Origin of the sequence: Paraoerskovia marina (genome assembly GCF_900105445.1) — a bacterium.
GTDB classification, from domain to species: domain Bacteria; phylum Actinomycetota; class Actinomycetes; order Actinomycetales; family Cellulomonadaceae; genus Paraoerskovia; species Paraoerskovia marina.
Window position 1 is genome coordinate 392,827 of the sequence record NZ_LT629776.1, and the last position, 230,686, is coordinate 623,512.

Consider the following 230,686-nt stretch of genomic DNA (forward strand, 5'->3'; position numbering starts at 1 on the left):
TGGCCTCGCAGAGAATCCGTACGGTTCGCTCCCGGAGCTTTGCGTTGGTCGCCACGACGGAGACCATGAGGTTCCCCCACGTCCGCCCGATCGCGATCATCAGTGCCGTCGAAAAGCCGTTGAGCACGAGCTTCTGGGCCGTCCCCGCCTTGAGGCGTGTCGAACCCGTCACCGCCTCGGCACCCGTGTTCAGGACGATCGACGTGTCTGCCAGCGGCGCCAGCGGCGCATCTGGGTTGCTGGAGATGAGGACCGTGTAAGCCCCCGCCGCGCCCGCAGCCTCCAGGGCACCACCGACGTAGGGAGTCGAACCGCTGGCGGCCAGCCCGATCGCGACGTCGTGCGGGCCCAGGCCCGCCGCGTCGAGGCGACCGTTCGCGGACGAGTCCTCGGCATTCTCGACGGCCTCGACCAGTGCCGCGCTCCCCCCGGCAATGTGCCCGACCACCCGGCCAGGCTTGAGGTTGAACGTCGGCATGAGCTCGCTCGCGTCGAGCACCCCGAGGCGGCCCGAGGTGCCGGCACCGAAATAGTGCACGGCACCTCCGTCGCGGAGCCGGCGCGCAGCGAGCTCGACGACGGGTGCCAGCTCCTCGACCACCGCGCCCGCTGCGTCGACCGCGACCCGGTCCTCGGCGTGGAGCAGGCGCAGCACGTCGACCGTCTCGAGTCCGTCAAGTTCTGTCGTCCGGGGGTTGCGCCCCTCCGTCGGCGACAGCGTCTGGAACTTCTCGGTCATGTCATCCACCTGTTCTCCGTGCGAGGTCCTTGGCAAGGTCTACGCCGTCGTCAGCGAGTCCGCTCGAGCTCCGGCTGCTCCACGGCCGGAGCACCGTGTCGCAAGGACAAGAGGCCACCGACGGCGAACGTCACGAGGACTCCGAGCAGCGGGTACCACTGCCACGCGACCCAGACCTCCCCGGTGATGTACTTCTCCTGGACGAAGAAGAAGGCATTGACCGCGACGGCCGCGGTAAAGGCGATGTTCGCGTCCACCGCGTTCGCTCGCTTGTTCACCATGCCGAACAGGAACGCTCCGAGCAGGCCACCGTAGGTGATGCCCGCGACGCCGAGCGCGAGGATGACGATGTTTCCCTCGTCGGACTGGAAGACGGTGGCGGGGGCGATGAAGGCCAGGCCCCAGCCGATGGTGGCCCAACGACCGACGCGCAAGCCCTCGGCGTCCGTCATGGGCGTCTTGCGGAATCGCGCATAGACGTCGGTCACCGTGGACGACGAGAGTGCGGAGAGCGACGACGAGAGCGTCGACATCGCCGCCGCAAGAATCCCTGCGAGCAGCAGTCCGGAGATTCCCTGGGGCAGGCCCTCGATGATGAACAGCGGGAAGATTTCGTCATTGCGGGTGAGCCCGAGCTCGTCGGGCGTCGCGCGGTCGTAGTAGCCCCAGAGCGCGAGGCCGACCGTCAGGAAGACGGCGAACTGGAAGAACACGATGACGCCCGACCAGATGAGGGCCTTCTGCGCCTCGACCTTGGAACGGCAGGTCAGCAACCGCTGGACGACGAGCTGGTCGGAACCGTGCGAGGCCATGGCGAACACGGCACCACCGATGAAGGAGGGGATGAACGCCGACGAGTCGGAGATCGGGTTGCCGGAGAAGACGAACATGTTGAGCTTCCCCGCGTCCGCGGCGTCTGCCAGCCAGCCGCCGCCGGTCTGCAAGGAGATGACGACGATCGCGAGGATTCCACCGAAGACGTAGAGGCACATCTGGGCGACGTCCACCCACACGACTGCCTTGATCCCACCGATGAACGTGTAGAGGATCGTCACCACGGCGAGCACCACGATGATCGTGAAGTAGTTGGTGCTGATCCCCATGCCGTCGAGAATCAGCTTGAGCGGGATGGCTGCCGCAAGAACCCGGATTCCGTCCGCCAGAAGACGCGTGAACATGAACGTGATCCCGGCCGTGGTCTGCGTGCTCTGCCCGAACCGCTTGCCGAGGTAGGCGTAGGCCGTGACCATCTCGCCCTCGTAGTAGCGCGGCAGCATGAAGAACGCGACGATCAGACGCCCGACGATGTAACCGAGGGCGAGCTGAAGGTACGAGATGTCGCCGAGGAAGCTGATGACGGGGATGCCGATGACCGTGAGCGCACTCGTCTCGGTCGCGACGACCGAGAGGCAGACCGCCCACCACGGCAGGTCGCGCCCACCGAGGAAGTAGTCCTTGACTCCTGTCTGCTTCCCGCTGAGTTTCAGCCCGAGCCAGGCGGTCGCGGCGAGATAGGCAATGATGACCACGAGGTCAACTGTGTGAAGCATTCCGTGTCTCCTTTGTCAGGATGCTTGGGTCGTGGAAAACGGTGCAGCGTGTTCAGGCGTCGATGCGCAACGTCGTCGGCATCGCGCGGTGCGGTTCCGGAAGCACCAAGGGGGTCCTCCCGGGGGTGATCCGTCCAGCGATGGTGGCGCGCGATGCACCCGTGACGCTGGGCAGGGTGGCCGGCAGTCCGTGCCATGACAGCCAGCCAACGAGTGCCATCAGGCAGGCCTCCTTGGCTCCTCCGGGGAGGTTGAAGGCCTCGTCCGTCGTCCGGAGCTCTACCGCATCCCCGAGCTCGCGACGGAGCTCGGCCATGAGGGTGGGGTTGAGGGTCCCTCCGCCAGAGGCCACGACGGCGTGCACTCCGTGTGCCCGGCACGCCTCGGCCACTGTTCGCGCAGTCAACGTTGTCATCGTGGCGATGACAACGTAGGGATCGAGGTTCGGGAAGGCTGCCAGGTACCCGTCGAGGTACTCGCCGTGGAAGAGTTCCTTGCCCGTGGACTTCGGCGACGGCGCACGGTAGTACGGTTCGCCCAGCATGGCAGTGAGCAGGTCAGCATCGGTCTCGCCCTGCGCGGCCAGTGCACCGTCGCGGTCGAAGGCACGAGGGTCGCCGGTGATTCGGCGTGCCATCACGTCGATCAGCGCGTTCGCGGGCCCGGTGTCGAAGGCAAGAGTCTCCCGTCCGGGTGAGACGACGGTGATGTTTGCGATGCCACCGAGATTCAGAGCAGCCGTCGGGCTTCCGGATCGGGCCAGGAGAAGGTGGTCGAGGATGCTCACGAGCGGCGCCCCCTGACCGCCCGCCGCGACGTCGTTCGAGCGAACGTCCGACAGCACGGGGACACCGATCGACTCGGCGATCCACGCCGGCTGACCGATCTGGAGCGTGCCCGCCACGATCCCGTCCTCGACGTCGTGCCGAATCGTCTGACCGTGCGTCACGACAAGCTCGCACTCGACGCCTGCCTCGCTGCACAGCGTGGCAACCGCCTCCGCACACGTGCGCCCGAAGCGAGTATCGACACTGCTCACCAGCGAGAGCGGCACATCCACCGGGTCGAGAAGTCTGAGGATGTCGAGCGCGAGGCGCTTGTCGAACTCGAACTCGCGGAACGCGACGACTCGCATGCTCAGCGCGTCGTTCTCGTCCCGGCGGATATCCACAAGTGCCACATCCAGGGCGTCGGCAGACGTTCCTGCCATCAGGCCGGCGATGATCATGCCTGCTCCTCCTTCGCGGCACCAGGAATCGAAAGCTCGGTGCGAATCTTGTAGCGGTCGCCGCGGTAGACGGACCGGACGAACTCGACGACCTCTCCGCCCGGCCCCCACGAGATGCGCTCGAACTGCAGCGCCGGGGAGTGCACGGGTACGTCGAGGTCCTTCGCCTCCTGGGCGTCGACGACGGTCGGCTCGATGGTCTGGACTGCCCTGGCGGGTGCGATGCCGTACCTCTCGCCGAGGAGCTGGTAGAACGACTTGTCCTCGAGGTCCTCCGCCGTGAGTCCCGGCACGAGGGCGCTGGGTACGTGGAGCTCCTCTACCGCCATCGGTTCACCGTCAGCGGTACGGAGTCGTGCGATCTGGACGATGTCGCCTGTGGGGTCGACCTCGAGACGTCGCCCGACCCGAGCGCTCACGGGACCGATCTCGAACGTCAGCGTGCGAGCACCCGGTCGGAGCCCTCGCTCCCGCATGTCCGCGGAGAAGGACGTCGCGACGAGACCCTGGGCGAACTTCGAGCCCAGAGCGAATACTCCCGCACCGTGCCGACGCCGCACGGCCCCGCGTGCCACGAGCTCGTCGATCGCACGCCGCAGGGTCATGCGCGAGACGCCGAGGCTCTGCGCCAGCTCTCGCTCAGGGGGGAGCTGCTCGCCCGCCGCCATCGTGTCGAGGCGATCGAGGAGCTGCTCGCGTACGGAGTGGTACTTCGTCACGCCGCTATTCAGACACACACCGTGCATCAAATCAAGACCAGTGGACTACTTTTTCGCGTCGCATTGCGCCGCATCTGCCCACAATCGGACATATCACACAAGATCGGCCTCTCGCGCGCGCCGCCGGACGCGATCTGAGGACGCGCCCCGTCTCAAAAATCATTGCTCGGCACGAAATGTCGTCTCGGTTGGGTATTTTGGGTGACCCACACCACCCGAGGAGCATCGTGAGCTATCAACAGAGCGGCCCGACCGGCGGCAGCCCGTCCACACCGGGCGGGAAGTCCCGCCCCTGGCTCTGGCTGGTCGTACCGATCGCCGTCGCCGCGCTCCTCCTCGTGACCAGCTTCGTCCCGTTGATCGGGCTCGCGACGTTCGGCGTCGTCCTGTTCGTCGGCCCGGTGTTCACGGTGCTGTGGCTCGTCGCCAAGAAGCGCGGAATCACGGGGTGGTCGCGGAACCTCGGCCTCGGGACGGCCGGCCTCGCAATTGCCGGCGTCGTTCTCATCAGCGGACTCGGCGCGCAGGTTCCGGCGTACGACGCGGCGGAGCAGGAGGCGCAGGCCGCCGCCGAGGCCGCCGAGCAGAAGGCGGCCGACGAGGCTGCCGCCCTGGCGGAGGAGGAGGCTGCGGCCGAGAAGGCCGCGGAGGAGGCTCGGGCCGCCGAGGAGAAGGCAGCCCAGGAGGCCGCCGAGGCCGAGGCCGTCTCCCAGGCCATCGCCGACGCCAAGACCGACACCGCCCTCGCGGCGGTGGCCGACCTCACCGTCAAGGGTCGCGCCCCGCAGACCGGATACGACCGGGACCTCTTCAACCATTGGACCGACCCGGACGACAACGAGTGCGACACCCGCAACGACATCCTGCGCCGCGACCTCACGGGCATCACGGTCGACTCAGACGACTGCACCGTCCTCACGGGCACCCTCCTGGACCCCTACACGGACACCACCATCGACTTCACGCGCGGTGTCGGCACGTCCAACGACGTCCAGATCGACCACGTCGTCGCGCTGTCGGACGCCTGGCAGAAGGGCGCCCAGCAGATGACCGACGCGCAGCGCGAGGCGTTTGCCAACGATCCGCTGAACCTCCTCGCGGTCGACGGCCCCACCAATGCGTCGAAGGGGGCCGGAGACGCCGCCACCTGGCTGCCGCCGAACAAGGCGTTCCGGTGCGAGTACGTCGCTCTGCAGGTCGCAGTGAAGCTTGAGTACGAGCTCTGGGTGACGGAGGCGGAGAAGGACGCGATCGCGCGCGTGCTCTCGGCGTGCGCGGACGAGCCGCTGCCCGAGGCCGAGGTCGCCGTCGCGGCCTCCGAGGACGACGAGAAGACCGTCATCGAGGCGCCGAAGCCGACGACGAAGCCCGCCCCCGCCCCCGAGCCGGCACCAGCGCCGGAGCCCGAGCCGGAGCCGGAACCCAAGCCGGCTCCCGAGCCCGAACCCGCCCCGGTCGCCGTCTACTACGAGAACTGCTCGGCCGTCCGCGCTGCGGGTGCGGACCCCATCCGCGTCGGCGAGCCGGGCTACTCCCGCAAGCTCGACCGTGACGGAGACGGCGTCGGCTGCGAGTAGCACCACCGGGAACGACATCGCCGCCGCACGGATCTGTGCGGCGGCGGTGTTGTTCTGTACGGCGGTGTCGTTCTGTACGGGGGTGACCTACGGGCGCGGGACGAGGACCGGCGTCGTGCGCTTGTACTCCTCGTACTCTGGCTCGCCGCCCCAGCGCTTGTCGGCCTTCTTCTCCAGCATCGGGATGCCACTGACCCGGACGAGGAGCAGCGTGACGAACACCGGGGAGATGATGGCGACCCACTGCCAGCCGACGAACGCGGGCGCCGCGACGACGGCGACGCCGACCCAGAGGACGATCTCACCGAAGTAGTTGGGGTGCCTCGAGCGTGACCAGAGGCCGGTGCGGATGAACCGGCCCTCGTTCGCGGGGTCGGCCTTGAAGCGGCTCTTCTGGTTGTCGGCCACGACCTCGATCGTCAGACCGACCACCCACAGGGCGACGCCGACCCAGGCGAGCCAGTCGAGGGCGGGCCGCGACTCGGCGGCGATCGCCACCCATGCCGCCGCGGCGGTCAGCATCACCCAGAGCCCCTGCAGGGTCCACGTCACGAGGAACCGCGGCCACGACGCCTTCAGGTCGTCAAAACGATCGTCGCTGCCCGCCCGAGAGACCCGGCGGAAGAGGAACGACCCGAGCCGGACCGCCCAGACGACGACCATCGCGGCGAGGATCCACGCGCGGGCGTCCGTCGCCCCGCTGAGGACCAGCACGCCGATCGTGACGACGATGTACGTCAGGCTCCCCGTGAGGTCGAAGAACCGCTCCGTACGGTTGAGGTACGACGGGATGTACACGATCCACTGGATGACAAACGCGGCCGCAGCCGCCAGTGCGAACACCGGGATCCCACCGACCTCCGCCCCGTTCTGGCTGCCCGCGAGCGCCACCAGGGCTCCGACTGCCACGACCAGCGCGACCACGACCAACGACTTGCGCTCTCGGCTCGTCACCTCGATGCCTTCCTTCAGGGGATGCGTCCGGTCGCGGCAACCGTGACAATCGGTGTCTGATTCCCGCTTCGTCCGGACTGGCCCCTTATCGTGGGTTCTCCGCACGCGGCACGCCACCCGAGGAGCCGACATGCGCGAAGAGTCCCGCCCCGCCCGGGCCTCGTACGACGACCACCGCAACGCGACCGATCTCCTGATGCAGCGGGTCCGGGTCGCACCGGAGCAGGTCGCGTTCGAGGTTCGCCGAACCGCCGACGACGGCGCGTGGCACGAGGTGACGGCCCACGAGTTCCACGACGAGGTCGTCGCTCTCGCCAAGGGTCTGGTCGCCGCGGGCGTCGAGCCCGGTGACTCCGTGACGATCATGGCGCCGACCCGGTACGAGTGGGCACTGGCGGACATGGCGGCGTGGTTCGCGGGTGCGGTGGTCGTCCCCGTCTACGAGACGTCGGCGCCCGCCCAGGTGGCCGCGATCGTCAGCGACGCCCGGGTGCGGCTCGGCATCGGGGGCAGCGCCGAGCACGTCGACCTGTTGACCGAGGCCCTCGACGCGAGCGATCACCCGACCCTCGGGGTGTGGTCGATGGACGTACCGACCGGCCGGAGCGGGCCGCCGGACCTCACGGCGCTGGTCCGCGACGGCACGCGCATCTCCGACGACGTGCTCGAGGAGCGCCGTCTGCACGCCGACCTGGACGCGGTCGCGACCATCGTCTACACGTCCGGCACCACCGGTGCTCCGCGTGGGGCCGAGCTCACGCACCGCAACCTCGTGGGTAAGGTGCTCAACGTCGCGGCCGGGTACCAGGAGGTCGTCTACGAGGGTGGGAGCACCATCATCTTCCTGCCGCTCGCCCACGTCCTCGCTCGCGGGCTCCAGCTCGTCTGCCTGGCCAACGGCATGCGGATCGCGCACCTGTCCGACCCGCGCGACGTCGTCCCGACCCTGGCCGTGCTGCGCCCCACCTTCCTGGTGGTGGTCCCGCGCGTGCTGCAGAAGATCCGCGGCGCGGCCGCTGGCGCGGCCGAGGCCAAGCACCTGGGCGCGGTGTGGTCCGCGGCGCAGCGCACCGCCGTCGAGCGCGGCCGGGCCGAGGAGCGCGGAGAGAAGCCGTCAGCGTGGCTCGCCGCACGGCACCGAGTCTTCGACGCCGTCTTCTTCCGCCGCCTCCGCGCACTGATGGGTGGGCGGATCGACTACCTGCTCTCCGGCGCGGCGCCGCTCGACGCCGACCTCGCGCTGTTCTTCCGTGGCATCGGCGTCCCGGTGCTCGAGGGGTACGGGCTCACGGAGACGACGGCGCCGCTGACCGGCAACCTGCCGTCGGACTCGCGCGCCGGGTCGGTCGGCGTCCCGCTGCCCGGGTCCACCGTCCGGATCTCCGACGAGGGCGAGGTCCTCGCGCGCGGCACCGGTGTCTTCGCGGGGTACCGCAACCCCGCGGACAACGCCGACGCGTTCGTCGACGGGTTCTTCCGCACGGGGGACCTCGGGTCTCTCGACGACGACGGCCGCCTCACGCTGCACGGCCGCCTCAAGGACGTCATCGTCACCTCCGGCGGAAAGTCGGTCGTTCCCGCCGCCTGGGAGGCCAGCATCGAGAACCATCCCCTCGTGGCGCACGCCGTCGCCGTCGGTGAGGGAAAGCCGTTCCTCGCGGGCGTCGTCGTGCTCGACCCCGAGGCGCTCGAGGCCTGGGGCGACCGGGACGGCGTCGGCCCCGCGCCGGAGGTTCCCGCACCGGGCGAGGTGGTCGAGGTGCACGACGACGGTCTCCGCGCCACGGTCCAGAGGGCGGTGGACGCGGCGAACGCGCAGGTCTCGCGCTCGGGGCAGATCCGCAGGTTCGCCGTCGTGGTCACGGACCTCTCGATTCCCGGCGGCATGGTCACGCCGACGATGAAGCTCAAGCGGTCCGCGTTCGCCACGGCCGCCGCAACGGTGGTCGACGGGCTCTTCGCCGGATCGGCGGCGACGTCCTGATGCACCCCGTGGCACGCTGGTTCACCGCCTACCTCATCGCGGCCGTGGTCTTCGGGGTGCTCGACGCCCTGTGGATCACGCTCGTGGCGCTGCCCACCTATGAGGCCGAGATCCCGACGCTCCTCGGCGAGACGATCAACGCGCCTGCCGGTGCGGCGTTCTACCTGTTGTTCCTGGTCGGCCTCGTGCACTTCGGCGTCAGGCCGCAGGACCGGACCGCGGGCCTCGGATCGCGGGTGCGCGACGGCGCACTGCTCGGCGCGGTCGCCTACGGCACGTGGGGACTGACCGCCCTCGCCGTCATCGGCGGGTTCTCCACCCTCGTGGCGGTGACGGACCTGCTCTGGGGCGCTGCGGCGTCGGCCGTCGTGACGCTGGTGACGGCCCTCGTGCTCCGGCCGCGCTGACCCGCACGGGCACAGCACGAGGGCGGGGCGCCGACGCGCCCCGCCCTCGGCTCGTCACCGGGTGACGAGGCTGGTTGTCACGGTGTGACGATGTTGAACCAGAACTCGAACTCGTCGAGCATGCCCGCGAGCCGCTCCACCGCGCCGCTGTCCCCGTCGACAGTGACGCGTCCGTCGTCGACCATCTGGGCGATGGTCGACGTCCCGGTCATCAGGTCGCTCAGCGCGGGACGGTCGAGCGTGACGGTCGCGTCGGCGTCGGGCAGGTTGCCGGGCTCGTAGTCCAGCGTCGCGTGCTCGACGACGACGGCGTACTCCACCTCGGGGTCGGTGACCTTGAGGTTCACCGTCAGGTCGTTGCCGTCGGCCTTCTCGGCATTGAGCCGGATCGCGAGGTAGTCGAGGAACATGTCGACCGGCATCGCGTTGATCGTGTCCGCGCTCTGCAGGTCCACGGTGGGCAGGTCCTGGACGCCCTCGCGCAGCTCCTTGGCCCCGGAGACGAACCAGCCGCGCCACGTGCCGGCCTCCGCCTGGTAACCGAGCTGCTCGTACGTGTCCGCGAGCAGGGCCTTGGCGCGCTCGTTGGTCGGGTCGTCGAAGACGACGTGGTTGACCACTTGCGCCGTCCAGCGGTAGTCGCCCTCGTCGAACGTCCGCTGCGCCTTCTCCAGGACGGCGTCCGCGCCGCCCATGAACTCGACGTAGCGGGAGGCCGCGGGCTCTGGCGGCAGCTCCCAGAGCTGCGCCGGGTTGCCGCTGTACCAGCCGAGGTAGAAGGCCCATATGGACTTCACGTTGTGGCTCGTCGTGCCGTAGTAGCCGCGGGTGATCCACTCGTGCGCGAGGGACGTGGGCAGCTGGATCCGCTCCGCGGCCTCGAGCATCGTGTACCCGGCGTTGGCCGCGTGCATCGTCTGGTCGTGCAGGTGCTTGTACATCGCCTGGGTCAGCTTGAGCTGCTTGACCACGGCGTCCTTGCCCCAGGAGGGCCAGTGGTGGGGCGCGAACATCACGTCGGTCTTGTCCGCGTAGCGCAGGCGCGCGTCCTTGATGTGCTTCGACCACGCGAGCGCGTCGCGGATCTTCGCGCCGCGGAGCGTATACAGGTTGTGCTGGGTGTGCGTCGCGTCCTCGGCCGGGCAGAAGGCGCGGTACTGCTCGATGTAGAAGAACATCTCGCTCGGGGCCTCGGAGTCCGGCGCCAGCTGGAACTCGAACTCCAGCCCGCCGATGTTCAGCTTCTGCCCCGTCTCGGTGATGTCGACCGTCGGCTGGATCAGGGTGGTCCACCCGGTCGAGGTCCCGAGGCCGAGCCCCGCCGTCATCGTCCCGGTCGGGCCGCCCTTGACGAGCGAGCCGTACTGGAGGCTCGTGCGCCGGCTGCAGGCGTTGCCGCCGATCACGAACTCGTCGAGCGTCGCCTTGACGAAGCCCTCGGGAGCGACGATCTGGACCTTGCCCGCGACGACGTCGACCTCGTCCACGATCCCGCGCACGCCACCGTAGTGGTCGGTGTGGCTGTGGGTGTAGATCACGCCGACCACGGGCCGGTCGCCGCGGTGCTCGCGGTAGAGGTCGAGCCCGAACCGGGCCGGTTCGGCCGAGAGGCACGGGTCCATGACGACGACGCCGTCCGGCACCTCGATGAACGTGATGTTCGACAGGTCGGCACCGCGCACCTGGTAGATACCCTCGGTGACCTCGAAGAGGCCGCCGATGCCGAGCAGCTGGACCATCCGCCAGAGGCTCGGGTTCACCGTGTCCGGGGCGTCGGTGCCCTCCTGCGCCTGGGCCTTGTCGTTGAAGTCCCAGACGACGTTGCCGTCGTCGTCCTTGATGACGCCGCCGTTCGGCAGCGGGGCGATGAAGCCGCGGTGCGAGTCCTCGAAGTCCTGGGTGTCGTCGAACGGGAGCTCACGGCCCAGTGCGGCGTTGACCTCGGCAGTGTGGCGTGACGCCGGCTTGTGATCTGACATGTGGGGATCTCCTTCGTCGGAATGCACCGTCGGAGCCTCCAGACAATCAGCGGTGAGAGCACCCTGCAACGGGAACGCTTTATGGCGGGCGAAGGATGTGGAAATGTCGGGGAACGCCCCGCCTACCGCCCGCCATGATCGCCGAGCCACGCCAGCATGCCCCGGGCCGCCACCACGCCGGTGCTGTAGGACGCCTGCAAGAGGTAGCCGCCCGTCGGGGCCTCCCAGTCGAGCATCTCCCCCGCGACGAACGTGCCGGGGATCCGCCGCAGCATCAGTGCCTCGTCGACCTCCGGCCACGCGACGCCACCGGCGGTGGAGATCGCACGCTCGATCGGCATGGTCGCGGCCACCGGGACCGGCACGGTCTTGACCAGTACGGCCATCGCCGCGGGATCTCCGGGCAGCGGCCCCGCCTCGCGGAGCAGAGCTGCCGCCACGGGGTCGAGGCCGAGCGTCCGCCGCAGCCAGTTGGACGTCGAGTCCTTGGGGCGCCGACGGCGGAGCCGAGTCTCGAGCTGCTCTGCGCTCAGGTCCGGCCGGAGGTCGACCTCGAGCACGCACTCGCCGTCGTCCAGCGCGCGGTGGATCGCGGCGCCGATCGCATAGAGCGGGCCGCCCTCGATCCCGGTCCGTGTCACCATCGCGTCGCCCCGCACCGTCGTCGACGTCCCGCGGATGGTCAGGGCCACGTTCTTCAGCGGCACTCCGGCAAACCGCTCGGAGAAGATCTCGCTCCAGTCGACCCGAAGGCCCACGTTCGCCGGGCGCATCGGCGTGACACGCACACCGCGGTCGACGAACGCACCGACCCACGCGCCGTCGGAACCGAGCTGTGGCCACGACGCTCCCCCGAGGGCGAACAGGACGACGTCGGACGTCACAGTGCTCACCGAACCGTCGGCGTCCTCGAGGACCAGTTCTCCGTCGTCGTCCCAACCGGCCCAGCGGGTTCGCCGCTCGAGCCGCACACCCGTGTCCCGGAGCCGGGTCAGCCACGCGCGGACCAGCGGGTTCGCGGAGAACGACTGCGGAAAGACGCGCCCGCTGCTCCCGACGAACGTCGTCTCCCCGAGGTCGGCGCACCACGCGCGCAGGTCGTCGGGACCGAAGACGTCGAGCATCGGAGCGAGGGCGTCGGCCGCGGTTCCGTACCGGTCCAGGAACGCGGAGAGGTCCTCGCTGTGCGTGATGTTCAGCCCGCCGTGGCCGGCCATGAGGAACTTGCGCGGGACCGACGGCATCCGGTCGTAGACCGTCACCGTCACCCCTGCGCGCGCCAGCTCCTCGGCGGCGATCAGGCCCGCGGGGCCGCCGCCGATCACGGTGGCGGTGGTCATCGGGCGCGATCCCGGCACGCGGTGGCCCTCAGCATCAGGCGAACATAGCAGTCGGCCGGCTCAGACCGTCTCGGCCCTCTTCTGCCGTGCGAACTTCGCCGGAAGGTCGGGGCCGTCCCACACCTGGATGGCCCGCCAGATCGACGCGGCGATCGGGACGGCGAGCACCGCACCGGTGATGCCGACCAGCACGGTGCCGGCCGTCAGCGCGATCAGGATCACCAGGGGGTGCAGGCTCAGGGTCCGCCCCATGACGACCGGCTGCAAGAAGTTGCCCTCGAGCTGGTTCACCCCGACGACGATCGCGACGACGATGAGCGCCTCGACCGGGCCCAGCGCCACCAGTGCGACCAGGGCCGCCAGGATGCCGGCCAACGTGGCTCCGACGAGCGGGATGAAGGCCAGGAGGAAGACCAGGACCGAGAGCGGGATGGCGAGCGGGACGCCGACGATCGCGAGGCCGATCCCGATCCCGACCGCGTCGGCGACGGCGATGATCGCCGTCCCGCGGACGTAGTTCCCGAGGGTCTGGATGGTCGCCGAACCGACGCGCCGGCCGCGGTCGTACGCCTCGCCGCTGAAGGGGCGCAGCAGGAACTCCCAGATGGCCGGGCCGTCCTTGAGGAAGAAGAACAGGACCACGACCATGATGAAGAAGCCCGTGACGAAGTTTGCCGTCTGCGAGACCCCCGCGATCGCGCCCGATCCCACGGCGCTGGACTGCAGCAGTCCGGTCGCGGACTCCCGGACCGAGGAAATCTGCTCGCTGGAGATCTGGAACGGCAGGTCCTGCACGTAGGACTGCAACGAGTCGATGCCGTCGAGCGCCTGGCTCTGCAGCTCGTCCCACTGATTGACGACGGCGAGCACCACGAGCCACATGACGCCGACGAGAATCGCGACGAGAGCGAGGAGAGCGATCCACGTCGCCAGGATCGAGGCCACACCCCGACGTCGTAGCCACGACACGAGCGGGGAGATCGCCGCCGCGAAGACCAGTGCGATAAGAACGGGAATGACGACGAGCGTGAGTCGCGCACCGATGAAGATCAGGACCGCGGCGACGGCGATGACGGCGAGAACCTGGAGGGAGCGGGTGGCGACCTGGCCGAACCCGGTGGACCACAGCTTCGACGCACCGCGCGGCTCCGGGTCCGCCGGAGCCTTCGTCTCGACGGCGCGCTCCTCGTCCGGACGTCGCTCCGGCCGTCGCTCCGAGCGCCGCGCACGACGCCGACCGACCCCACCCATGACCGTCCTCCCTCGCTGGTCCGCGACCTGCGGCCCGATCAGACCGTAGTGCGGCGGGCCCGGGATCTGACGGCGACGCGCGGGCTGCCACGCCCTGCGCCAGCGGCGGCACTCTTGATCATCGGCTACGAGTGGTTATTATCGATCTATGTCGATCATCTCGCACGAGTGCGCCTCCACCGACGGCATCGAACCGGGTGTGGCGCTGTTCCGGTCCTTGGGCGACCCGGCCCGCCTGGCGATCGTGCGCCGGCTCGCGGCCGGTGAGGCACGGGTCGCAGACCTGACGGCCGACCTCGGACTCGCGCAGTCGACGATCTCCTCGCACGTCGCCTGCCTGAAGGACTGCGGCCTCGTGGACGGACGGATGGACGGGCGGCGCGTCTACTACTCGCTCGCCCGCCCGGAGCTGATGGAGATGCTCGCCGCCGCCGAGGTGCTGCTCGCGGCGACCGGGAACGCCGTCGTGCTCTGCCCCAACTACGGCGCGGACGCTGCGGTCGCGGAGGCCGCACGATGACCGACGCCTGCTGCTCCTCGGACGAGGTGGCCGCCCCCGAGGCCGACGACGAGTCCGGACGCCTGTGGCAGGTGGGCGAGATCCGCGCGGCGGTGGCGGCCGCCGTCGTCCTGCTGGCCGGGTGGCTGCTGTCGTGGACCACCACCGTGCCCGACTGGATCGTCGTCGGGCTCGAGGCGGTGGCACTCGTGATCGCGGCCAGCACGTTCGTCCCCGGGGCGGTGCGCCGCCTGCTCCGGGGCAAGATCGGCGTCGGCACGCTGATGACGATCGCCGCCGTCGGTGCCGTGATCCTGGGGCAGATCGAGGAAGCCGCGATGCTCGCGATCCTCTACTCGATCTCCGAAGGGCTCGAGGAGTACTCGCTGGCGCGGACCCGTCGCGGACTGCGGGCTCTGCTCGACCTCGTGCCCACCGAGGCCACGGTCGTCCGCGGGCGCGAGCACGTGCAGATCGACCCTGCCGTCCTGAGCATCGGCGACGTCATGCTCGTCCGGCCCGGCGAATGCGTCGCGACCGACGCCCAGATCCTGACCGGCACGACCTCCCTCGACGTCTCGGCGCTGACCGGCGAGTCGGTCCCCGTGGAGGCTGGCCCGGGCGAACGCGTGCTGGCCGGTTCGATCAACGGCACCGGAGCCCTCGAGGTCACGGTCACCGCGACGTCCGAGGACAACTCCCTGGCGCGCATCGTGCACATCGTCGAGACCGAGCAGGCCCGCAAGGGTGGGGGGCAACGCCTCGCCGACTCCATCGCCTCCCGGCTCGTGCCCGCGATCCTGGTCGCAGCGGCACTGATCGCGGTGATCGGGTCCCTGGCCGGCGACCCCGCCCTGTGGATCGAGCGCGCCCTCGTGGTCCTCGTCGCCGCCTCCCCGTGCGCGCTGGCGATCTCGGTCCCCGTGACCGTCGTCGCCGCCGTCGGCGCCGCGTCCAAGCGCGGCGTCCTCATCAAGGGTGGTGCCGCGCTCGAACAGCTCGGCACCGTCCGCTCGCTCGCCCTGGACAAGACCGGCACGCTGACGGCGAACAACCCGGCCGTCGTCGAGGTCGTCCCCGCCGCAGGCCAGACGACTGACCGCGTGCTGGCCGTCGCCGCGGGGCTCGAGGCCCGGAGCGAGCACCCGCTCGCCCGAGCAATCCTCGTCGCGACCACCGAGCGACCCGAGACGTCCGACGTCGCAGCGGTCACCGGCGCCGGCATCACCGGCACCCTGGACGGCCGTCAGGTACGGCTCGGACGGCCCGGGTGGATCGACGCCGGACCACTGGCAGCCGACGTCGAACGGATGCAGGAGCGCGGCGCCACCGCGGTACTCGTCGAGGACGCCGGGGTGCTGCTCGGGGCGGTCGCGGTGCGCGACGAGCTGCGCCCCGAGGCCGCCGAGGTCGTGCGCGACCTCACCCGCGACGGCTACACCGTGGCAATGCTGACCGGCGACAACGAGCGCACCGCCCACGCCCTGGCCGCCGAGGCCGGGATCACCGACGTCCACGCCGACCTGCGCCCCGAGGACAAGGCCGACATCGTCCGCGCCCTGGCCGCACGCCGGCCGGTCGCGATGGTCGGCGACGGCGTCAACGACGCCCCCGCCCTCGCCACCGCGAACGTCGGGATCGCGATGGGCGCCATGGGCACCGACGTCGCGATCGAGACCGCCGACGTCGCGCTCATGGGCAACGACCTCCACCACCTCCCCCAGGTGCTGAGCCACGCCCGGCGCGCCCGCGCCATCATGTGGCAGAACGTCGCGTTCTCGCTGCTCCTGATCGGGGTGCTCATCCCCCTGGCACTTTTCGGGGTGCTCGGCCTCGCGGCCGTCGTCCTCGTCCACGAGGTCGCCGAGGTCTTCGTCATCGCCAACGGGGTCCGGGCGGGACGAGGCGCCAACCGGGGCGTTCAGCAGACGGAAGTTGTGGAGGACCGGAACCGCGCACGGGTATGAACCAGAACGAGTCACCTACCAATCGGGCGGCTTGACGATGAAGGTTACGACGGATGGTCGGGATCCGCTCGGGTGTGAACGCAGCCTCAATCAGCCCAACGGGTCTCGCTCAGTCGTGTGAACGTCACACAGAACCACAAAACGAAAGGCGCCGCTTAGGGCGGGCACGGACGCAGAGGTCGGGGATCGATCACCGAGACAACTCCGCGTGGCCAGCCCCTTCAGAATCTCGGCACCGATCACCATCCATGATGCATAGAACCCCGAGCATGCTTAGTGCTGCCAAATACGTTACTACCACGCCTGGACGAACTTTGGAATACACAAACACGGTCACGAAAAATCAAGCGCACCAGGTGAAAAGAACATCGAGCCCACGACGCGAAACGTTCTCGGGGCGGTGCCAATACTGGTCAGATTTTGAATCACACCCAGGAGTGCTGGGTGCCGAATACACCACTTCTTTCAGCACAATCCACATAACGTTGACCTCTAGTAAGGCCTTCAAATACGGCCGAGAAGCTCAGCCTTCTTCGCCGCGAACTCTTCGTCAGATAAAACACCCGCGCTGTGAAGCTCAGCTAGTTTGCGCAGTTCATCGTGCGGATCTGTAGCAGGTACCGAGGCGCTCTCGCCCGCTCCTCCCATCTGCTCAAGAATCGACTCCCTTAGCTCTTCGACGTCGCGAGCGAACCCCTTAAAGGTTATGTCGTTGCCCGAAGCGTGTACGGTCAGCTTTGCAGTTGTTATTCCTTTTTCAAGCTCCACCGACGACACTTTTGAGATATCTATGGTCTCGGTTGCAGAACCCTTCGCAGTAAAACTACCCGCTTTCCTTCCAACCCTCTTCTCAACACGATCGGAATAAACCAGAAGGTATTTATCCCGTCCATCCTCGATATAATACCCGACTAGAATCGCGTCAGAAACCTGGAGGCCCGCCCTTTCGGCCTTCTTCTTATAACCCGACCATACCTTCGTCCGCCGATCCTTTAGTTTCGCGCGAAATTCTTCGTCCCGAGCATCGCGTTCGGCTTTCGCCATCGCGCGCTGGGCATCCTTGGCTTCCCGCGCAGCGGCCTTATCCTCGTCGGTGCGCGTATCCTTTGAGAACAGTCCCATCTAGACAGGATGTGTCATCAGTTCGCGGACCGCATCTCCAACTCTGCGCTCTCGTGCCAGCATGGGGGTGGCCCGACGTCGATCGGCCGGTCGGGTGCATGTGCTCCCAGAGAGTGGCCCGCGCCCCCGGAATGCGAACTGTGCGCGTGGACCAACTACACGCACAAGCGACGTTCGAGATATCGCACGGCCGAAGGTGCAGCCAAGGCGCTGCAAGTTTGCGATTCCGACGAGTAAGATAGTTCGCCCGCGAACCACCGAGCGAAGTTCGCTGGCGTGGAACCCAGAATGGGCTGGTATGCGCACCAGACTCGGCCAATTTCGGACATGCCGCACAGTCCGCCACGAGCGGGCTAGATTGTCGCTTGGTCTAGTACGTAACCTGGCGAACACGTCGTCGGACTATGGGTGTAGCAGAGCACCGACGCGATAAAGCTATGGCCTTGACTGCGATTCAAGTTTCTGGTTGCCCCTACCTGTCGCCACCATCGCCGCGGACCCCCGCCCGTTGGCTACATGTGTCGACGTGCAGCGCCAACTGTGCGAACACGGCTACCTATCTTGCTCGCTCTCGGGCGTGTTGAGTTAGTCGCGCAAAGTAGGTTGCACTGCCGTTTCGTCCAGCGGTGCCTCGCACTACGTGCCGTCCGCCTATGGGTGTCGCCAGGAGCTGGCACGCTAACCTCGAGTTATGGACTTGGCTTCGGTATTGATCTCCGGTGGTGCGCTCCTTGTGGCCATCCTCGCCGCTACCTTCTCGGGCATCTCGCTCTGCTACGGTCGCGGCCAGCGTGACGCCGCGATCCGTCAGGCGACGGCCGCCGAGGCCCAAACCGTGTACATGGGACGTCAGCTCGAGGTGATGGAGTCCGAGCTCGAATTCACCCACGAAGTTCCCGCGAGTTCGGCGCCCGCATTCATCGAGTTGGCCACTTCAGGGTCGGCACGCACGAGGGTTCCGCCGTGGTCGCTGGCGCACTACCGCGGCGATACCTTCACCCTGACGAACGGCTCGGACGAGACCGTCTACGCCGTCCAGATCGAAATGCCGGAACACACGATCCACCGCGGGCCCTACAGGTGGGAGTCCATCGACCCTCACGCCGGCGAGACATTCCTGCTGGCCTTCTCGATGGCTTCCTCATCACGGAAAGTCACCATCACCTGGCGCTGGGCTCCCGACGGCGACGTCCAGTCGTGGAGCTCGACGGTCCCGCCGAAGCGTTAGGTGACGAACGCGAAGCACTCGGTTTGCACCACACACCGGGCGCAGATCGTCAACTACTGTCGACGTGCAGCGCAGATTGCGCGGACACACCGCTGCACCTTGCTAGCTCCCGGGCGCGTCGCGGTGGCCGCACAAAGGAGGTTGGACCGTCCCTCGATACAGATGCACGCCTGCGAGACAATGAGCCTGTGAGCGGCCTCGACTTCTTCGAAACGGCGATCGCCGCCTCATCGACGGTCCCGACCAAGGTGTCGTCGCGTACGTTGCGGGCTGCGATCGAACAGACACTCATCGACGCCTACACGCGGCGAGACCTCGAGACGGTTCTCGGCGAGGAGCTGCAACTGCCGTGGACAGCTTCGGACTATCAGCCGAGCGACAGGCACTACACCAAGCGCGCCCTCGTCCAGGCCTACACCGAAGGCTGGGAGCTCCCCCGGCTCGTAGCTCTCGCGCGCCGCATCGTCGCGGAACTCGACCTGAGCGACGCCACCGTCGCCGCCCTGACCGCTCTGCTCTCCGTGTACGACCGCGGAGGAGGTGTCGGGGCACCGGCGAAGGACCTGATCTTCGCTGCGAACGGACCCAAGCCCGAGCTCGTGTTGCGCGATGCCGTGAACAACGACATCGAGATCGTCCGCAACGGCGAGTACTGCCTCGTCTACGATCTGCCGATCCCTGCCGATGGCCTGACATTCAGCAACCTGATCGAGTGGTGGCGAGAGCGCCAGGGCGTCGCCAGTAGCGTTTCGGCCCGCGACGTCGGCATAGACCTACATGGTCGCCTACGGGCGTCGCTGGGAGACAACCCGGCCGAGCGACGCGTCTTCGACGCCTACGCGACGCGCTACAAGGACGAGCAGTTCGACGTCCCAGCACTGATCCCCCAGGTCTACCTGCACTTCGACCCCGCGACCCAGCTCGCCCGGCGCACCGCCGGCCAGAGCGGCAGCCCACTGGCACGGCAACGGATGGACTTCCTCATCTTGTTCTCCAGCAGGCACCGCGTCGTCCTCGAAGTCGACGGGAAGCAGCACTACGCACGAGGTGAGATCGCAAGCCCCACGCTGTACAGCGAGATGGTCGCCGAGGACCGACGGCTCAAGCTCGCCGGATACGAGGTCTACCGGTTCGGTGGGGCCGAACTCATGAATGACGGCGCCGAGGCGATGCTTGCCGACTTCTTCGACCGTCTCGCCGAGCGGATGCGCTGAGCCCACGCCAAACAGCGTGCCGGGGCACAGGCAGCTCCGGTGAGAAGATGTATTGACGGGGACGGACCACCAGACATGGAGACGAGGCCTCGATGACGCTGACGCTCGAACCCATCCTGCGAAGCGCCGGCATCGCCCCGGCCGATGCCCAGGTGATACGCCACGCCTACGTCAAGGAGCACGAGGACGATGGGAGCGCCGGCATCCATGCGGACTCGACGGACGACGAGATCCTGGCGTACACGGCCAGCCAGTCCTCGAACCCGCGCCAATTCCCGGACAACCCGCCTCGTTTCTGGGTCGTCTTCGTCCCCGAAGGCGGCGCCCGAGCTCGCCTGTGGTCAGTAGTCGAGCACCGCGGCGAGACCGCGAACGACGGCCTGCGACGGACATTCGACCTGGTCCAGTCCGACCACATGCAGGACCTCAGGGAACGCCTCGTCATCGGCTGGCGATCTCCGCGAACCTGGCGGCTCAACGGGCCGACAGCTGCCGGCTACCCCGTCGTGGAGATCGCCGACTCCCAGCCTGTCCCATTCCCCGGCTTCGACCGGCTGATCCTCGACCACGCACAGCTCCAGGCTGTGATAAGCGAGCACCGCTATGCCGCGTGGCGCACCGCGCTGTCATCCGTAGTGGGGATATACCTGATCACCGACACGCGCGATGGCCGTCAGTACGTTGGCAAGGCTGACGGCGCCGAGAGCATTCGCCAGCGCTGGGGCGCCTATGCCTCGAACGGTCACGGCGGCAACGTTGAGTTGCGCGGCCTCGGCCCAACGACATTCCGGTTCTCGATCCTGCGAGTGTTCGACCCAGCGACACCGACACCCGTGGTCGACCAGACAGAGAGCCACTTCAAGCACGCCCTGGACACACGGAAGCACGGCCTCAACCGGAACTGATCGCCGGAACGACAGCGCAACGGACCGGAAGGCCGCCCGGACCTGGACGGCAGCACAGTCAAGGTGGTGCCTGGATCGGGCCAGCGATCATCCACTTTAAGTAGGCGGAGGATCGATCAATCTAGGTTGCACGCCGACACTACGGCTCGGCTACGCTTGCATATCCACAAATCGCGAGTAGTGCCCTTGGAACGCGACCGTAATCGTGTCCGTCGGTCCGTTTCGGTGCTTCGCCACGATCAGGTCGGCCTCGCCCGCTCGGGGAGACTCCTTCTCGTACGCATCCTCGCGGTGGAGCAGGATCACCATGTCGGCGTCCTGCTCGATGCTGTTGTGAACGGCGATTCCATTGGCGATGAAGTTGTGCGAGTCGAGCACCGTCGCGTCGAACACCGCCTGCTCGCCGAGTGGCTCGACAGCGACGATCTCCTCCCACGCAAGGTCGTTGACAGCCTCGATCTCCAGATCCGCGCGTTCCAGGACGCCCGCGACGGCACCCAACGTCGTTCGGGACTCACCACGAGGAACTACCTGGACCCCTGCACGGGTCGTTGGCTCGTCAGCCTCGAGGATGTGGCGAACCTCGTCCCACACGGTGAGAGGCCCGCTGTTGAGATCGCCGGCTGCTTCTCGAACGCGGAGGAGCAGCTCGTCGGCAGACCGCTCGTCACGCTCGATGCCAATCTCCTGCAAGAAGCGGCGCAGGTCGTCGGTTCCGCGGATCTCCAACGCAGAACCCCGAGCGACGTCGCGCGACTGCGCTGAGATTCCAAACCGGAGAAGAAGTCGTGCGATTCCGTCGAGAGAACGAACCGTGCCGACGATCTGCACGACGCCAGTCCCAGACTCGTGGAGCACGACACGCCCGCAGAGGCTGGCGATCCGGTGAAGGAACAAGGCAATCTGGCGCTTCGGAAGCTGGAACACTGCTGCCGGCACTCCGACCTCACGGTCGAGCCAGACGTCGTCTCCTAGCGTCTCGGGCGTCGTGGATCCCTTCATCGGTCCAGAGACGAGGTTGGCCAGCGCAGCGACCTTTCGGTCGTCCCATTCCGCTTCCTGCTCTGGTGCAGGTACGTGCCGAGGCACGCCAAGCCGTGAACCGACTTCAAGCTCTCCGAGCGGCCTCCATCCGTCATAGGTGAGGAACGGGTGGTTCGCCGTCGCGGAGATCTCCTTCCCGGACGAGAGTCGAAGACGATAGACCTGCTTCACCCCCGTCGGGAAGACGTGCGTCAGATGGCGCCGCACGTACTGGAGCCGTTCGTTCAGGGCCCAGACCGGGACATCCTTCGCCCCCAGCGCGAAGAGTTCGCCCATCGTCGTCTCGGCACCCGTGTCGGCGCGCAGGACCCGCGTGTCCTCGGTCAGGCAGCCCGACTCGCGAAGGTCCGACATCGCCGGCTTCTTGTCGGTGCGCTGCTCGGCGCCACGGTTCAGCTGCGAGATCGCGATCAACGGCACCTCGAGCTCCTTCGCGAGGAGCTTGAGTGCACGCGAGAACTCCGAGACCTCCTGCTGACGCGACTCAACGCGCTTGCCGGACGTCATCAGCTGCAGGTAGTCGATGACCACGAGCCGCAGGTCGTGCTTCTGCTTGAGTCGCCGGCACTTGGCCCGGATCTCCATCAGCGACATGTTCGGGGAGTCATCGATGAACAGCGGCGCCTCGGTGATCTTGCCCATGGTGGACGCGAGCTTCTGCCAGTCGTCCTCCCCCATCGAGCCGTTGCGCATCTTCTGCAGGTGGATGCGCGCCTCGGCGGAGAGCAGACGCATGGTGATCTCGTTGCGGCTCATCTCGAGCGAGAACACGACGGACGTCATGTCGTGCTTGATCGACGCGCTGCGTGCGATGTCGATCCCGAGCGTCGAGTTGTGCGTCGGGATCATCGACCGGCTCGCGAGGTACAGGTGCTCAGGGTGGGCGATCTCGACGCACCGCACGGGGACGGACGGCACTTCGCGCACGTCAACAACGAACCGGGACGTGAGGCGCGGCGTCGACGGACGGCGACGCTCCTTGTGAAGGAGCCTCTTCCTCTCGAGTGCGAACACATCATCGTCCGTCGTAAACGTGATCGTGTAGGCGGTCGATGTACCTACCGTGCGTCCGCGTACGGCGCGCTCAGACCAGCCGCTGCGATAGCCGAGACTATGGACAAGTTCGCGGACGTCGAGCGCAAGTCTGCGACTCGTGACGCAGAACTGCGGGCTCCCCGTGGGATTGACGGTGCCGTCCGTGTCGAGCAGCCCGGCGAGCAACTCGCGGCGCTGGGACTCGCTCGCGCGGAGGTACTGCTCGGGAATGTGCTTGTTCGACATCACGTCGAGCGATCGCAGAATCGCCTGGACGGTTCCGTGCGCGTTGTGGCAGCTCTGACAGCGACGGAGTCCCGTGCTCTCCCGTCCGCAATCGGGGCAAGTCGGTTCGGGGACTGGGCTGGAGACGGCCTTCGCACGCCCACCGCACGAACGGCCGCAGGTCCTCACCTGTGACGTGCGCGGCAGGAACACCGCCCCGCAGACCACACACGGACGCTCCTCGATCGCCGGAGCAGGGGGAAGTCTGAGCGAGTACAGCTGCGCAGCGCCGTCCGAATTCCCCTGCTGCGTTGCAACAAGCCCGAGGCCCTCTATTCGCATCGGGATCTCCGGATCGGCCGACGTGAATCGGGCACCCGCAGCGTGGCCGTCCCCGAGCCATACACCCAACGCGTACGGGTGCAGGGGAAGTTCCGCCTCGGCCAGCTCAAGCGCTGCGGACGTGCGGATCGCGTGGTTTGCACGCCTGTCCGCAGTGTCGCAACGCACCGTGGCTGCGATCTCGTCGGTCGTGCGAATACCGCCACGGCTCCCTCGGTGCCTGCGCTCCGCACGGGTTGTGGTCGCCCACTCGTGGAGCGCGTCCGCGACGATCGTCGTCCCGTCGTCGAACACCACCTCGTAGCAGGGGCGGTCCTCGAGGACCTCCGTCGCGCGGATGACCTGCGTCGGCGTTCCGTCTGCGGCGATCAACTCGTCGCCGACCTGCACCTCACCCATCGTGGTCCAGCCCGACGGTGTGGGCAGCGGGGTGTCGAGCGCGAGCGCCTTGCCGATGGCCGGCCTCGCGGCCAGGACGATCATCTGCCCGGGGTGCAGCCCGTTGGTGAGGCGGTCGAGGTCCGCGAACCCGGTCGGCACGCCGACCATGCCCTCGCCACGGTGGCCCGCTGCCTCGATCTCGTCGACGGTGCCGCCGATGATGTCGCCGAGCGGCACGTAGTCCTCGGCGGCACGGCGCTCGGTGACGGAGTAGACCTCGGCCTGGGCGTTGTTGACGATGGTGTCGACGTCGCCGCCGTCGGCCGCGTAGCCGAGCTGGACGATGCGCGTCCCGGCCTCGACGAGACGGCGCAGCACGGCGCGCTCGCGCACGATCCGGGCGTAGTACCCGGCGTTCGCGGCGGTCGGCACCATCGAGATGAGGTCGTGGATGTAGGGCGCTCCACCGATGCGGCCGAGCTCGCCGCGCTTCTGCAGCTCGGCGACGACGGTGATCGCGTCGGCCGGCTCACCACGCCCGTAGAGGTCGACGACGGCGTCGTAGACGGCCTCGTGCGCCGGGCGGTAGAAGTCCGTGCCGCGGACCTGCTCGATGACGTCGGCGATCGCGTCCTTCGAGATCAGCATGCCGCCGAGTACGCTCTGCTCGGCCGCGACGTCCTGGGGCGGGGTGCGGTCGAAGGCTGCGCCCCCGGAGGGTCCCTCGCCACCGAAGCCCGCCTCGAGCTCTTCGATCGACATGTGCCCTCCATACGCTTCGTCGGTGTCCGCCGCTCCCCCGGACGGTCGGGCCCTCGAGAGCAGTTCTACTCCCAGCGACCGACATTCGGAGCGGCCCACGTTCCGGGCCGCAGAGACACGACCACGCGACGATAGGACTCCCCCCACCCCGGGGCAACACGATCGGGGCACAGCCTGTGGACAGTGCTGTGGACGGCCTGTGGACGACGCCCACATCCCTGTGCACACCCCGTGGACAAGGGTGTGGATAACTCACGTCACACCTGTGCGACGACCCCGAGGAGCCGCATAAACACTAGCCTCTAGCGTGTGGACGAAAACTCATCCGGCGACACGCCGACGACACGCCGAGGCGATCCGTCGTCCACGCCGCCCAGCGGGCGACAGATGGACCGGGAGATCCTCGGGCTCGCCGTCCCCGCCCTGGGTGCCCTCGTCGCCGAGCCGATCTTCGTGCTCGTCGACAGCGCCGTCGTCGGGCATCTCGGCACCGCCCAGCTCGCCGGACTCTCCCTCGCCAGCACGCTGCTCCTGACCGTCGTCGGGCTCTGCGTCTTCCTCGCCTACGCCACCACCGCCGCCGTCGCGCGGCGCATCGGGGCCGGGCACGAGCGCGAGGCCCTGCAGTCGGGCATCGACGGTATGTGGCTCGCCCTCGGGCTCGGCGTCGTCCTCTCGGCGGCGCTGCTCGCGATGGCCCCGTGGGCCATCGACGTGATGGGCGGGTCCGGCGACGTCGCGGGCTACGCCGTCGTCTACCTGCGGATCTCCTCGCTCGGGCTTCCGGGAATGCTGCTCGTGCTCGCCGCGACGGGCGTCCTGCGCGGCATGAAGGACACGCGCACCCCGCTCTACGTCGCGGCGGGCGGGGCCGTGTTCAACACGATCCTCAACATCGTCCTGGTGTACGGGTTCGGGCTCGGGATCGCAGGCTCCGCCATCGGGACCGCCGTCGCCCAGTGGTCGATGGCGGTGATCCTCGTGGCGGTCGTCGTCCGCGGCGCCCGCGCTGCCGGAGCCTCGATGCGACCGGCGGCCGGCGGGATCTGGCAGAACGCCGTCGCCGGGACGCCCCTGCTGATCCGGACGCTGTCCCTGCGCCTCGCGATCCTGCTGACCGTCTTCGTCGCCACCGGCCTCGGTGCCGTCACCCTGGCCGGCTACCAGGTGGTGAACTCCGTCTGGGGCCTCGCGGCCTTCGCCCTCGACGCGCTCGCGATCGCCGCGCAGGCCCTCATCGGGCAGAGCCTCGGTGCCGGCGACGTCGGTGCCACCCGCGCCGTCCTGCGTCGCACCCTGCAGTGGGGAGTCCTCGGGGGCGCGGCGATCGGCCTCGTCATGGCACTCGGCGGCTGGTGGTTCGCGCTGCTGTTCACCAGTGACCCCGAGGTGCGCGTCGCCGTCGCGCTCGGCATGGCTGTGGCAGGCGTGCTGATGCCGATGGCCGGGTGGGTGTTCGTGCTCGACGGCGTGCTGATCGGTGCCGGCGACGGCCGCTACCTCGCCTGGGCGGGGATGGTGACGCTGGTGGTCTACGCACCGTTCGCGCTGGTGGTCGAGCGCTGGGCCCCGGACGGACCCGTGGGCCTGGCGTGGCTGTGGCTCGCCTTCGCGGGGGTGTTCATGGCGGCCCGCGCCGTCACGACCGGCCTTCGCGCCCGGGGCGGCCGCTGGATGGTGACGGGGGCGTCGCAGGCATAGCGCCGCCGCGGGGACGACGGGGCCCGTCGTGACGGGGCCCGCCGCCGCGGAGCCCGCCGCGACGGTCACTGACGTGTCAGGGCACGCAGAAGCCCGGCCCCCGCACGGGGACCGGGCTTCTGAGCGTCAGCTGCAGACGGGTCAGGCCGAGACGACCTTGACGTCCACGTTCGCCGACACCTCGGGGTGCAGGCGGATCGCGACGGTGTACGCGCCGACCGACTTGATCGGCTGACCGATCTCGATCTTGCGCTTGTCGACCTTGGGGCCCTCGCCGGCGGCGATGGCGTCGGCGATGTCGGCCGTGGTCACGGCACCGAAGAGACGACCGGACTCGCCGGCCTTCGCTTCGATCGTGAACGGCTTGGACTGCAGCGAGTCGCGCGCAGCCTTCGCGTCGTCGAGCGACGCGATCTCGCGGGACTTGCGAGCCTTGCGAATCGCAGAGACCTGCGACTCGGCGCCCTTCGACCACGGGGTCGCGAGCTTGCGGGGGACGAGGAAGTTACGGGCGTACCCGTCCTTGACCTCGACCACGTCGCCGGGCTCACCGAGTCCGGTGACCTCGTGCGTGAGGATCAGCTTGGCCATGAGAGTTCCTTCCTGATCCTGATCAGCGAGCGGACGACGAGTACGGCAGCAGGGCCATCTCGCGTGCGTTCTTGACGGCCTTGGCGATCTGACGCTGCTCCTGCACGGATACGCCGGTGACGCGACGTGCACGGATCTTTCCGCGGTCAGAGATGAACTTCCGCAGAAGAGCGGTGTCCTTGTAGTCGACGGTCTCGATCTTGGCCGTCTTGAGCGGGTTAGCCTTCTTCTTCGGCTTACGCACCACAGGCTTTGCCATGGCGTAGCTCCTTCGTCTTCATGTCCGGGGATCCGGTGCGGGCAGTGCCGGCACCGTCACCCGGAAGGGTGTTCTGGGGTGAGGCGTCGATCAGAACGGGGGCTCGTCCGAGAACCCGCCGCCGGAGGCCGACGCGGGTCCCGCGGTTGCCCACGGGTCGTCGTTCTGACCGCCACCGGAGTTGCTGAATCCTCCACCGGAGCTGGCGTTGCCGCCACCACCGAACCCACCGCCGCTGCTGGAGCCGCCGCCACCGAATCCGCCGCCGCCACCACCGCGCGAGGCGCGGGTGACCTTGGCCGTGGCGTAGCGCATGGACGGGCCGACCTCGTCGACCTGCAGCTCCACGACGGTGCGCTTCTCACCCTCACGGGTCTCGTACGAACGCTGGACGAGCCGGCCCTGCGCGATCACGCGCATGCCCTTCGTCAGGGACTCTGCGACGTTCTCCGCAGCCTCACGCCAGAGGGAGCAGCGCATGAACAGCGTGTCGCCGTCCTTCCACTCGTTGCTCTGGCGGTCGAACTGCCGAGGGGTCGACGCGATCGTGAAGTTGGCGACGGCCGCACCCGACGGGGTGAAGCGAAGCTCCGGGTCCGCGGTCAGGTTCCCGACCACCGTGATGACGGTGTCTCCAGCCATGCCAACTCCTCAGTCTCGTGTCCCGGACGAGCGGCGGTGCGCCGTCGTCGGTGCGTTCGTGTCGTTCCGAGTCACTACCCAACCACGGGCGGGTGACACCGTCACGACGAGCGTGGGGGTGTGTGGAAAAAGTTTCAGCGCTTGCCGGTACGCAGGATCTTCGTCCGCACGACGGACTCGTTGAGTCCGAGCTGGCGGTCGAGCTCCTTGGCGGTGTCCGAGGTGGAGGTGAAGTCGACGACGGCGTAGATGCCCTCGGACTTCTTCTCGATCTCGTAGGCGAGGCGACGACGGCCCCAGATGTCGATCTTGTCGATCGAGCCACCCTCGGTCGTGATGACCGAGAGGTACTTGTCGAGCGACGGAGCAACGGTGCGCTCCTCGACACTGGCGTCGAGGATGACCATCATTTCGTACTGGCGCATGCGTGAACCCACCTCCTGTGGACTCTGCGGTCACGGTCTTTCCGTGACAGGAGGGTTGATGCGATGCCGTGCCCGGCTCCCCGAGGTCGGGGGTGAGGACACAGCGACGCACCAGTCTACCGGATCTCCGGGAGGGCTACTGCCCACCACCGTTGCCGTTGTTGTTTCCGGTGCCGCCGCCCTCTGGATCAGGGGTGGTCTCCGTCGGCTGCGGCTCGGTCGGCTCCGTCGGGTCGGGCGGCTCCGTCGGCTCGGCCGGCTCCGTCTCCGTCGGCTCCGGGTCAGGGTCCGGCGCCTGCGGCTCCGGTCCCTTCGACACGGTGATCCCGATGGTGGAGCCGGCGGGGACGTTCCCGGCGCCGGAGACCCGGATGACGACGCCCGGGGGCTGGTCGGAGTACTCCTCCGAGACCTGGGCGTTGAGCCCCAGTGCCCCGAGGGTCGCGACGGCGTTGGCCTGCGACATCCCGACGAGGTTGCCCGGCACCTTGACCGTCTCGGGCTCCTCGGTCTCCGGCTCCTCGGTCTCGGGCTCCTCGGTCTCCGGCTCCTCCGTCGGCGTGTACGTGGGCGTCGGCTCCTCGAACTCGGCGAACTCCTCGACGGGCTCGCCCTCGAGGGCCTGGGTCATGTAGTCGGTCCAGGCGTTGACGGGCCACGAGCCACCGGTCATCTCGGAGTACCCGCCGAACGGCGTGATCGTGTCGTTCCCGCCGTCCTCGCCCGGCTGCCAGATCCCGACGACGGTCGCGAGCTGCGGGGTGAATCCGGCGAACCACGCGGCGACGTTGTCGTTGGCCGTCCCGGTCTTGCCCGCGGCGGGACGATCGAGCGCCTGCGCCGGGTTTCCGGAGCCGCCCGGCTCCTCGATCACCTGGGTCATCGCGTACGTCGCGGCGCCGATGACGTCCGGGTCGACGACCCGCTCGGGCGTGCGCGGCGGGTCGTACTTGCTGTCGCCGTTGGCGAGGGTGACGTTCTTGACGATGTGGGTGTCGTTGTGGAGACCACCTGCCGCGATCGTCGCGTAGGCGGTGCCGAGCTCGTACGGGTGGACCTCGTTCACGCCGAGCACGTTGGACGCGACGGCCTGGATCTCGGAGTCGATCCCGAGCCGATGCGCGACGTCGACGGTCTTGTCCGGCCCGATCTCGACGTTGAGCTGGCCGTACACGGTGTTCACCGACTTGGCGGTCGCCTCGACGAGGTCGATGTTGCCGTACTGCTCGTTGTTGAAGTTGCCCGGGTTCCAGCCCTCGGGGTTGTCGGCGCTCGGCTCGATGATCTGCATCGGGCTGTAGCCGGGGTACCGGTCCGTGAGCTGCTTACCGTTCTCGAGCGCACCGATCAGCGTCAGCGGCTTGAAGGTCGAGCCCGGCTGGGCCGCGCCCTGCGTGACGTTGTTGAACTGGTGCTCGATGAAGTCGGGGCCGCCGTAGAGCGCGACGATGCCACCGTCCTCGGGGTCGATGGAGACGAGGGAGAACTCGACGGCGTCGTCCGCGTCCTCCGGCATGCTCTTCGCGGTCGCGACCGCCGCGTCCTGCGCCGTCTTGTCGATCGTCGTGTGGATCTGGAGCCCGCCGGTCTGGATCTCCTCGTCGGTGAATCGCTCGCTCGCGATCAGCTCCTCCTCGACCATCTTCAGCAGGTAGCCGTCGGTGCCGCCGTACCGGTTCTCGCGCTCCCAGTCGTAGTACTCGGGGAACTCGGCCTCGTCGTACTCCTGCTGGGTGATGTAGCCGTCCTCGAGCATGTTGTCGAGGGTGCGCTGCCAGCGCGCCTGAGACATCTCGAGGTTGGACTCGGGGTCCCAGTTGCGCGGCGAGGGGATCAGGCCCGCGATCATCGCGGACTCGGAGATCGTCAGCTCCGTCGCCGACTTGTGGAAATACGTCTGCGCGGCCGACTCGATGCCGTAGGCGTCACGGCCGAAGTAGATGGTGTTGAGGTAGTTGCCCAGGATGTCGTCCTTCTCCTGGGTGTTCGTGATCTTCAGCGCGAGGATCGCCTCGCGGAACTTCCCGACGTAGTCGGTCGTCGTGCCCATGTAGTAACGCTCGGCGTACTGCTGGGTGAGGGTCGACGCGCCCTGGCGCTCCCCTCCGGTGAGGTTGTTCACCGCCGCGCGCGCGATGCCGCGCAGGTCGATGCCGGAGTTCGTCCAGAAGGTGCGGTCCTCCGAGGCGACGACGGCGTTGCCGACGTAGTCCGGGAGCGAGTCGTACTCGACGATCTCGCGGTTGCCGTCCGAGGCGAAGAGCTTGCCCATCTCGGTCTCGCCGTCGTCGAAGTAGACGGTGCTCGCCTCGAATTTGGTGAGGTCGGAGGCGAGCGGCACCGTGATCGTGTTGTACGCGGCGATCACGACACCGGCGACCAGCGCCATCCCCGCGAGCATGGTGCCGACGAGGACGCGCCAGGACGGCAACCACCGGCGAAAGCTCTTGACGTGCGAGCGCGGGTAGTTGACGAACCTGCGGCGCGGCGCGGCATCGGCGCTGCCGACGGCACCGCCCCGGTCACGGTCTTTCGCCACGGTGATCCTCTTCCTCGCACGTATGGGTCAGGGCGCCGTCGGACGGCAGCCCACCGAAACACTAGACGGTCACACCGTGAGCACGTCCCTCGGTGTCCGGATCTGAGCACATCCCGCAGATGATCCGCAGGCCCCTCGCACCTTCTTCACAACCGCGCACGGCCGCGCTCCCGTTGACCGATCACCGTCGGCAACCTAATCTGACGATGTATCGAGTCGATACATCGATTGTACTGAAGTGCTCTTCGTCAGCTTCCCGGTCGCCCACGCGTCCGCGGACACGGTGCCCCGGGAGGTCAACATCGCGCGCAGCCGCTCGGCCGTGCTCGAGACCGCGATCCTGGGCATGCTGGCTGATTCGCCGCTGCACGGGTACGAGCTGCGCAAGCAGCTCAACCTGCTGCTCGGCTCGTTTCACGCCCTGTCCTACGGGTCGCTGTACCCGGCACTGAAGTCGATGAGCACCCGGGGCCTGATCGTCGGCACCGAGTCGCCCGCGCTCCCCGGCCACGCCCTGGCCGGCCGTCGCGGGCGGATCGTGTACGAACTCACACCCGAGGGCAAGGAACACCTCCAGGCGCTGCTCGCATCGTCGGGCCCGGCCACCTGGGAGGACCAGAACTTCGACGTCCGCTTCGCGTTCTTCGCGCAGACGGACGCCGAGACCCGCCTCCGGATCCTCGAGGGCCGGCGAACCCGGCTCACCGAGCGACTGGAGTCGGTTCGAGAGTCCGCCGCGCGTACGCGTGAACGGCTCGACGAGTACACCGAGGAGCTTCAGCGCCACGGCCTCGAGCAGGTGGAGCAGGAGGTTCGGTGGCTCGACGGTCTGATCACCACCGAGCGTGACCGGCACCAGAACACCCACACCACAGCCGACGACGACTCTCGTCCCGGCACGAACAGCAAGGAGCAAGGATGACCTCCATCCGCGTCGCCATCGTTGGCGTCGGTAACTGCGCTTCGTCCCTCGTCCAGGGCGTGCACTTCTACCGCGACGCTGACCCTGAGGGATCCGTTCCCGGCCTGATGCACGTCCAGTTCGGCGACTATCACGTCTCCGACCTCGACTTCGTGGCCGCCTTCGACGTCGACGCCAAGAAGGTCGGGTTCGACCTCGCCGAGGCGATCGACGCGTCCGAGAACAACACGATCAAGATCGCGGACGTCCCGCCGACCGGTGTGACCGTGCAGCGCGGCCCGACCCTGGACGGCATCGGCAAGTACTACGCCGAGACCATCGAGGAGTCCCCGGCCGAGGCGGTCGACGTCGTCGCGGCGCTCCGCGAGGTCGAGGCCGACGTCCTCGTCTGCTACCTGCCCGTGGGGTCGGAGGAAGCCGCCAAGTTCTATGCGCAGTGCGCCATCGACGCGGGCGTCGCCTTCGTCAACGCCCTGCCGGTCTTCATCGCCTCGGACCCCGAGTGGGCCGAGAAGTTCGAGACCGCGGGTGTCCCGATCGTCGGCGACGACATCAAGTCGCAGGTCGGCGCGACCATCACGCACCGCGTGCTCGCCAAGCTGTTCGAGCAGCGCGGCGTGGTCCTGGACCGCACCTACCAGCTCAACGTCGGCGGCAACATGGACTTCAAGAACATGCTGGAGCGTGAGCGTCTCGAGTCCAAGAAGGTCTCGAAGACGCAGGCCGTCACGTCCAACCTGGATGGCCCGCTGGCCAACAAGAAGTCGGACCGCAACGTCCACATCGGCCCGTCGGACTACGTCGCGTGGCTCGACGACCGCAAGTGGGCCTACGTGCGCCTCGAGGGACGCGCGTTCGGCGAGGTGCCGCTGAACCTCGAGTACAAGCTCGAGGTCTGGGACTCCCCCAACTCGGCCGGCATCATCATCGACGCCGTGCGCGCGGCGAAGATCGCCAAGGACCGCGGCATCGGCGGCCCGATCCTCTCGGCCTCGACGTACTTCATGAAGTCTCCTCCTGTACAGATGGAGGACACGAAGGGCCGGGCGCAGCTCGAGGCCTTCATCGCGGGCGACGCCGAGCGCTGACCCGATCGTGGCGGCCCACCCCGGTGGGCCGCCACGACGGCCGTCATGGGTTCCGTCCTCGCCGACCTGCGCGCGCTCCTCGCGCTCCAGGGATTCCGCCGCCTCTTCACCGTCCGTCTGGTCTCCCAGTCCGGCGACGGCATGTTCCAGGTCGGCCTCGCCACCCTCTTCTTCTTCTCGGCGACCTCGCAGGGCACCGCCGAGGAGGTGGCGATCGCGTTCGCCGTGCTGCTCGCACCGTTCACGATCGTCGGCCCGTTCGCGGGCGTCTTTCTCGACCGCTGGCGACGACGCCAGGTGCTGCTCTGGGGCAACCTCACCCGGGTCGCGCTGACCGCGGTCATCGCCGTCGTCATGCTGACGTCCGGCGTCGGGCCGTGGATCTACGTCCTCGCCCTGCTCACCCTCTCGGTGAACCGGTTCCTCCTCGCGGCCCTGTCGGCCGCCCAGCCGCGGGTGGTGGACGGCCCGCTGCTCCTGACCGCCAACTCGCTCGCCCCGACCCTCGGGGCGGTCGCCGCCGGTGCCGGCGGACTGATCGGGTTCGTGCTCGGCCTCGGGTTCGAGCCCGGCCGGGTCAAGGACTCCGCGGCCCTGGTCTGCGCCGCGGTCGCGTTCGCCGTCGCCGCCGGTCTGGCCACCCGCATGGACAAGGACCTGCTCGGCCCCGACCGGATCGTGCGCGGCGCCGAGCTCCGCGGCGAGTTCGCCCGGACGGCCCAGGGCCTCGCCGACGGCGCGCGCTACCTCTGGGCCCGCCGCACGCCGGGACAGGCGCTCACCGTCATGGCGACGCACCGGTTCGTTTACGGCGTCACCTTCATCGCGAGCATCCTGATCTCGCGCAACGTCCTCGCCGACCCGGCGGACACGCAGGCCGGGCTCGCGGCGTTCGGGTCGGTCCTCGCCGCGTCGGGGCTGGGATTCGCGTTCGCCGTGCTCCTGACGCCGACGCTGAGCCCGCGCACGGGCCCGCACCTGTGGATCGCGATCATGCTGTGCCTGGCGGCAGGCAGCCAGGTGCTGCTGGCCGCCACGCTGACGTGGACGACCATGCTGATCGGCGCCGTCCTGCTCGGGCTGGCGGCCCAGGGAGCCAAGATCGCGGTCGACACGATCGTCCAGCGCGACACGGACGACGCGTTCCGCGGACGGGCCTTCGCGCTCTACGACGTCCTGTACAACGCGGCCTTCGTGGGGGCGGCGGCGCTGGCCGCGCTCGCCCTCCCGGACTCGGGGTACTCCCCCGGCGTGTTCGCGGGGCTCGCCGTCGTCTATGTCGTGGCTGCCGTCGTGTACGGACGGTTCGCCGCGCGGACCCCGGCCGACGTCGGGCCTGTCGACCGAGGCCGACCGGCCCGTCCTCCCGCATAGCCGACTCACAGGATCCACAAAAGTGGTAGCGATCCCACGGTCTGTCGGGTAGACCTCTCCGTCAGGTGTCGCGCACAATCGGAGACTCCAACCGCGATCCTGGGCAGGGAGCGCCAGTGTCGACCGACGAGGCCTGATGACGACGTACCGCCCTCCGGCGCGCGAACTGCCGCACCGCGCGGCGCTCTCGCTGCGCGCGGCGCTCGAGGCACGGGTCGCGCTGTCCCTCACCGAGGTCCGGGACGGGCGGGACACCCTGGTGTGGATCAGCCCCGAGTTCGAGCGGATGAGCGGCTACAACGCCGACGACCTCGTCGGCCAGGACATGAGCGTCCTGCAGTGCGACTCCACCGACCGCGCCGACGTCGACCGGCTGCACGCGGGCCTGCTCAAGGGTGAGACGGTGCGCGCCACGCTGCGCAACCGCCGGTGGGACGGCAGCGAGTTCTGGAACCGCATGGTGATCTCGCCGGTCTACGACGACGAGGGCACCCTCACCCACCACGTCGGGTACCACACCGACGCGACCGCGGACGTCGAGGCGGTCGCCGCGCACGCCGCCCGCATCGGTCGCGCGGACCGCCGCAACGAACGCATGCACCTGCTCGCGGAGATCACGCAAGAGCTCACGACCGTGCTCGACATGGACGAGGGTGCGTCGCGGCTCGCCGACCTGGTCGCCCAGCACTTCGGCGACTGGGTGGTCGTCGTGCTCGCAGACCGGGACAACGGCGTCGGGGCCGCCTACGTCTCCACCCGGCGGCGGTCCGCCGGACAGCTCGCCGCGGCGAGGCCGCTCGCCGAGAGCACCGCCTGGGTGCACGGGTCGCCAGCCCTTCTCAACGCCCTACGCGGCGGCGAGACCCTCGTCGCCCAGCCTTTCGACATCAACTCCGCGCTGATCGACGAGATCCCGGACGCCGGCCACCGCACCGCGATCCGCCGTCTGGGCGCCTCGCGCGCGATCGCGGTCACGCTCCAGGGACGCGAGGGCCCGCTCGGAGCGCTGGGCATCCTCTCCCGCTCGCCGGACGCCATGGACGACGACGACGCGCAGGACCTGGTCCACCTCGGCGCCCGCGCCGGCCTCGCGCTCGAGAACGCACGGCTCTACCAGCGCGAGCACGAGGTCGCCGTGACCCTCCAGCGCAGCCTGCTACCCCGCCTCGTCGACGTCCCCGGACTCGACTGCGCCGCGACGTACGAGCCCGCTTCGGACGGGACGGACGTCGGCGGGGACTGGTACGACGTCGTGCCGCTCCCCCAGGGCGGGGTCTCGGTCTCGGTGGGGGACGTCGTCGGGCACGACATCGCCGCGGCCGCCGCGATGGGACAGCTCCGCTCGTCCCTGCGGGTGGAAGCCTGGGCGGGCCATCATGTCGCCGAGGCCGTGGACTCCGTCGACCACCTGGTCCAGACGCTCGGCATGACGGACCTGGCGACGTGCGTGCTCGCCCAGATCGACGCCCCGGACGAGGCCGGGCTCCGGCGGCTGCACTACGTGCGCGCCGGCCACCTGACACCGTTCCTCATCGACCCCGACGGAACCGTCGTGGCCCTGGACGGCGCGCTGACCACACCGCTCGGCGTCCCGACCCGCGGGGACGTGTCGGAGTCGACGGTCGACTTCGTCCCCGGCGCCGTGCTCGTGCTCTACACCGACGGGCTGGTGGAACGCCGCGACCGACCGTTGCCCGCCGGCATCGCGGAGCTCCGTGCCGCGGCCGAGGCCCTGCCTCCCGGGCTGACCGCCCGCGAGGTCGCCGACCAGCTCGTCCGCGCGACGACGGGTCAGCGCGAGGACGACACGTGCATCCTCGTGGTGCGCAACCTGCCCGCCGGCTAGGACGGACCGGTCGGGCTATGCGAGCGCGAGGAAGAGCTTCTCGAGCTCCTCGCTCGACAGGTCGTCGCTGCTGCGGCCGTCCTCGCTCGTCATGCACTCCTGCAACGACGTCGCGACGATCTTGAATCCCGCACGGTCGAGCGCCTTCGACACCGCCGCCAGCTGCGTGACGACGTCCCGGCAGCCCCGGCCGTCCTCGATCATCCCGATGACACCGGCGAGCTGCCCCTGCGCCCGTCGCAACCGCTTCAGCACGGCGTCGCGTGCCTCCGACTCCTCGTTCATGCCACTCCCTCGTTCGTCAGTCCGGAACTGCGCCGTGCCCGCATGCCGTCCGCCCAGGTGAGATACCCGCCGTCGAGATTCACGACGTCGTACCCCTGCTGGGTCAGGATTCGTGCCGCCGTGTGTCCGCGCAAGCCGACCTGGCAGTGCACGACGACGCGGCGTCCGGCGGGGATCGTGGCGACGCCGTCGCGCAGCTCGTCCACCGGGATGTTGACCGACGGCGCGCCGGTCTCCGGTTCGATCGTTCCACGGGAGAACTCGTCGGCGGACCGGACGTCCACGAGAACCGCACCCGCCTCGATCTCGGCGTCGAGCTCGTGCCACTGGATCGTCCGCGACTCCCCCGCCCGCAGGTTGTCCGCGACGTACCCGACCATGTTGACGGGGTCCTTCGCCGACCCGTAGGCGGGGGCGTAGGCCAGCTCCAGGTCCGCGAGGTCCGAGCCGGTCAGGCCACCCACGATCGCGGTCGCGATCACGTCGATCCGCTTGTCGACGCCCTCCCGCCCGACGGCCTGCGCCCCCAGGATCGCGTCGGTGCCGGGGTCGAGGAGCACCTTGAGCGCGATCGGCTGCGCACCGGGGTAGTACCCGGCGTGGCTGGCGGGGTGGACGTGGATCGCCCGGTACGCGCGCCCCTCGGCCCGCAGGCGCTTCTCGTTGCGGCCCGTCGAGGCGGCGGTGAGCCCGAAGACCCCGACGACGGCCGTCCCGATCGCGCGCCGGGTGCCGGTGCGGCGGCCCGTGATCGCGTCCGCGACGTGGCGGCCGTGCCGGTTCGCGAGGTTGGCGAGCGGGATGAGGGTCGTCGCGTCGCCGTCCTCGGCGAGCGCGTCGCGCTTGACCGCCGCGTCCCCGACGGCCCAGACGTGCGGCACGCTGGTCCGAAGGTCGTCGTCGACGACGATGCCGCCGCGAGGCCCGACCCGGGCCCCGGCCGCCTCGGCCAGGGTCGTGTCCGGCCGCACGCCGATCGCGGCGACCACGAGGTCGGCCCGGACCTCACCCGCGGGAGCACCTGCGGCGTCGTGCAGCGTGACGGTGTCCTCACCGACCGCCCCGACGCTCACGCCGGTCCGGACGTCCACGCCGTGCGCGACGAGCTCGTCCTGGACCCGGACGGCCATCTCGGGGTCGAGCGGGGCGAGGACCTGGTCGGCGAGCTCGACGAGGGTGACGTGCAGCCCGCGGTGGACGAGGTTCTCCGCGACCTCGACCCCGACGAATCCACCACCGACGACGACCGCGTGACCGGCGTCGTCCCCGCGGGCGGCCGCGACGGACCGGGCCGTGTCGATGCGGGCGGCGAGGCGATCGACGTCGGCGACGTCGCGCAGGACGAGCATGCGGTCGGCGCCGGGGACGGGCGGGACGACGGGTCGGGCGCCGGGACTGAGCACCAGCTCGTCGTAGGTCTCGGTGTACGTGCCGTCCGGGCCGTCGACGGTGACCGTGCGGGCGGCGGGGTCGACGTCGGTCACCCGGCTGCCGACGCGGACGTCCAGGCGGAACCGGGCGTGCAGCGAGGCCGGGGTCTGCAGGAGGAGCGCGTCACGGTCCTCGATGACGCCGCCGACGTAGTAGGGCAGGCCGCAGTTGGCGTACGAGACGTGCTCGCCCGCCTCCAGGACGACGATCTGGGCCTTCTCGTCCAGGCGACGCAGACGCGTGGCCGCCGACATGCCGGCGGCGACGCCGCCAATGATCACGATCTTCATGCATTCCTCCTCGGATTCGACCATCACTATACCCCGGGGGGTATAGTGATGGTCCTCGACACCGAACAGAAGGAGATTCACCATGTGCCGACCGGTCACCTGCAGGTCCTGCGGAAAGACGACCTGGGCGGGCTGCGGCCAGCACGTCGACGCCGTCATGGCCGACGTCCCCCGGGCCGACCGCTGCCCCGGCCACGAGGGCGAGCCCGCCGCGCCGAGCATGTTCTCCCGGCTCTTCAAGCGGTAGGACCACCCGGATAAGAGGTGGCCCACCGCCGGGAATGCGGAGACACTTGCTTCGGTTGACGTTGTGCAGCGAACACCGCCGCCGACGCACCCCCCGCCGACGACACCCGGAGCAACCCTCGTGACATCAGTCAGCCCCGCGCCCGCAACCTCGGGCGAACGCATGCCCCGGGAACACGTCATGGTGGTGGCGATCCTGCTGGTCTCCACCTTCGTGGCGATCCTCAACGAGACCACGGTCGGTGTCGCGCTCCCCGCGATCATGGACGAGTTCGGCGTGAGCGCGGCGACCGGCCAGTGGCTGCTCACCGCGTTCCTGCTCACGATGTCGATCATCATCCCCACCACCGGATGGATCCTCGGACGCCTGGGGACGCGCGGCGGCTACCTGCTCGCCATGGGCCTCTTCAGCGTCGGCACCCTCGCCGCAGCGTTCGCACCCAGCTTCGCCATCCTGCTCGCGGCCCGCGTCGTCCAGGCATCCGGGACCGCGATCCTCTTCCCCCTGCTCATGACGACGGTCATGACGCTCGTCCCGCCGATGACCCGAGGGCGCGTGATGGGCAACGTCTCGCTCGTCATCTCTGCCGCCCCGGCTCTCGGCCCCACGATGTCCGGCGCGGTCATCGGCGCGTTCGGCTGGCGCTGGGTCTTCGGGGTCATCCTCCCCATCGCCCTCGTCGCGTTCGCGCTCGGTGCCGTCTACGTGCGCAACACCGCCGAACGGACCCACAGCCCCCTCGACATCCTGTCCGTCCTCCTCGCCGTCGGCGCCTTCGGCGGGCTTGTCTACGGCATGTCCAGCCTGGGCGAGGGCGAGGCCATCGGGATCTTCCCCGCCTGGGTCCCCGTCGTCGTCGGGGCGCTGTTCCTCGCCGCGTTCATCGCACGCCAGATCCAGCTGCAGAAGGACGACCGCGCACTGCTGGACCTGCGGGTGTTCCGCTCCCGCGGCTTCAGCGTCGCGCTGGGCATCCTCGCGACCGGCATGATCGCGCTGTTCGGCGTGATCATCCTGCTCCCGCTGTTCCTGCAGGACGTCCTGGGTCTCGACCCGCTGCACACCGGCCTGACGATGCTGCCCGGCGCGCTCATCATGGGCCTGCTGTCCCCCACCGTCGGGCGGCTTTACGACAAGGTCGGGCCGCGCCCGCTGGTCGTTCCCGGGCTCGTGCTGGTCGCCGCGGGCCTGACGATGCTCGCGTTCGTCGACGCCGGCAGCAGCTCGTGGCGCGTCCTCGCCGCCCACGTCGTGATGAGCCTGGGCCTCGCGTTCGTCTTCACCCCCCTCTTCACGACGGCGCTCTCCTCCGTCCGTCCGTCGCTCGTCGCCCACGGGTCGGCCACGATCGGCACGGTGCAACAGCTGGCCGGGGCCGCCGGGACGGCGGTCTTCGTCGCGATCATGAGCGCCCGCTCCTCGACGCTCGTCGCCGAGGGGGTCGGCGAGACCGCTGCTCTTGCCGGCGGCGTCCGGGCCTCGTTCACCGTCGGGGCGGTCGTCGCCGTGGTCGCTCTCGTGGCGGCGGTCCTGCTCCGCCGGCCGGACGAGGACGCGAGCACCGAGGACCGCGAGGACGCGTCGGGGGCAGACGCCGACGACGCGGGACGGCCCGACGACACCAGTGCCGCGGGGCCCGCTGCGGCACCCAGGGCCTCCGTAGACGGCGACACGGGCGCGGACGAGCGCACGATAGCCTGACCGCCCACGTCGTCGGAAGGTTCACATGGCCCCGCACCTCACCTCGTCCCAGATGTTCTGGACGGGTCTCGCGCTCGTCGTCGGGACGCTCCTCGGGATCGTCTCGCTCAACGGCGCGCAGGACCTGCAGCCGGAGTCACAGTCCGAGCTCTGGATCTGGGCCGTCTCCGGCACGGTGCTGCAGATCCTCCAGATGCTGGGCATCGTGCTCGTCGGCGCGAGCCTCGTCACCCGCGTGATCGAGCACTACAACGGCGACTGAGCCTGCGCCCGGGCCGCGGGCCTACTCCGCGGCTCGCTCGGCCCACCAGGCGGTGAGGGCGGCGCGCGCCGCCTCCTCGCCGAGCGGGCCGTTCTCCATCCGCAGCTCCAGCAGGTACCGGTAGGCCTCGCCGACCTGAGGCCCGGGGCCGATCCCCAGGATCTCCATGATCTGCGACCCGTCGAGGTCCGGACGGACCGCGTCGAGGGCCTCCTTCTCCCGCAGCGCGGCGATCCGTGCCTCGAGGTCGTCGTAGGCCCGGGACAGACGCTCGGCCTTGCGCCGGTTGCGCGTGGTGCAGTCCGCGCGGGTGAGCCGGTGGAGGCGTTCGAGCAGCGGACCGGCGTCGGTGACGTAGCGGCGCACCGCGGAGTCCGTCCACTGCCCCTCCCCGTACCCGTGGAAGCGCAGGTGGAGCTCGACGAGGCGAGCGACGTCCTTGACGACCTGCTTCTCGTACTTCAGCGCCTTGAGACGCTTGGCCACCAGCTTGGCCCCGACCACCTCGTGGTGGTGGAAGCTGACGCCGCCACCGTCCTCGAACCGCCGCGTCCCGGGCTTGCCGATGTCGTGCAGCAGCGACGCGAGGCGGAGCACCAGGTCCGGCGCGGGGACGACGCCGTCCGGGCCGGTCTCCTGCGCGATCGCCTGGTCGAGCACGATCAACGAGTGCGCGTAGACGTCCTTGTGCCGGTGGTGCTCGTCGATCTCGAGCTGCAGCGCTGGCAGCTCCGGGAGGACGTGGTCGGCCAGGCCGGTGTCGACGAGGACCTCGAGCCCGAGGCGCGGGGCGCCGGCACAGAGCAGCTTCGACAGCTCGGTCTGCACACGCTCGGCCGAGACGATCGAGATCCGGCCCGCCATCGCGACGATCGCGGCCAGGGTGCCCTGTTCCACGTGAAACGAGAGCTGGGCGGCGAACCGGGCCGCACGCATCATGCGCAGCGGGTCGTCGTCGAACGACCGCTCCGGCGCGATCGGCGTGCGCAGCACCTTCGCGGCCAGGTCGGCGAGGCCGTCGTGCGGGTCGACGAAGGCCATCTCCGGCACGCGCACCGCCATCGCGTTGACGGTGAAGTCCCGCCGCGAGAGGTCGCCCTCGAGCGTGTCCCCGAACGCCACGACCGGCTTGCGCGACTCCGGGTCGTACTCGTCGCTGCGGTACGTCGTCACCTCGACGACGACCTCGTCGTCTCCCCCGCGGGCGAACCGCTTGGCGCCAATGGTGCCGAACTCCTTGCCGATGTCCCAGTGGGCGTCGCCCCAGGCGGCGAGGATCGGCTCGGTCTCGTCCGGCGAGGCCGAGGTCGCGAAGTCGAGGTCGTTGCTCGCCCGGCCGAGGAACGCGTCGCGGACGGGGCCGCCGACGAGCGAGAGCTCGTGCCCGGCGTCGCGGAACACCTCTCCGAGCTCCACCGCCACGGGCGCCATCTGCGTCAGGACGGCAAGCGCCCTCCGCTGCAGGTCGAGCTGCAGGCGTGGTTCGTCGGGGAGAGGGCGCGTGGTCGGAGTGGGCACAACAGCCAATCCTACCGACGTGGGTAAAGTTGCGGCATGTCTTCGGCTGCCCACTCCCCGGATCCTCGGGGAGCCCCTGCGCCACCTGGCGGCCACCGGATGCACATCGATCCCCACGAACGACGTCGCCGGGTGGCCCCACCGACCCCCCAACCCGTCGTCGACGAGGTCTCCGCCGGCGGCGTCGTCGTCGACCTCCGTCCCGACGGTCCGCACGTGGCCGTGATCGCGCGCCGCAACCGCGGGGGACGGCTCGAGTGGTGCCTGCCCAAGGGGCACCTCGAGGGCGAGGAGACCGCCGAGGAGGCCGCGGTCCGCGAGATCGCCGAGGAGACGGGCATCGACGGCGTCGTCCGACGCCCGCTCGGCACCATCGACTACTGGTTCGCCGGTGACCACCACCGCGTCCACAAGGTCGTCCACCACTTCCTGCTTGACGCCGTCGGCGGCTACCTGACCATCGAGAACGACCCCGACCACGAGGCCGAGGACGTCGCCTGGATCGCGATGCGCGACCTCCCGGACCGCCTCGCCTACCCGAACGAGCGGCGGCTCGTCGCCGCGGCGAGCGACATCCTGGCCGGTCTCGAGGTGCGGTACGTGCGCGGTACCGTGTCCCGAGCAACCCGAGCCCGGCCCCGCGACCCCGACGAGAACGGCACAGACGCCCCATGACTCACCCTCGCTCCGGCGCGTGGGCACGTGCCGTGGCAGTGCTGGCAGCCATCGGGGCGTTCAGCCTCGGAACGGTCCCCGCGGCGTCGGCCGACGACGCGACGTCGAACGCCACCGTCAGCATCGGTGAGGTCACCCCCGCGATCCTCGACTACGACACCGAGGTCACCGTCGTGGCCACCGTCACCAACACCGGGTCCGAGCCGATCACGGGCGCCACGGCGCGGCTCGGGATCGACCGGGAAGACGGCCACACCCGGTCGTGGGTCGAGACGTGGAGCACCGCCGACGACGACGGCCCGGTGGGGCTGGAGATCCTCACCGAGGAGATCGACGAGATCGAACCCGGCGAGGACGCCTCCGTGACGTTCGAGTTCACCCGCGCCCAGGCCGGGATCGGGTCCTGGACCGACTGGGGCGCCCACGGCATCGCGGTCGCGGTGAACACCGGGGACGGGGTCGTCGTGGACCGCACCTTCGTCGTCTGGTCCCCCGAGGGGTCCGACGACGTCGCCCCCGTCCAGGTCGGCCTCCTCGCCCCGGTCGTCGGTCCCCTCGTCAGCACCGACCCGACGACCGCCGAGCTCGCGCTGACCGACGCGGTCCGCCCGGACAGCAGGCTCGCGGACGTCGTCGCCGCGACCGAGGACCAGCCCATCGCGTGGGCCGTCGATCCCTGGCTGGTGCAGGAGGCGAACCTCGTCGAGACCGACGACGCCAAGGCCTGGGTGGCGGACGTCGTCGCGGGGGCGCAGGACCGCGACGTCTTCGCGCTGCCCGCCCTCGACCCGGACCCCGCCGCGCTGGCCCATGCGGGTGAGCGCGTGCCGCGGCTCGACGTCACGGGCCCCGGGTCCGAGTGGCGGACCGACCTGATCTGGCCCGCCCCGGCACCGGACCGGGAGACCGTCGCCGCCTCGGCCGACGCCGCCGACTTCGTCGTCGTCACCGGGGCCCTGGCTCCGTCGGCGTCGAGCGTGGCGACCCCCGACGCGACCACCCGCGTCGACGTCGACGGCAGCTCCGCGACCGCCGTCGTCGCGGACGAGTCCCTCTCCGACCTGATCACCCGGGCCACGAGCGGCGACGCCGAGGTCGGCGACGCCCGCCAGGTCATGGCCGAGACCGCGACCATCGCGGCGGAGCGTCCCTCGCAGACGACGACGGTCCTCGCCGCGTTCCCCCGCGACTGGACGCCCGACGCCGAGCTCACGGCCGACGCCCTCTCCGCCCTCGACGCGCTCCCCTGGGCAGGGGTCGTCGACCTCGACACCGTGCTCGAGACCACCCCGACACCCGGGTCCCGCACCCCGCTGCCGGCCTCCGTCGTCGCGGACGCGGAGCTCGACGTCGCCGACGTCGACCTGCTCGTGCGCGACCGCGCGTCGATCGCAGAGTTCTCCACCATCGTGGAGGACCCCGACGCGCTGCTCGCCGAGGTGGACCCCGCGCTCGTCGCGCCCACGGCGATCGCGGGACGCGACGAGCCCGAGGCCCGGGACTCCGACGTCGTGATCGCCCACGGGAGAGCCGCCGAGCTGCTCGACGCCGTGAGCATCGTCGAGTCCTCCGACTACAACCTCATCGCCGAGTCCGGGGACCTGCGCGTCAACGTCCAGAACGACCTCGGGCAGGACGCCACCGTCCAGGTGGTCCTCGAGCCGGACGACTCGGCGCTCCAGGCCGACACCGTGCCGCCCGCCGTCATCACCGCCGGCACCGTGACGCCGGTCCCGGTCCCGGTCACCGCCGTCGGCTCGGGCGACGTGAACGTCACCATCTCGATCCTCGCCCCCGACGGCTCGCGCGTCGCCGACTCCTCGACGTTCGAGGTCCGCGTCCGCGCCGACTGGGCGGGCGTCGGGCTCTGGGTGATCAGCATCATCCTCGGCGGGTTCCTCGTCGGGGGAATCTGGCGCACCGTCCGCAGGCACCGGCGGAACACCGCCACCGCGCGGTCGGAGCAAGGAGCCACGCCGTGAGACACGGACGCCGTCGCGGGACACCACGCCCGCCCGCACCGAAGACCATCCCGGCGACCGCTCCCCCCGGGACGCAGCCGACGTCGTCGGACCTCACCGAGGCCGACACCGCCGGCGGGGACGTGACGCCCGACGACGTCACTCCCGACGGCGTGGCACCCGACGGCGTGGCACCCCAGGAGGGCGCGACCGGGGGCGGCGAGACCGGAGGCGGCAGTTCGTCCCTCGGCCGCTCCAGCGCGGTCATGGCGGCCGGCACGGCGGTCTCCCGCGGGCTCGGCCTCGTCCGCAACATGCTCCTCGTCGGGGCCGTCGGGGCCACCGGCCTGGCCGCCGACGCGTTCGACGTCGCGAACAAGATCCCCAACATCTTCTTCGCCATCCTCGCCGGCGGCGTGCTGAACGCGGTCCTCGTCCCCCAGATCGTGCGCGCCTACACGCAGCGCAACCCCGAGGAACGGATCGGCAAGCTCCTCACGCTCGCGATGACGTTCATCCTCGCGATCACGGTTCTGCTGACCCTCGGGTCCAGCATCATCATCCCGCTCTACGCGGGCGACTCCTGGTCCGACCCGCAGCTCGCCCTGGCCATCACGTTCGGGTACTGGTGCATCCCGCAGCTGATGTTCTACGGGCTCTACACGCTGCTCGGCCAGGTCCTCAACGCCCGCCGCCAGTTCGGGCCGTTCATGTGGGCCCCCGTCGTCAACAACCTCGTCTCGATCGCCGGGTTCGCCGTCTTCATCGCGATCTACGGCCCAGCCGCCACCGGGCAGGTCGACGACCTCTCCGCGTGGGACGGCCCGAAGATCGCACTCCTCGCCGGCACCGCCACGGCCGGCATCGCGCTGCAGGCGCTCGTCCTCTTCGTCCCCCTCTACCGCGGCGGCTTCCGCTGGCGCGTGGCCTTCGGGTTCCGAGGCATCGGCCTGCGCAGCGCCGGGCAGGTCGCGGGATGGACCTTCGGGGCCGTGCTGCTGGAGCAGCTCGGTGTCCTGATGATCACCCGGATCGCCGCAGCGGCACCCGGCACAGCACTGAGCCAGGGGTTCGGACCGTTCGCGGACGCCGCGGGGAGCTCGGCACTGATCACCGGCGTCGTCGCCGCCTCCCCCGAGGCGTACGTCGTCGCCGGACCCGCCGCCTACTCCCAGGCCCTGATGATCTACCTTCTGCCCCACTCGCTCGTCACGGTGTCGATCGCCACCGCGCTGTTCACGGGGATGAGCGCGGCGGCGAACGCCCGCGACACCGCCGCCGTCCGCGCCGACCTCTCCCGCGGCCTGCGCGTGATCGCGGTCTTCACCATCTTCGCGACGGCGGTGCTGATCGTCCTCGCCCACCCCGTCACCAAGCTCCTGGTCCCCACGGGAAGTCCGGCGTCGATCGTCGCGATCAGCCAGGTGCTGGTCGCGATGTCGATCGGGCTCTTCCCGCTCGGCGGCATGGTGCTGATGAAGTGGGTCTACTACGCGTACGAGGACGGCCGATCCGTCTTCCTGATCCAGTTCCTCGGCACCGTCCTGCTGCTGGCCGCCGCCTACGGTGCGACGGCGGTGCTCGACGCTCGCTGGTGGGTGGTCGGGATCGCCGGTGCCATGTCCCTGTCCAACATCCTGGTGATCATCCTGCGCGCCGCAGGGCTCCGCAAGAGGCTCGACGGCCTCGACGGCGCCCGCGTCCTCCGGCTCCTGGTGCGCGTCCTCGTCGCCAGCCTCGTCGCCTCCGCGGCAGGCTGGCTGACCCTCCAGCCGTTCGGCGATCTGTACGGTCTGAGCTGGACCCGGGCGCTGCTCGTCGCCGGCTGCGCAGGGCTCGTGATGCTCGCCGTCTACCTGCTGCTGCTCCGGATCATGCACGTGCGCGAGCTCGACGACCTCGCCCGGCCTCTGATGGCCAAGATTCGGCCCGGGAGATAACGATCACCGCGTAGCATGGTGCTGGTCCTACCCACGATGTCGCTTCGGAGGTTCGGTGAGTTCCCTCGGTCCCGGTACAACCTTGGTCGGTCGCTACCGGCTCGGCGACCGGCAGGTGACAGATCTCGTCGACGTCGAGGCGTGGTCCGCGCACGACACGGTCCTCGACCGACAGGTCCGGATCTCCGTCGTCCGCGGCGACTCGGCGGGAGCGGCGCTCGACGCCGCCCGACGAGCCGCCCTGATCTCCGACTCCCGCCTCACCCGTGTGCTCGACGTCGGCGCCCAGGAGGGCGTCTCGTACGTCGTCACGGAGTCGTTCCGCGGCACGCCGCTGACCGAGGTCGTCGAGGCCGGGCAGCTCAGCGCCGACCAGGCCCGTGCCGTGGTCGGCGAGGCCGCCGCCGCGCTCGAGGCCGCGCGCCGTCGTGGTGTCCACCACCTCGCGCTGCGACCGTCCTGCGTCCGGATCGACGGCCGGGACGTCATCGTCACCGGTCTGGGGCTCGACGGCGGCGTGGCCGGCCGCCGACTCTCCGACGACGCGGCGTCCCGGGCGGACTCCGTCGGGCTCGTGGCCCTGCTCTACTACATCCTCACCACCCGCTGGGGTGGCGCCCCGCTGGACGACCTTCGACTCACCGCCGGCAACCCGGCCCCACTGTCCGCGACCCGGCGCGACGGGACTCCCGTGCCCCCGCCGGACGTCCCCGCCGACCTCGCGGCGCTCACGACGTCGACACTCGCCCTGGGGTCGCAGAGCGGGCCCCAGGTCCCCGGTGACGTCGTCGCAGACCTCGAGCCGTGGCCCGAGCTCGCTCCCCCGGCACCCCCGACCCCGATCGCATCGGAGCCCCCGCGAGGCGCTCCCGTCCGACAGTCGAGCCGAGGCCCGCGGATCCACCGCACCTCAGCGTTCGGCGCGGCCGGTGCAGGCGCTGCTGCCGGAGCGGCCGGGGCCGCGAACGCCGCCGGCGCCGTGGGCGCGCCCACCGGTCCGGTGCCCACGCAGCACGCACCCGTCCCGACGCGACCCCCGCAGCCCACGGCTCCCCAGACCGGTCCGCCGCCTCAGCAACCGGGCACAGGTCCGGCGCGCACGTCCGCCTTCGGTGCCTCCGCGGCGTCGACGACCCAGTTCGGTGCGCCCCCGGCTGCTCCGACCCAGACCTCCGCGGGCCAGCCCCTGGGTGCTGCCCCGGCCGGCGCGGGGGCCGGGACCGACGGTTCGTCGTCCACCGGCGGCCGGTTCGACCCGACATGGATCGTGATCGCGCTCGCGGCTCTGGCCGTCATCCTCGTGCTGGTCTGGTCGCTGAACAAGGTGTTCTCCCCCTTCGACTCGACCGTCGACGCCGCTCCCGACGTCTCGACGAGCGACGAGTCGGCGGCCCCGGAAGACACCGGCGAGGAGACCGAGGACGAGCCGACCGAGGAGCCGACCTCCGAGGCCCCGGTGGTCGTCCCCGAGATCGACGACGGCGACCAGCTGGACCCCCAGGGCGAGGAAGCCGGTGACACCGCGGGCGAGCACCCGGAGGCCGTCGAGCGTGCCCACGACGGCCAGCCCGAGACGTTCTGGTACACCCGCACGTACGGATCCCCCCAGTTCGGCGGGCTGAAGGACGGCGTCGGATACGCGGTGGAGCTCAAGGAGCCCGCCGAGGTCTCGACGGTCATCCTCGACACCAACAACACCGGTGGAAACGTCGAGATCCGTGCGACCGACAGTTCCGACCCCACGGGTGGCGATGTTCTCGCCTCCGGTTCACTCGACGGACAGACCGAGTTCAACTTCGACGCCACCGAGGTCGATACGTTTGTCCTGTGGTTCACCGAGCTGCCACAGGCGGCGGACGGCGGCAACCGGGTGGAGCTCAAGGAGATCATCGTTTCCTAGCGGACGACCGTGTCGCGCCGCTGCGGACGCCTGGAACATCGCCGCCCCTCGCGGTGTTCCCCTCGCAGGAGACCAGCGAAGAAGGAGAACACGTGAACCAGGAGTCAACCCCCGAGGTCCGAGACCTCGTCATCGTCGGATCGGGGCCCGCGGGGTACACCGCAGCGGTCTACGCCGCGCGCGCGGGCCTGGAGCCTGTCGTGCTCGCCGGCTCGGTCACCGCGGGTGGCGCGCTCATGAACACCACCGAGGTCGAGAACTTCCCCGGGTTCCCCGAGGGCGTACTCGGCCCGGACCTCATGGAGAACATGCGGAGCCAGGCGGACCGCTTCGGCGCGACGATCCTCTACGACGACGCCGAGACGCTCGAGCTCACCGGTGACGTCAAGACCGTCACGACCGCGAACGGCGAGACGTTCCGCAGCCGGGCCGTCATCCTGGCCACCGGGTCGGCGTACCGCGAGCTCGGGATCGACGACGAGAAGCGACTCTCCGGCCGCGGTGTCTCGTGGTGCGCGACCTGCGACGGGTTCTTCTTCCGCAACCAGCACATCGCCGTCGTCGGCGGTGGCGACTCGGCGATGGAGGAGGCGACCTTCCTCACCCGATTCGCCTCGAAGGTCACGATCATCCACCGCCGCGAAGAGCTCCGTGCCTCGAAGATCATGGCCGACCGCGCTCTCGCCGACCCGAAGATCGAGTTCGCGTGGAACAGCGCGGTCAGCGGCATCAACGGGACCGACAAGGTCGAGTCCCTCGAGCTGACGGACACCACCACCGGCGAGACCCGCACACTCGACGCCACCGGGCTGTTCGTCGCCATCGGCCACGACCCGCGCACGGAGCTCCTCACCGAGCAGGTGACGCTCGACGACGAGGGCTACATCGTCGTCGACCACCCCACCACCGCGACCAACCTTCCTGGTGTGTTCGCGTGCGGTGACGCGGTCGACCACATCTACCGCCAGGCCATCACGGCGGCAGGCACCGGTTGCTCTGCCGCCCTCGATGCTCAGACGTTCCTGACCGAGGCCGCAGACAAGGCCGGACTCGAGTCCCTGGCCGGCACCCCCGCCGAGCCGAACCCCGAGGGGCTCCCCGAAGCACTGGAGGAGATCAAGTGAGCGCCACCGTTCCCGTCACCGACGCGACCTTCAAGGAGACCGTCCTCGACTCCGACGTTCCCGTCATCGTGGACTTCTGGGCCGAGTGGTGCGGCCCGTGCCGTCAGGTGGCCCCCGTTCTCGAGGAGTTGGCGTCGGACTACGCGGGCAAGGTGACGATCGCCAAGCTCGACACCGACGCCAACCAGGCCACCGCTGCCGCCTACGGCATCACGTCGATCCCCACGCTCAACATCTACCGCGGCGGCGAGCTCGTGAAGTCGATCGTCGGTGCCCGCCCCAAGCGTGCGATCGCGCAGGAGATCGACGAGGTCCTCGCCTGATCGCCAGCTGAACCATCACCTCACACACGTCGAGGGGCCCCGCGGAGCGGGGCCCCTCGACGTGTATCTGCGGACATGTGTCTGTGCTGGTCAGCGGTCCGTCTGTGCTCGTCAGCCGTTCTCGCGGAAGACTCCCGGGTCCTGCGGAGCCATGACGTCGAGGATTCGGTTGAGGTCCTCGACCGAGGCGAACTCCACCGTGAGGCGGCCCTTGTTCTTTCCGAGGTTGACCTTCACGCGCGTCTCGAACCGGTCCGAGAGCCGCGACGAGAGATCCTCGATCGCCTGGATGCGCTGACCCGCTCTCGGGGCACGTTTCGGCTTGTCGTCGAGCCCACCGAGAGCGACGATCTCCTCCGTCGCACGGACAGAAAGGCCCTCCGCCACGATCCTCTGCGCAAGCTGTTCAGCAGCTGCCGGGTCGTCGAGGCTGAGCAACGCCCGCGCGTGGCCCGCCGAGAGCACTCCGGCAGCGACGCGTCGTTGGACCAGGGGTGGCAGCTTCAGGAGCCTCAGAGTGTTCGAGATCTGCGGTCGCGACCGGGAGATGCGTGAGGCGAGCTCCTCGTGGGTGCAGCCGAAGTCGTCGAGAAGCTGGCGATACGCCGCAGCTTCTTCGAGGGGATTCAGCGCTGCACGGTGGAGGTTCTCCAGGAGCGCGTCGCGCAGCATGTCGGCGTCGTCGGTCGACCGGATGATGGCAGGGATCGTGTCGAGGCCGGCGGCACGCGAAGCGCGCCACCGCCGCTCCCCCATGATGAGCTCGTAGCCATCTCCGTCGGCACGGACGACGATCGGCTGCAGGACACCGATCTGGCGGATCGATCCGATCAGCTCGTCGAGCTCACCCTCGTCGAACACCGTCCGGGGCTGGCGTGCGTTGGGGTGGATCGCATCGATGCCGAGCTCCGCGAACGTCGCACCGGGCACTGGAACAAGTCCGTCGTCCGACGGTGTTTCACGTGGAACATCAGCGGCTCGGGCTTCTCCAGCAGCGGACTCCTGACGGGCCGGCCCGGACTCGGCTCGGGCTTCGTCTGCCTGGTTCCGGCTGCTCATGGGAGCCGAGCTGTTCAGAGGGCTGTCTACACCCGTGACCACCGCTCCACTGGACGTTGAGCCGTCCTCGGCATCCGCGGGCGCCGAAGGGGTCGCGGAACCCCTCTGGTCGACACTCTCGTCGTGCTCCCCCGCGTCCTCACGGGCGTGGAGCGCATCCGCGTCGCCCGCAGCCGTGGCGTCGGTGCCACCGTCCGAGTTCGCGAGGCCCTCAAGCGCCTCCGGCACAGACACCGTGGCGACAGCGACGGTGGACTCTTCCGGTCCGTCCGCCGTCGGCGATGAACTGGGGAAGAAGACGTCGACCGGTCGCGCACCCTCGCTCGACGTCGGAATGAGTGCCCCGAGACCTCGCCCGAGACCTCGTCGTCGGTCGCTCATCGTGTCTCCCCTTGCTGCTCATTCGTTGCTGTCGTGGTCTGAGGCGCTGTGCCCCGAAGTGAAGGGTCACGTTCGGTGACCTCCCGTGCTGCTTCAAGATAGGCCAATGCCCCGGTCGAGCCAGGGTCGTAGGTCATCACGGTCTGCCCGTGGCTCGGAGCCTCGGAGATGCGCACGGAGCGTGGAACTGTCGTTCGCAGCGTCTGGTCAGGGAAGTGAGTCCGTACCTCCTGCGCCACCTGTTGCGCGAGGTTCGTGCGTCCGTCGTACATCGTGAGCAGAATCGTCGAGACGTGAAGCGTGGGGTTCAGATGTGCCTTGATCATGTCGATCGTCTTCAACAGCTGGCTGAGTCCCTCGAGCGCGTAGTACTCGCACTGGATCGGGATCAAGACCTCGCGCCCCGTCACGAAGGCGTTGACCGTAAGGAGGCCGAGGCTCGGAGGGCAGTCGACAAGCACGTAGTCGATACGCCCTTCGGGCGAGGACTCACGTTCCTGCAGGTAAACGTCGAGCGCACGCCGAAGTCGTGTTTCACGTGAAACGAGCGAGACGAGCTCGATCTCCGCTCCTGAGAGATCGATCGTCGCCGGCACACACCACAGCGTCGGAATGTCGGGGCACTGCTGGACCGACTCCGACATCGGAGCGCCTTCGACGAGAACCTCGTAGACCGACGGTGTCCCCGATCGATGTTCGACACCCAAAGCCGTCGACGCGTTCCCTTGCGGGTCGTTGTCGATGACGAGAACGTTGAGGCCGGCCATCGCCAGCCCCGCGGCGACATTGACGGTCGTCGTCGTCTTGCCGACGCCGCCCTTCTGGTTCGCGACTGTCATGATGCGCGTCTGAGGCGGTCGGGCGAACCGTCGCCCATGGAGTTCGATCCGTCGACGAGCATCCATGGCCAGTTGTGCTGCCAGGGGCGTGTCGTCATCCATGTGAGGAAGGCTCGCCATCAGTTCGGCCCGGCGCATCTCCTCGTTCGGCGTTTCACGTGAAACTGCTCCACCCGCACTGTCGGGCCTGTTGCGGTGTTCCGCCTCACTCACATGTGCCTCCGTCTCCACGTTCTAAGGATGCCTCGCCGATCGAGTCGATCTGATCAGGCGCGCCTACCGCAGTACGACCCGCGGGTGCAGCCGTTCGTCGGACACCGACGAACCACTCCCCTATCGTCGGATTCGTACGACCGTCGTCGACTCCACTCCTGCAGCGACCTCTGCCGAAAGCACCTCTGGCTCCGACGCCTTGAACCGGCGAATGACCTTCAGCGCCTTAGGGATCTCCTGCTGGACGTTCTGCCCCTTGAGCACCACCATCTGGCCACCGACTTCCACCAGCGGTAGCGAGAGGCGGCTCAGCTTGTCCAGGGCAGCAACCGCTCTTGACGTGACCGCGGCGACCTCGAACGCGTCGTGGAACTCTTCAGCGCGACCGCGCTTGATCACCACGTTCTCGAGTCCGAGTGCCTCGACCACCTCAGCCAGCCAGGTACAGCGGCGTTCCATCGGCTCGATCAGCGTGACGGTCGCCGACGGGACCATCGCCGCGACGACTATTCCGGGCAGCCCTGCTCCGCTCCCGATGTCCGCGATCGTCGGAGCATCTCGCACGAACTGCACGACAGCCGCAGAGTTCAAGATGTGCCGCTCCCACAAGCGCGGCAGCTCCCGCGGGCCGATCAATCCTCGGAGCTCACCGTCAGTCTCGAGCATCTCGGCGAACTGCACGATCTGCGGGAGCGCCTCTCCGAGGAGTTCGCGGACAGCGGGCGACTCGGACAGCTCTCGGTCTCGCTGTGCGACTACTTCGTCGGGTGCGGCACTCATCAAGGTGGCCCTTCAGGTTAATCCAACCGGTACACACTGAGCCTATCGACCCCGAGAGCTCAAGGAGCGCTGGTCCTCATGATCTGGGGAGTGAGTTGCGACGGGCAACTGTGGACGAACGGAAACCACCGCACAGAGGTGTTTCACGTGAAACACAGATCACCGTGGGGCTGAAGCCGACCCGGCACTCGCGGCCCGCTCGACAACCTGGTGGGTGCGGCCCCGCGAGGAGTGGGACGTCACCCCCACCACGACGAGGACATAGCCACTTCCCCTCTCTCCCTCGGAACTGGCCATCAGTGCGGGCCCGACACGACTGTGCCGGCGAATTGCCGAGGTCCGGCGGATCCACGAGGTCCAGCAGGCCCCTGTCGTGGCCACAGGTCCGCAACCTTCAGCAGATCCCCGTATCGACCGTGGTGGGCAGATGGACAGCGACCACACTGCGGCCGAGGCCCCGACCTTCTGAGCAAGAGAGCATGTCTCCAGATCTTTGGTGGAGACGCTCAGTGGATCGGCGTGGACGAAGTCCTCCGGGTCGGCGTGCGCAATCTCGGGCACGGCACCCACCACCGCGCAACGTCGCAAGGAGCCGAAGATCTTCCGGTTCACTGTGACGCTGCTCAGAGAGCGACGACGGTCAGCCGCCGAGTACGGACGCTGCGGATCACGCTCAGCCCGCGGGGTGACGGTAGAGACCCCAACGTGTGGCCGACACGGAGCAGAAAAGTTAGAGCGTTGACACCGCGCCACATCGCCGCGCCACGTTTCACGTGAAACGGTCGGTGCCGCGCAGGCAGACACCGACGCACCTTCGCCCATGTCCTTCTGGAGGCCGCCACGATGAACCGCCTTCGGGCGTCGTAGTCACTCGGCTTCACCGACTGCCTGGCTCTACTCCCCTCCCCCGCCAGGTCCGATCCACTCGGTATGGGCGGCTGAGCAGATCGAAGCTCCTCGGCACCCACAACGACACACGTCCGCGCAGATGCACTCCGAACGTGGACCACACCCCGGTGTAGGCAGCCTGCCTCAACCCAGGACTCGTCACTGACGCCAGAGCTGGCCGTCCGCAATTCCTCCTGACCGCCGTCCGTACTTCCTCCTGACCCGAGCAGCGGGAACGTCAGCGTGCCACCAGACTCCGTCCGGTCCCGACCGGGCTGCCAACCCCCACCATGCCGCGAGGCGTTCCGTCGGGTCGGCCCTTCGGAAAATAGCTCTACCCACGCCGAACGGCTGACGACCTCCTCCGCCGAATCCCCGGGCCATCGCTAGGCGCACCACGTCGGCAGTTCAGGGATCGGGACAGATCTCGTTCGGGAGAGACGGGTGTCCCAACGAACCCGGACGCGCTGTGAATTCGAACGTTAACCACCGTTCAACCCGGCGTGCAGAGTGCATGCCATGGGCACCATGCCCTGGGACGCGATTGAGTGCGACTCTCGCGTACATCGCGCGTGCAGGCGGCGGTAGAGGCCACCGGATCGAGCACTGTCGGCCAAGAAGACCATCCTCAGGATTCACGGCACGGCACACCTCCCGCGGGCCTGGACTCACCCACACTCCCCCTACGTCCGCCACCGCGTTCGGAGTCTCGGCCCGTCCGACGTCTGCAATGCATGGTCCCAACCCGGGCCACCCACCTACGTCCTCCGACTCCGACAACAGTAGAACTGCCGAACTCCCTCACCCCAGCGCAGCCCCAGACCGACGAGAGAGGGCTTCGACGATGACTGTCCACTGCTCGACTCTGCGCACAGACCTGAACCGGCGACCGTCGCCCGGCATCACATACCGGACCGCTAACACGATCCGGAGCCACATCACCCAGCTCCCGACCTCTGGCACCGATGCTGTCGATCGGCCCATCTGGGCACGGCAGGAGCCACGTACGCGCCTGCGTTTCACGTGAAACCTCACGCCGAACCACAAAAGTCTGCCCCGGACAGATCTTCTGTCCGGGGCAGACCCGCGATGCTGCTCGTGAAGCTGCTACTCCGCCGCAGCCGCCTGAACGACAACGTAGCGCTCGGGGTCGACGCCCCGCGAGTCAGAACGGAGACCGGCGGCCGCGACGGCGTCATGCACGACCTTCCGCTCGAACGCGTTCATCGGCTCGAGGGACGCCTCGGGCGCGGCACCCGACTGCACCCGCTCGATTGCGATGCCGGCAAGATCCACGAGCTCGCTCCGGCGCCGCTTGCGGAAGCCTGCGACATCGAGCATCAGGCGACTCCGCTCCCCCGTCTTTGCCTGGACCGCGAGGCGGGACAGGTCCTGCAGCGCCTCCAGAACCTCTCCATCGGAGCCGACGAGTTCGTCGAGCGAACCGTCCTCGGTCAGGATCTCCACGGCCGCACGACCGTTCTCGACGTCGATGTCGATGTCGCCGTCGAGATCCGCGATGTCGAGGAGCTCCTCGAGATAGTCCGCCGCGATCTCGCCCTCTTCTTCGAGCGTTCGCAACTCCTGCGCTCCGTCGACTGCGGGCGCTGCTTCATCCTTCGACATGGGTTCACCCTTCGCGTCGAGCATCGGCTCGTCCATCACTTCTTACGCTTCTTGGAGGAGTTCCCGGATCCGCCGGACTTCTTCTGTCCAGGCTTCTTCTGTCCGGGCTTGTGCGTACGTGGCTTCTGACCGTTCGGCTTCTGGGGAGCCGACGAGCTCTGCGGAGCCGATGCCGGCTCCGCGGCGGACTCGCCAGCGTCGTCGCTGCCTTCGGCTGTCGCATCCGAGCCGGCCTGCTCCGAAGCGGCGCCCTGCGAGGACGCCGCCGGCTTCGGACCCGCTGCACGGTTCTTGCGCTTGGGCTGCTGACGCTGTCCGCGGGGCTTCTCCTCCACCGCAGGTGTCTCTTCCTCTGGCGGCAGGCCCTTGGCGATCCGCTTCTTGGCCTTCTTCTCCTTCAGTCGACGCTCAGCCTCCGAACCGGGGGCTGGCATCCGGGAGATCGTGTAGTACTGCTGCCCCATCGACCAGACATTCGTGGTCGACCAGTAGACGAGGACACCGACGGGGAAGTTCACACCCGAGACGAGGAAGATCAGCGGGAACAAGTACAGCATCATCTTCTGCGTCTGAGCCGCGGGGCCCTCGAGCGCAGCAGGCGGCATGTTCTTCATCGTGAGCTGGCGCTGCGTGAAGAACGTCGTCCCGACCATGAGCAGGATCAGGCAGCCGATGACGATCTTCGCCTGGATCGAGTCGGTCTGCAGGAAGACGTCGGAGAGCTGCGCACCGAACACGGTCGAGCGCTCGATGTCGGAGGCGACCTCCTGGGTGATCGGACCCAGGGCGTCCTGACTCCCCTCCGCGATCGGCTGCAGGCTGTTCAGCACGCGGAAGAGCGCGAAGAAGATCGGCATCTGCAGAAGGATCGGGAGGCACGACGCGAACGGGTTCGTGCCGTGCTTCTTGTACAGCGCCATCGTCTCGCGGCTCATGGCCTCGCGCGACGCCGGGTCCTTCTTGTTCTTGTACTTCTTCTGGATCGCCTGCATCTCGGGCTGGATCAGCTGCATGCCTCGGGATGCGTTGATCTGCTTGAAGAACAGCGGGATGAGGGCGACACGGATGATGATGACGAGACCGACGATGGACAGCACCCAGGCAGGGCCAGGACCGTCGGAGAACCCGAGTAACAGCAGGCCCTGGTGGCACAGTTGCATGATCCATGCGACTGCCCACTCGATGGGGTAGAGAATCTGAAACATCGCTGGAGTGCTCCTCGTGGTCGGTCACCCGTGGTGCTGCGGTGAGCCGGCTTTCAGTGGTGGTCGTGCGTGGTCTCGTCCCGTCGAGTCGCTGGCACGTCGTCCACGCCGCCATCGCTCCACGGATTGCACCGCAGGACCCGCCAGGCGGCGAGCCCACTCCCCCGCAGCGCACCATGGCGTTGTACCGCGATCAGGGCGTACTGCGAGCAAGAGGGGTAGTACTTGCAGGTGGGACCCGTCATCGGTGAGATCACCGACTGGTAGGCGCGCACGATGCCCACGAGCACGAGTACAGGGATCTTCCGGACGAATCGGAGTGCACGTCGCCACCCGCTGACGCGGGGCGGAGCTACCGCTGATTCGGTCCTCGGAGCCGTCGGCGCCGTCACCTCGAGCCCCCGCGGGTCCGCGTGCGTCGCAGACAGCGGTCGAGGTCGGCCTCCAGCGTGCTGTAGTCCGCGCCGGCCGACGCGGGCAGCGCACGGACGACGGTCGTGGATCCCGCCGGGAGCTCCTCGAGGTGGGACCGGAACGCTCCACGAAGGCGTCGCTTCACGAGATTCCGCTCGACGGCGTTCCCGACCTGCTTCGACACGACGAACCCGACGGTGGGCACAGCAATGCTCCCGGCGTCGTCAGACGCCGGGAGCATGTGCACAACGAGTGTTGAACTACCGGCACGCGCTCCACGTCGCACCGCTGCTCGGAAGTCCGGGGAGCGGCGAAGTCGGTGTGCCGGTGGAAGCACTCTCAGGCAGAGAGCTCGGAACGGCCCTTGCGACGGCGCGCAGCGAGAACCGCGCGGCCACCGCGCGTGCGCATGCGCAGACGGAAGCCGTGGGTCTTCGCACGACGACGGTTGTTCGGCTGGAAGGTCCGCTTGCTCACGAGGTGCTCCAAGGTCGGGGCGCATCACCGCGGGTCGGTCATGCACTGGTGTTGCAGGTTCATGTGGCCGCTGAGCGTTCGACGCACGGTCCTGGTGTTCAGGCTCACGGGCACGCCGAAACTGCTCGGAACGGCTGTATGACGTTACGCCGCCGTGCGGCGTCAAGTCAAACCGGCTCACCCTAGCGCGCCCATGACCGGAGCGCACGCACCACCGCGCCCTGAGCCGTGCGGCACCGACCTCACAGGCTGTGGAAAACTATGTGGAAAACCGGAGTGCGTGGCAGACTCCGGCTCAGCCATCAGCCCGTCAGCAGGGAAGGGAACCCCGTGCCCGCAGCGGAAGTCAGCATCGACGAGGTCTGGGAACAGACGATCGCGACACTCGGGTCCAACCCCCACATGACACGACGCCAGATGGGCTACGTCAAGATGGCGAAGCCCCGAGCAGTCTTCGAGGGAAACGTCTTCCTCGCCGTGCCCGCAGATCACGTGCGGACGTTCATCGAGTCCAGCCTCCGCGACGATCTCGTCGAAGCGCTGACGTCCGTGCTGGGGACGGAGGTCCGGTTCGCCATCTCGGTCGAGCCCGACATGGACGTCCAGCCGCCGACGGGGCCCTCCCCCGACTCGGTCGAGGAGTCTCCCGCGTTCCTGTCCCCACGTCGCTCAGGACCGCCGTCACAGGGCGAGGACGCCGACCCCTTCGCCACGGGGTCCGACGCCTTGGACGCCGACGGCGACGACGGCGACGGCGACGACGAAGCCTTCGAGCGTCCCTCCCCCGCGGACGTGGCGCCCAGCCGCAGGAGCCCCGAGCCACGCCGGCAGGCCGAGCCGTCGCGTCTCAACCCGAAGTACATCTTCGAGACGTTCGTCATCGGAGCCTCCAACCGGTTCGCCCACGCCGCGGCGGTGGCGGTCGCCGAAGCCCCGGCCAAGGCCTACAACCCTCTGTTCATCTACGGGGACTCCGGCCTCGGCAAGACCCACCTCCTGCACGCGATCGGCCACTACGCCTACAACCTGTATCCACACGTGCGCGTGCGGTACGTGAACTCCGAGGAGTTCACCAACGACTTCATCAACAGCATCGGTGAGGGCAAGGCGGGCGCCTTCCAGCGCCGGTACCGCGACGTCGACGTCCTCCTCATCGACGACATCCAGTTCCTCCAGGGCAAGGAACAGACGATGGAGGAGTTCTTCCACACGTTCAACGCGCTCCACAACGCGAACAAGCAGGTGGTGATCACCTCGGACCTGCCGCCCAAGCAGCTCGCGGGCTTCGAGGCTCGACTGCGGTCCCGCTTCGAGTGGGGTCTCATCACCGACGTCCAGCCCCCCGACCTCGAGACGCGCATCGCGATCCTCCGCAAGAAGGCGAGCCGGGAGAACCTCGCGGCGCCCAACGACGTCCTCTCCTACATCGCCTCGAAGATCTCCTCGAACATCCGTGAGCTCGAGGGAGCGCTGATCCGTGTCACGGCGTTCGCGAACCTGAATCGGCAGCAGGTGGACCTCGCTCTCGCAGAGATCGTCCTGAAGGACCTCATCACCGACGACGAGCCGCAGGAGATCACCCCCGCCGTCGTGATCGCCCAGACCGCCGGCTACTTCGGTCTCACCATCGACGATCTGTGTGGGACGTCGCGCTCACGTGTGCTCGTCACGGCACGTCAGATCGCGATGTACCTCTGCCGGGAGCTCACCGACCTGTCGCTGCCCAAGATCGGGCAGCAGTTCGGTGGCCGGGACCACACGACGGTGATGCACGCGAACCGGAAGATCGCCGACCAGATGGCGGAGCGTCGATCGACCTACAACCAGGTCACCGAGCTCACCAGCAGGATCAAGCAGCAGCCGCACCGGTGATTCTGTCCCCCGTGCCGCCGTCCACATCCGTGTGGACGGCGGCATCTGTGCATTCGGGCCCGTCCGTCCACATGAAGGTGCTTGAGATTTCCCTCTATAGAACTAGTTCGTCGTAGTCATCGGGGCTGTGGAACTTGTGGGTAACCGGTGTTTTCGCAGGTCAGAGGCATGTTCTGCCTGTGTGCATCCTGTCCACGAAAATGTGGACAAGTCGCAGCCCCTGTGGATCGACAGAAGTTACCCACACTCTGCCCACAGGTACCCCACGTTGCGTCCACAGCGACACCGGCCCTGTCCACACTTGTCCACAGCACTGCACACAGGTGTGTACAAGTGTTCGAATCCAGAACCTTCCTGTTTCCACATCTTCTGTGGACGAGTGTGGACAACACTGTGGACGCCGATGAACGGTACAAAGTCGACGTCGCGCCAGATGTCCGTCAGGCCCTGGCTCGCGTAGTGTGCAACCACGGTCGATCTCGCGTGAATCACGAGATTCGGCCGTGATCACTGACATTTGGACGAGAGGGTTCGAGGATGAGGTTCCGGGTCGAGCGGGATGTCCTTGCCGACGCAGTGACATGGACTGCCAGAACGCTCCCCACCCGCCCGCCGGCACCCGTGCTGGCCGGCGTGCGTATCGAGGCGTCGTCCGAGGGAACGCTGAGTCTCTCCACGTTCGACTACGAGGTGTCGGCTCGTTCCGAGATCCCGGCGGACGTCTCCGAGTCCGGCACCGTGCTCGTCTCGGGCCGCCTGCTGGCGGAGATCTCTCGTGCTCTGCCGAACAAGCCGGTGGACGTCTCCGTGGACGGGTCCAAGGTCGTCGTCACGTGCGGGGCCAGCCGCTTCACGCTGCTGACGATGCCGGTGGAGGACTACCCCGCCCTCCCGGCGATGCCGGAGCTCAGCGGCACGGTCTCCGGCGACGAGTTCACGCACGCGGTCGCCCAGGTCGGTGTCGCCGCCAGTCGCGACGACACACTCCCCCTGCTGACGGGCGTGCGGATGGAGATCGAGGGCGAGAACATCACGCTCCTCGCCACCGACCGCTATCGCCTCGCGCTGCGCGAGATGACGTGGACGCCGGCCTCGCCGTCGATCTCCCAGGTCGCTCTCGTGCGGGCACGCACGCTGAACGACGTCGCGAAGGCCCTCGGTTCGTCGGGCAAGGTCAACATGGGCCTGAGCACCGGCGCGGGGGTCGACCTCATCGGGTTCGAGGCCGGCGGTCGGCACACGACGTCGCAGCTCGTCGACGGTGACTACCCACCGGTCCGTCGTCTGTTCCCGGACGAGAGCCCGATCCGTGCCGTCGTGGCCACCTCACCGCTGATCGAGGCGGCCAAGCGGGTCGCGCTCGTCGCCGAGCGCAACACACCGATCCGCCTCTCCTTCAGCGAGGGGCAGGTCGTGCTCGACGCCGGGCAGGGAGACGACGCGCAGGCGTCCGAGGCGCTCGAGGCCTCGCTCGACGGCGAGGACATCTCGGTCGCGTTCAACCCGCAGTTCCTGCTGGACGGCCTCGGCGCCATGGGTACCGACTTCGTCCGCCTCGGCTTCACGCACCCGAACAAGCCGGTGGAGTTCGTCGGGCAGGAGTCTCTCGAGGGAGAGCCGTCCACCGGATACCGCTACCTGCTGGTCCCCATCCGGTTCGCCAGCTAGTCCTGGAACACCCTGGAGGTACTCATGCACATCGGCATCGTGGGTCTCGGCAAGATGGGCGCGAACATGCGTACCCGCCTGAGAGCAGCGGGTATCGAGGTGACGGGGTACGACCAGAACCCTGAGGTCAGCGACGTCCCCTCGCTGACCGCCCTGGCGGACGCTCTCGAGGACGAGCGCCGCATCGTCTGGGTCATGGTGCCGGCCGGCGACATCACCCGCGGGGTGGTCGAGGAGCTCGCCGGCATCCTCCGCGCGGGCGACATCGTGATCGACGGCGGGAACTCGCACTATGTCGACGACGCCGAGCACGCGCGTGTCCTGGCCGAGCACGGCATCGACTATCTCGACGTCGGCGTCTCGGGCGGTGTGTGGGGCCTGGAGAACGGATACGGCCTCATGGCAGGCGGTGACGCGGCCGTGGTCGACGTCGCGATGCCCGTCTTCGACGCGCTGCGCCCGGAGGGCCCGCGGGACGAGGGGTTCGTCCACGCGGGCGACGTCGGTGCGGGCCACTACGCGAAGATGGTGCACAACGGCATCGAGTACGGCCTCATGCAGGCGTACGCCGAGGGCTACGAGCTGTTGACGGCCAAGGACGTCGTCCATGACGTCACGGGGACCATGAAGGCGTGGACCCGGGGTACGGTCGTCCGCTCCTGGCTTCTCGAGCTCCTCGTCGCCGCCCTCGAGGAGGATCCCTCACTCGGCAGCATCGACGATTTCGTCGCCGACTCGGGCGAAGGGCGCTGGACCGTGGACGAGGCGATCGACAACGCGGTGCCCCTGCCGGTGATCTCCGCGGCGTTGTTCGCCCGGTTCTCGAGCCGTCAGGTCCAGTCGCCGGCGATGAAGGCGGTCGCGGCTCTGCGTCACCAGTTCGGTGGCCACGCGACGAAGCCGTCCGCCGACGGGTGACCGTGTACACCTGCAGTTCTCTCTGATGTACGTCTCACATCTCTCGCTGGTCGACTACCGGTCCTACGCCCAGGCCGACGTGGAGCTCGACCCGGGGATCAACGCGTTCGTCGGCCCCAACGGCCAGGGCAAGACCAACCTCGTCGAGGCGATCGGGTACCTGGCGACGCTCGGCAGCCACCGGGTCTCTGGCGACGCTGCCCTCGTGCGAGCCGGGGCCGAGCGCGCGATGATCCGCAGCCGCGTCGTCCGGGGAGACCGGGCCCAGACCGTCGAGCTGGAGATCACCCCGGGACGGTCCAACCGGGGGCGGGTCAACAGGGGCGCACCGGGTCGGGCGCGCGACGTCCTCGGAATCGTGCGGACAGTGCTCTTCGCGCCTGAGGACCTTGCTCTGGTCAAGGGTGATCCGGCAGGCCGTCGACGGTTCCTCGACCAGCTCTCCGTGCTCCTGGTCCCCCGCGCCTCGGCGACCCTCTCCGACTACGACCGCGTCCTGCGTCAGCGCAACGCCCTGCTCAAGCAGGCCTCCGTCCGCGCACGTCGGGGCGACGTCGCCGCCGAGCTCACGACTCTGGAGGTGTGGAACGACAGGCTCGCGGACCTCGGAGCCCAGGTCCTCGCGCTGCGGCTCGAGGCGATCGCTGCGCTGCGACCGTACGTGGCGTCCGCGTACGAGGAGGTCAGCGGCGGTCAGGGAAATGCCGAGATCACCTACGTCCCGACGGTCGAGGACCTCTCCCCCGGCGTCGGCGGCACCGTCCCCGACGTCGCGGAGATCCAGCGCGCGTTCTCGGCCCAGCTCGTGGAGTCCCGGGACCGGGAGATCGAGCGTGGCATCAGCCTCGTCGGCCCCCACCGCGACGAGCTCCAGCTGGACCTCGGCGACCTGCCGGCCAAGGGCTATGCGAGCCACGGAGAGTCCTGGTCCTTCGCCCTGGCGCTTCGACTGGCCTCCTTCCACGTGATGACGCAAGGGGTTCCGGACGACCTGCGGCTCCTGGCGGGCGCGGCGGACTGGGGGGCGCACGGTGAGCCAGTCCTGGTGCTCGACGACGTCTTCGCCGAGCTCGACGTGCGCCGTCGGGAACGTCTGGCGGGGATTGTGTCGACGGCCGGGCAGGTCCTGGTCACCGCGGCCGTGCCTGACGACGTGCCCGGGGTCCTCGACGGGGCGCGCTTCCGTGTCCGGACGGGTGAGGTGACCCGTGAGTGATCCGTCCGTCCCGGCCGCGCCTGAGGGGGAGGACGGGGACGACGGCGCACCTGTCGCCGACCATCGTCCCCTCGCCGAGCGCGTCGACCTCACTCCCCCGGCCTCGGTCGCGCGCGCGGCACTGGACCGTGCCCGGCTCCAGGCGAAGGAACGGGGGATCCGGCCGGGGCGACGTCGTCCCAGCCCGCTGGCGGACGCGGCGACCGCCGAGCGCAAGGGGCCCGGCGCGCGCGACCCCCAGCTCTTCGGCGACGCCATCACCAACCTGCTGCGCCAACGGGGGTGGACGGCAGACGTCACGGTGGGCGGGGTCGTGGGCAGGTGGAGGGAGATCGTCGGCGACGACGTCGCGAACCACTGCGTCGCCGAGACGTTCCACGACAAGGTCCTCGTGATCCGTGCGGACTCCACCGCCTGGGCGACGCAGATGCGGATCCTGACCCCGCAGGTGCTGAACACGATCGCGAAGGAGGTGGGGGACGGAGTCGTCACGGAGCTGACGGTGCTCGGGCCCGCCGGCCCGTCCTTCAAGCGGGGCCCCAGATCCGTCCGAGGAAAGGGCCCGCGCGACACGTGGGGATGAACCTCGTGCCCGCGGGTCGGTGTCGACGGATGGTCGTCAGCAGGCGATTCGTGCCCCCGGTGGAAAAGCCTGTGGAAAACTCTGTGGACGGGCCCGTTCATCCACCAGTTTCTGCGGTTTTGCGGGTAGGATAGGGCTGTCAGTCCGGGTCCCCCGTGGGTCGGTCGTGCAGGTGCCCCCACCGGTCCGATCTCCTCTCGTGGGGTTCGGAACGCGTGATCGGTGAGTTTCCCCACCCCGTGGGGTGCTCACGACGACGAGGAGCCTCTCAACCCGTGGAAAACCAGAGCAATCCCACCGTTCCCGGCCCTCACGACGATCCTTCGCCCGTGGTTGGTACGACGCCGGAGGTCAAGGCACAGGAGCCGCACGCCGGATCGTACGACGCAGGCAACATCACCGTCCTCGAGGGCCTTGAGGCTGTTCGCAAGCGTCCTGGCATGTACATCGGGTCGACGGGAGAGCGTGGCCTCCATCACCTCGTGTACGAGGTTGTGGATAACTCTGTGGACGAGGCCCTCGCCGGTCACGCCGACACGATCGACGTCGCACTCCTCGCGAACGGCGGGGTGCGTGTCTCCGACAACGGGCGCGGCATTCCGGTCGCGATGCACCCCACGGAGAACCGGCCGACGGTCGAGGTCGTCATGACGATCCTGCACGCGGGCGGGAAGTTCGGCGGGGGCGGGTACGCGGTCTCCGGAGGTCTCCACGGCGTGGGTATCTCCGTGGTGAACGCGCTCTCCGAGAAGGTGGAGACCGTCGTCCGCCGCGACGGCTACGTCTGGTCGCAGCGCTTTGCCGACGGAGGCGTCCCCCAGACCGGGCTCGACCAGGGCGAGGCGACCGAAGAGACGGGTACGACGCAGACCTTCTGGCCCGACGGGACCATCTTCGAGACGACGCACTTCGACTTCGAGACCCTCCGCGCCCGGTTCCAGCAGATGGCGTTCCTCAACAAGGGACTGCGCATCACGCTGACGGACGAGCGACCCGGATACATCGACACCGACGACGAGGTCACGGGCAGCGACGAGCTCGACGACGAGGCGACCGAGGGAGCCGAGGCACACAAGCCGCGCGTCGTCTCGTACAAGTACGACGGCGGGCTCGTCGACTACGTCAAGCACCTGAACAGCGCCAAGAAGGTCGACCTGGTCCACGAGGAGATCATCGACTTCGAGTCGGAGGACACGGAGAAGCGCATCTCCGCCGAGATCGCGCTGCAGTGGACAAGTGCGTACTCCGAATCTGTACACACCTATGCGAACACGATCTCGACCACCGAGGGCGGGACGCACGAGGAGGGCTTCCGTGCGGCGATGACGTCGCTCGTCAACTCCTACGCGCGCGAGAAGAACATCATCAAGGAGAAGGACGACAACCTCACGGGCGACGACATCCGCGAGGGCCTGACCGCCGTCGTGTCCGTCAAGCTCGGCGAGCCGCAGTTCGAGGGCCAGACCAAGACCAAGCTGGGCAACACCGAGGCCAAGACCTTCGTCCAGCGCATCGTCCGCGAGCGTCTCACCGACTGGTTCGACTCCCACCCCACCGAGGCCCGGGACATCATCCGCAAGGCGATCCAGGCCTCGCAGGCGCGGATGGCCGCGCGCAAGGCCCGCGAGGCCACGCGCCGCAAGGGCCTGCTCGAGTCGGGCGGCATGCCCGGCAAGCTGCGCGACTGCCAGTCGAACGACGCCTCGCTCTGCGAGGTGTACATCGTCGAGGGTGACTCCGCCGGCGGTTCCGCCGTGCGTGGCCGCAACCCGGAGTACCAGGCGATCCTCCCGATCCGCGGAAAGATCCTGAACGTCGAGCGTGCGCGGCTCGACCGTGCACTGGGCAACCAGGAGGTCCAGGCGATCATCACCGCGTTCGGCGCGGGGATCGGCGAGGACTTTGACATCAGCAAGCTGCGGTACCACAAGATCGTCCTGATGGCCGATGCCGACGTCGACGGCCAGCACATCAACACGCTGCTCCTGACACTGCTGTTCCGCTACATGCGGCCGTTGATCGAGGGCGGGCACGTCTACCTCGCACAGCCACCCCTGTACCGCCTGAAGTGGTCGAACGCCCCGCACGACTACGTGTACTCCGACCGGGAGCGCGACGTGTTCCTCGCCGCCGGCCAGGCCGAGGGCAAGCGGATCCCCAAGGACAACGGCATCCAGCGCTACAAGGGTCTCGGCGAGATGGACTACTCCGAGCTCTGGGACACCACGATGGACCCCGAGCACCGGACCCTGCTGCAGGTCACGATGGACGACGCTGCCGCTGCCGACGAGATCTTCTCCGTGCTGATGGGTGAGGACGTGGAGTCACGTCGTGGGTTCATCCAGCGCAACGCCAAGGACGTGAGGTTCCTGGACATCTAGCGCACCGCCGCTCTGAGCCCAGGACGGCCCGGCCTGATGCCGGGTGCCCAACCGAGACGAGGTAACACGTGACCGACGAGCAGACTCCTGACCAGGACCCCACGCCCGAGACCCCTGCAGTACCCACCGGCGAGGACGCGGTGGCCGCGGCCGCCGCCCTGGCCGTGCACCACGGCCGGATCGAGCCCGTGGACCTGCAGCTCGAGATGCAGCGCTCCTACCTCGACTACGCGATGAGCGTGATCGTGGGCCGTGCGCTCCCCGACGTGCGGGACGGCCTCAAGCCCGTGCACCGCCGCGTGCTCTACGCGATGTACGACGGGGGCTACCGTCCGGACCGCTCGTTCTCGAAGTGCTCGCGCGTCGTCGGCGACGTGATGGGGAAGTTCCACCCCCACGGTGACTCGGCGATCTACGACGCACTGGTCCGCCTGGTCCAGGACTGGTCGATGCGCTACCCGCTCGTCGCGGGTCAGGGGAACTTCGGCTCCCCCGGAAACGACCCCGCGGCCGCGCCGCGATACACGGAGTGCAAGATGGCTCCGCTCGCGCTCGAGATGGTCCGCGACATCGACAAGGACACCGTCGACTTCGGCGACAACTACGACGGGCGCACGCAGGAACCGCTGATCCTCCCGTCGCGGATCCCCAACCTGCTGGTGAACGGATCCTCGGGCATCGCCGTCGGCATGGCCACGAACATCCCGCCGCACAACCTGCGCGAGGTCGCGGAGGGCGTGCGCTGGCACCTCGAGAACCCTGACGCGAGCAAGGAGGAGCTGCTGGAGGCTCTCCTGCAGCGGATCAAGGGACCGGACTTCCCGACGGGCGCCTCCGTGCTGGGGCACGCCGGGATCGAGGAGGCCTACCGGACGGGCCGTGGGTCGATCACGATGCGCGCGATCGTGAACGTCGAGGAGATCCAGAACCGCATCTGCCTCGTCGTCACCGAGCTGCCGTACCAGGTGAACCCCGACAACCTGGCTCTAAAGATCGCGGACCTCGTCAAGGACGGTCGTATCCAGGGCATCGCGGACATCCGCGACGAGACCTCGGGTCGTACAGGTCAGCGACTCGTGATTGTACTGAAGCGCGACGCCGTCGCGAAGGTCGTGCTCAACAACCTGTACAAGCACACGCAGCTGCAGGACAACTTCAGCGCCAACATGCTCGCGCTCGTCGACGGCGTCCCCCGGACGCTCAGCCTGGACGCCTTCATCCGGCACTGGACCACCCACCAGATGGACGTCATCGTCCGCCGCACCAACTACCTCCTCAACGAGGCCGAGCAGCGCATCCACATCTACCGCGGATACCTCAAGGCGCTTGACCAGCTCGACGAGGTCATCGCCCTCATCCGCCGCTCCCCCGACGCCGACGCCGCGCGCACCGGCCTGATGGAGCTGCTCGGCGTGGACGAGCGGCAGGCCCGCGCGATCCTCGACATGCAGCTCCGCCGGCTCGCCGCGCTGCAGCGCCAGGAGATCATCGACGAGCACGACAACCTGCAGCGTCTGATCACCGAGTACCGCGCGATCCTGGCGGACGAGAACCGTCAGCGCGAGATCGTGCGCGAGGAGCTCGACGAGATCGTCGACAAGTGGGGCGACGACCGCCGCACGACGATCCTCCCGTACGGCGGCGAGGTCTCGATGGAGGACCTCATCGCCGAGGAGGACGTGGTGGTCACGATCACCCGCGGTGGGTACGTCAAGCGGACCCGCTCCGACAACTACCGCGCACAGCGTCGCGGCGGCAAGGGCGTGCGGGGTGCACAACTGCGCGAGGACGACATCGTCGACCACTTCTTCGTCACGACGACGCACCACTGGCTGTTGTTCTTCACGAACCTCGGTCGTGTGTACCGCGCGAAGGCCTACGAGCTCCCCGAGGGCGGCCGGGACGCCAAGGGTCAGCACGTGGCCAACCTGCTGGCGTTCCAGCCCGGCGAGAAGATCGCCCAGGTGCTGGGCATGCGCGACTACGACGCCGCGGAATACCTGGTCCTCGCGACCCGCCGCGGTCTGGTGAAGAAGACACGCCTGAGCGAGTACAACTCCCCCCGCAGCGGCGGCCTGATCGCCATCAACCTGCGCGAGGACGACGAGGGCGTGGCGGACGAGCTCGTCGCCGCACGCCTGGTCGACGCGACCGACGACATGATCCTCGTCTCGCGCAAGGGCCAGTCCATCCGCTTCCAGGCGAACGACGACGCGATCCGCCCGCTGGGCCGCGCGACGTCGGGCGTCACGGGGATGAAGTTCCGCGAGGACGACGAGCTGCTCTCGGCGGACGTGGTCGTGCCAGGGTGCGACCTCTTCGTCGTCACCGAGGGTGGGTTTGCCAAGCGCACGCCGATCGACCAGTACCGCGTGCAGGGCCGCGGCGGGCTCGGCATCAAGGTCGCGAACCTCGTCGAGGCGCGCGGGGATCTCGTGGGCGCGCTGATCACCGAGGCGGACGACGAGGTGCTCGTCATCATGGAGCGCGGCAAGATCGTGCGGTCCGCGGTCGCAGAGGTCAACCTCACGGGGCGCAACACCCAGGGCGTGACCTTCGCGAAGCCGGGCAAGAACGACCGGATCATCGCCGTCGCGCGGAACGTCGAGAGTCGACTTGCCGAGGATGGCGCTACGGTGGACGACACCGACCCAGCCACTGGCGGCGGATCTGCAGCAGATGCGGATGCGGCCACGAGCGAGGAAGCCTGAGAATGACGACCAACGACCGGCTGAAGACCGACACGCCTCCCCCGCCTCCTGAGCCGAAGGACACCGCCAAGGACGCCGACCTGCCGTTCGACCAGGATGAGTCGGTCGAGCGACCCGGCAGCACGACGACTCCTCCCGGACCCCCGGCGACGACGGAGCAGCCGACGGTCCCGGCGTCGTCGGCCACCGCCGGCGTGAAGTCCTCGGCCGCGAAGGCGGCCGCTGCCGCCATGTCCGTCGCGCGTTCTGCCCGTGACCGGGTGGCCAGCGCGACGGCCGAGGCGCAGGCAGCCCGTCAGGAGCGCTACGGGCAGCGGGAGAACGCCACGGCGTCCTCCGGGGCGCAGGAAGCACCTCAGGGAGCTTCGGCGGGCGCGGAAGGAACGAGCGCGATGCCGGGTGGCGAGCAGCCGGCGTCGTCCCAGCAGTGGAGCGCCGCCGGCACGACCGGCACGGCCACCGCGACGGCTCCGGCCGCCGTCGACGGATCGGTCCGTCGGGTCCGGCTGGTCGTCTCGCGAGTGGACCCCTGGTCCGTCATGAAGCTGGCGTTCCTGATGTCGTTCGCGCTCGGGATCCTCTGGGTTGTCGCCACCGCGATGTTCTGGAGCACCCTCGACGGGCTCGGCGTCTTCACGGAGATCGACGGCCTCGTGCAGAGCATCGTGGGCGAGGAGAACCCGGTCGACGTGCTGCAGTACGTCGCGTTCGACCGTGCACTCTCGCTCGCGGCGCTGATCGCGATCGTGAACCTCGTGCTCCTGACCGCGATCGCCACGATCTTCGCGTTCATCTACAACCTGGTCGCAGCGGCGGTCGGTGGGATACACGTCACACTGACCGACGAGTGATCCGGTTTGGGAACGACGGCTGAGATCAGGTATCGTCAACCGTCGCGCCCTTTGGGGCGCACGGGCCCATAGCTCAGGCGGTTAGAGCGCTTCGCTGATAACGAAGAGGTCGGAGGTTCAAGTCCTCCTGGGCCCACTGCACGGACGATCCGACGGAGGAGAGATCGCATGAAGAAGCTGCTCGTCATCGCACTCGCTGCGGGAGTCGGTTATTTCGTCTGGCGCAAGTACACGGAGAACGCTGAAGAGCGCGACCTCTGGGCCGAGGTCACCGACACGTTCGAGTGACGCGGCAAACCTCGCAGATCGTGCGAGGTGCGGGGCCATGGCGCAATTGGTAGCGCACCTGCTTTGCAAGCAGGGGGTTGCGGGTTCGAGTCCCGCTGGCTCCACCATCGAAGGGCACCGACCGTCGCGGTCGGTGCCCTTCGTCGTGAGGAGGACTGCGGCAGGCCAGGGATCTATGCCGAGAGCTGCATGGTCGTCAGGCACGTCTCCGCGTTCTCGTCGGTCGTGACCGGTGCTGTCGCGCTCCTGCCGTCGTCCATGACGGTCACGCCGACCTCCTTGCCGCCGAGCTCTCCGGTGCACGTCGTGAGCGAGTGCATCGAGCACGGGTGCGTCTCGTCGACGTACGGCGCGACCGAGAGGTAGAACTCGTCGTCGGGCAGGGGAAGGTCGTCTCGTCGTCGTCTGCCAGGAGCACCAGTTCGGTGGGCTGGACCGAGGCCCTGAGACCCGTCGCCCGTGCGTGGAGGGGAGCGGCCTCGAGGGAGGGCGTCAGCCGGCGCGGCGCAGCCGCAGGGAGTTCCCGACGACGATCACCGAGCTCAGTGCCATCGCGGCCCCCGCGATCATGGGGTTGAGCAGACCGGCTGCCGCGAGCGGGATCGCCGCGACGTTGTAGGCGAAAGCCCAGAAGAGGTTCTGCTTGATCACCCGCAGGGTGTCGCGCGAGAGCTGGATCGCGGTCGCGGCGGAGCGGAGGTCGCCCCGCACGAGCGTGATGTCGGACGCCTCGATCGCCACGTCCGTCCCGGTGCCCATCGCGAGGCCGAGGTCGGCCCCGGCGAGGGCTGCGGCGTCGTTCACGCCGTCGCCGACCATCGCGACGGTCTTGCCCTCGGAGCGCAGCCGCGCCACGACGTCGGCCTTGTCCTCGGGCAGGACGCGCGCGATCACGTCGGACTCGTCGATCCCGACGGCGCGGGCCGCGGTCCGGGCGGCGGCCTCGGAGTCCCCGGTGAGGAGGATCGGGTGCAGCCCCAGGTCACGCAGCTGCGCGACGGCCTCGGCGGAGGTCTCCTTCACCGCGTCCCGCAGGACGAGGGCCGCGCGGGCCGCGCCGCCCCACCCGACCACGACGGCGGTGGCACCGGACTGCTCGGCCTCGGCCACGGCGTCGTGAATCTCGGGCGGGACGGTGAGTCCGTCCGCCTCGAGGAGGCTCAGGCGGCCGACGACGACGCGGCGCGCGTTCAGCGAGCCCGTCCCCAGGCCTGTGGACGCGGGGGAGAGGCCCGAGTGCGCCTGGCGGACGACCGCCTCGACGCCCCCGCCAGGGGTGGAGGTGAAGTCGAACGCCTGCAGCGACCCGATGGTGACGCCGTCGCCACCGGTCTGCGCGGTCGGGTCGGCCGTCGTCTCGGCTGCGGCGGCGACGGCCTGCGCGATGGGGTGCTCGCTGAGCGCCTCGACCGCGCCGGCGTGGGCGAGGGCGTCGTCCGCGTCGGTGCCGGGGGCCGGGACGACGGACTCGAGCGCCATCTCGCCGGCGGTGACGGTGCCCGTCTTGTCGAGCACGATCGTGTCGACGCGACGGGTCGACTCGAGTACCTCCGGACCCTTGATCAGGATGCCGAGCTGGGCGCCACGGCCGGTGCCGACGAGCAAGGCGGTCGGGGTGGCGAGGCCCAGGGCGCAGGGGCACGCGATGATCAGGACGGCCACCGCCGCGGTGAAGGCGAACGCCGTGTCGGCGCCGTCGAGCAGCCAGCCGACGAGCGTGAGCACCGCGATCCCGAGGACGATCGGCACGAAGACCGCGGAGATGCGGTCGGCCAGGCGCTGCACCGGGGCCTTGCCGGTCTGCGCCTGCGTGACGAGGCGGCCGATGCGGGCGAGCGTCGTCTCGTCCCCGACCCGGGTCGCACGCACGAGCAGGTGACCGGACGTGTTGACGGTGGCACCGGTGACGTCGGAACCGGGGGAGACGTCGACCGGCACGGGCTCGCCGGTCAGCAGGGAGGTGTCGAGCGCACTGGTGCCCTCGACCACGACGCCGTCCGTCGCCACCGTGGCCCCCGGGCGCACGGTGAAGAGGTCGTCCACGCGGAGGTCGGAGGCGTCGACCGACTCGGTGACGAACCGCCCGTTCTCGCGGCGGGGAGCCCCGTCGTCGTCGGTGAGGACGCGCTCGGCGTCCTTGGCGCCGAGCTCCAGGAGGGAACGCAGCGCGTCCCCGGCGCGACGACGTGAGCGGTGCTCCGCCCATCGTCCGCCGAGCAGGAACGTCGTGACCACGACGGCGACCTCGAAGTAGAGCTCCGGCGGTCCCGTGTGCTCGCGGGAGGGGAGCAGGGAGAACTCCATCTGCATCCCGATCTCTCCGGCGCCGCCGAGCAGAAGTGCCCAGAGCGACCACGCGGTCGCCGCGATCACGCCGATCGAGACCAGGGTGTCCATGGTCGACGCGCCGTGCCGCGCGGCCCGGAACGCCGCGGCGTGGAACGGCCACGCGCCCCACACCACGACGGGGAGCGAGAGCGCGGCGACGACCCACTGCCACCCGGGGAACTGCAGGACGGGCACCATCGAGAGCAGGACGACCGGGACGGCGAGCACCGCGGAGACGAGGAACCGACGTCTGAGGTCGGCTCCGCGGTCCGGGGTCGGCGCGGAGGTGTCCTCGCCCTCGACCATCTGATGCCCCTCGGCCATCGAGTGGCCGGACAGGGCGTGCTCCGTCGGGTCGTGGGTGTCGGCGTGCTCCGGGGCGGAGGTGTGGTCACCGGCGGGCGCGTCGGTCGAGCGGCGTCCGGTGACCCGCGCGGTGTACCCGGCGCGGGAGACGGCCTGGACGAGCGCGTCGTCGGTGACCGGGGCGGTGAGGACCACGTGCGCCGTCTCGAGCGGCAGGTTGACGGTCGCCTCGACACCCTCGACGGCCCCCAGCTTCTTCTCGACGCGGGCGACGCAGGATGCGCAGGTCATCCCGGAGATGGCGAGGTCGACCTCACCGAGGGGGAGGGAGTGCTCGTCCTGCTGCTCGGGTGCGGGTGGGGTGCGGTCTGTCATCGTGACTCCTTGCCATATACCCGTAGGGGGTATCAACACAGTACCCCGTGGGGGTACCTCGATGTCAAGGAAGTGGCGGAGATGCACGAAGGCCGCGCCCCGAGGGGCACGGCCTTCGTCCGAGGGTCGGGCTACACCCGACCCGAGGTCACTTCGTCGACCCGCCCTTGGGGCCGGGCTTCGGGGTCTCGGAGGACTTGGAGCCCGCCGACTTCGCGGCGTCGGAAGCCTTCGCCGCCGTGCCCTGGGCAGCGTCGGCAGACTTCTCCGCAGCATCCTTGACGGCCTCGGTGCCGTCGTCGACGGCGTCCTTGGTCGCGTCGGCGGCGTCGTCCGTCGCGTCCTTCGCGGAGTCCACGGCGCTGTCGGCCGTGCCCCGAGCCTTGTCCGCCACCTTCTTGGTGGCGTCCTTGGCGTCGTCGATCGCGTGGCTCGCCTTGCCGGCGGCGTCCTTGGCGACCGCGGCGGCCTTGTCGGCGGCGTCGCGGCCCTTCGAGACGGCCGTCCCGGCGGCCTCGCCGACCGACTCCGCGGCACGGCCCACCGGTGAGCTCGCGCTCGACGCGGGGACGCTGGCGGGCTCGACCGGGTCGGACCAGGGGTCGTCCGTCGGCTGGGCGCGGCGCCAGAGGACGACGGCGGTCCCGGCGGCACCGACGGCGACGACCGTCCACAGCACCTTGTGGGACTTCTTGTCGGCCTTGGCCGCTTCCTTCTCGGCCTTCTTGGCAGCCTTCTTGGCGGCCTTGCCCGTGGCCTCGACGTTGCTCTGCAGGTCCGCGACGGCGGAGTCGGCAGCGGCGATGGTCGCCTTGCCCGCCTGCTTCGCCGTGTCGCCGGCCTTCTCCGCGGCGGCGTTGACCGACGCGACGAGCTTGGGGATCACCTCGTCACGCAGCTTGGCGTGAGCGCTGTCGATGGCCGGGCCGGCCTTGTCGGCGGCGGCCTCGATGCGCGGCGCCGCGGCGATCACGCTCTCGTTCCATGCCTTCTCGGCACGCGGAGCGGCCCAGTCGCGGGCCGCTCCGGCAGCGTCCTTCGCCTGGTCGGCGAGCTGCCGTGCCGCGGGCCCTGCCTGCTCACGCGCCTCCTGGAACTGGGCTGCGAGCTGTGCGCCCTGTGCCTTCAGCTTTTCCGTGTCGATGGAGGCGGCCGCCGTGCTGGCGGACTTCCGGTTTTTTCCCACCATGGAGCTCCGATCGTTGTGGCGCGGTTATCTTCTACGTCACTCTGCCACTCCGTCCGATACGTCGCACCCGGCATCGGCAACTTGTGACGAATCAGGCCCGGGATCCGCACGCCCGTGCGAGAATGTCGACATGTTTGCGACACTCCACACCTCTGCCGGCGACATCCGCATCGAGCTCTTCGAGAACCACGCACCGAAGACCGTCGAGAACTTCCGTGGTCTCGCCACGGGCGAGAAGGCCTGGACCGACCCGCGCACGGGCGCTGAGAGCAACGCCCCGTTCTACGACGGTCTGATCTTCCACCGCGTCATCGAGGACTTCATGATCCAGGGTGGCTGCCCCCTGGGCACCGGGACGGGTGGCCCCGGCTACACGTTCAACGACGAGATCCACCCGGAGCTGAGCTTCGACCGCAAGTACCTCCTCGCGATGGCGAACGCCGGCTCGCGCCGCAACCCCGTCACCGGAGAGACCGAGGGCACCAACGGGTCGCAGTTCTTCATCTCGACGACGCTGACCCCGTGGCTCAACGGCAAGCACACCATCTTCGGTGAGGTCGCCGACGACTCGAGCCGCGCCGTCGTGGACCAGATCAACGCCGTCCGCACCCGCCCGGGCGACCGCCCGGTCGAGGACGTCACGATCAAGTCCGTCACCATCGAGGACTGATCATCAGCGCGTCCACCCCCGGGGCGCCGCAGGGCACGGGAGAGGTTCCCGTCTGCCCGCGGCACCCCGATCGCCCGTCGTACGTGCGCTGCCAGCGCTGCGGACGGCCGGCGTGCCCCGAGTGCCAACGCCCCGCCGCCGTCGGGGTCCAGTGCGTCGACTGCGTCAAGGAGTCGGCGCGCACCACCCGCTCGGCGCGGACGGTGTTCGGCGGCGAGATCCGCCAGGGCCGGCCGGTGGTGACGCTGACGATCATCGGCATCTGCGTGGTGAGCTGGGTGCTCCAGCTCGCCACGGGCGGGGCGTGGACGGAGCGGTGGTGGTTCGCACCGTCGATCGGTCAGGACGAGCCGTGGACGTTCCTCACGGCCGCGTTCCTGCACTCGACGAGCCCGCTGCACATCCTGTTCAACATGTACGCGCTGTGGATCGTCGGCCAGTACCTCGAGCCGGCGTTCGGCCGGGCCCGGTTCATCACGCTGTACCTGCTCGCCGCGGTCGGCGGGCAGGTGGGTGTCCTGATGCTCGCGAGCCCGTTCGACGACTCGTGGCGCACCGCCGTCGTCGGGGCGTCCGGCGCGATCTTCGGCCTCTTCGGCGCGATCTTCTTCGCCATGAAGAAGTTGGGCCGCAACGCGTCACAGATCCTCGTGCTGATCGCGATCAACCTGGCACTGCCGCTGTTCATCCCCAACATCGCGTGGCAGGCCCACGTCGGCGGGCTGCTGGTGGGCCTCGCGCTCGGCGCGGCCTATGCGTACGCGCCGCGGGACAAGCGGCAGCTCGTGGCCTGGCTGGCACCGGCCGTCGTCGGCGTGGTGCTGCTCGGGCTCACGGTGTGGAAGTACTCGACGGTCCCGTCGATCGGGAGCCTGCTCGGCGCCTGAGAGAACCACAACGGTGTAGTTATCCACAGGTTATCCACCCCTGGGGACGACGGTCCCCGGGGGTGGACTGCCTACTTCCAGCGGGTGGTGAGCGAGAAGCCCGCGATGATGAACGCGAACCCGATCGCGAGGTTCCACTGACCGATCGAGGGGATCGGCAGGTCCATCTTCCCGGAGGTCAGGTAGAAGATGACGATCCACGAGAGGCCGACCAGCATCAGGGTCAGCATGGTCGGGAGCAGCCACGGCGGGTTGACCTCTTCCTTTTTCGACACCGTAGGAACGGTGGAAGGGGCCTTCTTCTTGCGACGCTTGGACTCGGGCACGGGTTCTCCTGCGAGGACTTGACGGATCGGGCGTCGGACGGCGCAACCGCACCGTCGCTCGTCGACTAGCGTAGTGCGCGCGGGCGTAGAGTCCGACCATCCGGCGGAGACCGGGTCGAGGAGGTGGGCAGGGTGAAGAGTCAGCACCTGACACGAGCGCGTGTGCGCAGCGCGCTGAGCGTGTTCGTCGTGCTCGTCATCTGCGGCCTGATGTTCACGGCCAGCGCGAGCCTCGCCAACGGGTCGAGCGACCGCCATGCCGAGAACCTTCCCGAGCTCGTCGCGCAGGAGTCCGAGCGCGTGGCCGACCTCCAGGACGAGGTCGACGACCTCGACGCCGAGATCTCCACGCTCCAGGAGGAGGCGGGCGTCGACGCCACGGACGGGACCTCCGCGGACATGCGCGTCGTCTCCGGCTCGATCGCCGTCGAGGGGGACGGCGTCCGCGTCAGCCTCAACGACGCACCCGACTCCGCGCTGTCGGACGACTACCGTCCTGACGACCTCGTGGTGCACCAGCAGGACCTCCAGGGCTTCGTCAACGCGCTCTGGGCCGGCGGTGCCGAGGCGATGACGCTCCAGGGGCGTCGGGTCGGGCCGACCACGGCGTTCCGCTGCGTCGGCAACGTCCTGATCCTGCACGGTCGCGTCTACTCCCCGCCGTACGTGGTCGAGGCCATCGGCGACCCCGACGCGCTCCGCGCGGGCATGGACGACTCCGACGCGGTCGAGATCTACCGCAGCTGGGTCGACGTCGTCGGCCTCGGGCTGGACATCTCCGACGAGACCGGGCTCGAGATGCCGCGGACCGAGAGCGTCGAGCTCTCCTACGCCCGGCTTCCCGACGACCAGCTCGACGAGGTCGCCTCGTGAGCCACCCACTTCCGTTCCGACCTGAAGGTGCACCACAATGGCGACCGTGAAGGCCCCCAGAATCCTCGTCGTGGACAACTACGACTCGTTCGTCTACACCATCGTCGGCTACCTCGACCAGCTCGGTGCGGAGACCGTCGTCGTGCGCAACGACGCCGTCCCCACCCCGGACGAGGACGGCCGGTTCCGCGACGTCGACGGGACGGTGTTCGACGGCGTCCTCGTCTCTCCGGGCCCGGGCACCCCCCGCGACGCGGGCGCGAGCGAGGACGTGATCCGCGCCTGTGCGCAGTCCCGCACGCCGATGCTGGGCGTCTGCCTGGGACACCAGGCGCTCGCCGAGGTGTTCGGCGGGACGGTGACGCACGCCGAGGAGCTGATGCACGGCAAGACCAGCCGCGTCGAGCACCACGGCGTCGGCGTCCATGCGGGACTCGCCTCACCGTTCACGGCCACCCGCTACCACTCGCTGGCCGTGCTGCGGGAGACCGTCCCGGAGGTGCTCGAGGTGACGTCGGAGACGGCCGACGGCGTCGTCATGGGCCTGCAGCACCGCGACCTCCCGCTGCACGGCGTGCAGTACCACCCCGAGTCGGTGCTGACCGAGGGCGGTCACCGCCTGCTCGCCAACTGGCTCGAGCTCTGCGGCGGCATCGGTGCCGTCGAGCGCTCCGCCGGGATGGCTCCGCTGGTCCGGAGCTAGCCCGGGTCCACCGACGTACGAACGGCCCGCAACCTCCGTGGTTGCGGGCCGTTCGTGCGTGCGGGTCTACCTCGGCGGAGCGTCAGCCGTCCGCGCCGGGCTCCGTCGTGGGATCCGTGTTCGGACCGCCGTCGTCCCCGTTTCCGTTGCCGTTGCCCGGCTCGTCCGACTCGCCGGACGGACCGGTCGAGACGACGATCGTCACGACCGTGCCGACCTCCACCTCGGAACCGGAGCCGGGATCGGTACGGATCACCTGGCCGGCGGCCACCGAGTCGGACGCCTCGGTGGTCACCGTGGAGTTCAGGTTGCCCTCCTGGCGGAGCTTGACCTCGGCGTCGCTCTGGCTCAGCCCCGTGACGTCGGGGACCGTCGTCGTCTCGGCCTCGGGCTCCTCGGCGATCCAGATCGTCACGGTCGTGTCGGCCGTGACGCTGGTGCCCGCGGAGGGGTCCTGCCGGAAGACGTCGCCCGGCTCCTGCTGGGCGCTCTGCTCCGACCGGACCGAGCTGTTCAGGCCGGCGTCGCTCAGCGTGCTCGTGGCCTCGTCCTCGGACATGCCGGTCAGGTCGGGGACGTCGAACTCGCCGGTCGAGAGCGTCAGGTTCACGGTGGCCCCCGCCTCGACCGGGTCGCCCCCGGCGGGGTCGGTGCTGATGACGTGGTCGGCCGCGACGCTACTGCTGTCCTCGGTCGACGTGCTGCCGACCTTCAGACCTGCCGCCTCGATCGCGGCCCGGGCGTCGTCCTGCGACTGGCCGACGACGTCGGGAACCTCGACCGAGTCGGGCCCGGAGGACCAGTACCCGACGATCTCGGCGCCCTTCTCTTGCATCGTCCCGCCCTCGGGAGTCTGCTCGAGGAACGTCCCGGCCTCGGCGTCGTCCGCCCGCTGGCGGTCGTCGAGCGTGAACTCGGCGCCCTCGACACCCTCGACCAGGTCCCGCGCCTCGTCGACCGTCATGCCCTCGCTGATCGCGGGCACCTCGAACTCGGTGGCCTCCTTCTCCCCGCCGAGGAGGAGGAAGGCGACGATCGCGGCGATCGCGACGGCGCCGATGGCGATGAGGGTCCACATCAGACCCTTGCGACTCTTGGGCTCCTCCTCGTCCGGGTCGACGGGCACGGGCTGCGTCCCCGACGTCGGGTTCTGCAGCGCGGTCGCTCCCCAGGGGTTCTCCTGCGTCGCGCCCATGACCTGGGTCGAGTCGGCGGCACCCATCACCTGGGTGGCGGCCCCGGCGGCGCCGGCGGCAGCAGCTCCGGCGGCGACGACGCCGAGCGCACCCGCCGAGATCGCCGTCCCGCGGGAGGCCGCGTCCAGGTCGGCGCGGAACTCGCCCGCGCTCGAGTAGCGGTCGGTGCGGTCCTTCGCGAGGGCCTTGAGCGTGATCCGGTCGAGCACCTCGGGGACGTCGGGGGCGACGTCGGACGGCTTGAGCGGCGTCTCGCGCACGTGCTGGTAGGCGACGGCGACGGGGGAGTCGCCGACGAACGGCGGCCGGCCCGTGAGCATCTCGTAGAAGAGGCAGCCGGTGGAGTAGAGGTCGGAGCGGGCGTCGACGGTCTCGCCGCGCGCCTGTTCGGGGGAGAGGTACTGCGCGGTGCCGATCACGGCCTGCGTCTGCGTCATCGTCGCCGCGGAGTCGGCCATGGCACGCGCGATGCCGAAGTCCATCACCTTGACCGCCCCGGTCGGGGTGATCATGACGTTGGCGGGCTTGATGTCACGGTGGACGATCCCGGCGTGGTGCGAGTACTCGAGCGCGGCCAGGACGCCGGCCGTGATCTCGACGGCCTCCTCGATCGGCACCGACTGACCGTCGCGGACGATGTCCCGGACCGTCTGGCCCTCGACGTACTCCATGACGATGAAGGGCACGTGGACGCTCGCGCCCTGCGTGTCCGTGTGGATGTCCTCGCCCGTGTCGTAGACGGCGACGATGGCGGGGTGGTTCAGCGCGGCGGCAGACTGCGCCTCGCGCCGGAACCGGGTGAGGAAGGACGGGTCGCGGGCGAGGTCGGAGCGCAGGATCTTGATTGCGACCGTACGCCCGAGGCGTGTGTCGTGGCCGATGTGGACCTCGGCCATTCCTCCGCGACCAATGAGTTCGCCGACCTCATAGCGGCCGGCGAGAACTCGGGGAGCGTTCTCCACCTGTCACACGTCCTTCAGTGTTGTCTCGGGGCAGAGCGTCGTCTGACGCTCCGCTACGGTGTGCATCATCCCACTGTCGAGCGGTGAGACGGCATGTCCTGGCAACGATACGGTCACGATTCCGACATCTGAGACTAAATCGTCGGGGGTAGTGAAACGCGCGGCGTCGTCGTCGGCGCCACCCCCGGTCAGAACGGTCGCGAGCACCAGGACGACAAGGATTCCGATCAGGGCCAGCAGCGGCCACGACAGCAATCCTGAGCCCAGACGGAAGCGTTGGCCCGTCGTCGTCGACGTCCGCACAGGCTCCCGCCGCGAGGACCGGCTCGGGGTCGAGGCGGGGCGGCGCGTGGAGTGGTGGACGTCGCGCCGGGTGGGGTACGACGGCGAGTCGGCCTCTCCCTCCGACGCCGAGCTCTTCGGCCGGGGAGGGATCGACGGCGTCTTCTCCGCAGACTTCTCGGGTGCCTTGGCCCGCGCGCGGGTGCGCTGCGCGGCGGGCGCGGGGCGGTCGTCCGGACGACGCCAGGGAGCCGGCGGCCCGCTCTCCTCCGGAGCGACGACGTCGGTCGCCGCGGGAGCCGGAGGGGGCGGCGGCGCGTCGGCCACGACGGCCGCGGCGTCACCGAACCCGGTGCCGTCGGGCTCGACGGCGTGGCGCGGACTCCGCAGGGCCGCGGGGATCGGGATGGACGTGAGCTGCGGGGCGGGGTCGGTCGTCGGGTGCGGGCCGACGTCGGAAGGCCGGCCGGCCATCCCGGCGACGGCGTGCGCGCCCACCGAGCCACGACGGGAACGGCGGCCCCACGGGTCGTCGGCGACGCGCTGCGTCAACTCGTCGAGAGCCTGCCCGACGGCGGCCGCCGTGCGGGGACGCTCGGTGGGGTCCTTCTCGAGCATCTTCATGATCAGCGCGGCGAGGTCGCGGTGCACCGCGGCAGGCAGGGGCGGCACCGCCTCGTTGACGTGCGCCACGGCGATGTCCACCGGGGTCTTGCCGGTGAACGGGCGCCGGCCCGCCACCGACTCGTACGCGACGATCCCGAGCGCGTAGACGTCGGAGGCACCGGTCGCGGCCTGACCGATCGCCTGCTCGGGGGAGAGGTACTGGGCGGTGCCCATCACCATGCCCGTCGCGGTCATCGGCACCTGGTTGGCGGCCAGCGAGACACCGAAGTCGGTGATCTTCACCTCGCCGGACTTGTCCAGCAGGATGTTGCCCGGCTTGATGTCGCGGTGGACGACCCCGGCGACGTGGGCGGCGTGCAGGCCGCGTGCCGTCTGCGCCAGGATCGGCAGCAGGCGGGGGAGGGCGATCACGGGTTCGCGCTCCAGCAGGTCGGCCATGGGTTCGCCGATGACGAGCTCCATCACGAGGTACCCGGACTGCTGCTGCTCGCCGTAGTCGTACATCTGCGCGATGTTCGGGTGCGAGAGCGCGGCGCTGTTGCGTGCCTCGGTGCGCAGGCGTGCGAGGAAGTCCTCGTTGCCCGCGTACTCGGAGCGCAGCACCTTGACGGCGACCTCCCGGTGGAGGGCGCCGTCGTTGGCCACCCAGACCTCACCCATGCCACCGATCGCGATCCGTCGCACGAGGGTGTAGCGCCCCCCGAGGACGAGGCCCTCGGCAGGTGTCATCCGAGAACCGCCTGGATGACGGCGCTGGCGATCGGGGCGGAGACGGAGCCACCGGTGGCCTCGCTGCCCTGGCTGCCGCCGTCCTCGACGATCACCGCGACCGCGACCTGCGGGTTGTCGGCGGGCGCGAACGCGGTGAACCAGGCGTGCGGGTTCTCGGTCCCGTCGCCGTGCTGCGCCGTGCCCGACTTGCCCGCGACCTCGACGCCGGAGATCTGTGCCGCGGTCCCCGTGCCGTCCTCGACGACGCCGAGCATCATCTCGGTGAGCTCCGATGCGGTCTCGGACGAGACGGACTGTCGCAGCGTCTGCGGTGCCGTCTGGCTGACCACGTCGAGGTCCGGCGAGCGCACGGTGTCGACGAGGTAGGGCTGCATCTGCTCGCCGCCGTTCGCGATCGCCGCCGAGGTCATCGCGATCTCGAGCGGAGTGGCGAAGACGTCGCCCTGGCCGATGCCGGCGCGGGCCAGCCCTGCCTCGTCGAGGTCGTCGGTGGCCGGGAACCGGCTGGGCGTGACGGTCATCGGGATGGACAGGTCGGTGTCGTAGCCGAACGCCTCGGCCTGCTCGCGCAGCGCGTCCTCCCCGATCGCCACCGCGAGCTCCGCAAAGGCGGTGTTGCAGGAGATCTCGAGCGCCTCGGCGAGCGTCTGCTCCCCGGAGGGGTCGCACTGCTCTCCGCCGAAGTTCGGCAGGACCGCCGTGGAGTTCGGGTACTGGTAGACGTCCGGGGCCGGGATGACCGTGTCGGGCTCGTAGTCGCCCGACTCGAGCGCGGCCGCGCTCGTCACCAGCTTGAACGTCGAGCCCGGCGGGTAGGTGTCGCCGGCGATGGCGCGGTTGATCAGCGGGTCCGTGTCGTCGTCGACGAGCGCCGAGTACGAGTCGGACGCCGCGCCCAGGTCGTGGTCCGCGAGGACGTTCGGGTCGTAGGAGGGCTTGGAGACCATCGCCAGGATCTTGCCCGTGGCGGGCTCGATCGCGACGACGGCGCCGACCTGGTCGCCGAGTCCGTCCCACGCAGCCTGCTGCGCGGCGGCGTTGAGCGTGAGCTCGACGGACGAGCCCTGCGGGGTGTTGCCCGTCAGCAGGTCCTTGATCCGGGTGAACCAGAGGTCGTCGGCCGTCCCCGAGAGGTAGTCGTCCTCGGCCGCCTCGATGCCGGTGCTGCCGTTGACGAGGGAGTAGAAGCCGGTGACGGGGGCGTAGAGCTCACCGTCGGTGTACTCGCGCTGGTACTGGTACGGGTCGTCCACCGGCTCGGACTTCGCGATCGAGTCGCCCTCGACGACGATCGGGCCGCGGGCGCGCCCGTACTGCTCGTAGATCGTCCGCTTGTTGCGCGGGTCGGCGGAGATGTCCGGGGCGCGGAACACCTGGATGATCGTGGTCGAGACCATGAGTGCGAGCACCATCAGCAGGGCGATGGTCGCCACGCGGCGAATGGGGACGTTCACCGGTCGCTCCCTTCGTCGCGCGTGCTGGGGTCTGTGTCGCGGTCCGACGTCGCCGGGTCAACCTCCGGCGACGGTGCCGTCGTGGTGGGTGGTTCGCCCGACGGCGGGGGCGGAGGGACGGGCGGAGCGGGCGGGACGGTGCCGGGACGGCCGGTTCCCGGAGCGTTGCCGCCGCGGCCTTCCGCGTCGAGGTCGACCGGCCGAATGGCCGCGGTCTCCTCGCTGGCCGACTCGGGCCGCGACGTCGGGCGGACGATCTGTGCCGGACGGCCGGGGCCGCCGGCCGCCGTCGGGACGCCCGCGGTCTGATCGGCCGCCGAGACGCGCACGGGGCCGGGCGGGGCGACGTCGGGCTCGCCGACGGCGTCGACCTCCTCGACGTCCTGCTCGACCGGCGGGTGCCCGGACGCGACCTGCCCGCGGACCGGAAGGGCCGACGGGCGGCGGGCGTTGTCGGAGATCCGCAGCAGCAGGCCGACCACTAGCCAGTTCGCGAGGAGCGACGAACCACCGTGCGCGACGAACGGGAGCGTCAGCCCCGTGATCGGGATGATGCGGGTGATGCCGCCGACGACGACGAAGAGCTGGAGAGCCATGACGAACGCGAGACCGCCGGCCAGGAGCTTGCCGAACCCGTCGCGGACGCCCACCGCCGTGCGCAGACCGCGCTCGATCAGGATCAGGTAGGCGATCAGGATGGCGAGCAGACCGGTGAGGCCCAGCTCCTCACCCAGCGAGGCGTAGATGAAGTCGGAGTACGCGTACGGGACGAGGTTCGGGTACCCGTTGCCCCAGCCGGTGCCGAAGAGGCCGCCGTTGGCCATGCCGAACAGGCCCTGGACCAGCTGGTAGGACGTTCCCTGGTCGTACACGGCGGTGTCGAAGGCGTGCAGCCAGCCGTCGATGCGGGACGAGACGTGGCTGAACGTCGTCGCGGCGAGGATCGCGCCGCCGCCGAACAGCACCATGCCGATCAGCACCCAGCTGATCCGCTCCGTCGCGATGTACAGCATGGCGACGAAGAGGCCGAAGAAGAGGAGCGACGTCCCGAGGTCGCGCTCGAAGACGAGGACGGCCAGTGACGCGAGCCAGATGAGGATGATCGGCCCGAGGTCGCGCACACGGGGCAGGTGCAGCCCCATGAGCTTCGGGCCGGCGAGCGCGAGCGTGTCACGGTTGGTGACGAGGTATCCGGCGAAGAACACCGCGAGGGCGATCTTCGCGAACTCGGCCGGCTGGAGCGAGTTGCCCGCGATCGTGATCCAGATCCGGGCGCCGTTGATCTCCTGGCCGAGCCCCGGGACGAGGGGCAGCGCGATGAGGATCAGACCGACGACCATCGCCGTGTAGGTGTACCGGCGCAGCGTGCGGTGGTCGCGGAGCAGGAAGATGACGGTGGCGGCGACGAGCATCGCGAGAGCCGTCGCGCCCAGCTGCCCGTTGGCGAACGCCTGGTCGGTGCCGCTCTCCTGCTCGCCGAGGTCGGAGCGGTAGATCATCGCCAGGCCGATGCCGTTGAGCCCGACGACGATCGGCAGCATCACCTGGTCGGCGTACGGTGCGCGCCAGCGGAGCAGCATGTGCATGCCGAACGCGAGGACGACGAGGCCCACGGTGTGCACCCAGAACTGGGTGGGCAGGGTCTCGGTGATCCGCAGCGCGACCTGCGCGTAGGCGGTCACCCCGAGCGCGAGCGCGAGGACCAGGAGCCAGAGCTCGGCCCGTCGTCCGGGACGCGCTGCGGTGGGCTCGACGGTGACCATCAGGCATCACCCGTCGTCGGCGTCTCCGTGGGGCTGGGCTCCACCTCGACGGTCGGCGGGATCGCGTTGTCCGCGATACCCGCGGCACGGTCCTCGGCGTCCGCGCGGCTCTTGGCCGGGACCGTCTGCTCGACGCGGGTCTGCAGGTAGTCGGGCAGGTCCGAGACCTCGGTGTCGGTGACGTCGACGGCGGTCGAGAGCTCGAACGAGCCGATGGACGTGGGGATCCCCTGGAACACCGCCACCTTGTCGTCCGAGACACCGACGTAGTACTGCGTCTGCGTCCAGGCGTAGGCCGCCCACGCGGCGGCGGCGAGTCCACCGAGGATCAGCAGCGTGGCGAGGACGGGGACCCATCGGCGACGACGGGGGGTGTCGCGTGCGTCGCTGGCGTCGCCGAGGTCGCCCTCGGGCGACAGCTCCGGCAGCGCGGCAGCGCGCGCGGCGGGACCGTCCTGCGCGACGGTCGCGCGGTTGTGGTCCTTCGCGGCCGAGCCCACCACCTGCGCGGTGGTCCCCGGCCCCGCGCCGTCGGGAAGCCGGTCGAGGTCGACCACGTCGGCGACGACGGCCGTGATGTTGTCCGTGCTGCCCGCGCGGAGCGCGAGCTGGACCAGATGGTCGGCGCACTCGTCGATGTCGGGCACCTCGATCAGGGTCTGCTCGAGCGTCTCGATCGACACGAACCCCGAGAGCCCGTCGGAGCACAGCAGCCAGCGGTCGCCGGCCCGCGCCTCCCGGACGGACATGTCCGGCGTCAGGTCGACGTCGAAGTCGCCGAGCACGCGCATGACGACGTTGCGCTGCGGGTGCGACTCGGCCTCCTCGGCCGTGATACGGCCCGAGTCGACGAGGTGCTGGACGAACGTGTGGTCCGTCGTGACCTGGGCGAGCTCGCCGTCGCGCAGCAGATACGCGCGCGAGTCACCGAGGTGCGCCATCACGAGCTTGTTGCCCGCGCGCAGCATCGCGGTGACGGTGGTGCCCATCCCGTTCAGGTCGGGCTCCTCCTCGCTGCGCTGCACGAGGTCCACGCGCGCCTCGTCGACCGAGCGCTCCAGCTCGGAGAGGGCGTCGTCCGGCCCGTGCGACTCGCCGTCGAGGTGCGCGAGCGCGGCGATGGTCATCGACGACGCCACGTCACCCCCGGCGTGCCCGCCCATGCCGTCGGCGACGACAAGAAGGTGGGGACCCGCGTAGGCGGCGTCCTGGTTGTTGGCACGCACGAGTCCGACGTCGGACCGTGCGGCGTACCGCAGTGCGATGTTCACCGAAAACCGCTATCCCTGGAGTTCCACGACGCTCTGACCGATCTTGACGGGCACACCCAGGGTAATCGGCATCACACCCGAGATTCGCTGGTCCCGGACGAACGTCCCGTTCGTGGAGCCGAGGTCCTCGACGAACCACTTGCCGCCGTCGGAGTAGAAGCGGGCGTGGCGCGACGACGAGTAGTCGTCGTCCAGCACCAGCGTGCAGCCGGGCGCACGGCCGATCAGGATCGGGTGACCGCCCAGCGGGAGTGACGTCCCCCGCAGCGGGCCCGACGTCACGACCAGACGACGCGGCGTGCTCGACAGGGCGCCCGACGGCGTCGGCGGGCCCGACGACGGCGCACCGGAGGCGACCGCGGGCTTGCGCTTGCGCCGCTGGGTGATCCGCGTGCCGTACAGGTCCCGGCGCAGCACACCGACCGCCGAGAGCACGAACACCCACAGCAGCGCCAGGTATCCCAGCTTCAATAGGGTGAACGTCAGCTCGCTCATCGGTGCGTGATCACCACTCCTCGTCGTCGCGGGTGGGCGCGCCGGTCCAGAACATGATCCGCGTGCGCCCGATGGTCAAGGTGTTCCCGTCGAGGAGCGTAGCGGCTGGAACCTGATGACCCTCAACGTACAGGCCGTTCGTCGAGCCGAGATCCGTCGCGACCACACCGTCCCCGGTCACGCGGATCTCCAGGTGCCGGCGGGACACCCCGGCGTCGTCCACCACGATGTCCGCCTCGGAGCCACGGCCGATGACGGTGACCGGGCCCGTCAACAGGTAGCGCTGACCGTCGATGTCCACCAGGGGGTGTCGGGCCCCCGGGGACGACGTCGCGGGCGCCGTCGAGCCGCGGACCGTCGCCGAGGAGAGGGTGAAGCGGCCGGGCTCGAGCTCCGTGTTCTGCTCGAACGTCACGCTCACCGGCCCGACGAACGCATAGTGCTGCGAGGCGGCGTACTCCGTGACGTTGGTGGCAAGCTCGTCGGCGAGCGTCTCCGCGCCCCAGCCGTCGATCTGCGTGTAGTCGTCCTCCGACAGGTTGATCGTGTACTCGTTGGGCACGACCGTCCTGTCGCGGCCCACGACGGCGGCACGATCGTCGACCTCGCGGCGCAGCGCGCTCGCCAGCTCGACCGGCTTGACCTCGGTACGCCCACGCGAGAAAGCGCTGTTGACGGCGCGTTCGACGCCGCGCTCGAAACGATCTAGGACGCCCATGCCACCTCCTCCCGTCGACGCACACGGCGACGACGCCACAGCCGCGCCCACCCGGTGCGGGCGCGGTCCCACTGATCGTAACGACGAGAGCGATCATTGGCCCTCTCGGTGCGACACGAGCGAGACACGGTGTGGTGAAGGTTCTGCGCACGCGCACCGGGCTGTCCTATTTGTCGCACGCACCGGCCGCCCCGCCGGGCTCGATTCAAGGATCAGGCCCGCTGCGTGCTAATCTCCTTCAGCGCGCGCGAGTGGCGGAATGGTAGACGCGCTAGCTTCAGGTGCTAGTGTCCGAAAGGGCGTGGGGGTTCAAGTCCCCCCTCGCGCACAGAGTCGGTCTCCTCCGGGAGATCGCAACGATGAAAGTCCCGACCGGGTCGACCGGATCGGGACTTTCGTCGTTTCTGGGGCGGCCGGTTGGGACCAGCGCCGCAGGTCGAGCTCAACCACCGTCGGTCGAGCCTGTCGAGACCGGGTTTCGACAAGCTCAACCTCCGCAGGTCGAGCTCAACCTCCGTTGGTCGAGCCTGTCGAGACCGGGTTTCGACAAGCTCAACCGCCGTCGGTCGAGCTCAACCGCCGTCGGTCGAGCCTGTCGAGACCTGCCGTCAGCGGAAGCGCAGACGGTGCGCCTGGACCAGGCCGATCAGATCGGCCCCGACGCTCCGAGAGGCGGCGGACAGCCGCTTCAGCGACTCCCGGAACCGGCGTCGGGCGTTCTTCAACTCTTGGTCACTGTCCCAACGACGCAGCATCGCGCCCAGACCCGCGACGGCGGAGAGCGCCTCGGCGTGCACGGCATGGTCTGTCGGCTCGAGTGCCTCGAGCCAGTCGGCGTAGCGCTGTACTCGCTGCTCCATCGCGTCCGAGACGAGACCGCTCCGGCGTAGGTCTCGGACGCCGATCGCCGGCGTCGTCGGCCCGCTACGGGTCGGACGCTCGACGATCGGGACGCCCTGCAGCACCGCCTCGTCGAAGACGCCGTGCACCCGGGCCTTGAGGTGGGCGCGCGCGGCAGCCACGCCAGAATCGTCTCTCACGGACGGGCCGATCAGCCGGTGAAGGATGGTCTGCCGGTCCGCGGGGGACGTCGCGGCCGCGGTGGCCAGATGGTGCGCGAAGTGGTGGCAGACGTTGCATAGCGTTCGGTTCCGGCTGAGCTCGGTCCGGCCCCACGAGCCGACCATGCAGGCCGTGCAGAGCATGCCGTGCTCGATGAGCGTCACGCCCGTTCGTCGTGCCCTCTCGCGACGACGCGCACCCGGCTCGTGTTCAAGGATTCCGTCGATCCGCAGGTAGTACTTCTCCACCATCCGTGGCTCCCTTCGCTCCTTCCCGCCACGGTCGTGGCGGGCCGGTCTTCCTCCTGGGGCACCGTGCGCGGGGTGGCGCGGTTGCCGGACCAGCACGCGGAGGGCGTATCGCTGGTCGCTCTTGACCTGGGGCAGGACGATAGCGGCGGATGGCGGGTGGTGCAAACCGGGACAAGCGGGTCTCGACAGGCTCGACCGACGGGGGTTGAGCTTGTCGAAACCGGGTCTCGGGCTACGGGTCTCGACAGGCTCGACCGGCGGGGGGTCTCGACAGGCTCGACCGACAGGCTCGACCGACGGAGGTTGAGCTTGTCGAAACCGGGTCTCGGTCTACGGGTCTCGACAGGCTCGACCGGCAGGGGTCTCGACAGGCTCGACCAACAGGCTCGACCAACAGGCTCGACCAACAGGCTCGACCAACGTCAGACGACGTAGTCCGCCAAGTGTTCCCCGGTGAGCCCGGCCCGGGCGGCCACGAGGTCGGCCGGCGTGCCCTCGAAGACGACGCGACCGCCGTCGTGCCCGGCGCCGGGGCCGAGGTCGATGATCCAGTCGGCGTGCGCCATGACGGCCTGGTGGTGCTCGATCACGATCACGGACTTGCCGGAGTCGACCAGCCGGTCGAGCAGCCAGAGCAGGTGCTCGACGTCGGCGAGGTGCAGGCCCGTCGTCGGCTCGTCGAGGATGTAGGTGCCGCCCTTCTCGCCCATGTGGGTGGCGAGCTTGAGCCGCTGGCGCTCGCCGCCGGAGAGGGTGGTCAGGGGCTGGCCGAGCTTGACGTACCCGAGCCCGACGTCGGAGAGGTGGCCGAGGATCTTCGCGGCGGCGGGGACGCGCGAGGCCCCGGTGCTGAAGAACTCGGAGGCCTCGGCGACGGAGAGCTCGAGGACCTCGCTGATGTTCTTGGCGCCGCCCGCGGAGTCGTCGTCGCCGAGGGTGTACTCGAGGACGGAGGCCTGGAAGCGTCGGCCCTCGCACTCCTCGCAGACGGTCTCGACGCTGGCCATCACCCCGAGGTCGGTGTAGATCACGCCGGCGCCGTTGCAGGTGGGGCAGGCGCCGTCGGAGTTGGCGCTGAAGAGACCGGGCTTCACGCCGTTGGCCTTGGCGAAGGCCTTGCGGATGGGGTCGAGCAGGTTGGTGTACGTCGCGGGGTTGGAGCGCCGCGACCCGCGGATGGGGTCCTGGCCGACCGACACGACGTCGGCGCCTGACGGGATCGACCCGTGGATCAGCGAGCTCTTGCCGGACCCGGAGACGCCGGTGACGACGACGAGCACGCCGAGCGGCACGTCGACGTCGACGTCCTGGAGGTTGTGCATCGAGGCGCCGCGGATCTCGAGGGTGCCCGACGGCGTGCGGACAGCGTCCTTCACCGAGGCCCGGTCGTCGAGGTGGTGGCCGGTGAGGGTGTCGGAGCCGCGCAGCCCGTCGACGGTGCCCTCGAAGCAGATCTCGCCGCCGGCGGTCCCGGCGCGCGGGCCGAGGTCGACGACGTGGTCCGCGATCGCGATCATCTCGGGCTTGTGCTCGACGACGAGCACGGTATTTCCCTTGTCGCGGAGCTGGAGCAGGAGGGTGTTCATCCGGTCGATGTCGTGCGGGTGCAGGCCGATCGACGGTTCGTCGAAGACGTATGTGACGTCGGTGAGCGACGACTCGAGGTGGCGGATCATCTTCACGCGCTGCGCCTCGCCGCCCGAGAGCGTCCCCGACGGGCGGTCCAGGCTCAGGTACCCGAGGCCGATGGTCACGAACGACGCGAGCGTCGCGCGCAGCGCCTCGATCAGCGGTCCGAGCGACGGCTCCGCGAGGTCGTCCATCCAGGTGGCGAGGTCGCTGATCTGCATCGAGCAGAGGTCGGCGATGTTCTTGCCGCGGATCTTCGACGACCGCGCCCCGGCGTTCAGGCGCGTCCCGTCGCACTCGGGGCAGTCGGTGAACGTGACGGCACGGTCGACGAACGCCCGGATGTGCGGCTGCATGGCCTCGCGGTCCTTGCTGAGCATCGACTTCTGGATGCGCGGGATCAGGCCCTCGTAGGTCATGTTGATGCCGGCGATCTTCATCCGCACGGGCTCGTGGTGCAGGAAGTCCGCGAGCTCCTGGTCCGTGTACTCCCGGATCGGCTTCTCCGGGTCGACGAACCCCGACTCGCGGTACAGGCGCATGTTCCACCCGCCGGCCGTGTATCCCGGGACGGTGATGGCGCCGTCGGCCAGTGACTTCTCGTCGTCGTACAGCTGGGTGAGGTCCAGGTCGGTGACCGTCCCCATGCCCTCGCAGCGGGGGCACTGCCCTCCGGTGATCGAGAAAGACCGCCGCTCCTTCTCGGTCTTGCCGCCCTTCTCGAAGGTCACGGCCCCGGCGCCGCTGATGGAGGCGACGTTGAACGAGAACGCCTGCGGCGAGCCGATCTGGGGGTCGCCGAGGCGGCTGAAGACGATCCGCAGCATCGCGTTCACGTCCGTGACGGTGCCGACCGTGGACCGCGAGTTGGCCCCCAGGCGCTCCTGGTCGACGACGATCGCGGTGGTCAGCCCGTCCAGCACGTCGACGTCGGGGCGCGCCTGGGTGGGCATGAAGCCCTGCAGGAACGCGGAGTAGGTCTCGTTGATCATCCGCTGGGACTCGGCGGCGATGGTGCCGAACACGAGCGAGCTCTTGCCGGAGCCCGACACCCCGGTGAACGCGGTCAGCCGTCGCTTGGGCAGCTCGACGCTGACGTCCCGCAGGTTGTTGACACGTGCGCCGCTGACCCGGATGAGGTCGTGCGCGTCGGCGGGGTGCGGGGTCGGCATGGTTACTCCCTGGTCGGCGAGGTGCGGCGAGTCGCTGCCATTGTCGTCCGACGTCGCGGGGTTGACGAGCGGAAGCGGCCCCGGGGCTATCTCGGCGTGTGGATCGAGTCGAGCGCGGCCCGGAGGCGCTGCTCGGCGTCTTCGGCGACCGTGCGGAGCTCGTCGTCGTCCGCGACGGACATCATCGCGTGCGGGTCCACGGCTTCGACCACCGTCGTCCCGCCGTCGGCCCGGACGACGACGTTGCACGGCAGGAGGGTGCCGACCGACGGGTCGGCCTGCAGCGCGCGGTGGGCGAGCGGCGGGTTGCAGGCGCCGAGCACCAGGTACGGCGGCATCTCGACCCCGAGCTTGGTGCGGAGGGTCGCGGCCATGTCGATCTCGGTCAGGATGCCGAACCCCTGAGCGGCCAGAGCCTCACGGACGGAGGCGACGGTCTCGTCGAACGGGGTGGGCACGGTGGTGGTGAGCGTGTAGGTCATGGTGTTCCTCCGGTGGTCGGTTGCGGGGACGTCGGGCACGACGTCGCTGTGCCGGCCCGTCGTCGGACGAGACCGAACGTCGTGGCCAGGACAGCGACGAGAGCCATCGAGGCGCTGAGCGGCGCCGACCCGAGGAGCAGGGCGGGCAGGAGCACGGTTCCTGCGGCGACGACGTCGCACGGTCCGCACCCCAGGGTGCTCCGCCAGGCCTCGCCGCGCTCGGGGACGTAGGACGCGAGGATCGCGCCGCCGAGGCCGGCGCTGAGCGCGACGAGCGCGAGGTGGACGAGGCCGCCGGTGCCCCCGCTGACGCCGAGGTACCAGGCGAGCAGGACGGCGGCGGCGAGGGTGCCGGCGATCAGCCGTCGGGGGGAGGGTCGGACGGCCATCGTGCTCCTCCGAGTCGGGGTGGGCTGACCCTGTCTACGTTATACCCCAAGGGGTATGGTGTCGACCGTCTGGGGTCCGGCGCGAGGCTCGGGGCGGCGTGCGTGCGGAAAGAGTGTGAACGTCGGGTCAATGTTTGTGAAGAAAGGTGCAATCCCCAGGATTGCAGTCCTCAGCGGACCTACAGTGAGTCCTGACGTCCCGCCACGACGCGGAAATCTGCGAGCACCGCTCCGGCGTCAGGCCGATCCCGTCGACACCGCGGACCGACCGCCACACCTCGACGACCCGGCCGCACCACGGCCGTGGCTGATTGGAGAACCCATGAGCACGCACACTCCCGCCCACGGTGCCGAGTCCAACGACCGCCGTCGTACCGGCGCCAAGATCGCCCTCGCGGCCCTCGCCATCGGCGGGATCGGGGCAGCCGTGACCACCGCGGCCTGGACCGACGACGTCTGGATGACGTCGGGCGCCAACGCCGCGAGCTTCGAGCTCGAGGGCAGCGTCGACGGCGAGACCTGGTCCGAGGCCGACGACGAGTCGACCGCGATCGTCATCGACAAGTCCGAGCTGGGGGAGCTCGTCCCCGGCGAGACCCGCACCGTCGAGCTGCAGCTCCGCAACGCCGGCAGCACCGACGCGAACCTCGCGGACGCGACGGTGTCCACCACCGGCGAGGTCTTCGCCGGTGACACCCCCGCGACCGCCGAGGTCGACTCCGTCGCCGGCACTGTCCTCGCGCCGGGCGAGACGACGACCGCCGACCTGACCGTCTCCACACCGGTCCTGTGGCCCGACGAGTACCAGGGCGACACCGGCAGCATCGTCATCACCTTCACCGCCCAGTCCTGACCCACCCGCCGCTGCACCGACCCCCGGAGGAGGAACCCGTGCGCAAGCTCCTGCGCGTCGTCGGGAACCTCCTGCTGGGGGTCCTTGCCGTCGTGGGCATCCTCAGTGCCCTGACCTGGGGCGCGACCGCCGCCGGGCTGATCCAGCCCGTCGTCGTGGTCTCCGGGTCGATGGAGCCCGAGATCGCCGTCGGCGACCTCCTGATCGACCGCCCGACCGACACCGACGACGTCGAGGTCGGTGACGTCGTCACGATCCCCAGCGACCTGACGGGCTCTCTCGTCACCCACCGGGTGATCGAGATCGAGCACCACGACGACGGCGGAGCCACCATCCGTATGCAGGGGGACGCGAACGAGCGCGAGGACGTCGAACCCTACGAGGTCGGCGACGAGGTTCTCGCACCCGTCGCGCAGGTCCCCGGTGCCGGGCGTTGGCTCGCGCTGCTGAAGCAGCCCGGCGTCGTCATCGGGCTGCTCGTCGCCGTGGCCGCGTGCATCGGGCTCACGATGTTGCCGCCGAAGTCCGTTCCGCCCGTCGAGCCTGGCCCGCCGGTCGAGCCTGGCCCGCCGGTCGAGCCTGGCCCGTCCGTCGAGCTTGTCGAGACGAGGGACGGGGTCTCGACGAGCTCGACCGCCGGCCGCTCGTCCGTCGAGCCTGTCGAGACGACCGTCGGGGTCTCGTCCGTCGAGCCTGTCGAGACGCGGGTCGGGGTCTCGACGAGCTCGACCGTCGGGGTCTCGTCGAGCTCGACCGTCGGGGTCTCGTCGAGCTCGACCGCCGGGGTCTCGACCGACGGCGCGCGGCGATGACCCGCCGCATCCGCGCCGGTGCGTGGTCCGGTGCAGCCCTGCTCGCGATCCTCCTGTCCCTGCTCCTGGCGCGGACGGTCGCTCCCACCGAGGCCGCCTGGGTCGACGCCGCCGTGGTGTCCTCCTCGGCGAGCGCCGGGACGTGGAGCTCGGGTGGTGGCGAGGGCGGTGAGGGCCCGTTCACGCCCGGGAACGCGGACACCGTGATCACCGACGTTGCGTGGACGATCCGGAGCGCGACGCAGTTCTGTGCGGACGTCGAGATCACCACGGACAGCACCGACGAGGTCGCCTGGGCGATGGACGTCGACACCGCGGCCGCGCCCTTCAACTCGTCGTTCCCGGACGAGCTCCAGGGGGCCGTGGGGCCGGGTGGCGCGAGCCCGGGCGACGTCGTGACCGTCTCGGGGACCGACGGCGGGGAGGGCGCGCCGTTTGACGAGATGTGGAACAACGCGCTGATCAGCGCGGGCCAGACCGCCACGGTGCACGTGTGCGACTACGCGGCGGGGCTCCCGTCGGTCGTCGATCCCGGTGACGACACCTATACGTACACGACCGCGTTGACGGGGAGCAGTCAGTACAACGTGTGCGCCGTGACGACGGTGGAGGGGCACTCGGACCCGTTCTACGTGGGGTGGGAGGTCGTCCTCGACTGGTCGGACACCCTCGACGCTCAGGTCGCGGCGGGGGAGATCACCCAGGCGCAGGCCGACGACCTGGCGTCCGTGGACCTGACGCGCTGGGACGCATCCGGGGCGGTGGACGTCACGCAGGAGGGCGACGTGTACACGGTGCACGGCGCGACGGCCGAGAACGCGGCGGTCGTGGACGGCCAGAGCCTCACGGTCAAGGGCTGCGCCTCCTGACGGCGTCCGGCCCGACGGGGCTGCGTCCGTGGCACGATGGCGCGATGAGCGAGTACACCCCCGTCGCCCCCGACCACGTCGTGACCTGTGACGACGCCGGCAACCGCCTGGGCACCGTGCGGCGGTCGGCCGTCCATACCGTCGAGACCCCGCTGCACCTGGCGTTCTCCTGCTATCTGCTGGACGATGCCGACCGGCTGCTGATGACGCGCCGCGCCCTGGTGAAGAAGACCTGGCCGGGTGTGTGGACCAACTCGTTCTGCGGGCACCTGCGCTGGACGGAGGAGGCCGAGGACTCACTCGTGCGGCACGCGGACCACGAGCTCGGCACCCGGGTGCGTGACGTCCAGGTGGTGCTGCCGGAGTTCCGCTACCGCGCGGTCGACGCCTCGGGCGTCGTGGAGAACGAGATCTGCCCGGTGTACGTGGCACGGATCGACGGGGATCTCACGCCGAACCCCGACGAGGTGGCCGAGCACGTGTGGGCGCCGGCCGCCGAGGTGCTCGCCGCCGTGCGGGCCACGCCGTGGGCGTTCAGCCCCTGGATGGTGCGGCAGGTGTCCGACGCCGCGGCTGCGGCCGCCGAGGGCGGCTCACCGGGGGCGCGGACCCTGGCGACGGCGTTCCGCCTCGACGTCTGAACCGCCTCGACGCCTGAACCGTCCCGTCGTCTGAGCTGTCCCGCCAGGCTCCGGGCACGCAAGAACCCGCGGGCCGGTGGGGGTCCACCTGTCGTGCTGGACGAGGGCACGACGCCCGCGGGTTCCGGTGACTGCGTGGGATTCGCCGACGTCACCCCCGCGGGGGTGACACGCGATCGGCAGCTGCCGTCCGGTCGGTGCGCGACGTCAGCGCGCAACCACCTCAAGAGTCCGGGAATCAATCATTTCCTTGGACCACCTCCTTCCCTTGTGACCACGACGCTACGCCTGCCGCGCGCGGAGGGGAAGGTATTTTCCGACGTCGGACTGCCGGGGCAGACTGGGGCGATGACGACGCGAATCATGACGGTGTGCACGGGCAACATCTGCCGCTCCCCGATGGCCGAGGTGGTGCTGCGCTCGCGGCTCGCGGACGCCGGGCTCGACGACGTGGTGGTCGACTCCACGGGGGTCTCGGGCGAGGAGCACGGCAACCCCGTCGACCCGCGCGCACGCCGCGTGCTGCGCGAGCACGGGTACGAGGTGCCCGACCACGCGGCGCGTCAGGTGAGCGCGGAGCAGCTGGGCGACCGTGACCTGGTGCTGCCGATGACGGCTCAGCACGCGCGCGTCCTGCGGCGCCTCGCGGCGTCGGCGGGCGTCGACGACTCCCACGTGGTCATGTACCGGGCCTTCGACCCGTCGGCCCCGGCGTCCGACGGCGACTCCGCCGACCTGGACATCGCCGACCCCTGGTACGGGGACCAGGACGGGTTCGTCGAGTGCCTGGCGCAGATCGAGGCCGCGGCAGACGGCGTCGTCGAGCGGGTGCGCGCGCTGAACGGGGCCTGACGCAGGGAGGACGGCGCGGCCCCGCGCCCGGCCGCACCTACGCGTCGGGCGTGCTGCCCGGCGTCGTGCCGCCTGCCGAGGTCCCCTTCTCCGACTCGTCGAAGGCTGCGACGGCCGCGTGGACGTCGGGCACGACGTGGGGCATAAACTCCCGTGACGGCTCGGCGTTGCGGATGAGGTCGCGGACCTGTCCGACGTCGCGGGTCAAGTAAAGCGTCACACCCTTGCTCTGGAGGCTGTCGCGCAGCTCGACGAGCATCTTGGCGGCCGTGACGTCGACGAACGGGACGGTCTGGGCGTCGAGCACGACGGCGCGGGTGTCCTTGTCGACCCGGGCCTCGACGAAGTCCTCGATCATCGTGGAGTTCGCGAAGAACATCCCGCCCTCGACGCGGAGCACGACCATGCCCTCGTGCGGGGTGGTGCTCCGCCCGTGCGCGGTGGCGCGGTCGGTGTCCACCCAGAGGTCCCCGGTCTGCCCGAGCTCGGCGATGTGCGGCTTCGACGCCCGCGAGAGCAGCAGCAGGATCGAGATGATCACGCCGATGACGAGGCCCGGCAGGGTGTCGATCAGCAGGACGCCCAGCAGGGTGGCGGCCGCGGCCCAGAAGTCGGACCGTGCGGCACCGCCGTACCGGACGCCGTGCAGCGGGGTGGCGAGCTTCCACAGCCGCACGAGCGCCTTGATGTCGACGAGCTCGAGGACGGCCGCGATCACGACCGCGGCGAGCACGGGCTCCGGGAGCGGCTCGAAGAGCGGGGTGAGGAAGAGCAGCGTGGCCAGGGTCAGGATGCCCGCCACGATGCTCGACCACTGGGACGTGCCACCGGCCGCGGAGTTCACCGCGGTCTTGGAGAGCGACCCGTTGACGACCATGCCGCCGGCAAGGCCCGAGCCGATGTTCGACATCCCCATGCCGATCAGCTCGCGGTTCGCGTCGATCTTCTCCGTCGTCGCGGACGAGCGGGCGGCGCCCAGCGACTCCGCGAACGCGACGGCCATGATGCCGAGGGCGGGGACCAGCAGGTCGGAGTAGTCCGAGAGCGCGAGGTCCGGCAGCCCGAGCGTCGGGATGCCGGGCTCGATGTGACCGACGATCTCCACACCCTGGTCGCCCAGGCCGAGGAACACCGACACCAGCACACCCACGGCCACCACGACGAGCGCCCCCGGGACCTTGGGCGCCCACCGCCGCAGCGAGAGCGCGAGGGCCAGGGCCGCGATCCCGAGCAGGGCGGACGCCCCGTGGATGTCGCCGAGCTCGCCGAACACGCCGATCGTCTTCTCGACGGCGTTCCCGTCGACCGAGTCGAGACCGAGCAGCTTGGGCACCTGGCCCACGATGATGACGATCGCCATGCCGATGATGAAGCCCTTGAGCACGGGTTCGGAGACGAACGACGCGAGCACGCCGAGGCGTGCCACGCCCGCGACGATGCAGAGCAGGCCGGTGACCAGGGCCGCCCCCGTGGTCAGGGCGAGGAACGCGGCGTCGTCGCCCGGATGCAGCGCCCCGACGACGGCGGCAGACAGGGCGGCGCTCGCGGCCATCGGGCCGACCACGAGCCGGCGCGAGGTGCCGAACACCGAGTAGAGGATCAGGGACGGGACGGCGGCGTAGAGGCCGACCACGGGGTCGACGCCAGCGATCGTCGCGTACGCCAGCGCCTCGGGGACGAGCACCGCCCAGACGGTCAGTCCGGCGATGAGGTCCTTGCGGGGAGTGCCCCCGCGCAGTGCTTCTCCGAGTCGCATCAGTCTTCCTCCTGCCAGGCGCGTGCGTCGTGAACGGCACGCAGGGTGGATTCGCGCAGAGTGGTGGTGGTGATCCTGATCCGGTCCTGGCCGATCTTGGCCGTCGTCCCGGTGCGTTCGAGCTGTGCGGCGAGGTCGGCGCTCACGCCGACGAGGTAGAGGCGCGAGTCCGCGGTGGCGAGACGCTCGGAGTACCGGTCGACGAGGGCGATGAAGGTCGAGCCGAGCTCCTCCTTCCCGCGGAGGTTGAGCAGGACGGCGCACCGGTCCGTGGTCGCGCCGACGGCGGGGAGCTGGGCTTCCGCGATCGGGGTCGCGGCGAAGAACAGCGACCCGTACGGGCGGATGACGACGATCTGCTCGTGGCCGAGCTCGGAGGGCAGGTCCTCCTCGGTGAAGCTGCCGTCGGGGTTCGGGATCCAGCGGCGGAGCGTGACCTTGTTGGACTGCTTGACGACGAAGAGGATGAGCGAGGTCCCGACGCCGACGAGCACCGCGTACTGGAGCGGGATCAGGATCGTCAGGACGAACGTCACGAGCATCGCCGTCGCCTGGACACCGCCGGTGCGTAGGACGCTCTTGGCGGCGGAGACCTTGAAGCTCCGGATGCCGACGACGATCAGCAGGCCCGCCAGCGCGGGCATCGCGACCTGGCCGACGGCGTCGGACAGTGCGAGGACGACGACCGCCATCGTCAGGCCTGCGACGAAGAGGGCGAGCCGGGTGCGGGCCCCGGCGCGGGTGACGATCGCCGTGGCCGACATCGAGCCACCGACCGGCATCCCGGAGAACATGCCGGAGGCGATGTTGGCAATGCCCTGCCCACGGAAGTCCCCCGAGGGGTCGGGGTAGGTGCCGTCCGGGTTGGGTGTGGACGCGCTGATCGCGGCGCCCTGCACGAGGCCGACGAACGCGAGCGACGCGGCCGGGACGAGCAGCTCGGCGATCAGGGAGAGGTCGGGGAGCGTGATGCCCGGCAGGCCGGCCGGGACCGTGGCGATGTCCGACAGGATGGGGACACCACCGAGCGGGACGGCGATCAGCGAGCCGAGGACGACGGCGGCCACCATGCCCAGCGCACCGAGCCTCGTCCTCTCGAGCACGACGATCAGGCTGATGGTGATGGCGCCGATGATGACGGCGTACCAGTTCCATGACCCGATGTGTACAAGGGTGTCGACGGCCTCGTGCAGGCGTGTGGCGCCGGTGCCGTCGTAGCCGGTGATGTCGTCGAGCTGCCCGAGGACGATCGTCACCGCGACGGCGTTGACGAACCCGACGAGCACCGAGTTGGGCACCCAGCGGACCACGCGGCCGAGCCCCGCGAGCCCGAGCCCGAGCATGATCAGTCCGGTCAGTACCGCGACGGTGAAGAGCGCGGTGTCCCCGTCGTCGCCCTGGACCTGGGGGATGTCGCCGACGACGACCGCCATCGCGCTCGTCGCCTGGACCGCCATGAACGCGGAGCTCGTTCCGAGCGCCCCGAAGAACGTGCCCATCATGTACCCGTAGAGCCCGTAGATCGGGTTCACCCCGGCGAGCAGGCCGCCGGCAAGGCCGTCCGGCACCGACTCGACGCCGAGAGTGATGCCGGCGGGGACGTCCTTGCGCCAGTGCTGGAAGAGCCGTCGACGCGGTCGCTTCGGGCTGTCGGACGGCGAGTCTGGCATTGAACATCCCGTGTCGTCGAGGGCTGACCGGTGGACGATCTGACGCTACTCCTGGGGCAGAATTCCCGACACGTGACACGAAGGCACGCACCGAGGATCTTCGAGTTGTTCAAACTACCGTCACATGCCGCGGCGGGCGACGTGGCGCGTCCCGCCGTCGAGCCGCCGTCGGGACGCGTCGACCGGCCAGCGCGCACAATTGGTCCAGGTCGGCCATGATCGACGCGAACCGTCTTGGTTCGTACGACGGAGGTGACCACGTGGGGCGCGCACGAGCGAGGTTCGGGCGTCCGACGCCCCGGGACGCGGCCAGCGGTTTCGTCACCGGACTCTTCTCGATCCCCGAGGGCATGGCGTACGCCAGCCTCGGCGGGTTCGCCGCACCGATGGGCCTGTGGTCCGGGGCGGTGCCGACGATCGTCGGGTCGCTCTTCTCCCGCACGGTCCTCATGGTCACGACGCTGACGAGCGCGACCGCGCTCGCATCCAAGAGCGTGCTCGCGGACGCAGGACTCGACCCGGGCGACGTCGGCGCCGTCGCGACGCTGACGCTGATGGTCGGTGCCGCGATGCTGCTGATGGGCCTGCTGCGCATGGGGTCCGCGATGGCGTTCGTCTCGGCGGCCGTCATGACCGGCTTCACCACCGGCATCGCCGTACAGATCCTCGCGGGGGTGATGAAGGACGCGACCGGGTACGAGCCGGAGCGGTCGAACACCGTCGCCAAGATCGTCGAGACGTTCGCGCACGTCGGCGACTGGGACCTGATGACCGTCGTCGTGGCGGCCTCGACGGTCGGACTGTGGGCAGCGGTGCGGACGTATCGACCCCTGCGTGCGACGGCGACCCTGATCGCGCTGGTCGTCGTCTCCGTCGTCGCGGTCGTCGCGCGCCTCGACGTCGTCCGCGTCTCCGACATCGCGACGATCCCCCGCTCCCTGCCTCCTCTGACCCTCCCGGAGCTCGCCGCGGCACCGCAGCTCGTCTCGGGGGCGTTCGCCATCGCGCTCGTCGCGCTCGCCCAGGCCGCCGGGATCGGGGCCGCCGTCCCGAACCCCGACGGGTCCCGCGGCGACACGTCGGGCGACTTCCGTGCCCAGGGCGCCGCGAACCTCGCGGGCGGACTCTTCGGCGCGCTGCCCACCGGCGGCTCGCTCTCGCGGACGGGCGTCGCCACCAGCGGTGGTGCGCAGACGCGGTGGGCGGGGATCTTCGCCGGCGTCTCGCTGCTGGTGATGGTGCTGATCCTCGGGCCGGTGGCGGGCTCGATCCCGATGGCGGTGATCGGCGGCCTGCTGATCGTGATCAGCTTCGAGCTGATCCACGGTCGCCTCGCGGACATCAAGCTGGTCGTCCGCACGGCCTGGCCGTCGACGGCCGCGATGATCGTCACGTTCCTCGCGACGACGCAGCTCCCGCTCCAGGTCGCGATCTTCCTCGGCGCGGGACTCTCGATCCTGCTCTACGCGGTGCAGGCGGCGCGCTCCGGCCGCCTGGTCCGCCTCACCCCCACCGAGGACGGCGACTGGGCGATCGGCGAGGTCCCCGACACCGTGCCCAGCGGGACGACGATCGTGCTCCACTACACAGGCCACGGCTTCTTCGCGGAGGCCGTCCGTCTCGACGACCAGTGGCCGTCCATCGACGGGGCCCGCGACGCCGCGATCGTCCTCTCCCTCCGGGACGCCGTCGGCGTCCCCTCCACCACGCTGCTGAAGATGTTGCGCAGCCGCATCGAGGCATGGCGGGCGCACGACGTCCACGTCGTCATCTGCGACGTCAGCGGCGCACTGCACGACCGACTGCGCAAGGCGGGAGTCCTCGACACGCTCGGCGACGCCGTCGTGCGGGACACCGGGACCGTCCTGGGCGCGCTCGAGGCCGCGTGGGCGCTCGCGGAGGAACGACGGGTCGCCGACGAGATCGAGCACCGAGAAGAGGAAGAACGATGAGCGACTTTCTGATCGACCTGGCACGGGTCGCGATCCTGACCTTCGTGATCACGTCGATGGTCGCTCTGGGGCTCTCGCTGACGGTCTCCCAGATCACGGCACCGCTGAGGTCCGCCCGCGTGGTGGTCTTCGCCCTGCTCGCCAACTTCGTGGTCGCCCCGCTCGCGGCGTGGGGGATCGGCGAGGTGTTCGGTCTCGACGACACCGTCCAGCTGGCCCTGATCCTCCTCGGCGTCTCGGCGGGGGCGCCGTTCCTGCCGAAGCTCGCGCAGATGGCGCGGGGGGACGTGGCCTACTCCGTCGGACTGATGGTGCTCCTGATGGTGGCGAGCGTCGTCGTCGTGCCGCTCGTTCTCGCCACCCCGCTCGTGGGGGTGGAGGTCAGCGCCTGGGACATCGCCCGCCCCCTCGTCCTGCTGATGCTGCTGCCGCTCGTGGTCGCGCTCGCGGTCAGGGCCCGGTATCCGCACGCGGCCGACGCCGCGGCTCCCCTGAACAGGATCTCGTCGACCGCGCTCGCGCTCGGCCTGGTCGCGGCGGTCGTCGCCGGGTTCTCGCAGTTCGTCGACCAGTTCGGGACGGGCATCCTCCTCGCGACGCTCGCGCTGCTGGTGGTCTGCCTGCTGGCCGGGTGGGTGCTCGGCGGCAGCGGGCGCGAGCAACGGGTCGTCTCGTCGCTCGGTGCCGGGCAGCGCAACCTGTCGGCCGCGCTCCTCGTCGCCGGCACGAGCTTCACGGACACGCCCGAGGTGCTGGTCGCGGTGCTGCTCGGCGCGCTCCTGCTCACGATCGTCCTTCTGGCGCTCGCAGCGGAGCTGGGGCGTCGCGTTGATCGGGCCGATGTCTGAAAGTCGACGATTGGTTGTCAAAACCGACCAATGGGCAAAGCGTTCGTGAAGAGTCTGTGGAGCCCGTGCCTCCGCGCTGCAGGATTATAACGAAGGAGTAACGTCATTCTCACCAACTCGTCTTGAAGGAGAGCGATATGAGCACACCAAAGCCAGCCACCGAGGCCACCATCCGCGCGAACCGGGCTGTGCGAGACAAGCTCCCCTTCGACGACACGACCGACTTCGAGAACGCGGACCGCGGCCTGGTCGTCCGCGCCACCGGGCAGGTGCTCACCGACGAAGGTGACGTCGCCTGGGACTTCGACCGGTGGAGTTTCCTCGAGGGCGAGTCGCCCGACACGGTGAACCCGTCACTGTGGCGCCAGAGCCAGCTCGTGTCCAAGGCGGGCATCTACAAGGTCGCCGACGGCATCTACCAGGCCCGCGGCTTCGACCTCTCCGTCGCCTCCTACATCCGTGGTGAGAAGGGCTGGATCGTCGTCGACCCGTCGATCAGCGTCGAGCCGACCAAGGCGGCCTACGACCTGATCCGTGAGCACGTCGAGGACCTGCCCGTCACGGCCGTCATCCACACCCACTCGCACATCGACCACTACGGCGGCGTGCGGGCCTTCGTCACGGACGAGGACGTCGAGGCCGGCAACGTGCGGATCATCGCCCCCGTGGACTTCCTCGAGGAGTCGGTGAGCGAGAACGTGATGCTCGGCAACGCGATGGCGCGGCGCAAGTCCTACATGTACGGCGAGATCGTCGGGTACGGCCCGGACCGTTCCGTCGGTGCAGGACTCGGCCAGGTCACGTCGGCCGGGGAGGTCACGCTGATCCCCCCGACGGACATCATCTCCGAGACGGGAACGGAGCTGACTGTCGACGGCGTCCGCATCGTCTTCCAGCACACGCCGGGTGCCGAGGCTCCGGCGGAGATGTGCTTCTACCTCCCCGACCTCAAGGCCCTCTGCGGCGCCGAGATCGTGACGCACACGCAGCACAACCTCTACACGCTGCGTGGTGCCAAGATCCGCGACTCGCTGATCTGGTCCAAGCACCTGCACGAGATGCTGCAGCTGTTCGGCGACGCCGAGGTGCTCTTCTCCTCCCACCACTGGCCCACCTGGGGCAACGGCGAGCTCCGCGACCTCATCGAGTCCCAGCGGGACATGTACCGGTACCTGCACGACGAGACGGTGCGGCTCGCCAACAACGGCTACACCCCCGTCGAGATCGGCGAGCAGATCGAGCTGCCCGACGCGCTCGCCCAGCGGTTCGCCAACCGCGGCTACTACGGGTCGATCAACCACAACGTGAAGTCGACGTACGTCTACTACCTCGGCTGGTTCGACGCGAACCCCGCGACGCTCAACCCGCTCGAGCACGTCGACGCCGGCCCGCGCTACGTCGAGTACATGGGCGGTGCCGACGCGATCATCGAGAAGGCTCGTGCCGACTTCGAGAAGGGCGAGTACCGCTGGGTCGCCGAGGTGCTCAACCACCTCATCTTCGCCCAGCCGGAGAACACCGAGGCCCGTGAGCTGCAGGCCGACACGTTCGAGCAGCTCGGGTACCAGGCGGAGAACGGCACGTGGCGCAACTTCTACCTCACCGGTGCGATGGAGCTGCGTGATGGCATCCGCAAGCAGCACGTGCTTGTCACGGCCAGCGCCGACTCGGTCCGCGCCATGTCGGTCTCGATGTTCCTCGACTACATCGCGATGCGGATTAAGGCGCCGGAGGCCGTGAGCCTCTCGTCCACTTTTGCGGTGGTCCTGCCCGACATCGACGAGAAGTACGTCCTCGAGCTCGGCAACGGGGTGCTCAACCACCGCCCCGGGACGTCCGACGACGTCCAGGCCACCCTGACGTTCGACCGTTCCGTCCTGGACGCGGTCGTGCTGGGGACCACCGACATCCCGGACGCCGTCGAGAACGGCGACGTGCAGGTCGACGGTGACATCACCGCGGTCCGCGAGTTCGTCGCCCTGCTCGACGTGTTCGACTTCTGGTTCGACATCGTCACCCCGTGACGACACGACGAAGGGCCCGTCGCACCGGCGACGGGCCCTTCGTCGTGCCAGGGTCGGGCCATCCGCGCCGGGCGCTACTCGTCGATCTTGTCGCGACGGCGCTCGTCGACCGTCCGCGCGGCCTCGCGGGCGGCCCGCAGGTTGGCGGCACGACGACGGTCGGCACGGCTCGCGAAGAGGCCCGGACTGGACGGGGTCGACTCGTCGTCCGACGTCCCGGACTCCGCGTCGCCCGCGCCGTCGTGCGGGCTGCCCGGCGTCTCGGGGTCACGCAGCAGGTGTGACTCCACCAGCTCGTGCCGCGTGAACCAGGTGTTGGCCGCGGCCTGGAAGGTGGCCACGATCGGGAGCGAGAGGAAGGCGCCTACGGCGCCGAAGACCGAGCCGAACCCGATGACGGCGACGAAGCTGACGGCTGGGTTCATCTCCAGGGCCCTCGCGGTCACCTTCGGCGCCAGGATCAGGTTCTCCACCTGCTGGTAGGCGATCACGAAGACGAGCACGCCGATCGCCTCGGGGACCCCCTGGGAGGTGAGTGCGATCGCGGTCGGCAGCGCACCACCGAGGTAGGTGCCGATGGTCGGCACGAACTGCGAGACCACGCCGGTGAACAGCGCGAGGGGGAGCGCATACGGCGTGTCGATGATGAGCAGGAAGATGCCGGTCGCCACGGTGCAGAACGTCGCGAGGACCACACGCGAGTTGATGAAGTCGGAGACCTTGACCTGGGTGATCTCCCAGAGACGGAGCACCTCCTCCTGCCGGTGCGGCGTCAGCCACGCGCAGATCGACTGCCGGAACCGTGGCCCGGCTGCCAGCAGGTAATAGACGATTAGGGCAATCATGAAGAACGAGAACACGACGCCGAGGATCCCGGCCCCGATGGTCAGCGCGCCCGTCGCGACGTCGTCCCCCCAGGCTCCGAGCGCCTGTCGGAGCAGTTCGTCAGACTCCGGCAGCGTCGTCCCCAGTGTGCCGTCCGCCCAGGTGGCGATCTCCTCGTAGGCGTCCGGGATCGACTGCACCAGCTGTATCAATTGTTGGACAAAGAGATTCCCGAAGACGGCGATCACGACGCCGGCGGTAAGAATTGCCCCGATCAGGACGACGAATGCTGCAATGCCGCGCCTCCACCCCCGGGTGACGAGCCAGACCACCAAGGGTTCAAGCATCAACATCACAAAGAACGAAATTAGGATGTTGGTGAGCAAACCGGTCAGCTGGCCGAACGCGTAGTAGACGAACATTCCGGCGAAGACGGCCGTCCCCGTCCAGAGGAGGGCACGGGGGAGCCAGCGTGGGGGTCGCCGCGTGTCGTGCTGGATCGGCCGGAACTCGCGCCGATCCGCGTCTCGCTCGGCCTCGGCGCCCGACGGGCCGGAGCGTGGCGGGGGGACTGCGTCGTCGCTCATGCCTCGGAGACTACTCGCGTGCGGGCGGCGTGGCGGAGTTGTTTGTGAAGACAGAAATTATCGGTCTTTCCCGACAGAAACCGAGGGTATCTGGGTTTCCTGTTGCGAACCTGAGAATGCAATGTGCCAATGGTGTGCATAGCGCTCGTCAGGGCCGACGAGCATGCCGTCCACCGATGGGGGAAAGACCGTGGCTCGATCGACGAATGCACGCCGTGGCGGGAGTGGCCAGACCGGGATCAGAGCGGTGCGCCGCCAGGGTCTGGCCGGCGCCGTCGGCGGCTCGCTGGTTCTGACGCTCGGCCTCGTCGCCGCGCCCGTGGTCTACGAGCCGCTGGCGAACGACCTCCCGGCGGCCGAGGCCGTCCCGGGCAGCCCGGGTGTCATGGAGGCGCCGACCAACTTCTTCGCCGAGAACTTCGAGAACGTCACGTGGCAGGAGCCGGTGGGCACCGGTGGCGGGTCGGACGAGGCGGCGTGGGACGCCGACGACTTCGTCCAGACCCTGACGGAGTACCCCTTCGGTGACGACGGGACCGCGGCCGACTTCCAGCCTGGGTACGTCAACGAGAACGGCACGACGACGTATTCGGCGGACCCGCAGTGGGCGGCGGGCACCAACTGCAACGGCTTCGTCCTTGCAGCGCACGGGGCCCAGAGCTACTCAAACACCAACGGCAACGTGGCGCTTCCGAACGCCGGACCGGCGCAGGCCTGTGGCGACGCACCGTCGTGGAACGCGGTGCGCCTCCTGGCGAACGTCATGGGGCAGTACCACCTCAACGAGAATCAGAACCCCTACTTCGACCAAGACCTCGGTGACCCCGACGACTTCCTCGAGAACCACGTCGTCAGCTCGTACACGGCGGGGTCGAACATCGCACCGGGGACCATGCTGGAGTTCGACGAGCCGATCGACGTTGATCCGGGGCGCTACTACCAGGCGTCGATCGACATCGCGGCGATGAGCTGTGTCACGACGGGCAACGGTGCGATCCCGCAGATCTTCCTCAAGCAGTCGGACGGGACGGAGAGCCCTGTCTTCTCCAACGCGATCAACACCTGCAACCCCGGGGCCCTGGGGACGGTCTATCAGTACGGTCCCGGCGGGGGCGGGAACACCACCGGTCGGCAGCGGACCACACGGGTCGGCACATTCCTCAGTGACCAGGCCCTGCGGTCGACGGGCGACACCCTCGGCATCCGGATCAACAACGACCAGTCGTCCACGAACGGCAACGACAGCGCGTTCGACAACCTGGTCGTCATCGACACCACGCCAAAGATCGACAAGGAGTTCAGTTCGTACCCCGGCCCGGGAAGTGACGGCGTCTACCCGACGGGCACCGACGGCACGCTGACCTTCACCATCACCAACACGTTCGACCCGCTCGATCCTGACGAGCCCTCGGGCCCGAAGGAAGACTTCGGCTTCACCGACACGATCAACGACTCCAACCTCCAGCTGACCGGCACGTCGGAGACGACCTGTGGCGACGGCACGGTCACGGTCGACTCGGCGGCGGGCACGGTCGCGCTCGACGGCGGCGACCTCGTCGACCCCAACCTCGTCAGCTGCACCGTCACGGTGGGCGTCACCTCCGACGTCGCGGGCACGTACACCAACGGCCCTGACGACATGGAACTCATCGGCCTGAACCCCCCGGGTGACACGTCGATCGCGTTCGAGGACGTCGAGCCGGTCGAGTGCTCGTCGACCGCACAACTGTGGCAGGCCACGGATGACAGCCCGCCGACGACGGTCTTCGACCTCAACCTGATCACGGGTGACTATGTCGACCAGGGTGAGGTCCCCGAGCACAGCATCAACGCCGTGGGGTACAGCGCGTTGGACGGCTGGTTCTGGGGCAGTCGAAACTTGAACGAGTCGACGACATCGCCCGAGATCGTCGCGACCTCGCCGGACTATTCGGAGCAGGTGCTGTATGGCAGTCCGAATTTCGACGACGTCCCGTTCGGAACAGGGTCGTTCTCGTCAGGGGTGAACATCGGCGACGTCTCGCCGGAGGGGATCTGGTACGGCTCGACCTCGGAGAACACGGGAGCAGCGTGGCTGTCCGTGGACGTCGACCCGTCCTCGCCGACCTTCATGCGCGTGCTCGACGGCGACACGTCGTACGGCACGGGAAACAACAACCTTCAGCCCGGCGACGACTGGTCGTACTACGACGGCAAGCTGTGGTCGGTCGGGTACAACTCGAGCAACAACTCAACGGTCCTCTTCTCTCTGGACCCGTCGGTCGACAACGTGAATCTCGTGAACGAGAACAACTACGGCGTGATCAAGGCTCCAGACAACATCAACCCGTCGAACCCTCCGGGTGGGGGCAAGGCATGGGGCGCGACCTACACCGACGACTCCGGCTTCCTCTACGCCTCGAACAACGGGACCGGCCAGATCTGGCGCTTCAACATGAACGATCCCACGGAGCCCGCGGCGTTCTTCTCCTACGGCCCGGCATCCGGAGGCAACGACGGGTCGCGATGCCCGGGACCGCTGCCGATCGACTTCGGTGACGCGCCCGACAGCTACCAGACGCTTCTCGAGTCCACCGGTCCCTTCCACGGCGTCACGAACGACCCGGCGGACCCGCTGCTGACGATCGGTGACACGGTCACTATCGAGACGGACGGTCAGCCTGATGTGTCGGCGGGGCTGGATGAGGATGATGCGTTTACCGAGGACCCGACGGTCAACGTCGACGCGGACGAGTCGACTCTGACGATTCCGATTACGAACAACTCGTCTGATGGTGCGGCGTTGGCGGGGTGGATCGACTTCGACCTCAGCGGCACGTTTGACGAGGATGAGCGGTCGGTGATCGACACGGGTCTGGCGACGGGTGATGCGGTGTTGACGTGGTCGGTGCCGGCGGATGCGGTGCCGGGTGATTCGTATCTGCGTCTTCGTGCGGCGCTGGTGCCGGGTGATGATCTCCCGACGGACACGTCGGACATCGGTCCGGGTGTGGATTCGGGTGAGGTCGAGGACTGGCCGATCACCCTCGAAGAGCTCCCGCGCGACTTCGGTGACGCCCCGGATTCGTTCGGGACGTTGGATGCCTCGGGTGGTGCGAGCCATGGGGTGATCGATTACGACGACACGACGAACACGGCTCCGTTGATGCTGGGTGACTCGACCACGGTGGATGTGGAGGAGGACGGGGTTCCGACGGTCGGTGCTGACGGGGACGACCTCGCGGACGTCGACGACGAGGCCGCGATCGCCGAGCCCGTCGTGGCGGGCCTGGACAGCCCGTTCGTGACGAGTGTGACGGCGACGAACGACAGCCTGACGGACGCGACGTTGGTCGGGTGGCTGGATGTGAACAACAACGGTGTCTTCGACACCGGTGAGATCAGCGATGTCGTGGCGGTGCCGGCCGAGTCGGGGGCGGCGGACTATGCGTTGACGTTGCCCGCTCCGACGTCGACGGATGACACGTATCTGCGTCTGCGCCTGTTCGCGGGCGGTAATGACACGCCGTTGCCGACGGGTGCGTGGACCGGTGGTGAGGTGGAGGACTATCTGGTCACGGTGGTCGAGCCGGAGCTGGCGGTGGAGAAGACCGCCTCGACGGACGAGGCTGCCCCGGGCGAGGACGTGACGTACACGATCACGGTGGAGAACACCGGTGCGGTCGACTTCACGGAGTCCAACCCGGCGACGGTCTCGGATGACCTGTCGGGTGTGATTGATGATGCGACGTATAACGACGACGCGGCCGCGACGTCCGACGTGGACGGCAACACGCCGCCTGCCCCGTCGTACACGGAGCCGGAGCTGTCCTGGTCGGGTCCGCTCGCGGCAGGGGAGACGGTGACGATCACGTACACGGTGACCGTCGCGGACCCCCTGTCCGAGACGGGGGACGGGGTGCTGGACAACGTCGTGAGCGCACCGTTCTCGAACTGTGAGGACACCCCGGACGCGCCGGAGTGCAACCCTCAGGTGCCGATCAAGTCGCTGGAGATCACGAAGTCTGCCGACCCCGGTGATGAGGTGCTGGCCGGTGAGACGGTGACGTACTCGATCACGGTCGAGAACACCGGCGGGTATGCCTACACCGCCCTGGACCCGGTCACGGTGACCGATGACCTGACGGACGTGCTGGACGACGCGACGTACGTGGACGGCAGCGAGGACGCGACGTCGAGCATCGTGGCGAACACTCCGCCGGTGCCGTCGTACAGCGATCCGGTCCTGTCGTGGACGGGTCCGTTGGATGTGGGTGAGACGGTCACGATCACGTATCAGGTCACGGTCGACGACCCGCTGTCCGAGACGGGTGACGGGATCTTGGACAACGCGGTCACGGGCCCTGAGGAGTCGACGTGTCCGCCGGACTCGACCGACCCTGAGTGCAACCCGCAGGTTCCGGTCAAGGCGCTGGACATTACCAAGGCCTCGGACGCTGATGGTTCGGTGGCTGCTGGTGACGTGGTGACGTACACGGTGACGGTGGAGAACACCGGGCAGGTGGACTATGTCGACCCGGATCTGGTGGAGATCTCTGACGACCTGTCGGCGGTGCTGGATGATGCGACGTACAACGACGACGCGGCCGCGGTGTCTTCGGACGGTGTGACGGTCGACGATCCGACGTTCGCGGACCCGACGCTGAGCTGGTCGGGCCCGTTGGCTGCGGGTGAGACGGTCGAGATCACGTATTCGGTGACGGTCGACGACCCGCCGGGCGACGGTGCGGACGGTCTGCTCGACAACGCGGTCGTGGGTCCGCCGGAGTCCAACTGTGACCCCGACCAGGACCCTGCGGACCCGGACTGCACCACGTCGGTGGCCTCGCGCTCGCTCGACATCACCAAGTCGGCCGACCCCGCCGGGGAGGTCCTGGCCGGTGAGAGCGTGGAGTACACGATCACGCTGGAGAACACCGGGGAGGCGGACTACACGGTGGCCGACCCGGCGGACATCTCGGACGACCTGTCCGGGGTGCTGGATGATGCGACGTACAACGACGACGCCGCAGCGGTGTCCTCGGACGGTGCCTCCGTTGACGACCCGACGTTCGCGGACCCGACGCTGAGCTGGTCCGGTCCGATCGCGGCCGGGCAGACGGTGACGATCACGTACTCGGTGACGGTCGACGACCCGCCGAGTGCGGGTGCGGACGGCAACCTGGAGAACGCGGTGGTGGGCCCGCCCGAGTCGAACTGTGACGAGGATCAGGACCCGGCCGACCCGGACTGCACCACGCAGGTGCCGGTCAAGTCCGTCGACATCCTCAAGACTGCTGACGGGCCGGAGACCCTGCAGCCCGGCGACACGGTCGAGTACACGATCGAGGTCACGAACACCGGCGGCGTCGACTACGTCGACCCGGATCTGGTGGAGATCTCCGACGACCTGTCGGACGTGCTCAACGACGCCGACTATGACGGCAACGCCGTGGCGACGTCGAACATCGGCGGCAACACGCCGCCGGCGCCGACGTACACCGCCCCGGAGCTGAGCTGGGCCGGTCCGTTGGAGGTCGGGGAGACGGTCACGATCACCTATTCGGTGACGCTCACGGACCCGCCGGGCCCGGATGCGGACGGTCAGCTCGACAACGCGGTGGTGGGTCCGCCGGAGTCCAACTGTGACGAGAACCAGAGCCCGCCGGACCCGGCGTGTTCGGAGACGGTCCCCGAGCCGCTGCTCGAGCTCACCAAGGAGTCCGACGCGGTGGGTGAGGTGCTGCCCGGTGACACGGTGACGTACACGGTCACGGTCGAGAACATCGGTGACAGTGCGTACACCGACGCGGTGCCGGCGTACGTCTTCGACGACCTGACGGATGTTCTGGACGATGCGACGTACAACGACGACGCGGTCGCGACCCCGGATCAGGGCGAGTTCGACTACACCGAGCCTGTGCTGACGTGGTTCGGCCCGCTCGCCCCTGGCGAGCTGGTCACCATCACCTATTCGGTGACGGTCGACGACCCGCCGGGCGACGACGCCGACGGCGTGCTGTTCAACGCGCTGGTGGCCGAGGGCTCCAACTGTGACGAGGACACCGACGACCCGGACTGCACCGACACGGTGCCGGTGCGCTCGCTCGACATCGACAAGTCCTCGGACGCCGGGGACTCGGTGGCACCGGGCGACGTGGTGACGTACTCGATCGCGGTGACGAACACCGGGTCGGTGGACTACACGCTGCTCGACCCGGCGGTCGTCGTCGACGATCTCACGGACGTCTTGGACGACGGCGTCTACAACGACGACGCGGTCGCGACGTCGGACATCGTCGCCAACGTCCCGCCCGCTCCGCAGTACGAGAACCCGCAGCTGTCGTGGCAGGGCCCGCTGGAGCCCGGTGAGACGGTGACGATCACGTACTCGATCACGGTCGACGACCCGCTGGCCGACGACGCCGACGGCGTGCTGGCCAACACGGTCGTCGGGCCTCCGGAGTCCTCGTGCGACCCTGAGCAGGACCCGGCAGACCCGGACTGCACGGTGACCACCCCGATCCGTGAGCTGGGCGTCGTCAAGACGTCCGACGCGGTCGAGTCGGTGGCCCCGGGTGACGTGGTGACGTACACGGTCGAGGTGACCAACACCGGTCAGGCCCCGTACACGGTCGAGGACCCGGCGACGGTGACCGACGACCTGTCGGGTGTCCTGGACGATGCGACGTACAACGGTGACGCGGCGGCGACGTCGGACGGGGACACCACCCCGCCGGCGCCGGTGGCCAGCGCCGTGTCCGAGACGATCACGTGGTCGGGTCCGCTGGAGGTCGGTGAGACGGTGACGATCACCTACTCGGTGACCGTCGACGACCCGCCGGGCGAGGACGCGGACGGTGTGCTCGAGAACGCGGTCACGGGCCCGGACTCGAACTGCCCGGAGGGCTCGACCGACCCGGACTGCACGGTGACCACCCCGGTTCGCGGGCTGGACGTCGTCAAGACGTCCGATGCGGGCGGCGAGGTCGCTGCGGGTGACACGGTGACCTACACGGTCACGGTGACCAACACCGGCGGGTTCGACTACACGGTTCTGACCCCGGTCGAGGTGAGCGACGACCTGACGGGAGTCCTGGACGACGCGGAGTACAACGACGACGCGGCGGCCAACCCTGACAGCGGGACGTTCGCCTACACCGAGCCGGTGCTGACGTGGACGGGTCCGCTCGCGGCCGGTGAGTCGGTCGAGCTGACCTACTCGGTCACGGTCGAGGACCCGCTGGCCGAGCCCGGGGACGGGGTGCTGGAGAACACGGTCGTGGTGCCGGGCACCAACTGCCCCGAGGGCAGCGAGGACCCGGACTGCACGGTGACCACGCCGGTGCGTTCGCTCGAGATCGTCAAGACCTCGGACAACGACAACGGTGAGGTCGATGCCGGTGAGACGATCCTCTACACCATCGAGGTGACCAACACCGGTGCGGTCGACTATGTCGACCCGGACCTGGTGGTGATCACCGACGACCTGTCCAACGTGCTCGACGACGCGGCGTACAACGACGACGCGGCGGCGACGTCGACGGGCGCTGTCCCGCCGGCGCCGACCTACACCGAGCCGGTGCTGAGCTGGACGGGTCCGCTCGCGGCCGGCGAGACGGTCACGATCACCTACTCGGTGACCGTGGACGACCCGCCGACCGGCGACCAGATCCTGTCCAACACCGTCGTGGGCCCGCCCGAGTCGAACTGTGACCCGGACCAGATTCCCGCGGACCCGGACTGCACCGCCGAGATTCCCGAGCACGCCGCGTCGGTCGTCAAGACCTCCGACGCCGGTGAGTCGGTGGTCCCGGGCGACGTGGTGACCTACGAGGTCGTGGTGACCAACACCGGTGCGATCGACTACACGGACGCGTTCCCGCTGAAGGTGGCCGACGACTTGTCCGAGGTGCTGGACGACGCGACGTACAACGACGACGCTGCGGCGGCGCCTGAGGCCGGTGAGTTCGTCTTCGCCGACCCGTTCCTCCAGTGGACCGGTCCGCTGGCGGTCGGTGAGTCGGTGACCCTGACCTATTCGGTGACGGTCGACGACCCGCCGGGTGCCGGCGCGGACGGTGAGCTCACGAACGTCGTGATCGTGCCGGGCTCGAACTGCCCCGAGGGCACGGAGGACCCGGACTGCTCGACGACCACTCCGGTGCGGTCGCTCGACATCGTCAAGACGTCGGACGCGGTCGGGTCCGTCACGGCCGGAGACACCGTGGAGTACACGGTGACGATCACCAACACCGGGACGGTGGACTACGCCGACGGTGAGCTCACGGTCTCGGACGACCTGACCGGCGTGCTCGACGACGCGACGTACAACGACGACGCGGCGGCGAACCCCGACACGGGTGTCTTCGACTACACCGAGCCCGTGCTGACGTGGACCGGTGGCCTGGCCGCCGGTGAGTCGGTCGAGCTGACGTACTCGGTGACGGTCAACGACCCCGACGAGGGCGACGCGTCGCTGGTCAACGCGGTGGTCGGTCCGCCGGAGTCCAACTGTGAAGAGGATTCGGAGGACCCTGACTGCACCGAGACGGTGCCGGTGCGCCGTGCGGAGGTCGCCAAGACCTCTGACGCGGCCGGGTCGGTCCTGCCGGGCGACGTCGTGACCTACACGGTGACGATCGAGAACACCGGGGACGCGCCGTACACGATGCTGAACCCCGCGACGATGGTCGACGACCTGACCGACGTGCTCGACGACGCGACGTACAACGACGACGCGACCGCGATGTCGTCCGTCGTGACGTCGACGCCGCCTGCTCCGGCCTATGCGCGGCCGGACCTGACGTGGACGGGTCCGCTCGCGGTCGGTGAGACGGTCACGATCACCTACTCGGTGACCGTGGACGACCCGCTGGCCGAGTCGGGCGACGGTGTGCTGGACAACGCGGTCGTCGGGCCCGAGGGGAGCAACTGCCCCGAGGGTTCGGAGGACCCGGACTGCACCGAGACGGTGCCGGTCCAGTCCCTGGAGATTGCCAAGACCTCCGACGTCGAGGGGTCGGTCGCACCGGGTGAGACCGTCACCTACACGGTGGTCGTGACGAACACCGGTGCGGTGGACTACACGGACGCCTCCCCGGTGGTCGTGGTCGACGACCTGTCCGAGGTGCTCGACGACGCGGCGTACAACGACGACGCGGCGGCGAGCCCGGCCAGTGGTTCGTTCGTCTTCGCCGACCCGGAGCTGACCTGGACCGGTCCGCTCGTGGCCGGTGAGAGCGTCGAGCTGACGTACTCGGTCACGATCGACGACCCGGTCGACGGTGATCACGTCGTGACCAACACGATCGTCGGCCCGCCGGAGTCCAACTGCCAGGACGGGTCCGAGGACCCTGACTGCGGGACCTCGGAGCCGATTCGTGAGCTCGATCTCGTCAAGACCTCCGACGGAGGCTCGGACGCGCTCGAGAGCGGTCAGGTCGTGACCTACGAGATCACGGTGACCAACACGGGCCAGGCGCCGTACACCGGTGCCGACCCCGCGGTGATCACCGACGACCTGTCGGACGTGCTCGACGACGCGACGTACAACGACGACGCGGCCGTCGACCCGGACCAGGGCCTGCTCGACTACACCGAGCCGGTGCTGTCCTGGACCGGGCCGCTGGACGTGGGCGCGAGTGTCACGATCACCTACTCGGTGACCGTGAACGACCCCGACGAGGGCGACAAGGTGCTGCGCAACTCCGTGGTCGGCCCGCCCGAGTCGAACTGTGACCCGGACCAGACGCCGGCGGACCCGGACTGCACGGAGATCGTCCCGCAGCCCGACCTGACGCTCGCCAAGACGTCCGACGCCGGTGAGTCCGTCTCACCGGGCGACACGGTGACCTACACCGTGAGTGTGGAGAACTCGGGGGCCGTGGCGTACACGGACGACTTCCCGGCCGTGGTCACGGACGACCTGACGGACGTCCTGGACGACGCGACGTACAACGGTGACGCGTCGGCCGACCCCGACCAGGGCACGTTCACCTTCACCGATCCGTACCTGGTGTGGGAGAGCGCGCTCGAGCCGGGCGACGTGGTGGAGCTGACGTACTCGGTCACGGTCAACGACCCGGCCACCGGTGACGGCCAGATCGCGAACGTCGTGACGTCGCCGGACTCGACCTGTGAGGAAGGGTCGGAGGACCCCGACTGCGGGACGAGCACGTTGGTCAAGGACCTGGACGTGACCAAGACGGTGACGCCGGAGGGTTCGGCCGCGCCGGGTGATGAGCTGACCTACGAGGTGACGCTCACCAACACCGGCGCCTACTCGTTCACCGACGCCGACCCGGCGTCGCTGGTCGACGACCTGACCGACGTCCTGGACGACGCGGTGGTGGTCGACGGCCCGACGGTCGACCCGGAGGTGGGCACGCTGACCGAGCTCGACCCGTACATCGTGTGGGTCGGTCCGCTGGCTGCCGGTGACGCGGTGGTCGTGACCTACACGGTCGAGATCAACGACCCGGTGACGGGTGACGGAGTGGTGGCCAACACGGCGTACGCGCCCCCGACCGAGCCGTGCACCGACCCCGACGGGTGTGAGTCGCTGCCGCCGATCGAGCCCCCCGAGGGCTGTGTCGACGGGTCGACTCCGGACGGGCAGCCGTGTGGTTCGACCACGACGCCGGTGCGCGAGGTCGAGATCGTCAAGACCTCCGACGCCGGTGAGCAGGCCGTGCCGGGGCAGGTCGTGACCTACTCGGTGCAGGTCACCAACACCGGCGGGGCGGACTACACGTCCGAGGAGCCGTTGACGGTGACCGACGACCTGACCGGGGTGCTCGACGACGCGACGTACAACGACGACGCGGCCGCCGACCCGGACCAGGGCTCCTTCACCTACAGCGACCCCGAGCTGGTCTGGTCGGGTCCGCTGGATGCCGGGGCGACGGTGACGCTCACTTACTCGGTGACGGTCAACGACCCGGTCACCGGTGACGGGTCGGTGGACAACGCGGTGGTCGGACCGCCGGAGTCGAACTGCTACGAGCCGATGTCGCCCGCGGGTGCCTCGATCGGCGGGGTGCTGCCGATGGCGGCCTCGATCGAGGACTGCTCGACGACCGTCCCGGTCGTCGAACGCCCGCTGGAGATCGTCAAGACGTCCGACGCCGCCACCGACGTGACCGTGGGTGACGACGTCACCTACACCGTCACGGTCACCAACACCGGCGAGGCCGACTACACGGAGACCGACCCGGCCACCGTGGTCGACGACATGACGCAGGTGCTCGACGACGCGACGTACAACAACGACGCGTCCGCCAGCCCCGCGGTCGGGGAGTTCGCGTTCGAGTCGCCGCAGCTGTTCTGGTCCGGGCCGCTCGCCGCAGGTGAGTCGGTGACCCTGACGTACTCGGTGACGCTGACCGGCGAGGGTGACGGCGACGTGCTCAACGTCGTCTTCCAGCCCTCGGGCCCGGGCTGCACCACGATCCCGGACTGTGGCGACATCACCCCGCCGGACCCGGGTGAGTGCACCGACGGGGTGGACGAGAACGGTCAGCCGTGCGACGAGCACGAGTTCACCGTCACACCCCCGACCACACCCACCCCGGGCCCCTCGCTCCCGGTCACCGGTGCCCAGATCGCCGCCCTGGCCGCCCTGGTGCTCCTGCTCCTGATCGGCGGAGCAGCCCTGCTGGGCAGCGGCCGCCTACGCCGCCGCCACGACGGCCACGACGACGCAGGAGGTGTCGGGTCCCTCTAGCCCTGCCAGACGCATGAAGGACGGGCGTGGGCCCTGCCGCAACCGCGGCAGGGCCCACGCCCGCGTCCCCTGCCCCGCCCTCGGGGAGGTTTCGTGGACGTGCCGGGTCCCGGATGCCCTGGAGCCGCGGTGGTGCAACGATCGGTGCGGAACCACACATCCGAGCATCAGGAGACAGCATGGCTGAGAGAACTTTCGGGCCCGTCGAGTTCGTCGTCGTGGCACTGCCGGGGGCGGGGGTCCCGGACGCGCTCGTCGCCGAGACGCGCCGGCTGGTCGAGTCGGACGTCGTGGACCTGCTCGACGTCGCCTACATCTCCGTCGACACCGAGGGCGAGCTGACGACGCGCGAGCTGGAGGACCTGACGGAGGAGTTCCCGCGTCTCGCCGAGCTCGGCCTCGACGCGCCGGGCCTCGCCGGGGCCGAGGACCTCGAAGAGGTCGCCGAGGCGATCGCCCCAGGAACAGCCGCCATCGTGCTCGTCGTCGAGCACACGTGGTCGCGCCGGTTCGTCACGGCGGTCGAGGAGTCCGGCGCCTACGTGATGTCGAGCGAGCGGATCTCGGCCGAGGTCGTGAACGAGATCGTGGCGCTCGACGCCGCCTCCGACTGACCGGCCGCGGACCGCTCCGCGACACGACCGACGAACACACGACCAGAAGGAGAACGACGATGGTGCGACGCGTGGGACGACCCGGCCTGATCGGGACGATGGCCCGGACCGCTGTGATCTCGGGGACCGCGACCGCGGTGTCCGGGGGAGTGCAGCGCCGGCAGATGAACCGGCAGCAGGCGAACTACGAGGAGCAGCAGCGTGCTGCCGCCGAGGAGCAGGCGCGTATGCAGGCCGCTGCGCAGCAGGCGGCGGCCCAGCAGGCTGCTGCGCAGCAGGTACCGGCGGCGCAGGCTCCCGCACAGGTCACGTCCGCCGGTGGCGGGGACGACCTGATGGCGCAGCTCGAGCGCCTGGCCCAGCTCAAGAGCTCCGGCATCCTCAGCGACGCCGAGTTCGCGGCCGCGAAGGCCAAGCTGCTCGGCTGAGCAGACCCCGGCGACGCGGCGGACCGTCGCGAGGTGGCGGGCCCTGTCGCTCAGGCGGCGGGGCCCGTTCCGCGTGATGTCGTCGACTCGACGAATCATCACGAACACGCTTCGGCGGTGTGAAGATTTGATACTTTAAAACACCTATATGTCGGGACTTAATCTAGCCAACTCGACAATTCTTCCCCTTTACTGCACATTCTGGCACCGCGATCTTTTGCAGAGCGCTCCGTACTATGTGACAACTGGGACACGGTGCGCCGTGTACGGCGGTGTACCACGCGACGTGACGTGGGGTCCCAGATGCGACGAACCAGACGCTCGAGCCGGACGATCGGCCGGGGTGTGGCCGGGGGCGTCGGCGCGTCGCTGGTGCTGACGCTCGGGCTCGTCGCGGCGCCGGTCGTCTACGAGCCGCTCGCGCAGGACCTCCTGGCCGCTGAGGCCGTCCCCGGGCAGCCCGGCGTCATGGAGGCGCCCGAGGACGTCTACCACGAGAACTTCGAGAACGTCACGTGGCAGGAGCCCGACGAGGCGGGATCCGGCTCGAACCAGAACGACTGGGACGCCGGCGACTTCGTCCAGACGCTCACCGACTTCCCGTACGGCGCGGACGGCAGCGAGGCCAACTACCAGGCGGGGTACACGTCGTCGTTGGTCCAGCCCGACGGCACGCCGCTGGACGTCACGTACACCGCCGACGTGGACTGGGCGGCCGGCAACTACTGCAACGGCATCATCGTCGCCGCGCACGGGACCGTCAGCTACCAGGCCACGACCTACGACTCCCCGAGACCCCGGTTCTGGGCCGACCCGCTCCTCAACCCGACGGACGGGTGCGCACCGACCGGGGGACAGACCGACAGCGCCTGGTGGAACCGACTGCGGTCGATGGCGCGGGCGATGGGCGAGTGGCACGAGAACGCCAAGTACCCGTACCTCGGCGTCTTCCCGGCGCAGGACGCCGACGAGAACCACATCGTCTCCTCGTACACCAACGCGGGTGCCGCGACCCTCGCACCGGGCACCATGCTCGAGTTCGAGCAGCCTCTGACCGTCGACCCGGGGCGGTTCTACCAGTTCTCGATCGACACGGCGTCGCAGAGCTGCAACACCGCGGGCGCGGTCGGGGCCCTCCCGCAGTTCAACGTCACGCAGTCCGACGGGAGCGTCACCCAGGCGTTCAGTACCCCCGTGGACACGTGCGACGTCGCGCGCGACGCCGACAACGGGGTCGTCGTGCCGCCGAGCAACGTGTCGAACCAGTCGCGCCAGACCCGGATCGCGACGTGGATCGGGGACACCGCCGTCCGTTCGACGGGCGACACGCTCGGCGTCCAGATCGACAACCTGCAGACCTCAGGGGTCGGCAACGACACGGCGTTCGACAACATCACGATCCTCGACACGACGCCGAAGATCGACAAGGAGTTCTCGGCCGGCCCGTACCCGACGGGGAGCGAGTCGCAGCTGACCTTCACGATCACCAACACCTACGACCCCACGGACCCGACGGAGCCCTCGGGTCCCAAGGAGGACTGGGCGTTCGTCGACGAGTTCAGCAGCACCGACCTGGAGCTGACCGGCAACGTCTTCGAGAACACCTGCGGCGACGCGGCGATCGACGAGAACACCGGGCAGCGGATCGCGGTCAGCGGCGGCGACCTGACCGGCGAGAACCTCGTCTCCTGCCAGATCACGGTCGGCGTCACCTCGGACGTCCCCGGGGTGTACACGAACGGGCCCGACGACTTCCCCGAGGACGGTGGTCTCGTCGGCCTGAACCCTCCGGGCGAGGCCGACGTGACCTTCGTGCAGAACCCGCCGGAGTGCGAGCTCGAGGCGACGCTCTGGCAGTTCACCCCGCCCGCGAGCGAGACCGGCGTGACCTCCATCAACCTGGTCACCGGCGGTCAGACGGACGAGGGCACGGTCCCGCCGGCGTTGAACGGCGTCGGCTTCAACCCGGCCACCGGCTGGTACGTGGGCTATCAGGTCTCGGCGGACGGCGGACCGCAGATCTACACGGTCTCCCCGGACTTCTCGGAGGTCGTGAACCTGGGCTGGCCCTGGGACGACGGCAACGCGAACGGCTTCGCGGAGCCCCAGGGCGTCAACACCGGCGACGTCGACGGCGACGGACTCTGGTACATCCGGGAGTTCGACAACACCGGGTCGCTGTGGGCCGCGATCGACATGGACCCCGCGTCCGCGACCTACCTTCAGGTGGTGAACGGCGGCTCGACCGGGTCGGGCGACAACGCGAACACGCTGGGGGCGGACTGGGCGTGGAGCCCGGTGACCGAGAAGTTCTACTCCGTGGGCAACAACTCGAGCACGCTCAACTCCTTCCTCTGGGAGTTCGACCCGGCGACGGGCAGCGAGACACTGGTCGGCCGGCCGAACCTCGACACCGGCGGCAACCGCCTGCAGGCCCCCGACGGCACCAACTCGGTGCGGCAGAACCTCGACACGGAGTTCGGGGCGATCTACGCCGACGCCGACGGGTTCATCTACGCGGCGAACAACGGCACGGGCCACATCTGGCGGATCGACCCGGCGACGACGGCCACGGACGGGACCGGCGAGCCCTGGGTGTTCTTCGCCTACGGCCCCGCGTCGTCGGGCAACGACGGCGCGCGATGCCCGGGCCCGCTGCCGCTCGACTGGGGCGACGCACCCGAGTCCTACGAGACCCTGGCCCAGGACGGCGGCGCGTTCCACGGGATCGTGCCCGACGCCGACGACCCGGCACTGATGCTGGGCAGCACCATGACCGCGGAGACCGACGGGCAGCCGACGGACCTCGACAGTGACGACGCGCTGCCGGCCGGCCTGGCGCTCTCGATCGACGACGGGTCGATCGAGCTCAACGTCCCGGTGACCAACGAGGGCGGCGAGGTCGGGTTCCTCGCGGGCTGGATCGACTTCGACGGCAGCGGCACGTTCGAGGACGACGAGGGCGTGGAGATCGGGATCGACGCGCAGACCGGTGTCTACGACCTGCCGTGGTCCGTCCCGGCCGACGCGGTGCTCGGCGAGACCTGGTTGCGACTGCGTACCTCGTACACCGCGGGCATGACGAGCGGGCTCGGCTACGACTACGGCGAGGTCGAGGACTGGCAGATCGAGCTGATCGACGCCGACTACGACTTCGGCGACGCGCCTGACACGTACGGCACCACGCTGGCCGCCGACGGCGCGCGGCACGTCGTCCTGGACTTCGACGAGACTACTCAGCAGGCGCCGCTGCGCCTCGGGGACGTGGTCGACGTCGAGGAGGACGGCCAGCCGACCACGGCTGCCGACGGCGACGACACCACGGGGACCGTCGACGACGAGGACTCCGCCTCGGCACAGTTCCAGGCGGTGGAGGGTTCCTCGTCCACCGTCGACGTCGTCGCGGTGAACGACAGCGCCGAGGACGCGACGCTCGCGGCCTGGATCGACCTCGACTTCAGCGGCACGTTCGACGACGGCGAGCTGCAGTCGATCGCTGTTCCGGCCAACACCGGCTCGCAGACGTACCAGCTCACGTTCCCCGGCGCGTCGTCGTTCGGGGACACGTACGGACGGATCCGGCTCTTCGCGGGGACCAACACGGACCCGGAGCCGACCGGAGAGTGGACCGGCGGCGAGATCGAGGACTACGTCGTGCCCGTCCTGCAGCCCGGGGTCACGATCAGCAAGAGCGCGGTCGGGGACCCGCAGGGTGCGGAGCCGGGCGACGTCGTCACCTACGAGATCGAGATCGAGAACACCGGGACGTTCGACTACCCGGCGGCCAACCCGATGGTCGTCACCGACGAGCTGACCGACGTCGTCGACGACGCGACCGTCGACGAGGCCTCTCTCGAGACGGACCCCGACGGTCAGGGGCTGCTCTACTACGACCCGAACACAGTCGTGCTCTCGTGGTCGGGCCCGCTCGCCGCCGGGGAAACCGTGACCGTGCGGTACGACGTGACGGTGAACGACCCTGCGACGGGCGACGGCGTGCTCACCAACACCGTGCTCGGTCCGCCCGAGTCCAACTGTGTGGCCGGCCCGGACGGCCTGCCGACGGGTGATCACCCGGAGTGCACCGTCACGATTCCGCCCCGCGAGGTGGAGATCACCAAGACCTCTGCGCCGTCGACGGTGGTTCCCGGTGACGAGGTCGAGTACGTCGTCACGCTGACCAACACCGGGGACGCCCCGTACGAGGACCCGGACTCGCTGCTCGAGGTCTCCGACGACCTGTCGGCCGTCCTGGACGACGCGTCGTTCGGGACGGTGACCACGGACTCCGACGTCGACGGGAGCACGCCGCCCGCGGCGACCTTCGACGAGGGCACCGCGACCCTCGCGTGGGCGGGCCCGCTCGCGGTCGGCGAGACCGTCACGATCACCTACACCGTGACCGTCCTGGACCCGCCCGAGGACGGCGACGGCCTCCTGGCGAACGTCGTGTCCGGTCCGCCGGAGTCGAACTGTGCCGAGGGCGCAGACCCCGCCGACCCGGCGTGCATGACGAGCACCCCGGTGAAGATGGTCGAGATCTCCAAGGCCGTCACGCCCGACGGCCCGGTGGAGCCGGGCGACGTCGTCGGGTACACCGTCACGATCGTGAACACCGGCCAGGTGCCCTACGACGACACCGACGGTCTGCTGACGGTCACCGACGACTTCACCGACGTCGAGGACGACGCGACGTACCGTGACGACGCCTCGGACGGTGGTGCGGGCGGCACGTTCACGGGGCCGGCCTGGACCGGTCCCGTCGGCGTCGGGGAGACGGTCACCCTGACGTACTCGTTCGTGGTGGACAACCCGCCCGCGGGCGACGCTGTGCTGGACAACGTCGTCACCGGCCCCGCGGAGTCCAACTGTGCCGAGGGTGAGGAGGGTGCGGAGTGCGCCACCACGACGCCGGTGAAGGTTCTCTACATCGAGAAGACCGTCGACCCGTCCGAGGGCGTGACCCCGGGGGACGACGTCGCCTACACGATCACGATCACGAACACCGGCGGGTACGCGTACACGCTGCTCGACCCGGCGATGCTCTTCGACGACCTGACCGAGATCCTCGACGACGCGGAGTACAACGACGACGCGGCGGCGACCTCCGACGTGGTCGTCAGCACCCCGCCCGAGCCGACGTACCAGGACCCCACGATCGACTGGGAGGGTCCGCTCGCGCTCGGCGAGACCGTGGCGATCACCTACTCGGTCACCGTGGACGACCCGCTCGGACCGGGTGCCGACGGGATCCTCGACAACACGGTGATCGGTCAGGACGAGTCGAACTGCGAGGTGGACGACCCTGACGTCGAGTGCAACACCGAGGTCCCGGTCGCGAGCCTCGACGTCGTGAAGACCTCGGACGCCGCCGGACCCGTGGCTCCGGGCGACGAGGTCGAGTACACCGTGGCGGTCACCAACACCGGGGCCGTCGACTACGTCGAGGGCGTCAACCCGGTCGTCGTCTCCGACGACCTGTCGGCGGTGCTCGACGACGCGGAGTACAACGACGACGCGGCGGCGGACCCCGAGAGCGGGGCGTTCGAGCTTGCGGGCTCGACGCTGACGTGGACCGGTCCGCTGGCCGCCGGCGCCTCGGTCGAGCTCACGTACTCCGTGACCGTGGACGACCCGCCGGGTGCCGACTCCGACGCGCTGCTGCAGAACGCCGTCGTCGGCCCGCCGGAGTCGAGCTGCGCGCCTGCCGACGACCCCGTCGACCCGGCGTGCGTGACCGAGGTCCCGGTCCGCTCCCTCGAGATCGTCAAGGACTCCAGCGCCTCTGACGCCGGTTCCGTGCTCGCCGGCGACACGGTGACCTACTCGGTCGAGATCACCAACACGGGTGCGGTCGACTACACCGACGGCGAGCCCGTCGTCGTCTCCGACGACCTGGCCGGGGTGCTTGACGACGCGGAGTACAACGACGACGCGGCGGCGGACCCCGAGAGCGGGGCGTTCGAGCTTGCGGGCTCGACGCTGACGTGGACCGGCCCGCTGGCCGCGGGCGACACCGTGACGCTGACCTACAGCGTCACGCTCGACGACCCGCCGGGCGCCGACGCCGACGGCGAGCTCGTCAACGTGGTCGTCGGCCCGTCGGAGTCGACCTGCGCCGACGACTCCGAGGACCCGGACTGCGGAACCTCCACCCCGGTGCGCTCCTTGGACGTCGTGAAGACGGCGTCTGTCCCGGACGTGCTCCGGCCGGGCGACCAGGTGACGTACACCGTCGAGGTGTCCAACACCGGGGCGGTGGACTACGTCGACCCCGACCTCGTCGTCCTCACCGACGACCTCTCGGACGTCCTCGCCGAGACGGACCTGGTCGGCGCGCCGACGGCGACGTCCGACGTCTCCGGGAGCACGCCGCCGGCGCCCACCGTCGTCGACGACGTTCTGACCTGGGAGGGCCCGCTCGCCGTCGGCGAGACGGTGACCATCACGTACACCGTCCAGGTCATGGACCCGCTGCCGGACGACTCGGACGGCGTGCTGGACAACGCCGTCGTGGGTCCGCCGGAGTCCAACTGCGACCCCGGCCAGAGCCCTGAGGACCCGGCCTGCTCCGAGCGGATCCCGCAGCCCGAGCTCGAGGTCGTCAAGACCTCGGACGCGGTCGGCGAGGTGGTGCCGGGGGACACCGTCGAGTTCACCGTGACGGTCCTCAACGCCGGCGAGGTGGACTACACCGCCGAGATCCCGGCCGTCGTCGAGGACGACCTCTCCGGGGTGCTGGACGACGCGACGTACGACGACGACGCGGCCGCCAACCCTGAGCTCGGGACGTTCACGTTCACCGACCCCTCGCTCGTCTGGACCGGCCCGCTCGCGGCCGGGGAGTCCGTCACCCTGACGTACTCCGTGACGGTCGACGACCCGCCCGGTGACGCCGCGGACGGCGTGCTCGTCAACGCGGTGCTCGTCGAGGGCTCCAACTGTGGCGAGGACTCCGAGGACCCGGACTGCACGGTGACCGTGCCCGTGAGGTCGCTCGACGTCGTCAAGACGTCGGACGCCGGCACCTCCGTGGCGCCCGGTGACGCCGTCACCTACTCGGTCGCGGTGACGAACACCGGGACCGTGCCCTACTCCGCGATCACTCCCGTCACGCTCACCGACGACCTCTCGGACCTGCTCGACGACGGCCGGCTCACCGGCACGCCGGTCGCGACGTCCGACGTCGTGGCCAACGTCCCGCCGCAGCCGATCTACTCCGCACCGGTGCTGACGTGGACGGGCCCGCTCGACCCGGGCGAGACGGTGACGGTCACGTACGTCGTCACGGTCGACGACCCACCGGGCGACGACGCGGACGGGATCCTCGGCAACACCGTGGTCGGCCCGCCCGAGTCGAGCTGTGACGCGGACCAGGACCCGGCCGACCCGGACTGCACCGTCACGACGCCGGTCCGGCTGCTCGAGGTCGTCAAGACCGCGGAGCCGACCGGATCCGTCGCGCTGGGCGAGACCGTCGAGTACACCCTCGTCGTGACCAACTCGGGGCAGGTGGACTACACCGCGGCGGACCCGGCTGTCGTCGTCGACGACCTCTCCGGCGTCCTGGACGACGCGAGCTGGAACGCGGACGCTGCCGCGACGTCGGACGTCTCGACGCCGCCGACGCCCGTCTTCGCCCCCGTGGGCGAGACCCTGACGTGGACCGGCCCTGTCTCCGCCGGCGAGACCGTCACCATCACGTACTCCGTGACGGTCGACGACCCGCCCGGGGAGGACGCCGACGGCGTGCTCGAGAACGCGGTGACGGGTACGGACTCGTCCTGCGTCCCCGGGACGAGCGACCCTGACTGCACCACCACGACCCCGGTGCGCAGCCTCGCCGTCGTCAAGACGTCCGATGCGGGGGACGTCGTCCTCGCGGGTGGCACGGTCACCTACACGGTGACCGTGACCAACACGGGTGGCTTCGACTACACGGACGCCGTCCCGGCCGTGGTCGTCGACGACCTCGCCGACGTGGTCGACGACGCGGTCTACAACGGTGACGCCACGGCGAACCCGGACAACGGGGCCTTCGACTACGCGGCACCCACGCTCACGTGGACGGGCCCGCTGGCAGCGGGCGCGCAGGTCGAGCTCACCTACTCGGTCACCGTCGACGACCCGTCCACCGGGGACGGCGTGCTCGAGAACGTCGTGACCGGCCCCGACTCGAACTGCTCGGAGGGTTCGACAGACCCGGACTGCACCACGAGCGCGCCGGTCCAGCAGGTCGCGATCGTCAAGACGTCGGACGCCGAGGACGTCACGCCCGGCGACGTCGTCGAGTACACCGTGACGATCGAGAACACCGGCCAGGTGGACTACCCGGCTGACGAGCTGGTCGTCTCGGACGACCTCACCGAGGTGCTCGACGACGCGGAGTACAACGACGACGCGAGCGCGAGCCCGGTCTCCGGCTCGTTCGGCTACGAGGAGTCTGTGCTGACCTGGTCGGGTCCGCTGGCCGCGGGAAGCTCCGTGACGCTGACGTACTCGATCACGGTTGACAACCCCGTCACGGGCGACAGCATCCTCGCGAACGCCGTGGTCGGACCCCCGGAGTCGAACTGCGACGTCGACCAGATCCCGGCCGACCCGGACTGTTCGACGAGCGCGTTGACGCCGGCCACCGAGGTCGCGAAGACCTCGGACGCCGGTGACGAGGTGGTGCCCGGGGACGTCGTCGAGTACACGGTGACGGTGACGAACACGGGGCAGGTCGACTACACCGACGGCGTCCCGCTGGTCGTGACCGACGACCTGTCGGGCGTGCTGGACGACGCGACGTACAACGACGACGCGGCGACCGACCCGGAGACCGGCGAGATCGTGGTCGACGAGCCGTTCCTCGAGTGGTCCGGCCCGCTCGCCGTGGGCGAGAGCGTCGTCATCACGTACTCGGTGACGGTGGACGCGCCGCCGCAGGACGGTGCGGACGGGCAGCTGACCAACGTGGTGCTCGTGCCGGACTCCAACTGCACCGCGGAGAGCACGGACCCCGACTGCACGACGTCGGTGCCGGTCCGGTCGCTCGAGATCGCCAAGACCTCCGACGCGGTCGGATCCGTGGTCGCCGGCGACACCGTCGAGTACACCGTCACCCTGACCAACACGGGCCAGGTCGACTACGCGGACGGCGAGCTGTCCGTCTCGGACGACCTGACCGGTGTGCTCGACGACGCGACGTACGACGACGACGCCGCCGCGGACCCGGACACGGGGACCTTCGACTACGTCGAGCCCACGCTCACGTGGACCGGCGGCCTCGCCGCCGGAGAGTCGGTGGACCTGACCTACTCGGTGACGCTCACGGACCCCGTCGAGGGGGACGCATCGCTCTCCAACGCCGTCGTCGGCCCGCCAGAGTCGACCTGCGCCGAAGGGACCGACGACCCAGGCTGCACCGTGACGGATACCGTTCGACGCTCCGAGGTCGTCAAGAGCACCGACGCCGGGCCGCAGGTGTTCCCCGGTGACACGGTCGGCTACACCGTGACGATCGAGAACACGGGGACCGCGCCGTACACGGTGCTCGACCCCGCCACCGCGGTCGACGACCTCTCGCGCGTCCTCGACGACGCGACGTACGACGACAACGCCGCCGCGACGTCGAGCATCGTCACGCGGACCCCGCCCGCCCCGACGTACTCCCGCCCGGACCTGGCGTGGACCGGGGCGCTCGCGGTCGGTGAGACGGTGACGATCACGTACTCCGTGACCGTGGCGGACCCGCCGTCGGCCGACGGGGACGGGCGGCTCGACAACACCGTCGTCGGCCCGGAGGGCAGCGACTGCCCCGCCGGCAGCACGGACCCGGACTGCACCACGAGCGTGCCGGTCGCGGCGCTCGACATCGTGAAGACCTCGGACGTCGCGGGCGCGGTCGTCGCCGGAGACACGGTGACCTACACCGTGACGGTGTCGAACATCGGGCAGGTCGACTACACCGACGACAGCCCGGTCGTGGTCTCGGACGACCTCTCGGGCGTGCTGGACGACGCGACGTACCGCGCCGACGCGGTGGCCGACCCCGGCACCGGGGCGTTCGACTACACCGAGCCGACGCTGACCTGGACCGGTCCGCTCGCCGCGGGGGACTCCGTCGACCTGACGTACTCCGTGACGGTCGACGACCCGCCGGGCGAGGACGCCGACGGGCTGCTGGAGAACGCCGTCGTGGGACCGCCGGAGTCGGGCTGCGAGCAGGGCTCGGCCGACCCGGACTGCTCCGTGACGGTCCCCGTCCGTGAGCTCGACGTCGTCAAGTCCTCCGACGGCGCCGACGAACCGCTGACCCCGGGGGAGACGGTCACGTACTCTGTCGAGATCACGAACACGGGCCACGCCGACTACACGGCCGCCGAGCCCGTCGTCGTGACCGACGACCTGTCGGACGTGCTCGACGACGCGACCTACAACCTCGACGCCGAGGTCGACCCGGACACGGGGCTGCTCGCGTACGCGGACCCCGTCCTGACGTGGACCGGCCCGCTCGCGGTGGGCGAGAGCATCGTCATCACCTACTCGGTGACGGTCGACGACGTCGGCGAGGGCGACCAGGTGCTGCGGAACACGGTGGTCGGCCCGCCGGAGTCGAACTGCGACCCGGGCGTGGTCCCCGAGGACCCGGCGTGCACGGAGATCGTCCGGCAGCCGGCGCTCACGGTGGCCAAGACGTCAGATGCCGGTGGGAGCGTCGCCCCGGGCGACGTCGTCGAGTACGAGGTGACGGTGGAGAACACCGGGGCCGTGGACTACACGGACGAGTTCCCGGCGCAGCTCGTCGACGACCTGACCTTCGTGCTCGACGACGCGACGTACAACCAGGACGCGGCGGTCAGGCCCGACCAGGGTTCGGTCTCGTTCGTGGACCCGGAGCTCGTCTGGGTCGGCCCGCTCGCGGTCGGGGAGGCGATCACGCTGACCTACTCGGTGACCGTGAACGACCCGGTCTCCGGGGACGGGTCGCTGGACAACCGGGTCACGGGCCCGGACTCCAACTGCCTCGAGGGCTCGGACGACCCCGCCTGCACGGTGAGCACGCCGGTGCGGTCCCTCGACCTGACCAAGTCCGTCGAGCCCGACGGCGCGGTCACCGTCGGCGACGACGTCACCTACACCGTCACGCTGACCAACGACGGCGGGTACGACTTCACGGCCGACGACCCGGCCGTGGCCGTCGACTCGCTCGCGGACGTCCTCGACGACGCGACGCTCACGGGCGACCCCGTGGCCACCCCGGACCAGGGCGAGCTCACCCTCGTGGAGCCGTACGTCGTCTGGGTCGGGCCGCTGGACGCCGGGGAGAGCGTCCAGATCGTCTACACGGTGACCGTCGACGACCGCGAGTCCGCCGACGGAACCCTGGAGAACCTGGCCTTCGTGCCGCCCGAGGTCCCGTGCACAGACCCGGACGGGTGCGAGGGGCTTCCGCCGGTCACGCCTCCGCAGGAGTGCGTCGACGGCGTCGACCCCGAGACCGGCGGCGCGTGTGCCACGACGTCGACCCCGGTCGCGTCTCTGGGTCTCGTCAAGACCTCCGACGCCGACGGGTCGGCCGCAGCGGGCGACGTCGTCACGTACACGGTGACGGTGACCAACACGGGCGAGGCGGACTACACCGACGCGAACCCCGTGGTCGTCACCGACGACCTCTCGGGCGTCCTGGACGACGCGACGTACGGCGCCGACGCGACGGTGTCGCCCGACCAGGGGGCCGTCGCCTACGACGCGCCGGTGCTGACGTGGACCGGCCCGCTCGCGGTGGGCGAGAGCGTCGACATCACCTACTCGGTGACGGTCGACGACTCCTCGACCGGTGACGGAGTGCTGGACAACACGGTCGTCGGGCCGCCCGAGTCGAGCTGCCCCGACGGTGCGGAGAGCCCGGACTGCACCGTGACCGTACCGCTGCGGTCCCTCGAGATCGTCAAGACCTCCGACGGCGGCGCCGACCAGATCGAGGGCGGGCAGGTCGTGACCTACACGGTGACGGTGACGAACACCGGTGAGGCCGACTACACGGACGCCAGCCCCGTCGTCGTCACGGACGACATGTCCGACGTGCTGGACGACGCGACGTACGGCGACGACGCGACGGTGTCGCCCGACCAGGGCGCGGTCGCCTACGACGAGCCGGTGCTGACGTGGACCGGCCCGCTCGCGGTGGGCGAGAGCGTCGAGATCACGTACTCGGTGACGGTCGACGAGGCTGCCGACGGCGACCAGGTGCTGCGCAACGTCGTCGTCGGGCCGCCCGAGTCCAACTGCGACCCCGACGCGTTCCCCTCCGACCCGGACTGCCGCGAGATCGTCCCGCAGCCCGGCCTCACGGTGTCCAAGACCTCCGACGCGGACGCGGCGGTCGTCCCGGGCGAGACGGTGACCTACACGGTGACCGTCGAGAACACCGGTGGCTCCGACTACGACGAGGACTTCCCGGCGATCGTGCAGGACGATCTGTCGGGCGTCCTGGACGACGCGACGTACAACGACGACGCCGCGGTCACGCCGGACCAGGGCTCGGTGACCGTCGTCGAGCCGTTCCTCGAGTGGTCCGGCCCGCTCGCGGTGGGCGAGAGCGTCGAGATCACGTACTCGGTGACCGTCGAGGACCCACCGGGAGGCGACGGGGTCCTCGAGAACGCGGTGGTCGCACCGGGCTCCGCCTGCGAGGAGGGCTCCGACGACCCCGACTGCTCGACGAGCACCCCGGTCAAGCAGCTCGAGATCGTCAAGACGGCCGACGCCGCGGCGGAGGTCGGTCCGGGCGACACCGTCACGTACACGGTCGAGATGACCAACACGGGGACGTACGGCTACACCGAGGACGACCCCGCGGTCCTCACGGACACGATGACGGGTGTGCTGGACGACGCGACGTACGACGACGACGCGACGGTCAGCCCGGAGGGCGGAGAGATCACGTTCGCCGACCCCGAGCTCGTCTGGGCCGGCCCGCTCGCACCGGGCGAGACGGTGACGCTGACCTACTCGGTGACCGTCGACGAGCCGCCTGCGGGCGATGCCTCGCTGGTCAACGCCGTGCTCGGGCCGCCCGAGTCCAACTGCCCGGTCGACATGTCCGGGTTCGGCATGAGCGCGAGCGGCCTGATCCGGGCCGTGTCCGTCGAGGACTGCACCACCACGGTCCCGGTCGCCTCGGGTGCCCTGGAGATCGAGAAGGCGGCTGCCGAGTACGAGGACGCCGTGGCGGGTGACGTCGTCACCTACACGGTGGTGGCGACCAACGTCGGCTCCGTCGACTTCACCGCGGGTGCGCCCGCGACCGTCGTCGACGACATGACCGAGGTGCTCGACGACGCGACGTACAACGACGACGCGGCCGTCAGCCCGGAGGGCGGCGACCTCGTGTTCGACTCACCGCAGCTGATCTGGTCGGGCGCGCTCGCGGCGGGCGACTCGGTCGAGATCACCTACTCGGTCACGCTGACCGGGGAGGGCGACCTGGAGGTGCGCAACGTGGCCTTCGCGGTGCCCGGCCCGGACTGCACGGCCGGGTCCGGCTGCGGCGAGATCACGCCGCCCGCCGAGTGCACCGACGGCGTGGACGAGGACGGGCGCGCGTGCGACGACGTCGAGTTCACGATCACGCCACCCGTCCCTCCGGCGCCTCCGACCCCGCCGACGAACCCGGCGCTCCCGGTCACGGGTGCCCAGGTCGCGGCCATGGTCGGCCTGGTGCTCCTGCTGCTGATCGGCGGTGCGGCGCTCCTGGGCAGCGGGCGTCTCCGTCGGCGCCACGACGGGCACGACGACGGCGGAGGCGTCGGGTCGCTCTAGCGTCCCTGGTTCCGCGATCCGTGCGGGCCCTGCCGCTCAGGCGGTGGGGCCCGCGTCGTCGTCCGGCGGGCCGGGGAGCGGGCGGTGGAGACGGCGGATCGTGTGCTCGACCCCGCCCTCGCGGACCACGCGTGCCGTGGCGATCGTCAGGCGTGCGGTCGACTCGCCGGGGACCGACACGGGGACGCCGTCGTCGTCGAGCGGCTCCGGGTCCCCGGAGCGCAGACCGAGAGCCTTCGCGACCGCCGGACCGCTGAGCCCGTAGACCAGGGCCGTGAGGACGATGATGCCGAAGACGACCGGGACGAGCTCGGGGAACGGCCGGCCCGCCTCCTCGAACTCGAGCGCGAAGACCGACGCGGTCGATGCCGCGACGATGCCCCGGGGCGCCATCCAGGCGACGAGCCCGCGCTCACGACGGTCGAGGCTCGTCCCCGCCGTCGCGACGGCGGTCGCCACGGGCCGCACGACGAGCACGAGCAGGACGACGATCAGGACGGTGGCTCCGCCGTACGTGATCAGCTCCCCGACGTCGACCCGTGCCGAGAGCAGGATGAAGAGCGAGCCGACGAGCAGCATGCCCAGGTGCCCGCCGAACTCGTGCAGCGGCTCGATCGGGACCAGACGCTGGTTGGCGAGCACGACGCCCAGCGTGGTCATCGCCCAGAGCCCCGACTCCGACTGGACCTCCTCGGCGCCCGCGAACGTGACGAACGCGAACGCGACGGCCAGGATCACCTCGGTACCCGGCGGGACCCTGCCCCACCGCACCACGACGACGTAGACGGCTGCGGCGAGCAGTCCTGTCCACAGGCCCGTGAACGCTGTGGTGAACAACCGCGGCGCCTCCTCGTACAGGACGACGTTCGCCACGGTCAGCGCGATCGTCGCCCCGATGGGGTCGATAAAGATCCCCTCGAAGGCGAGGACAGACCCGACCGGCTCGCGCGGCCGGATGATGGACAGCAGCGGCCCGACGACGGTCGGCCCGGAGACGATGACGATCGACCCGATCACCGCGGCCTCGCCCGCCGTGACGTCGAGGACCCAGTACGCCGCGAGGCTCGCCCCCACACCGGTGATCAGCGCACCGACGGTCACGAGGCCGACGACCGGCCGCCGGGCACCCCCGCGCAGCCGCCGGGCGTCGAGTTTGAGGGACTCCTCGAAGAGCAGGAGCCCGACGCCGAGCGACACGACGGGGAAGAGCGAGGTGCCGAAGACCTCGTCCGGGTCGAGCACCCCGGACAGCGGGCCGATCACGAGCCCCAGCCCCAGGAGCACGAGGATCGAGGGAACGTTGATGCGGCGGGCGATCACCTGCCCGAAGACCCCGAGTGCGACGACGATCGCGAGTCCGGTGGTGAGGCTCACCGGGTGGCCCGGCGCCGGGGAAGTGCATGCGTCATGGGGCGGAGACTACCGGCACCTCGTCGTCGTCCCCGCGGCGCGCGAGGCGCTCGCGGACGCGCGGGGCGGCCCACGGCCAGAACCCGGCGACGACGGCGACGAGGACCCAGAACGCGGTGGTCCACCACAGCTGAGCCGTCAGGGGTCCGACGAACGCGTCGGCGACGGCGTTGACGGTCTCGAGCGAGACGATGCTGACGCCCAGGTCTCCGAGGTACACCGAGCGGCCGATCGCGATCCCGGCCGCGAGGATCGCGCTGACGGCGGCGAGGCAGCACGCGGCGATCAGGACGGTGCGCGCGCGGCGTCGGGCGACGGCGGCGGCACCGGCGACGAGCCCGATCACGAGGACCGGTAGCAGGAACGCGATGCGGTCGAACCAGGCAAGGGCCGTCTGCGCGGTGCCGAGCTCCGCGGAGTCGATCAGCACGATGCTGCGACCCTGGGGCTCGATCTGCTCGGCGATGTCGAGGCCGGCGTCGACGAGCCGGACCTTGAGGGCCTCGACGACGGGGTCGAGCGGGATGGAGATGACGCCGTTCTCGACGTCCACGTACTCGCGGTCCTCCTCCGAGAGGATGGACGTCGCGGCGCCGTGGCCGACCTGGTTGGCCTTGACCCAGATCTCGGCGAACTGCTGCGACTGCACGAGCTTCTCGCTCGTGCGCTGGATCAGGGCCTCGGTCTGGTTGGCGATGACCGGCGCGAGGCGGGTGACTCCGTCGGGGACGCGTTCCCCCTCGGCGAGGGAGCTCAGCGCCTCCTCGGCGTAGGCCTGGAGGTCGACCTGGTCGACGACGGCCTCGGTGACCGCGTCGGCCACGGTCTGCTGGACGGCCGGGTCGCTCGCGAGCGGGCCCACCATCTCGACGTAGCCCTCGGTGTCGAGCACGTTGGCGTGCACGTACCGCGCGGGGACCGCGATGATCGCGAAGATCACGGCGAGGACGACGAGGACGACGGGAACCACTCGACGTGTCATGGTGCGAACGCTACAGCGGCCGGGCACTGAATTCTTGGTCAGTGCCCGGCCGCAGCAGGGTGAAGCAAAGTCAGCAACGAGAAAGTCAGTTGCTGTTGATCGCCTTCGCCTTGAGAACCTCGAACTCGGCCTCGTTGATCGAGCCGTCGGCGAGCAGTGCCTTGGCCTGGGCGATCTGCTCCGCCGGGGACGCGGTCGCCACCGTGCGGATGTAGTCGTCGGTCTCGGCCTTGCGGCGCTGGACGAGCTGCATCTGGCGGCGCGACATCCCGCGGCCACGCGCGATCAGGTAGATCAGCGCGGTGATGACGGGGATGAAGAGCAGCGCGATGATCCAGAGCGCCTTCCACCAGCCGGAGAGCTCTTCGTCACGGAAGAGGTCGGCGATGATCTGGAAGAGCACGATGAGGTATGCGACAAAGAAGAAGGCCCAGACCATGAGCCAGAAGACCTGCCAGAAGTCCATGATGTTCTCTTTCGGTGGAGATGTGCACGACGGCTGTCGTGCCTTCTTCCATTGAACCGCGTCGGGGGCGCACCACAAAGACGACGGGCGGTTCCGGAGTAATATCAGCCAGGATCGAGACCACGGTCCGACGGGCACGAGCTGAATGTGAGGGCGCATGGGCGCTCCCAATCCTGACGATCTGCACTTTTCGTCACGTGTTGGACGTTTTTCCTGGAATCCCGCGACCTCCGAGACCCGCTGGTCCGACGGGATGTTCCGGCTGTACGGCTTCGAGCCGGGCGAGGTCGTACCCACGCGAGAGCTGGCGATCTCGCACAAGCACCCCGAGGACCGGGAGCGCTACGTCGAGCTCGTGCAGATGATCGCGACCACCCCGGGCGACTTCGCGCTCTGGCACCGGATCGTCGACACCGCCGGTACCACGCGGTACGTCGTCGCGACCGGCACGGCGCACGCCGACGACGCCGGGGTGGTGGTGCGGGTCGACGGGTACACCGTGGACGTGACCGAGCCCCACCGGTTCGTGGCCGACGCCGGGGTGCGGACCTCGGTCGAGCGCTTCCGGGAGAGCGCGGCCGTGATCGAGCAGGCCAAGGGAGTGCTGATGGCTGCCCGGGGCGTGAGTGCCGAGGAGGCCTTCGAGATCCTCCGGTCGACCTCGATCGGCGGCAACGTGAAGCTGCGTGCTGTCGCCGACGCCGTCGTCGAGCACGGCGCCGATGCGATGGCCGAGGACGGAATCTGACGATTTCACCCGCCGTCCTACGCCCGCGCCGAACCTTCTGACGTGCGAGGGTCCGTCAGCCTGCGAGAGTGAACCCACGACGATCTCGACGGGCCAGGCGAACTCGACGGACAGGGGTGGAATCGTGCAGAGAGCAGGCAGGCTGCTGGACAGCCTCGACGCGCGACTCGCGGCGAGCGGTGGCACCCGTGCGACCGCGCCCGAGATCCTGGACGCCTGCATCGTGCTGCTCGGTGCCGACGGCGGCTACCTCACGGTGGCGGCACCGGGGGACGTCCACGCGGTCGTGCACGCGTCGAGCGCGACGGCCGAGGAGCTCGCCGACCTCGAGATCTGCTACGGCGAGGGGCCGGCCCGTGCGTCCTTCGAGGACTCCGCCGCGCGCACCGTGACCCTGGGCGAGGCCTCCGGGCGGTGGCCCGTCTACGTCTCGGCCGCGGAGTCCCTCGGCGCGGCGCGGCTGAGCGCCTTCCCGCTGCGCTCCCCCGACCGGGTGCTCGGTGTGCTCGTCCTGTACGTCGAGTCCGACCACCCGCTGAGCGTCCCCGACGAGGTCGCCCAGGTGCTGGTGGACCACGCCGCGCTGACACTCGTGGACACGTGCGACGTCCCCGAGCTGATCCGGGACGACGAGTGGGCCGACCAGGCGATCGTGCACCGGGCCACCGGGATGGTGGCCGCACAGCTCGGAGTCTCCCCGCAGTCGGCGGTCTCGGTGCTCCGGGCGCGCGGCTTCGTCCGGGGCGAGCGGCTCGTCGAGGTGGCCCGCGACGTCGTCGAGCGGCGGCTGACGCTCAACCCCTGACGCGGCCGGCAGCACTCTGGGGTGCACTCGGGTCACGTTTCGGTTACGTTGGCCCCGGCGTCAAGAAGCGGCTCCGTGAACTCTCCTCCGAGAGGACCTGTCATGTCTGCTGAAGAAGTCGAGCCCGTCACCACCCCCTGGGACGTCACCGTCGAGGACGCACTCGGCGGTGGGCATGCACTCCCCATCGGCCAGTACCGCACCGACCTCGCCAAGGGCACCTGGTGGTGGTCCGACGAGGTCTACGAGATGCTCGGGTACCGACCCGGCGACGTCGAGCCGAGCGCCGAGCTCCTCGCCGCACGCAAGCACCAGGACGACCGCGGGACGATCGCGCGGGAGATCTCCCGCTGCCGTCGCACGGGTCGTCCCTTCAGCTTCCTCCACCGCATCGTCGACGGGCGCGGACGGACACGCACCGTGACCGTGACCGGGCAGGGCCGCCGGGACGCGAACGGCAAGATCGCCGAGATCGCCGGCTACGTGGTGGACCAGTCGGCCGCGCAGAACCAGATGCGCGAGGCCGAGATCACCCGCGCCGTCGAGCAGCGGGGCAGCGAACGCATCCTCGTCGAGCGCGCCAAGGGCGTGCTGATGGCCGTCTACGGGATCGACGACGCCGCGGCCGCCGACCGGCTGGTGTGGCACTCGAGCCGAGCCGGGTTGCGGGTCCACGACGTCGCGGTGCTTCTCGTCGAGGCGCTCGATGACGGCCCCGGGCTGGGGTCCGAGGCCGGTCAGCTCGTCGACGGGGTGCTCGGAGACCTCACGTCGGCCGACAAGCGACGCCCCCGCAACGCCCAGCTCACCCGCAAGTTCAGCTGAGGCGCGCGCAGTCCCGGCGGGATCCCGAGGCCCGTGCTGCCCCGGAATCCGCCACGTATCCTGAGGTCCGGGTCCGTCCGGACCTCAGGAGCGCGGAGGATGGGCCATGACGAAGGAGCTCGAGGAGACCGAGGTCAGCCTCGGCCTGCACGGTGAGATCGCCCGGGCGGTGCGGCTGCTCGCGGACGAGGACAGCCTCGGGTCGACTCTCGACCGGGTGGTCGAGCGCGCCGTGGCGATGATCGACGGTTGTGCCTCGGCGTCGATCTCCCTCGTCGCCCGCCGCGGCCGGATCGAGACCCCTGCGGCGTCCGACGCGATCGGGGGCCGCGGGGACGAGCTGCAGTACGAGCTCGACGAGGGGCCCTGCCTCGACGCGATCCGCGAGACCGAGATCGTCTCCACGCCCGACCTGGCGCACGACCCGCGCTGGCCGACGTGGGGTCCGCGCGTTGCGGAGCTCGGTGTCGGGTCGATGCTGTGCATCCAGCTCTTCACGACCGACACGAACCACGGCGCCCTGAACCTCTACGGCACCGAGCGCGGCGCGTTCGACGGGCCGGACCAGACCCTCGCGACCACGTTCGCGGCCGTCGCCGCCGCGGCCCTCGACGCCGCGCGGACCGAGGACCAGCTGCAGAGCGCCGTCCAGGGCCGCACGATCATCGGCCAGGCCCAGGGGATCTGCATGGAGCGGTACGGGATCTCCGCGGAGCGGGCGTTCGAGGTGCTCAGCCGGATCTCGCAGGAGTCCAACGTGAAGCTCGTCGACGTCGCTCGCCGGGTGGTGAGCGAGCGAACCGTCCCGGGGGTCGGGGCCGAGCAGCCTGTCGGGAGCGCCCCGCGGTGAAGGTCTCGCGCCGGGCCCACGTCCGGCCGTTCGCCGTTATGGGAGTGCTCGCCGAGGCCAACGCGCGGCGTGCGGCGGGGGAGTCGATCCTCAACCTCTGCGCGGGTGAGCCGGGATCCGGTGCGGCCGACGTGGTTCGCCGGCACGCCGCCGACATCATGCGCGACGGCGACCTCGGGTACACCGAGGCGATGGGCATCCCCGCGCTGCGCAACGGCATCGCCGAGCACTACTCCCGGTGGTACGACGTCGCGGTCGAGCCCGGGCACGTCGCCGTCACCACGGGCTCCTCCGGCGGGTTCCTGCTCGCGTTCCTCGCCGCGTTCGACCCCGGCGACCGCGTCGCGCTCGCCCGACCCGGCTACCCCGCCTACGCGAACATCCTGCGCTCGCTGGGCTGCGACGTCGTCGAGCTCGACTGCGGCCCCGCCGAGCGGTACCAGCCGACCGTCCCCCGGCTGATGGAGGCCTACTACGAGGGTGGTCTCGACGGGCTGATCCTCGCCAGCCCCGCCAACCCGACGGGCACGATGGTCGACGCCCGTGAGCTGCGGACGATCGCCGACTGGTGCGCCGACCACGACGTGCGGCTGATCAGCGACGAGATCTACCACGGCATCACCGGCGGCGACGTCGAGACCCCGGCCCTTCCCTCGGGCTCACCGGCTGGAGCCCCGACCGCAGCGACCTACCGGGACGCGGGAGCCGTCGTCGTGAGCTCGTTCTCCAAGTACTGGGGCATGACGGGGTGGCGGATCGGGTGGCTCGTGCTTCCCGACGACCTCGTCGGGCCCGTCGAGGCGCTCGCCGGCAACGTCGCGCTCTGCCCTCCGGCGCTCGCGCAGCACGCCGGCGTGGTCGCGCTCGGGGACGAGGGCATGGCCGCCGCCGCGGAGTCGGTCGCGTACTACGCGGCGTCGCGCGAGCTGCTGCTCCGACGCACGGCGGACCTCGGGTGGGACCCGGTGGCGCCGGCTGACGGCGCGTTCTACCTGTACGGCAACATCGCCCGGTTCGGGATGGGGTCCGTCGAGTACTGCGCACGCCTGCTCGCCGAGGCCGGTGTCGCGCTCACGCCCGGGACGGACTTCGATCCCGAGGGCGGCGGTGACTGGGTGCGGCTGTCGTTCGCCGCGTCGCCCGAGGTCGTGGCCGAGGCGGTCGAGCGGATCGTGGCCTGGCAGTCGACGCTCGGCCGCTGACGTTCTTCCCTGACGCAGAAGGTCCCCGCCCGGTCGTCCGGGCGGGGACCTTATGCGTGGAGCGGGTCAGGCGACGAGCGAGACGTCCGCGGGCTTGGGGGTCTGCTCGAGCACGAACTCGCCGGGGGCGTCGCCGTGGGCCGGGGCGACGAGGGCGTCGCTGAGGGTGTCGGCGAACGTGTAGGTGTAGGCGCTGGGCTCGTCCGGGTCGACGACCTCGACGAACGGGTCGACGAGCTCGGCCTGGGCGGCGGCGACGGCAGCCGCGCGGCGGTCGGCGCGACGGGAGGAGAAGACGACCAGCAGGGTGTTGACCCCGATGACGACCCACACCATGTTGGCGGCGACCGAGGGCCAGATGCCGTTGACGGCCCCGACGACGATCATCAGTCCGGCCGCGGTCATGTTCGTCACCTGGAACCGCACAGACTTCGCGTCCCACACGCCGCGCGAGGCGAGGCAGTAGGCGATGGCGCCGGCGAGGGCGCTGATCCAGCCGAGGAGCATGACGGCTTGGTCAAAGAATGCGGACATAGGTGTCTCCGACGAGGTAAAGCAGGTGGGTGAGGGATGCGTGTCAGCCCTGGCGCTCCAGGCGTTGCTGCTGGCGACGTGACCATTCTGAGACACGACGTGGCTTCAGCGCAATCGAACAACTCTGCATCCACTGTTTAGTATTGCTACATGGCAACAGACCCACGAAGACTTGCCTTTCTCCTGGCCGTCTACCGCACCGGAGGGGTGCTCGCGGCGGCGGACGTCATGCACGTGACGCCGTCGGCCGTCTCTCAGCAGATCCAGCGTCTCGAGGCCGAGGAGGGCGTGCAGGTCCTCGAGCGTGGGCCGCGCGGCGTGACCCTCACCCCGGCGGGCCGTGTGCTCGCCGACGCCGCGGAACGGATCGAGAACGAGTTGGTCGAGGCGCGGCGCGAGCTCGCCACCATGGGCGACGACGTCTCGGGACGGGTCCGCGTCGGTGCCGTCCAGACGGGGATCCGCGCCGTGATCGCACCGCTGCTCGCCCGGCTCCCCGAGGACTACCCCGGCGTCGACCTGATCGTGACCGAGGCCGAGCCCGTCGACGCGTTGCGCGGGCTCCGGGCCGGTGACTTCGACCTCGTGATCATCGAGAGCGACGAGGAGTCGGACGCCACCGTTCCCCGCGGCCAGCGCGAGGTCGTGCTGATCGACGAGCCGTGGCGGCTGGTGACCCCGTCGGCGTTCCCGACCCCGAGCCAGCTCGAGGACCTGCGCGACGCCGCGTGGCTCGGTCCAGAGCGCAGCACGGCGGCGGCGCGCGCACTCGCCCGCGTCGGGGCCCAGATGGGGACGACCCTGCCGACGCGGCACTCCTACTACGACTTCGACGTCGCCCTCGCGCTCGTCGCGGCAGGCCAGGGGATCGCGCTCGTGCCGGCCCTGGCGCTCCAGGAGGACCTCCCCGACGGGGTCGAGGTCGTCAGGCTTCCGGGGCTCGGGTCCCGCCGTCTCGTCGCCCGGCACCGGGAGACTCGGCGCGAACCGGGGCCCGCGACGTCCGCGATGCTCGACGAGATGCTCTCCACCGCGACCGAGCTCGAGCTGTGGTGAAGGTCGCGTTCCTCAGGCGTCATGCGGGAGCCGTGCCGCGGTCCTGACCAGTGTGAGCCCCAACGCTGCGCGGAACACGCGCCTCAACGCCGTCATCGTCACGGACCGGACCGTGCAAGAGCTGCGGATACTTGCCTACGTCGGGCTTCGTGGTCTGGCGAAACCGTCGACCGCCGAACGCGTGCTCGACGGAGGGTCGGGGGAGGTGCGCGCGACGATCGCTCGTCTCGCCGGGCTGGGCATGCTCGAGGCCGTCGCGGCCTCTGGTGCGGGTGCGGAGGCCGACCTGCGGCTGACCCGCAAAGGGCGGCTCGAGATCGACGCCATCGTCGGCCCGACGCCGCGCCCTCCGGCCGTGCCGCCCGTGACGACGGCCGAGAGCCCCGAGCTGCGCACCCGTGTCCTGCGAACGCTGCGGAGCGGCCCGGTGCAGAAGGACGTGCTGATCGACGCCGTCGGCGGCCCGGTCACGACGGTCCGCGCGCACCTGACGATGCTCGAGAACGCGGGCTTCGTCCGCCAGATGGTGGCCGACGGGCGGCGTACGGGGCGGGAGTACGTCCTGACCCTCGCCGGTCGGCGCGAGCTCAAGAGGGTCGGGGGCGACGATGTCTGAGGCAGGCTCCACGGGAGACGTCGTGGCGGACCGGAGGCTCGAGGCCCTCGTCGGTGTCGACGTGCCGCTCCAGCAGCTCAAGGTCCTCGCGCTGCTCAAGCTGCACGGGGTCCTCACCGCGTATCGGATCGGAGAGCTCCTCGACTCGACCCCGTCGACCGTCACCGGGATCGTCCAACGGCTCGAGTCGTCCGGGCTGGTCGCCCGGCTCCCGCACCCCACCGACGGGCGGGTCAGCAACATCCTCGCCACGCCCGCGGGGGAAGAGATCGTCGACGCGCTGGTCGACTGAGGGTCGGTCGATTCAGGGCACAGCGGTGAACGAGACGCTCACGCTCCCGGAGCCGTCGAGGTAGCGCGCGGTGAGCGTGTGCCCTCCGGCCGAGACCGAGCGCAGGAAGTAGGGCACCGCGTCCTCGGTGACGACGAGCTGCTTCTCGGCCCCGCCGTCGATCGAGATCGCCACGACGCGGTCGGGGTCGCCCGCGATCCACACCAGCAGGTCGTCGGCCGTCCCCGAGCCGTCGACGTCGCGGAGCGCGACCTTGGCGCCGGGGTCCGGGTGGAGGAGCTCGGGTGCGGCGACGTCGGGCGCTGGCGCAGGTGCGGGATCCGGCTCGACGGTCGGGTCGGCCGCGTCCGGCTCGGTGGCCGTCTCCGGGGCGGGTGTCGACGCGTCCGGCGACGCCGAGCTCTCGACCACCGGGGGCTCGGGGTCGTCCTCCGAGGCACTCGTCGGTGCGTCGTCGGCGTCCTGCGCCCGCCGGACAGCGTCGGCCCCGGATTCCTCCGCCGCCTCGTCGGCCGGATCCTCGACCTCGGGTTCGGCCGTGGCGCCGGCCGGGGCGTCAGAGCCCGCGTCCGTACCCTCGCCGTCCGAACTCCCGTCCTCGGTGCTCTTCTCCTCCGGAGCGCTCGTCGGCCCGGGCTCGAGGTCGTCCGTCGGACGGTCGCTCGGCTCGGACGTCGTCGGCGGGTCGGCGAGCGGGGAGGCGCTGGCCTCCGGTGCCGCGTCGCCGCCGAGAGTCGTGAGCGCGAGGCTCGTGACCGCGACCGCGACGATCGACGCGGTCAGACCCCAGGCGGCCTTGGGGTGCGTGGTGAACGGGTGGTGCCAGCCGTTGCGCCCTGCCTCTGCCGCCGTGCGTGCCTGCTCGGGGGTCACGCCCGACGCCTGGGCGGGGAGGATCGCGGCAGGTCCGACGGACTCGCCCCCGATCATCACCGCGGGGCCGAGGACCAGCGGGACGAGGATCGCCCGCAGGGAGGACGCCACCTCGTCGAGCTGCTCCGCGAGGATCGAGCACGCGGTGCAGTGCGTGAGGTGGTCCTCGACGCGGTTGCGCTTGCGGCGCGACAGTCCGTCCCGCACGTAGGCGGACAGGTGCGAGACGGTCCAGACGCACTCGGGGTCCCCGCTGGTGGACTCCGCGTGCGTGTCGATCCAGGCACGGCGCAGCCCCTCGCGGGCGCGGTAGGTGAGGGCAGCCACGGCGTTGGGGGTCGAGCCGAGGATCGGCGCGACCTCGGTCGCGCTCATCCCCTCGACGTCGACGTACCAGAGGACCGAGCGCCACTCGTCGGGAAGCGTCCGGAACGCGCGCGCCGTGACGGTCCGGTCGACGAGCTCGGACTCGAACTCCTGGGTGGGCCCGACGGCGTCGAACTGCTCGGGGTCGACAGACACGGAGTCCGACGACGACCAGGACGCGGCGAGGTTGCGGACGGTCGCGTACAGGTACGGCCGGAACGTGGTCCGGGGTCCGCGCCCGTCCTGCAGGGCCGCGAACGTGCGGGAGAAGGCCTCCTGCGTCAGGTCGTCGGGGTCGAATGCCCGGGTGATGCGCCGCGCAGCCCCGCGGACGGCGTCGTGGTGGCGTTCCCAGAGCTCCGCGTACGCCTCGGGGTCTCCGGAGCGGGTGCGGTCGATCAGCTCGATGTCGGTCTCGGGCGCTTCGGGGGTGTCCGCATGGTGTTGCGACCCCTGAACTGTCGTGGGCATTGGTACCTCCACCCATTGAGACCGTCCCCGGAGCCGATGATGACGGCACGGCCGAGTGGGATGGGTCACCCTGCGGTGCCGTCATCACGCGACCTGGGCACGGTCCTGTCCTCTGAGTCTCACCCCGCATGCCGCCTGGCGTGCGAACCGACCAGAGCCGAGGAATCTCCATGTCTCGACACACGCCAGCCGTCGCTGCCGTCGCCGTCCTCGTCGGCGGCGCACTCGTGATCCCGACAGCCGCCACCGCGGCCCAGCCCAGCCACGCCCTCCGGACCGCTGTCGAGACGTCGGACGCCGACCTCGTGATGACCAAGGTCTCCGACGCAGACGGCGACATCGCCCCCGGCCAGGTCGTCACCTATGAGGTGAGCCTGACCAACACCCGCGACGAGCCGTACACGGCCGACGACCCGGCCACCTTCTCCGACGACCTCTCCGGCGTGCTCGACGACGCCACCTGGGACGACGTCGTCGGCGGCCCGGGAACGGCCGAGGTCTCCGGCGACGAGCTGGAGTGGGCCGGGCCGATCGGTGCGGGCGAGACGGTCACCGTCACCTATCAGGTGACGGTCGGCCCCGAGGGCACCGGCGACGGCGCGCTCACGAACGTCGTCACGGGCCCGCTGGACTCGAACTGCTCGGCCGAGGGTCGCGCCGACGAGCTGATCCACTTCTACGACGTCGCGTCCGCCGGCGGAGAGCTCACGGTCGGTGCGCAGACGATCCGGTTCAGCACCGGGCTGGTCTCGAACCGCGGCTCCGTCTACCCCGACTCCGGCACGCAGTGGCCGTCGGGTGACGAAGGGCTGACCACGTTCGGTGCTCAGCCTCGCGGGGCGTTCGACCGCAACGGACGGCAGTTCAGCAGGTTCGCGTACGCGAGCGCCGAGTTCGACCCGGCGATCGTGGCGGGAGCCGAGTTCGGGATGGGAGACCTCGACGGGACCGCGGGAGATCCGGGCAACCGTGAGATGGGGCTGGTCGTCGGTCTCAGCGACGGGAGCCAGGTGGACTCGTCCCGCGGCACCTCCGGCAACCACGTCATCGCGCAGCAGATCGTCGGAGGTGTGACCGTCGACGGCGACCCGCTGGGAACCCAGACGTCGGGGTTCAGCGCGAACGGGAACGTCAACGACTTCGACAACTCGAACGCCACGGTCAACGGCCGGGCGATGACCGACTTCGGGGGAGCGTCGGTCGACCGGCTCGACTTCATGCTCGCGATCGGCAACGACGTCGGCACTGACGGCAACCCGCAGCGCAGCTACACGATCGATCCCGGCTGGCCCGCGGTCTACGACGACGCCGCCTGCGAGACGACGAGTCCGATCGTCGTGCCCGACGTCCCGGTCTGCGTCCCCGAGGATCTCGTCGCACGGGACGACGAGGCCGCGACCGCGGAGGGAGAGCCGACCGACGTCGTCGTGACCGAGAACGACACGACTGCCGACGCGGAGACCGTCGTCGAGCTGGGCGATGCGCCCGCCAACGGCACGATCTCGCTCGGCGAGGACGGCATGGTGACCTACACGCCGGACGCCGGCTTCGCCGGAGAGGACTCGTTCACCTACACGCTCACGGTCGGGGACTGCACCTCGGACGTCGCGACCGTGACCGTCGTCGTGGCCCGACCGATCCCGGTCGCCACCGCGGGAGTCGGGGCGGCCACGGTCGCCTTCCTTGCCCTTGCCGGACTCGGGACCGCGGCACTGCGCCGTCGGACCGTCTGAGCGCGACACGGATCAGGAGACCTCATGTACAAGACCGGAGCCGGTGCCGCCGGCACCAGCGCGGGCACGCTCGCGGCCACGGGGGCGACCTCCCTGGCCGTCGTCCTGGCCGTCGTCCTGCTCGCCGTCGGCGCGCTTCTCGTCTACCGCTCGTCGCGACTCGCGCGTCGTCAACGGTAGGACGTACGGATGTCCACCCTCGAGACCACGGTCAACGTCGTCGGATTCGTCCTGCTGGTCATGTTCCTCGCGTACGTCACGCTGATCCTCGTCCCGTTCCTGGGACGACGGCGTGCACGGCGCGGGCTGGCGCACCTCTTCGAGTGGCACATGTTCGTGCCTTGCCTCGACGAGGAGTTCGTGATCGACGAGACCCTCACGCGCTTCACGCGGGACTTCCCGTCCGTGCACGTGTGGGTGATCGACGACGCGAGCGACGACGCGACGCCGCAGATCGTCTCGAGGTGGGCATCCGCGCACCCCCGCGTCCACCTCGTCGAGCGCCGACGACCGGACGCGCGACAGGGCAAGGGCGCGGCCCTCAACGCCGCCTACCACGCCCTGCACGCCTGGCGGGCGACCGCCGGGGACGAGCTCTCCGGCGTCTCCGACGACCGGGTCGTCGTCGGGGTGATCGACGCCGACGGCGAGCTCGTCCCCGGCGCGCTCGAGCACATGAGCGGAAAGGACGTCTTCCTCGACCCCGAGGTCGGCGCCGCCCAGGCGTCGGTCGCGATGAACAACACCGGCCGAAAGATGCACGCGGGCACGGGTGTGCGGGCCTGGCTCCGCAACGCCCGCGCCCGGTGGCTGCTGCGGAGCCAGGACATCGAGTTCCGCACCACGATCGCCGCGATGCAGACCCTGCGGCTGCGCACCGCCTCGGCGGGCATGGGCGGCAACGGTCAGTTCACCCGGCTCGTGGCGCTCGACGCGATCGGCGAGACGTACGGCGAGCCGTGGCACGGAGCGCTCCTGGAGGACTACGAGCTCGGCATCCACACGATGCTCGCCGGGTACCGCACCCGCTACGTCCACGACGCCGTCGTGCGGCAGGAGGCGCTGCCCGCCATGCGCCCGTACCTGCGCCAGCGCACGCGCTGGACCCAGGGCGGGATGCAGTGCGCGGCGTACGCGCCGAAGATCATCGCATCGCCCGGATTCACCAACGCGGGCGTCGTCGAGAGCCTCTACTTCCTCTCGATCCCGTGGCTCGGCCTGCTCGGGGTCGTGATCTGGCCGGTCATCGCCGCCTTCGTCGTCACCGGCGCGGTGGCCACGCACACGACGGCCACCCTCCTCGCCGCCGCATGGTGGCTCGTGCCGCTGACGATGCTCACCGGTATCGGCCCGTTCGTGCTCTGGGCGTTTGTCTACCGGTCCCGGGACGACCCGGACTCGAGCATCGGGCGTGCCGTCGTCCGCGGGTTCGGGTACTGGCTCTACTCCTACACGACCTACCCCGTGCTCGTCCGCGCCGCAGGGCGTGTGCTGCGCGGTCACTCGGGCTGGGAGAAGACCGCACGCGTCGGGGCCGGGGTGCAGGCCGCTGTCCTGGACCAGGCACGCGCGGTGAAGCCCGCCGGCGCGACTGCCAGACCCCTCGCGCTTCCCGGTGCCGGAGGCGCTGACGCGGACGTGATCGAGCTCGACGCCTGGCGGGCCGCGTGACCGCCGCCGCGCTGCCCGCACCGGCGCGCGTGAGCAACCCGGCGCGCGTGCTCGGCGCAGCGGCGGTCCTCGGCGCCGCAGTGCTGCTCGTGGCATGCTCCGCAGCCGTCCGGGCGGGTGAGGCGAGCCTGCTCGCGTGGGTCGCCGGTCCGGTGACCGACGGCACCTCGCGCGCGATCGGGGACATCGCCGTCATCGGCGGCGGGACGGGCCAGAGCATCGGTGTGCAGATCACGTTCATGTGCTCGACCGTCGTCCTCGCCGTCCCGCTCCTGGTCCTCGGTGCGGTCACGCTCGGCCTCGCCCGGTTCCCGGTCCGCGCCATGCTGGGCGGCCTCGGTGAGGCGCTCGGGATCGTCCTCGTCGCCAACATGGTCCGGTACGCCGGCGTCCTCGTCGCGTACCAGGTGTGGGCGGACGAGGGCTTCGAGATCAGCCACCACCTGGTCGGCGCAGTCTTCGTCGTCGCCGCGTTCGTGGTGGCGATGATGCGGTTCGCGATCCGCGTCGGCCGGCAGCGCTGAACGTCGCCGGCCGCGCGCCGTCGTCGAACGACGGACAACCGGGCGCGAGTGGGCTAGGTTCGCGACGAAGAACCCGTCGCGAGCCGACATCCGGCCCGAGAACCAAGGAGCATCATGAGCGGACAGACCCCTGACCCGTACGGAGTCCCCGACGGCCAGAAGCCCGACTCGTCGACACCACCGGCCTACGGGCAGCAGCCCGCGCAGCCCGGCCCGCCGCAGTACGGCCAGTCCGGAGAGCCCGGCCAGTACGGGCAGTCGGCCCCGTACGGTCAGCCGGGCTATCCCCAGGCACCCGGCACCCCGGACCCCTACGGCCAGCAGCCCGCGCGGAGCGGGAGCGTCCCGGGCAAGACGATGGGCATCGTCGGCCTCGTCCTCGCCTTCTTCATGCCGATCGTCGGCCTGGTCCTCAGCATCGTCGCGTTCGTGCAGTCGAAGAAGGCCGGGTTCTCGAACGGTCCAGCTCTCGCGGGCATCATCCTCGGGGCGATCTTCACGATCCTGGCGACGATCGCCCTGATCCTCATCTTCACCGTCATGGGCGGCGTCGTCGACCTGTACATCGAGAACTGCATCGACGGCAGCGGTGGCACGTTCGTCTACGAGGGCGAAGAGTTCGCCTGCGAGTAACGTTCGATTTGTACGTTGTGCCTGACCTGGCCCGACGTGCGGTGTGTGCGAAGACACCGCGCGTCGGGCTGCGTGTTTTCGTGACCGCCCGCATGATCGAAGGATGAAAGACGACGCGGGCACGCCGCTGTTCGACGAGGCGAAGCTGAGCACGGGCATCGACCCGCAGCTCGGGGACCGCCCCTCGGCCGCGGGCGAGGGCCAGGACTCCGCCGGGAAGACCGCCGAGACCGGGCGCGGGTCCCGACGGGCGCGTCGCGCACGACGCATCCCCGACCCGTCGCCGCCCAGCGGCCAGATCCCGGCGACGCCGCCGCCGGACCAGGAGTAGCCCAAGCCTTCACACGACGACCACGAACCTCGGGCGTTCGGTCGCTAGACTGGGCCGGTAGTCGCCGTTCGAATCATGACGGGAGAGTCCGGCAGGTCCACGTGACCGGGTCGGCGCCGAAGGAGCAATCCCTCCCCGGGAATCTCTCAGGCCCCCGTACCGTCATGGCGAGGCAACTCTGAAAAGCGGTGCGCGACGTCGTCCCTCGGGTCGGTGACGGGCACCCACCGACGGTGCAAGTTGGCGCGCGCCGTCCACGGAAACGTGGAGACTGCGGACCAGCAAAACTCTCAGGTCGACCCTCGGGTCCGATGACAGAGCGGGGAGGGACAGGTCGGCCCCGGACGGGGTCGGTCCCCTCGTGAACTCCCCGGAGACCCATCGTGACCCAGCCGGACCAGACGTCCTCCAGCGCGTTCGACCGCGAGCACTTCGCCTTCCGCCACCTCGGCCCGCGCGGCGTGCGCACCGAGACCGAGCAGCGCGTCGACGGTGACACTCAGCGCATGCTCGACGAGGTCGGGTACCCCAGCCTCGACGCGCTCGTCGACGCCGCCGTGCCCGCCGTCATCCGCAGCGACCGGCCGCTGGACCTGCCGGCCGCCCGGACGGAGACCGAGGTGCTGGCCGAGCTCCGCGAGCTCGCGGGCCGCAACACGGTCAAGTCGCAGATGATCGGGCTCGGGTACTCCGGGACCGTCACGCCGCCGGTGATCCGCCGCAACGTGCTCGAGTCGCCCGCCTGGTACACCGCCTACACCCCGTACCAGCCGGAGATCTCCCAGGGCCGGCTCGAGGCGCTCCTGAACTTCCAGACGGCGGTCTCCGACCTCACAGGGCTCGAGGTCGCCGGGGCCTCGCTGCTCGACGAGGCCACCGCCGTCGCCGAGGCCGTCGCCCTGATGTGGCGCGCCACGCGGGCCAAGACGGGGTACGTCGTCCTGGACGCCGACCTCTTCCCGCAGACGCTTTCCGTCGCGCAGGGTCGCGCCGAGGCGGCAGGGCTGCCCGTCGTCGTCGCGGACGTGAGCGAGGGGCTGGACTCGGTCCCGGTTCCCGACGACGCAGGTCCCCTCGTGGGCGTCGTCGTCCAGCAGGTCGGGGCGTCCGGCCGCATCGCGGACATCCGCGGTCTGGTCACCGAGGTCAAGGAGGCCGGTGCGCTCGTCACGGTCGCCACCGACCTGCTCGCGCTGACGATGATCACCCCGCCCGGGGAGCTCGGTGCCGACATCGCCGTCGGCTCGGCCCAGCGCTTCGGTGTCCCGCTCTTCTACGGCGGCCCGCACGCCGCGTTCATGAGCGTGCGCAAGGGGCTCGAGCGGTCCCTGCCGGGCCGGATCGTCGGGGTCTCGGTCGACGCCGACGGTGACGTCGCCTACCGCCTCGCCCTGCAGACCCGCGAGCAGCACATCCGTCGCGAGAAGGCCACGTCCAACATCTGCACGGCGCAGGCGCTGCTCGCGATCGTCGCGTCGATGTACGCGGTCTACCACGGCCCCCGGGGGCTCACGGAGATCGCGCAGCGCGTGCACGGCCAGGCGGTCACGCTCGCGAACGCCCTGCGTGCCGGCGGCGTCGAGGTGGTCCACGACGACTTCTTCGACACGGTGCGCACCCGCGTGCCCGGCCGCGCGCAGCGGATCCTCGCGGCGGCCGCCGAGTGGGGGGTCAACCTCTACGCGCCCGACGCCGACCACGTGCAGGTGGCCTGCAGCGAGGCGACGACCGCCGCCGACCTGGAGACGGTGCTCACCGCCTTCGGCGTGCTGACCGCCGACGACGCCGCAGCGGCGTCCGCACCGGCACTGCCCGAGTGGGCGACGCGGACCTCGGAGTTCCTCACCCACCCCGTGTTCTCCCAGCACCGCTCCGAGACCTCGATGCTGCGCTACCTGCGCCGTCTGGCGGACAAGGACCTGGCGCTCGACCGCACGATGATCCCGCTGGGCTCGTGCACCATGAAGCTCAATGCCACGGTCGAGATGGAAGCCATCTCGTGGCCGGAGTTCGCGAACGTGCACCCGTACGTGCCGACCGAGCAGGCCGCCGGCTACCTCGAGATGATCAGCTCGCTCGAGTCGCGCCTGGCCGAGATCACCGGGTACGCGGCCGTCTCGGTGCAGCCGAACGCGGGCTCGCAGGGCGAGCTGGCCGGTCTGCTCGCCATCCGGGACTACCACCGGTCCCAGGGCCAGGGCGAGCGCGACATCGTGCTCATCCCCGCCTCCGCGCACGGCACGAACGCGGCCTCCGCGGTGCTCGCGGGCCTCCGCGTCGTCGTCGTGGCGACGGCCGACGACGGCGAGGTGCTGCTCGACGACCTGCGCGCCAAGCTGGAGCAGCACGGCTCGGCCGTCGCGGCGATCATGATCACCTACCCCTCGACCCACGGCGTCTTCGAGGAGCACGTCCGCGAGGTCTGCGACCTCGTGCACGCCGCCGGCGGGCAGGTCTACATCGACGGGGCCAACCTCAACGCGCTGGTCGGCCTGGCCCGGCCGGGCGAGTTCGGCGGTGACGTCTCGCACCTCAACCTGCACAAGACGTTCTGCATCCCCCACGGCGGCGGCGGCCCCGGCGTCGGCCCGGTGGGCGTGGCCGAGCACCTCGTGCCGTTCCTGCCCGGATCCCCGACGTTGCTCGTCGCCACCGAGGCCGGCGGCACGCCCGTCTCGGCCGCACCCTACGGCTCGGCTGGCATCCTCCCCATCTCCTACGCCTACCTCGCCCTGATGGGACCGGACGGGCTCACCGCGGCGTCGGAGACGGCCGTGCTCACGGCCAACTACGTCGCCCGTCGCCTGCACGAGTACTTCCCGGTGCTCTACACGGGCCCCAACGGCCTCGTCGCGCACGAGTGCATCCTCGACCTGCGCGACCTGACCAAGCAGACCGGCGTCACCGCCGAGGACGTCGCCAAGCGCCTCCAGGACTACGGGTTCCACGCCCCGACGCTGAGCTTCCCCGTGCCCGGCACCCTCATGGTCGAGCCCACCGAGTCCGAGGACCTCGGCGAGCTCGAGCGGTTCGTCGCCGCGATGATCGCGATCCGTGGCGAGATCGACGCCGTCGCGGCCGGCGAGTGGGCCGTCGAGGACTCGCCGCTGCGCGGTGCCCCACACACCGCCGCGTCGGTGACCGCCGACGTCTGGGACAAGAAGTACTCCCGCGAGCAGGCGGCCTACCCGCTCGCCTCGCTGCGCGCGAGCAAGTACTGGCCGCCGGTGCGCCGCATCGACGGCGCCGCGGGGGACCGGAACCTCCAGTGCTCGTGCCCGCCGCTGTCCGAGTACGAGACCGTCTGACCGGCAGCCCCGGCCAGAGATACGAGAGGATCGACGTATGAGCAACGACTCGACGACCGACCGCCCCAGCCCGCTCCACGAGCAGCACGTCGCGCTCGGCGCGGCGCTGACCGGCTTCGGCGGCTGGCAGATGCCGCTGCGCTACGACTCGGACATCGCCGAGCACCGCGCCGTCCGCGAGGCCGCCGGTCTCTTCGACCTCTCCCACATGGGGGAGATCGAGGTGTCCGGCCCGCAGGCCGCCGCCGCGCTCGACTACGCGCTCGTGGGCAACCTGAGTGCCGTCAAGACCGGCCGCGCCCGGTACACGATGATCTGCGCCGAGGACGGCTCGGTGCTCGACGACCTCGTCGTCTACCGCCTGGACAACGAGCACTTCGTCGTCGTCGCGAACGCCTCCAACGTCGAGGTCGTGCTCACGGCCCTGACCGAGCGCGTCGAGGGCTTCGACGCCGTCGTCGTCGACCGCTCGGAGGAGACCGCGCTGGTCGCCGTCCAGGGGCCGCGCGCCGAGGAGATCGTCACGAGCATCACCGCGGCCGCGGACGTCCCCACGGTCCGTGAGATGCCGTACTACGCGAGCGCCCGTGCGACGGTCGCCGGAGCCACGGTGCTGCTGGCGCGCACCGGGTACACCGGCGAGGACGGGTTCGAGCTCTTCGTCCCCGTCGAGCAGGCCGCCGAGGTCTGGGCCGCCCTGCTCGAGGCCGGTCAGCCGTTCGGGCTGGTCCCGGCCGGGCTCAGCGCCCGGGACTCGCTCCGCCTCGAGGCCGGCATGCCCCTGTACGGCCACGAGCTCGACACGACCACGACGCCGTACGAGGCGGGCCTGGGTCGGGTGGTCAAGCTGGAGAAGACCGACGACGCCGGTGCGCCGCTGCCGTTCGTCGGCCGCGACGCCCTCGAGTCACGGCGTCAGTCGGCACCGGCCCGCGTACTGGTCGGCCTGCGGGGGACCGCACGCCGTCCTGCGCGGGCGGGCTACGACGTCGTGCTCCCGGGCGCGGGCACGGTCATCGGTTCCGTGACCTCCGGTGCGCCCTCGCCCACGCTCGGGCACCCGATCGCGATGGCGTACGTGACCCCGGAGTTCTCGGCCGAGGGCACCGAGCTCGCCGTGGACGTGCGCGGACGCCAGGAGCCCTTCGTGGTGGCCCCGCTGCGCGCCTACGTCCGCCCCACCTCCTGACGGGCGCCCGCCGCGCCCGCCTCCGTCCACCCCCAGAACCTGAGGAGTCCCCGATGTCGAACGTCCCCGAGAACCTGATCTACACCGCCGAGCACGAGTGGCTCGACGACGGCACGCCCGCCACCGTCGGGATCACCGCCAACGCCGCCGAGGCCCTCGGCGACATCGTCTACGTCGAGCTGCCCGAGGTCGGCACCGCCGTCACCGCCGGAGAGGTCTTCGGCGAGGTCGAGTCCACCAAGTCGGTCTCCGAGCTCTACTCGCCGGTCACCGGGACCGTCGCCGAGGTGAACGACTCCGTGGTCGACGCCCCGGAGACCGTCGGTTCCGACCCGTACGGGGCCGGCTGGCTCGTCAAGATCACGGTCACGGAGACCGGGCCCACCCTGACCCCCGCGCAGTACACGGAGCTCATCGGCGGCTGACGCCGCTCGCGCGACTCTGAGTTTTCCCTGAGAGGCCATACTGGTACATGCGTACCGGTATGGCCTCTCATCTGCGTCGACGCAGGGAAACGGCACCGCCGTGTCCACAGTGTGGGACGAATGTGGATTCGATGTGGAGTTTCGCGTCATAAACCGAGTGGACGGCCCTCTCCATCCGTAGAAACATCGAACATGGGCGCCTCAAGAAGCGGGGCGCCCGGTCTGGAGGAGAGATGACCGTCGTCGATCACGGGCCCGCAGCCGCACCCGGGGGAGCGAACCACCTGACGCGCCGCGAGCGCGTCGTCCTGTCACACCTGTCGGATGACGCCACGTTGGAGCAGATCGCCTCGACGCTGTACGTCACCCGCAACACCGTCAAGTCGCAGGTCCGCAGCGTCTACCGCAAGCTCGGCGTCTCGAGCCGGGCGGACGCGATCACCTGGGCCCAGCGCCACGGGATGCGGTAGCGCAGGCGGCTCAGCCGGGGGTCGGCGCCCCGGCGATGTTGACCATCCAGTGCACCCCGAAGCGGTCGACGCACATCCCGAACGCGTCGCCCCACGGGGCCACCTCGAGCGGAAGCGTGACGGTGCCACCGTCGGCGAGGCCGGCCCAGAACCCGCGCAGCTCGGCGTCGTCGTCCCCGCTGAGCGAGACCGCGGCGGACCCGGTGAACGGTGCGTGCTGCATGCCCGGGGGTGTGTCGGAGCACATGAGCACGAGCCCGCCGGGGGTCGTCAGCATCGCGTGCATGATCTTGTCGCGCGCGTCGGGGTCGTCGCTGAGACCCGCATCGCCGAACGTGCTGAGCTCGACGTCTCCGCCGAAGACCCGCTGATAGAGCGTGACGGCGTCGCGCGCGGTGCCGTCGAACTGGAGATAGGGGTTCAACCGTGTCGTCATCGATCGAGACTACGCGCGGGTCCTCGGGCACGCCCGAGGAGGCGGCGCGCGGGGCGGGCCGTATGTCGCAGGCCGTGGGCGTGGCATCATCCGGGACATGACGCCCCGCAAACTTGTCGTCGCCGCCGCGATCCTCGACGATCTCGACCAGCCCGCGGCACTGCTGGGCGCCCGACGCAGTCAGCCGGAGCACCTCGCGGGACGCTGGGAGTTCCCCGGCGGGAAGGTCGAGCCGGGCGAGACGCCGGTCGACGCGCTGCACCGCGAGCTGCGCGAAGAGCTCGGGGTCACCGTCGAGCTGTCCGAGGAGGTCCCCGGTCCGCGCGACGGCGCCTGGGAGATCACCGACCGGCACGTCATGCGTCTGTGGTGCGCTCGCGTCGTCACCGGCGACCCGCAGCCGCTCGTCGAGCACGACGAGCTCCGCTGGCTCGGGCCCGACGACCTCTACTCGGTGCCGTGGCTCGACGCCGACGTGCCGATCGTGGACGCCGTGGCCGCCCGGACAGGACTCACCGCGGGCTGAGGCTCGCCACCCATCGGCGCGCCTCGTCGTGCGAACGGACCCGCACCAGCCGGGTGCCCGGCGCCTCCGTCGTGAGACGTTCGGGCAGGTCGTCCAGCGCGTGCCGGGACGTCCAGGCCCAGACGACGATGTTCCCGTCAGGGTCCAGGCTGCGGAACGGGTGTGGCTGGCGGTTGCCGTTCCACAGCTCCTCCTTGCGCCACCAGCGTCGGAGCGTCCGGGTGGTGACCTGCCGCATCACCGTCCGGACGGGCAGGTCCAGCCACAGCACGACGTCGGCCCGGGCCGAGATCAGCGGCCGTGCCGTCGGGTACTGGTACTCGCAGACCCAGGCGTCGGTGGCGAGGAACGCGCGCACGTCGTCGAGGAACTCGGGCCGCGGCGTCCAGTCGGGCCCGTGGAAGAGGGCATCGACCTCGACGTGCGGGATCCCGGTGCGCCCGGAGATCCGTCGCGCCCACGTCGTCTTGCCGCTGCCCGACGTCCCGGCGACGGCGATGCGACAGGGCGAGGTGGGCACGCGCAGATCCTAGCCCCGGGGCCGCGCTACTCCGCGGGGACCAGGTCGGCCCAGAGCACCGACTCGACGTAGTCGTTCTCGCGGTCCGCCCCCGACCCGCCCGCGAGCTCGGCGGCAGTCGCGCGCAGCTCGTCGCGGTCGTCCGAGTCCACCACCCACGGCGACATCACGAGGAACTCGGACTTGTCGCCCGCGTACACCCGCCACTCGTCGCCGTCCTCCGGCTCGGCCGCGTCGATCCCGACGAGGTGCATCCCGCCCCCCGAGGCCCCGCGCTCCGAGATCGTCGACTGACCGTCGAAGGTCAGGTCGAAGAGGTTGCCCGTCATCATCGGGGTCACGTTGTACCGGGTCGAGACCGTGGGGTCGGCGACCTGCCGCCAGACGCTGCCCATCCACTCGAGCGGCTGGTACTCGCCGTGGCCCCCCGGGGCCGGCCACTGCCCCGGGTTGGCGTCGGCCTGCAGCACCACCTCGACCCCGAGCTCGTCCTGGCACGCCTCGTACGACTCCCGCAGGTCCGCGCAGGGGTCGAACCCGGCAGGCCGGTCTCCGAACGGGTACCCGTACCGGAAGGCGGGCAACGACGTCGCCATCCCCACCGCGAAGCCCGCCACGTCGACCGGGGCGGCGTTCTCGAGCGCCTCCGGGCCGGTCGCCGGGCCCTCGTCGAGGCCGAGCAGGTCGAGCTCGAGCGGCGTCAGGGGGATCTTCTCGTTCTTCGCGAGCAGGTTCGTCAGGTAGTCCGGTGCGTCCGGGTCGACGACGTCGGGTCCCCACAGGAACGTGGAGTTGGTAACGCGCGACGACGTCGCGACGTAGGCGCGGTCGGTGGGCTGCGCCTCCGGGTCGGCGAAGATCGCGACCTCGGCGGGGTCGGTGGTCACGCGGTAGTCGGCCATGTTGTTGGACGCGACGACGTAGACGCCGTAGTCGCTCGCGATCTCCGAGAACGTGCGGGCGAACGAGCGGACCGCGGTGTCGGTGGCGGCGAGCATCGCCTGCTTGCGCGGGTCGACGCCGCCGAACCTCGCCTGGTAGGCCGCGATCTGCGGGCCGTAGCCGAGGTTGAACTGCCCGAGCGCCCCGGCGAGCGCCAGCGGGACGTCCGGGCTGACGGCGCGCAGCGGTCCCTCGGCCTGGGCGCGGACGGTGGCACCGCGCGCCCCGAGCGCGACGGCAGGCAGCCCGACGTCCTCCGGGTAGACGACGAGCGCCGGCTGCCCGGGCTCGAGGTGCGGCACGACCTCGTCCTCCATCAGGCAGCGCATGCGGTCGCGGTAGGTCGCGTAGTCCTCGGCGTCCGAGACGCGCAGGTGGTAGCCGATCGTGAACACCCGCAGCGTGGCCCCGTCGGCCGCACGTCCCTGCGTCTCGACGCGGCCCTCGGGCCGCAGCTCGGTGCAGCGCGCCGTCGCCGGTGTGCCGGTGAGCTCGTCAGCGCGTTCGCCCGTGACGACGTTGGAGACGACCGTGGCGCTGGCAGGGATCCACATCACCGCGAGGAGGGCGGTCGCGGCGGTCACGGCGACGAGACCGGCGCCCGCCCCCGTGCGGCCCACGACACGGCGGACCGTGCCCCGCTCGACCTCGCGCGTGCCCACCACGTCCGTGCCGGCCGCCACGTCCCAGAGTGCACGACGGCGTCGTCCGAGCACGGGGGCGGCCGCTGCCCACCAGAGCACGCCGAACGAGACCAGGCCCGCGAGCAGTGCGAGCCCCTTCCAGAGCACCTCCCGGGCGGCCATCCGGCCGCGGGTCGCCGCGCCGTCCCCGCGCTCGACGTGCAGGCGCACCAGCCGCATGCCGGGCGTGCGTGCGTGCCCCCACTCGAACCACGACCACACCAGCCAGCCGATCCCGAGCGTGACGACGAGCAGGAGGGCGTCGAGGGCGAGGCCGGCGAGGCGCCGGGCGGGGGTGGCGGTCACGCGGAGAATGTAGCCCGTGTGACCGCGCTCACCGAAACTGGTCATAGGGTACGTCTCATGCAGCACGACATCGTGGTCGTCGGAGCCGGGGTCTCGGGCCTCGTCACGGCAGACCGACTCACCACCCAGGGGTACGACGTCGTCGTCCTCGAGGCCCGCGACCGCGTGGGCGGCCGCACCCACACCGTCCCGGTGCCCGACCACCCGGAGTACCGGATCGACGTCGGCGGCCAGTGGGTGGGGCCCGACCAGCGGGCGCTGCTCGCCGAGCTCGACCGGTTCGGCCTCACCACCCACGATCAGGACGACGGTCGCGACGCTCTCGTCAGCCTGCGCGGGAGTCTGCGCCGGTACCGCGGCGACACCCCCAAGATCGGTGCCGTGGCGCTCGCCGACGTCGGGCAGGCGCTGTGGCGCTTCGACCGGTTGTGCGCACGGGTCGACCTCGACGCACCCTGGGCGACGCCCGACGCCGTCCGCCTCGACGCTCAGACGTTCGAGACCTGGATCCGTCGGAACCTGCGGACCTCGCAGGGCCGAGACTTCTTCCGCATCGGGTGCGAGGCTGTCTTCGCGACGACGTCCGCGAACCTCTCACTGCTCCATGCGCTCTTCTACAGCCGCTCCGGCACGTCGTTCTCGCACCTGCTGACGACGGGCGGCGGCGCGCAGCACGCCGTGGTCGACGGCGGGATGGCCCAGCTCGCCGAGCACCTGGCCGCGGGTCTCGGCGACCGCGTGCGTCTGTCGTCGCCGGTGACGGCGGTGGAGCACGGTCCGGGCGGTGTCGTCGTCCGGACGGGGGCGGACGTCGTGCGAGCACGCCGGACGGTGGTGACCGTCCCGCCGGCGCTGGTCGCGGGCATCGCGTTCGCACCGCCGCTCCCGCCCGTCCGCGACGCCGTGCAGCGCCGCATGCCGCACGGCAGCGTGATCAAGTGCCACGCCGTCTACCCGACGCCGTTCTGGCGCGAGGACGGGTTGAGCGGCGAGGCGGCCGGCGACACCGGCCCGGTGAAGGTGGTCTTCGACGCCACGCCCCCGGCCCGCTCGGGCGCCGGGCCGGACGACGCGTCGCCCCCGGGGATCCTCGTGGCCTTCATCGAGGGTGCGGACGCCCTCGAGGCGGCGGCGTGGACGCTCGAGCAGCGGAAGAACGCCGTCGTGCGCGTGCTCGCCGGGTACGTGGGCGACCGTGCGCTGTCCCCGACGTCGTTCAACGAGCAGGACTGGACGGCCGAGGAGTGGACGCGCGGCTGCTACGGAGCACACCTGCCGCCCGGGGCCTGGACGCAGGTGGGACGGGCGCTGCGAGAGCCGGTCGGCGTCGTGCACTGGGCCGGCACAGAGACGGCTACCCGGTGGTGCGGGTACATCGACGGCGCGATCAGCTCGGGCGAGCGGGCGGCCCGGGAGGTCGCGGCGCTGCTTCCCGAGGCCTGATCCCGCGCGAGGGCCCGGCCCCTCGACGGGCCGGGCCCCACGTCTTCTACCAGGAGGCGTTGCGGGCGAGCTCGAGCGCCATCGACTGCCACCAGGCGCCGGCCGACGGCCCGCCGTTGCAGGTGCCGTCGGACTCGCCGGGGAGCTTGACCCACAGCAGGGCGTCGAGGTTCGTCGAGTCGTCGACCAGGCTGGGCCTGTCGCCCAGGGCGCGGCCGCTCGGGTTGCACCACTGCCCGTTGGAGCCGTTGCCGTTGCGTGACGTGTCGATGACGTAGCCGGCACCGCCCGTGAGCGCCGAGACCTGCTCGGCCCAGGCCTGGCTGTCGGCCGTCGTCTGGTAGTTCGAGGTGTTCACCGCGAACCCGACGGCGTCGTCGAGGCCGACCTGCAGCAGCCGGTCCGCCGCGGTGGCCGGGGTCAGCCAGCCGGAGTGCCCGGCATCGATGTAGACGTGCGCACCGGCGTCGGTCAGCGACGACGCGGCGTAGGCGAGGTACCCGACCCGGTCGCCCTGGCCGTCGCAGTCGCCGAGCTGGGCGAGCGCGTCGGGCTCGAGGACGACGAGGGGGTTGCCCTGAATGCCGGCAGCCATCGTGTCGATCCAGTCGGCGTACTCCGACTCGGCGACGCCGCCGCCGGAGTAGGAGCCGCAGTCACGCCCCGGGATCGCGTAGATCACGAGCTGCGGGACCTGCCCGGCGGCGACCGCACGCCCCGTGTAGTCCTGCACCTCGGCCTGCGCGTGCTCCGGGTCGTCCCAGTTGCCGACCCAGTACGCCTGGGGCGTGAGCGCGATCTTGGCGAGCAGCGCCTTGTCGTCCCCGCTCGCGGCGCTCCAGGCCGCGTACGCCTGGTTGCCGGTGTCGACGTAGAGGTCGCCGTCCGCTGCCGGCGGGTCCGTGGTCTCCGTCGGTGTGGGTGTGGGCGTCGTCTCGGTCGGGGTGGGTGTCGGCGTGGTGGTCGTCGGTGTCGGCGTGGGGTCGGTGCCCGTCGAGCATGCGGCCCCGTTCAACGTGACCGCGGTGGGGGTTGCGGTGCTGCCGTCGCCGGACCCGTTGAACCCGAACGAGAGCGTGCCTCCCGTCCCGACGGCCCCGTTCCAGGGCAGGCTCGCGACGTGGACGGTGTTCCCGCTCTGGCTGACCGTCCCGTTCCAGAGCTGCGTCACCTGCTGGTCGCCCGAGAACTCCCAGGTGACCTCCCAGGACGTCACAGGGTCTCCGGGGCTGGTCACGGAGACGTTGGTGCCGAACCCGCCGTTCCACTGGTTGTTGACGTCGAAGTCGGCCTCGCACGTGCCGGCGGCCGCCGCGGGGTCCGCGTCGAGGGTGACCGCGGCGAGCGTCGTCGTCCCGGCGAGCGCGAGCAGCGCCGTCGCTGCGACGAGGGCGACGCCGTGGCGCGCCCTGGGTGGCTGCGCGTCGGGCAGGATCGTGGGGGAGCGGTGCATGGGTACCTCCGGATCAGGCGCGGCGACGACGGCGGCCTCGGTGTCGCCGTCGCGGGGCCGGGGCCCGACCGCGCTGCTGCGGTGATCACAGCACGGCACGAGCGCGCCGACGAGGGCCCTACACGTTTAGGCCCGGGTCAGGCGTTGCGGGCCGCCGACCGCTCGACCGCCCGACGGAGGTCCGGCACGCCCGGCCCCCCGAGCTCGTCCAGGTACACGGCGCGCCCGGCGAGGGCCATCACGAGGGCAAGGGTGGACCCTGTCACGCTCGGCCCGGTGCCGGCCGTGAACGGTCCGTCGTCGGCCGTGAGGCGCAGGCCGTCGGCGTGCGTCCGGCTGGGCACCGTGAAGTTGTTGGCCGCGTAGAACTCCGCGACGGGCGTCAGTGCCTCGACGGCGGGCTCGGTGGCGATCCCCAGCGGACGGCGGATGTCCTGGGCGTGGACCAGCACCTCGCCGAGGTACGCGGCGGTGTGGGAGGACGGTGCGACGGTGCTGGTCACGACGGCGCGGAAGCGGTCCAGCGTCTGATCGGGCGTGGGCCCGCGCTGCTCGCGGAGACGGCGCTGGTTGTGGACCGCGGGCCGGAACCCGGCGGCGACGATGCTGCGGACCCACCGTCCGGGGGTCACGGTCGCGGCCGCGGTGAGGTGGGCGACGACGTCCTCGACGTCCCAGGTGCCGCAGAGCGTCGGGCGGGCCCAGTCGGCCGGTTCCAGCGTCTCCAGGTCGTCGGCGAGACGGAGCCGCTCGGTGCGGACCGTCGACCAGAGCTCAGCACGGACGTGGGGCATGCCAGCTCCTCGGGGACGTCGGGTGGTGCGGCCTCGGACCGTCCTCAGCGTAGCGGCGGCCTCTCACCTCGACGCGGTGAAGGGCGGGCGGTCAGCGCCGCGACGCCGCCGGGTCGTCGGCCGCCGGCGGGCTCGTCCGCGGGGCGTCGTCGTGGTCAGCCGGCCCGGCCGTCGTATCGTCGGCCGACTCCCGTCGCAGCGGGGCGACCTGCCCGGCCAGCAGGATGCTGAGGAGAAGGGCGATCGCGATCGACCCCAGTGCGTACCGGCCACCGATCGTCTCGACGAGCAGCCCGAGGACCGGGGGCGCCGCCAGCTGCGCCATCGAGCTGAACGAGGTCACCACCGAGACCCGGGCGGCGGCGCGCGTCGGCTCGTCCGAGGCCGCCGCGATCGAGATCGGGACGCCGAGCGCGGCCCCGAACCCCCAGAAGACGATCCCGACCCATGCGAGCGGAAGGCTCGGCGCGAACGCGAAGAGCATCAGCCCCGCCAGCGACGCGATGCCGGAGGTGCGCAGCACGGTCACGCGGCCGTAGCGGTCGATCACCCGGGCGCCGAGGATCCGGAACACCGTCATCGAGACGATGAACGTCCCGTAGGCCAGCGACCCCACGGCCTCGCGCTCGTCGAACCCGTCGACGACCGCGATCGACAGCCAGTTGCCCGCGGAACCCTCCGAGAGCGACCCCGCGAGGACGACGAGCCCGATGAGGACGGTCCGCGGCTCGGCCCACGCGGCGAGCGCCGTCCGCAGGGCGACGCCCCCGCGCGGGCGGGGTGCTCCGTCGTCGGACGCCGAGTGCCTCAGGGGCGGCGGCTGCAGCGCGGAGGCGGCGGGGATCAGGAGGAACCGTGCCAACGCGACGACGAGGCTGATCACGGTGATGTGCACGGCGGCGGACACGTGCGCGGCGGAGAACGCGGCGCCGGCGAGCGTCCCGAGCGCGGCACCGATGGAGAAGGCCGCGTGGAAGTGGGGGAGGATCGCGCGGCCCACGTGCTGCTCGATCACGGCGGCGTTGAGGTTGATCGGGATGTTGGTGCCTGCCCCGCACATGCCGTTGATCAGGGCCCCGACGACGAACAGCCGCGCGTCGCCCGCGGCCGCGGCGGCAGCGATCAGCCCGAATCCCACGAGGTTCCCGGCGGTCGCGACGAGCATCACGGCGCGACTGCCGAACCGGGTCACGATGGTTCCCGTCACGAGCACCGCGGCGAGCGCCCCGACGGCACCGAAGATCAGCAGGGCCCCGAGCTCGGCGGACCCGATGCCGAGGTCGACGCGCAGCGACGGCAGGCGGGTCAGCCAGCTGGAGAACAGCATCCCCATCAGCGTGAACAGTGCCAGCAGGGAGTAGCGGGCGCGCGTCACGACGGCTGCGGGCGCAGCGGTGTCGTCGACAGGCAGGGAGGGGGGCATGTGCCTAGTCTATCGAATCGTTTCGAGCCAGTGGTCCGCCCGCACGACGACGGCCCGCACCCTCCGTGAGGGAGGGGGCGGGCCGGAGCAGTCGGATCAGGTCAGATCAGCGCTTCTTGCCCATCACGGCACCGTAGATCGCGAGGACGATCACCGAGCCGCCGATGGCGAGGAGCCAGGTCTGGATGGAGAAGAAGTCCTCCAGCGGAGCGTCGAAGAGGACGCTGCCGAGCCAGCCACCCAGGAGGGCGCCGACGATACCGAGGAGGATGGTGATGATGATGCTGCTCGTCTGCTTACCCGGGAGAATCCAGCGCGCAATGAGTCCTGCAAGAAGACCGAGGACGATAAAGGCGATCCAGCCCATTGTGTGCTCCTTCGTTCAGGTATCGGAGGATTTCTCCGGCCAGTGATGAACAGTGGCAGTGCTCCGGACAACTCGCACGGCGAACGGGGTGTGACGCGCGTCGCGCGGGTCTCGACGGGCTCGACCGCCGCGCTGATCGAGCCTGTCGAGATCGAGACCGCCGCGTGGATCTCGACGGGCTCGACCGCCGCCGCGTCTCGACGGGCTCGACCGCCGCGCTGATCGAGCCTGTCGAGATCGAGAACGCGGTAACCTACCCGTGTCGGTGGAGCGCCGACGGAAAGAGCACGGAGGAGATCATGGACCGCACCGAATCGACCGAGCACCAGAGCATGGGGCGCTACGTCAGCTTCGTCCTGGCCTTCGTGGCCTTCCTCGCGAGCCTCTTCCTCATGGGCACGGCCTTCAGCTACGACGGTGTGACCGCGTTCAGCATGTTCGCAGGTGCCCTGATCCTCGGCACGCTGGCGTTCGCCATTCCGATGCGCGAGCACCGCAACTGATCTGACACGACGAATCCCCGGGGCCGACGACGGCCTCGGGGATTCGTGCGTCTGCGCCGGTCAGAGGAGTCCGCGGACCGCCTTCGCCGCGCCGACGAGGTTCTCCAGCGACGGCACCGTCTCGGCGTACCGACGCGTCTTGAGGCCGCAGTCCGGGTTCACCCACACCAGGCGCGGGTCGATGGACTTGGTCGCGAGGTGCAGCAGCTCGGTCGCCTCGTCCACCGACGGTACGCGCGGGCTGTGGATGTCGTAGACGCCCGGGCCGATGCCGCGGGAGTACCCGGCGTCGGCCAGCTCCGGCACGATCTCCATGCGCGAGCGCGCCGCCTCGACGGAGGTCACGTCGGCGTCCAGGCCGTCGATCGCGCCGATGACCTCGCCGAACTCCGAGTAGCACAGGTGCGTGTGCACCTGGGTCTCGGTGCGGACCCCGGCCGTGGCGAGGCGGAACGAGCCGACCGACCAGTCGAGGTACGCGGGCTGGTCCGCGCGGCGCAGCGGCAGGAGCTCGCGCAGTGCGGGCTCGTCGACCTGGATGACGCCGATGCCAGCCGCCTCGAGGTCGGTCAGCTCGTCGCGGAGCGCCAGGCCCACCTGGTTGGCGGTGTCGCCGAGCGGCTGGTCGTCGCGGACGAACGACCACGCGAGGATCGTCACGGGCCCGGTGAGCATGCCCTTGACGGGCTTGTCCGTCAGCGAGGCGGCGAACGTCGACCAGTCCACCGTCATCGGCGCAGGCCGGACGACGTCGCCCCACAGGATCGGCGGGCGCACGCAGCGCGACCCGTAGGACTGGACCCAGCCGTTGGCGGTCGTCGCGAAGCCGTCCAGCAGCTCCGCGAAGTACTGGACCATGTCGTTGCGCTCGGGCTCGCCGTGCACCAGCACGTCCAGGCCGATCTGCTCCTGGAGCTCGACGACGCGGCGGACCTCGTCCTGCATCGCCGCCGTGTACTCCGCCTCCGGCAGCGTGCCCTTGGCGTACTGGGCGCGGGCCCGGCGGATCTCCGGGGTCTGCGGGAACGAGCCGATGGTGGTGGTCGGCAGCAGCGGGAGCCCGAGGGCCTGTGCCTGCGCCTCGGCGCGCTCCGTGGCGTCCCCGCGGGTGAAGTCGGCCGCGGTCAGCCCCGCCGCGCGGTCACGGACTGTCGGCACGACGACGCCCGCGGCGCTCTCGCGGGAGGCGACGGCGGCGCCGGACGCGGCCAGGGCGTCGGCGACCGCGTCACGCCCGTCGCGCAGGCCCGTGGCCAGCGTGGTGACCTCGGCGACCTTCTGGTCGGCGAACGCGAGCCACTCGCGCAGCTGCGGGTGCAGCTTGCGGCGTGCGGCGCCGGGGGTGGAGTCGTCGCCCCACTGCTCGTCGTCCGCGTCGTGCGGGACGTGCAGCAGCGACGTCGAGGTGCCGACGGTGACGCCGCCCGCCCCGAGCGCCGCGACCTGCTCGGCGAGGTCGAGCTTCGCCGCGAGGTCGACGCGCCAGATGTTGTGGCCGTCGACGATACCCGCGACGACGGTCTTGCCCTCAAGACCCGCCACGGGGCCCGTGGGGACCGCGCCGCGCACGAGATCGAGCGAGACGGCCTCGACGTCGGTCGCCGCGAGCAGCGCCAGCGCGTCGGCGTCCCCGCCGCGCAGGTCGCCGAAGGGCGTGCCGACGAGGATCCGCGGGCGGACGTCCTCCTCCGTCTCGACAGGCTCGACGGGCGATGCGCTGGTCGAGTCGGTCGCGCTGGTCGAGCCTGTCGAGACCTCGACCGGCGAGAGCTCCGTCGCCAGCGCGCGGTACGCCGTCGTGACGGCCTCGTGCACGCGCTCGACGGGGACGTCGAGGGTGTCGGTCACGAGGATCGGCTCGTCGAGCTGGACCCACGGCACGCCGACGGAGCCGAGCGCACGCAGCAGGTCGGCGTACGCGGCGACGACGTCGTCCAGGCGGTCGAGGGGCGTGAAGCCCTCGCCGGCGTCGTCGGCCGCCTTCGCCAGGGCGAGGAACGTGACGGGGCCGACCAGGACCGGGCGGGTCGTGACCCCGGCCTCCTTCGCCTCGGCGTACTCGCGGACGATCCGGTGGTCGGCGAACGAGATCGACGTGGTCTCGCTGATCTCGGGCACGAGGTAGTGGTAGTTGGTGTCGAACCACTTGGTCATCTCGAGCGGGGCGTCCTCGCCGCGACCGCGGGCCACGGTGAAGTAGCCGGCGAGGTCGAGGGAGCCGTCGTCGGGGTCGATGAGGTCGCGGAACCGCTCGGGGACCGCACCCAGCAGCGCGACGACGTCGAGCACCTGGTCGTAGTAGGAGAACGACCCGGGGACCGACCCGTCGTCCGGGTTCAGTCCGAGGGAGACGAGGCGGCGCACGGTGTCGCGGCGGAGCGTGCCCGCGGCGACCTCGAGGTCGAGCGTGTCGGCGTCGCCCGCCCAGAAGGCCTCCACGGCCTTCTTGAGCTCGCGACGTCGTCCGATGCGGGGGTAACCGAGGACGGTCCCTCCGGGAAATGCTGTGCTGGTCATGGTGCGAGTCCTTCCGTGAGGGTGGTGGATTCGCCGGAGACCCACGGCCCGCTGGCCAGGTCCGCGGGTGCGGGGCTGGTCGCCCGCGCACCCCCGCCGTCGAGGTGGACACCCTCGAGCAGGTCGAGTGCGGCTTCGTGCTTGTTGAAGGTGTAGACGTGGATGCCGGGCGCGCCCGCGGCGAGGACCGCGCGGGCGAGCTCGACGGAGCGTCGGACGCCGAGGGCGTGGCGCGCGGCGTCGTCGTCCGCCGCGGCCTCGAGCTCGGCGACGATCGAGGTGGGCGCCGGGACGCCGGTGAGCTCCTCGACACGACGCAGGCGGCGCGGCTCGGTCATCGGCAGGATCCCCGCGAGGATCGGGATGGTGACGCCCGCTGCCCGGGCCTCCTCGACGAACTCGATGTACGACGAGGCCTCGTAGAACAGCTGGGTGATGGCGAAGTCCGCGCCGGCCTGCTGCTTCTCCAGCAGGCGGGCGACCTCCTGGGTGCGGGTGGTGCCCGCGTCCCGGTTGCCGTCGGGGAACGTGGCGACGCAGATCGTCAGCGGCCGGGCTGCCCCGCGCAGCGCGGTCGAGACGTCCGCCGCGCACCGCCGTGCCTCGACGCGGCGCAGGAGCGCCACCAGCTCGACGGCCGACGACGGCCCACCCTCCGCCGGAACCCAGTCCGGGTTGTTGACGGGCGGGTCGCCCCGCAGGGCGAGGAAGCTGCGGACGCCCTCGTCGAGGAAGTCCTCGATGACGGACTCCGTGTCCTCGAGCGACGCGCCGACGCAGGTCAGGTGCGCGATCGGGAGGACGGGGGTGCCCGCCAGGAGCTTCCCGACGACGTTCCGTGCGGTCGAGCGGTCGTTGCCCGCCGCGCCGTAGGTCACCGAGACGAAGTCGGGGCGGGCCGCGACGAGGCGGCGCGCCGTCTCCCAGAACTTGGGGGCGGCGTCGGGGTTGCGCGGGGGCATCAGCTCGAACGAGATCGTCGGGCGGGCCGGGGCTGCGCCGATCGTCACGGTCATACGAGTGCCTCAGACATGCGTGGTCTCCATCGGACCTGGCGTTAGCACCTGTACCCCTCGGGAGGCTTCCGTCGGGCAGGTTGCTGCGGTGTCGACGAGCCAGGACTCTCGACCGCTCTGGATGGGTTGCTGGGACGAGCCTACGAGCCGCCCGCATGGTGGGCCAAGCGCTGTCCGTTGGGCGAGACGACGTGACGTGCTCAGGCGGAGGCGCGCCAGACCACGGTCGTCGGGAGCGTCACGTTCGCAGCGGCCTCGGGGCTGCGCAGCTGGTCCAGGACGAGTCGCGCGGCCGCGTGTCCGATGTCGTGGGCAGGTTGCGCCACCGTGGAGAGCTTCGGGGTGCAGCGCTGGGCCCAGTCGCTGTCGTCGAACCCGACGATCCCGACGTCCTCGGGGATGCGGCGCCCGTGCGCGCGCAGCGTCTCGATCGCGCCCGCGGCCACGGCGTCGGACGCCGCGAACACCCCGTCGACCGACGGGTCGCGCCGCAGCAGCTCAGCCATGCCGCGGACGCCCGACGTGTACGAGTACAGGGGGTCCGTCACGACGAGGGACTCGTCGAACCGCTCGCCGAGCGCCTCGGTGAACCCGGCGAGCCGGTCGGCGCCCGAGTCCCGGTCGAGCGCGCTCGCGAGCATTCCCACGCGCCTGCGCCCGGTCGCGACGAGCCGTTCGGTGATCTCGCGTGCGGCGGCGTGGTTGTCGATCGCGACGTGGGGGAGGGAGCCGCCGCCCTCCGGCTGGCCGATGACGGCGGCGGGCAGGGCGATCTTCTCCACGGCCTCCGCGACGGCGTCGTGCGTCCGGGCGGAGACGAGGACCACGCCGTCCACGAACCCGCCGCGGAGGTAGGTCGAGACACGCTCGGCGTCGCTGTCCGACGCGACGACGAGGACGACGAGCTGGTAGCCGGCGTCGGCGAGGGCGTCGTTGGTGCCGAGCATGATCGACCCGATGTTCGGGTCGCCGAGGAACAGCTGGTGGGGCTCGTGGACGACGAACCCGACCGCCATCGAGCGCTGGGTCACGAGGTTGCGTGCCGCATTGTTGCGGACGTACCCGACCGCCTCGATCGCCGCCTCGATCCGCGCCGCCGCGTCCGCGGAGACGTACCCCGTCCCGTTCAGGAACCGGGAGACGGTTCCGCGTGAGACTCCTGCTCGGGCGACGACGTCGTGGACCGTCGCACGTTGCCGCGGGGGAGGGGTCATGAGCGCAGGCTATCTCCGAACTGGTCGTGTGTGCACGTGTACACATCGCCGGAAGTCGTGTAGCGTGCTCGATTGTGTGCACGTGCACACACTGATTTTCGACGACGAGAACCAGGAGTCAACGTGGACGACCCCGCAGCACAGGGCCGCGGTCTGCCGCTGCCGCACCGCGGCATCGCCTTTGGCGGGGACTACAACCCCGAGCAGTGGACGCGCGAGACGTGGGCCGAGGACGTGCGCCTCATGAACGAGGCCGGTGTCGACCTCGTCGCCATCAACATCTTCGGCTGGGCGGAGATCGAGCGCACCCCCGGGAACTACGACTTCGGTCGCCTCGACGAGGTCATGGACCTCCTGGCCGCCCACGACATCTCCGTGAACCTCGGCACGGGAACGTCCTCGCCGCCGCCGTGGCTCACCACCGCGCACCCGGAGGTTCTTCCCGTGACGCGCGACGGGGTCACCGTCAGCCCCGGCGGTCGCCAGGCGTGGTGCCCCAGCTCGCCGGTCGTCCGCGAGCACGCGCTGAACCTGGTCCGGGCGGTGGCCGAGCGGTACGCGGAGCACCCCGCGCTCGTGCTCTGGCACGTCTCGAACGAGCTCGGGTGCCACAACGCCCTCTGCTTCTGCGACGAGTCCGCCCGCGCGTTCCGCCGGTGGCTCGCCGACCGCTACGGGAGCGTCGACGCGCTTAACGACGCGTGGGGCACGGCCTTCTGGAGCCAGCGCTACGGGTCGTTCGACGAGGTCCTCCCGCCGCGCGTGACGGCCTCGTCGGGCAACCCGACGCAGGAGCTCGACTACCGGCGCTTCAGCTCGGACGAGCTGCTGGCCTGGTACGACGCCGAGGCCGAGGTCCTGCGGGAGCTGTCGGTCGCGCCGGTCACGACGAACTTCATGGCCACCGCGCACATCCGCACCCAGGACTACTGGTCGTGGGCGGGCCACGTCGACGTGGTCGCCAACGACCACTACGTCGACCACCGCCTGGCGGACCCTGCCGGTGAGGTCGCGTTCGCCGCGGACCTCACGCGCGGTCTGGCACGGGGCAACCCGTGGATGCTGATGGAGACGTCGACGGGTGCCGTCAACTGGCAGCCCCGGAACATCGCCAAGGTTCCCGGAGAGCTGGAACGGACCGTCCTGACGCACGTCTCGCGCGGTGCGGACGCGGTGTGCTTCTTCCAGTGGCGTGCCTCCCGCGCCGGGTCCGAGCGCTTCCACTCGGCACTCCTGCCCCACGCGGGGACCGACTCGCAGCAGTGGCGCACGACGACGCGGCTCGGGGCCCTGCTCGACGCGCTCGACGAGGTCGCCGGCAGCACGGTCGTCGCGGAGGCGGCGCTGGTCTTCGACTGGCAGGCCTGGTGGGCGTGCGACGGCGAGGGGCATCCGACGGCCGACGTGCGGTACCTCGACGAGGTCCACGCGCTGCACGGCGCCCTGCGCCGCGCCGGTGTGACGGTCGACGTCGTCCCCCCGGGCGCCGTGCTCGACGACTACCGGCTCGTCGTCGTGCCGACGCTCTACGCCGTCGACGACGAGGCAGCCCGCTCGCTGGAGGGCTACGTGGGCCGGGGCGGGCACGTGCTGGTCACGTACTCCTCGGGGCTGGTCGACGAGAACGACCACGTCCGGCTCGGCGGGTACCCCGGCGCGTTCCGTGAGCTCCTGGGGGTGCGATCGGACGAGGTCTTCCCGCTCGAGGCCGAGCAGATCGTCACCCTCGACGACGGCAGTCACGGATCGGTGTGGACGGAACGGCTTGAGGCGCGGGGTGCGCGGGTGGTGGCGAGCTACGTCGACGGTCCGTTGCCCGGGACGCCGGCGCTGACCCGGCACGAGTTCGGACACGGCGTGTCCTGGTATCTCGCGACCCGGCTGGACGAGGCGGGGCGCGACGCCCTGATCGCGCGGATCCTCGCCGACGCCGACGTCCGGCCCGTCCTGCGCGACGCTCCCGCCTCGGTCGACGCCGTCCGACGCCGCGGGTCGGCCGACTACGTCTTCGTGATGAACCACGGCGACGAGCCGTACGTCGCGGACGTCCCGGGCCGCGAGCTCACCACCGACACCCTCGACGACTCCCACGTGGTCCCGGCGGGCGGCGTCGCCGTCGTCCGGCAGGAGACCCACGGGCGTCGACCCACCCAGGAGGAGGACGCATGAGTACCACGACGAGCGCGGCGACGGACTTCCCGCGCACGGGGCGCGCGGCACCGGCACGCCGGACGCGGGGGCACCACCGCGGTGCGATCGCGATCTTCGTCGTCCCCTTCGGGATCCTGTTCTCGCTCTTCTACCTGCTGCCGATCGGGTACGCCGTCTACCGATCGTTCCAGACCGTGGAGCGCGAGGGGACGTTCGGGCCCGCCACGGAGGTGTTCGGCGGCCTCGTCCAGTACGAGCAGGTGTTCGCGTCGGACGCCTTCTGGGCCTCGATCGGCCGGGTGCTGCTCTTCGGCGCCGTCCAGGTGCCCGTGATGCTGGGGCTCGCGCTCGTGTTCGCGCTGCTGCTCGACTCGCCGCTGATCCGGGGGAAGAAGTTCTACCGGCTCGCGTTCTTCGCGCCCTACGCGGTGCCGGGCGTGATCGCGGCGATCATGTGGGGCTTCCTCTACTCGCCGAGCCTGTCGCCGTTCAGCGTCCTGACCTCGAACGTGGACCTCCTCGGCAGCGGTCTCGTGCTCTGGTCCATCGCCAACGTCGTCACCTGGGTCTACGCCGGCTACAACATGCTGATCATCTACTCGGCGCTGCAGTCGATCCCCGGTGAGATCTACGAGGCCGCGCGGATCGACGGGGCCAGTCAGCTCCGCATCGCCTGGTCGGTCAAGATCCCGCTGGTCGTCCCGGCGCTGGTGCTGACGGGGGTGTTCTCCATCATCGGGACGCTCCAGCTGCTGACCGAGCCGCAGGTGTTCCGGACGTTCACGACCTCGATCAGCTCGACCTTCACGCCGAACCTCGTGGTCTACACCACCTCGACGGTGCCGAACTTCAACCTCGCCGCCGCCTTCTCCGTCGTGCTGGCGCTGCTGACGTTCGTGCTCTCGTTCGTGTTCCTTCGCCTGACTCAGAGGAAGGCCTTCCAGTGAGCTTCTTGACCCGCACCGCCGGCTACGGGCCCCCGGCAGCACGCCAGGTCCGCGAGCGCCCCATGTCCCGCCTCGTCGCGTTCGTCATCATGGCGGCGTTCTCCCTGTACTTCCTCGTCCCGATCTGGTGGCTTTTCGTGGCGTCGACGAAGTCGCGCGGCCAGTTCGCGTCGTCGGACGGGCTCTGGTTCGCCGACTGGCACCTGTGGGACAACCTCACGTTCCTGTTTACCTACGACGGCGGGGTGTACCTGCGCTGGCTGGGCAACGCCGTCGTCTACGCGGGGGTGGGGGCTGTCCTCGGGACGCTGCTGGCCTCGATGTGCGGGTACGCCCTGGCGAAGTACGCGTTCCGCGGTCGCGACGCCGTGTTCAACGTGATCCTGGGCGGTGTCCTGGTCCCGGTGACGGCCCTCGCGCTGCCGCTCTTCCTGATCTTCAGCGCCGTGGACCAGACGAACACGTACTGGTCGGTGTTCCTGCCGAGCCTGGTGAGCCCGTTCGGCGTCTACCTGGCGCGGATCTACGCGGCGGCGAGCGTGCCGGCCGAGCTGCTGGAGGCCGCGCGCCTCGACGGCTCGGGCGAGGTGCGGACGTTCTTCACGCTGTCGGTCCGCCTGATGGCGCCCGCCCTCGTGACGATCTTCCTGTTCCAGTTCGTCACCATCTGGAACAACTTCTTCCTGCCCCTGGTGATGCTCTCCAACGACAAGCTCTACCCCGTCACCCTCGGGCTGTACGCCTGGAACTCGCAGACGAACGCGGTTCCCGAGCTCCGCACGGCCGTGATCGTCGGAGCCTTCGTGGCGATCGTCCCCCTGATCCTCGCGTTCCTGGGGCTGCAGCGCTTCTGGCGCGGCGGTCTCGCCGCAGGCGGCGTCAAGGCATAGCCCGATCGCCACAGCACCACCCGTCTACCTTCCAACCAGCAAACACGTTCAAGGAGGAACATGATGAAAAAGTCACTGTGGGTCCGGACCGGCGCCACCGTGCTGGCCGGGACGATGGTCCTGGCCGCGTGCTCGAGCGGCTCCGACGAGTCGTCCAGCACCGAGGGCGGGGCCGAGGCGTCGGCCTGCGAGCCCTCGGAGGGGCCCGTCGAGCTGGAGTACACGGGGTGGGTCCCCGGCATGGAGGACGCCATCGCGCTGTGGAACGACGCCAACCCTGACATCCAGGTCACGTACAACACCGGCCCGGCCGGCAACGCGGGCACGTACCAGGACTTCTTCAACCAGCTCGAGGCGGGCAACGCCCCGGACCTCGGCCAGATCGAGTTCGACACCCTGCCCAACTTCCGTGTGCAGGACGGGCTGACCAACATCGCCGACTGCGAGGGCGTCATGGACGCGGGCGACGAGTTCGTGGACTGGACGTGGCAGCAGGTCACGTTCGGCGAGGACGACGCCGTGTACGCGATCCCGCAGGACACCGGCCCGATGGCGATGTTCTACCGCAAGGACCTCTTCGAGAAGGCCGGGATCGACGTCCCGACCACCTGGGACGAGTACGCGCAGGCGGCGCAGCAGATTCGTGACGAGGGCGCCTACATCACGCACTTCCCGCGCACGGACGTCAACTGGTTCGCCGGGCTCGTCTGGCAGGCGGGCGGGCAGTGGTTCGCCAACGACGGCGACGCGTGGACCGTCGACCTCACCGGTCCCGAGTCGACCAAGGTCGCCGACTACTGGCAGGGCCTGATCGACGACGGTCTCGTCAAGGACACCGCCGGGTTCTCGGACGAGTGGAACAACGAGCTCAACACCGGTGAGCTGTGGACGTGGGTCAGCGCGGTCTGGGGCAGCAACTCGATCTCCTCCGGGGCACCCGACACGTCCGGCAACTGGGGTGTCGTCCAGATGCCGCAGTGGGAGGACGGCGCGAACGCGGCCGGGAACTGGGGCGGGTCCTCCGTCGCGGTCCTCAAGGGCAGCGAGCACCCGTACGAGGCCGCGCAGTTCGCACTGTGGCTGAACACCTCCGAGGAGTCGCTGACGGCACTCAACAAGGGTGGCGGCCTGTACCCGGCCACCACCGCCGGCCTCGAGCTGCCCGCGCTCAAGGAGGGCCTGGACTTCTACGGCGGAGAGGCGATCTTCGACGTCTTCGCCGAGGCCGCAGCCGCGACCGACCCGAACTTCGTGTGGGGGCCGACGATGGCGCAGACCTACAACGACGTCGCTGACGGTTTCGGGTCCGCTCTCGGTGGTCAGGGCACACTGCTCGACGCCCTCGGCGCCGGGCAGGAGGCCACGGTCTCGACGCTCGAGTCGCAGTCCATCCCCGTCGCGGAGTGATGATTCTCCGGTGACGATCCACCACCTCCGTGCCGCGGGCACCAGCCTCGTGCTGGACGCCCGCGGCACGGCCGTCCCCGCCGTCGTGCACTGGGGCCGCGACCTCGGCCCGACGAGCGCCGCCGACCTCGAGACGCTCGCCGACGCCCAGGTCCCGGCGGTCCCCCCGAGCTCGGTCGACGTGCCGCTGCGGTCCCGCCTGGTGCCGCTGCCCGCGGACGGCTGGTCCGGGCGTCCTGGCCTGCGGGGCTGGCGTCCCGACGGCGAGCGTGCCGCGGCCTACGTGGGCCTGCAGCACCGCGGGAGCCGGAGCGATGTCGCCGGTTCCGTCACGGTCCACCTCGGCGACGACGCGGCCGGCCTCGAGGTCGAGGTCACCCTCACGCTCGGCCTGTCCGGCGTCCTGGAGAGCCGCACCCGCGTGACCAACGTCGGGACGTCGTCGTACGTCCTCGACGGGGTGGTGGCGACCCTCCCGCTCCCGGCACGGGCCGGCGAGATCCTGGATCTCAGCGGGCGGTGGTCGGGCGAACGACGTCCGCAGCGGGTCCCGGTCCGCGACGGAGCCTGGACGCGGGAGACCCGGCACGGCCGTCCGGGGCACGACGCACCCACGGTGACGGTCGTCGGCGTGCCGGGGTTCTCGTTCCGGGCGGGCGAGGTTTGGGCCGTCCACCACGCCTGGAGCGGGGACACGAGCGTGCACGTCGAGCACCAGCCGACGGGGCACACCGTGGTCGGCGCCGGTGAGCTCTGGGGGCCGGGCGAGGTCGTGCTCGCGCCCGGGGAGTCCTACGACTCGCCGCGCACGCTCGCCGCCTGGTCGGACAACGGGATGGACGGCACCTCCGAGTGCTTCCACGCGTGGACCCGGTCCCGCCCCCGTCGGACGTCGCGGCCGCGGCCCGTCACGCTCAACACCTGGGAGGCCGTCTACTTCGACCACGACCTGGCCCGGCTCACGGCGCTCGCCGACGTCGCGGCCGACGTCGGGGTGGAACGGTTCGTGCTCGACGACGGCTGGTTCCGCGGCCGGGTGGACGACACCCGGGCGCTCGGTGACTGGCAGGTCGACCCCGACCGGTGGCCCGACGGGCTCGGACCCCTCGTCGAGCACGTCCGTGCGCGCGGCATGGGGTTCGGCCTCTGGGTCGAGCCCGAGATGGTGAACCTGGACTCCGACCTCGCACGCGCGCACCCCGAGTGGGTCCTGCAGGGCGCCGCGCACCGCGAGCCTCTCGCGTGGCGTCACCAGCACGTGCTCGACCTCGCCCAGCCCGGCGCGTACGCGACCGTCCGGGACGCGATGGTCGCACTGCTGGAGACCTACCCCGTCGAGTACCTCAAGTGGGACCAGAACCGGGACGTGCTCGACGGACCGAGCAGGCCGCAGGTCCTGGCCACCCGGCGCCTCATGGACGAGCTCACCGACCGGTTCCCCGGCCTGGAGATCGAGTCCTGCTCCTCGGGCGGAGCACGCGTCGACCTCGATGTCCTCGACCGCACCGACCGGGTCTGGGCCTCCGACACCAACGACCCGCTCGAGCGGCAGGCCGTGCAGCGCTGGACCGGGCTGCTCGTCCCGCCCGAGCTCGTCGGCACCCACGTCGGCGACGCCCGCGCGCACACCACCGGGCGCTCGCAGTCTCTGGGCTTCCGGCTGCTGACCGCCGTCTTCGGGCACAGCGGCATCGAGGCCGACATCACCGCACTGAGCGAGGACGACCGACGCGCCCTGCGGCGCTGGACCGCCCTCGTGCGCGACCTGCGGCCCCTCGTCGCCACCGGGGTGACGGTGCGCGCCGACCGCACCGAGGAGTCCTGGGTGCACGGGATCGTCGCGCCCGACCGGACCGAGGCGATCTACGCCGTCGTCAGCCGGACCGCGTCGGTGGACGCGATGCCGGCACCGGCCTGCCTGCCCGGGCTCGACCCCGGACGGCGGTACCGCGTCGAGCGCGTCGACCTCGGCCCTGTCGCGCTCGCCGTCCAGGACGCGCCGCCGCCGTGGTGGGACCAGGGAGCGGTCGAGCTGGCCGGCGCGGTGCTGGAGTCCGTCGGGCTGCCCCTGCCCTGCCTCGCGCCCGAGCAGGGCGTGCTGCTGCGCGTGCGGCGAGTGTGAAGATCCGGTGCACAATAGTTGAATGACCTATCGCGTCCTCAAGCTGATCCTGTCGCTGCTTGCGTACGTGTTTCTCCGTCCAGAGGTCACCGGGCGCGGCAACATCCCGCGCAGCGGGCCCGTCATCCTCGCCAGCAACCACCTGTCGTTCATCGACTCGCTGATCATCCCGATCGTCGCGCCGCGGCACGTCACGTTCCTCGCCAAGGCGGAGTACTTCGAGGGTACGGGGGTCAAGGGGCGGATCTCCCGCTGGTTCTTCACCACGCTCGGGCACATCCCGGTCCAGCGCGACGACCCGCGGGCGGGGCAGCGGTCCCTGCAGGACGCGCTCGACGTCCTCAACCGTGGTGGCGCCTTCGGGATCTACCCCGAGGGAACACGCTCGCGCGACGGCAAGCTCCACAAGGGGCACACCGGCGTCGCGTGGTTGGCCCTGGCGGGCCACGCCCCGATCATCCCGGTCGCCGTCACGGGGACGGACAAGGTGCAGCCCCCGGGCAAGCGACTGCCACGGATCCATCGGGTTCAGGTCTCGTTCGGCAAGCCCATCGGCCCGACCAAGCAGCTGCCGGTCGGCACCCGTCCGGCGCAGGCGCGGAGAGAGCTCACGGACGAGGTCATGACGTCGATCGGTGCGATGAGCGGCCAGGAGCGTTCTGCTTGACCATATGCGAGTAAAGCAGAGGAATTGTGTTGGGAGCGTAGGAGCATTGTCGGAGTCGGTCGTTCGCCAGGCGCGCACGACCGTCCGGATCTAGCCTCGAAGGTGGTCGGTGATCTCCCTCACGGGGCGATGGCCGCTTCGACTACTCCTAACCTTGTGAGGCACAGCATGGGCGCACCAGAACTCATTCTCATCAACGCATCCGTGGTCACGGTCGACGACGCCGGGAGCACGGCCGAGGCCGTCGCCGTCGCCGACGGGAAGATCGTCGCCGTCGGGACCACCGACGAGATCCGCGCGTTGGCCGACGAGAGCACCGAGGTCCTGGACCTCGCCGGCAAGACCGTCGTCCCAGGCTTCATCGACCCGCACAGCCACATCACGGCCGGTGCCCCCTACATCAAGCACGCCGCCCTGCACACGCCGCCCGTCGGCGACACCCGCACGGTGCAGGACATCCTGCGCAAGCTCGGCGAGGCACGTGACCGCAACAACGCTCAGCCGGGCGACTGGATCCTCGGGTGGGGCTACTACCCGGACGAGATGGACGACGGCGGCAAGATCACCGCGGCCATCATCGACGAGGAGTTCTCCGACTACCGGGTCGCGCTCATCCATATCTCGAACCACGGCGCGGTCGTCAACGGCAAGGTCCTCGAGCTCCTCGAGTACACCGCCGAGACGCCCGACCCCGACGGCGGCACGATCATCCGCACCGAGGGCTCGCAGGACCCGTCGGGCGAGATCTGGGAGCAGGCGTTCTTCCCGCTGATGTTCCAGCTCCCGCCGGCCGGCGAGGAGGAGCTCCGGGCCATGGCCGCCGAGTACGCCCGCTGGGGCTACACGGTCGCGCAGGACGGTGCCGCGGACATGAGCGCCGTGAACCTGGTCCGCGAGAGCGCGACAGCCAACCCGCTGCCGATCGACGTGAAGTCCCTCGTGTTCTTCCCGGACCTGCAGAAGGCGATCGACGCGAAGATCATCGGCACGGAGGTCGGCGGGCACTCGGTCCACGGCACCAAGCTGATCCTCGACGGCTCGCCGCAGGGCCGGACGGCGAACGTCACCGAGGAGTACGTCACCGGCGGCCCCAGCGGAGAGACCCACTGGCACGGCATCGCCGTCATCGACCAGGACGAGACCAACTCCCTCGTCGAGCTCGCGTACCGCAACGGCGTCCAGGTCTTCGCGCACTGCAACGGCGACGCCTCGGTCGACCAGCTCCTCACGGCCCACCGCGCGGCGGTGGAGGCGGGGGCCGAGGCCCCGGGCCGCACCGTGCCGATCCACTCGCAGGTGATGCGTCTCGACCAGCTCGACGACTACGTCGCCGAGGACTTCGAGCCGTCGATGTTCACCATCCACACCTGGATCTTCGGCGACACGCACGTGAAGAACTTCGGCGAGGAGCGGGCCTTCGGGATCTCCCCGATGCGGTCGGCGATCGACAAGGGTCTGCACCCGACCAACCACTCGGACTTCCCGGTCACCCCGATGAACCCGCTCCAGCTGATGTGGACCGCCGTCGTGCGCCGCTCCACGGGCGGGACCGTCATCGGCGAGGCGCAGCGCATCACGCCGCTCGAGGCGCTGCAGGCGCTGACGATCAATGCCGCGTACGAATACCGCGAGGAGGCCGTGCGCGGGTCGATCGAGATCGGCAAGAAGGCCGACTTCGCCGTCCTCGACGCCAACCCGATCGAGGCGGACGCGGACGCGATCAAGGACATCGCGGTCGTGCGCACCATCAAGGACGGTCGCACGGTCTTCGAGGCCTGATCCCACCCGAGGGCGGGGCAGGCCGGATCTCCGGCCCGCCCCGCCCTTCCGCCATCTCGGGTGCGGTGGGCCGGAGGCTCGTAGCCTGACGGGATGAACGCACGTCCGATCGAGCAGACCACCGGCGACGACGCCGTCCTGGCCGCCACGGGTCGCCGTCGCGCGCAGTGGTTCGAGATCCTCGACGCCGCCGGTGCGCGGGAGATGCAGCACCCGGCCATCGCGGCGCTCCTCGTCGAGTCGCACGACGTCGACGGGTGGTGGGCACAGTCGGTCACGGTCGCCTACGAGCAGGCGCGCGGTCTGCGTCGCCCCGGGCAGCGCGCGGACGGCACGTACGAGGTGAACGCCTCGCGGACCATCGCCGCGAGCCGCGCGGAGGTCTTCGCGTTCGCGTCCGACGACGTCGCGCGCGCCCTCTGGCTCGACGCCGCCCTCGGGAAGATCGCCCGGGGTGACGACCCCGTCGAGATCGAGGTGGTGGGGGCGACGGCACCCAGCTCCGTGCGCTGGCGATGGCCGACGACCGCCGTCGGCGGCGGAGACGGACGGGGCCGCGTGATCCTCGGGCTGAGCGACGCCCCGGACCGCGCCGACGGGACTCCGAGCGGCAAGGTGCGGGCCGCCGTCCAGCACACGCGCATCGAGGACCCGGACGACGTGCCCGCCCTGAAGGAGTTCTGGAAGGCACGCCTGCACGCCCTCCGGCGCCTCGTCGAGGGCTGACCGTCCGCACGACGGCGAACGTCACCGTCGTGTGGCACCGTGGCCCCGTGCCCAGCCACCGACCTGACGCCACCCACCCCGCGGACCACTCGCCGTCGACGTCCCGCCGCCCGCACCTCGCCGCCCGGCTCGAGGACCGCTATCACCGCGTGCTGTCGCGCCTGCTCCGCTCACGGGACTGGCGGCCGGCCGTCCTGCCGTACACCGGGTACGGCTCGGCGGGCACGACGTCGCAGCCGGGCTCGGTCCGCGTCATGGCCCGGGTGCTGCTCACCCGGCCGCGCCGCGAGGCCGGCAGGCCCGCGGGCGAGCGCCGCGGGTACCGCAGCTTCTTCTCCGCCCCGGCGCCGGGGGAGCGCGTCGACGTGCAGATCGCCGGACGGTCCGTCGCCCTGCACGCCGACCGTGGCGGCTACCTGCACGCCACCGTCGACGCCCAGCTCGAGCCCGGTCGGCACGAGGTCACCTACCGGGTGGCGACCGGGGAGTGCGTCACGGGCGACGTCGTCGTCGTGGCCCCCGGCGACCGGCTCGGCGTCGTCAGCGACATCGACGACACCGTGCTCGTCACCGCACTGCCGCGACCCCTCGTGGCGGCCTGGAACACGTTCGCCCGGCACCCGAGCGCCCGGCACACCGTGCCCGGCATGGCCGACCTCTACCGCGGGATCCAGGCCGCCCACCCCGACGCCCCGTTCGTCTACCTCTCGACCGGCGCGTGGAACACCGCGGCCACGCTGCGTCGGTTCCTCCAGACGCACGGCTTCCCGGCCGGACCGCTGCTCCTCACGGACTGGGGCCCGACCAACACGGGCTGGTTCCGCAGCGGCCCCGAGCACAAGAACGCCGAGCTCGACCGCCTGGTGCAGGAGTTCCCCGACGTCCGCTGGCTCCTGATCGGCGACGACGGGCAGCACGACCCCGAGATCTACGCCCGCGCGGCCCGGCTGTACCCGGATCACATCGCAGGGATCGCGATCCGCGAGCTCACCCCCGGGCAGCAGCTCCTGGCGCACGGCACCCCGACGGCCCTGCGTCAGACCCATGCCGAGGTCGTCTCCGCCCCGGACGGGCGAGGACTCGCCGTGAAGCTGGCCGCCTACCTCCGTCCGGCGCCACCGGACTGAGCCTCAGGCGCAGTCGATGCAGCGGCGCGCCGTGGGACGGGCCTCGAGGCGTGCGGGCGCGATCTCCCGCCCGCACACCTCGCAGACGCCGTAGGTGCCGGCGTCGAGCCGCGCGATCGCCGCGTCGATCTCGGCGAGATCCGTGTCCGCCTGCGAGGCTAGCGCTGCGGTCTGCGCCCGCTCGAACGCGATCGTCGAACCCTCAGGGTCGTGCTCGTCGTCGGCGTTCGAGGTCCGCGACGCCTCCACCATGCCGTGGACGTCGCCGCGCAGGCGCTCGCCCCGGAGCAGCGTCGTCGCGCGCAGCTCCAGGAGCCGGGCGCGGGCAGAGTCGTTCATCAGCACTCGATGACGTTGACCGCGAGACCGCCCTCGGACGTCTCCTTGTACTTGCTCGACATGTCGAGCCCGGTCTGGCGCATCGTCTCGATGACCGTGTCGAGCGAGACCACGTGCGACCCGTCCCCCTGCAGCGCCATCCGCGCCGCCGAGACCGCCGTGCACGCCGCGATCGCGTTGCGCTCGATGCACGGTACCTGCACGAGCCCGCCGACCGGGTCGCACGTCAGCCCCAGGTTGTGCTCCATCGCGATCTCCGCGGCGTTCTCCACCTGCGCGGGCGTGCCGCCGAGCAGGGCGCAGATCGCGCCGGCCGCCATCGAGCAGGCTGAGCCCACCTCGCCCTGGCAGCCCGCCTCGGCGCCGGAGATCGAGGCGTTGCGCTTGTAGAGCGCGCCGATCGCGGCAGCGGTCAGCAGGTACGTCCGCATCGTCCGACGGCGCTCCGCGGCCGTGGCTTCGTCGTCGCCCTGGAGCTCGGGGTGGGTGCGCAGGTAGTGCCGCCCCACGGCCGGGATGATGCCGGCGGCACCGTTGGTCGGCGCCGTGACGACGCGCTGGCCCGAGGCGTTCTCCTCGTTGACCGCCATCGCATAGGCCTGCAGCCACTCGATCGTGGTCTCGGCGCCCGCGGCGTCCATCACCTCGAGCTTCTCGCGCTGAGACCGCGCACGACGGCGGACCTTCATCCGGCCGGGCAGCGTCCCGTGCCGCTCGAGACCGTGGTCGACGCAGTCCGACATCGTCTGCCAGATGTCGTCCAGGGCCGCGGTCACCTCGGCCTCGGGGCGGAGCGCCGTCTCGTTGGCCCAGGCGACCTCGGCGATCGAGAGGCCGGTCCGGTCGGCGGCGGCGAGCAGCTGGGCGGCGTTGAGGACGGGGTAGGGGACAGGCTCGACCGGCTCGACCGGCGTGGGGACGGTCGTTTTGTTCGTCGAGCCTGCCGAGACGGTCGTTTTGTTCGTCGAGCCTGTCGAGACGGTCTCGACGGACTCGACCGGCGCAGGCTCGACCGGCGCAGGCTCGACGGCCTCGGCGGCACGCTGCCGTTTCTCGGCCTCCTCTGCTTGGGCGAGCTCCTCCTCGCTGAGCACGAACCCGCCGCCGATCGAGTAGTAGACCCGCTCGACGACGACGTCGCCCGCGTCGTCGGTGGCCGTGAACCGCATGCCGTTGGGGTGCCCGGGCAGGCGCGTCAGCGGCGCGAGCCGGACGTCGGCGGTCGCGACGGTGATGACGAGCGGTTCCTCGTCGAGATCCTCGCCTTCGTCCTCGCCCGCGGCGTCTGCGTCGAGCCCCCGACCGATCACGACCGGGCTGCCGTCGCCGAGCTTCTCCCACCCGTCGGGGATCGCGTCGGGGTCGCAGGTCTCGGCGATCTGACCTCGCAGGCCCGCGACGACGGCGTCGGGGGTGCCGTGGCCGATACCGGTGGCGCCGAGCGACCCGCACAGCACCACGGAGAGGTGCGTCGGGGCGCCGGTCCCGCCGCCGGCGGGACCGCGCCCGTCGCGGGCGCTCCGCTGGAGCTCTCCGGCGAAGTGCGCGGCGGCACGCATGGGGCCGACGGTGTGCGAGCTCGACGGCCCGATGCCGATCGAGAAGAGGTCGAGAGCGCTGACGTAGGCGGACATGCCTCTATCGTCGCACCTCGTCTCACCTGCTGGACGCCAGCGCGGCGGTCGTGCTGGTCAGCACCTCGCGAGGACGACGGGGCAGGCCGCGAGATGGTCGTCGACGAGGCCGCACGCCTGCATCGCCGCGTAGGCGGTGGTCGGCCCGACGAACCGGAAGCCCCGTCGCTTCAGCTCCTTGGCGAGCGCCTTCGAGGCCTCGGACGTCGCGGGGACCTCGTGCCAGGTTCGTGGCCGGTCCGACTCGGCGCGGGCCTCGGGGGCGAAGGACCAGACCAGCTCGTCGAGTGACTCGTCCGCCTCGTGCAGCGCGACGACGGCGCGCGCGTTGGCGATCGTCGCCTCGATCTTGGCCCGGTTCCGGATGATCCGGGCGTCGCCGAGAAGGCGCGCGACGTCGTCGTCGGTGAACCGCGAGACCGCCTCGGGGTCGAACCCGTCGAAGACCTCGCGGAACGCCGGCCTCTTGCGCAGGACGGTGAGCCACGAGAGCCCCGACTGGAAGCCCTCGAGCGCGAACCGCTCGAGCAGCGCGGTGTCTCCGTGCACGGGGACACCCCACTCGTCGTCGTGGTACGCGGCGTACAGGTCGTCGCCGTCGCCGAAGCAGCGGGCTGAGGTCGGTGTCATGGGACCACTCTCGCGGTCTCCGCCGACATTGCACGCGAGAACGGGAACGGACTGTGGACGGCGACGGCCTCACCGTCCTGTGGACAGGGCGGCGGCGGCCGGACAGCAAGATCGGGGGCGGCCCGGGGTGTGGGCTGCCCCCGATCGGGTGCGGGAGCGTGGTCGCCGATGACACGCCCCGAGAGGGTCAGGCCGTGTAGCGGCTCCGGACCCCCAGTCCGATGGCCACCGCACCTGCTGCGGCGGCGAGGAGGGCGATCAGGATCGCGCTCCAGGCGACGGGGACGACCGGAGCCTCGTCGACCTGCGTCCGCAGGTCGGTGGTGCCGGCCGCGACCTGGACGACGCCGTCGTTCAGGTCCGAGGCACCCGTCGCGATCTGGCCACCACCGTCGGCCAGCTCGGACGCCCCCGTGGAGAGGTCGTCCGTCCCCGCGGCGAGCGTCGTCGCGCCCTCCTCGAGATCACCGGCTCCCTCGTCGAGGTCCGTGCTGCCCTCGAGCAGCGCGGCCAGACCGTCGCGGAGGTCGCCGGCGCCGACCGCCAGGGCGTCCGCGCCGTCGTTGAGCTCCACCGTGCCCGTGCTCAGGCGCTGGGCGCCGTCGGCCAGGCGTGAGTTGCCGTCGGCCAGGTCGCCGGCGCCGGTCGATACCTGCTGCACGCCTGCCGCGAGCTCGCCGGACTTGTCTGCGAGCGTCACCGACCCACCGGCGACCTGGAGCACGCCGTCCGAGAGGAGCACCGCGCCGTCGTCCAGCGTGACGAGACCGTCCGCAAGGTCACCGGCCCCGCCGGCCACAGCACTCGCGCCCTCGGCGATGGCCGTCGTCCCGTCGGCGAGCGTCACACCGCCCTCGGCCGCGGAGGTCGCGCCGTTCGCGACCTTGCCCGCGCCGTCCGCGAGCTGGGCCGATCCGCCCCGGACACCCACCGCGCCGTCGGCGACGTTCGAGGTCCCGTCCGCGAGGTTCTCGGCACCGGTCGCGAGATCGCGCGCGCCGGTCGACGCCGCAGCGGCGCCTGCAGAGAGCTGCTTGGCCCCTGGGACGAGCCCCGCGACGTTCTTGCCCGCGTCGCCGGCGAGGCCCACACGCAGCTGCTCGGCACCCGCGGCGACCTTCGCGGTCCCGTCCCGGAGATCGGCGGTGCCGGTCGCGAGCGCCTGGGCGCCGTCGTTCGCGGACTTCGCACCTGAGGCCAGGTTCTGGATGCCTCCGTTGAGGGTGGCGGCTCCTGCTGCGAGGGTGTCGGAGCTGGTGCGCGCCTCGGCGATGCCGGCCCGGACGGCCGCGAGCGTGGCGGGGTCGATCTCGCCGCTGGTGCCGAGGGCGGCCTCGAGGTTGGCCAGGGCTGTCGCGAGCTGTGCCACGCCTCCGGAGACGGTGGCCGCCCCGCGTGCTGCACCGGCCGAGGGGTCGTTCAGACCCGCCGAGAGCTGCGCGGTCCCGGCTGCGAGGTTCTGCGCGCCGGTGGCCGCGGTGTCGGCGCCCGCGGCGACCTCCGCGGCTCCCGCGGCGAGCGGTGCTGCACCCTCGTCGAGGGCCTTCTGCGCACCGGCCGCGAGGTCGGCGGCTCCGTCGGCGACCTGCTGTACCCCTGTCGAGAGGTCGGCCGCGCCGTCGGAGAGCTGTGCTGCGCCGTCCCGAGCCTGTGCAGCGCCGTCGGCGAGGAGCGTCGCCCCGTCCTTGAGCCCGGTCGCGCCCGTGAGGAGGTCCCCGGCTCCCGTGCTCAGCGAGGTCAGCCCGGTGGCCAGGGTGACAGCTCCGTCGTCGAGGTCCGCGGCGCCGTCCGCGAGGTCGGAGGCCCCGTCGGCGAGGGACTCTCCGCCGGTCCGGACCTGGGACGTCCCGTCGGCCAGGCTGAGCGCACCGCCCGCGGCCGAGGCTGCGCCGTCACGCAGGTCGCCCGCGCCGTCGGCGAGGGCTGCGGCGCCCTCGCTCGCCGTGACGCTCCCGGCGCTCAGGCGTCCGGCGCCCGCCGCTGCGTCCTGCGCCCCCGTCGCCAGGTCGCCCGCGCCCGTGCGGGCGGTGGCCGTCCCGTCGAGGAGCTTGAGCGCGCCGTCTCGCAGGTCGACCGAGCCGTCTGCTGCGGTCTGTGCGCCGTCGGCGAGGCGTGCGGTCCCGGTGCTGAGCGTCGTGGTGCCGGCGGCGAGTTCGTGCGCCCCGGCGGAGACCTGCTCGGCGCCGGCCGACAGGTCGGACGCGCCGTCCCCGGCGGTTCCGGCGCCGTCGGCCAGGGTGCCGGACCCGGTACTGACCTGGGCGGCGCCGTCTTCAAGCCGGGTGGCGCCGTCGGACACCTTGCCGTTGAAGACCAACAGGTAGGCGACGAGTCCGAGGACGATCAGGGTCAGGAGGGCGAGCGCGACGGCGCTGACGGCCCAGGGCGTGCGGGGTTCCCGCAGGAGGTGCGTGGACATGATGTCCTCTCTCGCGACGTGCACCGTTGCACGTGGCGGTTCTCGATCTCACCCGGACGGGTGAGGCGCAGAGCTGGAGCGAAGCCGTGGCTGACAGTAGCGAGACGCTGTCGCATCGGGAAGGGAAGTATCTGATACCGAATCGCAACGATTAGGTCACGGGGATTTCTCACACGGCGTCGAAGGCCCGGAAGGTCCGGTTCGCGGTCGATTACCGAGCACTATTCTGTTTTTGATGGCGACGGGAACTGTCCCTCGCTCGCGAGAAGGAGACGAGATGAGCAACGAAGCGGACGCGTCGACCAGGCCTCGCAGCCGAGCACGACGGATCTGGACCTGGATCCTCGGGGTGCTGGCCGTGCTGATCGTCCTCGTAGCGGGCGCGGCGTTCTGGTTCCTGTGGACGCCGTCGGTCGACGAGCCCGACCTCGCCGCGGACGTCGGCCCGGGCAGCGTGGCCGTGGACGGCACCGATCGTGACTACCTCGCCGTCACGCCCGAGGACCTCCCGGACGGTGCACCGCTCCTGATCTGGTACTCCGGAAGCGGCGAGGACGCCGCCGGTGCCCGCGAGTCCACGGGATACCGCTTCGACGAGCTTGCCGTCGAGGACGGGTTCGCGGTCGCCTACCCCGAGGGCTACGAGAACACCTTCAACGACTGCCGCGCCGAGGGCGACTACCCGTCCCAGACGGAGGACGTCGACGACGTCGCGTTCACCCTCGCTCTGATCGACCAGATGGCCGCGGACCACGGCATCGACACGGACCAGGTCTACGTCGGCGGGTACTCCAACGGTGGGCACATGGCGATGCGGATGGCGGCGGAGGCACCTGATGCCGTCGCCGGAACGGCCACCGTTGCCGCCACGACGCCGGTCGAGGACAACTGGGACTGCGCGGGACCGAGCGAGCCCGTCCCGGCCATGTTCGTCACGGGCACGGACGACGGTGTCAACCCCTACGAGGGCGGCACCATCCGCGCCGGAGGCGGAGACGCGGGCGAGGCGATGTCCGCCGTCGACGGCGCCGCGTACTGGGCCGGGCTCAACGGCGCGACGGGGCCGACGGAGACCGCGGTGTCCGACGACGTCACCGAGCTGGCCTGGACCGGGGATGCGCCCGTCGTCCTCGACACCGTCGACGGCGGCGGCCACACGGTCCCGAACCCGAACGCCCGCGCCATCCGCGCGCTCGGCTCCACGAGTGACTGGGACGCCCCCGCAGCGATCGTGGAGTTCTTCGGTCTCGCCTGAGGCGGACGCACCGAGGGCCGCGAGACCGTGACGGTCCCGCGGCCCTCTGTGTCTGGTCGGGTCAGCGTGTCCCGGACTCCTCCAGCCGGCGCACCAGCTCACGCTTGAGGATCTTGCCGCTCGGTCCCAGCGGAAGGGTGTCGAGCACCTGGACCGTGCGCGGGTACTTGTACCCGGCGATCTGCTCCTTGGTCCACGCCACGATCTCCTCGCCCGTGACCGGGTCCGCGCCGTCGGCCAGCACGACGGCGGCCGCGACCTCCTGCCCGTGCGTCTCGTGCTCGAGACCGAACACCGCCGCCATGTTGACCGCCGGGTGCCGCATCAGCACCTCCTCGACCTCCCGCGGGTACACGTTGTAGCCGCCGCGGATGATCATGTCCTTGGTGCGGTCCACGATCGTGATGAAGCCGTCGGCCTCCTTGGTGCCCAGGTCGCCCGAGCGGAACCAGCCGTCGACGACGGCCTCCGCGGTCGCGTCGGGGCGGTTGAGGTAGCCGGAGAACAGGTTGTGCCCCCGGATGACCAGCTCGCCGAGCTCGCCGTGGGGGAGCAGCTCGATGCTGTCGCGGACCAGCGGGTCGGCGACCTCGACGTCGACGCCCCAGATGGGCTGGCCCACCGTGCCGGGGCGGATCGGCTGGCCGAAGTGGTTGAACGTCGCCACCGGGCTGGTCTCCGTCAGCCCGTATCCCTCGTGGATGTCGGCACCGAACGTCTCGGAGAACTTCTCAAGCACCGCGATGGGGAGAGCCGCGCCGCCCGAGACGCCGAACCGCAGCGGTGGCCGCTCCGGGTTCTTCGCCGCCGCCTGCGTGATGGCGATGTGCATCGTCGGCACGCCCATCAGGATCGTCACCCCGTGGGCGTTCATGAGGCTCAGCGCGTTGTCGGCGTCGAACCGCGGGAGCAGCACCACCGAGGCGCCCGCGCGGAACGCCGCGTTGAGCGCGCACGTCTGGCCGAACGTGTGGAAGAACGGCAGACACCCGAGGATCACGTCGCTCGACTTCATCGGGATCGCGTCGAAGAGCAGCGTGTTGACCTGCTCGACGAGCGCGAGGTGGCAACCCATCGCGCCCTTCGGCTCGCCCGTGGTGCCGGACGTGTAGAGGATCGTCGCGACGTCGTCCGGCGCCTGGGGCACGTACGTGTCGATCGGGGTGGCCGACGACGCCTCGTCCTCCAGGCGGGGGACCGGCACCTGGTCGACCATCTCGTCGGGTACGAGCAGGCTGAGGACCGGGACCTGCGCGGCCTGCGCACCCTTGCCGGCCTCCTCGAGCAGCGGTGCACCGGCGAGGAGCAGCGTGGCGCCCGAGTCCTCGAGGACGTAGCGGATCTCGCCGCCCTTGAGCAGGGCGTGGACGGGGACGACGGTCGCGCCGAGTGCGAGCACCGCGTAGTAGCAGCGTGCGAAGTCGGGGACGTTGGGGAGAAGAACCGCGACCTTCGACCCCGGTCCGACACCGCGGGCGCGCAGCGCGCCGGCGTAGGAACGGGTCTGGTCCCAGAGATCCGCGTAGGTGATCCGCTGGTCGCCCATGATCAGGGCGGTCTGGTCGCTGTGCCGGGTGGCGGACTCGGCGAGGATGGCCGCGACGGAGACGGTCGCGTTGGTCGGGTTTGACATCGGTGTCCTTCCCTGACCGCCACGGCGTCGTGGCGGTCGACTGTATCGATTGCGCCACTCTAAGTGTGGTCGGGGTCACAGCGAAATCGTGGCGCCTGGCGCCCTGTCCGGCTGCCCGCGATGCGGGTGTTCGTCCCGTCGCGTCACCCGATCCCGGCGACGATCGTGTCGAACAGTTCGGTCATCGCATCCCTCAGTGGGAGGTGCGGGGTGGTGAACGTCGCGCGGAAGAGCCCCTCTCCGTCGTCGGGATCGAACCAGTAGTCGACGACGAGCTGGCGCAGGTCCGTGCATCCCCAGACGTCCGGTCCGTTGCTCTCTCGAACCTGCCGCAGCACCGTGCCGTGCGGACCGATCGCCTCGCTCGCCTCGCCTCCGAGAATGCGCACTCGACGACGCTCACTGTTCAGAGTCTGCTCCTGACCGAGGCGAAACGTCGTGACCGTCGCCGAGACCGGTCTGCCGGCCACGTCCATCAGCGACGTCGCGAAGAGACGGCCGCCCTCGCGGTGCGCGGCATCCAACGTGGCCGAGAGCTCTCGGCGCAGCTCGTGGCGCAGCGAGACCTCCACGTCCGCCCGCCCCACCTGTCGTTCGACCAGGGCCCGGACCGACCGTGAGCACGCCGCCGAGTCCGTCAGCGGGACGACCCACCAGGCCGCAGGCAACGGCACCCGGAGGTCACCGGGAGCGCTCGACGACACCCAAACGGACTCCTCCTCCTCGTTCCCCTCCTCCTCGACCTTCTCCGTCATCGCACTCACGCCGGGTGGCCAACGACGGGGATCAACGAGTTGTTCAACTCGGAGTGGATGAACGGGTACTGATCGGCGAGGACCGTATGCGGCGTCCGCGTACTAATCTCGATCACGCCCACGGTGTTCTCCATGAACAACGCGCTCGTGATCGTCGACCACACCGTGTTCCGTTCTGGCTCGACCTGCGCCTCCAGAAGATGGACGTACGTGTACTCATCGCCTTGCGGGAACACGGAAGCTCGGCGGCTCGTCACCCGCATGCCGTCCGGGCCGACCTTCGGGCGCTTCATCAGCCCCCGGCGGTACTGCTTCGGCGCTCGTGGGTGTCGGCCATCAACCGGCAGGATCGAGAGGTGTCCGTAGATCCCCACCGAGCCGGTCGTAGGGTCCGGAACCCAGACGGCGCCGGCGACGGTGTGCGGGATCAACGACAGCTGGTGGTCGACGTCGACGACGGCGCGTACCAGCGCCTCGCCCGCTCTGTCGGTCCGCGCGGCCGCACGCAGTGCCTCGGCGACCGTCGACGGCTCCGCGGCCGGCCACACATACCAGTTCTCGATCGGGTCCCACTCGACACCCGCGAGGATGGTGTCAGGTATTGCCGTGTTCTGGGCCATTACAACCCCAACCTCTCTGCCGGCGTGGGTGCCGGGCCGGTCGACCGTTCCGTGAACGACGTGACCATGTCGTCGGTGAGGTAGGCGTGGAGTGCGGTGTCGACGACGAGCTTCTCGCCGAGCGACGCCGCGACCACACTCGCCGTCGAGTCGACCCGAGTCGCATTGCTCGCCAAGAGAGCCAGCGACTCTGCCGCATCGCCAGCGCGAGCTGCCGGCGCGCTCGCGGCGAGCGACGCCGCGCGCCCGTCGCGCCCCGTGCTGACGAGGGACCTCACGTCGTAGGCGTCGTCCCCGAGGCCCACGAACGTCAGAAGGTTGTCCCGGGCCGAGCCAGAGAACGCCTCGCGCGTGTTGGCGACCGGGTGCCTGGCGAACTCCGTGACCTGCCCGACCCCCTTGAGGTCGCCCCAGAGCTCCTTGGTCGTCGCGAACGGGTTGAGCGAGTGACGCACCGCACGCCCGAACGCGCCCGGTTCGCCGACCTCCCTCATCACGCTCCGTGCCTGACTGTGCGTCCCGCCCAGGAGCTTCGCGCTGTCCGTCATCGCTGCGAGGTCGAGGCTGCTCCGCGGCGACTTCGAGGCCAGCCCAACGCCTCGCATCCCGACACGAGCGACCGCAGCGCCACCGTGCGTCGCGAACCGGAGTCCAGCAATCGCGACCCGACCGACGCCGAACGTCGCGACTCCGAGGGCAGAGATCGCCCACTCTCCGAGCGTCTTTTCTCCGTGCCGCAGCAGGAACGAATCGGCGACGAGTGCCACCACACCCGCGACGATCGCGATCGCGCCCAGGGCTGCGCCGAGGCCCGGGACCCACGCGAGGACCAGAGCGAGGACTCCGGCCGTCGTGGCGATCCACCCCGCGACCTTCGACGTCCACTCCATGGCGTCCTTTCCCCACTCCTCCCACCACCCGTCCGTCAGCTCGTCGTCGAAGGACGCCCGGATCGCTGTGGCGGCGGTCTCGGCAGCCTCGTCGTGGCGACGAACGGCGAGCGCGAGGTCCTGCGCCGCCTGGTCGATCGTCGTCTGCGCCGAGCTCCGGATCGAGGCGGCGTCCTGGATGCGCCAGGTGATCGACGGGTCGGGCGGCTCTGACGGGTCGGCGTTAGCCTGAACGGACTCAAGAACCCGCAGGTCTTCTGCTGCGTCGTCGGCGCGAAACTGTGCCGACTGCGCCTGCTCGAGAGCCGCGTCAGCAGCCGCCTGCGCGCTCGTCAACGCCTCGGCGTACTCCGAGAGTGCCCGAGCGGCCGACTCATAGCGGGCCGCAGCCTTGTCAACGTTGCGCCCGACGTCGTACACCCGGTCGGTGAGCGCTTCTACGGCCTCAGACGACGACTCGTCTAGGCGCGAGTATCGCTCCGTCTCGTCGGCAACGAACCGGATCGACCGATTCACCGAGCGAAGACGCTCGGACCCCGCGCTCACGACGGTCGGGTCGCCAGGGAGCGGATCGCTCGTGGCCAGCGGGTGCCACGTGAACGGGCGGCTCATTCGATGCTCTCCTCGGGCTGCGGGCAGGTGAGAACGTATGTCGCCGGGGTATGGCTGAGGAGGCAGACTTCGACGTCGCCGTCATCGTGCTCGATCAGGGCACTCCCATCGAGGCCGCCTGCGGTGGGGATGGTGGTGAGGTCGTCGATGTCGGGCGCCGTCCGGACGATCGTGACGTCATAGGCCTCGTTGAGTGCGCTGGTCACAGCGTCGTAACGGTCGAGGCGGGCCGCGAAGTAGGCGTCCCATTCGTCATCGTTGACGTCTTGGGAATAGTCGTTTCCAACCGCCATGCCGATCCCGCCGACGAAGATCGCGGTGAGCGAGACGAGAAGGCCTGGGAGAGGGGAGATCCCGTTCTGGAACCAGCGTCCTGGTGAGATGACGACGGTCGCAAAGCCGAGGATTCCGAGGAGCGTGACGATGAGGAACGCCGAGGTGTACCACGGGGGCGACCAGAAGCCCGGAGATTCAGGCTCGGGAACCGGCGGGACGATCGGCGTCGTCGCGAGCAGTTCGACGAGGATTGTCATGCGGTCTCACCGCGCAGTGCTGAGGCGAAGTCGGCGTCGAGCGCTTCGAACTCCTCACCGACTCCCGTGGACGCGTCGGCAAGGCTGGCGATCTCCTCGACGATCTCGACACGGCGGTCATCCCAGTTGTCGGCGAACTCGCGTACCGCCGACGCCAGGTCGTCGTGACAGATCGCTCGCGCGAGCTCCTCGCTGCGCTCGTCGGCGTAGGTGAACTCCTCCGCGATCGTGCGCAGGTTCGTCCCCAGGTCTCGCAGTGCGGTGGTGTCGATCTGGAGGCGGTTCCCCATGAAATGTCCCCTTCGTCAGAGACATCGTAGAGACGCATGTCGGCGCGAACCCGGTTATCCACAACCCTTCTGACCTGGGCGCGGGCCTGCCGTCCTGGTGCTGCACCCGCTGAAGCAGTACCCGCGCGGGGCGCCGAGTACGCGCTCACCACCAGCTCGGGCTAGGAGCTCAGCACCTTCCGGATCCTCTTCTCCGACACCGACCCGTCCGTGCCGAGCTGCTGCGCGAACAACGAGACCCGCAGCTCCTCGATCATCCAGCGAACCTCGGCGAGCTGGGCGGCCCGCTCCGGGTCGGGGCGGCCCTGGGCGAGGGCGGCACGGGCGGCGCCGTACGCCTCCTCGACGTCGTGGACCCGCCAGGCGAGCTCGGCGTCCCGGTTCGGGTTCTGGGCAGCCTTCTCCAGCCGGTACGACGCCGCCCGCAGGTAGCGCGTCAGGTGCCGCAGCCGGTCGGGCGGGGTCGCGGAGACGAAGCCGCGTCCGACGAGCCCGGCGGCCGTGTCCCTCAGGTCGGTGAGCGTGTTGAGCAGCGCCAGGCTGTTGGCGTCCTTGATGGCGACGTCCAGCTCACGGGCGGCGGTCAGGGCCGCCGTGACGTGACCGACGATCGTGTGGACCTCGTCCTCCAGGCGCGTGCGGACGACGTCGCGAGCCGCCCGGTACGCGGCGGCGTCCCGGATCGCGGCCGGGGCGGTCAGGATCGACTGCACCGCGGCGAGCTGCAGGTCGGCGACGAGCGCCTCGGTGTTGCGGTACGGGCTCGCCGCGAGCGTGAGGGCCTGCGTGCCGCTCCACCGCGACGTGATGCGCTTGGTGGGCAGCGAGGTCTCGCCGACGAGCAGGCGCACGACGCCGCGCGCATGGGCCGCGTCCCGGGCCCCCGCGTCAGCGAGGACGCGCAGCGCGACGGCGGGGCACTGTTTCGCGTCGAGCTCCTCGACCAGGGCGGGGTACCCACGGACGACGACGCCGCCTCCGACGTCGGTGCTCACCTCGTCCGGCAGGGCGTCGTCGGGCAGCCCCTCGGGCCAGGTGGAGAGGTCGGTCTGCTCGGACACGAGCTGGGCGGGTTCTGGTCTCGACAGGCTCGACCCACCGCTCGACAGGCTCGACCCGCCGCTCGACAGGCTCGACCCACCGTCGCCCGGCTGCTGGTCGAGCTTGTCGAGACCGTGATGCGGCCCGGGCCGCGAGAGGTTCGGTCCTCGTCTCGACGGGCTCGACGGGCTCGACGGGCTCGACGGATGCGACCCGCTCGACGGGCCGGACGGACCCGACGCACGGCTCGAGGCCTCGGCCTCCGCGAGCGCCGCCCCGACGGCGCCGCGCACGGCGGTCCGGACCGCGGCCTCGCCCTGGGCCTTGAGCCGACGCTGGAGCGCGAGCAGGTCGGTCGACTCGTCGAGGACCATCGTGGACCCGGCGCGCTCCTCGGTGACGCGGTACGTCATCCGCAGGTGTGCGGGCAGGCGTTCGGCGGCCCCGTCCCACGCGTCGTCCGGGATCTCGACGTCCCGCAGCGCACTGACCGCGCGGGTGAATGCGGCGCGGAACGACTCGGCCATGTCGCCCGCCCGGGCCATGTCCTCCCAGGCGGGTGTGTTCGCGCGGAGCCAGGCGACGACGTCGCGCGCCACGTCGGGTGCGGGCACGAGCTGGCGGCGGACCGGCTTGGGCAGCGCGCGGATCGTGGCGGTGGCGAGCTCGTCGAGCAGGCCGGGCACCATCCAGTCGAACCCGTCGGGGGAGATGCGGGTCAGGACGGAGATCGGGACGTGGACGGTGACGCCGTCGGCGTCGGTCCCGGGCTGGAACTGATAGGTCAGCGGCAGCTCGAGGTCGCCCTGCGGCCAGATCTCGGGGAACTGCGACGTGTCGACGGACGCGGCCTCGGGGACGAGCTGGTCGAGCGTGAACGTGAGCAGGTCCGGCGTCGTGCGCTGCGCCGTCTTCCACCAGCGGTCGAAGTGCCGGGCGGAGACGATGTCGGCCGGGACGCGGGCGTCGTAGAACGCGAAGATCGCGTCGTCGTCGATGACCAGCCCGCGGGTGCGTGACCGCGCCTCGAGCTCCTCGGCCTCGGCCAGCAGACGCTGGTTCTCCGCCCAGAACCGGTGGTGCGTGCGCCACTCGCCCTCGACGAGGGCGTGCCGGACGAACATCTCGCGCGCGCCGTCGGGGTCGACCTTGCCCCAGAGCACGGCCCGGTCGCTGACGATCGGCACGCCGTACAGCAGCACCTTCTCGGTGGCCTGTGCCGAACCCTGCTTGCTCGACCAGTGCGGCTCGGAGTACGTGTACTTGGCCAGCGGGCCGGCGAGGCTCTCGGCCCACTCGGGCTCGATGCGGGCGACGTCGCGGCCCCACAGGCGGGAGGTCTCGACGAGCTCGCCCGCCATCACCCACGCCGGCGGCTTCTTCGACAGCGGCGACCCGGGGAAGATCGCGAACCGCGCACCACGCGCGCCGAGATACTCGTTGCGCGCCTGCTTCTTGGCGCGGCGGATGGCCTGCTCGCGCGCCGGGCCCTTGAGGTGCGTGAAGCTCGACGCCTTGAGCTCGTTGGTCTCCTGCATCCCGATCTGGGAGAGGAGGCCCGCGAGGATCGACTTGTGGATGGCGTCGTCGTTCCACGTGTGGCGCAGGTGGGTGTCCGTGGTCTCGACAGGCTCGACCCGCCGGGTCTCGACGGGCTCGACCTGCGTTGCGTCGGTCGAGCCCGTCGAGACCCGCGTGTGCGAGAGGTCGATCCCCAGCGGGCGCGACATCTCCCGGAGCTGCGCGACGACGTCCTGCCACTCCCGGACCCGCAAGAAGTTGATGTACTCGCTCTTGCACAGTCGCCGGAACTTCGACGACGAGAGCTCGTGCTGCTGCGTGCGCACGTACTCCCAGAGGTTGAGGTAGGTGAGGAAGTCCGATCGCGGGTCCGCGAAGCGGCGGTGGAGCTGGTCGGCCTGGTCGCGGGACTCGGCGGGGCGTTCGCGCGGGTCCTGGATCGAGAGGGCGGCGGCGACGATCGCGACCTCGCGCGCGACGTCGTGCTTGGCCCCCTCCCAGATCATCCGGGCCAGGCGGGGGTCCATCGGGAGCTGCGCGATCGCGCGTCCGACGTCGGTCAGCCGGGTCTTCGAGGTGCCCTTGCCCGTCGTCGTGGTCACGGCGCCGAGCTCGGTGAGGAGCTGGACGCCGTCCCGCACCGCGCGGGTGTCGGGGGACTCGACGAACGGGAAGCGCGCGACGTCGTCGGGTGAGGAGACCACGCCGACGCTGATCATCTGGAGCAGCACCGAGGCAAGGGACGTGCGCAGGATCTCGGGCTCCGTGAACGCGGGGCGGGCCTCGAAGTCCTCCTCCGAGTACAGGCGGATCGCGATGCCGTCCGCGACACGTCCCGAGCGGCCGGACCGCTGGTTGGCGCTCGCCCGGGCGATCGGCTCGATCGGGAGGCGCTGGACCTTGGTGGCCTTCGAGTACCGGGAGATGCGCGCCGTGCCGGGGTCGATCACGTAGTGGATGCCGGGCACGGTCAACGACGTCTCCGCGACGTTTGTCGCCAGCACGATCCGTCGCGACGAGTGCGCCTGGAACACCCGGTGCTGCTCCGCCGCAGAGAGTCGCGAGTACAACGGCAGGATCTCCACGTGCTGCGGGTGGCGGGTGTCGCGGGCGCGCTCGCCGAGCCAGGACTCGAGCGCGTCCTGGGCGTCGTGGATCTCGCGCTCACCGGAGAGGAACACCAGGATGTCGCCCGGCCCCTCGGCGGTGAGCTCCTTGGCGGCGTCGACGATCCCCGTGACGAGGTCCTTCTCCTCGCCGCGCTTGGTGCCGTCCGCGACGAGCGGGCGGTAGCGGATCTCGACCGGGAACGTCCGGCCCGTGACCTCGATGACGGGGGCGCTCTCGATCTCGACAGGCTCGACCTCCGGTGGCTGAGCCTGTCGAAGCCCGGTCCCGGTCTCGTCAGGCTCGACCTCCGGTGGCTGAGCCTGTCGAAGCCCGGTCTCGATCTCGACGGGCTCGATCAGCGCCTCGTCGGTCGAGCCTGTCGAGACCAGGGGCAACGGGCCCCCGGGCGCAAAGTGCCGGGCGAACCTCTGGGAGTCGATCGTGGCCGACGTGATGACGACCTTGAGGTCGGGACGGCGCGGCAGGAGCCGCGTGAGGTAGCCGAGCAGGAAGTCGATGTTGAGGGACCGCTCGTGCGCCTCGTCGATGATGAGGGTGTCGTAGGCGCGCAGGTCGGGGTCGCGCTGGATCTGCGCGAGCAGGATCCCGTCGGTCATCACCTTGACGAGCGTGCGCTCCGACGACTGGTCGGTGAACCGCACCTGGTACCCGACGATCTCACCGAGCGTCGTTCCGAGCTCCTCGGCGATGCGTTCGGCGACCGAGCGGGCCGCGATGCGTCGAGGCTGGGTGTGGCCGATCTGGCCGTCGCGTCCGCGGCCGAGCTCGAGCGCGATCTTGGGGATCTGCGTGGTCTTGCCGGAGCCGGTCTCGCCCGCCACGATCACGACCTGGTGGTCGCGCATCGCCGCGGCGATGTCCTCGCGCCGGGCGCTGACCGGAAGCTGCTCGGGGTAGCTGATCGGCGGGACGACGACGTCGCGTCGCTTCTGTGCGGCGCGCTCCAGCTGTGCGGAGGTCACCTGGGGTGGGCGGCCGTCACGGACCGCCCCCGGACGTCGACCGCGTCCACGGTTGCGCTGCCCACGACGACCCTTGCGGGGGGTCTCGCCGTCGCGGGGGCGGGGATGCTCGGGGTGGTCGGTCGTCACGGGACCTGATTCTCCCAGGTGACGCAAGCGCATTGCCGACGCCGCGGCGTCGTCCGCGCTATCGCGCCGTCTCTCCGCGCAGCTCGTCCACGTGGGCGGCGAGATCCTGCAGGCTGGCGGGGACGCTGCTGCCGCTGTCGGTGATGAGGCTCGTGACGTGACGCAGGTGGGCGCTCGCGGCCTCGAGGGCCACCTGCGCGTCGGCCAGCTCGACCGATGCGCGGTCCTCGTCCGAGATCGCGCCGGCCCCGACGTCGGAACTCGTGGCGGACGACGCAGCGGCCAGCGCGGCCCGTGCCTGCTCGGCGGCGGCGCTCGCCGACTCGACTGCTTCGGTGACCTCGGCCCGCAGGACCGTCGTCAGCGCCGCGGCGTCGTGCTGCGCACGGCCGAGCTCTGCCGTGATGGCGTCGGTCTGGAGCCGTGCGGCGGCGATGACCTGGTGCACGGCAGCGGGTGTCGCGGCGGCGGGGCTCGCGGAGAAGGGGAGCATGGCGGCGAGCGCGAAGAGCCCGGCGGTGGCCAGGCGTGATCCCGGCAGCGGGGCTGCCGGGCGTGCGGTCGAGACCGCGGTTCGTGAAGTCGTCGTTGACATCATCGTCCGATCATGGCGTGCGAACCTGAAAGGTTCCCGAGAGTTCCATTGTCAGGAACACTTCCAAATTTTACGCGCACACCCCCAGGGATTGTCGAGAGTCCGGTGGGGTGATCGTGCGCACACGATGTGGGGGTTCGGTGTGCGCGACCGCGACGCGACGCGAGCGGCACGTTGTGGGCCTCACGAGATGCGTGAGACGGCCAGAACGTGCCGCTCGGCGCGACGGCGGTGCGGCGCTCGATCTGGGGCGCGGCAGAGTGCGGGGTGTGGGCTAGGAGGTCGCCTCGTCGACGGCCGCGCGCAGCTCGTCCACCTGCTGCTGCAGGTCCTCGATCGCCGCGCGGGCACTTTCGTCGGCGGACTCGGCGTTCGAACGCAGGTCGTCGAGCTGCTGGGACGCGTCGTCGAGGGCCGTGCGTGCGTCGGCCAGCTCCTGCTCGGCGCCCTCCTTCGAGCTCTCCGCGTCGTCGAGGGCCGTCTGAGCATCCTCCGCGGCCGTCCGGGCGGAGTCGAGCGCGGTCTCGGCCTCGCCGCGCAGCTCCTCGGGGAGCGAGGTGATCTGGTCGCCGAGGGACTCGACGTCGGAGGTGATGGTCTCGACCTGGCTGCGGGCGTCGTCGACGAGGGACTCCAGGGACTCGCCGTCGATCGTGATCTCGGGGATGGAGATCTCACCGTCGGCGCACGCGGTGAGCGACACGACGGCGAGGGTCAGGACTGCGGCGGCGCGGGTCAGGCGCGTCGGAGAGGTCATGGTCCGATTGTGCCCTTCGTGGGCAAGAGTGTGAACCGCGCAGAGATTTCGCCCGCCGGAGCGCCCGTATCTCTCGCGCTTCGACGAAAGTCGGCGCACAGTGGTAAAGATGTGTTCGGCATCACAGGGTGAAGCAGGAGGGGATCGGATGGCGAAGCACCTGCGCGAGTCAGCGCCACGTCGGGCTGCCGGCGTCGCCGTGCCCGCCCCGTACGTGGACCTGCGACGGACCCGGACCCCGGGCCGCGGCCGGTCCTTCTTCCGTGCCTCCGTGGTCTCTGCCTGCACGATCGCGCTGGTCGGGGTCATGGGAAATTCTGTCGGCCTGTCGAGAGACTCGGTGGACGCGATGCTCCAGGTGCGGGTGTCGCCCGGCACGAGCGCGCCGCCGGAACAGAACTCGGTGACGGTCACGGGAGAGGACGAGGTCACCCCGAGCCCGTTCGCCGTGAAGATGGCCGTCCTGCAGCGGCACGACGTCGTCGCGCTTCTCGACGACGCGGCCGTCGCCGTCGAGGACGCCCCGCCGACGTCACCGCTCGCGCAGGCGGTCTCCGAGCTCGGCATGCTGATGGCGACCTATGAGGCGCAGCTGGCTGCCGAGGGTGCCCCGGAGAGTGACCTCGTGGCACCGGTGCGCGGGATCGTCGACCCGGACCTGGCGCCGGAGGACATGCCGGAGCTGAGGGCGCCGAAGCCGGCCGACCCGTCCCCGGCAGAGACCGGACCACCCGACGGCGAGACGCAGGACGAGGGCGTCGTGCCCGTGGTGCCCGACGAGGTCGGTGACGGCGAGGCGCAGGCCGTCTCGAACGCCGTCGTCCCCGCGGCGGACGAGGTGCCGGAGGGCGCGGGCCCCGCGGACGACCCGGTGGTCGCCGCAGACCCCGACGAGGACGCGGGCGGGGCCACCGGGGGTGCTACCGACGAGGGCAGATCCGCCGAGGAGGCCGGCGACGCCGACGCTTCGGACGCTGCTCCCGACCCGCTCGTCGACCCGCACGCCGAGGCCTATCAGGCGGTCGCGTGGTTCGACGTGCTCGAGGCCGCGTACCGGCTGAAGTACGCCCTGGACTCCCAGCTCTCCGCGGGCCCCGTGAGTGTCATGACCCAGGCGTCGGACGACCCGTCCGTCGTCGGGGAGGTCTCGGCCGGCGTGACGGACATGAACGGCGACGGCGAGATCACTCTCGACGACGAGCTCGAGGCCGTCGTCGTGCGGTACGCCGGTCAGACGTCCGGGTATCTGAACGGCGCGATCCCGTCGACGGCGCTGTGCACGCTGGACTTCGCCGCGGGCGAGCAGCTGCGCTGCGACGCCGCCGACCGGCTCAACGCGCTCGCGAAGGCCTTCAAGGCGCACTTCGGGTACGACCTGCCGATCGTCGACTCCTACCGTCCGTACGCCGACCAGGTGGCGGTCTACGCGTCCCGCCCCCATCTCGCCGCGGTCCCGGGGACGTCGAACCACGGGTGGGGGCTCGCGGTCGACCTCGGCAGCCCGATCAACAGTGCCTCGTCGGCCGAGTACCGGTGGCTGCGCGCGAACGGCCCGCAGTACGGCTGGGACAACCCTTCGTGGGCACGCCCGGGGGGCTCGAAGCTGGAGCCGTGGCACTTCGAGTTCTACGCCGGCGGCGTCCTGCCGACCGACATCAAGGGCTCGGCACGGGCGTACGCGGGCTCGGGCGGCTCCTCGAGCGGGAGCTCCGGCGGGTCCGGGGCGTCCAGCCCGTCGTCGGGCAAGGGTTCCGTGTCGAAGGACCCGGCCAAGCCGTCCTCGACGCCGAAGGAGCCGAAGCCCACGCCGTCGGGCGACAAGTCGCCGTCGACGTCCCCGACCCCCTCGAAGACGCCGAAGCCGTCGCCGTCGACACCGACGACGAAGCCGACCGAGACGGTCAAGCCGACCCCGACGGAGACCCCGAAGCCGACTCCCACGGAGACCGTCAAGCCCAGCCCGACGGAGACGCCGAAGCCGACCCCCACGGAGACGGTGACACCGAGTCCGACGACTCCCGACCCGGAGCCGTCGACCTCGACGTCGACGACGACCGAGGTGCCGGAGCAGGAGACCCCGACCACGACGGAGTCGGCCGCGACCCAGCGGGCGGCGACGACCGAGGCGCCCGAGCAGGAGTCCTCCGCGACGACAGAGTGAGGCGGGCCACGTACGGCCCCGCGGGCGAGTGTCACCGGATCGGCCTAGCCTGAATTTCATGACCGCCGAACGCGCTGCCGCAGCTCTCGATGCTGCGGGCATCGACTACGAGACCACGCGGCACGGCCCGGCGGGCTCGCTGGCCGAGGCCGCGGCGCTGCGTGGTGTCGAGCCGGGTGATCTGATCAAGACGTTAGTGCTTCGTCGCGCGGCCGACGACTACGTGCTGGTCCTGGTCCCGGGGGACCGCGTGATCTCGTGGCCGCGCCTGCGGGAGTTCCTGGGGGTCTCGCGGATGTCGATGCCGGACGCCGAGGTGGCTCGCGACGTCACGGGGTACGAGCGGGGCACGATCACGCCGTTCGGGACCCTCACCCGGCTGCCCGTCGTGGCCGACGTCCGCGTGGCCGAGCCGCGCCGTCGGGTGTCGATCGGTGGCGGAGATCATGGGGTCGGTGCGACACTGGACACGCAGGACCTGATTCGCGCGGTGGATGCGCGGGTCGCAGACGTCACCGATCCGCCGTGACAGGTGTTGATCGCAGACGATGTCGGCGAACCGGTCCAGACCATTGCATTACACTCTCTTGAGGCGCAGACTAGTTGCGCCCTGCTGATCCTTGAATGGAGCATTGAATCCGCCATGTCTGACGAAGACGTCGCAAGCGGGATCGCGTACCGGCCGCACGAGGACGGTTCGCTCGTCACCCTGTGGGGCGAGGTGGACGCCGCGCTCCGCACGGAGGCGAGCGAGGCCATGACGTTCCTCGTCGGCCGCCACGGACCGGTCGTGATCGACGTCGAGCGCGTGTCGTTCATCGACTCGGCCGGCATCGCGTTCGTCCTGCAGGTCTACATGATCGGGCGCGAGGCCGGGCAGCCCGTCACGCTGCGCAACCCGACCCGTGAGTTCGAGGACATGCTCGCCATCATCGGGATGGACGGCGAGATCGAGATCACCCGTGGGGTCACCGCCGCCTGAGCGGGTGGCCCCGCTGTGGGCGGTGGGCGCTACCGTCGCGGTATGCGGATCATCCACACGTCGGACTGGCACCTCGGGCGCACTCTGCACGGCGTGGACCTGCTCGAGCACCAGGCGGCGTACCTCGACCACCTGATCGACCTGGTCCGGACGGAGTCCGTGGACGCGGTGGTCGTCGCCGGCGACGTGTACGACCGCGCGATCCCGCCCGTCCCCGCCGTCGAACTGCTCTCGGACACGCTGCGTCGCCTCGCCGAGCACACCACCGTCGTGCTGAGCTCCGGCAACCACGACTCCGCCGTCCGTCTCGGGTTCGGGGCAGCCGTGATGCGCCCGGAGATCCACGTCCGCTCAGCGGTGGCCGGCGTCGGCACCCCGGTCGTGCTGCCCACCGCCGCCGGAGCGCCGCCCGTCCTGGCCTACGCACTGCCGTACCTCGACCCCGACGCGTGCCGTCGGACGCTCGCCGACGACGACGAGCCGCTGGCCAGGTCGCACGAGGCGGTGACCGCGGCGGCGCTGGCACGGGTGTCGGGGGACCTCGTCGCCCGCCGACGCACCGCGCCGGGCACGCGGGCGCTCGTCATGGCGCACACGTTCGTCGTGGGCGGCGACGCGTCGGACTCCGAGCGGGACATCACCGTCGGCGGCGTGCACTCCGTGCGTTCCGGCCTGTTCGCGGGTCAGGGGCTGGACTACGTTGCCCTCGGGCACCTGCACGGCCCGCAGACCGTCGCGGTCCCGGGCGACGACGCCCCGGTCGCGCGGTACTCCGGCTCGCCGCTGGCCTACTCCTTCTCCGAGATGCACCAGAAGAAGTCGACCGTCCTCCTGAGCCTCGGCGGCGGCACCGCCGACGTCGGTGGCGACGTGGCGCCCGAGATCGAGCTGGTCCCGGCTCCGGTGCCCCGACGTCTGGGCGAGGTGCGCGGCACCCTCGACGAGGTGCTGGGCGCCGCGGGGGACGACCACGTCGAGGACTGGCTGCGCGTCGTCGTGACCGACACGGCTCGTCCCCGCGACCTCGTGGCGCAGGTGCGGCAGAGGTTTCCGCACGCGCTCCAGATCCACCACCAGCCCGACCGGCCCGCGGGGCGCGAGGCGATCTCCGTCGTCGCCGCCCACCATGACCCGCTCGACGTCGCACGGGACTTCGTCGACCACGTCACCGGCCAGGCACCCACCCCCGCGGAGAACGAGGTCCTGCGCACGGCCCTCGAGGCCGCCGCGGCGAGCGAGCGGAGCGCCTGATGCACCTGCACTCGATGACCCTGCAGGCGATCGGCCCGTTCCCGGGCCGGCACCACGTCGACTTCGCCGAGCTCGGGGCCTCGGGACTCTTCCTGCTGGAGGGCCCCACCGGGGCGGGGAAGTCGACGGTGATCGACGCCGTCGTGTTCGCGCTCTACGGCAAGGTGGCGTCGGAGGCGGCCAGCGAGGACCGGTTGCGGTCTGCCTACGCGACGCCGGACGTCGAGTCGTTCGTCGACCTCGTGCTGGAGACGGGGTCCGGGATCTACCGTGTCCGCCGGAGCCCGGCGTACGAGCGCCCGAGCAAGCGGGGCGGCGGCACGACGAAGCAGCAGGCGGGTGTCCGGCTCTGGCGTCTGCAGAGCGTCCCCGAGGGCGCGCCGGACGACGACGCCCCGGAGGGCGACCTCTTCTCCTCGCGCCTCGACGAGGCCGGCGCGGAGCTGCAGCGCATCATCGGGCTCGACCGCCAGCAGTTCGTCCAGACCGTCGTCTTGCCCCAGGGCGAGTTCGCGAGCTTTCTGCGCGCCAACCCGGAAGACAGGCGGGGGCTGCTGCAGAAGGTCTTCGGGACCGAGATCTACGAACGCGCCCAAGCCGAGCTCGCCGAGATGCAGCGCGGCGCCAAGCGCGCGGTGGAGGCGGCCGACGCCGCCGTCCACCAGGGCGTGACGATGTTCTGCCGCTCCGCACAGGTCGGTCCGGCCGACGGCGAGACGTTCCGCGACGCGGCCGACGCAGACCTGCCGGGGCTGGTCGCCGCCCGCGTCGCGGAGATCGAGGCGGAGGTCGAGGAGCACGAGGGCGCCGAGCTCGCGGCCAACGCCGGGCTGGTCGCGGCCCGCGACGCGCACGACGTCGAGCGCCGGCTCGCAGAGCAGCTCGAGCAGCGGGCGGCCCTGCGGGCGGAGAAGGCCGCGCTCGACGCGGCGGTTCCGTCGGTCGTCGAGCACCGTGAGGTGCTGGAGGCGGCCCGGCGCGCGGAGGTGGTCGCGCCCGTCCGCGCCGGTGTCGAGGTTGCCGACCGCGCCCACGCGACGGCACAGACCGAGCTGGCGACGGTCCGTACCGAACTGCCCGAGGCGGTCGCAGCGCTGGATCCGACCGCCCTCGAGGAGGCTCGCCGAGAGCCCGCGGACGCGGCGGCACGCCTGCGCCACCTCGAGTCCGACGGTGCACGCCTTCCCGACCGCGAGCGCGACCTGCGGGCCGGCCGCGCGTCGCTCGCGGACGCGGACGAGAACGCCGACGTCCTGCGCGCGCAGAACGCCGGACGTCCGGCGCGCCGGGCCGAGCACGAGGCTGCGGTCGAGGAGTCGTCGGAGCTGGCCGCCGAGCTCTCCCTGCGCCAGAAGGCGGTGCTCGACGCCGACGCCGTGCTGCGTGCGGCTCGCGGTGTGGAGGAGACCGCGGCGGCCCTTGAGCGTGCGGGCGACACCCTGCAGGTGGCGCGCCGGGCCGCTGCTGCGGCCGGCGAGGCCGAGGACGCGGTGCGGGCCGCCCGGATCGCGGGCATCGCCGGGGAGCTGGCCGTGGACCTCCGGGCGGACGAGAAGTGCCCCGTGTGCGGCAGTGTCGAGCACCCCGCCCCCGCCGCCCTGACGGCGGACCACCCGGGGGCCGGGCAGGTCGAGGAGGCGGCGCGTGTCACCGCGGACGCCCAGGATCATCTCGCCGAGGCCCGCGCCGAGGTCGACCGGCTGTCCGAGCGGCTCGAGGGTCACCGTGCCGCGACCGGCGGCACCGACCGCGTCGCGGCCGAGGATCGGCTCGCCGAAGCACGTACAGCCGTCACCGAGGCTCAGCACGCGGTGACCGTCCGGGACGAGGCGCGTGCGGCGCTGGCGGAGTTCGACGAGGAGACCGCCGCGCTGGCGGAGCGTCTCGGGGACGTCGACCAGTACCGTGCGTCCCTCCGGAGCCGCCTGGAGGCTGAGGAGCTGGCCCTCGAGCGGGACCGCGCGACGATCGCGACGGAGCTCGAGAGGGCTGCGGCGCTGCTCGGTGACGGGTCTCCGGTCGACACGGTGGACGCACCGAACCCGGTCGCGGTGCTGGCGGACGCTCTCGACGAGCGAGTCACTGCGATCGACGCGCTCCGTGCGGCGCAGGCCGCGTGCGCCGCCGCGGAGGAGGCGGTGGCCACCCGGCGCACCGAGCTCGCCGAGGTCGTCGCGTCGTCGGGCTTCGCGACGGTCGACGACGCGCTTGCCGCGGTGCTCCCCGAGACGGAGAGGCTCCGCGTCGAGAAGGTCGTCCGCGACCACGACGCCGCCACCGTGCGCGTCGAGACGGCGCTGGAGGCGTTGGCGGAGCTCGCGGACGATGCCCAGGCCGACGTCGCGTCGACGCAGGCTGCCCTGCGTGATGCCGAGTCCGCGTATACGGCGATCTCGCAGCGCCTGGCGTTCGTACGCCGACGCCTCGCCGACGCACGGGCCGACCAGGACCACCTCGTCGACGCGCTCGGTGCGTCGGCGCGGACGCGGACGGAGGCCGACCCGGTGCTCCGCATGGCGGGCCTGGCGTCGGGCTCGTCGGGTGACAACGCCCGCGCGATGTCCCTGGCGACGTACGTGCTGGTCCGACGCTTCGAGGACGTCGTGGCCGCGGCGAACGACCGCCTCTCCGAGATGTGCGACGGACGCTACGAGCTGGTCCGCAGCGACGACAAGGAGGCGGTGCGGACGCGCAAGACGGGTCTGGCGATGAAGGTGGTCGACCACTGGACCGAGGCCTCGCGCGACCCGCGGACGCTCTCGGGCGGCGAGACGTTTCAGGTCTCGCTCTGTCTGGCCCTCGGGATGGCGGACGTCGTGACGGCGGAGGCCGGGGGAGTGGACCTGGGCACGCTGTTCGTCGACGAGGGGTTCGGCACGCTCGACCCGGAGTCGCTCGAGAACGTGCTCGACGTGCTCGGGCGGCTGCGCGAGGGCGGACGGACCATCGGCGTCGTCTCGCACGTGGACGCCATGAAGCAGTCGATCGCGGAGCGCATCCAGGTCTCGCGCCTCCCGAGCGGCGCGAGCACGTTGACGGTCCGCGCGTAGCGACCCGCCGTCATCGGCTCAGCACGGCAACGGCTCAGCACTGCAGCGCCTCAGCACCGGAACGGCCCCGCGCCTCATCGGCTGACGGGTTCGGGGTCCAGGAGCCGTGCGATCTCGCGACGGCGCGGAAGGACCTCCCAGTCCCCGTCGCCCGTGCAGGCGTACGCCCCGACGGCGACGGCGGTGCCGAGCGCCGTCGCGGCGTCCTGGCCGTCGACGACGTCCGCGAGGTAGCCGGCGACGAACGCGTCCCCGGCGCCGATGGTGTCGCGCACGGTGACGGGCACCGCGGGGCGTTCGTGCGTGCCGCCGGGTCCGCTGCTCAGGGCGCCGTCTGCCCCGCGCTTGACGACGGCGGTCCCGGCGCCGAGGTCGAGAAGCCGTCGGGCGTAGGTGCGTGCGTCGGGGGCGCTCCCGACGGCGATCGCCGCCTCGTCGTCGCCGGCGAACACGAGCGTGCACAGGGGGAGGATCTCCCGGTAGAGCGCGCGGGCGTCGTCGGGCGACCAGAGGCCCGCCCGGTAGTTGAGGTCGAACGAGACGGGGACCCCGGACCCGGCGGCGAGTGCGGCGACCTGCAGGGTCAGGGCGCGGGCGGACGGGGAGAGCGCCGCCGTGATGCCCGTGAGGTGGACCAGTGCCGCCCCGGTCACGGCCTCGTCGGGCACGTCTCCGGGGGCGAGGCGCGATCCCGCGCTCGCCTGGCGGTAGTACCAGACGCGGGTCTCCATGGTGGAGCGTCGCTCCTTGAGCATCAGGCCGGTCGGGGCGGAGGGGTCGCGCAGACAGGTGGTCTGCACGCCCTCGCCGAGGAGCAGTCGTTCGACGAGGTCGCCCGCGGAGTCGTCGCCGACGCGGCCGACCCAGTGGGCGGCGGTCCCGAGGCGGCGGAGGCCGATCGCGACGTTGCTCTCCGCGCCGCCCATCCCGAGCGACATCGGCGTGCCCTGCTGGAGGGGCTCGTGGCGCGTCCCGGCGACGAGCACCATCGTCTCGCCGACGGTCAGGACGGGTGCCGTGCTCATCGTGGGGGGACGACGAGCTGGCGCTGGGTGCCGAGGCGGTCGATCGCGAGGGTCATGACCTGGCCGGGCTGGATCCACGCAGGGTCGGCCATCCCGGCCGCGACGCCGGGGGGCGTGCCCGTGTTGACGAGGTCGCCCGGCTCGAGCACCAGGAACTGGCTGAGGTGCACGAGGATCTCGTAGGGGTCGAGCACCATGGTCGCGGTGCTGCCGCGCTGGCGGCGCTCGCCGTCGACGTCGAGCCGCATCGACAGGGCGCCGACGTCGGGGATCTCGTCGGGGGTGACCAGCCACGGTCCGCAGGGGTTGAACGTCTCGGCGGACTTTCCCTTGAGGGTCTGGCCGCCGCACTCGTCCTGGAAGCGGCGCTCGCTCATGTCGTTGCAGATCGTGAATCCCGCGACGTGCCGACGCGCCTCCTCCACGGACTCGAGGTAGGACGTGCGGCGTCCGACGACGAACGCGAGCTCGACCTCGCCGTCGAGCCGGCTGAATCCGCGGGGTGCGCGGACGTCGTCGTCGGGGCCGACGAGGCTGTTCGGCGACTTGGTGAAGACCAGGGGCTGGTCCGGGACCGGGGCGCCGATCTCGGCGGCGTGGTCGCTGTAGTTGAGGCCGACGCAGAGGATCTGGTGGGGACGAGCGATCGGCGGGCCGATCCGCGTGGTTCCCAGCGGGTGCACGGCACCGGCGGCCACCCGTGCCGCGACGTCGAACCGCAGGCGCCGCGTGCCGGCCGCGAAGAAGGCCTCGTCGTAGTCGTCGACGAGGTCGCCGACGTCGACGTACGAGTCGTCGGTGACCATGACCACGGGGCGTTCCCGGCCGGGCGGCCCGAGGCGTGCGAGCCTCACCGCTGCTCCGCCCGGGTCAGCGCCTGCCTCCCCTCGACGCTTTCCTCGACGCCCTCGGTGGCGGCCGCACCCTCGACGGCGGAGGTCGACTGCCGGACGACGAGCTCGGGGCGCAGCAGCACGGAGCGTCCGTCCTCGCTCTCGGACGGGTCCTTGAGCACCTCGGTGATGGCCAGCCCGGCCATGCGCGCGATCGGCTGGCGGACGGTGGTCAGCGGCGGGTCGTAGAGGTCGGCGAGGATGATGTCGTCGAACCCGACCACGGAGACGTCGACCCCGACCTCGAGGCCACGGTCGCGCAGGCCCCGGCAGAACCCGAGCGCCGTCATGTCGTTGATGGCGACGACGCCGGTGGGCGGCTCCTGGGTGCCGTCGAACAGGTCGAGGGCGGCACGGCGTCCGACCTGGGCCGACTCGACGTCGCCGAACGGCACCTCCTCCATCCCGGTCCACATCGGCATCGTCGCGGGGTCCAGGTCGACGGCCTCGAGGGCGGTGCAGAAGCCCCGGAACCGGCCGGTGCGGTTGATCGACGCGATCGAGCCGGAGACGAACGCGAGCTTCTTGTGCCCGAGGTCGGTCAGGTGCGACGTCGCGATGAAGCCGCCGACGTGGTTGTTGATGCTGATGCTGACCACGGAGGCCGGGTCGTCGGCCTGGGCGGGGCGGTCGAAGGTGACCAGGCGCAGCCCGCGGTCGATCAGGTCGGCGAGGTGGTCGAGCGAGGGGAGCGAGGTGCACAGGACGACGCCCCGCACACCGTCCTCCCAGAGCTCCTCGACGTACCGGCGCTCGCGCTCGGGGTCGCGCTCGCTGTTGCACAGCAGGACGTTGCAGCCCGCGGCGAGGGCCGCGACCTCGAGCTCGCGGGCGAACGCTCCCCAGAAGGGGTTGCCGACCGAGGGGACGATCAGGCCGATCGTCTGCGTCTGGCCGGTGCGCAGCTGGCGGGCGGCGCGGTTGGGCCGGTACCCGAGGTCGGCGATGGCGCTGGCGATCCGCTCGCGGGTCGCGGGGACCATACGGTTGGTCCGACCGTTGAGGTAGTTGGAGACGCTGCTGGGCGAGACGCCGGCCGCGGCCGCCACCTGCTGGATCGTCACGCGGGCCACGGTGCCCCTCCTTGTCGACGGTTCGGTCGCACGACACGACCTAGTGCAACGTTATATCACGCAGAAGGCCGTCGATCCGGGGTGGTCGCGCTCCCACGATGGATTCCGTGAGCATTTCGTGACATGACAGCGGTTGACGGGGCGAGAATCTGGTGCGTACCTTGGTGCATCGTTACACCAGACCAACGGTGGAGGCCGATCACCGGCCATGGCAACGCAGCCGCACCGTCGACGAGCACGGAGGATCAATGATGATCAGGAACAGCCCTACCCGGGTCAGGGTCGGCGCGATCAGCGCCGTGGCAGCACTCGCACTCGGACTCTCGGCCTGTGGGTCCGAGTCCGACTCGTCCGCCGCGACGACGTCCGACCCGGACGAGGTCACCGGTGACATCACCCTGCTGACCCCGATCTTCGAGGGGACCGAGGGGCAGAAGCTCCTGGAGGACGAGCTGCTCCCGCAGTTCTACGAGGAGTACCCGAACGTCAGCGTCTCGGTGGACTACACCACCTACGGAAACCTGAACGAGAAGCTGACGACGGCGGCCGTCTCCGGTGCTGTCCCCGACGTCATGCTCATGGGTGTCGGCTGGATCGAGGGCTTCGCGGACCGCGGCCTGATCGCGGACCTCAGCGAGCTCGGGCTCACCGAGGAGAAGCTCCTCGAGTCCTACACGCCGGCGATCGTCGACGCGGGCACCTGGAACGACGGCGTCTACGCCGTGCCGATCATGCTCGACACCCGGTTCGGCGTCGCCCGCATGGACCTGCTCGAGGAGGCCGGCTACGACAGCCCGCCGCAGAACTGGGACGAGCTCGTCGAGATGTCCAAGGCCCTGACGGTCCGCGACAGCGACGGCACGCTCGAGCGCGCCGGATTCGACATGCTCTCGCTGGACTCGCGCCAGGCCTTCGAGACGATGCTCTTCTCGGCCGGCGGCGACCTCTTCAACGAGGACGACACCGCCCCGACGTTCAACGAGGACCCGGGCGTCGACGCGCTCCAGCTCATGTCCGACCTCATCAACGTCCACGAGGTCGAGGAGATCGGCTTCTCCTCACCCGACGCTGCGGTGAACCCGCTCCTCAACGGCCGCGCGGCTATGGGGATCGCCCACAACAACCTGTGGACCCAGGGCCTGGAGGCGGCGCCCGAGGTGCTGGACGACCTCGAGCCGTTCGTGATCCAGGGCGAGGGCGAGGGCATGTTCTTCGGCGGCACGCTCGCCACCCGCTCCGCGACGTCGCAGAGCCCCGAGGCCGCCCAGGCGTTCCTCGAGTTCCTGGCGAGCCCCGGCCCGGCACTGGCGGCCAACGAGCAGCGCGGCAACGTGCCGGCTCTCAGCGAGCTCCTCGACAGCGAGTACGTGCAGTCCAACGGGTTCGTGCAGTTCGCGATGGAGAACCTGGACGTCGCCAAGCGTGAGGGCGGCCCCGCCGAGTGGCTCGAGGTCCGTGGCGACTTCGCACCCGCCGTCGAGGCGACGCTGCTCGACCAGATGAGCGCTGAGGACTCCCTCAACGACCTCGCCGGGCTCGTCCAGACGGCAATCGACCGCTAGTCCGATCCGACGACGCGCCCGGGTCGCACCGACGCGGCCCGGGCGCACCGTCCGGAACGAGGGAGAACCATGACCAGTACCGAGACCTCTCCGCCGAGGGAGGACACACGCCCCGAGGCGGCGCGTGGCGGCCCCTCCGGCCCTCCTCGCCAGCGCAAGTACTCCGCGTCCGAGCGCAAGCTGCGCCGCACCGGCTGGCTGATGGTGACGCCGTCCCTGCTCCACATCGGCCTGTGGACGGCGATCCCCGTCATCGCGACCTTCGCGCTCGGGTTCACCGACTACAACGTCTTCTCACCACCGCGGTGGATCGGGCTCGACAACTACGTCGAGATCGTCCAGGACCCCGTCTTCCTCAAGGCGACGTGGAACACGATCTCGTACACGTTCTGGACCGTGCCCGTCTCGATGATGCTCGCCATGATCATCGCGGTGGCGCTCAACCAGGGTCTCAAGCTCCAGAAGTGGTACCGGACCGCGTTCTTCCTGCCCCAGGTCACCGCCACCGTCGCGATCGCGATGGTCTGGCTGTGGATCTTCAACCCCCAGCAGGGTCTGCTCAACGCCTTCCTGGCGATCTTCGGCATTCCGGGCCAGGCATGGCTCGCCGACCCGGACTGGGCCCTGTGGGCCGTCATCCTCGTCGGTGCGTGGCAAGGCATCGGCATCAAGATGCTGATCTACATCGCCGCGCTGCAGAACGTCGACGAGAGCCTGTACGAGGCCGCCTCGATGGACGGGGCCTCCTCGGTCCGCAAGTTCTTCGCGATCACCGTCCCGATGCTCAAGCCGGCGACGTTCTTCGTCCTCGTGATCTCCGTGATCAACGCCTTCCAGGTGTTCGACCAGATCTACGTCCTGACCGACGGCGGGCCGGCGAACGCCACCACGATGATGACCTACGAGGTCTATCGCTCCGCCTTCCAGGAGTTCCGGATGGGGATGGCCTCGGCGCAGTCCGTCGTCCTGTTCATCTTTCTCCTGGTCATCACCCTCGGCGGCCGCCGTGCGACCCGAGAGGACCACTGATGGCTCTGACCACGCCCCGGACCACCCAGAACCCGCCGCTGGCGGCGGTCGTCGGGAAGACCCCGCCGCGTCAGCACCGGCCCAACGCGCGCAGCCGCAACAAGGTCATCCTGAACGTGGCTCTCGCGCTCGGCTCGCTCACCATGGTGATCCCGTTCATCTGGATGATCTTCACCTCCGTGAAGTCCCCGGCGGAGCTCGCACAGTTCCCGCCGACCTTCTTCCCGCAGGAGTGGCACTGGTCGAACTACAGCGAGGCGCTCGACGCCGCGCCGTTCGACGTCTACTTCCGCAACAGCTTCATCATCGCCACGGGCCACACCCTGATCACCTTGGTCCTCGGGTCGATGGCGGGCTACTCCCTGGCCCGCATCCGGTTCCGCGGACGCGAGATCGTCTTCATCTCGCTCGTCGCGATGCTGATGATCCCGACGTACACCAAGATCGTCCCGCAGTTCCTGATCGTGAAGTTCATGCCGCTGTTCGGCGGCAACGACATCCTCGGCCAGGGCGGGACCGGCTGGCTCAACACGTGGTGGGCGCTGCTGATCCCCGGCGGCCTGAGCGCGACGTCGATCTTCCTGTTCCGGCAGTTCTACCTCTCGCTCCCCAAGGAGCTCGAGGAGGCCGCGCGACTCGACGGGCTGAGCGAGTTCCGGATCTTCGCGCAGATCTACACGCCGCTGATCAAGCCGGCCATCGCGACCGTCGGGCTGCTCACCTTCCAGGAGAGCTGGAACAACTTCCTGTGGCCTCTCCTGGTCACGACCAGCGACGAGCTGCGCGTGATCCAGGTCGGGCTCGCCGTCTTCCAGCAGCTCGACAACACCTCGTGGCACTACCTGATGGCAGGGACGACGCTGGCGACCGTTCCGATGGTCCTGCTGTTCGTCTTCGCCCAGAAGTACTTCATCCAGGGGTTCACGAACGCGGGCATCAAGTGACCCGCGCCGCACACCCCCACCCCGACGAAAGAGGAACCATGCAGAACGATCTCACCGGTCGCCGCGCGCTCGTCACCGGAGCCGGGCACGGCATCGGGGCGGCTCTCGCCCTCGGCCTCGCCCGGGCCGGCGCCGACGTCGCCGTCCACTACGCCAACAGCGCCCAGGGTGCCGAGGAGATCGCGGACCAGATCCGCGCCATCGGCTGCAAAAGCACCACGATCCAGGGCGACCTGACCGACTCGGCGTCGGCGACCGCCGTCGTCGAGGCTGCCGTCGAGTCGCTCGGCGGTCTCGACATCCTCGTGAACAACGCGGGCCACCTGGTGGGCCGCGCGACCGTGGGGGAGATGACCGACGAGCACTGGCACAAGGTCGTGGACGTCAACCTCTCCAGCCTCTTCTACGCCTCACGGGCCGCGATCCCGTTCCTGACGACGTCGACCTCCGGGCGCATCGTCACGATGGCCTCGCTCGCGGCCGAGAACGGCGGCGGTGCCGGGTCGGTGGCCTACGCCGCCGCGAAGGCCGGCGTGGTCGGCTTCACCCGTGGCCTGGCCAAGGAGCTGGCCGGGGACGGGATCACCGTCAACGCCCTCGCCCCCGGGTTCATCGGCGACACGCCCTTCCACAACACGTTCACGCCCGCCGCGGCGCAGGAGGGCATCGTCGCGGGGATCCCCCTGGGACGGGCCGGGACGGTCGAGGACGTGGCCGGGGTGACGACGTTCCTCGCCTCGGACGCCGCCGGGTACGTGACCGGCCAGGTCATCGACATCAACGGAGGACTCAACTTCCGATGAGCCTCGTCCCCCAGGCCCTCGGCGGGTGGTGGCACGACTACGTGTGCCCGACCCACGACGTCGAGCTGGCACGTTCCCCCGAGGGCGACCACCGGTGCCCGCGTGGCTGCGTCGTCGTCGGCGAGAAGATCGACGCCGCCGCGCTGGTCCTCGACCACCAGGCCGCGGCCGGCACGGTGCGCCTCCTCGCGCACCGTGCGGCCCGGACGGGTGACGTCGCGGCCCGCGAGCAGGCCGTCGCGATGCTCGGCGAGTACGCCGACGTCTACGATGAGGCGGTCTCCTCCGGGTGGAGCGGGGCCAGCGAGTCCTGGATGCTGCGCGGCAAGCTGTTCGCCCAGGCACTGACCGAGGCGCAGTGGGCGGTCCAGGTCGCCGACGCGGTGATCGTGCTCGGGGCCGACGGCCTCGCGCCCGGCGTCCCGACGATGCTCCGGTCGCTGCTGGAGACGGTCGACGACGCCCGCACGGTCCTGGTGGACGAGCGCGACGACGCACGCAGCAACTACACCGCGTGGCTCGACGCCGCCGGGGCGCTCCTGGCACGGGCTCTCGTGGTCTGCGGTGAGCCCGTGCACGCGGGCCTGTGGGTCGAGCGAACCCTCGACCACCTCGTCCTCGCCGTCGGCGAGGACGGGTGGGAGTGGGAGGGCTCCACGTACTACCACCTGTTCGTCCTGCGGGCCTACCTGCTGGCCCTGCGCGACGTGAAGCCGACCGACCTCCCTCAGGCGTCGGTCGAGGCGCTCGCGGCGATGGTCCGGGTGCTCGCCGAGGTCGCGGCACCCGACGGCCGGCTCCCGTCGCTGCACGACGGCCCCTACGACCGTGCGCCGATGCACCGCGAGGTCCTCGAGATCGCCGCGCTCTCGCGGGGTCTGCTCACGCCGACCGGCCTGGACACCGTCGAGCGGTACGCCCGCGAGCGCCTCGGCGCCGACGACGACGGGCTCGAGCTCGGCCTGGACGGCTGGTTCGCGGGGCCGCCGGTCCCGACCAAGGCGCCGACGCGGGGGAGCGTGCTGTTCCCCGACGTCGGGTACGCCGTGCTGCGTGACGGGCGCGACCGGTTGCAGGCGGTGCTCGACGCGGGCCCGCACGGCGGCGCGCACGGGCATCTCGACAAGCTGGCCGTCTACCTGTACGGCGCGGACGCGTGGCAGCCCGCTCCCGGGGTGCCGCCGTACGCGAGCCGGCTGCGGCACGGGCACTATGCACGGACCGTCGCCCACCCCACGGTCCGGGTGGACGGGTACGACCAGCGCGAGACGTCGGGACAGATCCTTGAGTGGGACGCGGCGCGCGGCCGGGTTACGGCCTCGGCGGAGCCGTTCGTCGGGGTGCGGGTGCGCCGCTCCTTGGTGATGGGTGACGGCGTTCTCGCGGACGTGGTCACGGTCACCTGCACCGACGGCGTGCCCCACGACATCTCGTTGGGACTGCGGCCGGCGGTCGGTCTGGACGTCCGGACGGTGCCCCAGGGTGCGGTCTCGACGTGGCAGGGCGACGGGGCCCGACTGCACGGCGTGCACGTCTCGTCCGTGCCAGCCGTGATGCAGGCCGGACCGGGCCGCGGGCCGTCGCACGACCCGGCGGCCCCGCAGCTCGTGGCCGACTGGACGGTGCACGCCGAGCGTGTCGTCCTCGCCTCCCTGTACGTCCTGGACGACCAGGAGCCCGACGTCAACGTCACCTTCGCCCCTGCGGGCACGACCACCTTCCACCTGCGCGCTCGCGACGGCGCGACCACGATCGAGGTAACCCCATGACCCACCCCCTGCTCATCGCCGACCGCGAGGAGACCCTGCGTGCCGAGATGAAGGGCGCGCGTGCGCCCCAGATGCGGCGCCTCGTCGACGAGTGCGAGCGGTACACGCAGCTCGTCCTGCCCGAGGAGCACCCGCTCGCGTCGATCACGTACCTGGGCGCGGGGGCCGCGAACCTGGCCCTCGCCCACCGGCTCACGGGCCAGGAGCACTACCTGACCGAGCTGCGGCGCTGGCTGGTGCCGGCCGTCTCGTTCCCGCACTGGGGCCGGGCGAACATGCCGGACCACGACCTCGACGCCGGCTGGCTCCTGCACGGGCTCTCGCTCGCGTACTCGTGGGCGGGCGGGGCACTCGACGAGACGGAGCGGGCGGCGCTGCGCGACAAGCTGCTGCTGCAGGGGCGGCGGATGTACGAGTTCGCCGTCGAGTCCGAGGGTGGCTGGTGGTCGTCGTCGTACTGGCAGAACCACAACTGGATCTGCTACGCCGGGCTCGCCACCGCGGGGTACGCGCTGCAGGACGAGTTCCCTGAGGCCCGGGCGTGGACCGAGCGCGCCAAGGAGAACTTCGCGACGGTCCTGGAGATGCTGCCCGAGGACGGCTCGAACAACGAGGGCGTCGTCTACTGGCGCTACGGCGTCCCGTGGCTCGTGACGTACCTCGACGTGCTGAAGTCCGAGGAGGGCATCGACTGGTTCGCGACGAGCGACTACCTGCGCGAGACCTTCTGGTTCCGCCTGTACCAGGCCGCCCCCGACCTCGAGCGGATCGTCGACCACGGCGACTGCCACGACCGTCGCAGCGGGCACCCGGTCGCGATGTACTACAAGCTGGCCGCCGAGTACCGGATCCCGCAGTGCCAGTGGTTGGCCGACAAGGTCGCCGACGAGTTCTTCTGGCGCGAGGCCTACGAGAGCGGCGTGCGCCCGGGCGTCCGGGCCGAGGCATACCAGGAGCTGCTCTGGTTCGACCCCACCGCTCCCGTCGAGGGACCGCAGGACCTGCCGACGAGCCGGTACTTCGAGGACCTCGGTCTCGTCGTCGGCCGTACCTCCTGGGACGACGACGCGGTGCTGCTGTCGTTCAAGGCCTCCCCGGGCGGCGGGCACAAGGCGTGGACGACGTCGCACCGGATCAAGCGGGAGACGGGGTGGACGACGCTCAACGCGGGCCACCACCACCCGGACTCGGGCACGTTCGTGCTGATCGGGCACGGCGCGTACCTCGCCCTCGACGAGGGCTACTCCTCGCGCAAGCGCACCGAGCACCACAACGCCGTCCTCGTCGACGGCCACGGCTTCGTCAACGAGGACAGGTACCACGTCTTCGAGGAACTGGCCGAGGAGTACGAGGCGCACATCGTCTCCGCGACCCTGCAGGACGGCTGGACGCACGCGGTCTCCGAGACCGCGGCGATGTACGACCGCGCGCTCGGCGTGACCCGCGCGCGGCGGCACGTCGTCCTCAGCCCCGGGGGCACGCTCGTCGTGGTCGACGACCTCCAGGCCACCGAGCCGCGCACGTGGACGGTGCTGCTGCAGACCCAGAACCCTGCCCGCCCCACGGGCGAGGGCCGCTGGATCGCGGAGGCCGGGACCGGGTCGATGCTCGTCACCGCCCTCGACGACGCGGCCACCACCGAGGTCGTCCCGACCCCGGTGCACGCGAACCCCACGTCCTCGACGCCGAGCCTCGCGATCGAGAAGGTGCAGCACACGCTGCGCCGCTCGAGCGAGCCGACCGCCGCCGCACGGTTCGTCAGCGTGCTCGAGCCGCGTTCCTGGGACGACACCGAACCCGCCGAGGTCTCCGCGACCGAGGTCGACGGCGTCGTGACCGTGACCGTGACACGCGACGGGGTGCGCGAGACCATGAACCTCGAGCTGGAGGCGACCTCGTTCTCCGGGCAGGTCGAGGCTCGGGACTCCGTCGGCAGCGGGTCGCGGGAGTGAGGACGGCGAGCGTGACCGCAGGGCAGACCCCCCGCCGGGCAGGTCGAGGCGCGGAGGGGTGGGAGGCCAAGACGCTGCGCGCCCTGGCCTACCCCGCCAACATCGTGCTCGGAGGCCTCGCAGCCACGCTGCTGGCGATCCCGGTGGTCACCGCACTGCCCGCGGCGGTCGCGCTTGCCCGTGCCCTGCACGCCTGGCGGGTCGACGGCGACGACGCGGTCTTCACCAACACCTTCCGCGAGTTCGGGGCCACGTGGCGCCGGACCCTGCCCACGGGGGCGGTGACGGCTGGTGCGGGTGCCCTCCTGCTGGTCGACGCGCTGTTCCTCGTGAGCAGGCTCGGCACCCCCGACGCCGGGTTCGCCGTGCTGGCCGCCGCCGCAGCCCTGCCCGTCGCCGTCGTGCTGGTGCTCGCGTTCCTCGCGATCCCCGTCGCCGCCGCGCGCCACCGCGACGCGGACGCCGCGACGTGGCGGCGCGAGGCCGCCCGGCTCGTCGTCCTGCAGCCGGTGCGCTCCGCCGTCGTGCTGGTCCTCTCCACGGGGCTCGTCGCCACCTGCATGCTCCTGCCGACGATGCTCCCGTTCCTCGCGTTCTCGGTGCCCGGCTACCTGGCGCTCGCCACGTGGCAGACCGAGGGCGGGGCGTCCGACGGCGGGCCGCAGGAACCGACGGAGTGAGGGACCGCCGCCTCCGCACGCCCCGGACCCCGCGCGAGCGGGCCCTGTGGGTGCTGTACGCCGACACGCTCACCATGGCCGTCGGCTTCTACATGCTCGTCCCGCTGCTGGCCTACCACTTCCTCCAGGACCTCGGCCTCACGGTCGCCGTGGTCGGCGCGCTGACGGCCCTGCGGTCCGCCGCGCAGAACGGCATGATGCCGTTCTCCGGGTGGGCCGCCGACCGGATCGGGTACCGCCGCGCGATCGCCGGGGGAGTCCTGGTCCGGGCCCTCGGGTTCGTCGTCCTCGGCTCCGGCGGCTCCGTCCCCGTCCTCGTCGTCGGCTCCGTGCTCGCCGGGCTCGGCGGGGCGCTGTTCCACCCCGCCAGCTATGCGGCGTACGCGGCGCTCGCGGGCGAGGACGACCGCGTCCGGGTCTACGCCACCCGGGAGCTGATCTCGAACGTCGGGTTCATCCTCGGCCCGATGGTCGGTGGCCTGCTCGCCGGGCTCGACTTCCGGTGGGTCGCCTACGGCTCGGCCGGGCTCTTCGCGACGGCGTTCGTCCTGACCGTCCTCGGCCTGCCGGCCTCCCTCACAGGGCCTGCGACCGAGCCCACCCGGTTCGGTGCCGCGCTCAAGGACCGGCGGTTCGTGCGCTACTGCGTGCTCGCGAGCGGCCTCTGGCTGCTCGTCTCCCAGCTCTACCTGGTGGTGCCCGTCCGGGCCGCCGACGTCCTGCCCGGGCCCGCCGGCGTGGGACTCGTCTACACGGCCGCCGCCGTCTTCATGGTCCTCGTGATGCTGCCGCTGACCGGGTTCGCGTCCCGCCACCTCCCGCCCCGGGCGATCCTCGCCACGGGCGCACTTGCCCTCGGGACCGGTGTCGCGGTCATGGGGCTGTGGGGCACCCTCGCCGGGCTGCTCGCCGGCATCGGGGTCTTCACCATCGGCCAGATGCTCTCCCAGCCCGTGATGAACGCCGTCGTCTCGGACTTCGCGGGGACGACGTCGGTCGCGTCCTACTTCGGCGTCCTCGGGCTCGCGCAGTCCGTCGGAGGGATCCTCGGCAACCTCGCCGGCGGCTTCCTCTACACCGTCGCCCAGGGCGACGGCCCGGCCGCGAACCTCGTGTGGTTCTTCTTCCTCGGCTGGGGTCTGCTCATGGCCGTCCTCTTCCTGCGCTTCGGGCCACGGTCCGCGGCACCGGCCTGACGCCCGGTCAGTACCCGAACGTCTGCACCCATACGTTCCCCGTCCGGGCGAGGCCCACGGCCCCCAGGTCGCAGTTGAGGATGTTGGCGCGGTGGCCGGGACTGTCCATCCATGCGGCCATCACCGCGTCGACCGTGCGCTGGCCCGACGCGATGTTCTCCGCCCCCGGCTGTGCGTAGCCTGCCGCACGGATCCGCTCGTCGAACGTGCGCCCGTCCTGGCTGACGTGGGAGAAGTACCCCTGCGCCGACATGTCGTCGGCGTGCGCCTGGGCCGCCGCGACCAGGCGGTCGTCGCTCACGACGGCGGGGCAGCCGACTGCCGCGCGCTCGACGTTGACGAGGTTGAGGCCCGCGGCCGTGCCCTCCGAGGGTCGAGCCTGTCGAGACCCGTCCTCCGAGTCCGCCGTTCCCTCCGTGGGTCGAGCCTGTCGAGACCCGTCCTCCTCGTCCGGGGTCGCAGCCTCGACCGCGACCGGCTCGTCGCCGTCGTCGTCCGACTCCGGCCCGGTCTCGATGGACGTGGTGGTCTTGGCCGGTTCGACGGTCTCGGCGGGCTCGACCTCCGGTGGCTGAGCCTGTCGAAGCCCGGGCGGGATCGAGACACCCTCCCCGATTCGGGGGACGTCGCTGATCCGGACGACGTCGGACGAGCTGGCGAGGTACCCGGCCCCCGCGCCGCCCACGAGGACGGTCAGCAGCAGCACGGCCGAGGGCAGGGCGGACTTGCGACGCATGGGGTTCTCCTCGTCGGGGACGAACCCACCCTAGAGGGGTCGAACCGGTCGGTTCCGGGCTGGTCTACCGCGACGCCTGTTGCGCGGTCGCGGTGAGCTCCCAGAACTCTCGGGCGCAGGCGGAGATCTCGGCCTGTGCCGCCTCGACCAGCTCGGGGCTCGTCCCGGGGGCCGGGTCGTCCAGATCCCGGCCGAGCACCATCGCGCGCCACAGGGTGCGGTGGGCGTGGTCGAGGGCGTCGGGGGTGGCCGACCGGATGGTCGCGAGATTCGCGACGTCGGCCTCGTTCGTCCCGACGAAGTCTGGCCTGACGCGTCGCACCAGCAGATAGACGACGAGCCCGACCCCGGTGCAGATCGCCAGGTTCAGGGCGGACTGCTCCCACCCGCCCGGGGGATCCTGTGCCAGCGACGTCAGGAGGCCGGCGGCGACACCGAAGGCCGGCGCACGGTCGGCGAACCACCAGCGGACGATGTTCCGTCGTCGTTCGGTCGAGTCGGTGCCCGGGTCGAGCAGGATGTTGGTGAACCGCGTCGGTGGTGTCCCGCGGTACCGGGTCGGCGTCGTCGCCATGGTCTGTGCCCCCCGTGTGCCCTGTGTCCGCGCAGCACCCGGCCCTGCTCCGGGTGCACGGCTGCGCGAGCCGGGCCTCACTTTAGCCGCGGGTGTCCGCGACCGTGCAGCTGTCGAGGGCCTCGGCCATCGTGTCGTGCTCGTCCGCGGTGACGCTGAGCCCGTACCCGGCCTTGACCTCGATCTGCCGCACGACGTACGCGCACCGGAACCCGGCTGCCGGTGGCAGCCACCCGGCGGCGTCGGAGGCGCTCTTCTGCCCGTTCAGGGGCCCGTCGACGGCGAGCAGGTTGGCCGGGTCGTTGGCGAACTCCTCGCGCGTCGTGTCGTCCCACGCGTCGGCGCCGGTGCGCCAGGCGTTGGCCAGGGCGACGACGTGGTCGATCTGCACCTCCGCGGAGTGCTCGCCGCGTTCGAAGTCGATCGTCTCGCCGCCATAGGGGTCGGTGAGCGTGCCGGTGAGGACGGTGCATCCGTCGTCGTCGACCGTCTCGGCGGCGAGGTCGCGGGCGAGGATGTCGTTGCGGGTGTCGCAGCCGTTGCCGTCGGGGTCGGTCCAGTGGTCGAACGCGTCGCGGTCGTACCCGTCGAGGACGCCGCGGTCGCCCACGGACAGCGACGCGAGGTCCGTCTCGGCGCGGTCGAGCTGGTCGGCGCTGACGGTCGTCAGGGTCTTTGTCGTCTCGTCCCCGGCGAGCTCCTTGAAGCTGATCCCACCGGTGACGACGAGGGCCACGACGACCAGGGCGAGGGACCAACGAGGGGTGCGACCGGAGCTCATGGGCACATCGTCCCTGGTGCTACCCACGCCGGAGGGCACCGGCGTGCGTCGGGTCCCTCACACCACGGCCGGGGACGGCGCGAGGCTAGGCGACGGTCAGCTCGCGCGCCCGGCGCAGGACGTCGTCGATCATCGCGGGTGTCAGCCGTCCGGTGAAGGTGTTCTGCTGGCTGACGTGGAAGCAACCCAGCAGCGTGGTGCTGCGCCCGCCGGGCCCGGCGAGGGTCACCTCGGCGCCGTGCCCGAACGCGGGGCGGGGCCTTGGGATCGTCCAGCCCTGGTCCGCGAGGGAGGCGAGCACGGCCTGCCAGCCGAACCCGCCGAGCACCACGAGCACCGGGGCGCCCGCGAGCTCGAGCTCGCGGGCGAGGAACGGCGAGCAGCGTCGTCGCTCTGCCGGGGTGGGCTTGTTGGCCGGGGGCGCGCAGTGCACGGGCGCGGTGATCCGTACGCCGGTGAGCTCGAGCCCGTCGTCGGCGGAGACCGCGGTCGGCTGGTTGGCGTACCCGGCGCGGTGCAGGGCCGCGAAGAGGAAGTCGCCGCTGCGGTCGCCGGTGAACATGCGCCCGGTGCGGTTGGCGCCGTGCGCGGCGGGGGCGAGTCCGATCACGAGCACGTCCGCGTCGGGGTCGCCGAACGCGGGGACCGCCCGCCCCCAGTAGTCCTGGTCCCGGAAAGCGGCGCGCTTGTTGCGCGCCACCTGCTCCCGCCACTCGACGAGGCGGGGGCAGGCGGCGCACGAGGTGACGAGCAGGTCGAGCGCGGCGGACGACGTCGTCCCGGCGGCACGAGCGGGTGCCTCCGGGTCGAGCGGGGGGCGGGCGGGCCAGCTCACGTCAGCGGCGCTCGTCCCGCCAACGGACCCACTGCTCGACGAGGGAGAGGTCGTAGTCGGGCCCGCCGGTGCCGACCGTCAGCAGCGTCGCCCCGGCCCCGACGACACCCTCGGCGACCTCCGACGGCGGCGCCTCGACCCCGACGGAGCGCTCGACGAGCGTGGCGGTGTCCCGGCCGACGGCGTCGCCGTGCTGGTCGAGGATCGCGGACTTGCGGGCGAGCGTCTCGGGGTCGCCGAACGAGTGCCAGAGGTCGGCGTGCTCGGCGACGATGCGCAGCGTCTTCTTCTCGCCGCCACCGCCGATCATGATCGGGATCTCGCGCACCGGGGCCGGGTTCCCGGCGGCCAGCCGCGCCTTGATCCGGGGCATGTCCGCGGCGAGCTGCGCGATCCGGGATCCGGCGGTGCCGAACTCGTACCCGAACTGCTCGTAGTCCTTCTCGAACCACCCGGCGCCGATGCCGAGGATCAGGCGCCCGCCCGAGATGTTGTCGACGGTCCGGGCCATGTCCGCGAGCAGCTCCGGGTTGCGGTACGAGTTGCAGGTCACGAGGGCGCCGATCTCGACGCGCTCGGTCTGCTCGGCCCACGCACCGAGCATCGTCCAGCACTCGAAGTGCTTGCCCTCCGGGTCGCCGTAGAGCGGGAAGAAGTGGTCCCAGTTGAAGATCACGTCGACGCCGAGGTCCTCGGCGCGCAGGACGGCGTCCCGCATCTGCGCGTAGTCGGCGTGCTGGGGCTGGAGCTGGACTCCGATGCGGATGGGGTATGTCATCCGGCCAGACTAGGCATGTCCCCCTACGCTGGCCGCATGAAACGCGTGTGGTGGGTCCTGGCGGTCGTGCTCGGCATCGTGCTGCTGCTGGTGGTGGCCGACCGCATCACGGCGGCCGTCGTCGAGTCCGGTGCCGAGGACGCCTGGGGCGACGAGGGTGCCACCGGCCAGTCGGTGGCGATCGGCGGGTTCCCGGTGCTGACGCAGCTCGCGGCCGGGGAGCTCGGTGACGTCAGCGGCTCCGCCGACTCGATGGTCATCGGCGACGTGACGATCGAGGACGTGGCGTTCACCGGCAGCGACGTCCAGACGGAAGCACCCCACCTCGCGGGCGCCGTCGAGGGTGCGGGGACGCTGCCGCTCGCCGGACTCGAAGAGCTCGTCGCCCAGGAGGCGGGGGAGGGCACGAGCGTCGCCGTCGTGGACGGCGAGCTGACGCTGACCGGGACCGGTGCGCTCAGCGCCGTCACGGTCGCCGTCGAGCCCCGCGCCGAGGACGGGGGCGTGGTGGCGGAGGTCTCCTCGATCGCCGTCGGCGGCGCGACCGTGTCGCTCGACGACCTCCCTGACTTCCTCGACTCGCTGCTCGGCGACGTGCTCGACGGGTTCGAGATCCCGCTCGGGCTGCCGGAGGAGATCAGCGTCGACGCGGTCGAGGTCACCGATGCCGGACTGCGGGCGACGCTCAGCGGCCAGGACGTCGTGCTGGACGATCTCGTCACGGAGTGAGCGATGCCGACGGACGGCTCCGCCGGATTTCTGCATGCACGTCGCGCAGGTCGCCCAGGCCCCGTTAGGCTGAAATTCTGCTCGGGGGCACCGCAAACGATTGCACCGGAAGGACGTCCATGGCTCAGCTGAGCGTAGTTCTGTTCGATCTCGACGGGGTCCTGACCCCGACCGCCGAGGTTCATCGGCGGGCCTGGGCGCGCCTCTTCGACGCGTTCACCGAGGAGAACGGGCTGCCTCCGTACTCGGACGCGGACTACTTCGCGCTCATCGACGGCAAGCCCCGGTTCGAGGGTGTCGCCGACTTCGTCGCGGACCGCGGCGTCGAGCTGCCCTGGGGCTCGCCCGACGACGAGCCGGGGGACTCGACCGTCTGCGCGCTCGGGAACAAGAAGAACGTCGTCGTGAACCAGCTCTTCGAGTCCGAGGGGGTCTCGCCGTACCCGGGCTCGGTCGCGTTCCTCGACGCCGTCGTGGCCGCCGGTGCCCATGTGGCCGTGGTCTCCTCCTCCCGCAACGCCCCCGCGGTGCTCCGTGCGGCAGGCCTGGACCACTACTTCGAGACCGTCGTCGACGGGACGGTCGCGGCGGCCGAGGGTCTGCCGGGCAAGCCCGCGCCGGACACCTACGTCTACGCGGCCCGGCTCTTCGGGGTGACGCCGGAGCAGGCCGTGGTCGTCGAGGACGCGATCTCGGGCGTGCAGTCCGGGCGCGCCGGCGAGTTCGGCCTCGTGGTCGGGGTCGACCGGGGCGTCGGCGCCGACGCACTGCGCTCCGCGGGTGCCGACGTGGTCGTCGCCGACCTGGACGAGTTGGACGCGAGCGTCCTGGAGGGAGGCCGATGAGCCCCGCGACGAAGGCCGAGCGCCGCAAGGTCGACCGCAGCCGCTTCCCCGTCGACCCCTGGCGCCTGGTCGAGGCCCGCTGGTCCGGCGAGGAGCTGGGCGTCACCGAGACGCTGTTCTCCGTCGGCAACGGCTACCTCGGCACGCGCGGGAACGTGGAGGAGGGGCGCGAGTCCCACACCCACGGCACGTTCATCAACGGCTTCCACGAGACCTGGCAGATCCGGCACGCCGAGGAGGCGTACGGGCTCGCCCAGCAGGGGCAGACGATCGTGAGCGTCCCCGACGCCAAGGTGATCCGGCTCTACGTCGACGACGAGCCGCTGCTGATACCGGTGGCCGACCTCGTCGAGTACGAGCGCGCGCTCGACTTCCGTCGCGGCGAGCTCAACCGCGGCCTGCTGTGGCGGACCCCGAGCGGCAAGCAGGTCCGGGTCTCCTCGACGCGGATGATCTCGTTCACCGAACGCCACCTGATGGTGATGACGTTCGAGGTCGAGATGGTCGACGAGCCCGCCGCGATCGCCATCTCCTCGCAGATCCTCAACCGCCAGGACGGCGAGGACGAGTACCACGTCGCCTCCGCGGCGATGGGTGCCTCGTTCGACCCGCGCCGCGCCGAGAGGTTCAGCGACCGCGTCCTGCAGCCCGTCAGCCAGTGGCACGACGACGAACGCCTCGTCCTGACCTACCGGTGCACCAACTCGGGGATGACGCTCGCCGTCGCGGCCGACCACGTCCTCGAGACCGCCAACCACGCCGAGACCCGCGGATACGTCGGCGAGGACCTCGCCAAGCACGTCTTCCGGGTGGACGCGCAGCCCGGCGTCCCCGTCCGGCTCACGAAGACGGTGGCGTACCACACGTCGCGCGGCGTGCCCCCGCGCGAGCTCGTGGACCGCTGCCGCCGCACCCTGGACCGCGTGGCGCGGGACGGGATCGAGCGGGTGCGCGAGGAGCAGCAGGCATGGCTGCACGACTTCTGGGAGCGCTCGGACGTCGAGGTCACGGGCGACGAGGGCGCGCAGCAGGCGATCCGCTGGAACCTCTTCCAGCTCGCGCAGGCCTCGGCGCGGGCCGAGGGCTCCGGCATCCCGGCCAAGGGGCTGACGGGCTCGGGCTACGGCGGCCACTACTTCTGGGACATGGAGGTCTACGTCCTTCCGTTCCTGACGTACACCTCGCCGAAGTTCGCCCGCAACGCGCTGCGGTTCCGGTACGAGATGCTCGACGCCGCGCGGCAGCGGGCCGCCGAGGTGACCCAGCTGGGTGCGCTCTTCCCGTGGCGGACGATCAACGGCCGCGAGGCCTCGGCGTACTACGCCGCGGGCACGGCGCAGTACCACATCAACGCCGACGTGGCCTTCGCCCTGATGCAGTACGTCCGGGCCTCGGGCGACACGGACTTCCTCGTGCGCGAGGGCGTCGACGTGCTCGTCGAGACCGCCCGGATGTGGTCGGACCTGGGGTTCTGGCGCGAGAACGCGGACAACCAGTTCCACATCCACGGCGTCACGGGCCCGGACGAGTACACGACCGTCGTCAACGACAACCTCTTCACCAACGTCATGGCGCGGTTCAACATGGCGTCGGCCGCCGAGGCGCTGCGGTACATGGCCGAGGAGGCGCCCGAGATGCGGGCGGAGGCGACCCGACGCCTCAACGTCAGCGAGGAGGAGATCCGCGAGTGGGAGCGGGCGTCCACGGCGATGGCGATCCCGTACGCCGAGCACCTCGGCATTCACCCGCAGGACCAGCACTTCCTCGAGCGCGAGGTCTGGGACGTGCCCGCCACCCCGCCGGACAAGCGGCCACTGCTGCTGCACTACCACCCGCTCGTGATCTACCGGTACCAGGTGCTCAAGCAGGCCGACGTCGTGCTCGCCCTCTACCTGCAGGGCCAGCACTTCTCCGACGAGGAGAAGCGGGCCAACTTCGACTACTACGACCCGTTGACCACGGGCGACTCGACCCTCTCGGGCGTGGTGCAGTCGATCATCGCCGCCGAGGTGGGTTACCACGAGCTCGCCCTGGAGTACTTCGAGGCCGGCCTCTACGTCGACCTGGCGAACCTGCACGCCAACGCCACCGACGGGGTGCACGTCGCCTCGGCGGGCGGCACCTGGGCGGCGCTCGTCTCGGGGTTCGGCGGGATGCGCGACCACGACGGTGTCCTGTCGTTCGACCCGCGCCTGCCGGACTCGTGGGACGACCTGACGTACCGCGTCACGGTCCGCGGGTCGCGGGTCCGGGTCGTGGTGACCCCCGACGCGATCACGCTGACGGGCGAGACCGGCAGCGCCGACGTCGTCGTGCGCGGTACGCCGGTCCACGTCCCGCACGACGAGACCGTCACCGTCGCGCTCGACGGGCAGGGGCCGCGGCTGGAGGGTCGGCCCACGCTGCGCGCGATGGCGGGCAGCCGCCGCGAGGACGGGACGCTCATCCACGCCACCGTGCCGCACGCCTGACCGGGCGCTCAGGGCCTCAGCCCAGCATCGCCTCGACGTACCCGCCGCGGAAGCGCCCGGCAGGGTCGTAGCGCTCCGCCAGCGCCCGGAAGTCGCCGAAGCGCGGGTAGCGGCCGACGACGTCGCGCACGTCCTCGGTGAAGACCTTGCCCCAGTGCGGGCGTGCGTCGAACGGGGCGAGCGCCCGCTCGATCCGGGGGAGCACGGCCTCGACCTCCGCCTGGGCGGGGTTCCACGTGAAGTGGAACCCGACGACCCCGTCGGCACCCGCGGCGTCGGCGTTCGCCGTGCTCATCCACAGACGGTCGGCCGCGACGGTGCGGATCTCGGTGACCTGCAGCAGCGGGCGGATCACCGGTGCCAAGCCCCGCATCGCCTCGATCGCGGCGACCGCGTGACGGCGGGGGAGCAGGAACTCCGACTGCAGCTCCTCGCCGTTCGACGGCGTGTGATCGAGCCGGAAGTGCGGCAGCCGCTCGTTCCACGGCCCCGGCACGCCCAGCTGGGCCGTGCACGCCGCCGCGTCGACCCCGGGCAGCGGGTGCATCGCCGAGACCGCGGCCCGCGCACCGAGGTACTCCTCGGGTGCGGGAGCGTCCGACCTGCCGACCGCCTGCTTCTGCCACACCTGGTCGACCCCGCCGTCGCCCCAGCGCGTGAACAGACTGACGGAGGTGGCGCTCGCGGTCACGGCGTCGAAGCTCGCCGCCAGCGTGTCCCACCCGAGCCCGAGATAGACGTTCTGCCGCACGGCGTAGGTGGGCACGACGTCGAGAAGCACCCGGGTCACCACGCCCAGCGCACCGAGACTCACGACGGCGCCCGGCAGGTCCGGGTGGTCGCGGCCCAGGAGGCGGTGCTCGCCGTCGTCCGTCATGATCTCGAGCCCGGCGACGGCGGCCGCGAGGTTCGCCTCCGCGTCGCCCGAGCCGTGCGTGGCGGTCGCGACTGCCCCGGCCACCGAGATGTGCGGCAGCGACGCCATCGCCCCGAGCGCGACCCCCTCGGCGTGCAGGGCGAGCGACACCTCGCCGTACCGCAGGCCGGCCGCGACGCTGGCCGTCATCGCCGCACGGTCCACCTCGACGGGAGCACGGCCGTCGTCGAGCCGGTCGAGGACGACGTGCGTCCCCGTGGTGTCCGCGACGTCGTTGAAGCTGTGCCGGGTCCCCAGAGCACGGACCCGCGGGGCGGTGCGGACGACGTCGGACAGCTCCGCCAGGGTCTGCGGGTGCCGGACCTCGTGCGCGGCGTAGGCGAGGTTTCGTGCCCAGGTGCGGGACTCGGTCACTCGGCCTCCTCGTCGGCGGCGTCCGCGTCCTCGGCGGGCTCCTCGACCGGCACGTACGCCACCCGGTCCATGAAGCGCAGCGTCTCGTCGGCGACCTGCGCGTAGAGGACCTCGGGCTCGAACTGCGTCCGCGCCTCGCCGCGCAGGGGGCCGTAGTCGGCGAACGACGAGTGGATCGCGCCGGGGATCCGGACGAAGTCCGTCGAGGACGGCAGGTTGGCGCGGGAGGCGGCGATGTCGGAGGCGGGGACCACCGTGTCGAGGGTGCCCCACATCGACGTGGACCTGATCTCGAGACCGGAGACGTCCAGCTCGGGAGCAGAGGCGTGCAGCACCAGCCCCTGGGCGTCGGCTCCGGCGTTCGCGTCCGCCCACGCGGCCGCGGCGTGCCCGCCCGTGCCGTGCCCGCCGACCACCCAGCGGGAGATCTCGGGGAACTCCTTCGGCGCGACGTCGGCCAGGTCGGGGTCCGGCGCGTCCAGTCCCAGCGGCTCCGCGAGCACGACGACGGTGTACCCCGCCTCGGCGAGCGGGCGCAGCACCGGCGCCTCCGCCCGCGAGTCGACGCGCTGGTCCGGGAAGAACACCAGGCCCGTGTCGGCGACACCTTCGGGGGTGGGCGCGTACTTGCCGGAGCGGTCGACGTGCCCGGCCGGGTCGGTGCCCGGCTCGCGCGGGACGAACGCGTACCAGCCGTGGCCCTCCACGAGGTCGACGACCTCGCCTGCGGCGTAGCTGACCTTCGAGTCCTGCCCCGCCGGGTGCGGTCGCAGGTAGACGATCCCCGTGCCGACCGAGAGGAGCAGCGCGGACACGACCGTCCACACGCCCACGCGCGCCCACCGCTTCTTCGGCGGCAGCGGCTCGGGGATCGGGGCCGGCCGGCCGTACGGGTCGTTGCCGCCCCCGTCGCGGTAGAGCAGGTAGAAGAAGTACCCGAGCAGGAGCACCCCGGCCACGAACGCGACGACCAGCATCACCGGGTACGTCCAGTGGTTGCGGGCCAGTGTCGCCCCGAAGCTCAGACCTGCCCACAGCGAGCCCGCGAGCAGGAACGTACCGAGCAGAAAGAGCCCCAGGCGCGTGAGGACTCGGGCGATCATGTACTAGACCGTAGGCGGCATGGCCCCGCACCGCGCGGCGGGCGCGCGGGGATTCTGGTCACATCTCGACCACTCCTCGGACGTCCGGAGGCGCGCTCGGACGTCGCCCGGGCGCGCGCCGGTCAGTCGCCGTGCGGGGTGTCGCCGTCGCCGCGCACCCACCAGCCCTCGTCGCCCACGAGGCGGTCGGCAGCGGCCGGACCCCACGAGCCGGGCTCGTACGGCTCCGGGGCCGGGCGCCCGGGGCCGAGCAGAGGGGCGAACGCGCGCCACGCCTCGGTCAGCGTCGCCGACGTCGTGAACGCCCGGCGGTCGCCGTCGAGCACGTCGTGGATGGCGCTCGCGTACGGCGGGAGCGAGGCGCCCGGGTCGACGTCGTCCAGAGACAGCCGGGCGATCCCGCTCGCGAGCTCGAGCTCCGGGCCGGGTCGCTTCACCGTCGTCGAGAGCTCGATCTCGCCGTCGCCGCTGATCGAGACGCTGATCGCGTTCGGCCGCACGGTGGACTCGCCGGCCATCGGCCCGCGCGGGGCGCGGAGGACGAGGGTCACGCGCTGCGCGGCGCCCGCGAGCATCTTGCCCGTCCGCAGCACGAACGGGACGTCCTGCCACCGCTCGTTGTCGATCCACAGCCGTGCGGCGACGTAGGTGTCCGTGGTCGAGTCGTCGTCCACGCCGTCGATGTCCGTGTACCCGGTGAACTGACCGAGGACGACGTCGTCGGTCGGGTCGAGCTCGCGGAAGGACCGGAAGACCTCCTCGCGGGCGGCGACGAGCGCGTCGACGTCGAGCGAGTCGGGGGTCTCGAGCGCCACCTCGGACGCGACCTGGAACAGGTGCGTCACCAGCATGTCGAGCGACGCGCCCGTGGCGTCGTAGAACTCGGCGCGCTGGGCGACGTCCAGCGTCTCGGGGACGTCGATCTGCACCTCCGCGACGTGCTTCCGGTTCCAGGAGTGCGCGAACAGCTCGTTGGCGAACCGGAGGACGTGCAGGTTCTGGGTGCCCTCCTTCGCGAGGAAGTGGTCGATGCGGAACACCTGCTCCTCGTCCAGGTGCTCGTGCACCAGCGCGTCCAGCTCGGTGAACGACTCCGGCGACGTCCCGAACGGCTTCTCGTAGACGACGCGGGCGTCGGTCAGCAGATCGTGCTTCGCGAGCGCCCGGGTGATCGGGGCGAAGGCCGACGGCGGTACCGCGAGGTAGTGCACGAGGAGCGCGCCCTTGTTCGTCTGGTCCCCGATCGCCTGCTCCTGCTCCCAGGGGGCGTCCTCGGTGACCTCGGTGGTGTACGCCAGGCGGGCGGCGAAGTCGTGCCATCCGGAGTCGAGGGGTTCGTCCGAGTACTTCTCGAGTGCGTCGTGGACGTGGTCGATGAACTCGTCGTCCGTCATCTCCGCGCGCCCCGTGCCGATGATCCGCCACTCGTCCGGCAGCAGGGCGCGGCGGTACAGCAGGTACATCGAGGGCAGCACCATCCGGGCGGCGAGGTCTCCCCGGGCGCCGTGCAGCACGAGGAGGAGAGATTCGGGCTCGTCTCGCGTCGTCGTCATGGGCACGACGCTACGACCGCCGGGCCGCGTTCACACTTTGGCGATGTGCACGCGGACGTCGGGTCCTGGTTCACAATCACCGACGGTCCGCCGTGCTGGCACCCCCGCACGGCGCTACTGTGCCCCCAGTCCACGAACACCGGCCGCTCCACCCCACGGCGGCCGCCCCACACCGAGCGAGGTACCCATGGCAGGCTCAGAGTCCACGCCGTCCGCCGGCGCACGGCGTCGACCGCGCGAGCAGTTCAGCGGTCAGACGGCCTTCATCCTTGCCGCGGTCGGATCAGCCATCGGCCTCGGCAACATCTGGCGGTTCCCCGGGGTGGCGTACGAGAACGGCGGCGGCGCGTTCATGGTGCCGTACCTGATCGCGCTGCTCACCGCCGGCATCCCGATCCTCTTCCTCGACTACGCCGTCGGGCACCGGTTCCGTGGCGCGCCGCCGCAGGCCTTCCGGCGGATCTCGCGTGGGCTGGAGAGCCTCGGCTGGTTCCAGATCGGCATCTGCATCGTGATCGCGCTGTACTACACGGCCGTGATCGCGTGGGCGGTCAGCTACTTCTTCTTCTCGTTCAACTTTGCCTGGGGCGACGACCCGACGGGGTTCTTCGTCGGCGAGTACCTGCAGGTCGGGGAGCCCGGGTTCAGCCTCGACTTCGTGCCCGGCGTGCTGATCCCGCTGGTCGCCGTGTGGGTCGTGACGATCGTGATCCTCGGTGCCGGCGTGGCCAAGGGCATCGAGCGGGCGAACGTCGTGTTCATCCCGCTGCTCGTCGTCACCTTCACGGTGCTCGTCGTCCGCGCCCTCTTCCTCGACGGCGCCGCGGACGGGCTCAACGCGCTGTTCACCCCGGACTGGTCGGCGCTCACGGACGCGAAC

The 230,686-nt window shown here is 70.5% G+C and carries 177 protein-coding genes, 3 tRNA genes, 1 pseudogene and 3 riboswitches (2 of these 184 running past the window's edge); of the genes and pseudogenes, 98 read left to right on the forward strand and 83 right to left on the reverse strand.

Features of this window, described 5'->3' with window-relative positions; all coding sequences use genetic code 11:
• The 4 genes in view from BLU20_RS01925 to BLU20_RS01940 are tightly spaced (at most 52 nt apart) and all read right to left on the reverse strand, a layout consistent with a single transcriptional unit that may run on beyond the window.
• Window positions 1–739, reverse strand: the 5' portion of a protein-coding gene (locus tag BLU20_RS01925; RefSeq protein ID WP_083371384.1) for an N-acetylmuramic acid 6-phosphate etherase. Its footprint begins 188 nt before the window's first position; the window shows 739 of its 927 coding nt (coding positions 1–739); it begins with the start codon at window positions 737–739; the stop codon falls past the left edge of the window.
• Between the two features lie 50 nt (window positions 740–789).
• Entirely contained in the window at window positions 790–2,289 is a 1,500-nt protein-coding gene (locus tag BLU20_RS01930) for a sodium:solute symporter (RefSeq protein WP_083371385.1), read from the reverse strand.
• A gap of 52 nt (window positions 2,290–2,341) precedes the next feature.
• On the reverse strand, window positions 2,342–3,517 hold the full coding sequence (locus BLU20_RS01935; RefSeq protein WP_083371386.1) for an anhydro-N-acetylmuramic acid kinase: 1,176 nt from the start codon (window positions 3,515–3,517) through the stop codon (window positions 2,342–2,344).
• Window positions 3,514–4,236 (reverse strand): GntR family transcriptional regulator, encoded by a 723-nt coding sequence (locus BLU20_RS01940; RefSeq protein WP_043109072.1) that lies wholly within the window; start codon window positions 4,234–4,236, stop codon window positions 3,514–3,516. The genes BLU20_RS01935 and BLU20_RS01940 overlap by 4 nt, the downstream gene beginning before the upstream one ends.
• A 227-nt stretch (window positions 4,237–4,463) precedes the next feature.
• Here BLU20_RS01940 and BLU20_RS01945 point away from each other — a divergent pair, with 227 nt between their 5' ends.
• Complete coding sequence (locus tag BLU20_RS01945) at window positions 4,464–5,813, forward strand: GmrSD restriction endonuclease domain-containing protein (RefSeq protein WP_231959260.1); 1,350 nt, start codon at window positions 4,464–4,466, stop codon at window positions 5,811–5,813.
• An 87-nt stretch (window positions 5,814–5,900) separates the two neighbouring features.
• Here the strand turns inward: BLU20_RS01945 and BLU20_RS01950 are convergent, their stop codons facing one another.
• Complete coding sequence (locus tag BLU20_RS01950; protein ID WP_083371388.1) at window positions 5,901–6,767, reverse strand: DUF1295 domain-containing protein; 867 nt, start codon at window positions 6,765–6,767, stop codon at window positions 5,901–5,903.
• A 130-nt stretch (window positions 6,768–6,897) separates the two neighbouring features.
• Between BLU20_RS01950 and BLU20_RS01955 the strand changes: the two genes are divergently transcribed.
• Together BLU20_RS01955 and BLU20_RS01960 are read left to right on the forward strand one after the other, a co-directional pair.
• Complete coding sequence (locus BLU20_RS01955; protein WP_083371389.1) at window positions 6,898–8,751, forward strand: AMP-dependent synthetase/ligase; 1,854 nt, start codon at window positions 6,898–6,900, stop codon at window positions 8,749–8,751.
• Complete coding sequence (locus BLU20_RS01960; RefSeq protein WP_083371390.1) at window positions 8,751–9,158, forward strand: DUF2177 family protein; 408 nt, start codon at window positions 8,751–8,753, stop codon at window positions 9,156–9,158. The genes BLU20_RS01955 and BLU20_RS01960 overlap by 1 nt, the downstream gene beginning before the upstream one ends.
• A gap of 77 nt (window positions 9,159–9,235) precedes the next feature.
• Here BLU20_RS01960 and BLU20_RS01965 read toward each other — a convergent pair whose 3' ends face one another.
• From BLU20_RS01965 to BLU20_RS01975, 3 genes are all read right to left on the reverse strand, one after another.
• A complete protein-coding gene (locus BLU20_RS01965) occupies window positions 9,236–11,137 on the reverse strand; it encodes an alkyl/aryl-sulfatase (RefSeq protein WP_083371391.1) in 1,902 nt (633 codons plus the stop codon).
• Window positions 11,138–11,259: 122 nt separating this feature from the next.
• The gene (locus BLU20_RS01970; protein ID WP_083371392.1) at window positions 11,260–12,477 is read right to left on the reverse strand and encodes a BaiN/RdsA family NAD(P)/FAD-dependent oxidoreductase; all 1,218 of its coding nucleotides are present in this window, start codon (window positions 12,475–12,477) and stop codon (window positions 11,260–11,262) included.
• A gap of 60 nt (window positions 12,478–12,537) precedes the next feature.
• Window positions 12,538–13,728, reverse strand: a complete 1,191-nt coding sequence (locus BLU20_RS01975; RefSeq protein ID WP_083371393.1) for an AI-2E family transporter — start codon at window positions 13,726–13,728, stop codon at window positions 12,538–12,540.
• A gap of 148 nt (window positions 13,729–13,876) precedes the next feature.
• On the opposite strand from BLU20_RS01975, the gene BLU20_RS01980 reads away from it, so the two are divergent.
• The gene (locus BLU20_RS01980) at window positions 13,877–14,248 is read left to right on the forward strand and encodes an ArsR/SmtB family transcription factor (protein ID WP_083371394.1); all 372 of its coding nucleotides are present in this window, start codon (window positions 13,877–13,879) and stop codon (window positions 14,246–14,248) included.
• Complete coding sequence (locus BLU20_RS01985; protein ID WP_083371395.1) at window positions 14,245–16,194, forward strand: heavy metal translocating P-type ATPase; 1,950 nt, start codon at window positions 14,245–14,247, stop codon at window positions 16,192–16,194. The genes BLU20_RS01980 and BLU20_RS01985 overlap by 4 nt, the downstream gene beginning before the upstream one ends.
• 504 nt (window positions 16,195–16,698) lie before the next feature.
• Here the strand turns inward: BLU20_RS01985 and BLU20_RS14100 are convergent.
• A complete protein-coding gene (locus BLU20_RS14100; RefSeq protein ID WP_083371396.1) occupies window positions 16,699–17,316 on the reverse strand; it encodes an SHOCT domain-containing protein in 618 nt (205 codons plus the stop codon).
• Between the two features lie 691 nt (window positions 17,317–18,007).
• Here BLU20_RS14100 and BLU20_RS01995 point away from each other — a divergent pair.
• From BLU20_RS01995 to BLU20_RS02005, 3 genes are all read left to right on the forward strand, one after another.
• Entirely contained in the window at window positions 18,008–18,544 is a 537-nt protein-coding gene (locus BLU20_RS01995; protein WP_083371397.1) for a hypothetical protein, read from the forward strand.
• A gap of 188 nt (window positions 18,545–18,732) precedes the next feature.
• Window positions 18,733–19,758, forward strand: a complete 1,026-nt coding sequence (locus BLU20_RS02000) for a hypothetical protein (protein WP_083371398.1) — start codon at window positions 18,733–18,735, stop codon at window positions 19,756–19,758.
• Between the two features lie 92 nt (window positions 19,759–19,850).
• Window positions 19,851–20,663, forward strand: coding sequence for a GIY-YIG nuclease family protein (locus BLU20_RS02005; protein ID WP_083371399.1), 813 nt, complete (start codon window positions 19,851–19,853; stop codon window positions 20,661–20,663).
• A 150-nt stretch (window positions 20,664–20,813) separates the two neighbouring features.
• Here BLU20_RS02005 and dnaB read toward each other — a convergent pair whose 3' ends face one another.
• Complete coding sequence (gene dnaB / locus BLU20_RS02010) at window positions 20,814–24,668, reverse strand: replicative DNA helicase (RefSeq protein WP_331713066.1); 3,855 nt, start codon at window positions 24,666–24,668, stop codon at window positions 20,814–20,816.
• Between the two features lie 171 nt (window positions 24,669–24,839).
• Here dnaB and BLU20_RS02015 point away from each other — a divergent pair, with 171 nt between their 5' ends.
• A complete protein-coding gene (locus BLU20_RS02015) occupies window positions 24,840–26,153 on the forward strand; it encodes an MATE family efflux transporter (protein WP_083371401.1) in 1,314 nt (437 codons plus the stop codon).
• 141 nt (window positions 26,154–26,294) lie between these two features.
• Here BLU20_RS02015 and rplI read toward each other — a convergent pair whose 3' ends face one another.
• The 5 genes from rplI to BLU20_RS02040 form a co-directional block, all read right to left on the reverse strand.
• Window positions 26,295–26,744 carry a 50S ribosomal protein L9 gene (gene rplI / locus BLU20_RS02020; RefSeq protein WP_083371402.1) on the reverse strand — a complete coding sequence of 150 codons (450 nt, stop codon included), beginning with the start codon at window positions 26,742–26,744 and terminating at the stop codon, window positions 26,295–26,297.
• Window positions 26,745–26,766: 22 nt separating this feature from the next.
• Window positions 26,767–27,003 carry a 30S ribosomal protein S18 gene (gene rpsR, locus BLU20_RS02025; protein WP_029253838.1) on the reverse strand — a complete coding sequence of 79 codons (237 nt, stop codon included), beginning with the start codon at window positions 27,001–27,003 and terminating at the stop codon, window positions 26,767–26,769.
• A 90-nt stretch (window positions 27,004–27,093) separates the two neighbouring features.
• Window positions 27,094–27,645, reverse strand: coding sequence for a single-stranded DNA-binding protein (locus BLU20_RS02030; protein ID WP_029253839.1), 552 nt, complete (start codon window positions 27,643–27,645; stop codon window positions 27,094–27,096).
• Between the two features lie 134 nt (window positions 27,646–27,779).
• On the reverse strand, window positions 27,780–28,070 hold the full coding sequence (gene rpsF / locus BLU20_RS02035) for a 30S ribosomal protein S6 (protein WP_029253840.1): 291 nt from the start codon (window positions 28,068–28,070) through the stop codon (window positions 27,780–27,782).
• Between the two features lie 136 nt (window positions 28,071–28,206).
• The gene (locus tag BLU20_RS02040) at window positions 28,207–30,609 is read right to left on the reverse strand and encodes a transglycosylase domain-containing protein (RefSeq protein ID WP_083371403.1); all 2,403 of its coding nucleotides are present in this window, start codon (window positions 30,607–30,609) and stop codon (window positions 28,207–28,209) included.
• A gap of 346 nt (window positions 30,610–30,955) precedes the next feature.
• Between BLU20_RS02040 and BLU20_RS02045 the strand changes: the two genes are divergently transcribed.
• The 4 genes from BLU20_RS02045 (at window position 30,956) to BLU20_RS02060 (ending at window position 35,839) form a co-directional block, all read left to right on the forward strand.
• The gene (locus tag BLU20_RS02045) at window positions 30,956–31,531 is read left to right on the forward strand and encodes a PadR family transcriptional regulator (RefSeq protein ID WP_083372873.1); all 576 of its coding nucleotides are present in this window, start codon (window positions 30,956–30,958) and stop codon (window positions 31,529–31,531) included.
• Window positions 31,528–32,619, forward strand: a complete 1,092-nt coding sequence (locus BLU20_RS02050; protein WP_029253843.1) for an inositol-3-phosphate synthase — start codon at window positions 31,528–31,530, stop codon at window positions 32,617–32,619. The genes BLU20_RS02045 and BLU20_RS02050 overlap by 4 nt, the downstream gene beginning before the upstream one ends.
• A gap of 45 nt (window positions 32,620–32,664) precedes the next feature.
• Window positions 32,665–33,993, forward strand: coding sequence for an MFS transporter (locus BLU20_RS02055; RefSeq protein ID WP_083371404.1), 1,329 nt, complete (start codon window positions 32,665–32,667; stop codon window positions 33,991–33,993).
• Between the two features lie 136 nt (window positions 33,994–34,129).
• Window positions 34,130–35,839 carry a GAF domain-containing SpoIIE family protein phosphatase gene (locus BLU20_RS02060; protein ID WP_083371405.1) on the forward strand — a complete coding sequence of 570 codons (1,710 nt, stop codon included), beginning with the start codon at window positions 34,130–34,132 and terminating at the stop codon, window positions 35,837–35,839.
• 15 nt (window positions 35,840–35,854) lie between these two features.
• On the opposite strand, the gene BLU20_RS02065 is transcribed toward BLU20_RS02060, so the two are convergent.
• Both BLU20_RS02065 and BLU20_RS02070 read right to left on the reverse strand, forming a co-directional pair.
• A complete protein-coding gene (locus BLU20_RS02065; protein WP_029253846.1) occupies window positions 35,855–36,124 on the reverse strand; it encodes a metal-sensitive transcriptional regulator in 270 nt (89 codons plus the stop codon).
• Complete coding sequence (locus BLU20_RS02070; RefSeq protein ID WP_083371406.1) at window positions 36,121–37,845, reverse strand: FAD-dependent oxidoreductase; 1,725 nt, start codon at window positions 37,843–37,845, stop codon at window positions 36,121–36,123. The genes BLU20_RS02065 and BLU20_RS02070 overlap by 4 nt, the downstream gene beginning before the upstream one ends.
• Before the next feature lie 82 nt (window positions 37,846–37,927).
• Here BLU20_RS02070 and BLU20_RS13875 point away from each other — a divergent pair, with 82 nt between their 5' ends.
• The 3 genes from BLU20_RS13875 to BLU20_RS02080 all read left to right on the forward strand — a co-directional run bounded on the left by BLU20_RS13875 (window position 37,928) and on the right by BLU20_RS02080 (window position 40,055).
• Window positions 37,928–38,092 carry a hypothetical protein gene (locus tag BLU20_RS13875; protein WP_169738975.1) on the forward strand — a complete coding sequence of 55 codons (165 nt, stop codon included), beginning with the start codon at window positions 37,928–37,930 and terminating at the stop codon, window positions 38,090–38,092.
• 162 nt (window positions 38,093–38,254) lie between these two features.
• Window positions 38,255–39,793 carry a DHA2 family efflux MFS transporter permease subunit gene (locus BLU20_RS02075; protein WP_083371407.1) on the forward strand — a complete coding sequence of 513 codons (1,539 nt, stop codon included), beginning with the start codon at window positions 38,255–38,257 and terminating at the stop codon, window positions 39,791–39,793.
• A 25-nt stretch (window positions 39,794–39,818) separates the two neighbouring features.
• Window positions 39,819–40,055, forward strand: coding sequence for a hypothetical protein (locus BLU20_RS02080; RefSeq protein ID WP_029253849.1), 237 nt, complete (start codon window positions 39,819–39,821; stop codon window positions 40,053–40,055).
• 21 nt (window positions 40,056–40,076) lie between these two features.
• Here BLU20_RS02080 and BLU20_RS02085 read toward each other — a convergent pair whose 3' ends face one another.
• Window positions 40,077–41,573, reverse strand: coding sequence for a CCA tRNA nucleotidyltransferase (locus BLU20_RS02085; RefSeq protein ID WP_269457214.1), 1,497 nt, complete (start codon window positions 41,571–41,573; stop codon window positions 40,077–40,079).
• 36 nt (window positions 41,574–41,609) lie between these two features.
• Between BLU20_RS02085 and BLU20_RS02090 the strand changes: the two genes are divergently transcribed.
• The 6 genes from BLU20_RS02090 to trxA all read left to right on the forward strand — a co-directional run bounded on the left by BLU20_RS02090 (window position 41,610) and on the right by trxA (window position 49,496).
• Window positions 41,610–42,248, forward strand: coding sequence for an NUDIX domain-containing protein (locus tag BLU20_RS02090; RefSeq protein ID WP_081829817.1), 639 nt, complete (start codon window positions 41,610–41,612; stop codon window positions 42,246–42,248).
• A complete protein-coding gene (locus tag BLU20_RS02095) occupies window positions 42,245–44,230 on the forward strand; it encodes a DUF6049 family protein (RefSeq protein WP_157270243.1) in 1,986 nt (661 codons plus the stop codon). The genes BLU20_RS02090 and BLU20_RS02095 overlap by 4 nt, the downstream gene beginning before the upstream one ends.
• Window positions 44,227–46,149, forward strand: coding sequence for a murein biosynthesis integral membrane protein MurJ (gene murJ / locus BLU20_RS02100; protein WP_231959262.1), 1,923 nt, complete (start codon window positions 44,227–44,229; stop codon window positions 46,147–46,149). The genes BLU20_RS02095 and murJ overlap by 4 nt, the downstream gene beginning before the upstream one ends.
• A gap of 115 nt (window positions 46,150–46,264) precedes the next feature.
• Complete coding sequence (locus BLU20_RS02105) at window positions 46,265–48,049, forward strand: protein kinase family protein (protein ID WP_157270245.1); 1,785 nt, start codon at window positions 46,265–46,267, stop codon at window positions 48,047–48,049.
• A gap of 92 nt (window positions 48,050–48,141) precedes the next feature.
• Complete coding sequence (trxB, locus tag BLU20_RS02110; protein ID WP_083371411.1) at window positions 48,142–49,173, forward strand: thioredoxin-disulfide reductase; 1,032 nt, start codon at window positions 48,142–48,144, stop codon at window positions 49,171–49,173.
• Window positions 49,170–49,496, forward strand: a complete 327-nt coding sequence (trxA, locus tag BLU20_RS02115) for a thioredoxin (protein WP_029253856.1) — start codon at window positions 49,170–49,172, stop codon at window positions 49,494–49,496. Before trxB ends, trxA begins: the two co-directional genes overlap by 4 nt.
• A gap of 111 nt (window positions 49,497–49,607) precedes the next feature.
• Here trxA and BLU20_RS02120 read toward each other — a convergent pair whose 3' ends face one another.
• From BLU20_RS02120 to rpmH, 8 genes are all read right to left on the reverse strand, one after another.
• Window positions 49,608–50,936 (reverse strand): ParB/RepB/Spo0J family partition protein, encoded by a 1,329-nt coding sequence (locus BLU20_RS02120; protein ID WP_083371412.1) that lies wholly within the window; start codon window positions 50,934–50,936, stop codon window positions 49,608–49,610.
• Complete coding sequence (locus BLU20_RS02125) at window positions 50,933–52,006, reverse strand: ParA family protein (protein WP_407946467.1); 1,074 nt, start codon at window positions 52,004–52,006, stop codon at window positions 50,933–50,935. Before BLU20_RS02125 ends, BLU20_RS02120 begins: the two co-directional genes overlap by 4 nt.
• Before the next feature lie 102 nt (window positions 52,007–52,108).
• Entirely contained in the window at window positions 52,109–52,768 is a 660-nt protein-coding gene (gene rsmG / locus BLU20_RS02130; RefSeq protein ID WP_083371414.1) for a 16S rRNA (guanine(527)-N(7))-methyltransferase RsmG, read from the reverse strand.
• A gap of 1,995 nt (window positions 52,769–54,763) precedes the next feature.
• A complete protein-coding gene (locus BLU20_RS02135) occupies window positions 54,764–55,282 on the reverse strand; it encodes a Jag family protein (RefSeq protein ID WP_157270247.1) in 519 nt (172 codons plus the stop codon).
• A gap of 35 nt (window positions 55,283–55,317) precedes the next feature.
• On the reverse strand, window positions 55,318–56,487 hold the full coding sequence (gene yidC / locus BLU20_RS02140; protein WP_083371415.1) for a membrane protein insertase YidC: 1,170 nt from the start codon (window positions 56,485–56,487) through the stop codon (window positions 55,318–55,320).
• Between the two features lie 53 nt (window positions 56,488–56,540).
• Window positions 56,541–56,879 (reverse strand): membrane protein insertion efficiency factor YidD, encoded by a 339-nt coding sequence (gene yidD / locus BLU20_RS02145; protein WP_081829820.1) that lies wholly within the window; start codon window positions 56,877–56,879, stop codon window positions 56,541–56,543.
• On the reverse strand, window positions 56,876–57,238 hold the full coding sequence (gene rnpA, locus BLU20_RS02150) for a ribonuclease P protein component (protein WP_043110070.1): 363 nt from the start codon (window positions 57,236–57,238) through the stop codon (window positions 56,876–56,878). Before rnpA ends, yidD begins: the two co-directional genes overlap by 4 nt.
• 2 nt (window positions 57,239–57,240) lie before the next feature.
• Window positions 57,241–57,378, reverse strand: a complete 138-nt coding sequence (gene rpmH, locus BLU20_RS02155) for a 50S ribosomal protein L34 (RefSeq protein WP_029253864.1) — start codon at window positions 57,376–57,378, stop codon at window positions 57,241–57,243.
• 330 nt (window positions 57,379–57,708) lie between these two features.
• Between rpmH and dnaA the strand changes: the two genes are divergently transcribed.
• The 11 genes from dnaA (at window position 57,709) to BLU20_RS02205 (ending at window position 69,973) form a co-directional block, all read left to right on the forward strand.
• Window positions 57,709–59,250 carry a chromosomal replication initiator protein DnaA gene (dnaA, locus tag BLU20_RS02160; protein ID WP_083371416.1) on the forward strand — a complete coding sequence of 514 codons (1,542 nt, stop codon included), beginning with the start codon at window positions 57,709–57,711 and terminating at the stop codon, window positions 59,248–59,250.
• A 537-nt stretch (window positions 59,251–59,787) separates the two neighbouring features.
• A complete protein-coding gene (gene dnaN, locus BLU20_RS02165) occupies window positions 59,788–60,918 on the forward strand; it encodes a DNA polymerase III subunit beta (protein ID WP_029253866.1) in 1,131 nt (376 codons plus the stop codon).
• A 24-nt stretch (window positions 60,919–60,942) separates the two neighbouring features.
• Window positions 60,943–61,836, forward strand: a complete 894-nt coding sequence (gene gnd / locus BLU20_RS02170) for a phosphogluconate dehydrogenase (NAD(+)-dependent, decarboxylating) (RefSeq protein WP_083371417.1) — start codon at window positions 60,943–60,945, stop codon at window positions 61,834–61,836.
• Between the two features lie 25 nt (window positions 61,837–61,861).
• Complete coding sequence (recF, locus tag BLU20_RS02175; RefSeq protein WP_083372876.1) at window positions 61,862–63,052, forward strand: DNA replication/repair protein RecF; 1,191 nt, start codon at window positions 61,862–61,864, stop codon at window positions 63,050–63,052.
• The gene (locus tag BLU20_RS02180) at window positions 63,045–63,635 is read left to right on the forward strand and encodes a DUF721 domain-containing protein (RefSeq protein ID WP_083371418.1); all 591 of its coding nucleotides are present in this window, start codon (window positions 63,045–63,047) and stop codon (window positions 63,633–63,635) included. The genes recF and BLU20_RS02180 overlap by 8 nt, the downstream gene beginning before the upstream one ends.
• A gap of 329 nt (window positions 63,636–63,964) precedes the next feature.
• The gene (gene gyrB, locus BLU20_RS02185) at window positions 63,965–66,016 is read left to right on the forward strand and encodes a DNA topoisomerase (ATP-hydrolyzing) subunit B (RefSeq protein ID WP_029253870.1); all 2,052 of its coding nucleotides are present in this window, start codon (window positions 63,965–63,967) and stop codon (window positions 66,014–66,016) included.
• A gap of 140 nt (window positions 66,017–66,156) precedes the next feature.
• Entirely contained in the window at window positions 66,157–68,727 is a 2,571-nt protein-coding gene (gene gyrA, locus BLU20_RS02190) for a DNA gyrase subunit A (RefSeq protein ID WP_043110080.1), read from the forward strand.
• A gap of 2 nt (window positions 68,728–68,729) precedes the next feature.
• Window positions 68,730–69,578, forward strand: a complete 849-nt coding sequence (locus BLU20_RS02195; RefSeq protein ID WP_197675408.1) for a DUF3566 domain-containing protein — start codon at window positions 68,730–68,732, stop codon at window positions 69,576–69,578.
• Window positions 69,579–69,640: 62 nt separating this feature from the next.
• Window positions 69,641–69,714: transfer RNA gene (locus BLU20_RS02200), tRNA-Ile, on the forward strand.
• A gap of 32 nt (window positions 69,715–69,746) precedes the next feature.
• On the forward strand, window positions 69,747–69,866 hold the full coding sequence (locus BLU20_RS14105) for a DLW-39 family protein (RefSeq protein WP_231959263.1): 120 nt from the start codon (window positions 69,747–69,749) through the stop codon (window positions 69,864–69,866).
• Window positions 69,867–69,897: 31 nt separating this feature from the next.
• A tRNA-Ala gene (locus BLU20_RS02205) sits at window positions 69,898–69,973 on the forward strand.
• Between the two features lie 66 nt (window positions 69,974–70,039).
• Here the strand turns inward: BLU20_RS02205 and BLU20_RS13620 are convergent.
• The 3 genes and pseudogenes from BLU20_RS13620 to BLU20_RS02220 form a co-directional block, all read right to left on the reverse strand.
• Window positions 70,040–70,252 (reverse strand): annotated as a pseudogene (locus BLU20_RS13620) (CueP family metal-binding protein); the annotation flags it as partial.
• A 106-nt stretch (window positions 70,253–70,358) separates the two neighbouring features.
• The gene (locus tag BLU20_RS02215) at window positions 70,359–72,875 is read right to left on the reverse strand and encodes a heavy metal translocating P-type ATPase (RefSeq protein ID WP_083371419.1); all 2,517 of its coding nucleotides are present in this window, start codon (window positions 72,873–72,875) and stop codon (window positions 70,359–70,361) included.
• Between the two features lie 148 nt (window positions 72,876–73,023).
• The gene (locus BLU20_RS02220; protein WP_083371420.1) at window positions 73,024–74,064 is read right to left on the reverse strand and encodes a hypothetical protein; all 1,041 of its coding nucleotides are present in this window, start codon (window positions 74,062–74,064) and stop codon (window positions 73,024–73,026) included.
• A 130-nt stretch (window positions 74,065–74,194) separates the two neighbouring features.
• On the opposite strand from BLU20_RS02220, the gene BLU20_RS02225 reads away from it, so the two are divergent.
• The gene (locus BLU20_RS02225) at window positions 74,195–74,734 is read left to right on the forward strand and encodes a peptidylprolyl isomerase (protein WP_029253876.1); all 540 of its coding nucleotides are present in this window, start codon (window positions 74,195–74,197) and stop codon (window positions 74,732–74,734) included.
• 83 nt (window positions 74,735–74,817) lie between these two features.
• Window positions 74,818–75,621: a rhomboid family intramembrane serine protease gene (locus BLU20_RS02230; RefSeq protein WP_231959264.1), complete on the forward strand. Its 804-nt coding sequence runs from the start codon at window positions 74,818–74,820 to the stop codon at window positions 75,619–75,621.
• A 71-nt stretch (window positions 75,622–75,692) separates the two neighbouring features.
• Here the strand turns inward: BLU20_RS02230 and BLU20_RS14320 are convergent, their stop codons facing one another.
• Entirely contained in the window at window positions 75,693–76,205 is a 513-nt protein-coding gene (locus tag BLU20_RS14320; protein WP_331713067.1) for a cell division protein CrgA, read from the reverse strand.
• Between BLU20_RS14320 and BLU20_RS02240 the strand changes: the two genes are divergently transcribed.
• Both BLU20_RS02240 and BLU20_RS02245 read left to right on the forward strand, forming a co-directional pair.
• Window positions 76,158–76,820: a DUF881 domain-containing protein gene (locus BLU20_RS02240; protein WP_083372878.1), complete on the forward strand. Its 663-nt coding sequence runs from the start codon at window positions 76,158–76,160 to the stop codon at window positions 76,818–76,820. The genes BLU20_RS14320 and BLU20_RS02240 overlap by 48 nt on opposite strands.
• 37 nt (window positions 76,821–76,857) lie before the next feature.
• Entirely contained in the window at window positions 76,858–77,523 is a 666-nt protein-coding gene (locus BLU20_RS02245; RefSeq protein WP_083371423.1) for an aminodeoxychorismate/anthranilate synthase component II, read from the forward strand.
• Between the two features lie 82 nt (window positions 77,524–77,605).
• On the opposite strand, the gene pknB is transcribed toward BLU20_RS02245, so the two are convergent.
• The 7 genes from pknB to BLU20_RS02285 are packed head-to-tail and all read right to left on the reverse strand — an operon-like array spanning window position 77,606 to window position 87,023.
• Window positions 77,606–79,681, reverse strand: a complete 2,076-nt coding sequence (pknB, locus tag BLU20_RS02250; protein WP_083371424.1) for a Stk1 family PASTA domain-containing Ser/Thr kinase — start codon at window positions 79,679–79,681, stop codon at window positions 77,606–77,608.
• A gap of 3 nt (window positions 79,682–79,684) precedes the next feature.
• Window positions 79,685–81,319 carry a serine/threonine-protein kinase gene (locus BLU20_RS02260; protein ID WP_157270251.1) on the reverse strand — a complete coding sequence of 545 codons (1,635 nt, stop codon included), beginning with the start codon at window positions 81,317–81,319 and terminating at the stop codon, window positions 79,685–79,687.
• Complete coding sequence (locus BLU20_RS02265; protein WP_083371426.1) at window positions 81,316–82,776, reverse strand: peptidoglycan D,D-transpeptidase FtsI family protein; 1,461 nt, start codon at window positions 82,774–82,776, stop codon at window positions 81,316–81,318. Before BLU20_RS02265 ends, BLU20_RS02260 begins: the two co-directional genes overlap by 4 nt.
• A complete protein-coding gene (locus tag BLU20_RS02270; protein ID WP_083371427.1) occupies window positions 82,773–84,539 on the reverse strand; it encodes an FtsW/RodA/SpoVE family cell cycle protein in 1,767 nt (588 codons plus the stop codon). The genes BLU20_RS02265 and BLU20_RS02270 overlap by 4 nt, the downstream gene beginning before the upstream one ends.
• Entirely contained in the window at window positions 84,539–85,810 is a 1,272-nt protein-coding gene (locus BLU20_RS02275) for a Stp1/IreP family PP2C-type Ser/Thr phosphatase (protein WP_083371428.1), read from the reverse strand. The genes BLU20_RS02270 and BLU20_RS02275 overlap by 1 nt, the downstream gene beginning before the upstream one ends.
• A 9-nt stretch (window positions 85,811–85,819) precedes the next feature.
• A complete protein-coding gene (locus BLU20_RS02280) occupies window positions 85,820–86,305 on the reverse strand; it encodes an FHA domain-containing protein FhaB/FipA (protein ID WP_029253886.1) in 486 nt (161 codons plus the stop codon).
• A 10-nt stretch (window positions 86,306–86,315) separates the two neighbouring features.
• On the reverse strand, window positions 86,316–87,023 hold the full coding sequence (locus BLU20_RS02285; RefSeq protein WP_083371429.1) for an FhaA domain-containing protein: 708 nt from the start codon (window positions 87,021–87,023) through the stop codon (window positions 86,316–86,318).
• A gap of 245 nt (window positions 87,024–87,268) precedes the next feature.
• Between BLU20_RS02285 and BLU20_RS02290 the strand changes: the two genes are divergently transcribed.
• Window positions 87,269–87,351, forward strand: a tRNA-Leu gene (locus tag BLU20_RS02290).
• A 280-nt stretch (window positions 87,352–87,631) separates the two neighbouring features.
• Here BLU20_RS02290 and BLU20_RS02295 read toward each other — a convergent pair.
• The 4 genes from BLU20_RS02295 to BLU20_RS02310 all read right to left on the reverse strand — a co-directional run bounded on the left by BLU20_RS02295 (window position 87,632) and on the right by BLU20_RS02310 (window position 92,008).
• Window positions 87,632–88,336: a hypothetical protein gene (locus BLU20_RS02295; protein ID WP_083371430.1), complete on the reverse strand. Its 705-nt coding sequence runs from the start codon at window positions 88,334–88,336 to the stop codon at window positions 87,632–87,634.
• Window positions 88,337–88,346: 10 nt separating this feature from the next.
• Window positions 88,347–88,463: riboswitch (SAM riboswitch) on the reverse strand.
• Window positions 88,464–88,758: 295 nt separating this feature from the next.
• Window positions 88,759–91,137 carry an ATP-binding cassette domain-containing protein gene (locus BLU20_RS02300; protein WP_083371431.1) on the reverse strand — a complete coding sequence of 793 codons (2,379 nt, stop codon included), beginning with the start codon at window positions 91,135–91,137 and terminating at the stop codon, window positions 88,759–88,761.
• A gap of 86 nt (window positions 91,138–91,223) precedes the next feature.
• Window positions 91,224–91,619 (reverse strand): DUF302 domain-containing protein, encoded by a 396-nt coding sequence (locus BLU20_RS02305; protein WP_083371432.1) that lies wholly within the window; start codon window positions 91,617–91,619, stop codon window positions 91,224–91,226.
• Window positions 91,616–92,008, reverse strand: coding sequence for a hypothetical protein (locus tag BLU20_RS02310; protein WP_083371433.1), 393 nt, complete (start codon window positions 92,006–92,008; stop codon window positions 91,616–91,618). The genes BLU20_RS02305 and BLU20_RS02310 overlap by 4 nt, the downstream gene beginning before the upstream one ends.
• 322 nt (window positions 92,009–92,330) lie before the next feature.
• On the opposite strand from BLU20_RS02310, the gene BLU20_RS02315 reads away from it, so the two are divergent.
• The 5 genes from BLU20_RS02315 to BLU20_RS02335 all read left to right on the forward strand — a co-directional run bounded on the left by BLU20_RS02315 (window position 92,331) and on the right by BLU20_RS02335 (window position 96,035).
• Window positions 92,331–92,861: a COG1361 family protein gene (locus BLU20_RS02315; RefSeq protein WP_083371434.1), complete on the forward strand. Its 531-nt coding sequence runs from the start codon at window positions 92,331–92,333 to the stop codon at window positions 92,859–92,861.
• Window positions 92,862–92,899: 38 nt separating this feature from the next.
• Complete coding sequence (locus BLU20_RS02320; RefSeq protein WP_172828982.1) at window positions 92,900–93,673, forward strand: signal peptidase I; 774 nt, start codon at window positions 92,900–92,902, stop codon at window positions 93,671–93,673.
• Window positions 93,670–94,542: a hypothetical protein gene (locus BLU20_RS02325; RefSeq protein ID WP_083371436.1), complete on the forward strand. Its 873-nt coding sequence runs from the start codon at window positions 93,670–93,672 to the stop codon at window positions 94,540–94,542. Before BLU20_RS02320 ends, BLU20_RS02325 begins: the two co-directional genes overlap by 4 nt.
• 44 nt (window positions 94,543–94,586) lie before the next feature.
• Window positions 94,587–95,183, forward strand: coding sequence for an isopentenyl-diphosphate Delta-isomerase (idi, locus tag BLU20_RS02330; RefSeq protein WP_083371437.1), 597 nt, complete (start codon window positions 94,587–94,589; stop codon window positions 95,181–95,183).
• Between the two features lie 348 nt (window positions 95,184–95,531).
• Window positions 95,532–96,035 (forward strand): low molecular weight protein-tyrosine-phosphatase, encoded by a 504-nt coding sequence (locus BLU20_RS02335; protein ID WP_083371438.1) that lies wholly within the window; start codon window positions 95,532–95,534, stop codon window positions 96,033–96,035.
• Window positions 96,036–96,072: 37 nt separating this feature from the next.
• On the opposite strand, the gene BLU20_RS02340 is transcribed toward BLU20_RS02335, so the two are convergent.
• Window positions 96,073–97,791 carry a SulP family inorganic anion transporter gene (locus BLU20_RS02340; RefSeq protein WP_083371439.1) on the reverse strand — a complete coding sequence of 573 codons (1,719 nt, stop codon included), beginning with the start codon at window positions 97,789–97,791 and terminating at the stop codon, window positions 96,073–96,075.
• Window positions 97,791–99,461: a SulP family inorganic anion transporter gene (locus BLU20_RS02345; protein WP_083371440.1), complete on the reverse strand. Its 1,671-nt coding sequence runs from the start codon at window positions 99,459–99,461 to the stop codon at window positions 97,791–97,793. The genes BLU20_RS02340 and BLU20_RS02345 overlap by 1 nt, the downstream gene beginning before the upstream one ends.
• Window positions 99,462–99,721: 260 nt before the next feature.
• On the opposite strand from BLU20_RS02345, the gene BLU20_RS02350 reads away from it, so the two are divergent.
• From BLU20_RS02350 to BLU20_RS02360, 3 genes are all read left to right on the forward strand, one after another.
• The gene (locus BLU20_RS02350) at window positions 99,722–101,413 is read left to right on the forward strand and encodes a SulP family inorganic anion transporter (RefSeq protein ID WP_197675409.1); all 1,692 of its coding nucleotides are present in this window, start codon (window positions 99,722–99,724) and stop codon (window positions 101,411–101,413) included.
• On the forward strand, window positions 101,410–102,261 hold the full coding sequence (locus tag BLU20_RS02355; RefSeq protein ID WP_029253900.1) for a bile acid:sodium symporter family protein: 852 nt from the start codon (window positions 101,410–101,412) through the stop codon (window positions 102,259–102,261). Before BLU20_RS02350 ends, BLU20_RS02355 begins: the two co-directional genes overlap by 4 nt.
• A 137-nt stretch (window positions 102,262–102,398) precedes the next feature.
• Window positions 102,399–104,285 carry an alkyl/aryl-sulfatase gene (locus BLU20_RS02360; protein ID WP_083371442.1) on the forward strand — a complete coding sequence of 629 codons (1,887 nt, stop codon included), beginning with the start codon at window positions 102,399–102,401 and terminating at the stop codon, window positions 104,283–104,285.
• A 74-nt stretch (window positions 104,286–104,359) separates the two neighbouring features.
• On the opposite strand, the gene BLU20_RS02365 is transcribed toward BLU20_RS02360, so the two are convergent.
• Complete coding sequence (locus tag BLU20_RS02365) at window positions 104,360–105,697, reverse strand: AI-2E family transporter (RefSeq protein WP_083371443.1); 1,338 nt, start codon at window positions 105,695–105,697, stop codon at window positions 104,360–104,362.
• Window positions 105,698–105,944: 247 nt separating this feature from the next.
• On the opposite strand from BLU20_RS02365, the gene BLU20_RS02370 reads away from it, so the two are divergent.
• The 4 genes from BLU20_RS02370 (at window position 105,945) to BLU20_RS02385 (ending at window position 132,255) form a co-directional block, all read left to right on the forward strand.
• Window positions 105,945–117,404: a DUF7927 domain-containing protein gene (locus BLU20_RS02370; RefSeq protein ID WP_083371444.1), complete on the forward strand. Its 11,460-nt coding sequence runs from the start codon at window positions 105,945–105,947 to the stop codon at window positions 117,402–117,404.
• 179 nt (window positions 117,405–117,583) lie between these two features.
• A complete protein-coding gene (locus BLU20_RS02375; RefSeq protein ID WP_029254049.1) occupies window positions 117,584–118,018 on the forward strand; it encodes a DUF6325 family protein in 435 nt (144 codons plus the stop codon).
• A gap of 71 nt (window positions 118,019–118,089) precedes the next feature.
• On the forward strand, window positions 118,090–118,446 hold the full coding sequence (locus BLU20_RS02380; RefSeq protein WP_197675434.1) for an SHOCT domain-containing protein: 357 nt from the start codon (window positions 118,090–118,092) through the stop codon (window positions 118,444–118,446).
• A 303-nt stretch (window positions 118,447–118,749) separates the two neighbouring features.
• On the forward strand, window positions 118,750–132,255 hold the full coding sequence (locus BLU20_RS02385; protein ID WP_157270252.1) for a DUF7927 domain-containing protein: 13,506 nt from the start codon (window positions 118,750–118,752) through the stop codon (window positions 132,253–132,255).
• Between the two features lie 36 nt (window positions 132,256–132,291).
• Here BLU20_RS02385 and BLU20_RS02390 read toward each other — a convergent pair whose 3' ends face one another.
• From BLU20_RS02390 to BLU20_RS02400, 3 genes are all read right to left on the reverse strand, one after another.
• Complete coding sequence (locus BLU20_RS02390) at window positions 132,292–133,629, reverse strand: cation:proton antiporter (protein WP_083371447.1); 1,338 nt, start codon at window positions 133,627–133,629, stop codon at window positions 132,292–132,294.
• 31 nt (window positions 133,630–133,660) lie between these two features.
• Complete coding sequence (locus BLU20_RS02395) at window positions 133,661–134,647, reverse strand: hypothetical protein (RefSeq protein WP_157270254.1); 987 nt, start codon at window positions 134,645–134,647, stop codon at window positions 133,661–133,663.
• A gap of 85 nt (window positions 134,648–134,732) precedes the next feature.
• Window positions 134,733–135,113 (reverse strand): SHOCT domain-containing protein, encoded by a 381-nt coding sequence (locus BLU20_RS02400; protein WP_083371449.1) that lies wholly within the window; start codon window positions 135,111–135,113, stop codon window positions 134,733–134,735.
• 157 nt (window positions 135,114–135,270) lie between these two features.
• Here BLU20_RS02400 and BLU20_RS02405 point away from each other — a divergent pair, with 157 nt between their 5' ends.
• The 5 genes from BLU20_RS02405 to BLU20_RS02425 all read left to right on the forward strand — a co-directional run bounded on the left by BLU20_RS02405 (window position 135,271) and on the right by BLU20_RS02425 (window position 139,543).
• Window positions 135,271–135,861: a PAS and ANTAR domain-containing protein gene (locus tag BLU20_RS02405; protein WP_083371450.1), complete on the forward strand. Its 591-nt coding sequence runs from the start codon at window positions 135,271–135,273 to the stop codon at window positions 135,859–135,861.
• 124 nt (window positions 135,862–135,985) lie between these two features.
• On the forward strand, window positions 135,986–136,666 hold the full coding sequence (locus BLU20_RS02410; protein ID WP_083371451.1) for a GAF and ANTAR domain-containing protein: 681 nt from the start codon (window positions 135,986–135,988) through the stop codon (window positions 136,664–136,666).
• A 102-nt stretch (window positions 136,667–136,768) separates the two neighbouring features.
• Window positions 136,769–137,491: a PAS and ANTAR domain-containing protein gene (locus BLU20_RS02415; protein ID WP_052367242.1), complete on the forward strand. Its 723-nt coding sequence runs from the start codon at window positions 136,769–136,771 to the stop codon at window positions 137,489–137,491.
• Between the two features lie 106 nt (window positions 137,492–137,597).
• Complete coding sequence (locus BLU20_RS02420; RefSeq protein WP_083371452.1) at window positions 137,598–138,341, forward strand: GAF and ANTAR domain-containing protein; 744 nt, start codon at window positions 137,598–137,600, stop codon at window positions 138,339–138,341.
• Window positions 138,338–139,543 carry a pyridoxal phosphate-dependent aminotransferase gene (locus tag BLU20_RS02425; RefSeq protein WP_083371453.1) on the forward strand — a complete coding sequence of 402 codons (1,206 nt, stop codon included), beginning with the start codon at window positions 138,338–138,340 and terminating at the stop codon, window positions 139,541–139,543. The genes BLU20_RS02420 and BLU20_RS02425 overlap by 4 nt, the downstream gene beginning before the upstream one ends.
• A 66-nt stretch (window positions 139,544–139,609) precedes the next feature.
• Here the strand turns inward: BLU20_RS02425 and BLU20_RS13995 are convergent, their stop codons facing one another.
• A complete protein-coding gene (locus BLU20_RS13995; RefSeq protein WP_197675410.1) occupies window positions 139,610–140,077 on the reverse strand; it encodes a hypothetical protein in 468 nt (155 codons plus the stop codon).
• A gap of 150 nt (window positions 140,078–140,227) precedes the next feature.
• Here BLU20_RS13995 and BLU20_RS02435 point away from each other — a divergent pair, with 150 nt between their 5' ends.
• The 3 genes from BLU20_RS02435 to BLU20_RS02445 are packed head-to-tail and all read left to right on the forward strand — an operon-like array spanning window position 140,228 to window position 142,041.
• Entirely contained in the window at window positions 140,228–141,133 is a 906-nt protein-coding gene (locus BLU20_RS02435; protein ID WP_029254036.1) for a LysR family transcriptional regulator, read from the forward strand.
• A 52-nt stretch (window positions 141,134–141,185) separates the two neighbouring features.
• The gene (locus BLU20_RS02440; protein WP_029254035.1) at window positions 141,186–141,749 is read left to right on the forward strand and encodes a DprA-like winged helix domain-containing protein; all 564 of its coding nucleotides are present in this window, start codon (window positions 141,186–141,188) and stop codon (window positions 141,747–141,749) included.
• Entirely contained in the window at window positions 141,742–142,041 is a 300-nt protein-coding gene (locus tag BLU20_RS02445; protein ID WP_081829850.1) for a MarR family winged helix-turn-helix transcriptional regulator, read from the forward strand. The genes BLU20_RS02440 and BLU20_RS02445 overlap by 8 nt, the downstream gene beginning before the upstream one ends.
• A 12-nt stretch (window positions 142,042–142,053) precedes the next feature.
• On the opposite strand, the gene BLU20_RS02450 is transcribed toward BLU20_RS02445, so the two are convergent.
• The gene (locus tag BLU20_RS02450; RefSeq protein WP_083371454.1) at window positions 142,054–143,751 is read right to left on the reverse strand and encodes a sigma-70 family RNA polymerase sigma factor; all 1,698 of its coding nucleotides are present in this window, start codon (window positions 143,749–143,751) and stop codon (window positions 142,054–142,056) included.
• Between the two features lie 170 nt (window positions 143,752–143,921).
• Between BLU20_RS02450 and BLU20_RS02455 the strand changes: the two genes are divergently transcribed.
• From BLU20_RS02455 to BLU20_RS02495, 10 genes are all read left to right on the forward strand, one after another.
• A complete protein-coding gene (locus tag BLU20_RS02455; RefSeq protein ID WP_083371455.1) occupies window positions 143,922–145,484 on the forward strand; it encodes an Ig-like domain-containing protein in 1,563 nt (520 codons plus the stop codon).
• Window positions 145,485–145,508: 24 nt separating this feature from the next.
• Window positions 145,509–145,664, forward strand: a complete 156-nt coding sequence (locus BLU20_RS13630; RefSeq protein WP_157270256.1) for a peptidase — start codon at window positions 145,509–145,511, stop codon at window positions 145,662–145,664.
• Window positions 145,665–145,673: 9 nt separating this feature from the next.
• Window positions 145,674–147,155 (forward strand): glycosyltransferase, encoded by a 1,482-nt coding sequence (locus BLU20_RS02460; RefSeq protein WP_083371456.1) that lies wholly within the window; start codon window positions 145,674–145,676, stop codon window positions 147,153–147,155.
• Window positions 147,152–147,679 carry a hypothetical protein gene (locus tag BLU20_RS02465; protein ID WP_083371457.1) on the forward strand — a complete coding sequence of 176 codons (528 nt, stop codon included), beginning with the start codon at window positions 147,152–147,154 and terminating at the stop codon, window positions 147,677–147,679. Before BLU20_RS02460 ends, BLU20_RS02465 begins: the two co-directional genes overlap by 4 nt.
• Before the next feature lie 114 nt (window positions 147,680–147,793).
• Window positions 147,794–148,312 carry a DUF4190 domain-containing protein gene (locus BLU20_RS14000; RefSeq protein ID WP_083371458.1) on the forward strand — a complete coding sequence of 173 codons (519 nt, stop codon included), beginning with the start codon at window positions 147,794–147,796 and terminating at the stop codon, window positions 148,310–148,312.
• Window positions 148,313–148,415: 103 nt separating this feature from the next.
• Window positions 148,416–148,643 carry a hypothetical protein gene (locus BLU20_RS02475; protein WP_083371459.1) on the forward strand — a complete coding sequence of 76 codons (228 nt, stop codon included), beginning with the start codon at window positions 148,416–148,418 and terminating at the stop codon, window positions 148,641–148,643.
• A 69-nt stretch (window positions 148,644–148,712) separates the two neighbouring features.
• Window positions 148,713–148,815: riboswitch (glycine riboswitch) on the forward strand.
• A gap of 211 nt (window positions 148,816–149,026) precedes the next feature.
• Complete coding sequence (gcvP, locus tag BLU20_RS02480; RefSeq protein ID WP_083371460.1) at window positions 149,027–151,951, forward strand: aminomethyl-transferring glycine dehydrogenase; 2,925 nt, start codon at window positions 149,027–149,029, stop codon at window positions 151,949–151,951.
• 37 nt (window positions 151,952–151,988) lie between these two features.
• Window positions 151,989–153,140, forward strand: coding sequence for a glycine cleavage system aminomethyltransferase GcvT (gene gcvT, locus BLU20_RS02485; protein ID WP_083371461.1), 1,152 nt, complete (start codon window positions 151,989–151,991; stop codon window positions 153,138–153,140).
• Window positions 153,141–153,193: 53 nt separating this feature from the next.
• Window positions 153,194–153,565, forward strand: a complete 372-nt coding sequence (gene gcvH, locus BLU20_RS02490) for a glycine cleavage system protein GcvH (RefSeq protein ID WP_029254025.1) — start codon at window positions 153,194–153,196, stop codon at window positions 153,563–153,565.
• A gap of 233 nt (window positions 153,566–153,798) precedes the next feature.
• Window positions 153,799–154,035, forward strand: a complete 237-nt coding sequence (locus BLU20_RS02495) for a LuxR C-terminal-related transcriptional regulator (protein ID WP_083371462.1) — start codon at window positions 153,799–153,801, stop codon at window positions 154,033–154,035.
• Window positions 154,036–154,045: 10 nt separating this feature from the next.
• Here BLU20_RS02495 and BLU20_RS02500 read toward each other — a convergent pair whose 3' ends face one another.
• Complete coding sequence (locus tag BLU20_RS02500; protein ID WP_083371463.1) at window positions 154,046–154,471, reverse strand: VOC family protein; 426 nt, start codon at window positions 154,469–154,471, stop codon at window positions 154,046–154,048.
• Window positions 154,472–154,568: 97 nt separating this feature from the next.
• Between BLU20_RS02500 and BLU20_RS02505 the strand changes: the two genes are divergently transcribed.
• Window positions 154,569–154,997, forward strand: coding sequence for a (deoxy)nucleoside triphosphate pyrophosphohydrolase (locus tag BLU20_RS02505; protein WP_029254022.1), 429 nt, complete (start codon window positions 154,569–154,571; stop codon window positions 154,995–154,997).
• On the opposite strand, the gene BLU20_RS02510 is transcribed toward BLU20_RS02505, so the two are convergent.
• Together BLU20_RS02510 and BLU20_RS02515 are read right to left on the reverse strand one after the other, a co-directional pair.
• Window positions 154,984–155,517 carry a P-loop NTPase family protein gene (locus BLU20_RS02510; protein ID WP_231959266.1) on the reverse strand — a complete coding sequence of 178 codons (534 nt, stop codon included), beginning with the start codon at window positions 155,515–155,517 and terminating at the stop codon, window positions 154,984–154,986. The genes BLU20_RS02505 and BLU20_RS02510 overlap by 14 nt on opposite strands.
• A gap of 26 nt (window positions 155,518–155,543) precedes the next feature.
• The gene (locus BLU20_RS02515; protein WP_172828984.1) at window positions 155,544–157,448 is read right to left on the reverse strand and encodes an RDD family protein; all 1,905 of its coding nucleotides are present in this window, start codon (window positions 157,446–157,448) and stop codon (window positions 155,544–155,546) included.
• 57 nt (window positions 157,449–157,505) lie between these two features.
• Between BLU20_RS02515 and BLU20_RS02520 the strand changes: the two genes are divergently transcribed.
• On the forward strand, window positions 157,506–158,891 hold the full coding sequence (locus BLU20_RS02520) for a flavin monoamine oxidase family protein (RefSeq protein ID WP_083371466.1): 1,386 nt from the start codon (window positions 157,506–157,508) through the stop codon (window positions 158,889–158,891).
• Between the two features lie 46 nt (window positions 158,892–158,937).
• On the opposite strand, the gene BLU20_RS02525 is transcribed toward BLU20_RS02520, so the two are convergent.
• The 4 genes from BLU20_RS02525 to BLU20_RS02540 form a co-directional block, all read right to left on the reverse strand.
• Window positions 158,938–160,344 (reverse strand): glycoside hydrolase family 6 protein, encoded by a 1,407-nt coding sequence (locus BLU20_RS02525; RefSeq protein WP_083371467.1) that lies wholly within the window; start codon window positions 160,342–160,344, stop codon window positions 158,938–158,940.
• A gap of 137 nt (window positions 160,345–160,481) precedes the next feature.
• Window positions 160,482–161,138, reverse strand: a complete 657-nt coding sequence (locus BLU20_RS02530; RefSeq protein WP_083371468.1) for a maleylpyruvate isomerase family mycothiol-dependent enzyme — start codon at window positions 161,136–161,138, stop codon at window positions 160,482–160,484.
• A 91-nt stretch (window positions 161,139–161,229) separates the two neighbouring features.
• Window positions 161,230–162,561, reverse strand: a complete 1,332-nt coding sequence (locus BLU20_RS02535) for an MFS transporter (protein WP_083371469.1) — start codon at window positions 162,559–162,561, stop codon at window positions 161,230–161,232.
• A gap of 106 nt (window positions 162,562–162,667) precedes the next feature.
• Complete coding sequence (locus tag BLU20_RS02540) at window positions 162,668–162,928, reverse strand: GlsB/YeaQ/YmgE family stress response membrane protein (RefSeq protein WP_083371470.1); 261 nt, start codon at window positions 162,926–162,928, stop codon at window positions 162,668–162,670.
• Window positions 162,929–163,092: 164 nt separating this feature from the next.
• Between BLU20_RS02540 and BLU20_RS02545 the strand changes: the two genes are divergently transcribed.
• Window positions 163,093–163,431 (forward strand): hypothetical protein, encoded by a 339-nt coding sequence (locus BLU20_RS02545; RefSeq protein ID WP_083371471.1) that lies wholly within the window; start codon window positions 163,093–163,095, stop codon window positions 163,429–163,431.
• Window positions 163,432–163,491: 60 nt separating this feature from the next.
• Here the strand turns inward: BLU20_RS02545 and metE are convergent, their stop codons facing one another.
• The 3 genes from metE to BLU20_RS02560 all read right to left on the reverse strand — a co-directional run bounded on the left by metE (window position 163,492) and on the right by BLU20_RS02560 (window position 168,178).
• Window positions 163,492–165,948, reverse strand: coding sequence for a 5-methyltetrahydropteroyltriglutamate--homocysteine S-methyltransferase (gene metE, locus BLU20_RS02550; protein WP_083371472.1), 2,457 nt, complete (start codon window positions 165,946–165,948; stop codon window positions 163,492–163,494).
• Window positions 165,945–166,964 carry a methylenetetrahydrofolate reductase gene (locus tag BLU20_RS02555; RefSeq protein WP_052367235.1) on the reverse strand — a complete coding sequence of 340 codons (1,020 nt, stop codon included), beginning with the start codon at window positions 166,962–166,964 and terminating at the stop codon, window positions 165,945–165,947. Before BLU20_RS02555 ends, metE begins: the two co-directional genes overlap by 4 nt.
• 23 nt (window positions 166,965–166,987) lie before the next feature.
• Window positions 166,988–167,092, reverse strand: a riboswitch (SAM riboswitch).
• 72 nt (window positions 167,093–167,164) lie between these two features.
• Complete coding sequence (locus tag BLU20_RS02560; protein ID WP_029254009.1) at window positions 167,165–168,178, reverse strand: LacI family DNA-binding transcriptional regulator; 1,014 nt, start codon at window positions 168,176–168,178, stop codon at window positions 167,165–167,167.
• A gap of 123 nt (window positions 168,179–168,301) precedes the next feature.
• On the opposite strand from BLU20_RS02560, the gene BLU20_RS02565 reads away from it, so the two are divergent.
• The 9 genes from BLU20_RS02565 to BLU20_RS02600 all read left to right on the forward strand — a co-directional run bounded on the left by BLU20_RS02565 (window position 168,302) and on the right by BLU20_RS02600 (window position 179,994).
• Window positions 168,302–170,347, forward strand: a complete 2,046-nt coding sequence (locus BLU20_RS02565; RefSeq protein WP_083371473.1) for a beta-galactosidase — start codon at window positions 168,302–168,304, stop codon at window positions 170,345–170,347.
• Window positions 170,344–171,276 carry a carbohydrate ABC transporter permease gene (locus BLU20_RS02570; protein ID WP_083371474.1) on the forward strand — a complete coding sequence of 311 codons (933 nt, stop codon included), beginning with the start codon at window positions 170,344–170,346 and terminating at the stop codon, window positions 171,274–171,276. The genes BLU20_RS02565 and BLU20_RS02570 overlap by 4 nt, the downstream gene beginning before the upstream one ends.
• The gene (locus BLU20_RS02575) at window positions 171,273–172,166 is read left to right on the forward strand and encodes a carbohydrate ABC transporter permease (protein WP_331713068.1); all 894 of its coding nucleotides are present in this window, start codon (window positions 171,273–171,275) and stop codon (window positions 172,164–172,166) included. Before BLU20_RS02570 ends, BLU20_RS02575 begins: the two co-directional genes overlap by 4 nt.
• Before the next feature lie 63 nt (window positions 172,167–172,229).
• Complete coding sequence (locus BLU20_RS02580; RefSeq protein WP_083372880.1) at window positions 172,230–173,573, forward strand: ABC transporter substrate-binding protein; 1,344 nt, start codon at window positions 172,230–172,232, stop codon at window positions 173,571–173,573.
• Between the two features lie 10 nt (window positions 173,574–173,583).
• Window positions 173,584–175,695, forward strand: a complete 2,112-nt coding sequence (locus tag BLU20_RS02585) for an alpha-galactosidase (protein ID WP_083371475.1) — start codon at window positions 173,584–173,586, stop codon at window positions 175,693–175,695.
• A 22-nt stretch (window positions 175,696–175,717) separates the two neighbouring features.
• Window positions 175,718–176,362, forward strand: a complete 645-nt coding sequence (locus BLU20_RS02590) for a lysophospholipid acyltransferase family protein (protein WP_029253999.1) — start codon at window positions 175,718–175,720, stop codon at window positions 176,360–176,362.
• A 168-nt stretch (window positions 176,363–176,530) separates the two neighbouring features.
• The gene (locus BLU20_RS02595; RefSeq protein ID WP_172828986.1) at window positions 176,531–178,141 is read left to right on the forward strand and encodes an amidohydrolase; all 1,611 of its coding nucleotides are present in this window, start codon (window positions 176,531–176,533) and stop codon (window positions 178,139–178,141) included.
• Window positions 178,142–178,234: 93 nt separating this feature from the next.
• Entirely contained in the window at window positions 178,235–178,867 is a 633-nt protein-coding gene (locus BLU20_RS14110) for a hypothetical protein (protein WP_231959267.1), read from the forward strand.
• Window positions 178,868–178,914: 47 nt separating this feature from the next.
• On the forward strand, window positions 178,915–179,994 hold the full coding sequence (locus tag BLU20_RS02600; protein ID WP_231959268.1) for an App1 family protein: 1,080 nt from the start codon (window positions 178,915–178,917) through the stop codon (window positions 179,992–179,994).
• 3 nt (window positions 179,995–179,997) lie between these two features.
• Here the strand turns inward: BLU20_RS02600 and BLU20_RS02605 are convergent, their stop codons facing one another.
• From BLU20_RS02605 to BLU20_RS02620, 4 genes are all read right to left on the reverse strand, one after another.
• Window positions 179,998–180,333, reverse strand: a complete 336-nt coding sequence (locus tag BLU20_RS02605) for a TraR/DksA family transcriptional regulator (RefSeq protein WP_083372881.1) — start codon at window positions 180,331–180,333, stop codon at window positions 179,998–180,000.
• Window positions 180,333–181,967 carry an L-serine ammonia-lyase gene (locus BLU20_RS02610; RefSeq protein ID WP_083371478.1) on the reverse strand — a complete coding sequence of 545 codons (1,635 nt, stop codon included), beginning with the start codon at window positions 181,965–181,967 and terminating at the stop codon, window positions 180,333–180,335. The genes BLU20_RS02605 and BLU20_RS02610 overlap by 1 nt, the downstream gene beginning before the upstream one ends.
• A 57-nt stretch (window positions 181,968–182,024) precedes the next feature.
• Window positions 182,025–182,597 carry a DNA-3-methyladenine glycosylase I gene (locus BLU20_RS02615; protein WP_083371479.1) on the reverse strand — a complete coding sequence of 191 codons (573 nt, stop codon included), beginning with the start codon at window positions 182,595–182,597 and terminating at the stop codon, window positions 182,025–182,027.
• A 187-nt stretch (window positions 182,598–182,784) separates the two neighbouring features.
• Window positions 182,785–185,016 carry a beta strand repeat-containing protein gene (locus BLU20_RS02620; RefSeq protein WP_083371480.1) on the reverse strand — a complete coding sequence of 744 codons (2,232 nt, stop codon included), beginning with the start codon at window positions 185,014–185,016 and terminating at the stop codon, window positions 182,785–182,787.
• A 277-nt stretch (window positions 185,017–185,293) separates the two neighbouring features.
• Here BLU20_RS02620 and BLU20_RS02625 point away from each other — a divergent pair, with 277 nt between their 5' ends.
• Window positions 185,294–186,271, forward strand: coding sequence for an alpha/beta hydrolase family esterase (locus BLU20_RS02625; RefSeq protein ID WP_172828987.1), 978 nt, complete (start codon window positions 185,294–185,296; stop codon window positions 186,269–186,271).
• A gap of 61 nt (window positions 186,272–186,332) precedes the next feature.
• Here the strand turns inward: BLU20_RS02625 and BLU20_RS02630 are convergent, their stop codons facing one another.
• From BLU20_RS02630 to BLU20_RS02670, 9 genes are all read right to left on the reverse strand, one after another.
• Window positions 186,333–187,904, reverse strand: a complete 1,572-nt coding sequence (locus BLU20_RS02630) for a long-chain-fatty-acid--CoA ligase (protein WP_083371482.1) — start codon at window positions 187,902–187,904, stop codon at window positions 186,333–186,335.
• 143 nt (window positions 187,905–188,047) lie between these two features.
• Complete coding sequence (locus BLU20_RS02635) at window positions 188,048–188,668, reverse strand: hypothetical protein (RefSeq protein ID WP_157270260.1); 621 nt, start codon at window positions 188,666–188,668, stop codon at window positions 188,048–188,050.
• Window positions 188,665–189,279, reverse strand: a complete 615-nt coding sequence (locus BLU20_RS02640; RefSeq protein ID WP_083371484.1) for a hypothetical protein — start codon at window positions 189,277–189,279, stop codon at window positions 188,665–188,667. The genes BLU20_RS02635 and BLU20_RS02640 overlap by 4 nt, the downstream gene beginning before the upstream one ends.
• Window positions 189,279–190,781, reverse strand: coding sequence for a putative T7SS-secreted protein (locus BLU20_RS02645; RefSeq protein WP_083371485.1), 1,503 nt, complete (start codon window positions 190,779–190,781; stop codon window positions 189,279–189,281). The genes BLU20_RS02640 and BLU20_RS02645 overlap by 1 nt, the downstream gene beginning before the upstream one ends.
• Window positions 190,778–191,314 (reverse strand): hypothetical protein, encoded by a 537-nt coding sequence (locus BLU20_RS02650; RefSeq protein ID WP_083371486.1) that lies wholly within the window; start codon window positions 191,312–191,314, stop codon window positions 190,778–190,780. Before BLU20_RS02650 ends, BLU20_RS02645 begins: the two co-directional genes overlap by 4 nt.
• Window positions 191,311–191,604, reverse strand: a complete 294-nt coding sequence (locus BLU20_RS02655) for a hypothetical protein (protein ID WP_043110096.1) — start codon at window positions 191,602–191,604, stop codon at window positions 191,311–191,313. Before BLU20_RS02655 ends, BLU20_RS02650 begins: the two co-directional genes overlap by 4 nt.
• A 161-nt stretch (window positions 191,605–191,765) precedes the next feature.
• Complete coding sequence (locus BLU20_RS02660; RefSeq protein WP_083371487.1) at window positions 191,766–196,421, reverse strand: DUF3418 domain-containing protein; 4,656 nt, start codon at window positions 196,419–196,421, stop codon at window positions 191,766–191,768.
• A 25-nt stretch (window positions 196,422–196,446) separates the two neighbouring features.
• The gene (locus BLU20_RS02665) at window positions 196,447–196,986 is read right to left on the reverse strand and encodes a hypothetical protein (protein ID WP_155990753.1); all 540 of its coding nucleotides are present in this window, start codon (window positions 196,984–196,986) and stop codon (window positions 196,447–196,449) included.
• 271 nt (window positions 196,987–197,257) lie between these two features.
• Window positions 197,258–197,740 carry a hypothetical protein gene (locus tag BLU20_RS02670; protein WP_029253983.1) on the reverse strand — a complete coding sequence of 161 codons (483 nt, stop codon included), beginning with the start codon at window positions 197,738–197,740 and terminating at the stop codon, window positions 197,258–197,260.
• A gap of 148 nt (window positions 197,741–197,888) precedes the next feature.
• Here BLU20_RS02670 and BLU20_RS02675 point away from each other — a divergent pair, with 148 nt between their 5' ends.
• From BLU20_RS02675 to BLU20_RS02695, 5 genes are all read left to right on the forward strand, one after another.
• On the forward strand, window positions 197,889–199,901 hold the full coding sequence (locus BLU20_RS02675) for a M15 family metallopeptidase (protein ID WP_172828988.1): 2,013 nt from the start codon (window positions 197,889–197,891) through the stop codon (window positions 199,899–199,901).
• Window positions 199,902–199,959: 58 nt separating this feature from the next.
• Entirely contained in the window at window positions 199,960–200,430 is a 471-nt protein-coding gene (locus BLU20_RS02680; RefSeq protein WP_083371489.1) for an aminoacyl-tRNA deacylase, read from the forward strand.
• A gap of 114 nt (window positions 200,431–200,544) precedes the next feature.
• The gene (locus tag BLU20_RS02685) at window positions 200,545–200,883 is read left to right on the forward strand and encodes an STAS domain-containing protein (protein ID WP_029253980.1); all 339 of its coding nucleotides are present in this window, start codon (window positions 200,545–200,547) and stop codon (window positions 200,881–200,883) included.
• Between the two features lie 42 nt (window positions 200,884–200,925).
• Entirely contained in the window at window positions 200,926–202,134 is a 1,209-nt protein-coding gene (locus BLU20_RS02690; RefSeq protein ID WP_083371490.1) for an exonuclease SbcCD subunit D, read from the forward strand.
• A complete protein-coding gene (locus tag BLU20_RS02695) occupies window positions 202,134–205,184 on the forward strand; it encodes an AAA family ATPase (RefSeq protein WP_083371491.1) in 3,051 nt (1,016 codons plus the stop codon). Before BLU20_RS02690 ends, BLU20_RS02695 begins: the two co-directional genes overlap by 1 nt.
• A gap of 74 nt (window positions 205,185–205,258) precedes the next feature.
• Here BLU20_RS02695 and BLU20_RS02700 read toward each other — a convergent pair whose 3' ends face one another.
• From BLU20_RS02700 to BLU20_RS02710, 3 genes are read right to left on the reverse strand one after another with little or no spacing between them, the layout of a single operon-like run.
• Complete coding sequence (locus BLU20_RS02700) at window positions 205,259–206,209, reverse strand: sugar kinase (RefSeq protein ID WP_083371492.1); 951 nt, start codon at window positions 206,207–206,209, stop codon at window positions 205,259–205,261.
• A complete protein-coding gene (locus tag BLU20_RS02705) occupies window positions 206,206–207,063 on the reverse strand; it encodes a fumarylacetoacetate hydrolase family protein (protein WP_083371493.1) in 858 nt (285 codons plus the stop codon). Before BLU20_RS02705 ends, BLU20_RS02700 begins: the two co-directional genes overlap by 4 nt.
• The gene (locus BLU20_RS02710; RefSeq protein ID WP_083371494.1) at window positions 207,060–208,175 is read right to left on the reverse strand and encodes a LacI family DNA-binding transcriptional regulator; all 1,116 of its coding nucleotides are present in this window, start codon (window positions 208,173–208,175) and stop codon (window positions 207,060–207,062) included. The genes BLU20_RS02705 and BLU20_RS02710 overlap by 4 nt, the downstream gene beginning before the upstream one ends.
• A 299-nt stretch (window positions 208,176–208,474) precedes the next feature.
• On the opposite strand from BLU20_RS02710, the gene BLU20_RS02715 reads away from it, so the two are divergent.
• The 8 genes from BLU20_RS02715 to BLU20_RS02750 all read left to right on the forward strand — a co-directional run bounded on the left by BLU20_RS02715 (window position 208,475) and on the right by BLU20_RS02750 (window position 218,110).
• Window positions 208,475–209,737: an extracellular solute-binding protein gene (locus BLU20_RS02715; protein WP_162175492.1), complete on the forward strand. Its 1,263-nt coding sequence runs from the start codon at window positions 208,475–208,477 to the stop codon at window positions 209,735–209,737.
• Window positions 209,738–209,806: 69 nt separating this feature from the next.
• Window positions 209,807–210,766: a carbohydrate ABC transporter permease gene (locus tag BLU20_RS02720; protein ID WP_029253973.1), complete on the forward strand. Its 960-nt coding sequence runs from the start codon at window positions 209,807–209,809 to the stop codon at window positions 210,764–210,766.
• On the forward strand, window positions 210,766–211,710 hold the full coding sequence (locus tag BLU20_RS02725; protein ID WP_083371495.1) for a carbohydrate ABC transporter permease: 945 nt from the start codon (window positions 210,766–210,768) through the stop codon (window positions 211,708–211,710). The genes BLU20_RS02720 and BLU20_RS02725 overlap by 1 nt, the downstream gene beginning before the upstream one ends.
• A gap of 38 nt (window positions 211,711–211,748) precedes the next feature.
• Window positions 211,749–212,513 (forward strand): SDR family oxidoreductase, encoded by a 765-nt coding sequence (locus BLU20_RS02730; protein ID WP_029253971.1) that lies wholly within the window; start codon window positions 211,749–211,751, stop codon window positions 212,511–212,513.
• Window positions 212,510–214,282, forward strand: a complete 1,773-nt coding sequence (locus tag BLU20_RS02735; RefSeq protein WP_083371496.1) for a heparinase II/III domain-containing protein — start codon at window positions 212,510–212,512, stop codon at window positions 214,280–214,282. Before BLU20_RS02730 ends, BLU20_RS02735 begins: the two co-directional genes overlap by 4 nt.
• Entirely contained in the window at window positions 214,279–216,234 is a 1,956-nt protein-coding gene (locus tag BLU20_RS02740) for a DUF4962 domain-containing protein (protein WP_083371497.1), read from the forward strand. The genes BLU20_RS02735 and BLU20_RS02740 overlap by 4 nt, the downstream gene beginning before the upstream one ends.
• Window positions 216,235–216,245: 11 nt before the next feature.
• Complete coding sequence (locus BLU20_RS02745; protein WP_083371498.1) at window positions 216,246–216,914, forward strand: DUF624 domain-containing protein; 669 nt, start codon at window positions 216,246–216,248, stop codon at window positions 216,912–216,914.
• Window positions 216,911–218,110, forward strand: a complete 1,200-nt coding sequence (locus BLU20_RS02750) for an MFS transporter (protein ID WP_083371499.1) — start codon at window positions 216,911–216,913, stop codon at window positions 218,108–218,110. The genes BLU20_RS02745 and BLU20_RS02750 overlap by 4 nt, the downstream gene beginning before the upstream one ends.
• Window positions 218,111–218,117: 7 nt before the next feature.
• On the opposite strand, the gene BLU20_RS14005 is transcribed toward BLU20_RS02750, so the two are convergent.
• From BLU20_RS14005 to BLU20_RS02775, 5 genes are all read right to left on the reverse strand, one after another.
• The gene (locus BLU20_RS14005; RefSeq protein WP_083371500.1) at window positions 218,118–218,846 is read right to left on the reverse strand and encodes a CAP domain-containing protein; all 729 of its coding nucleotides are present in this window, start codon (window positions 218,844–218,846) and stop codon (window positions 218,118–218,120) included.
• Between the two features lie 64 nt (window positions 218,847–218,910).
• Window positions 218,911–219,420 carry a DUF6611 family protein gene (locus BLU20_RS02760; RefSeq protein ID WP_083371501.1) on the reverse strand — a complete coding sequence of 170 codons (510 nt, stop codon included), beginning with the start codon at window positions 219,418–219,420 and terminating at the stop codon, window positions 218,911–218,913.
• A gap of 82 nt (window positions 219,421–219,502) precedes the next feature.
• The gene (locus BLU20_RS02765) at window positions 219,503–220,201 is read right to left on the reverse strand and encodes an HNH endonuclease family protein (protein ID WP_083371502.1); all 699 of its coding nucleotides are present in this window, start codon (window positions 220,199–220,201) and stop codon (window positions 219,503–219,505) included.
• Window positions 220,202–220,286: 85 nt separating this feature from the next.
• Window positions 220,287–221,036: a uracil-DNA glycosylase gene (locus BLU20_RS02770; protein WP_083371503.1), complete on the reverse strand. Its 750-nt coding sequence runs from the start codon at window positions 221,034–221,036 to the stop codon at window positions 220,287–220,289.
• Window position 221,037: 1 nt separating this feature from the next.
• A complete protein-coding gene (locus tag BLU20_RS02775; protein WP_029253962.1) occupies window positions 221,038–221,814 on the reverse strand; it encodes an LLM class F420-dependent oxidoreductase in 777 nt (258 codons plus the stop codon).
• 36 nt (window positions 221,815–221,850) lie between these two features.
• On the opposite strand from BLU20_RS02775, the gene BLU20_RS02780 reads away from it, so the two are divergent.
• The 3 genes from BLU20_RS02780 (at window position 221,851) to BLU20_RS02790 (ending at window position 225,859) form a co-directional block, all read left to right on the forward strand.
• Window positions 221,851–222,543, forward strand: coding sequence for an LmeA family phospholipid-binding protein (locus BLU20_RS02780; RefSeq protein WP_172828990.1), 693 nt, complete (start codon window positions 221,851–221,853; stop codon window positions 222,541–222,543).
• Between the two features lie 119 nt (window positions 222,544–222,662).
• Window positions 222,663–223,388 (forward strand): HAD family hydrolase, encoded by a 726-nt coding sequence (locus tag BLU20_RS02785; protein ID WP_043110094.1) that lies wholly within the window; start codon window positions 222,663–222,665, stop codon window positions 223,386–223,388.
• On the forward strand, window positions 223,385–225,859 hold the full coding sequence (locus tag BLU20_RS02790) for a glycoside hydrolase family 65 protein (RefSeq protein ID WP_083371505.1): 2,475 nt from the start codon (window positions 223,385–223,387) through the stop codon (window positions 225,857–225,859). Before BLU20_RS02785 ends, BLU20_RS02790 begins: the two co-directional genes overlap by 4 nt.
• A 16-nt stretch (window positions 225,860–225,875) precedes the next feature.
• On the opposite strand, the gene BLU20_RS02795 is transcribed toward BLU20_RS02790, so the two are convergent.
• The 3 genes from BLU20_RS02795 to BLU20_RS02805 all read right to left on the reverse strand — a co-directional run bounded on the left by BLU20_RS02795 (window position 225,876) and on the right by BLU20_RS02805 (window position 229,806).
• Entirely contained in the window at window positions 225,876–227,150 is a 1,275-nt protein-coding gene (locus BLU20_RS02795) for an FAD-binding protein (RefSeq protein ID WP_083371506.1), read from the reverse strand.
• Window positions 227,147–228,253 carry an alpha/beta hydrolase gene (locus tag BLU20_RS02800; RefSeq protein ID WP_083371507.1) on the reverse strand — a complete coding sequence of 369 codons (1,107 nt, stop codon included), beginning with the start codon at window positions 228,251–228,253 and terminating at the stop codon, window positions 227,147–227,149. Before BLU20_RS02800 ends, BLU20_RS02795 begins: the two co-directional genes overlap by 4 nt.
• Before the next feature lie 122 nt (window positions 228,254–228,375).
• A complete protein-coding gene (locus BLU20_RS02805; protein ID WP_083371508.1) occupies window positions 228,376–229,806 on the reverse strand; it encodes a glucose-6-phosphate dehydrogenase in 1,431 nt (476 codons plus the stop codon).
• 187 nt (window positions 229,807–229,993) lie between these two features.
• Here BLU20_RS02805 and BLU20_RS02810 point away from each other — a divergent pair, with 187 nt between their 5' ends.
• Window positions 229,994–230,686 carry the 5' end (the start) of a sodium-dependent transporter gene (locus tag BLU20_RS02810; RefSeq protein ID WP_029253955.1) on the forward strand. It continues 897 nt past the right edge of the window, so only the first 693 of its 1,590 coding nucleotides appear in the window; its start codon is at window positions 229,994–229,996; the stop codon falls past the right edge of the window.

Bases quoted from the DNA above. Each gene is read 5' to 3' on its own strand.
- BLU20_RS01930 (WP_083371385.1), bottom strand. From the start codon at position 2,289: ATGCTTCACACAGTTGACCTCGTGGTCATCATTGCCTATCTCGCCGCG.
- BLU20_RS01935 (WP_083371386.1), bottom strand. From the start codon at position 3,517: ATGATCATCGCCGGCCTGATGGCAGGAACGTCTGCCGACGCCCTGGAT.
- BLU20_RS01955 (WP_083371389.1), top strand. From the start codon at position 6,898: ATGCGCGAAGAGTCCCGCCCCGCCCGGGCCTCGTACGACGACCACCGC.
- BLU20_RS01960 (WP_083371390.1), top strand. From the start codon at position 8,751: ATGCACCCCGTGGCACGCTGGTTCACCGCCTACCTCATCGCGGCCGTG.
- BLU20_RS01965 (WP_083371391.1), bottom strand. From the start codon at position 11,137: ATGTCAGATCACAAGCCGGCGTCACGCCACACTGCCGAGGTCAACGCC.
- BLU20_RS01970 (WP_083371392.1), bottom strand. From the start codon at position 12,477: ATGACCACCGCCACCGTGATCGGCGGCGGCCCCGCGGGCCTGATCGCC.
- BLU20_RS01975 (WP_083371393.1), bottom strand. From the start codon at position 13,728: ATGGGTGGGGTCGGTCGGCGTCGTGCGCGGCGCTCGGAGCGACGGCCG.
- BLU20_RS01980 (WP_083371394.1), top strand. From the start codon at position 13,877: ATGTCGATCATCTCGCACGAGTGCGCCTCCACCGACGGCATCGAACCG.
- BLU20_RS01985 (WP_083371395.1), top strand. From the start codon at position 14,245: ATGACCGACGCCTGCTGCTCCTCGGACGAGGTGGCCGCCCCCGAGGCC.
- BLU20_RS14100 (WP_083371396.1), bottom strand. From the start codon at position 17,316: ATGGGACTGTTCTCAAAGGATACGCGCACCGACGAGGATAAGGCCGCT.
- BLU20_RS01995 (WP_083371397.1), top strand. From the start codon at position 18,008: ATGGACTTGGCTTCGGTATTGATCTCCGGTGGTGCGCTCCTTGTGGCC.
- BLU20_RS02005 (WP_083371399.1), top strand. From the start codon at position 19,851: ATGACGCTGACGCTCGAACCCATCCTGCGAAGCGCCGGCATCGCCCCG.
- dnaB (WP_331713066.1), bottom strand. From the start codon at position 24,668: ATGTGGGCGTCGTCCACAGGCCGTCCACAGCACTGTCCACAGGCTGTG.
- BLU20_RS02015 (WP_083371401.1), top strand. From the start codon at position 24,840: ATGGACCGGGAGATCCTCGGGCTCGCCGTCCCCGCCCTGGGTGCCCTC.
- rplI (WP_083371402.1), bottom strand. From the start codon at position 26,744: ATGGCCAAGCTGATCCTCACGCACGAGGTCACCGGACTCGGTGAGCCC.
- rpsR (WP_029253838.1), bottom strand. From the start codon at position 27,003: ATGGCAAAGCCTGTGGTGCGTAAGCCGAAGAAGAAGGCTAACCCGCTC.
- BLU20_RS02030 (WP_029253839.1), bottom strand. From the start codon at position 27,645: ATGGCTGGAGACACCGTCATCACGGTGGTCGGGAACCTGACCGCGGAC.
- rpsF (WP_029253840.1), bottom strand. From the start codon at position 28,070: ATGCGCCAGTACGAAATGATGGTCATCCTCGACGCCAGTGTCGAGGAG.
- BLU20_RS02045 (WP_083372873.1), top strand. From the start codon at position 30,956: ATGCTGGCTGATTCGCCGCTGCACGGGTACGAGCTGCGCAAGCAGCTC.
- BLU20_RS02050 (WP_029253843.1), top strand. From the start codon at position 31,528: ATGACCTCCATCCGCGTCGCCATCGTTGGCGTCGGTAACTGCGCTTCG.
- BLU20_RS02055 (WP_083371404.1), top strand. From the start codon at position 32,665: ATGGGTTCCGTCCTCGCCGACCTGCGCGCGCTCCTCGCGCTCCAGGGA.
- BLU20_RS02060 (WP_083371405.1), top strand. From the start codon at position 34,130: ATGACGACGTACCGCCCTCCGGCGCGCGAACTGCCGCACCGCGCGGCG.
- BLU20_RS02065 (WP_029253846.1), bottom strand. From the start codon at position 36,124: ATGAACGAGGAGTCGGAGGCACGCGACGCCGTGCTGAAGCGGTTGCGA.
- BLU20_RS02070 (WP_083371406.1), bottom strand. From the start codon at position 37,845: ATGAAGATCGTGATCATTGGCGGCGTCGCCGCCGGCATGTCGGCGGCC.
- BLU20_RS13875 (WP_169738975.1), top strand. From the start codon at position 37,928: ATGTGCCGACCGGTCACCTGCAGGTCCTGCGGAAAGACGACCTGGGCG.
- BLU20_RS02075 (WP_083371407.1), top strand. From the start codon at position 38,255: ATGCCCCGGGAACACGTCATGGTGGTGGCGATCCTGCTGGTCTCCACC.
- BLU20_RS02080 (WP_029253849.1), top strand. From the start codon at position 39,819: ATGGCCCCGCACCTCACCTCGTCCCAGATGTTCTGGACGGGTCTCGCG.
- BLU20_RS02090 (WP_081829817.1), top strand. From the start codon at position 41,610: ATGTCTTCGGCTGCCCACTCCCCGGATCCTCGGGGAGCCCCTGCGCCA.
- BLU20_RS02095 (WP_157270243.1), top strand. From the start codon at position 42,245: ATGACTCACCCTCGCTCCGGCGCGTGGGCACGTGCCGTGGCAGTGCTG.
- BLU20_RS02120 (WP_083371412.1), bottom strand. From the start codon at position 50,936: ATGAGCGACCGACGACGAGGTCTCGGGCGAGGTCTCGGGGCACTCATT.
- rsmG (WP_083371414.1), bottom strand. From the start codon at position 52,768: ATGAGTGCCGCACCCGACGAAGTAGTCGCACAGCGAGACCGAGAGCTG.
- BLU20_RS02135 (WP_157270247.1), bottom strand. From the start codon at position 55,282: ATGTCGAAGGATGAAGCAGCGCCCGCAGTCGACGGAGCGCAGGAGTTG.
- yidC (WP_083371415.1), bottom strand. From the start codon at position 56,487: ATGTTTCAGATTCTCTACCCCATCGAGTGGGCAGTCGCATGGATCATG.
- dnaN (WP_029253866.1), top strand. From the start codon at position 59,788: ATGAGGTTCCGGGTCGAGCGGGATGTCCTTGCCGACGCAGTGACATGG.
- gnd (WP_083371417.1), top strand. From the start codon at position 60,943: ATGCACATCGGCATCGTGGGTCTCGGCAAGATGGGCGCGAACATGCGT.
- recF (WP_083372876.1), top strand. From the start codon at position 61,862: ATGTACGTCTCACATCTCTCGCTGGTCGACTACCGGTCCTACGCCCAG.
- BLU20_RS02195 (WP_197675408.1), top strand. From the start codon at position 68,730: ATGACGACCAACGACCGGCTGAAGACCGACACGCCTCCCCCGCCTCCT.
- BLU20_RS14105 (WP_231959263.1), top strand. From the start codon at position 69,747: ATGAAGAAGCTGCTCGTCATCGCACTCGCTGCGGGAGTCGGTTATTTC.
- BLU20_RS02215 (WP_083371419.1), bottom strand. From the start codon at position 72,875: ATGACAGACCGCACCCCACCCGCACCCGAGCAGCAGGACGAGCACTCC.
- BLU20_RS02220 (WP_083371420.1), bottom strand. From the start codon at position 74,064: ATGGTGGGAAAAAACCGGAAGTCCGCCAGCACGGCGGCCGCCTCCATC.
- BLU20_RS02225 (WP_029253876.1), top strand. From the start codon at position 74,195: ATGTTTGCGACACTCCACACCTCTGCCGGCGACATCCGCATCGAGCTC.
- BLU20_RS02240 (WP_083372878.1), top strand. From the start codon at position 76,158: ATGTTCACGGCCAGCGCGAGCCTCGCCAACGGGTCGAGCGACCGCCAT.
- BLU20_RS14320 (WP_331713067.1), bottom strand. From the start codon at position 76,205: ATGGCGGTCGCTCGACCCGTTGGCGAGGCTCGCGCTGGCCGTGAACAT.
- BLU20_RS02245 (WP_083371423.1), top strand. From the start codon at position 76,858: ATGGCGACCGTGAAGGCCCCCAGAATCCTCGTCGTGGACAACTACGAC.
- BLU20_RS02260 (WP_157270251.1), bottom strand. From the start codon at position 81,319: ATGACACCTGCCGAGGGCCTCGTCCTCGGGGGGCGCTACACCCTCGTG.
- BLU20_RS02270 (WP_083371427.1), bottom strand. From the start codon at position 84,539: ATGGTCACCGTCGAGCCCACCGCAGCGCGTCCCGGACGACGGGCCGAG.
- BLU20_RS02280 (WP_029253886.1), bottom strand. From the start codon at position 86,305: ATGAGCGAGCTGACGTTCACCCTATTGAAGCTGGGATACCTGGCGCTG.
- BLU20_RS02285 (WP_083371429.1), bottom strand. From the start codon at position 87,023: ATGGGCGTCCTAGATCGTTTCGAGCGCGGCGTCGAACGCGCCGTCAAC.
- BLU20_RS02295 (WP_083371430.1), bottom strand. From the start codon at position 88,336: ATGGTGGAGAAGTACTACCTGCGGATCGACGGAATCCTTGAACACGAG.
- BLU20_RS02300 (WP_083371431.1), bottom strand. From the start codon at position 91,137: ATGCCGACCCCGCACCCCGCCGACGCGCACGACCTCATCCGGGTCAGC.
- BLU20_RS02305 (WP_083371432.1), bottom strand. From the start codon at position 91,619: ATGACCTACACGCTCACCACCACCGTGCCCACCCCGTTCGACGAGACC.
- BLU20_RS02310 (WP_083371433.1), bottom strand. From the start codon at position 92,008: ATGGCCGTCCGACCCTCCCCCCGACGGCTGATCGCCGGCACCCTCGCC.
- BLU20_RS02315 (WP_083371434.1), top strand. From the start codon at position 92,331: ATGAGCACGCACACTCCCGCCCACGGTGCCGAGTCCAACGACCGCCGT.
- BLU20_RS02325 (WP_083371436.1), top strand. From the start codon at position 93,670: ATGACCCGCCGCATCCGCGCCGGTGCGTGGTCCGGTGCAGCCCTGCTC.
- idi (WP_083371437.1), top strand. From the start codon at position 94,587: ATGAGCGAGTACACCCCCGTCGCCCCCGACCACGTCGTGACCTGTGAC.
- BLU20_RS02335 (WP_083371438.1), top strand. From the start codon at position 95,532: ATGACGACGCGAATCATGACGGTGTGCACGGGCAACATCTGCCGCTCC.
- BLU20_RS02340 (WP_083371439.1), bottom strand. From the start codon at position 97,791: ATGCGACTCGGAGAAGCACTGCGCGGGGGCACTCCCCGCAAGGACCTC.
- BLU20_RS02345 (WP_083371440.1), bottom strand. From the start codon at position 99,461: ATGCCAGACTCGCCGTCCGACAGCCCGAAGCGACCGCGTCGACGGCTC.
- BLU20_RS02355 (WP_029253900.1), top strand. From the start codon at position 101,410: ATGAGCGACTTTCTGATCGACCTGGCACGGGTCGCGATCCTGACCTTC.
- BLU20_RS02360 (WP_083371442.1), top strand. From the start codon at position 102,399: ATGAGCACACCAAAGCCAGCCACCGAGGCCACCATCCGCGCGAACCGG.
- BLU20_RS02365 (WP_083371443.1), bottom strand. From the start codon at position 105,697: ATGAGCGACGACGCAGTCCCCCCGCCACGCTCCGGCCCGTCGGGCGCC.
- BLU20_RS02375 (WP_029254049.1), top strand. From the start codon at position 117,584: ATGGCTGAGAGAACTTTCGGGCCCGTCGAGTTCGTCGTCGTGGCACTG.
- BLU20_RS02385 (WP_157270252.1), top strand. From the start codon at position 118,750: ATGCGACGAACCAGACGCTCGAGCCGGACGATCGGCCGGGGTGTGGCC.
- BLU20_RS02395 (WP_157270254.1), bottom strand. From the start codon at position 134,647: ATGACACGTCGAGTGGTTCCCGTCGTCCTCGTCGTCCTCGCCGTGATC.
- BLU20_RS02400 (WP_083371449.1), bottom strand. From the start codon at position 135,113: ATGGACTTCTGGCAGGTCTTCTGGCTCATGGTCTGGGCCTTCTTCTTT.
- BLU20_RS02405 (WP_083371450.1), top strand. From the start codon at position 135,271: ATGGGCGCTCCCAATCCTGACGATCTGCACTTTTCGTCACGTGTTGGA.
- BLU20_RS02415 (WP_052367242.1), top strand. From the start codon at position 136,769: ATGTCTGCTGAAGAAGTCGAGCCCGTCACCACCCCCTGGGACGTCACC.
- BLU20_RS02420 (WP_083371452.1), top strand. From the start codon at position 137,598: ATGACGAAGGAGCTCGAGGAGACCGAGGTCAGCCTCGGCCTGCACGGT.
- BLU20_RS13995 (WP_197675410.1), bottom strand. From the start codon at position 140,077: ATGTCCGCATTCTTTGACCAAGCCGTCATGCTCCTCGGCTGGATCAGC.
- BLU20_RS02435 (WP_029254036.1), top strand. From the start codon at position 140,228: ATGGCAACAGACCCACGAAGACTTGCCTTTCTCCTGGCCGTCTACCGC.
- BLU20_RS02445 (WP_081829850.1), top strand. From the start codon at position 141,742: ATGTCTGAGGCAGGCTCCACGGGAGACGTCGTGGCGGACCGGAGGCTC.
- BLU20_RS02450 (WP_083371454.1), bottom strand. From the start codon at position 143,751: ATGCCCACGACAGTTCAGGGGTCGCAACACCATGCGGACACCCCCGAA.
- BLU20_RS02455 (WP_083371455.1), top strand. From the start codon at position 143,922: ATGTCTCGACACACGCCAGCCGTCGCTGCCGTCGCCGTCCTCGTCGGC.
- BLU20_RS13630 (WP_157270256.1), top strand. From the start codon at position 145,509: ATGTACAAGACCGGAGCCGGTGCCGCCGGCACCAGCGCGGGCACGCTC.
- BLU20_RS02460 (WP_083371456.1), top strand. From the start codon at position 145,674: ATGTCCACCCTCGAGACCACGGTCAACGTCGTCGGATTCGTCCTGCTG.
- BLU20_RS14000 (WP_083371458.1), top strand. From the start codon at position 147,794: ATGAGCGGACAGACCCCTGACCCGTACGGAGTCCCCGACGGCCAGAAG.
- BLU20_RS02475 (WP_083371459.1), top strand. From the start codon at position 148,416: ATGAAAGACGACGCGGGCACGCCGCTGTTCGACGAGGCGAAGCTGAGC.
- gcvT (WP_083371461.1), top strand. From the start codon at position 151,989: ATGAGCAACGACTCGACGACCGACCGCCCCAGCCCGCTCCACGAGCAG.
- gcvH (WP_029254025.1), top strand. From the start codon at position 153,194: ATGTCGAACGTCCCCGAGAACCTGATCTACACCGCCGAGCACGAGTGG.
- BLU20_RS02495 (WP_083371462.1), top strand. From the start codon at position 153,799: ATGACCGTCGTCGATCACGGGCCCGCAGCCGCACCCGGGGGAGCGAAC.
- BLU20_RS02500 (WP_083371463.1), bottom strand. From the start codon at position 154,471: ATGACGACACGGTTGAACCCCTATCTCCAGTTCGACGGCACCGCGCGC.
- BLU20_RS02505 (WP_029254022.1), top strand. From the start codon at position 154,569: ATGACGCCCCGCAAACTTGTCGTCGCCGCCGCGATCCTCGACGATCTC.
- BLU20_RS02520 (WP_083371466.1), top strand. From the start codon at position 157,506: ATGCAGCACGACATCGTGGTCGTCGGAGCCGGGGTCTCGGGCCTCGTC.
- BLU20_RS02525 (WP_083371467.1), bottom strand. From the start codon at position 160,344: ATGCACCGCTCCCCCACGATCCTGCCCGACGCGCAGCCACCCAGGGCG.
- BLU20_RS02530 (WP_083371468.1), bottom strand. From the start codon at position 161,138: ATGCCCCACGTCCGTGCTGAGCTCTGGTCGACGGTCCGCACCGAGCGG.
- BLU20_RS02535 (WP_083371469.1), bottom strand. From the start codon at position 162,561: ATGCCCCCCTCCCTGCCTGTCGACGACACCGCTGCGCCCGCAGCCGTC.
- BLU20_RS02540 (WP_083371470.1), bottom strand. From the start codon at position 162,928: ATGGGCTGGATCGCCTTTATCGTCCTCGGTCTTCTTGCAGGACTCATT.
- metE (WP_083371472.1), bottom strand. From the start codon at position 165,948: ATGACCAGCACAGCATTTCCCGGAGGGACCGTCCTCGGTTACCCCCGC.
- BLU20_RS02555 (WP_052367235.1), bottom strand. From the start codon at position 166,964: ATGACCGTGACGATCGGCGCAGCCCCGGCCCGCCCGACGATCTCGTTC.
- BLU20_RS02560 (WP_029254009.1), bottom strand. From the start codon at position 168,178: ATGACCCCTCCCCCGCGGCAACGTGCGACGGTCCACGACGTCGTCGCC.
- BLU20_RS02570 (WP_083371474.1), top strand. From the start codon at position 170,344: ATGAGTACCACGACGAGCGCGGCGACGGACTTCCCGCGCACGGGGCGC.
- BLU20_RS02580 (WP_083372880.1), top strand. From the start codon at position 172,230: ATGAAAAAGTCACTGTGGGTCCGGACCGGCGCCACCGTGCTGGCCGGG.
- BLU20_RS02590 (WP_029253999.1), top strand. From the start codon at position 175,718: ATGACCTATCGCGTCCTCAAGCTGATCCTGTCGCTGCTTGCGTACGTG.
- BLU20_RS02595 (WP_172828986.1), top strand. From the start codon at position 176,531: ATGGGCGCACCAGAACTCATTCTCATCAACGCATCCGTGGTCACGGTC.
- BLU20_RS14110 (WP_231959267.1), top strand. From the start codon at position 178,235: ATGAACGCACGTCCGATCGAGCAGACCACCGGCGACGACGCCGTCCTG.
- BLU20_RS02605 (WP_083372881.1), bottom strand. From the start codon at position 180,333: ATGAACGACTCTGCCCGCGCCCGGCTCCTGGAGCTGCGCGCGACGACG.
- BLU20_RS02610 (WP_083371478.1), bottom strand. From the start codon at position 181,967: ATGTCCGCCTACGTCAGCGCTCTCGACCTCTTCTCGATCGGCATCGGG.
- BLU20_RS02615 (WP_083371479.1), bottom strand. From the start codon at position 182,597: ATGACACCGACCTCAGCCCGCTGCTTCGGCGACGGCGACGACCTGTAC.
- BLU20_RS02620 (WP_083371480.1), bottom strand. From the start codon at position 185,016: ATGTCCACGCACCTCCTGCGGGAACCCCGCACGCCCTGGGCCGTCAGC.
- BLU20_RS02625 (WP_172828987.1), top strand. From the start codon at position 185,294: ATGAGCAACGAAGCGGACGCGTCGACCAGGCCTCGCAGCCGAGCACGA.
- BLU20_RS02630 (WP_083371482.1), bottom strand. From the start codon at position 187,904: ATGTCAAACCCGACCAACGCGACCGTCTCCGTCGCGGCCATCCTCGCC.
- BLU20_RS02640 (WP_083371484.1), bottom strand. From the start codon at position 189,279: ATGGCCCAGAACACGGCAATACCTGACACCATCCTCGCGGGTGTCGAG.
- BLU20_RS02645 (WP_083371485.1), bottom strand. From the start codon at position 190,781: ATGAGCCGCCCGTTCACGTGGCACCCGCTGGCCACGAGCGATCCGCTC.
- BLU20_RS02650 (WP_083371486.1), bottom strand. From the start codon at position 191,314: ATGACAATCCTCGTCGAACTGCTCGCGACGACGCCGATCGTCCCGCCG.
- BLU20_RS02655 (WP_043110096.1), bottom strand. From the start codon at position 191,604: ATGGGGAACCGCCTCCAGATCGACACCACCGCACTGCGAGACCTGGGG.
- BLU20_RS02660 (WP_083371487.1), bottom strand. From the start codon at position 196,421: ATGCGCTTGCGTCACCTGGGAGAATCAGGTCCCGTGACGACCGACCAC.
- BLU20_RS02665 (WP_155990753.1), bottom strand. From the start codon at position 196,986: ATGATGTCAACGACGACTTCACGAACCGCGGTCTCGACCGCACGCCCG.
- BLU20_RS02670 (WP_029253983.1), bottom strand. From the start codon at position 197,740: ATGACCTCTCCGACGCGCCTGACCCGCGCCGCCGCAGTCCTGACCCTC.
- BLU20_RS02675 (WP_172828988.1), top strand. From the start codon at position 197,889: ATGGCGAAGCACCTGCGCGAGTCAGCGCCACGTCGGGCTGCCGGCGTC.
- BLU20_RS02680 (WP_083371489.1), top strand. From the start codon at position 199,960: ATGACCGCCGAACGCGCTGCCGCAGCTCTCGATGCTGCGGGCATCGAC.
- BLU20_RS02685 (WP_029253980.1), top strand. From the start codon at position 200,545: ATGTCTGACGAAGACGTCGCAAGCGGGATCGCGTACCGGCCGCACGAG.
- BLU20_RS02690 (WP_083371490.1), top strand. From the start codon at position 200,926: ATGCGGATCATCCACACGTCGGACTGGCACCTCGGGCGCACTCTGCAC.
- BLU20_RS02695 (WP_083371491.1), top strand. From the start codon at position 202,134: ATGCACCTGCACTCGATGACCCTGCAGGCGATCGGCCCGTTCCCGGGC.
- BLU20_RS02700 (WP_083371492.1), bottom strand. From the start codon at position 206,209: ATGAGCACGGCACCCGTCCTGACCGTCGGCGAGACGATGGTGCTCGTC.
- BLU20_RS02720 (WP_029253973.1), top strand. From the start codon at position 209,807: ATGACCAGTACCGAGACCTCTCCGCCGAGGGAGGACACACGCCCCGAG.
- BLU20_RS02725 (WP_083371495.1), top strand. From the start codon at position 210,766: ATGGCTCTGACCACGCCCCGGACCACCCAGAACCCGCCGCTGGCGGCG.
- BLU20_RS02730 (WP_029253971.1), top strand. From the start codon at position 211,749: ATGCAGAACGATCTCACCGGTCGCCGCGCGCTCGTCACCGGAGCCGGG.
- BLU20_RS02735 (WP_083371496.1), top strand. From the start codon at position 212,510: ATGAGCCTCGTCCCCCAGGCCCTCGGCGGGTGGTGGCACGACTACGTG.
- BLU20_RS02740 (WP_083371497.1), top strand. From the start codon at position 214,279: ATGACCCACCCCCTGCTCATCGCCGACCGCGAGGAGACCCTGCGTGCC.
- BLU20_RS14005 (WP_083371500.1), bottom strand. From the start codon at position 218,846: ATGCGTCGCAAGTCCGCCCTGCCCTCGGCCGTGCTGCTGCTGACCGTC.
- BLU20_RS02760 (WP_083371501.1), bottom strand. From the start codon at position 219,420: ATGGCGACGACGCCGACCCGGTACCGCGGGACACCACCGACGCGGTTC.
- BLU20_RS02765 (WP_083371502.1), bottom strand. From the start codon at position 220,201: ATGAGCTCCGGTCGCACCCCTCGTTGGTCCCTCGCCCTGGTCGTCGTG.
- BLU20_RS02775 (WP_029253962.1), bottom strand. From the start codon at position 221,814: ATGACATACCCCATCCGCATCGGAGTCCAGCTCCAGCCCCAGCACGCC.
- BLU20_RS02780 (WP_172828990.1), top strand. From the start codon at position 221,851: ATGAAACGCGTGTGGTGGGTCCTGGCGGTCGTGCTCGGCATCGTGCTG.
- BLU20_RS02785 (WP_043110094.1), top strand. From the start codon at position 222,663: ATGGCTCAGCTGAGCGTAGTTCTGTTCGATCTCGACGGGGTCCTGACC.
- BLU20_RS02790 (WP_083371505.1), top strand. From the start codon at position 223,385: ATGAGCCCCGCGACGAAGGCCGAGCGCCGCAAGGTCGACCGCAGCCGC.
- BLU20_RS02800 (WP_083371507.1), bottom strand. From the start codon at position 228,253: ATGATCGCCCGAGTCCTCACGCGCCTGGGGCTCTTTCTGCTCGGTACG.
- BLU20_RS02805 (WP_083371508.1), bottom strand. From the start codon at position 229,806: ATGACGACGACGCGAGACGAGCCCGAATCTCTCCTCCTCGTGCTGCAC.